Here is a 180259-nt window from a genome sequence, read left to right as displayed (position 1 = left end):
CGCTCCTACAGGGTGACCACCCCTCCTGTGGGAGTGGCGGTTCGGCGCCCCGACTTGCCCGCGAAAGGGCCGACACTTTCCCACAGGCATAAAAAAACCGGCGCTCAAGGCGCCGGTTCTTCTTTCACACCCTCAAAGCCTCACAGCCCGTCGAGCATCGCCTTGTTACGCACAGCGCCCTTGTCGGCGCTGGTCGCCAGCAGGGCGTAGGCCTTCAGTGCAGTGGTGACCTTGCGTGGACGCACTTCGGCAGGTTTCCAGCCCTTCTTGTCCTGTTCGACACGGCGTGCGGCCAACTCTTCGTCGCTGACCAGCAGGTTGATCGAGCGGTTCGGAATGTCGATCAGCACTTTGTCACCGTCCTTGACCAGGCCGATGGCGCCGCCCGAGGCCGCTTCCGGCGAAGCGTGGCCGATCGACAGGCCCGAGGTGCCGCCGGAGAAGCGGCCGTCGGTGAGCAGGGCGCAGGCCTTGCCCAGGCCCTTGGACTTCAGGTACGAGGTCGGGTAGAGCATCTCTTGCATGCCCGGACCGCCTTTCGGGCCTTCGTAGCGGATGATCACGATGTCGCCGGCCTTCACTTCGTCGGCGAGAATGCCGCGCACGGCGCTGTCCTGGCTTTCGAAGATCTTCGCGGTGCCTTCGAACACATGGATCGACTCGTCGACGCCCGCGGTCTTGACCACGCAGCCGTCCAGGGCGATGTTGCCGTAGAGCACGGCCAGGCCACCTTCCTGCGAGTAGGCGTGTTCGAAGCTGCGGATGCAGCCGTTCTCGCGGTCGTCGTCGAGGGTTTCCCAGCGGGTCGACTGGCTGAACGCGGTCTGGGTCGGGATACCGGCCGGGCCTGCCTTGAAGAAGGTGTGCACGGCTTCGTCATCGGTCTGGGTGATGTCCCACTTGGCGATGGCCTCTTCCATGCTGCGGCTGTGCACGGTCGGAAGGTCCGTGTGCAGCAGGCCGCCACGGGCCAGCGAGCCGAGGATGCTGAAGATGCCGCCGGCGCGGTGGACGTCTTCCATGTGGTACTTCTGGATGTTCGGCGCCACCTTGCACAGCTGTGGCACCTTGCGCGACAGGCGATCGATGTCGCGCAGGTCGAAGTCGACCTCCGCTTCCTGGGCGGCAGCCAGAAGGTGCAGGATGGTGTTGGTCGAACCGCCCATGGCGATGTCGAGCATCATGGCGTTCTCGAACGCCTTGAAGTTGGCGATGTTGCGCGGCAGTACCGACTCGTCGTTCTCGCCGTAGTAGCGCTTGCACAGCTCGACGATGGTGCGTCCGGCGGTAAGGAACAGCTGCTCGCGGTCGGCGTGGGTGGCCAGGGTGGAGCCGTTGCCCGGCAGGGCGAGCCCCAGGGCTTCGGTCAGGCAGTTCATCGAGTTGGCGGTGAACATGCCGGAGCACGAACCGCAGGTCGGGCAGGCGCTGCGCTCGTACTCGGCGACCTTTTCGTCACTGGCGGTCGAGTCGGCGGCGATGACCATGGCGTCGACCAGGTCCAGGCCGTGGCTGGCCAGCTTGGTCTTGCCGGCTTCCATCGGGCCGCCGGAGACGAAGATCACTGGGATGTTCAGGCGCAGGGCAGCCATCAGCATGCCGGGGGTGATCTTGTCGCAGTTAGAGATGCAGACGATGGCGTCGGCGCAGTGGGCGTTGACCATGTACTCGACGGCGTCGGCGATGATCTCGCGGCTCGGCAGCGAGTACAGCATGCCGTCGTGGCCCATGGCGATGCCGTCGTCGACGGCGATGGTGTTGAATTCCTTGGCCACGCCACCGGCGCGCTCGATCTCGCGGGCGACCAGCTGGCCCAGGTCCTTCAGGTGCACGTGGCCCGGGACGAACTGGGTGAACGAGTTGGCGATGGCGATGATCGGTTTCTTGAAGTCTTCGTCCTTCATCCCGGTGGCGCGCCACAGTGCGCGGGCACCCGCCATGTTGCGGCCCTGGGTGGAAGTCTTGGAACGATAATCAGGCATGAAGCACTCCTGGCGGCTTAATCAGGTCTCTGGAAAGGGGAGTGAGCTTCTCTTGTCCTTTGCGCCGAAGGCCGGTTGCCGCTGGCACGGATGGGGCCGAAGACAGCGCGGGATCGCCGCGTGCTTGGCCAGAGCTCATAAACCCGCCTGGGGATGTCTGGCGATGAATAGGCCGATTCTACACCGCTGGCGCGACGAGGGAATGACGATGTGTCTGGACGGTGCTTTTCGTCATTTGGACAGGGTGATGCAGGACATCTCCCAAATGCCCTCCTGGCGGTATTTTCCTGGTCTCGCTGCAGCTACCATCGCGCGCCGCATGGTGCTGGATATCTGAGCAGGGTTTTTGCCAAGGCAGCGCTGCAGTCATGGTCGGTCGATAGTTATCTAGTGCCCGGCTGTCCGCCGGGTCGTTAGCCTGACGTCTTCTTGCGCTCGCAAAGGACTTGAGTCATGCGCCTGTTTCACTCCCTGGCGCGGGACGATATCGAGGATCTCAACGGCCCGCAGCCAACGGTCAGGACCGTGGGCATCATCATGGCCGACTTCCCGGGGGAGTCGCTGATCGCCAACATCATCGCCAACAATCACCACACATTGCATGACCTGGGGCTGTAGGCCAGCCCCAGGCAGGTGGGTCAGCTATTGGGCAGCAACCGGCAGGTGATGCTCTTGATGTAGCGGGTTTCGGCGATTGCCGGGTGCACTGGGTGGTCCGGACCCTGGCCGCCGCGCTCGAGCAGTTGCAGGTTGCGGTCCAGGTGGCGGGCACTGGTCAGCAGGATGTTGTTCAGGTCATCTTCGGGCAGGTGCATGGAGCACGAAGCGCTGACCAGGATGCCGTCCTTGTTGAGCATGCGCATGGCCTGCTCGTTGAGGCGGCGGTAGGCAGCCTCGCCGTTCTTCAGGTCCTTCTTGCGCTTGATGAAGGCGGGTGGGTCGGCAATGATCACGTCGAAGCGTTCTTCGGCGGCCTTGAGTTCGCGCAGGGCCTCGAACACGTCGCCTTCGATGCAGGTGAGCTTTTCGGCAATGCCGTTGAGCGCGGCATTGCGCTCGACGCCATCCAGGGCAAAGCCCGAGGCATCGACGCAGAACACTTCGCTGGCGCCGAAGGCCCCGGCCTGTACGCCCCAGCCACCGATGTAGCTGAACAGGTCGAGCACGCGCTTGCCCTTGACGTAGGGCGCCAGGCGCGCCCGGTTCATGCGGTGGTCGTAGAACCAGCCAGTCTTCTGGCCTTCACGTACCGGCGCTTCGAACTTCACGCCGTTCTCTTCCAGCGCGACCCAGTCTGGCACTTCGCCATAAACAGTCTCGACATAGCGGCCCAGGCCCTCGGCGTCGCGCGCGGCGGAGTCGTTCTTGAACAGGATGCCGCTGGGCTTGAGCACCTGTACCAGGGCAGCGATCACCTCATCCTTGTGAGCTTCCATGGTGGCCGAGGCCAGTTGCACCACGAGAATGTCGAAGAAGCGGTCGACCACCAGGCCCGGCAGCAGGTCGGAGTCGCCGTAGACCAGGCGGTAGCAGGGTTTGTCGAACAGGCGCTCACGCAGCGACAGGGCGACGTTCAGGCGGTGCACCAGCAGCGACTTGTCCAGCGGCAGCTTGGCATCGCGCGACAGCAGGCGGGCACAGATCAGGTTGTTCGGGCTCACCGCCACCACGCCCAGCGGCTTGCCGTTGGCCGCCTCGAGGATCGCCTGCTGCCCGGCCTTCAGGCCTTGCAGCGGAGTCGCGGCGACATCGACTTCATTGCTGTAGACCCACAGGTGGCCGGCGCGCAGGCGGCGGTCGGCATTGGCTTTGAGGCGAAGGCTGGGCAGGGACATGACGTCGCTCCGGAAAAAAGAGCGGGAGTATACCGCGTTGGCCTGGGGTTCGCTGGTGGGCTGGATGAAGTGTCGGCCTCATCGCGGCTAAAGTTAACCGCCCAGGGAACGATCCAGTGGTTGGTGCCCTGCAGGAGTACAGGGTTAGAATCTCTCGTCATTTCCGAGTGTGTACCCATGTCCCAGGAACTTTCCGCCGAACAGATCCAGCAAGCCTTGCAAGGCATCACCATTCCGCCGCAGCCGCAGATCATGGTGGACCTGCAGTTCGAGCAGTACATGCCCGATCCGGACCTGGAGACGATCGCCAAGCTGATAGCGCAGGATCCTGGTCTGGCCGGTGCACTGCTCAAGCTGGTGAACTCCCCGCATTTCGCGTTGGCCAACAAGATTGGCTCGATCCAGCGCGCCGTAAACCTGTTGGGCAGCCGCTCGATCATCAACCTGATCAACGCGCAGTCGATCAAGGGCGAGATGAGCGACGAAACCATCGTCACCCTCAACCGCTTCTGGGACACCGCCCAGGACGTCGCGATGACCTGCCTGACCCTGGCCAAGCGCACCGGCATCCAGGCGGTGGACGAGGCCTACACCCTTGGCCTGTTCCATGATTGCGGCGTGCCGCTGATGCTCAAGCGCTTCCCGACCTACATGGAAGTGCTGGAGGACGCCTACGCCAAGGCCGACGAACAAACGCGGGTGGTGGACACCGAGAACCGCGCGTTCAACACCAACCATTCGGTGGTGGGCTACTTCACCGCCAAGTCGTGGCGCCTGCCAGAGCACATCAGCGCGGCCATCGCCAACCACCACAACGCCCTGGCGGTATTCCGCGACGAGTCTTCACGCAACACCCAGACCCAGCTGAAGAACCTGCTGGCGGTGCTGAAAATGGCCGAACACATCTGTGCGTCGTACCGCGTGCTGGGCAACCAGAGCGTCGACCACGAGTGGAACGTCGTCGGGCCGCTGGTGCTGGACTACATCGGGCTGTCGGAGTACGACTTCGAGAGCCTCAAGCAGAACATCCGTGAAATGAGTGGCCACTGATCCATGCCTGAGTTGCCAGAAGTCGAGACCACCCGGCGCGGGATCGCGCCTTACCTGGAAGGCCAGCGAGTCAGCCGCGTGGTGGTGCGTGACCGGCGCCTGCGCTGGCCGATCCCCGAGGATCTGGATGTGCGCCTGTCGGGGCAGCGCATCGTCAGCGTCGAGCGGCGGGCCAAGTACCTGCTGATCAACGCCGAGGTGGGCACCTTGATCAGCCATCTGGGGATGTCTGGCAACCTGCGGTTGGTCGAGCTCGGGCTGCCGGCGGCCAAGCATGAACATGTGGACATCGAGCTGGAGTCGGGGCTGATGCTGCGCTACACCGACCCGCGTCGGTTCGGTGCCATGCTCTGGAGCCAGGACCCGCTGGGTCACGAGCTGCTGGTGCGCCTGGGGCCGGAGCCATTGACCGACCTGTTCGACGGCGAGCGGTTGTTCCAGCTGTCACGCGGGCGGTCGATGGCGGTCAAGCCGTTCATCATGGACAACGCCGTGGTGGTGGGGGTGGGCAACATCTACGCCACCGAGGCGCTGTTCGCCGCGGGCATCGATCCACGCCGCGAGGCGGGCGGGATCAGCCGGGCGCGTTATCTGAAGCTGGCGATCGAGATCAAGCGCGTGCTGGCGGCGGCCATCGAGCGTGGTGGCACCACGTTGCGCGATTTCATCGGTGGCGATGGGCAGCCGGGGTATTTCCAGCAGGAACTGTTCGTGTATGGGCGTGGCGGTGAGGCCTGCAAGGTGTGCGGGACCGAGCTGCGGGACGTGAAGCTGGGGCAGCGCGCTAGCGTGTTCTGCCCGCGCTGTCAGCGCTGAGATTCGTTCGGCGAACAGCCATTCAGCGCGCCGCAGCTTTGCGGGTCACTCCAGCACTGCGGCCTCACCGACCCCGCGCGGATCGCTGGCCGCCTCGAGCGTCCCGGCGCGTTTGTCCCAGTACAGCACCTGCTGGTTCCCATAGCTGCGCTGCACATCCTTGAGCTCATAGCCGCGTGCACGCAGCGCGGCTTTCTGCCTCTCATCGAAGGTGCCGGGCTCGTGCTCGATCACATCTGGCAAGTACTGATGGTGATAGCGGGGGATCGCCGGCCATTCGTTCACCGGCCGCCCTTCGAGAAAGCCGAGCATCGACAGCAGCACCATGCTCGGGATTCGGCTGCCGCCGGGCGTGCCGAAGCTGGCGAACTGTGACGGACTTTCGATGAAGCTCGGGCTCATGCTCGACAGTGGGCGCTTGCCCGCGGCCACCGCATTGGCCTGGCTGCCGGCCAGGCCGTAGCTGTTGCTGCCTGTGGGGTCGGCGGCGAAATCGTCCATCTCGTTGTTCAGCACCACGCCGCTGCCGGGTACGGTAAAGGCTGCACCGAAGGGCAGGTTGACCGACAGCGTGGCCGACACGGCATTGCCTGTGGCATCGATCACGCTGAAGTGAGTGGTGTGGTCGCCCTCGCGCCAGGCGGGCGCGGGCGGCAGGGCGCTGCTGGGCGTGGCATCGTGCACGTCGATGCTGTCGGCAAGTCCGGTCAGATAGTGGCGTGCCAGCAGGCGGTTGATCGGGTTGGTGACGTAGTCCGGGTCGCCGAGCAGGCCGCGATCGCGGTAGGCGCGGCGCAGGACTTCTACCACATAGTGACTGCGTTGCACGGGTTCTGCGCTCTGCCAAGGCAGGCGCTGGAGCATCGCCAGGCTCTGCGCCAAGGCCACGCCGCCGGCAGACGGCGGTGGGCTGCTGATCAGTTCGCGCTGGTCTGCCAGGGGATAGCGCAGTGGCTGGCGCCAGACCGTGCGGTAGTTGGCGAGATCGTCGAGGGTCCAGACACCGCCAGCGCGGCGCACACCCTCGACAAGCTGGCGGCCAACCGTCCCACGGTAGAAACCGTCGCGCCCCTGATCGGCCATTGCTTGCAGGGTGGCGGCCAGTTCCGGCTGGCGGATCACGCTGCCCAGGGCGGGGACCTGGTTCTCGCGCAGGAACAGCCGAGCGCTTTCCGGGTCGTCACGCAGCGCGTTCAGGCGCATGGTCGCGCGATCGCGGTAGATGCGGTCTACGGCAAAGCCTTGGTTGGCGAGGCGGATGGCTGGCGCGAGGCTGTCCCTGAGCGGCAGTTTGCCGTGGGTCGCCGCGAGATCTGCCAGCGCCTGGGGCAGACCTGGGATGGCCGCCGCCAGCGCACCGTTGATCGAAAGCCCCTGCCGGACCTTGCCGTCTTCCAGGTACATGCCTGGGGTGGCGGCACCCGGCGCGCGCTCGCGGGCATCCAGGAAGCGGTAGTGCGCAGTATCGGACTGCTCGCGCAGCAGGAAGAAACCGCCGCCGCCCAACCCCGAGCCATAGGGCTCGACCACCGCCAGCGTGGCGCTGATGGCGATGGCGGCATCGAACGCGTTGCCGCCCTGCTCCAGAACCTCTCGTGCCGCTGCAGTGGCATCGGCGTGGGGGCTGGCAATGGCGGCGCGCCCGGGCCCGTCCGCCAGGGCGGCGGTGGCCAGCAGCGCCAGTGCGGCGCCGAGCAATGCGCGGCCAATCGCGGCGACGAACGGCATCAGGCCTTGCCGGTGATCCGGCGGTACTTGGCCATCAGCTCGTCTTCGGTTTCCGGATGGGCTTCATCCAGCGGGATGCAGTCAACCGGGCAAACCTGCTGGCACTGGGGTTCGTCATAGTGGCCCACGCACTGGGTGCAGAGGTTCGGGTCGATCACGTAGATCTCTTCGCCTTGCGAGATGGCGGCGTTCGGGCACTCGGGTTCGCAGACGTCGCAGTTGATGCAATCGTCGGTGATGATCAGGGACATTGGGACTCCGGCCGGGGCTCGGCGCCCGGGCATGTATCAAAGCAATGGGCACAATTGTGCCGCATTAACGCCCGCAGTGCACGCGGGCGCGAGGCTTTGTCGCGCAAGTGCCGGTTGGCGACGTGGCGTACAAAGCCGAACTCAGGCCGCTGCGATCACTTCTTGAAGCGTACGGTCAACGCCTCGGCCACCGCCGGGTGGACGAACTTGGTGATATCCCCGCCCAGCGCCGCAATCTCGCGGACCAGCGTCGAGGAAATGAACGAGTAGCGCTCCGACGGCGTGAGAAACAGGCTCTCGACGTCCGGCGCCAGTTGGCGATTCATGTTCGCCAGCTGGAACTCGTACTCGAAGTCGGACACCGCACGCAGGCCCCGCAGGAACACGTTGGCGCCCTGTTCCTTGGCGAAGTGCGCCAGCAGGGAGGAGAAGCCGATGACTTCGACATTGGGCAGGTGCTTGGTGACCTCGCGGGCCAGCTCGACCCGTTGTTCCAGCGGGAACAGGGGGTTTTTCTTGGGGCTGGCCGCCACGGCGATGATCACGTGATCGAACAGCCGCGAGGCGCGCTCGACCAGATCGCCATGGCCTTTGGTAATGGGGTCGAAAGTGCCCGGGTACAACACTCGGTTCATCGCGTCATCCTGGCTGGAGTGCGTTGGGGAGTCGGATGGTAGCGCAGCGACTGCTGCCCGGCCAAGTCATGCGACCGGATGATGGCACTATAGACAGTACGGCCATTGGCTGTCATGCGCCCTTTGCGCTCAGCGGATGAACAGCTTGTATACGAGGCGCTGCAGGGCTTTTCCGTAAGGCGGGTAGATCAGCCGGGCGGCGTTGATACGCTGTTTGGCCAGTACCGCCTTGGCTTTGCTGAAGGTCTGGAAACCTTCGCGACCATGGTAATGACCCATGCCAGAGGGGCCGATGCCGCCGAAGGGCAAGTCGTCCTGGGCGACATGCAGCAGGGTGTCGTTCAGGCACACCCCGCCGGAGTGTGTGTGCTGCAGCACCTGCGCCTGCTGACTGCGGTCGTAACCGAAGTAGTACAGCGCCAGCGGGCGTGGGCGCTGATTGATGTAGGCCAGGGCCTCATCCAGCGCGTCATAGGCGACCAGCGGTAACAATGGGCCGAAGATTTCGTCCTGCATCACCTGCATGTCGTCGTTCACATCCAGCAGCAGATGAGGTGGCAGCCTGCGGCCCTGGCGCGGCTCGTCGGAGTACAGGTCGAGTACCTGGGCGCCTTTGTCGCGGGCGTCGGCGAGCAGGCGCTCGAGGCGCTGCAACTGGCGCGGGTTGATGATCGCGCTGTAGTCGGGGTTGTCTGCGATGCGTGGGAAAAGGCGCTGCACCGCCCGTCGATAGGCCTGCGCGAAGTCGTCCAGGCGCTGACGCGGGACCAGCACGTAATCGGGTGCCACGCAGGTCTGCCCGGCATTGAGGGTCTTGCCGAAGGCAATGCGCTCGGCGGCACTGGCCAGTGGCACGTCGTGGGAGACGATGGCGGGCGACTTGCCGCCCAGCTCGAGCGTGACCGGCGTGAGGTTGTGCGCGGCGGCCAGCATGACCTGGCGGCCGATGCTGGTGGCGCCGGTAAACAGCAGGTGATCGAAGGGCAGGCGGGCAAAGGCCTGGCCGACCTCGACCTCGCCCAGCACCACACTCACCAGGTCGCCAGGGAAAACATGCTCGAGCAACTGCTTGAGGGCATGGCCGGTACGTGGTGTGGCCTCGCTGAGCTTGAGCATCACCCGGTTGCCCGCCGCCAGGGCACCGGTCAGCGGGCCGATAGCCAGAAACAGCGGGTAGTTCCACGGCACGATGATGCCCACCACCCCCAGTGGTTGCGCCAGCACTCGCGCGCTGGCCGGCTGGAAGGCCAGGCCGACGCGGCGCCGGGCAGGTTTCATCCAGCGCCGCACATGACGCTCGGCATGGCGCAGGCCCTGCACGGATGGCAGCAGCTCGGCCAGCAGGGTTTCATCGGCACTGCGCCCGCCGAAGTCGGCATCGACGGCTTCGATCAGCGCCTGCTGGTTTGCAACCAGGGCCTCACGCAGGCTTTTCAGCCACTGGATACGCTGCGCGGCGGGCGGCATGGGGTTGCCTGCGAAGGCCTGGCGTTGCTCGGCGAACAACTGCTCAAGAACAAGGTCGGATGGCTCAAGAGGCATGGCTGTGGACGAACGCATGGCAGCTCCGCGCAGAGGGGCGAGTTCTCGAGCTTATACTCTAATCGGCGTCGATCTGTGAATGTCCGCGGGGTGCACCGCCCGTGGAATAAACCGTAAGATGGCTCGTCATACGAAGCCCGCAGACCTGGATACCCGCATGGCCCCGCGCATGAAGACCCGTGAGCGCATCGTGCAAAGCAGCCTCGAACTGTTCAACCAGCAAGGCGAGCGCAGCGTCAGCACCAATCACATTGCCGCGTTCATGGAAATCTCTCCCGGCAACCTGTACTACCACTTCCCCAACAAGCAGGCGATCATCGCGTTGCTGTTCAGCCAGTACGAAGAGCTGGTGGACAGCTTCCTGCGCCCGCCGCAAGGCCGGGCGGCCACCGTCGAGGACAAGCGCTTCTACCTCAAGGCATTGCTCGCGGCGATGTGGAACTATCGCTTTCTGCACCGCGACCTCGAGCACCTGCTGGAGAGCGACCCGGAGCTGGCCGCACGTTACCGGCGCTTCTCCCAGCGTTGCCTGCAGCAGGGTCAGGCGATCTATCGTGGCTTCGTCGAAGCGGGCATCCTGAACATGCTGCCGACCCAGATCGAGTCGCTGACCATCAATGCCTGGATCGTGCTCACCTCCTGGGTGCGTTTTCTCAGCACCACCCGCGAGCATTCCGCGCACCTGGGTGAAGAAGCCTTCAAGCGCGGCGTCTATCAGGTGCTGGTTTTGGAGCTGGGATTCGTCACCGCCAGCTCCCGCGCCGCCGTGGATGCGCTGTGCAGCGAATTTCACGTTCCGTTCAACCAGGCCCTGGAACATTGATCCGGGCCTTTCGAGCCATCGATAGGAGATTGTCATGCCCCTTGCGCAACTGATCACCCCGCAGCAGCTGGACGAGCGTCTGGACTCGCCGGGGCTGGTGATCCTCGACTGTCGCTTCGCCCTGGAGGATGTGGACTACGGCCAGCGCAGCTATGCCGAGGGGCATATCGCCGGTGCGCATTTCGCGGACCTGGAGCGCGACCTGAGCGGGCCTGTGGTCAAGGGGCAGACCGGCCGTCACCCACTGCCTGAGCCTAGCCTTCTGGTCGAGCGCCTGCGCAAGTGGGGCCTGGACAATGACAGCCAGGTGGTGCTGTACGACGACGGCCCTGGTGCCTTCGCAGCCCGCGCCTGGTGGCTGCTGGCCTGGCTGGGCAAGCGCGATGCGGTGTTCATCCTCGACGGCGGCCTCAAGGCCTGGCATGCCGCGCACCTGCCGTTGAGCCTGGACCCGCCAGTGCACCACGAGGGCAACTTCGAGGGTAAGGCCGATGCGAAGCCGCTGATCGATGCCGAGCACCTGGCCAAGCGCCTGGGCAGCGCCGATCTGACCTTGATCGACGCCCGCGCCTTGCCGCGTTTTCGCGGTGAAGTCGAGCCGATCGACCCTGTTGCCGGGCACATTCCCGGCGCGCAGTGCGCGGCGTTCACCGACAACCTCGGTGCGGACGGGCGTTTCCTGCCGGTCGAGCAGCTCAAGCAGCGCTTCGCCGAGAAGCTGGCGGGGCGTGCGCCGGAACAGTTGGTCGCATATTGCGGTTCTGGCGTCACGGCGTGCCACAACCTGTTTGCCCTGGCACTGGCGGGATACCCGCTGGGACGCCTGTACGCAGGATCCTGGAGCGAATGGATCAACGATCCCAAGCATGGTGTCGCTACCGGCGACTGAGGCGACCCAGCGTCAGCGTCCTTCCAGCAACCACTGCGGAATCCGGCGTTCGAGGTAATACCCCGGATTACGCAGGCTGCCGTCGACAAAGCCGACGTGCCCGCCACGGCGGTGCAATTCGAAATGAGTCTGCGGTGCCAGCTCCTGCGCCACCGGCAGGCTGTGGCCGAACACGAACGGATCGTCCTGTGCGTGGATGATCAGCGTCGGTGTGCGGTTTTCCCCCAGGTAATAGCGACTCGATGCGCGGCGGTAGTAGTCGTGGGCATCGCTGAAACCGTTGAGCGGCGCGGTCACCCGGCCATCGAAATCCCAGAAGGTCCTCAGGTTGCGTAGCGGCCCCAGGCGCTCCAGCGCGGCCAGCCCTTCGCTGTGGCCACGGGCCTGGAAGTGCCGCTGCTTGTTCTGCACGTAGGCCAGCATCTCGCGCATGAAGTGCGCCTGGTAGACCTTGCTGAAACCCATGCCAATGCGGTCGGCGCATTGATCCAGGCGAAATGGCACAGACACGGCCACCGCCGCTTCGAGCTGGCTGGCCGAGCCACTTTCGCCCAGGTACTTCAACAGCACGTTGCCGCCCAGCGAGTAGCCCACGGCATACAGCGGCGCCAATGGTCGTTGCGCGCGCAGATGGCGGATGGTTTCGGCCAGGTCTTCGCTGGCGCCGGAGTGATAACTGCGGGCAAGCAGGTTGGGCTCGCCGGAGCAGCCTCGCCAGTTCAGCGCGACGCTGGCCCAGCCACGCGCCTGCAGCGCTTGCTGCAGGCCTTTTACGTAAGGGGAGTCGGAGGAACCGGTCAGGCCGTGCAGGATCAGCACCAGCGGCGTGTCTGCCTGATGCGGGCCGTGCCAGTCCATGTCGAGGAAGTCGCCGTCGGCCAGCCACAGGCGTTCGCGGCTGCGCTCAAGCCTTGGGGGCTTGCGCCAGAGCGGCCCCCACAGGGTCTGCAGGTGCGGATTGGACAGCCCGACGGCGGGGCGAAAGGTGAAGGCGTGGCTGGACATGCTGGAACTCGTGATGTGCCTGCCTAGAATGCCATGAAACCCCGCCGTCATGCCTGTGCTATTGGTCGCTGGGCGAGGGTGCGAGTGGTTGCTGGTCGGCAGGCCCGCCCACAGTGATCAGTATCTTGCGGTCCAGGTCGAATCGACGTCGGATCACCTCGTGGACGACTGCAGGTGTTTGTTCGCGCAACCGATCGGTGTAGGTGTCGAGGTAGTCGTCTGGCAGGTCGTGACTGGCAAGGTAGGCCAAGCGCTCGGCAAGCTGGCCATTCGTGGCGACCTCCTTGAGGCATTTACCTGCGAGTCTCTGTTGCGCCAGTTGCAGTTCTTCCAGCGTTGGCCCTTCCTGAGCAAAGGCCAGCAACAGGGCGTCCACCCGCTCGACACTGGTCTGGAGATGCTGCGGTTTGACGTCCCATCTGATCGATAACCTGCCAGCGGTGCTGGATGCTGTGAAGTCCGAGTCGATGTGGTAGGTCAGTTCCAGGCGTTGCCGGAGCTCTTGCATGAGGCGGGAGCTGAAGCCGCCACCTAACACTTCGTTGGCCAACTGCAGCGGGAGATGTTCGGCCTCGGTGGGCGGCACGTTCATGGGCAGTGTCAACTGAGCGAGGATGTTGGGTACGCTCCAGGGCAGGTGCCGTGTTGCCGCCACTGACGAGGGAACCGGTGGCAGGTGTGCGGCCGTCCACCCCTGGGGCAATGCCGAGCTGATGTCCTGCGCCAGGGCGACGGCCGCCTCCCGGGATAGATCGCCGACAATCGCGATGTCCAGGTTACTCGCGCAATACGCCTTGCGATGGAATGCCTTCAGGTCATCGACGGTCAATGCGTCGACGTGCTCAGGGGTGCTCAAGACGCTTTCATAGGGGTGGCCTTGGTAGAGGTGGTGATACAGCTCGATTACTGGTTGCCAGTGTTGCGATTTTCGCCACGCCCCGTCCTGAGCGTTGACTCGGGTCTTAATTGTTTTGAGTGCGTCGGCCGGGAAGTCGGGGTGGGCGAGCATGGAGGCGAGCAGTGTCACGGCGGGGGTGAGAATTTCAGGTGCACTTAGTGTGCGCAGGGAGAACGTCGCGTGATCGAGGCGTATATCCTTGCTGACGATGGCCCCCAGTTCCTGCATCCGCCTGTCCCGTTCGGCCGCCTCCAGACCGTCGCTGCCTTTGTCGAGCATGTGCAAGGTCACGGCCGCGAGGCCATGGTGGTCCTGGTCGGCCGAGGTGCCTGCCTTGAAGCGTAGTTTGATATCCACTATCGGCAGCCCCCGCGTTTCCACGAACATCACGCGTGTGCCGTTATCGTTCCGCCATGATTGCACCGAGGTGCTGATCTGCTCGAATGCATTGAGGTTCAGGCCTTGTGCGCTAGTGAGTCCTGTCGGGATGTCATTCATCATTCGTCTCCTCGAGCATGAAGGTGGCCATCAGCCGGTCCTCGGTCAGATAAAGGCTTGCCACCTGGCGAACCTGTTCTACGGTCACGGCTTCGAGCGTTTGTCGCTCCTGCTCCAAAAGGTGCGGGTCCAGGCCACAGACGGCGTAGCGGCGGATGGTCTCTGCCTGGTTGGCGATGTCATCGCGGGCAAAGACCTTGTTCGACATGAATTGCACCTTGGCGCGATTGAGGTCCCTTTCAGTGAAGGGGGTGCGATGGAGCGTGGCGATTTCCTGCATGATCCTGTCGAGCGCCTGGGCAGGCGTGCCTATGGACGTGTTGGTATGGGCCCGAATTTCCAGGAGGCTGTCTGCGCGTTTGAATGCGTCATAGTCCACTGACAAGTTGAGCAAGATGAGTTCGTCGCTCAACAGTCGCTGGCGCAGGAAGGCGCTAGCACCTTTGCCCAGCAATTTCGGCAGCAACTGCAGTGCGCAAGCCTCCTCGTTGGAGGGCGCTGTGGCCAGGCTGGGGACGCCGAAGCTCATCAGCAATCCCTCTGTCAGCCCCTTGAGACGCAGTGTCTGCGCGCGCCGCCCAGGTGCTGCGGTTCTTTCCAGCGGCTTGAGCGGCGGAAGTTCGGCAGCCTCGAAGGCGCCAAAATGGCGCTCGACCAGCTCGCGCAAGCGAGGCATGTCCGTGGCCCCGACGACCGCGAGCGTGGCGTTGTTCGGGTGATACCAATGCCGGTGCCAGTCGCGTGCGGTGTCGATTGTCAGCGCGTCCAGGTCTTCTGGGCGCCCGATGACGGGAGTGGCATATGCTCCGTTGCCATAACAAAATGTTTTGTGTGCCTCAAGGGCACGGCCCAGGGCTGTCCCCTCTACATGGCTGCGCCGCTCTGCCTTGACGATCTCCAGGACCTTGGTGAAGGCCGACGCTTCCAGCGTCGGGCGGAACGTGATGTCGGCCAGGGCCTCCAGGGCGATTTCAAGGCGACTGGCCGGCAGGGTCAACGGAAAATAGGTGTTGTCGCTGTCGGTGAAGGCATTTGGCGAAGCGCCCAGTCGGTTCATGAAGGAAATGTACTCGCCCTGGGCCAGTTTGCTGCTGCCATCGAATACCAAGTGTTCCAAGGCATGGGAAAGCCCCGAATTGCCGGCTGGCTCATGGCTGGCACCGACGTGTAAGGACAGTTGTACGCTGACCAGAGGTGCGCGGTGATCTTCTTGAAGGTAGATGCGCAGGCCATTGGCCAGGGTGGCGTGCTGCAGGTGTGAGGCGCGAGCGGCGGTGCTCGGAAGGGCTAGAGGCATGGGCTGCTCCTGATTGAGTTGGCAGGAGCAGCCTCGATGATCGGTGAGGTGGGGAGGCGGTAATTAATTAACCGGTGTTACCCCCGCTGCCACAGTGCGTAATGCACCTGTCCGGTCTTCTTTTCCCGGTGCAGGCGCCAGTTGCCGGGCATCGGCAGGTTGGACGGCGCTGTTTCGCTCTCGGTATAGACCCAAGCCTGTTCGTGCAGCCACTGATGCTCCTCCAGCAGGTTGCAGACGTTGGCCAGCAGGTCCTTGTGGAAGGGCGGGTCGAGGAATACCACATCGAACTGCTGCTTGGCCGGGCCGCCGAGATAACGCAGGGCGTCAATCTGCAGGATCTGCCCACGGGGGCAGCGCAGCAGCTCGAGGTTGTGCTTGAGGTTGGCGATGGCTGCAGGGTTGCTGTCCAGTGCCACGGCATCTTCGGCACCGCGCGAAAGGGCTTCGAGCACCAGGGCTCCGCTGCCGGTGAAGGCGTCCAGCACGCGGGCGCCTTCGATGTAGGGGGCCAGCCAGTTGAACAGGGTTTCACGCACGCGATCGGGTGTCGGGCGCAGGCCTTCCCCATCGGGCACCGCCAGGCGACGGCTGCGCCATTCGCCGGCGATGATGCGCAGGTGGCCAGCCCCCTTGCTTTGGGGCTGGGCGGGGTTGGACGGTCTTGCCATCAGTGCTCCGGTACGCCGAGCGGCTGCTCGGACGGTTTGTCTGTGGGCGGTGGCAGCGGCTTTTGCGGCACGCTCGGGCCTGCGGTGACGATCACCAGCTTGTCCACCGCCAGGTGCTTGTTCATCGCCGTCTTGACCTGCTCGACGGTCAGCGCCTGGGATTGTTGCATGAAGTCTTCGAGCCAGGTCAGCGGCAGGTTGTAGAAGCCGATGGCGCCCAGTTGGCCAACGATGCTCGCGTTGCTGGCATTCGAGAGCGGGAAGCTGCCGGCCAGCTCACGTTTGGCATCGTCGAGCTCTTGCTGGGTCGGGCCGTTCTTCAGGTAGTCGGCGAGGATGTCCTGGACCAGCTTGAGCGTACCTTCGCTGAGTTCGGCGCGGGTCTGCAGGTTGATCATGAACGGGCCGCGTACCTGCATCGGGCTGAATACCGAGTACACACCGTAGGTGAGGCCGCGTTTTTCCCGCACCTCGCTCATCAGGCGGGTGCCGAAAGAGCCGCCACCCAGGATCTGGTTGCCCAGCGACAGCGCCGGCCAGTCAGCGTCCTGGCGAGTGATGCCCAGTTCGGCGAGCATCAGGTGGGTCTGCTTGGACGGGAAATCGATATGAGTCGCGCCCGGCTTGGGCTGCGACGGTTCGCCAGGGCTGGCCAGTGCCGGGCCCTTGGGCAGGGTGGCGGAGAGCTGCGCGGCGATGGTTTCGGCTTCACTGCGGCTGAGGTCGCCGACCAGGGCGATCACGGCATTGCCGGCAGCGTAGGCCTTCGCGTGAAAGTCGCGCAGTTGTACCTGGGTGATACCCGGGATGCTTTCGGCGGTGCCGTCGCTGGGGTGAGCGTAGGGATGGCTGCCGTAGAGGTTGGCGAACAGCGCCTTGCCGGCCAGCTTGCCGGGGTTCTGCTTCTCGTACTCGAAACCGGCCAGCAACTGGTTCTTGATGCGCTTGAGGGCGTCTTCAGGGAAGGTTGGCTTGCCGACCACGTCGGCGAACAGCTTCAGCGCCGGGTCGCGTTTGTCCGGGGCGCTCAGGCTGCGCAGCGTGGCCACGGCCATGTCGCGATACGAGCCGTTGCCAAAGTCGGCACCGAGCCCCTCGAAGCCTTGGGCGATCGCGGTGACGTCCTTGCCGGCCACACCCTCGTTGAGCATGGCGTTGGTCAGGGCGGCCAGACCGTAGACGCTGCCGTCCTGGCTGCTGCCGGCGGCGAAGGTCACGCGCAGATCGAACATCGGCAGCTCTCGGGCTTCGACGAACAGGACCCGCGTGCCTTCGGCTGTGGTCCAGTTCTGGATGTTCAGTTGGCGCCGGCTGGGGGATTTGCCGTCGAGTTCGGCCAACGACTGCAGGGTATTGGCCGGGCGTGCGGCGTTGCTGTCGGGCTGACCGGCGGCATTGTCCGGTTGCGCCGGGCGGGCCAGCAGCAGGGCCAGCGCCACGATCGCAGCCAGGATGCCGAGGCCGAACAGGGTATAGCGGGGGGCGCGGCGATCACTCATGAGCGGACTCCTCGGGCAGAACGTGGGCAACGCTCAGGCGTTCGCGGGTGAAATAGGTGCGTGCGGCGTCCTGGATGTCCTGCGGCGTGACGCGCTTGAGGTCGTCCAGCTCGCTGTCGATCAGCTTCCACGAAAGGCCCACGGTTTCCAGCTGACCGATGGTGGTGGCCTGGCTGCTGATCGAGTCGCGGTCGTAGACCAGGCCGGCGATGACCTGGGCGCGCACGCGCTCCAGCTCCTCGGCGGTGGGTGGCGTGTTCTTGAGCTCGTCCAGCAACTGCCAGACGCCTTTCTCGACGTCGGCGAGGGTTTTCTGCTTCTGTACGTTCGGGGTGGCCGAGATCAGGAACAGGCTGTCACCCCGGGTGAAGGCGTTGTAGCTGCTCGAGGCACCGGCCACCAGCTCCTGGCCGCGCTCGAGGCGTGCCGGCATGCGCGCACTGTAGCCGCCGTCGAGCAGCGCCGAGATCAGGCGCAGGGCCTGGGCGCTGCGTGGGTCCTTGGCGGTGGCCAGGCCCGGGACGTTGAAGCCGTAGATCAGGCTCGGCAGTTGGGTGCGCACGTGCAGGGTGAGCTGGCGCTGGCCGGGCTCGGCCAGTTCCAGTGGCAGTTTGGCGGGAGGAATGGCGCGTTTGGGGATGGCGGCAAAGTATTTGTTCGCCAGGCCCTTGACCTCATCGACGGTGACATCGCCCACCACCACCAGCGTGGCGTTGTTCGGTGCATACCACGATTCGTACCAGTGGCGCAGTTCCTCGACCTTCATCCGCTCGAGGTCGGCCATCCAGCCGATGGTCGGGGTGTGGTAGCCGCTGGCGGGGTAGGCCATGGCGAGGAACAGCTCGAAGGCCTTGGCGTTGGGCTGGTCGTCGGTGCGCAGGCGGCGCTCTTCCTTGATGACCTCGATTTCGCGGCTGAACTCGTCGGCCGGCAGGCGCAGACTGGCCAGACGGTCGGCCTCGAGCTCCAGGGCCACCGGCAGGCGGTCGCGGGCCAGCACCTGGTAATAAGCGGTGTAGTCATCGCTGGTGAAGGCGTTCTCTTCGGCACCGAGATCGCGCAGGATGCGTGAGGCCTCGCCCGGACCGACCTTGGCGCTGCCCTTGAACATCATGTGCTCGAGGGCGTGGGAGAGGCCGGTCTGGCCGGGTGTCTCGTAGCTGGAGCCGACCTTGTACCAGATCTGCGATACCACCACTGGCGCGCGATGGTCTTCGCGCACCACGACCTTCAGGCCGTTGTCGAGGATGAATTCGTGGGTCGGTTGCGTATCGGCGGCCAGGGCCGCAAGCGGCAGGCAGAGCGTGCCGAGCAACAGGCCAGCGGCGCGGCGGGCTAGAGCATTCATACGATGGTTAACCTGTACGACGGCCCGCGGGGTTTAGCGTAGGCGGGCCAGGAGGTGCTAGGATACTGATCCGGTTGCCTGGCGACCATGCCTGTCGCCGTTCTGGCCCACAGGACACTACGACAAAACGTTGCGCATGAACCAGCCGGCTTCAAGAGAGTCTGTTCTGCGTATAGAGAATTCCCGATGCCCAATGATGGTGCATCGCCACCCTGAGATAGCCGTCTTCCATGTTTGGTTCCAACGACGACAAGAAAGCGCCGGCCGAGGCCGGTGAAAAGAAAGGCCTGTTCGGCTGGTTTCGCAAGAAGCCGCAGCAACCTGTCGCCGAACAGCCGCAAGCCCCCGAGCAGCCCGTTAACGAGCCGGTAGCGCCATCCACGCCCGTCGAGCAGGCCGTTGTCGCTGCGCTCGAGCCGGTTGTCGCCGATGCGCCGGTTGTGCCAGATGAAGTGCCAGCACCGGCAGAGGCTCCCCAGGCCACGCCTGCGCAGCCTGTCGAGGTCGAAACCCCTCCACCAGTCAGCAATCTGGTATTGCCTGTCGCCGAGGAACCCGTGGCGCTGGTCCCTGACCTGGAACCGAGCGAACCGCCAGCCATTCCCGAGCGCCCTGTCGCGATCCCTGAACCTGTGGCGGCGGTTGTCATCGAGCCTGAGCCAGTAGTTGTCACGCCTGCGCCTGCACCGGTGGCGCCCGAGCCTGCCCTGGCCGAGCCAGAAGCCGCCGTTGCCGCCACCGAGCAGTCCAAGCCCGGCTTCTTCGCCCGCCTCAAGCAGGGCCTGTCCAAGACCAGCGCCAGCATTGGCGAAGGCATGGCCAGCCTGTTCCTGGGCAAGAAAGTCATCGACGACGACCTGCTCGACGAGATCGAAACTCGCCTGCTCACTGCCGACGTGGGCGTCGAGGCCACTTCGCTGATCGTCCAGAACCTCACGCAGAAAGTCGCCCGCAAGCAGTTGGCAGACGCCGATGCGCTGTACAAGTCGCTGCAGGAAGAGCTGGCCGCGCTGCTGCGCCCGGTCGAGCAGCCTCTGAAGATCGAAGCCCAGAGCAAGCCCTATGTGATCCTTGTCGTCGGCGTGAACGGCGCGGGCAAGACCACCACCATCGGCAAGCTGGCCAAGAAGCTGCAGCTCGAAGGCAAGAAGGTCATGCTCGCTGCCGGTGACACCTTCCGTGCGGCTGCGGTGGAGCAGTTGCAGGTCTGGGGCGAGCGCAACCAGATCCCGGTGATCGCCCAGCACACCGGCGCCGACTCGGCCTCGGTGATCTTCGATGCCGTACAGGCCGCCAAGGCCCGTGGCGCCGACGTGCTGATCGCCGACACCGCCGGGCGTCTGCACACCAAGGATAACCTGATGGAGGAGCTGAAAAAGGTCCGTCGGGTCATCGGCAAGCTGGATGCCGACGCGCCGCATGAGGTCCTGCTGGTGCTGGACGCAGGGACCGGACAAAACGCCATCAGCCAGGCCAAGTACTTCAACCAGAGCGTCGAGCTGACCGGCCTGGCCCTGACCAAGCTGGACGGCACCGCCAAGGGCGGTGTGATCTTCGCCCTGGCCAAGCAGTTCAGCCTGCCGATCCGCTTCATCGGGGTCGGTGAGGGTATCGACGATCTGCGCACCTTCGAGGCCGAACCCTTCGTCAAAGCCCTGTTTGCCGAGCGTGAGCACCCATGATCCGATTCGAGCAGGTCGCCAAGCGCTACCCCAATGGCCATGTCGGCCTGCATGAGCTGAGCTTCCGGGCACGCCGGGGCGAATTCCTGTTCGTCACCGGCCACTCCGGCGCGGGCAAGAGCACCTTGCTGCGCCTGCTGCTGGCGATGGAGCGTCCGACCAGCGGCAAGCTGCTGCTGGCCGGCCAGGACCTGGGCCAGATCAGCAATGCGCAGATCCCGTTCCTGCGCCGCCAGATTGGCGTGGTGTTCCAGAACCACCAGTTGCTGTTCGACCGCACCGTGTTCAACAACATCGCGTTGCCGCTGCAGATCCTCGGCCTGTCCAAGGTGGAGATCGCCAAGCGCGTGGATTCGGCGCTGGAGCGCGTGTCGCTGTCGGACAAGGGCGAGCTGTTCCCTGCTGATCTGTCGACCGGGCAGCAGCAACGTGTGGGCATCGCCCGCGCCATCGTTCACCAGCCGGCGCTGCTGCTGGCGGACGAACCCACCGGTAACCTCGACCCGCGGCTGGCCGCAGAGATCATGGGCGTGTTCGAAGACATCAACCGCCTGGGCACCACGGTGCTGATCGCCAGTCACGACCTGGCGCTGATCGCGCGCATGCGTCACCGCATGCTGACGCTTCAGCGCGGACGACTGATCGGCGATGGGGAGGCCGGACAATGAGCACTACGCGTACGCCAAAGGTCTCCGAGCGTGTTGCGCCCAAGGCCGCAGACACGAAACCGGAAAAACAGCGCGGCGGCCACGACGACGATGGCCCGGATTTCCGCACTCTGTTGAACGCCTGGCTGGAAAGCCATCGCGCCAGCCTTGCCGACAGCCTTCGCCGCCTGGGCAAGCAGCCGATCGGCAGCTTCTTCACCTGCCTGGTGATGGCTGTGGCGCTGAGCATGCCCATGGGCCTGTCGCTGCTGCTGAAGAATGTCGAGAAGCTCGGCGGCTCATGGCAGCGCGCGGCGCAGATTTCGCTCTACCTCAAGCTTGACGCGGGCAGCAAGGAGGGTGAAGCGCTGCGCGATGAGATCAAGGGCATGCCCGGCGTGGCCGAGGCGACCTATGTCAGCCGCGAGCAGGCGCTGCAGGAGTTCCAGCAGCAATCCGGCCTGGGCGAGGCCTTGCGCGAGTTGCCGGACAACCCGCTGCCCGGTGTGGTGGTGGTGACGCCGACCGAAGTCGACAAGCCGGCGCTCGAAGCCTTGCGCCAGCGCCTGTCTGAGTTGCCGCGGGTCGAAGTGGCGCAGTTGGATCTGGTTTGGGTCGAGCGCCTGGCGGCGATTCTCAAGTTGGGTGACCGTTTTGTGTTCGGCCTGGCGGTCATGCTGATTTCCGCACTGCTTTTGGTAATTGGTAACACAATTCGCCTGCACATCGAGAACCGCCGTGTCGAGATCGAAGTGATCAAGCTGGTCGGCGGCACCGACAGCTACGTACGCCGCCCCTTCCTCTACATGGGAGCCTTGTATGGCCTGGGTGCGGGCGTGCTGGCCTGGGGTATCCTGGCGTTTGGCCTGAACTGGCTGAACGACGCGGTTGTCGGGCTTTCCGGGCTGTACAACAGTGACTTCGCCCTGGGTGGGGTGCCAGGCTCCGATGGTCTGTCACTCTTGATTGGTGCAGTACTCTTGGGGTATATCGGTGCTTGGATTGCGGTCGCTCGCCACTTGAACGAGCTTGCACCGCGATAATGCTTTCTTGCCAGCATTGACTTTTTTCATCCAGGAACTTGTTTCGTGGTTCCGGGTCAATGATGGCAGTGCCCACAAGGCACGAGTCCAGTGAGTCGGAGGTACTTGAATGACCACTTCGTTGCAACCTGCCTATGCCCTGGTGCCCGGTGCAAACCTGGAAGCCTACGTGCACACGGTCAACAGCATTCCGCTGCTGACGGTCGAGCAGGAGCGTGAACTGGCCGAGCGTCTCTATTATGAGCAGGATCTTGAGGCCGCTCGGCAAATGGTGATGGCCCACCTGCGTTTCGTCGTACATATCGCCCGTAGCTACGCCGGCTACGGTCTGGCCCAGGCCGACCTGATCCAGGAAGGCAACGTCGGCCTGATGAAGGCGGTCAAGCGCTTCAACCCCGAGATGGGTGTGCGCCTGGTATCCTTCGCCGTGCACTGGATCAAGGCCGAGATCCACGAGTTCATCCTGCGCAACTGGCGCATCGTCAAGGTCGCCACCACCAAGGCGCAGCGCAAGCTGTTCTTCAACCTGCGCAGCCAGAAAAAGCGTCTGGCCTGGCTGAACAATGACGAAGTGCACCGTGTCGCCGAAAGCCTGGGCGTCGAGCCTCGGGAAGTGCGCGAGATGGAAAGCCGCCTGAGCGGTCAGGACATGGCCTTCGACCCGGCAGCCGATGCCGACGACGACAGCGCCTTCCAGTCGCCTGCGCACTATCTTGAAGATCACCGCTACGATCCGGCCATGCAGCTGGAGGATGCCGATTGGAGCGATAACTCCAACAGCAACCTGCATGAGGCGCTCAGTGGCCTGGACGAGCGCAGCCGCGACATTCTCTATCAGCGCTGGCTGGCCGAGGAAAAGGCCACGCTGCACGAGCTGGCAGAGAAGTACAGTGTGTCGGCCGAGCGGATTCGTCAGCTCGAGAAGAACGCGATGAGCAAGGTCAAGGCACTGATCACGGTCTGATCGGCGCCCTGACTGAAAAGCCGCCTGTCCCTCGCGGGGCAGGCGGCTTTTTTGTGGGGCACGCGGGGCTTCAGGAGCATCAAGGCTTGCGCGCGCTCTCCAGTTGCATCAGGTAGCTGGTGCCCCCGAGCTGGCTCATCTGCCGTCGAATCCACCCCGCCCGGCTGGCGACATAGGTACTCGGGCGGCTGGCGCTCCACTTGAGCGGGCTGGGCAGCACTGCCGCAAGCTGGCTGGCCTGCTGGCGCGTGAGGCGGCTGGCGTCGACGCCGAAGTGATAGCGCGCCGCTGCCTGGGCGCCGAATACGCCCGGGCCCCATTCGGCGCTGTTTAGATAGACCTCGAGGATTCGCTCTTTCGACCAGAACAGCTCCATCAGGCCGGTGAACCAGGCTTCCAGACCTTTGCGAAACCAGCTGCGCCCGGACCACAGGAACAGGTTCTTCGCCACTTGCTGGGAGAGTGTGCTGGCGCCGCGGATACTGCCGCCGCGCTCGTTATGGGCCAGCGCGGCCTGGATCGCGGGGATGTCGAACCCCCAGTGGCTGGCGAAACGCTGGTCCTCGCCCGCGATGACGGCTACCTTGAGGTCATCGGAGATCTCATCCCAGGGCGTCCAGTCGCGCTGCAGGTCGATCGGCTCACCACTGAACCAGGACTGCACCTTGCGTTCGACCATCAGTGCGGTGCCCGGTGGCGGCACCCAGCGCAGCACCAGCACCAGCACGATGCTGCCGGCGGCGAACCAGAGCAGGGCGCGGGCGAGACGGCGGATCAGGGATGACAGCATGTCGATAGCTTGGCCGGACCGATGGAACGGGCCATTATACAGACCCCTCTCGAGGAGTCGTCCCATGCTTCGCAGCTTCCTGATGCTCGCCGCGTTCTTTGGCTTTACGGGTGTGGCCCTGGGTGCCTTTGCCGCACACGGCCTGAAGAACCGTCTTACCGCCGATTACCTGGCGATCTTCCACACCGGCGTTACGTATCAACTGGTCCATGCCCTGGCGATCCTGGCGGTCGCGCTGCTTTCGGTGCACTTGCCGGGCCGTCTGGTCGGCTGGGCGGGTGGGCTGTTCGCGGTCGGTATCCTGCTGTTTTCCGGCAGCCTTTACGTATTGACCCTCACTGGGCTGGGCAAGCTTGGCATCATCACCCCCATCGGCGGCCTTTGCTTCCTCGCCGGCTGGCTGTGCCTGGGGCTGGCAGCCTGGCGCCTGGGCTGACCACGCGGTCGAGAATCGCGACTAATGGCGCGCGTCGCCCTTGGGTTGCAAGGCTGATCGGGGCTAGAATGCGGGCCCCAATGAACGATGGTGGCCGTGCGCATGCGCATTCAACTGAACGGTGAACCTTACGAACTGCCTGCGGGCGAGAGCGTCGCGGCCCTGTTGGACCGGCTGGAGCTGGTCGGGCGTCGTGTGGCGGTGGAACTGAACCTGGACATCGTGCCGCGCAGCCAGCACGAAAGCACCCTGTTGAACGAGGGTGACCAGGTCGAAGTGGTCCACGCCATCGGCGGCGGTTGAGCGCGCCCCGGCTAGTCACCCGTAAGCCCCGTAACCTTTGCAGAGGAACATCGATGAGCAACGTTCGCAGCGACAAGCCTTTCGTCCTGGCCGGGCGCACTTTCCAGTCGCGCCTGCTGGTGGGTACCGGCAAATACCGTGACATGGAAGAAACCCGCCTGGCCACCGAGGCCTCGGGTGCCGAGATCGTCACCGTAGCCGTGCGCCGCACCAACCTCGGCCAGAATGCGGGCGAGCCGAACCTGCTCGACGTGTTGTCGCCCGACAAGTACACCATCCTGCCGAACACCGCAGGCTGCTTCGATGCCGTTGAAGCGGTGCGTACCTGCCGCCTGGCCCGTGAGCTGCTCGAAGGGCACAAGTCCCACGAGAGCCGTACCCTGGTGAAGCTGGAAGTGCTGGCCGACCAGAAAACCCTGTTCCCCAACGTCATCGAAACCCTCAAGGCCGCCGAAGTGCTGGTCAAGGAAGGTTTCGACGTGATGGTCTACACCAGCGATGATCCGATCATCGCCCGTCAGCTGGCCGAAGCCGGCTGCATCGCGGTGATGCCATTGGCTGGCCTGATCGGCACCGGTCTCGGGATCTGCAACCCGTACAACCTGCAGATCATCCTCGAAGAATCGAAAGTACCGGTGCTGGTCGATGCCGGCGTGGGTACCGCCTCCGACGCCACCATCGCCATGGAAATGGGCTGCGAAGCGGTGCTGATGAACTCGGCAATCGCCCACGCGCAGCAACCGGTGCTGATGGCCGAGGCCATGAAGCACGCGATCCTTGCCGGCCGCATGGCGTACCTCGCCGGGCGCATGCCTAAGAAACTCTATGCCAGCGCGTCCTCGCCGCTGGAAGGTCTGATCAAGTAAGAGCCCCCGATGACTGAATCGCAAGAAACGCCGATCACTGCCGACGGCGAAGAGCGCCCGCACCGCCGCATCAAGAGCTTCGTGATGCGCGCAGGCCGCATGACCGAAGGCCAGCAACGCGGCCTGGACCAGGGCGGCCCCCTGTTCATCCTGCCGTTGGCCGAGAGCCCGGTAGACTACGACCAGGTGTTCGGGCGCTCGGCGCCGCGCACCCTGGAGATCGGCTTCGGCATGGGCCACTCGCTGCTGGAGATGGCCGCTGCTTCGCCTGAGCTGGACTTCATCGGCGTGGAAGTGCACCGCCCAGGTGTTGGTGCGCTGCTCAACGGCGTGCTGACCCAAGGGCTGAAGAACCTGCGGGTGTACGACTGCGATGCCATCGAGGTGCTCAACCGCTGTGTCGCCGACAACAGCCTCGACCGCCTGATGCTGTTCTTCCCCGATCCTTGGCACAAGGCGCGACACCACAAGCGCCGCATCGTCCAGCCCGAGTTCGCCGAGCTGGTACGGCGCAAGCTCAAGGTGGGCGGCGTGTTCCATATGGCCACCGACTGGGAACCCTATGCCGAGCACATGCTGGAGGTGATGAAGGTCGCGCCGGGCTATCGCAACCAGGCGGCGGATGGTGCTTACGTGCCACGCCCCGAGGAGCGTCCGATCACCAAGTTCGAGCGCCGCGGCGAGCGGCTCGGGCACGGGGTCTGGGACCTCAAGTTCGAGAAGCTGGACTGAAAAAAACGCCCTGGAAAGGGCGTTTTTTCATTTTGCGGCCTGTTACCCGCGGCGGTCGGCTACCACCCCGATGAGTACCAGCACCACCAGCAGCACTGGCGCCAACGCATAGTTGTTGAATTGCGCCAGCGCCTTCACCACCCAGGGCGTGGCATAGATCAGCGCCGCACCGCTGCCGATCATCACCAGCAGCGCCATGAACGGCACGCGCAGGGCACCGGCGAGGCCGCCCAGGCGCTGGTCGACCCAGCCCTTGAGGTCGGTGCCGAACAACACCAGCAAGCACCCTACGAGTGCCAGGGAAATCTCCGAGAGGTTGCTGCGGCTCCAGCGGGAAACGGTCGAGAGCAGGTCAAGTACCAGGTCCATGGGTCATCCTTAATTCAAGAAGTACTGCAGCAGGTCGTTGAGGAACAACTGGCCCCGCGGTGTGGCCGCCAGTCGATCGGGTTCGACCTGCAGAAGGCCCTTTTGTTCGGCCCCACGGCGAGCTTCTGCCAACCGTGCCAGCGGCAGGCCGGTGCGTCGGGTGAACAGCTCGGCCTCCACGCCATCGGTCAGGCGCAGGGCATTCATCAGGAATTCGAACGGTAGCTCATCGGCGGGCAGCAGCTTCTCGCCCGCTTTGAAGGGCTTCGCCGGGTTGAGGTAGTCCTTGGGCAGGCGGGTCTTCCAGGTGCGCAGGATACGCCCGTCCGGGAACGACAGCTTGCCGTGCGCCCCCGCGCCGATGCCGATGAAATCGCCGAAGCGCCAATAGTTGAGATTGTGCCGTGCGGCGCGTCCTGGCTGGGCGTAGGCCGAAACTTCGTACTGGCGATAGCCATGGTCGGCCATCAGCGTCTGGCCGGCTTCCTGGATGTCCCAGAGGATGTCGTCCTCGGGCAGTTCGGGCGGCTGGTTCCAGAATACGGTGTTCGGTTCCAGGGTGAGCTGGTACCACGACAAGTGCGTAGGCGCGAGTGCGATGGCCTGGCGCAGGTCACCCAGCGCTTCGTCCAGCGACTGGTCCGGCAGGCCGTGCATCAGGTCCAGGTTGAAGTTGTCGAAACCTGCCGCGCGGGCCATGTCTGCCGCGCGCACGGCTTCATCGCCGTTGTGGATACGCCCGAGTTTTTCCAGCTTGGCCGGCTGGAAGCTCTGCACACCGATGGACAGACGGTTGATGCCGGTCTGGCGGTAGGCCTTGAACTTGTTCTGCTCGAAGGTGCCGGGGTTGGCTTCGAGGGTGATCTCGATCTCCGGGGCGAACGGGATACGTTGCTCGATACCGCGCAGCAGGCGACCCAGCGAGGCGGCACTGAACAGGCTTGGCGTGCCGCCGCCGAAGAAGATCGTGCTGATCGGGCGGCCCTGCACCGCAGGCAGTTCCTGCTCCAGGTCGGCGAGCAGCGCGTCGATGTAGTCGTCTTCGGGCAGCGTCGGGCCGGCCTGGTGCGAGTTGAAGTCGCAATAGGGGCACTTGCGCACACACCAGGGAATGTGGATGTACAGCGACAGCGGCGGGAGTTCTGGAAGGATCAGACCCGCCGGCTGCAGGGACGGCTGTTCGGTCATGCCAGGCCCAGACGCTGACGCAGCAGGGCCATGGCGCGGGCGCGATGGCTGAGCTGGTTCTTCTCGAGCGGTGCGAGGTCGGCGCTGGAGCAGTTGCGCTCCGGCACCCAGAACAATGGGTCATAGCCGAAGCCATGCTCGCCGCTGGCCTCGAACAGGATGCTGCCGTGCCACAGGCCTTCGCAGAGGATCGGCAGAGGGTCGTCGGCATGGCGTACCAGGGCCAGGACGCAGACGAACTGCGCGCCACGCTGCCCCTCGGGCACATCCTTCAGGGCGTCGAGCAGCTTGGCGTTGTTCGCCGCATCACCCTTGCCGTCGGCGTAGCGGGCCGAGTAGATGCCCGGTGCGCCGCCCAGGAAGTCCACCGCCAGGCCCGAGTCGTCGGCCAGTGCCGGCAGGCCGGAGAGGCGCGCGGCGTTGCGAGCCTTGAGGATGGCGTTCTCGACGAATGACAAGCCGGTCTCCTCCGGCTCGACCTGGCTGAATTCGCCGATCGAGCGCAGTTGCACGGAACCGCCAAGCATGGCCTGGAGTTCTTTCAGTTTGCCGGCATTGTGGCTGGCCAATACGAGTTGCTGGAAATTCATCATTCGCCTGGGAACACTTCCTGGTTGAAGCTGAGTGTGTGGCTGACGCCGCCGGTTTCGATGTTGAGGTCGAAGGTCAGGGTTTCAGCCTGTGCGATCTTGAACTGGGCGATGTAGTACACCGCACCCTGGTCGGTGATCTGCCTGAACGACAGCGGGCTGCTGCGGCCGGTGAGGTCCTTGACCGTTCCGCTGACCACCGCCGTGCCAGGCTTGCCGGCCTTGAGCACGGCGATGTTGAGCACGCCCTGGTTCTTGCTGCGGACAAGGCCGGTGGCTGCGGCGATGTCCGGCTGCAGCATGCTCGAGGTGAAGGCGCTGCAGTGCACCGTGACGTCGCCGAAGTCCTGCTTGCGCTCGGGACGGGCGGCATCGGCAGCCAGCACTGGCCATGCCAGGCACAGGCTGATCAGCAAAAGTGCGAGACGACGCATGGTGCCATTCCTCCGATAGGTGGATCAGACCGCGACCTGATGCTCTTGCAGCCCAGGACTGCTGACCCGATAGATGCCGATCTCTCCCAGAAGATTAGGCCAAAGCCGGCCGCCCCACCCGTTGCGGTGCAGATGGTCGACAGCGAGGCGGTCGAGCACCTTGGCGTTGCGCTCGCGGCACAGGTTCTCGAAGTCTTCGAAGGTGCAGAAGTGGATGTTCGGGGTGTTGTACCAGGTGTATGGCATGAAGTCCGACACCGGCATGCGCCCCTTGGTGGCCAGGTACCAGCGGCAGCGCCAGTGGCCGAAGTTGGGGAAGGTGATGATGCACTGGCGACCGACCCGCAGCATTTCGTCGAGAATGCGGTCGGGGTACTCCACCGCCTGCAGGGCCTGAGTCATGACCACCACGTCGAAGCTGTTGCTGGCAAAGTTGCCCAGGCCTTTGTCCAGGTCTTGTTCGATGACGTTGACGCCCTTGCTCACGCACTCGGCGATGTTGTCGGCGTCGATTTCCAGGCCATAGCCGGTGACGTTCTTGCGATCACGCAGCGAGGCCAGCAGTTCGCCGTTACCGCAGCCCAGGTCGAGTACCCGGCTGCCGGCGGGGATCCAGTCGTGGATGATTTCCAGGTCGGCTCTCATGCGGTCCTCAGAGGGTGATGCGGTTCATGTAGTTCGCGAAACCCTGCATGTAGCGCGGGGTCGGGATGAGGAAGGCGTCGTGGCCGTAGGGCGAGTCGATGTCCAGGTAGCAGACGTTCTTGCGCGCAGCCATCAGGGCATCGACGATCTCGCGCGAGCGGGCTGGCGAGAAGCGCCAATCGGTGGTGAACGACATGATGCAGTAATGCGCCGTGACATGCGCCAGTGTGGCGGCCAGGTCGCCATCGTGGGCGGCGGCCGGGTCGAAGTAGTCCAGCGCCTTGGTCATCAGCAGGTAGGTGTTGGCGTCGAAGCGCCCCGAAAACTCCTCGCCCTGATAGCGCAGGTAGCTCTCGACCTGGAACTCGACGCTGTGGAAGTCGTAGTTGAGCTTGTCGCTCTTGAGCTCGCGGCCGAATTTCTCGCCCATCGAATCGTCGGACAGGTAGGTGATGTGCCCGACCATGCGCGCCAGCATCAGCCCGCGCTTGGGGATCACGCCCTGGTCCTGGAACGAGCCGCCGTGGAATTCGGGGTCGGTGAGGATAGCCTGGCGTGCCACTTCGTTGAAGGCGATGTTCTGTGCCGACAGCTTGGGTGCCGAGGCGATGTCCACGCAGTGGCGCACGCGATCGGGGTAGGTGATGGTCCACTGCAGCGCTTGCATGCCGCCGAGGCTGCCGCCGACGATGGCGGCCCAGGTCTGGATGCCGAGGCGGTCGGCCAGGCGGGCCTGGCTGTGTACCCAGTCTTCCACGGTCAGCACCGGGAAGTCCGCGCCATAGGGCTTGCCGGTGGCCGGGTTGATGCTGCTCGGGCCGGTGCTGCCATTGCAGCCGCCCAGGTTGTTCAGGCTGACCACGAAGAAACGATTGGTATCGATCGGCTTGCCCGGGCCGATGCAGCTGTCCCACCAGCCCGGCTTGCGGTCGGTGTCGGCATGGTAGCCGGCGGCGTGGTGGTGACCGGACAGTGCGTGGCAGATCAGCACGGCATTGCTGGCGCTGGCGTTGAGCTGGCCATAGGTTTCGTAGATGAGTTCGTACGAGGCCAGGGCGCGGCCACAGGCCAGGGCCAGCGGTTCATCGAACCGGGCGATCTGGGGGGTTACCAGACCGACGGAATCTTCGGGAAAGACAGTGGACATCGACCCTGCTCACGCTTGACGGAGGCGTAAGTCTAAAGAGCGCTACCCCCAGCGGCAAGCAAAGGCTGCCGCTGGATGGCGCGGTGGGTCAGATCATCCGCCACAGCTCTCGCGGCATGCCGGCATAGGCAGCCAGTTGTGGCATCAGGAACGACTGGATCACCTGGATGGCGATGAAGGCGAAGATCGGCGAAATATCCATGCCGCCGAGGTTGGGCACCAGGCGACGGAACGGCGCCAGCACCGGCTCGCTGATCTGGTAGGCCAGTTCGGCGGCGGGATTGTGGCTGTTCGGCGCGACCCAGGAGACGATCACCATGACGATCATCGCGACCCAGAAAATCTTCAGGAACAGCGAGGTGATGCCGAGAATCGCCCACATCAGCAGGTGCAGGATGTCGCCGAAGGTGCCGTAGGTGACCATCAGCACGAAGGCCATCAGCAGTGCCTGGATCACGATCGCCAGCAGCAGCGAAGAGGTGTCCAGGCCAGCGATGCTGGGAATGACCCGGCGGATCGGCTTGAGCAGCGGCTGGGTGGCGCGCACGGCGAACTGGCTCAGCGGGTTGTAGAAGTCGGCCTTGACCAGTTGCAGCACGAAGCGCAGCAGGACGATCACCAGGTACAGGCTGACCAGGGTTTGCACCACGAAGATCGCGGCGCCGGACAATGCATTCATCGACAGCTCCTTATTTGCCCAATTGTTCGGCCAGCTCGGCGGAGCGCGTGGCCGCAGCCTGCAGCGCCTGCTCGACGATGGCCTCGAAACCGTTGGCCTGGAACGACTTGATCGCCGCTTCGGTGGTCCCGGCTGGAGAGGTGACGCGACGGCGCAGTTCGGCGGCATCGACATCGCTGGAAACCGCCATGTGCGCGGCGCCCAGGGCGGTCTGCAGGGTCAGTTGCGAGGCGGTTTCACGCGGCAGGCCGAGCTTTTCGCCCGCAGCGGTCATGGCCTCGATCAGCAGGAAGAAATACGCGGGGCCGCTGCCGGAGACCGCGGTCACGGCGTCCAGTTGCTGTTCCTGGTCCAGCCACAGGGCGGTGCCGACCGCAGTCAGCAGTTGCTCTGCCTGCTGGCGTTGTTCGCCGGAGACCTGTGCAGTGGCGTACAAGCCGCTGGCGCCCTGGCGCAGCAGCGATGGCGTGTTGGGCATGCAGCGCACCACCGGGATCTCGCCCAGCCAGCTCTGCAGGCTCTGGCAGGTGATGCCGGCGGCGATGGACACCACCAGTTGGCCGGCCTTGAGGCTTGGCTTCAGGGTTTCGCACACGGCCTTCATGACCTGTGGCTTGACCGCCAGCACGATCACATCCGCGCCATCGATGGCCTGGGCGTTGTTTTCGAAGGTTTCGATGCCGTGCTCGGCATTGATCCGGGCGCGGGTCTCGGCACCCGGGTCGCTGGCGCGGATCTGCGCGGCGTCCAGGCCCTGGGCGCGCAGGCCGCCGATCAGGCTGGCGGCCATGTTGCCGGCGCCGATGAAGGCAATACGAGTCTTGCTCATGTCAGGTCCTTGAAGGAGAGAGTGAGTAAAGCATGGAATCAGGGCTGCCCGTAGTCGCGGGCGCCGAACAGGGCGGTGCCGATACGGACCCAGGTCGCACCCTGGGCGATGGCCGCCTCCAGGTCGTGGCTCATGCCCATGGACAGCGTGTCCAGGCCAAGGCCGAGGCTTTCCTGCAACTGGCGCAGGCAGGCGAAGGCGGCCTCCTGGGTGGCGCGGTCGTCGCTGGGCTCGGGAATCGCCATCAGCCCGCGCAGGCGCAGGTTGGGCAGCTTGGCCACGGCCTGGGCCAGTGCCGGCAGGTCGACCGGGGTGCAGCCGGATTTGCTGTCTTCGCCGCTGACGTTCACCTGCAGGCAGACGTTCAGCGCCGGCAGGCCGCTGGGGCGCTGCTCGCTCAGGCGTTGGGCGATTTTCAGGCGATCCACGCTGTGTACCCAGTCGAAGTGTTCGGCAATGGCCTTGGTCTTGTTCGACTGGATGGGGCCGATGAAGTGCCAGATCAAGGGCAGGTCGCGCAATTCATCCTGCTTGGCCAGGGCTTCCTGCAGGTAGTTCTCGCCGACGTCGCGTACGCCAGCGGCGTGGATTTCGCGAATGGCGCTGGCGGGCTTGGTCTTGCTCACGGCCAGCAGGTGCACGCTGGCGGTGTCGCGTCCGGCGGCTCGGGCCGCGTTGTCGATGCGTTCGCTGATAGCGCGAAGGTTGTCTGCTAGGGTGGACATGGATCGATGCCGGCAGCTCAGTGGTGTGCGGCATTCTACCTGCTTGATGGCCTTTGGGGAGTCTCATGGATGTGACCGACCTGCTGGCCCGGGCCGTGGCGGCGGGGGCTTCGGACCTGCACCTGGCTGCGGGCGAGGCGCCGCTGTGGCGTCTGGACGGCGAATTGCAGCGCCTGGCGTTGCCCGTGCTGCAAAGTGAAATGATCGAGCAAGGCATGGCGGCTTGGCTCGATGCGCCTCATCTGCACCAATGGCTGGCGGGTGACGAAATCGACCTGGCCCTTGATTTGCCTGGGCTTGGGCGTTTTCGTCTGAACCTGTACAGACAGTATCGGGGGCTGGCCGCGAGCTTGCGGCTGATACCTGCACAGGTGCCGACGGTCGAAGAACTCGACCTCACGGAAGTGTTTCGAGCCATTGCCGAGAGCCGTGATGGCCTGGTGCTGGTAGGTGGTCCGACCGGCAGTGGCAAGTCCAGTACCCTGGCTGCGTTGATCGCGCAGCTTGATCGTGAGCGCTCAAACCATATCCTCACATTGGAGGATCCGGTGGAATTCGTACACCGCGCCGAGCGTTGCCTGATCAATCAGCGTGAGATCGGTCGCCATAGCCGTGACTTTGCCCAGGGATTGCGCAGTGCCCTGCGCCAGGATCCGGATGTGATCATGATCGGTGAATTGCGTGACCTGGAAACCATCCGTCTGGCGCTGCGAGCGGCGCAGACCGGGCATTTGGTGCTGGCCACGGTGCATACGCGAACAGCCGCGAGCAGTGTCGATCGTCTGGTGGATGTGTTCGCCGCCGAAGAGAAGCCACTGGTGCGCGCCATGCTGGCCGAGTCGTTGCGTCTGGTGGTGGCGCAGGTGCTGGTGCGGCGGGTGGGCGGCGGTCGCGTGGCGGCGCGGGAGGTATTGGTGGCGACGCCAGCGGTGCGCAACCTGATTCGCGAGGGGCGCGTGGCGCAGTTGCAGTCGGTGATGCAGACCGGTGCGGCGCAGGGGATGGTGACGATGGAAGGGGCGATGCAGGCGCTGGTGGCGCGAGGGGTGATTCAGGGGGCAGGGTGAAGCAAGCCCTACAGATACCTCACCGCTGTTCGTGGGAGCGGGCTTGCCCGCGAAGAGTCCAGTGAGCCCCTGAGTATCCAGATCAGCGCTTGGCCAGGCGCAGCGCCTGTTGCTCCTTGGGCAGCACCCGCTTGGCAACCACGTAATGCTTCTGCCAGTAAGGCTTCTCGAGGCTGTCGATGCTCACCCGCTTGCCAGTACGCGGCGCGTGGATGAAGCGGTCGTTGCCCAGGTAGATGGCAACGTGATTGACCCGACGGCTCTTGATGTTGAAGAAGATCAGGTCGCCCGGCTTGAGGTCGTCCCGCGCCACCTTGACGCCATGCCCTTGGGCCATGGCATTGGACGTGCGCGGCAGGTCGACATCGGCGACATCGTTGAACGCATACTTGACCAGGCCGCTGCAGTCGAAGCCCTTGCCGGGCGTGCTGCCGCCCCAACGGTAGGGGGTGCCGAGCACATTGACCGCGCGGCTGAGTACTTCGCTGCTCTGCTTGGGCGACATCGCCGCGACCTGGAGCGCGTGGTTCTTGGCGGCATTGGCCGGGCGCGCGCGCAGGCTGACCTGCTTGGCTGGAGCGCGTTTCACGGAGGCATCGGCGTTGGTGGTGTAGCCGGTGAATCCGTTGGGAAGTCGTTGCTCACGGTTGGTGGCGTGGGCGGCCAGGGGTAACAATAGGCAGAGGGTCAGCCATGTCTTGAAGAAAGGCGGCATAGTTGAAGCTCTTTATGGATGTTTATAGGTGTCGGCGCGCAACTTTATAACAGCTTTTTGATCAAATCCTTATCCGTTGGTCGTGTGGCTGGGTACCATACGTCGGGGCAAAACGAAAAAGTCACATTTTTCGTTAGAAAATTTTCGGCTATCCCACGAGGGTTTTGAATGAATACGTATCAACAGGGTGCGCCGCTTCATGACACGCACAGCAAGGTCATCGGGTACCTGTTGTGGATCTTCGGCTTCACCGGCTCGCACCGTTTCTACTACGGCAAGCCGATCACCGGGACCATCTGGTTCTTCACTTTGGGCTTGCTGGGTATAGGCTGGCTGATCGACCTGTTCCTGATCCCGTCCATGGACCGCGAGGCTGACCTGCGGTTCCAGCCAGGGCGGGTGAACTACAGCGTGGCGTGGCTGCTGCTGACGTTCCTGGGTATCTTCGGCATTCACCGGCTCTACCAGGGCAAGTGGATCAGCGCACTGGTCTACCTGTTTACCGGCGGTCTGTTCCTGATTGGCGTGCTGTATGACTTCTGGACCCTCAACACCCAGGTGTCCGAGGTCAACAGCGGGCGGCGCTGACGCCGTTGGAAAAAAGGCCTTGTCGCAGTGCGGCAAGGCCTTTTTCGTTATTGGCGGGTCTGTCGCTGCTGCAACAGCAGGTTGTTGAAGCCTGCCCCGGCCAGCTGCTTCTGCGCCACGGTCAACTGCTCGCGGTTGCTGAACGGGCCGACCAGCACGCGGTACCAGGTCTCGTCCTTCACGGTTCCCGATTCCACCTTGACCACCTGGCCGAGCAGGATGATCTGCGCGCGCACCTTGTCGGCGTCAGCCTCCTTGCGGAATGAGCCGGCCTGGAGGAAGAACTGTGTCGTGGCCGCGGGTTTGATCACCGGTGGTGCGGGTGGTGGTGTCTGGCCCAGCAGCGCCGCCTGGGCGCGGGCGGTGTCGATCTTTGCCGCTTCCGCTGGCGTGACCGGCGTGGCGGGCTGTACCGGCTGGGCAGGCACGGGCGGCGTTTTTTCCGGTACCGCCTCGGGCGGCACGATCACTTCCGACTCCGGCAGCAGCGTGTAGAAGTCGTACTTGGGCTTGATCGGCTGCGGCGTGGTCGGCGCGGTGCCTTTGGTCGCCTCGGCGACCTTGGCGGGCTTCTGCTGTTCAGGCTTGGCACGCTTGATGTCGTCGCCGCCGGGCTCGAGCTTCATCAGGAAGACGATGAATGCGCCTACGGTCAGGCCGACCGCCAGCCACACCCAGCCCGGGATCGGCTGTTTGGCGGGTGGCTGGTGACGGCTGGCGCCGCGCTTGGGCGCGGGTTTTTTCTTGGCAGCCAACTTACATGCGCTCCAGGGTTTCCAGGCCGAGCAGTTCCAGGCCCTGCTTGAGGGTGCGGCCGGTCAGCGCGGCGAGGCGCAGGCGGCTCTGCTGCTGTTCGGCGGTTTCGGCGGCGAGGATCGGGCAGTTCTCGTAGAAGCTGGAGAACAGGCCGGCCAGGTCGTAGAGGTAGCTGCACAGCACGTGTGGGGTGCCTTTTTCGGCGACGTTGTTCAGCGTTTCGCCGAACTGCGCCAGGCGAGCGGCCAGGTCCTGCTCGTGGGCAGCCTGCAGCACGATGTCGCCCTCGACTTCGTCGAAACCCTTGCCCAGCTTGCGGAACACACCGGCCACGCGGGTGTAGGCGTAGAGCAGGTACGGCGCGGTGTTGCCTTCGAAGTTGAGCATCAGTTCGAAGTTGAAGCTGTAGTCGCTGGTCCGGTGCTTGGAGAGGTCGGCGTACTTCACCGCGCCGATCCCGACCACTTCACCGATATGACGCAATTCGTCTTCCGCCAGGCTCGGGTTCTTTTCCTTGACCAGCGCGTAGGCGCGTTCCTTGGCTTCGCTCAGCAGGTCGATCAGCTTCACGGTGCCGCCGTCGCGGGTCTTGAACGGGCGACCATCGGCGCCGTTCATGGTGCCGAAGCCCATGTGCTCCATTTTCATCGGGTGCCCGACGAAGCCTGCGCGGCGAGCTACTTCGAACACCTGGTTGAAGTGCAGCGCCTGGCGTTGGTCGACGAAATACAGGGCGCGATCGGCCTTGAGCACATTGCTGCGGTAGCGCACCGCGGCCAGGTCGGTGGTGGCGTAGAGATAGCCGCCGTCGGCCTTCTGCACGATCACCGGCAGCGGCTCGCCTTCGGTGTTCTTGAACTCTTCCAGGAATACGCACTGCGCGCCCTGGCTTTCGACCAGCAGGCCCTTGGCCTTGAGGTCGGCCACCACGTTGGCGAGGTCGGCGTTATAGGCGCTTTCACCCATCACGTCGGCCATGGTCAGCTTGACGTTGAGCAGTTCGTAGGTCTTCTGGCAGTGCGACAGCGAGATATCCTTGAAGCGCGTCCACAGCGCCATGCACTCGGGGTCGCCGGCCTGCAGCTTGACCACCAGCCCACGGGCGCGGTTGGCGAAGTCTTCGGATTCGTCGAAGCGCTTCTTCGCCGCGCGGTAGAAGTTTTCCAGGTCCGACAGCTCGTCGCTGGTGATGGGGTTTTCTTCCAGGTAGGCCAGCAGCATGCCGAACTGGGTGCCCCAGTCGCCCACGTGGTTCTGGCGGATCACTTCGTCGCCGAGGAACTCCAGTACACGCGCAACGCTGTCGCCGATGATGGTCGAGCGCAGGTGGCCGACGTGCATCTCCTTGGCCAGGTTTGGCGCCGACATGTCGATGACCACTTTTTCCGCTGCGCCGGCCTTGCGCACGCCCAGGTGGGCGTCTGCAAGTGCCGCGTTCAGGCGGTTGGCCAGGGCGTCGGTATTCTGGAAGAAGTTGAGGAAGCCGGGGCCGGCGATCTCGACCTTGCTGATGTCGGCGCTGGCAGGCAGGGCGGCGATCAGCTTGTCGGCCAGCTCGCGCGGCTTCATGCCAGCCGGTTTGGCCAGCATCATGGCGATGTTGCTGGCGAAGTCGCCGTGGGTCTTGTCGCGGGCGTTTTCCACCTGGATCGCTGGCGTCAGGCCTTCAGGCAACACACCTTCGTTGACGAGTTGGGTGAGGGCTTGCTGGATCAGCTGGCGAATGGTGTCTTTCATCGGGTTCTCTTTTCGACCGCAAGCGCGGTGCAGCGCTTCGATGCGCAGGTGGAAAAACGGAACATTATCCGTGGCCGGGGCTTGATTGCCAACCTTTACGGCTCGCGCAGGATTGCGCTGGCTTTCATGGCTTCAGTAGAGATCGACCGGGTCCACATCCAGCGACCAGCGCACCTGCCGCCCCGACGGCATCTGTTCCAACACTAGCAACCAGCTGCTGATCAGTCGATGCAGCGGCGCCCGGGCATTGGCCTGGATCAACAACTGCGCGCGGAAGCGCCCGGCGCGGCGCTCCATGGGGGCTGGTACCGGGCCAAGCAACTCGATGCCGGTCAAGCCCTGCTCGGCCAGCACGGCCTCTGCGGCGGCGCAGGCCTCGTCGAGAAAGGCTTCCGCCTGCCCGGGCTTGTGCGCTTCGGCGCGCAGCAGGGCCAGGTGCGAGAAGGGCGGCAGGCCAGCGGCGCGACGCTCGCTCAGGGCCTGCTCGGCGAAGGCGAAATAGCCCTGCTCGGTCAGTTGCACCAGCAGTGGATGCTCGGCCAGGTGGGTCTGCACGATCACCTTGCCAGGCTCCTCGGCCCGCCCGGCACGGCCGGCGACCTGAACGATCAGTTGCGCCATGCGCTCGCTGGCGCGGAAATCACCCGAGAACAGTCCGCCATCGGCATCGAGGATGGCCACGAGGGTTACCCGCGGAAAGTGATGCCCCTTCGCGAGCATCTGTGTGCCGACCAGAATGCTCGGCTGGCCGCGCTGGATGGTGGTGAACAAATGATGCATGGCGTCCTTGCGCGACGTGCTGTCGCGGTCCACGCGCAGGACGGGGTAATCGGGGAACAGGGTTTTCAGGCGCTCTTCGGCGCGCTCGGTGCCGGCACCGACTGGGCGCAGGTCGACGTGGGCGCATTGCGGGCATTGCAGGGGCAGGCGTTCGTCATAACCACAGTGGTGGCAGCGCAGTACGCCGGAGCGCTGATGCACGGTCATGCGTGCATCGCAGCGCGGGCATTCCGACAGCCAGCCACAGTCATGGCACAGCAGGGTTGGGGCGAAGCCTCGGCGGTTGAGGAACACCAGCACTTGCTGGCCGGCTGCCAGGGTCTGGCCGATGGCCTGCTGCAGCGGGCCACTGATGCCGCTGTCCAGCGGCAGGCTGCGCACGTCCAGGCGCATGAAGCGTGGCGGGCGGGCGCCGCCGGCCCGCTGGTTCATGCGCAGCAGGCCGTAGCGCCCGCTGTGGGCGTTGTGCAGGCTTTCCAGCGAAGGTGTCGCCGACCCCAGCAGGATCGGGATGTTCTCCTGGTGTGCGCGAACCACGGCCAGGTCGCGGGCGTGATAGCGCAGCCCTTCCTGTTGTTTGTAGGAGCCGTCGTGCTCTTCGTCGATGATGATCAGGCCCGGGTTCTTCATGGGCGTGAACAGTGCCGAGCGTGTGCCGATGATGATGTCGGCCTCGCCATCGCGGGCCGCCAGCCAGGCGTCCAGGCGCTCGCGGTCGTTGACCGCCGAGTGCAGCAGGGCGATGCGGGCATTGAAGCGCTGCTCGAAGCGCGCCAGGGTCTGCGGGCCGAGGTTGATTTCGGGAATCAGGATCAGCGCCTGCTTTCCGGCTTCCAGGGTTTCGCGAATCAGCTGCAGGTAGACCTCGGTCTTGCCGCTGCCGGTGACACCGGCCAGCAGGAAGGCATGGAAGCTGCCGAAGCCTGCACGTACGGCCTGGAAGGCGGCGCTCTGCTCGTCGTTGAGCGGCAGTTCCGGCTGGGCCAGCCAGCGGTCATGGCGTGGTGCCGGCAGATGCCGACGCACCTCGACCTGCACCAGTTCCTTGGCCAGCAGCAGGTCGAGGCTATCCTTGTTCAGGCCGAGTTTGGCCAGCACGCTGTGGGCCACGCCATGAGGGTGCTGGGCGAGGGCCTGCAAGGCCTCTTTCTGGCGCGGCGCGCGGGCGATGCGTGGGTCGTCCAGACGCGCGCCGGGAGTGGCATGCCAGAAGCGCTCCTGGCGAACTTCAGCCGCCTCGCCCTGACGCAGCAGCACCGGCAGCGCCCAGCTCAGGGTGTCGCCCAGGCTGTGCTGGTAGTAGTGGGCGGTCCACAGGCACAGCTTGAACAGCGCCGGAGGCAGCGGCGAGACCGGGTCGAGCAACTGGCTCGCCGGCTTGAGCTTGTCGGCAGGTACTTCGCTCTGCTCGCAGACCTCCACCAGTACACCGATCATCTCGCGCCGGCCGAACGGTACGCGGATGCGCATGCCTGGTGTCAGTTGCTGGCGTGCCATGGCGGCCGGGGCCCGGTAGTCGAACAGGCGACGCAGGGGCGAGGGCAGGGCAAGGCGCAGGATGACGTCGGACACGCGGCAAGTCTTCGTAGCTGGTCGGGAATCGCACGAGCCTAGCAGACGACGGTCGGTGCAAGCGACAACTTGCGCTGGCCTGAAGGTCTGGTATTATTCGCCGCCTAATTACGTGCGGTATTCAACAATTGGTGTTGGGTGGCGGCACGCAGCTCGAGGAAGTGACCATGAAAGCCGATATTCATCCGAACTACGAAGCAGTTGCTGTCACCTGCAGCTGCGGCAACAAATTCGAAACCCGTTCGACCCTGGGCGACACCCTGGCGATCGACGTTTGCAACCTCTGCCACCCGTTCTACACCGGTAAGCAGAAGGTCCTGGACACCGGTGGTCGCGTACAGAAGTTCGCCGATCGCTTCGGTATGTTCGGTACCAAGAAGTAATCATGCGCACGGCGAGCCCTTCGGGTTTCGCATTGCTGCAAAAGAAGGCGCCCCTCGTGGGCGCCTTTTTTGTGGGCGCAATCTGGCATGTTCCCGCGCAGGCCTTCTGCCCGGTACCCGAGGCGGTGCAGTCGGTGACGGTGCGTCAGGTCGTCGATGGCGATACCGTGCGTCTGGGGGATGGCCGCAGCGTACGGCTGATTGGCATCAATGCACCGGAGATCGGGCGCAAGGGGCGCACCAGCGAACCCTATGCCGAGGCGGCCAGGCGGCGGCTGGAGGCATTGGTGCAGGCCAGTGATGGCCAGGTGGGGCTGGTGCCGGGTGTGGAGCCCAGGGACAAGTACGGGCGCACCTTGGCGCACATCTATGGCCGTAATGGCGACAATCTTGAAGCGCAGCTGCTCAGTGAAGGCTTGGCCTATCGCGTTGCGGTGGCACCCAACGTCCGTCTGGTCGGTTGCCAACAACAGGCCGAGCAGGTCGCGCGCGCGGGTGGCCTCGGGCTCTGGCGGCAGTCGCCGGTCATCGCTGCAGGGCGCCTGAGGCAATCCGGATTCGCCGTGATCGGCGGCAGGGTCAGCGCGATCGATCGCAATCGAGGCGGCGTCTGGCTGGAGCTTGACGAGGCTGTGGTGGTGCAGGTCCCCGCTCGTCTGCAACGCGCCTTCCCCGACAGTTTCTTCGATAATCTCAAGGGGCATCAGGTCGAGGCGCGCGGCTGGGTGCTGGACCGTTCCCGCAAGGGCGGGCTCAAGCCTGGCCAGCGACGCTGGCTGTTGCCACTGACCGATCCGAGCATGTTGGAGCGGATTTCGGGGAAAAAATAGTTGTAGACATTATGGCCCTGGATTGTACACACTCAAGGTCGTAAGCCCCGCGGGTTGTAGCGTAAAGTCGTAGGCCAAGGGCCTTGACACATGTGACCGGGCAGTCTTGTCGCTTCCCGGCTCTTTGCGTATCCTCGGCGGTCCGTCAGAACAGTAAACAAGCGGAATGCCCACCATGTCAGACTTGAAAACCGCCGCTCTCGAATATCACGCTCAACCTCGCCCGGGGAAACTGAGCGTCGAACTCTCCAAGCCAACCGCCACCGCCCGTGACCTTGCCCTGGCCTACAGCCCAGGCGTCGCCGAGCCGGTACGCGAAATTGGCCGTGATCCGGAGCTGGCCTACAAATACACCGGCAAGGGCAACCTGGTCGCTGTGATCTCCGACGGTACTGCCATCCTCGGCCTGGGTGACCTCGGCCCGCTGGCCTCCAAGCCAGTCATGGAAGGCAAGGGTGTTCTGTTCAAGCGTTTCGCCGGTATCGACGTGTTCGACATCGAAGTCGAGTCGGAAAGCCCACAGGCTTTCATCGACACCGTTCGCCGCATCTCCATCACCTTCGGTGGCATCAACCTCGAAGACATCAAGGCACCTGAGTGCTTCGAGATCGAGCGCACCCTGATCGAACAGTGCGACATCCCGGTCTTCCACGATGACCAGCACGGCACCGCCATCGTGACGGCGGCCGGCATGATCAACGCCCTGGAAATCGCAGGCAAGAAGCTCGAAGACGCCAAGATCGTCTGCCTGGGTGCCGGCGCTGCCGCCATCTCCTGCATGAAGCTGCTGGTCAGCATGGGTGCCAAGGTCGAGAACATCTACATGATCGACCGTAGCGGCGTGATCCACGCTGGCCGCGACGACCTGAACCAGTACAAGGCGCAGTTCGCCCACGCCACCGACAAGCGCACCCTGGCTGACGCGCTGGAAGGTGCTGACGTGTTCGTTGGCCTGTCCGGCCCGAACCTGCTGAGCCCGGAAGGCCTGAAGTCGATGGCTGCCAACCCGATCGTGTTCGCCTGCTCGAACCCGGATCCGGAAATCGCTCCAGAGCTGGCTCACGCCACTCGCAGCGACGTGATCATGGCCACCGGTCGTTCCGACTACCCGAACCAGGTCAACAACGTACTGGGCTTCCCCTTCATCTTCCGTGGTGCCCTGGACGTTCGCGCCAAGCGCATCAACGAAGAAATGAAGATCGCCGCCGCCGTCGCCCTGAAAGACCTGGCCAAACTGCCGGTTCCGAAGGAAGTCTGCGAGGCCTACGGCGTCGAAGGTCTGGAATTCGGTCGTGAGTACATCATTCCGAAGCCACTGGACGCTCGCCTGATCACCGTCGTTTCCGATGCCGTGGCCAAGGCCGCCATCGAATCCGGTGTGGCGACCCTGCCGTATCCGAAGCACTACCCGCTCAAGAGCGTGGATGACGTGTTCAACGGCTGATACCGTTGTAGCGACATGAAAAAGCCCCGGCTCGCGAGAGTCGGGGCTTTTTATTGGCCGCTGTTCTACAGATGGCCGCTCCACCTGTAGAAGCGGCACAAGGCCGCTGCTACAGGTTCAAATCACCATTCAGAACAGATCCATCGGCGCCGCTTCATCGGCCGGCAGCGGGCTGCCCGGTGCTGCACCGTTGCCCAGCTCATCCACCGACGGTGGGGAATCCTCGGCCTTGAACAGCTCGAAGTAGGCGTTCGGCGTGCTTGGCGTCGCCGCGCGACCGCTGACCGGATCCACGCGTAGGCTGAGGATGCCCTCAGGCTCTGCCGGTGCGTGTTCAGGCTTGCCCTTGAGTGCCGGGCCCATGAAGTCCATCCAGATCGGCAGTGCAACGGTGCCGCCATATTCTCGGCGACCAAGTGTTTCAGGCTGGTCGAAACCGACCCAGACCGTGGTCACGTAGTCGGCGTTGTAGCCGGAGAACCAGGCGTCCTTGGATTCGTTGGTCGTACCGGTCTTGCCCGCGATGTCGCTGCGGCCCAGGGCCAGGGCGCGACGGCCCGTACCACGCTTGATCACATCCTGCAGCATGCTGGTCAGGATGTAGGTGGTACGGCCATCGACGATACGCTCGGCGATGGCCGGCGTTTGCGGTGGCGGGGCGATCTGGCCCAGTGCCGAAGGCGCGGTGCCCGGTTGTGGGAGCGTGGTGATCGGCTCTTCGGGCGCGGCGATGCCGGCCTGGTCCTGGTTGCCCTGGGGGACGCGTGCCGGGTTGGCGGTGAACAGGGTTTCGCCGTTGCGGCTTTCGACGCGCTCGATCAGGTATGGGTTGATCTTGTAGCCGCCGTTGGCAAAGGTGCTCCAGCCGGTGGCGATCTCCATCGGGGTGAGCGTTGCGGTACCCAATGCCAGCGACAGGTTGCGCGGCAGGTCCTGCTTGTTGAAGCCGAACTTGGCAATGTAGTCGATGGTGCGGTCGACCCCCATCGCCTGGAGCAGGCGGATCGAGACCAGGTTGCGCGACTTGTACAGCGCCTCGCGCATGCGAATCGGGCCGAGGAAGGTGTTGGTGTCGTTCTTCGGACGCCAGACCTTGTCGAGGTATTCGTCGACGAACACGATCGGTGCGTCGTTGACCAGGCTGGCGGCGGTGTAGCCGTTGTCCAGCGCAGCGCTATAGACGAAGGGCTTGAAGCTGGAGCCTGGCTGGCGCTTGGCCTGCATGGCGCGGTTGTAGTTGCTCTGCTCGAACGAGAATCCACCGACCAGGGCGCGGATTGCACCGTTGTTCGGGTCAAGCGTGACCAGTGCGCTCTGGGCGCCCGGCACCTGGCTGAACTTGAGCTTGCCGTCGTCCAGGCGTTGCAGGCGCACCAGGTCGCCGATCTGCGCGACGTCGGCCGGCGACTGAGGCGTGCGACCCTGGGCATTGCTGTTGATGAACGGACGGGCCCACTTCATCGTGTCCCAGGCCACGTCTTCGTCCTGGCCACCGCGGGTCATGACTTTCAGGCCGGTCTTGTCCACCTGGGTGACGATGGCCGGTTCCAGGCCGCCGAGGGTGCGTTGCTTGCCCAGTTCCTGCTGCCAGGCGGCGCGGGTCTTGCCTGGGAAGCGCGCTTCGGGACCACGGTAGCCGTGGCGCTCGTCGTATTGGGAGAGGCCGTTGAGGACTGCCTTGTTGGCGATTTCCTGCGTGTCGCTGGGCACGGTCGTGGTGACCCGGAAACCTTCGGTATAGGCATCGCTGCCGTAGCGGCCGACCATTTCGGCGCGGGCCATTTCGGCGACGAACGGCGCATTCACCTCAGGTGTCGGTACGTGATAGCTGGCGTTCAGCGGCTCGGCGAGGGCGGCCTGGTAGCTGGCCTCATCGATCTTGCCGAGTTTGTACATGCGGCCGAGGATCCAGTCGCGGCGCTCCTTGGCGCGCACCGGGTTGGCCAGCGGGTTGAAGCGCGAAGGGGCTTTCGGCAGGCCGGCGATCATCGCCATCTGCGCCAGGCTGACATCGCGGATCGACTTGCCGTAGTACACCTGCGCGGCGGCGTCGATACCGTAGGCGCGGTTGCCCAGGTAGATCTTGTTGACGTACAGCTCGAGGATTTCGTCCTTGGTCAGCTCGCGTTCGATCTGCAGCGCCAGGAGGATCTCGTTGGTCTTGCGCGAGAAGCTGCGCTCGCTTGTGAGGAAGAAGTTCTTCGCCACCTGCATGGTGATGGTGCTGCCGCCGGTCTGGATATGACCGGATTTCACCAACTGGGTCGCGGCGCGCATCAGGCTGCTCGGATCGACCCCGTAGTGATTGAGGAAATTGTCGTCTTCGGCTGACAGAAGCGCCTGGATGAACTGTGGGGGAATTTCCGCAAAACGAATCGGCGAGCGGCGCATTTCGCCAAACTCGGCAATCAGTTTGCCGTCGCTGCTGTACACCCTCAGGGGGATCTGCAACTGGATGCTTCTGAGCGAGTCGACCGAAGGCAGGCTGGGACTAAGATACAGAAACGCACCACTCAGACCGAGCACGAGCGCGCAGATGACGGCGACGAAAGACCACCAGAAGAACTTCAGCAGGCGTATCAAGGCTTTTGGGTGTCCAGGTTGAGAAGTGGAGTGCACGCAGGCCCGGCGGCCGGGGAAAAACGCTGGGCATTATAAGCATTTTCGCCCCGCCGGGTCATCGGTCGGTCGGGGCAAGGGGCGCAATCGCCCCGGATGGCAAGGGTTTGCCACGGTCATGAAAAGGAGCAGCGATGCTTGGACGCTTTGGCAGGGATGCCGGTTCAGTATTGGGGGTGGAAATTGCCTCCGATTCGGTGAGGATTGTTGAATTACAGCGGCGACGAGGGCGCCATGAGCTGACTGCCTGGGCGGTCGAGCCGATCCAGCGGGGCGGTGTCGATACTGAAGTGCAGGCGATGGCCCTGCGTCAGGCGTGGCATCGTTGTGGTAGCCGGTCTAGACGGGTTGCGCTGGCCGTGCCCGGCTCGCAGGTGATCTGCAAGGTGGGCCAGTTGCCCGCCGCGCTGGCGGAGTCCGAACGAGAGGCGCGTCTGCTGGCTGATGCCGAGCGGCTTTTCCCGTTCCCGATTGACGATCTGGCCCTGGACTTTCAGGTGCTTGGTACTTCGCAGCAGGCACCGGACATGCTCGATGTACTGGTCGGGGCCGCTCGCCAGAGCTTCCTGGAGCCTCTGTTGCAGCCATTCGAGGCGGCAGGCCTGGAGGTGGTTGTCGTCGAGCTGGACGGCCTGGCGCTGCGTCGTTTGCAGGCCGTCGAGTACTGTCGGCCACTGCTGCAGGTCGAGGCCGACAGCCTGACCCTGCATGGCTGGCCCGATGGCCCCATGCCTTGGCGCAAGGCGCAGAGGATCGAGCCTGGCGTAGGGACGACAGAATTTCTGACGCGCGTCGAGAGCTTGCTGGAGGGGGATCGCCCCTTCGAGCTGACTGCCGGGTTGATGGTCGGCGGCGGGGCGGCGACGGATGCTTGCGTGCGGTCGCTGGCGCGGCATTTCGGGTTCCCCTGTGAGCAGGTTTGCCCGCAGGGTGTCCACGCGGGTTCGCTGCCAGACCACTGCAGTGCCCTGGTCCTGCCCCTCAGCCTCGCCCTGGGAGGTGCGCAATGAACCTGCGCCTGAATCTCCTGCCCTGGCGTGAGCGCCAGCGTCTGGTGGCGCTGCGCAACTTCCAGCTGGTGTTTCTGGGCAGTCTGTTCGCAGCTTTTGTCGTGGTCATGCTGGTCGATCGGTTCGCCCATCTGCGCCTGAAGCAGCAAGCCGCTGCCGGTGTGCAGCGTCAGCAGCAGTTGCAGTGGCTGGATGGGCAAGTGGCACGTCTCGAGCAACTGCGCGAGGCGCACGCGGGCCTGCGTAGTCAGGTCGATGCGCTGGGTGGGCTGCGCTCGTCGCAGCACGGCGTGCCGCAGCTGTTGATCGAGATCGAGCTGGCGATGCCGCAAGGGATGCAACTGACCCGCCTGGACGTGCAGGGCGATCGTCTGCAGGTCAATGGCCTGGCGGTTTCTGCTGCTGTGCTGGCCCAGTTCATGCGCGACCTGCAGCGCTCGCCGGTACTCCTGGACCTTGAGCTCAAGCACGTCATCGCGCGCGCGGGTGGCGACGCATTTTTACTCGTTGCCCGGGTGGTGGCCTCCTGAGGATGCGCATTGCAGAGGTGCTGGGCTGGCACGAGATGGCCGGGCGCTCGCGTATGTACAGGGGCGCGGTCGTGGCCGCTGGTGTGTTGCTGGTACTGGCCTGCGGCTATCAGCTTCGTCTGCAGGAGGTGCGCGCAGCCTACCGTCAAGGCGTGGCGAGTGAAGTCGAGCAGCGGCGGCTGTTGCAGGCGCGGGAGCAACAGGTCCTGGCGCTGGATGACGCCGAGGCGGCGCTGGCCAGCGAGGAGAAGCGGCTGCGGGATGCGCGCTGGCGATTGTCGGGTGGCGAGAGCATGAGCGATCTGCTCGACCAGTTGGCGGTTTCGGGACGCACCTACGGCCTGGTTTTCGAGCGCCTCGACGTGGAAGAGGGCGTCGAGGCGCAGGGTTACCGCCAGGTGCCCTTGCAGATGCAGGTGAGTGGGCGCTATGCCGCCCTGCGTCCCTGGCTGGGCGAGTGGTTGGGGCAGTTGCGCCTGCTGCAGGTGACCCGTTTGCAACTGGAGCCTGCAGCAGACCGGCCGGGGCTATTGCAGCTTCAAGTGTCAGTGCAGGCATTTCATGCCGGCGAGACGCTGCCGGTGCCCGCTTCGCTGGCCGATGAGCCCGCGGGTCCGATCGGTCGGGCGCCGGAGCTGGACCCGTTTGCACCCTGGTCGTCGCGTCGGCATGTGGAGGGGTTGGCGGGGGTGCCACTGGAGCAGTTGGAGATGGTTGGCAGCCTGTCCCGCGCAGGGCAAACCCAGGCGCTGGTGCGCTGGGCCGGGCGTGTTTACCGGGTTGCCAAGGGGGACCGCCTGGGCCGTGAAGAGGGTGAAGTGATACAGGTCGACCAGGATCAGGTCGAGATCAGCGAGCGGCTGTTCAATGGTGGCGAGTGGCAACAGCATTCGAGCTACCTGACGTTAAGCAGGCGCACAGGCGCAAGGAGCGAACGTGAAGAGACTGTTGATCGGCATCATGGCGATGCTGCTGGCGCTACGGGCAATGGCGGAGCCCCTGTACAAAGGTGAGCCGCTTTCGCTGAACTTCCAGGACGTCGAGGTCCGTGCGGTACTGCAGGTGCTAGCCGATTATGCCGGCATCAACCTGGTGGCCAGTGACACGGTGCGGGGCAATGTCACCCTGCGGCTGCACGAGGTGCCTTGGGACCAGGCGCTGGACCTGGTGTTGCGCAGCCGGGGGCTGGCCAGGCGCGAGGAGGGCAACGTGCTATTGGTCGCGCCCGCTGCCGAGCTCGCCGAGCAGTCGCGCGAGGCGCGCATCGACCAGGCACTCGAGGCGCAGTTGCAGCCGCTGCGTCGGGAGTTGCTGCCGATCCATCACGCCGATGCGTCCGACCTGGCGAAACTGTTGCTGGAGAGCCTGGCGGATGACGGCCCCGCAGCAGGGCGCGGCAGCTTGAGCGTGGACTCGCGGACCAACACCCTGATCGCCACCCAGTCTGCCGCGCGCCTGGCCGAGTTGCGGCAACTGGTGGCGCACCTGGATGTGCCGGTGCGCCAGGTAATGATCGAGGCCCGGATCGTCGAGGCCAACGTCGATTATGAGAACGTGCTCGGGATTCGCTGGGGAGCAGGGCTGGGTGGTATGCCAGGGCGGCCCGCCGGTGAGCTGTTTGTCGATCTCGGCGCGCAGGGGGCGACCTCTGGCGTGGGAGTGGGGCTGGTGCGTGGCGATGTGCTGCTTGACCTGGAGCTCAGTGCCATGGAGAAAAGCGGCAATGGCGAGATCATCTCCCAGCCCAAGGTGGTCACTGCCGACAAGGAAACCGCGCGGATCCTCAAGGGCACCGAAGTGCCGTACCAGCAGTCGAGCAAGAGCGGTGCAACCTCCGTGGCATTCCGCGAGGCATCGCTGTCACTGGAGGTCACGCCGCAGATCACCCCGGATGGCAAGGTCATCATGGCGGTGCGGGTGACCAAGGACGAGCCGGACTACCTCAATGCCCTCAACGATGTGCCGCCGATCCGCAAGAACGAGGTCAACGCCAAGGTGCGAGTGGCCGATGGCGAGACGATTGTGATTGGTGGCGTGTACTCGACGTCGCATAACAATGTGGTGGACAAGGTGCCATTTCTTGGCGATCTGCCGTATGTTGGACGGCTGTTTCGACGCGATGCATTACAAGAGAAAAAATCTGAGCTGCTGGTCTTCCTGACTCCGCGTATCATGGGTGACCGGGCGATAGCTGTGAGTCGTTGATTCTGTGCGAAATTTGATACTTGTAGGGCCCATGGGCGCCGGTAAGAGCACCATCGGGCGCCTTTTGGCCAAAGAGCTGCGCCTGCTGTTCAAGGATTCCGACAAGGAAATCGAGCTGCGAACCGGCGCCAACATCCCGTGGATCTTCGACAAGGAAGGCGAGCCGGGCTTCCGTGATCGTGAGCAGGCGATGATTGCCGAGCTCTGCGAGCTCGACGGCGTGGTTGTCGCAACCGGTGGCGGCGCGGTGATGCGCGAAGCCAATCGCCAGGCGTTGTACAAGGGCGGGCGTGTCATCTACCTGCATGCTTCGGTGGAACAGCAGGTTGGCCGCACTGCGCGTGATCGCAACCGCCCACTGCTGCGGACCGCCAACCCGGAAGCCACGCTTCGTGCATTGCTGGAAACCCGCGACCCGCTCTATCGCGAGATCGCCGACCTCGTGGTGGAAACCGACGAACGGCCACCGCGCATGGTCGTGCTCGATATTCTCGAGCGTTTGCAGCAGTTGCCGCCCCGCTGAGCCGGGACTATCCTCGGCGACCAACGCCGGGGCGAGGTTGAACGTTACCGCGCTGGCCGCTCAGGCAAGGCCGCGCCAAAGCATATTGTGGGGATACATGCAGACATTGAAGGTCGATCTGGGCGAACGTAGCTATCCGATCTACATTGGCGAGGGCCTGCTGGACCAGCCCGAGCTGCTGGCGCCGCACATTGCCGGACGGCAGGTCGCCATCGTCTCCAACGAAACCGTCGCGCCCCTGTATCTCGAGCGGCTGAGCAAGACGCTCGGCGCCTGGTCGGTGCTACCAGTGGTGCTGCCTGACGGCGAAGCCCACAAGAACTGGGAAACTCTTCAGCTGATTTTCGATGCCCTGCTCACGGCCCGCCATGATCGGCGCACCACTGTGGTCGCGCTGGGCGGCGGAGTGATCGGCGACATGGCTGGATTTGCCGCGGCCTGTTACCAGCGAGGTGTCGACTTCATCCAGGTGCCGACCACGCTGCTGTCCCAGGTGGATTCGTCAGTTGGTGGCAAGACCGGCATCAACCACCCGCTGGGCAAGAACATGGTCGGTGCCTTCTATCAGCCCAACGCGGTGCTGATCGACACCACCAGCCTGCGTACCCTGCCACCCCGCGAGCTGTCGGCAGGTCTCGCTGAAGTGATCAAGTACGGCCTGATCTGCGACGAGCCATTCCTCGGCTGGCTGGAAGACAACATGGCGGCGCTGCGCAAGCTCGATTCCGTGGCGCTGACCGAAGCCATCCGCCGCTCCTGTGCGGCGAAGGCGGCGGTGGTGGGCGCCGACGAGCGTGAGTCCGGTGTGCGTGCCACCCTGAACCTCGGCCATACCTTCGGCCATGCCATCGAAACCCACATGGGTTACGGGGTATGGTTGCATGGCGAGGCCGTCGCTGCCGGGACCGTCATGGCCCTGGAGATGTCCATGCGCCTGGGCTGGATCGACCAGTCGGCGCGTGATCGCGGAATTCGCCTGCTGCAGGATGCAGGCTTGCCGGTGGTGCCCCCACAGGAAATGACCCCGGCGCATTTCATGGAACATATGGCGGTCGACAAGAAGGTGCTCGACGGACGCCTGCGCCTGGTGCTGTTGCGCCAGATGGGCGAGGCCGTGATCACCGACGACTATCCGAAAGAGATTCTTCAGGCCACGCTTGCAGCGGATTACCGCGCGATCGTGGCGCAGCTTTGAGGTTGTGACAGCGCGATGACCAGTTTGCATGCCGATGAGGCGTTCCTCGATCACTACCAGTTGAGTCACGATCCGTTCGCACCTCGGGTGCCCGGGTTCAAGTTCTTCCCTGCCCAGCGCAAGCCGGTGCTGGGCCAACTGCATCACCTGGCGCGTTACAGCCACCTGATGCTGGTGGTGACCGGCCCGTTGGGCAGCGGCAAGACCCTGCTGCGCCAGGCCCTGGTGGCCAGCACCAACAAGCAGTCGGTGCAGAGCGTGGTCGTTTCTGCGCGCGGCGCAAGCGATGCTGCCAGCGTGCTGGGCCAGGTAGCCCAGGCGCTGAACGTCGCGCAACCGGAAGTGCAGGCGATCCTGTCCCAGGTCGTCCAGTTGGCTCTGACCGGGCAGGAAGTCTATCTGCTGGTGGACGATGCGGAACAACTCGACGAGTCGGCACTCCAAGCGTTGCTGGAGCTGGCGGCAGGCGTTCCGGAAGGGCGCCCGCATGTGTTCCTGTTCGGTGAGCCTTCGCTGATTGCCGGGTTGGACGAACTCAGTGTCGAGGAAGAACGCTTCCACATCATCGAGCTTGCCCCCTACAGCGAAGAAGAGACTCGGGAGTATCTGGAGCAGCGTCTGGAAGGTGCTGGCCGGGGCCTTGAGGTGTTCAGCGCCGAACAGATCGCCGATATCCACGAAAACTCCGACGGCTGGCCAGGAAACATCAACCAGGTTGCCCGCGATACCTTGATCGAAGCCATGATCGCTACCCGCAGTACGGAAAAGCGACCATCCATGGGGTTCAAAATGCCTAAGAAACATGTGCTCGCGCTGTCCGCTGTCGTTGTGGTCGCTGTCGCTGCCGCGGTCCTGATGCCCAAGAAAGGCGACAAGGCGCCGACCGACGCGCCTGCTGCCCAGGCCCAGTTGCCACTGGGGCAGTCGGGCAATGGCGGCCCGACCGTCGAATTCTCCGGTTCGTCGCAGCCCATGCCGCTGCCGCTGGTGGGGCAGTCGCAGCCGGTCATGCGTGAGCCGCTGGCCCAGGCCGCAGGCATGGGCGATGGTGACGAGGCTGGCCCTGCCGGTAATACTGCACTGCAGCCTTCAGCGCCTTCGGCTGCCGTTCCTCCCACCGTCACCACGACTGCGCCGCCCCAAGGTGTCGCTGCTGGCCCTGCACCTGCTCCAGCCCAGCCAGTAGCCAGCGTGCCTGCCCAGCCGGTTGCGCCTGCACAGAAACCTGTCGCAACCCAGCCGGCAAAACCGGTTGCGCCTGCTGCCAAGCCAGCGCCGGCTCCGACCCAGGTGGCCAGCGCCAAGCCCGCAGCCAAGGCTGCCGAGAAACCCGCCGTCGGAGGCGCAGGCAACAGCGGCTGGTACAGCGGCCAGAAGCCGGGCAACTATGTGGTTCAGGTGTTCGGTACCAGCAATGAATCCGCTGCTCAATCGTTCGTCAGGGAGCAGGGTGGCGACTATCGCTACTTCAAGAAAACCCTGCAGGGCAAGCCGCTGTACGTGGTGACCTACGGCAACTTCGGCAGCCGCGATGCCGCAGCTGCGGCAATCAAGAACTTGCCAGCGAAGGTCCAGGCTGGTAAACCTTGGCCTCGTACCGTCGGCAGCGTTCAACAAGAGCTGGCCACGGCCCGCTGATCCTTCCGGGCGGCACCACCCCCGCCGCCCAGTTGCTGAGCGAATCCCGGACTCGACAAAGCCTGCTGTGCTGATGCGCGGCAGGCTTTTCTGTCCCAGACTGCCGGCCACAAGCCTTCTGTTGCAGTCACGGCTGAAACGCTTCAGACTCGAGTCAAGCCGCTATCACGGCGCATGACGCAAAAACATTCAAAAATGCGACATAAACTTTCAACGATTCGTCGTGAAAATTTGTGGGCCTCCCTGTCGCTGTGCAACAATGGTTTCCCTATACCCACCGCAAAAAAGCTGGCATTCGATCGGCGTGGATGGTAAGTGGTTGTACTAAAAAGAGATTTGCCTTGGTTGAGAGGCGAACCTGGTGAGAAAGTGTCTATGAAAACAGGTCTGTACCATCCCGAAGAGTTCAAGGATAACTGTGGTTTTGGCCTGATCGCCCATATGACGGGCGAGCCGAGTCACCACCTTCTGCAAACTGCCGTCGAGGCCCTGACCTGCATGACCCACCGTGGTGGGATCAACGCAGATGGCAAGACCGGTGACGGTTGTGGCCTGCTGATGCAGAAGCCCGATCAGTTCCTGCGTGCCGTGGCCCAGGAGCACTTTGCCGTCGAACTGCCCAAGCAGTACGCCGTCGGCATGGTGTTCTTCAATCAGGACCCTGTGAAAGCCGAGGCTGCGCGCGCCAACATGGACCGCGAGATCCTCGCTGCCGGCCTGCAACTGGTCGGCTGGCGCAAAGTGCCGATCGACACCAGCGTGCTCGGTCGCCTGGCCCTCGAACGTCTGCCGCAGATCGAGCAGGTGTTCATCGGCGGTGAAGGTCTGACCGACCAGGAATTCGCCATCAAGCTGTTCAGTGCCCGTCGCCGTTCGTCCGTGGCCAACGCCCACGACGCCGACCACTACATCTGCAGCTTCTCGCACAAGACCATCATCTACAAAGGCCTGATGATGCCGGCGGACCTCACCGCCTTCTATCCGGACCTGGGCGATGAGCGCCTGAAGACCGCCATCTGTGTCTTCCACCAGCGCTTCTCCACCAACACCCTGCCGAAATGGCCGCTGGCACAGCCATTCCGCTTCCTCGCCCACAACGGCGAGATCAACACCATCACCGGCAACCGCAACTGGGCCATGGCCCGTCGCACCAAGTTCGCCAACGACCTGATCCCCGATCTGGAAGAGCTCGGTCCGCTGGTCAACCGTGTCGGCTCCGACTCCTCCAGCATGGACAACATGCTCGAGCTGATGGTCACTGGCGGCATCGACCTGTTCCGTGGTGTGCGCATGCTCGTGCCACCGGCCTGGCAGAACGTCGAGACCATGGACGCCGACCTGCGCGCCTTCTACGAATACAACTCCATGCACATGGAGCCGTGGGACGGCCCGGCCGGCATCGTCATGACCGAAGGCCGCCACGCCGTGTGCCTGCTCGACCGCAACGGCCTGCGTCCGGCGCGCTGGGTGACCACCAAGAACGGCTACATCACCCTCGCCTCGGAAATCGGCGTGTGGAACTACAAGCCTGAGGACGTCATCGCCAAGGGTCGTGTCGGCCCGGGTCAGATCTTCGCCGTGGACACCGAAACCGGTCAGATCCTCGACACCGACGCCATCGACAACCGTCTCAAGTCGCGCCACCCCTACAAGCGCTGGCTGCGTCAGCACGCCACCCGCATCCAGGCGACGCTGACCGACGACCAGGGCGTGGCCAGCTACGATGCCGACCAGCTCAAGCAATACATGAAGATGTTCCAGGTCACCTTCGAGGAGCGTGACCAGGTGCTGCGCCCGCTCGGCGAGCAGGGCCAGGAAGCAGTCGGTTCGATGGGCGACGACACGCCGATGGCCGTGCTTTCGCAGCGCGTGCGCTCGCCGTACGACTTCTTCCGCCAGCAGTTTGCCCAGGTGACCAACCCGCCGATCGACCCGCTGCGCGAGGCGATCGTGATGTCCCTGGAAATCTGCCTGGGCGCCGAGCGCAACATCTTCCAGGAGTCCCCGGAGCACGCCTCCCGAGTGATCCTCAGTTCGCCAGTGATCTCGCCCGCCAAGTGGCGCTCGCTGATGAGCCTGGAGCGCGAAGGCTTCGACCGTCACCTGATCGACCTCAACTACGAGCAGGATGTCGGCCTTGAAGCGGCCATTCGCAACATCGCCGACCAGGCCGAAGAAGCGGTGCGCAGCGGCAAGACCCAGCTGGTGCTGAGCGACCGTTTCATCGCGCCGGGCAAGCTGCCGGTACACGCTTCGCTGGCCGTTGGTGCAGTGCATCACCGCCTGACCGAGCAGGGCCTGCGCTGCGACAGCAACATCCTTGTGGAAACCGCCACCGCCCGTGACCCGCACCACTTCGCCGTGCTGCTGGGCTTCGGCGCCTCGGCTGTCTATCCGTACCTGGCGTACGAGGTGTTGGCCGACCTGATCCGCACCGGCGAAGTGCTGGGCGATCTGGATGAAGTGTTCAAGTACTACCGCAAAGGCATCTCCAAGGGCCTGTTGAAGATCCTGTCGAAGATGGGCATCTCGACCGTCGCCTCCTACCGTGGCGCGCAACTCTTCGAGGCCATCGGCCTGTCGGACGAAGTGGTCGGCCTGAGCTTCAAGGGCGTGTCCAGCCGTATCAAGGGTGCGCGTTTCGAAGACCTGGAGAGCGACCAGAAGCTGCTCGCCGCCGAAGCCTGGAGCGCGCGCAAGCCGATCCAGCAGGGCGGCTTGCTCAAGTTCGTCCACGGCGGTGAATACCACGCGTACAACCCGGACGTGGTCAACACCCTGCAGGCTGCAGTGCAGCAGGGCGACTACGCCAAGTTCAAGGAATACACCACGCTGGTCGATCAGCGTCCGGTGTCGATGATCCGAGACCTGCTCAAGGTCAAGGTTGCCGATCAGGCGCTGGCGCTGGACCAGATCGAGCCGCTGGAGGCGATCCTCAAGCGCTTCGACTCTGCCGGTATCTCCCTGGGTGCGCTGTCGCCGGAAGCCCACGAAGCGCTGGCCGAGGCGATGAACCGCCTGGGCGCGCGCTCCAACTCCGGTGAGGGCGGCGAAGACCCGGCCCGCTATGGCACCCTCAAGAGCTCGAAGATCAAGCAGGTGGCCACTGGCCGCTTTGGTGTGACCCCGGAATACCTGGTCAACGCCGAGGTCCTGCAGATCAAGGTTGCCCAGGGCGCCAAGCCCGGCGAGGGCGGCCAGCTGCCTGGCGGCAAGGTCAACGGCCTGATCGCCAAGCTGCGCTATGCGGTGCCGGGCGTGACCCTGATCTCGCCGCCACCGCACCACGACATCTATTCGATCGAAGACCTGGCGCAGCTGATCTACGACCTCAAGCAGGTCAACCCGCAGGCGCTGGTGTCGGTCAAGCTGGTGGCCGAAGCCGGTGTCGGCACGATCGCTGCCGGCGTGGCCAAGGCCTATGCCGACCTGATCACCATCTCCGGCTACGACGGTGGCACCGGCGCCTCGCCGCTGACCTCGATCAAGTACGCCGGTGCCCCGTGGGAGCTGGGCCTGGCCGAAACCCACCAGACCCTGCGTGGCAACGACCTGCGCGGCAAGGTGCGGGTACAGACCGACGGCGGTCTGAAGACCGGCCTGGACGTGATCAAGGCCGCGATCCTCGGTGCCGAAAGCTTCGGTTTCGGCACTGCGCCGATGATCGCCCTGGGCTGCAAATACCTGCGCATCTGCCACCTGAACAACTGCGCCACGGGTGTCGCCACGCAGAACGACAAGCTGCGCAAGGACCACTACATCGGCACTGTCGACATGGTGATCAACTTCTTCACCTTCGTCGCTGAAGAGACCCGCGAGTGGCTGGCCAAGCTGGGCGTGCGCAGCCTCGGCGAGTTGATCGGTCGTACCGACCTGCTCGAAGTGCTGCCGGGCGACACCGAGCGCCAGCACCACCTGGACCTCACGCCGCTGCTGGGCAGCTCGCACATTCCGGCCGACAAGCCGCAATTCTGCGAAGTCGACAAGAACCCGCCGTTCGACAAGGGCGAACTGGCCGAGAAGATGGTCGAGATTGCCTTGCCGGCAATCCGCGACCAGGCCGGTGGCGAGTTCGCCCTCGACATCTGCAACTGCGATCGTTCCATCGGTGCGCGTATCTCTGGCGAGATCGCCCGCCTGCATGGCAACCAGGGCATGGCGGCTAACCCGATCACCTTCCGCTTCAAGGGGACGGCGGGTCAGAGCTTCGGCGTGTGGAACGCCGGTGGCCTGAACCTGCACCTGGAAGGCGATGCCAACGACTACGTCGGCAAGGGCATGACCGGTGGCAAGGTCACCATCGTGCCGCCTGCCGGCAGCCCGTTCGAAACCCAGCACAGCGCCATCGTCGGCAACACCTGCCTGTACGGCGCCACGGGCGGCAAGCTGTTCGCCGCCGGTACCGCGGGCGAGCGCTTCGCTGTGCGTAACTCCGGCGCCCACGCTGTGGTCGAGGGCACCGGTGATCACTGCTGTGAATACATGACCGGCGGCTTTGTCTGCGTTCTGGGCAAGACCGGTTACAACTTCGGTTCTGGCATGACGGGCGGCTTCGCCTACGTGCTCGACATGGACAACACCTTCGTCGACAAACTCAACCACGAGCTGGTGGAAATCCAGCGCATCAGTGGTGAGGCGATGGAGGCCTACCGCAGCCACCTGGCGCGGGTCCTGGGCGAGTACGTGGAAGAAACCGGCAGTGAGTGGGGGCGTGAGCTCTCCGAGAACCTGGACGACTATGTGCGGCGCTTCTGGCTGGTCAAGCCGAAGGCGGCCAATCTGAAGCAACTGTTGTCCAGCACCCGTGCCAACCCGCAGTAAGAGCAGCTGCAAGTGGCGAGCTGCAAGCTGCACGCAGAGGCAGCGTGCGGTTCGCCTGGCTTAAGTGATCGTCTTGCGGCTTGCAGCGTGTAGCTTGCAGCTGCTGTTAAGAGGTTTTGAAAAATGGCTGAACGTCTGAGCAACGACTTCCAGTTCATCGAAGTGGGCCGCAAGGACCCGAAGAAAAAGCTGCTGCGCCAGCGCAAGAAGGAGTTCGTCGAGATCTACGAACCCTTCAAGCCGCAGCAGTCCGTGGAGCAGGCACACCGCTGCCTGGGCTGCGGCAACCCCTATTGCGAGTGGAAGTGCCCGGTACACAACTTCATCCCCAACTGGTTGAAGCTGGTGTCCGAAGGCAACATCCTGGCGGCGGCGGAGCTGTCGCACCAGACCAACACCCTGCCGGAAGTGTGCGGCCGCGTATGCCCGCAGGACCGTCTGTGCGAGGGTGCCTGTACCCTGAACGACGGGTTCGGCGCAGTGACCATCGGCTCGGTGGAGAAGTACATCACCGACACCGCCTTCGCCATGGGCTGGCGTCCGGACATGTCCAAGGTCAAACCGACCGGCAAGCGCGTTGCGATCATCGGTGCCGGCCCCGCGGGCCTGGGCTGTGCCGACGTGCTGGTGCGTGCTGGCGTGACGCCGGTAGTGTTCGACAAGAACCCCGAGATCGGTGGCCTGCTGACCTTCGGCATCCCCGAGTTCAAGCTGGAAAAGACCGTGTTGAGCAATCGCCGCGAAGTCTTCACCGGCATGGGCATCGAGTTCCGCCTGAACACCGAGGTGGGCAAGGACATCACCATGGAACAGCTGCTCGCCGAGTACGATGCAGTGTTCATGGGCATGGGCACCTACACCTACATGAAGGGTGGCTTCCCGGGTGAAGACCTGCCAGGTGTGCACGACGCCCTGGACTTCCTGATCGCCAACGTCAACCGCAACCTGGGCTTCGAGAAGTCGCCAGAAGACTTCATCGACATGCAGGGCAAGAAGGTCGTGGTGCTCGGCGGTGGCGACACCGCGATGGACTGCAACCGCACCTCGATCCGCCAGGGCGCCAAGGCCGTGACCTGCGCTTATCGTCGCGACGAAGCCAACATGCCTGGCTCGCGCAAAGAGGTGAAGAACGCCAAGGAAGAGGGCGTGAAGTTCCTCTACAACCGCCAGCCGATCGCCATTGTCGGTGAGGACAAGGTGGAGGGCGTCAAGGTGGTCGAAACCCGTCTCGGCGAGCCGGACGCCCGTGGCCGCCGCAGCCCCGAGCCGATCCCGGGTTCCGAAGAGATCCTGCCGGCCGATGCCGTGGTGATCGCCTTCGGCTTCCGCCCGAGCCCGGCGCCGTGGTTCGAGCAGCATGGCATCCAGATGGACAGCCAGGGCCGCGTCGTGGCTCCGGAGAAAGGCAAGTTCAAGCACCAGACCAGCAACCCGAAAGTCTTTGCCGGTGGCGACATGGTGCGCGGGTCGGACCTGGTGGTGACGGCGATCTTCGAAGGGCGTACTGCTGCTGAAGGGATTCTGGACTACCTCGAAGTCTGATCGATCGCTATCGCGGGGCAAGCCCGCTCCTGCAGGGACCACGCATCCCTTTGCAGGAGCAGGCTTGCCCCGCGATGCATTTTGTATACAAAAAACCTTGATCCATCGCACCCGATAGACAAAACGCATGGCCCTGGCCGTGCCTTTTGTGCTGGCGTCTGAGAAAATGCCCGCACTTTTTTGCTGGATGCCGACATGACTGCCCTGAAGAACGATCGTTTCCTGCGTGCACTGCTCAAGCAACCCGTAGACGTGACCCCGGTGTGGATGATGCGCCAGGCGGGCCGCTACCTGCCGGAGTATCGCGCCAGCCGCGCCAATGCCGGCGACTTCATGAGCCTGTGCATGAACCCGCAGTTCGCCTGTGAGGTGACGCTCCAGCCGTTGGACCGCTACCCGCTCGACGCCGCAATCCTCTTCTCCGACATCCTCACCATCCCCGATGCCATGGGCCAGGGCCTGTACTTCGAGACGGGCGAAGGCCCACGTTTCAAGAAGGTCGTCAGCACCCTGGCCGATATCGAGGCGCTGCCGATCCCCGATCCGCACAAGGACCTGGGCTATGTGATGGACGCGGTCAGCACCATCCGCCGTGAGCTCAACGGGCGCGTGCCACTGATCGGCTTCTCCGGCAGCCCCTGGACCCTGGCGACCTACATGGTCGAGGGCGGCTCGTCGAAGGACTTCCGCAAGACCAAGGCGATGCTGTACGACCAGCCCGAGGCCATGCACCTGCTGCTCGACAAGCTGGCGCAGTCGGTCACCAGCTACCTCAACGGCCAGATCAAGGCCGGCGCCCAGGCCGTGCAGATCTTCGACACCTGGGGCGGGGCGCTGTCGGCAGCGGCCTATCAGGAGTTCTCCCTGGCCTACATGCGCAAGATCGTCAGCGGTCTGATTCGCGAGCATGAAGGGCGCAAGGTGCCGGTCATCCTGTTCACCAAGAACGGCGGCCTGTGGCTGGAAAGCATCGCCGAGGCCGGTGCCGACGCGCTGGGGCTGGACTGGACCTGCGAGATCGGCGAGGCCCGTCGTCGCGTCGGCGACAAGGTCGCGCTGCAGGGCAACATGGACCCGACCGTGCTGTACGCCAAGCCTGAGGCGATCCGCAACGAAGTGCAGCGGATCCTGGCCAGCTACGGGCAGGGCAGCGGCCATGTGTTCAACCTGGGTCATGGCATCACGCCGGAGGTGGACCCGGAACATGCCGGTGTGTTCATCAACGCCGTGCACGAGTTCTCGGCGCAATATCACCAGTAGAATCGGCGTGTTCGGCAAAAAGCCCGGCCCTGTGCCGGGCTTTTTGCTTCATTAAGCTTGAATTCAGCGATCGTCGGTAATCTGGTGCCATCAAAACGCAAACAGGACTCGATCATCATGAAAGCTCGCTATCTCGCCCTCATCCTCGCCCCTCTGTTCAGCACCGCCGCCCTGGCTTCCAGTTACACCGGCCCAGGTGCCCAAGCGGTGACTACTGTCGCCGCCGCCAAGGAAGCCGCCGACGACACTCCCGTGGTGCTGCAGGGCTACGTGACCAAGAAGATCAACAACGACGACAAGTATGAGTTCAAGGACAACACCGGCACCATCACCGTCGAAATCGACAACGAAGACCTGCCGCCGACGCCGTTCAACGACAAGACCAAGGTCAAGCTGACCGGCGAGGTGGAGAAACACCTGATGAGCCGTGAGGTGGATGTGGATATCGTTGAGATCGTCAACTGACGAAGGCTGCTTCGCGACGGTTCGGCGCCCCGAACCGCCGCGAATGCCTCACACCGACTTAGGTGCCAACTTGCTCAGGCGCAACGCCACCAGCAATGCCACTGCCAGCAAACTGCCGATGAACAGGCCGATGCCATTCCACCCGGCGTAATGCCAGAACATCCCGCCCGCCGTCCCGGCGACACTCGATCCCGCGTAATAGCAGAACAGGTACAACGAAGACGCCTGCCCCTTGGCTTTGAGCGCGCGTCGGCCGATCCAGCTGCTGGCCACCGAATGGGCGCCGAAGAAGCCGAAGGTGAACACCAGCATTCCGACGATCACCACTGGCAACGGGGTGAACAGAGTCATCAGCATGCCACCGGCCATCACCAGGATGCTCGCCCAGAACACCCTGCGACGCCCCAGCCGATCGGCCAGCGCGCCAACCTGCGCCGAGCTGTAGATGCCCGACAGGTACACCACCGACAGCAAGCCGACCAGCGCCTGGTTCATGTGATAGGGCTCGGCCAGCAGGCGATAGCCGATGTAGTTGAACAGAGTGACGAAGGCGCCCATCAGCAGGAAGGCTTCGAGGAACAGCCAGGGCAGGCCGGCATCCTTGAAATGCATGAGGAAGCCGTCGAGCAGATTGCGTGGCTTCAGCGACTGGGCGCGGAAGTTGCGTGATTCCGGCAGCACCTTCCAGAACACCACCGCGGCCAGCAGCGCCAGGCTGCCGATCACCAGCATCGCGGTGTGCCAACTGACGAAGTCGATCAGCACCCCGGTGATCAGCCGTCCGCTCATCCCGCCGATGGCATTGCCACCGATGTACAGGCCCATGGCCAGGCCGATGTGCTGCGGGTGGATTTCCTCGCTCAGGTAGGTCATTGCCACCGCCGCCAGGCCGCTCAGCGACAGGCCGACCAGTGCGCGGGTGGCGAGCACGCCTTCCCAGGTCGGCATCACTGCGCTGGCCAGTGTCGCCAGGGCAGCGCACACCAGGGCCGAGACCATCACCGGCTTGCGCCCGATGCGATCGGAAATGGGCCCGGTGACCAGCAGACCGAACGCCAGCATGGCGGTGGACACCGAGAGCACCAGGCTGCTCTGCGCAGCATTGATCGAGAACTCCTGCGACAGCAGCGGCATCATCGGTTGCACGCAGTAGAGCAGGGCGAACGTGGCGAACCCGCCGCTGAACAGCGCCAGCACGGTTTTCATGAAGGCTGGGGTGCCTTTTTCGATCCACACGTCGTTCAGGGGAGGCACTTCGGGTTCGGCAGGAAGGAGGGCTACAGCAGTTTTCACGGGTGATACCTCTGGCGCAATGAAAAAAGCATATAGCTGGCTAATGATTAGATCCAATATATTGTTCGACCTATTTGATAGCTTTAGCGACTTATTTGGGGCCGATCATGGAACTGCGTCATCTGCGTTACTTCATCGCCGTCGCCGAAGAACTGCACTTCGGCCGTGCAGCCCAGCAACTGGGCATCTCACAGCCGCCCTTGAGCCAGCAGATCCAGGCGCTGGAACAGGAGTTGGGCGCGCGTCTGTTCGAGCGCACCAATCGTCGAGTCGAGCTGAGCGAGGCTGGACGACTGTTTCTCGAGGAGGCACGCCAGGTGCTGGCGCAAGTCGACAAGGCGGCCGATGTGGCGCGTCGTGCGCAGTTGGGGGAACTGGGCGAGATGAAGATTGGCTTCACCTCGTCGGCGCCCTTCACCTCGAGGATTCCCCAGGCGATCCACGCCTTCCGCCAGCGCTTCCCGGCGGTGCACCTGCACCTCAAGGAGATGAGCAGCCGTGAGGTGGTCGACGCGGTGTTCGACGAATCCATCGAGGTCGGCCTGATGCGTCCGCTGCCGGTGCCGGAAGGGCTGGCGGTCACCGAGTTGTTTCGCGAGCCGCTGGTCGTGGTGCTCAATGCCTCCCATCCGCTGGCGCTGGGCGGCGAGCAAGGCCTGTATATGCGGGATCTGGCTCACGAGCCGTTCGTATTCTTCCCACGCAGCTACGGCAGCGGTCTGTATGCGCAATTGATGGACTTGGCACGCCAGGCTGGCTTCAGCCCGCATTTTGCTCAGGAAGCCGGTGAGGCGCTGACCATCATCGGGTTGGTCTCGGCGGGCCTCGGGGTATCGGTGCTGCCAGCGTCGTTCCAGCGCATCCGCATCGATGGCGTGGTGTACCGCACGCTGCTCGACGAGCAGGCGAGCAGTGCGGTCTGGCTGGTGCGCCGCGAGGGCGCGGGCTCTGCGATGGCGAGGGCATTCGTCGATCTGCTGGCGGGGTTGGAAAAGCCCGAAGGTGCTGGCTAAACCGCCGCGCCGGACACATACTCGGGCATTCCCTGATACACGGAGGTCAGTCATGCGGCGCGTGGTGTTCAATCAGAAAGGTGGCGTGGGCAAGTCGAGCATCGCCTGCAACCTGGCGGCGGTCAGTGCCAACGAAGGCTACCGGACCCTGTTGATCGACCTGGATGCCCAGGCCAACTCGACCCAGTACCTGACCGGTTTGACGGGTGACGATATCCCCATGGGTATTGCCGATTTCTTCAAGCAGAGCCTGTCCAGCGGGCCGTTCAGCAAGAAGAACAAGGTCGATATCTACGAAACGCCCTTCGACAACCTGCACGTGGTCACCGCCACCGCCGAGCTGGCCGACCTGCAGCCCAAGCTCGAGGCCAAGCACAAGATCAACAAGCTGCGCAAATTGCTCGATGAGCTGGACGAAGACTACGAGCGGATCTACATCGACACCCCGCCAGCGTTGAATTTCTATGCGGTTTCCGCGTTGATCGCCGCAGATCGTGTGCTGATTCCCTTCGATTGCGACAGCTTCTCGCGCCAGGCCCTGTACGGCCTGCTGGCCGAGATCGAGGAACTCAAGGACGACCACAACGAAGACCTCCAGGTAGAGGGCATCGTGGTCAACCAGTTCCAGTCACGGGCCAGCCTGCCTCAGCAGATGCTCGACGAGCTGCTCGCCGAGGGCCTGCCGGTGCTGCCGGTGTACCTGGGCAGCTCGGTGAAGATGCGCGAATCCCACCACGCCAGCCTGCCGCTGATTCACCTGGAGCCGCGGCACAAGCTGACACAGCAGTTTGTCGAGCTGCACTCGCTGCTCGAAGAAAACGCTTAGATCCCTTGCCTGCGCACCCACTCCAGCAATGACTGCAGTGGAAACGCCCCCGCTGCGCGGTGAATGGCACCGGCTTTGCCGGTGTTCGCGGGCAAGTCGGGGCGCCGAACCGCCGCTCCCACAGGGATGGATTGCCCCCAAGAAGTTGGACACCAATCCAACCCTTGGGGGCAGTCCAGGTCAGTCGTAGTTCAGGAAGAGCAGCTGATTTCCAGGTGCTTGCCCCACTCCGGTGGCCGCTCGGCATAGGCATGCATCCCGGGCTGCTCCTCGAACGGCTTGCACAGGACCTGGTGCAGGCGTCGCACTTCACTGTAGTCCCCGCCCTCTGCCGCTTCGATGGCGCGCTGCGCGAGATAGTTACGCAGGATGTACAGCGGGTTGACCGCATGCATGCGCTCACGCCGACCCTGCGCGTTACCCGCTTCGCGCTGGCAGCGCGCCAGGTAGTCGGCGCCCCAGGCGTCGAAGCCGGCGAGGTCGATGAAGTCATCGCGAACCACCTGCAGTGCCTGTTCCACAGGTTGCTCGCCAAGGCGGCGGAAGAACAGGGTGTAGTCCACGCCGCCACTCTGCATGCGTTGCAGCAGGCGTTCGACCAGGGCCATGTCGCCGTCTTCGGCGGTGGTCAGGCCCAGGCGTCGGCGCATCAGGTCCAGGTAGTGCGCCTGGTACAGCGGCAGGAACAGCCCCAGGGTTTCCTTGAGCGCATCCACTTCGATCACCGTGGTCAGGGCCTGGGCCAGGGCGCTCAGGTTCCAGTGGGCGATCGGCACCTGGTTGGCGTAGCTGTAGCGGCCGCGATCGTCGGAGTGGTTGCAGATGAAGTTGGCGTCGAAGTCGTCGAGGAAGGCGTAGGGGCCAAAATCAAAGGTGATGCCCAGGATCGACATGTTGTCGGTGTTCATCACCCCATGACAGAAACCATAGGCCTGCCAGCACGCGATCAGCTCGGCGTTGCGCTCGACGATGGTGCGGAACATCGCCAGGTAGGGTTGTTCGGCGTCGCGACATTCGGGGTAGTGCTGTTCGAGCACGTGGTCGATCAGTACGCGTTGCTGCTCGGGCTGCTGGGTGTAGTAGAAGTATTCGAAATGACCGAAGCGCACGTGGCTCTGCGCCAGGCGTAGCAGCATGGCCGCGCTTTCACGAGTCTCGCGCCACACCGGGGTGCTCGAACCCACCACGCACAGCGCCCGGCTGCTGGGGATGCCCAGGGCGTGCAGTGCTTCTGAAGCAAGGAATTCGCGGATCGAGGAGCGCAGCACTGCGCGGCCGTCGCCCATGCGTGAGTACGGGGTCTGGCCGGCGCCCTTGAGGTGCAGGTCCCAATGCTCGCCGGCATCGTTCAGCACCTCGCCCAGCAGCAGGCCGCGGCCGTCCCCCAGGCGCGGGTTGTAAGAGCCGAACTGATGGCCGGAATAGACCATCGCCCGTGGGTCGGCCTCTTCCCAGAGCTTGTGGCCGCTGAACAGCTCGGCGAACACCGGTTCATCGGCCTGGGCCGGGTCGAGGTCGAGCAGGGCCATGGCCGATTCACTGGCGACCACCAGGCGCGGCTCGGCAATCGGCTCGGGCAGCACCTGGGTGGAGTAGGTGTCGCCGAGTTGGGCGAAGCGGTTATCGAAGGTGAGTTGGTCGAGGGCTTTCACGGGGCCGGCTCCTGGCTATCAGTGACATGGTGCCGCCTTGCGGCCCTGCGCGGGGCAAAGCCCGCACCTACAGAACTCGGTTTCCTGTGGGAGCGGGCTTGTCCCGCGATCGAGGGCAAAGCCCTCGCAGGCATTCTGGGCGCTTGCACCCATCAGCGTCCACTCAGCTCGGTGGTGTGCTGTCGGGTTTGCTCTCCAGCGGGATCATCTGCTGCTTGCCGCCCTTGGTGTCCATCAGGAACACCTCCACCTGGCGGACCGAGATCTTGATGTCGTGGGCCTTGAACTCACGGTTGATATAGCGGTTGATCTCGTCCAGCGTCGGGTTGCGGTCGCCCAGGTCGCGCACGTGCATGCGCAACTCATGATCCAGCGAGCTTTCGCCGAACTGCAGGAAATACACGATCGGCTCAGGGTCCTTGAGCACACGTGGGTTTTCATGGGCGCCCTTGAGCAGCAGCTCGCGCACCAGGTCCAGGTCGGAGCCGTAGTCGATGCCCAGCTTGAGCGTCACCCGTGTAACGGTGTCGGTCAGCGACCAGTTGATCAACTGGCCAGTGATGAACGTCTTGTTGGGGACGATGATGTCCTTGCGGTCGAAGTCGGTGATGGTCGTGGCGCGAATGCGGATCTTGCTCACCGTGCCGGACAGGTTGCCGATGGTGATGGTGTCGCCGATCCGCACCGGGCGCTCGAACAGGATCATGATGCCGGAGATGAAGTTGGCGAAGATCTCCTGCATGCCGAAGCCCAGGCCCAGAGACAGGGCGGCGACCAGCCATTGCAGCTTGTCCCAGCTCACCCCGAGGGTGGCCAGGGTGCTGACGATGCCCACGCCGACAATCACGTAGGACAGCAGCGTGGTGATCGCGTAGGCACTGCCCTGGGCCAGGCTCAGGCGCGACAGTACCAGCACTTCCAGCAGGCCCGGCAGGTTGCTGGCCAGGGCAATGGTGATGCCGGCGATGACCAGTGCACCGAGCAGGTCGCCGAGGCTGATCGGCACCATGCTGGCCGTTGCGCCGGTGCCGCTGGCGTATTCGTACAGGGTGACGTTGTTGAGGTAGGAGAATACGGTGATCAGGTCCGACCATACCCAGTACAATCCACCGATGAAGCCGCCGAGCAGGGCCAGGCGGATCAGGCGCAAGGACTGCTGGTTGACCTGCTCGATGTCCAGGGTCGGTTCCTCGACGATGACTTCGCCGTCCAGGCCTTCCTTGGCGGCCGCGCGCTTGCTCAACGCGCGCTGGTAGGCCAGGCGTCGCGCCGCCACCGACAGGCCGCGAACGAACGCCGCCTCGATCACCAGCCAGAACAGCAGCAGGTAGAGGGTGTAGATCAGGCGGTCGGTGAGTTTCAGTGCGGTGTAGTAGTAGCCGAAGCACACCGCGACGAACAGCGCGATCGGCAGCGCGGTGAACGCTACCCCGACCGCCTTGCGGAACAGCGATGTGTCACGGTGTGCCGGGCTGCTCAGCAGCAGACGGCTGAGCAGCCAGGCCATCAGTGCATAGCAGGCCAGCACCACGCCGATGCCCAGCACGTCGTCGGCCAGCGCCGAAGGCTGGTGTTCGGCCACCGCGACCACACCCACCAGGGCCAGCACCACCGTGCCGAGCCTGCGTACCCAACCGCGCAGGAACTCGACCTGCGGCTTGTGCCAGCGGAAGTGCACCTCGGCCACGCCTCCGGGGGCCAGCACGCGGTAGGCGGTGTAGAACACCAGCCAGGCCTGGGCCAGTTGCCACAGCGCGGCGCCGAGATTGGCGTTCTGGCCGCGGGCGTCGATCTGCAAGGCATAGCTGCACAGTGCCAGGCCCAGGCTTACCGGCATGGCCAGGAGGATGTTGATCAGGATCGCCTGGGGGGTGTGCCACTGGCTGTCGCGACGGAAGTGGCCGATATCCTGGTGCACCTTGCCCAGGCGCTGGTACAGGTACTTGCGCCTCCACAGCAGTGCGCCGATCACCAGCAGCAGCGGCAGGAACAGCAGTGGGCGCTGGCTCAGGCCGTCGGCCAGTTCCTTGATGCCCGAACCCCAGGGCAGGCTGGCGACCTGGTCGGCGAAGCGCTCGGGCACATAGCGCAACCAATCCCAGTCCAGCGGCTTGTTGCTGGGGATCCAGAACATCTGCTCATCGAGGGTGGTGCGCAGATTCTGCGCGGTGCCCAGCAGCTGCTTCTGGTTGAGCTGCAGGGTGATGGATTCGTTGAGCAGTGCCGACAGTTCGCGGTTCAGGCGCTCGAGCAGGTCGCTGCGGGTGATGGCGACTTCCAGCAGTGCCTTGCGCAGTTGCGGGGTGACGTCCTGCTCAGGCTGGGTGGACAGCAGCTTGTCGACATAGCTGACCGGGCTGCTCATCTGCTCGCGCTGCTGGTTGACCTCGAACTGGTACAGGCGGATATCGGCGATCTGGTCGGCCAGGTCGCGATCCACCTTCAGGTGCGGCAGCGCCTGCTTCTGCTTGTAAAGGATCTTCGACAGCAGCAGGCTGCCCTTGAGTACGTTGATCTGCTCGTCCAGCGCCTGGTCGGCCTGGGTCAGTGTGTCGAGCTGCTGCTTGGTCTGCAGGTTCTGCTGGGTGAGTTCGTTGAGGCGGTCGGTGCTGCGCAGCAGGTAGTCGGAGAGCTTGAGGTTGGCGGCGCTCTCGTTGGCCAGCAGGGTGCTGCCGCCGGCCTTCTGCGCTTCGATTGACTGCTGGGTGACGGTCTGTTGCGACTGTGCCAGGCGTTTCTCGTTGATCAGTGTCTGCAGGTCCTGGATTTCTTGCTCAAGGCGTGTGGCACGCTCGATCAGCAGGTCGTGGCGGGCGTTGCCCAGATCCTGCAGCAGGCTGTTGCCGGCCAGCTCCTGGCGGCGCAGCAGGGTGAGGGCGTTGAGCGAGGCCAGTTCGGCGTTGAGCTGGTTGCGCTGGTCGACGGAAATCGCCTTGCCGTTGTCCTTGCCCGATTTCAGCGCGTTGTTGATCTGCTGGGCGCGGGTCTGGTTGTTGCTGATCTCGGCCTGGGCACGTTCGGGGCGGGTCTGGGAGTTGATGATCAGGCTGTTGGCTTCGGACAGCGCCTTTTGCAGCTCGCCCTGCTGGGTGCTGCGTTCGCTGAGCATCTGCTCGAGCTGCGGCACGCTGAGGCTGGCATAGCGCTGGGCCACGGGCGTGACCTTGGTGTCCTTGAGCTTGGCCAGTTCGCGCTGGCTGTCGCGGGTTTCCTGAGGGGCGCCGGCCAATTGCTGCTTGAGGTCGGCGAGTTTCTTCTCGCTATCCTCTTTGCTGGCGATCAACGCGAGGGTCTGCTCCAGCACTTGCTGGAGCGCCTTCTGCTCGGGCTCCGGCAGCTTGCGCTCGGCAATCTTGTCGAGGCTGTTCTGGATGCCGGGAGCGGCCGGCACCTCGGCCGCCACGGCGGCGAACGACAGGGAAAGGCACAGCCCCAGCAGGGCTGCGCGGACATACACGCGCAGGGACATAGGCAGACTACTTGCGAGAGGGCACGAACGGAGTTTAGAGGAACAGCCCCGGGCCGGGCCGGGTTCCTTCGGGGAATCTGACGCCCACTTTCTGGATCTTGTTCCCGTCCATGGTCGCGACCGTCCAGATCGTGCTGTGCCATTCGACCTGGTCGCCTACGACTGGAGCGCCTCCGACCTTCTGTCGGATGAACTGCGCCAACGGCATTTTCGCATCCAGCCCGTCGAGCTTCAGGCCATAAAGTGCTGCCACCGCGCCGAGCTCGGCATCGCCTTCGAGGACGAAGTCACCGAAGAAGCGCAGGTCCAGGCCGCGCTGTGGCGCCTGGCTGAACAGTTTGCCCAGGGCTGGCAGGTTGTGCTCATGGCCGATCACGCAGAGCATGTCGCCGACCTCCAGCACGGTACTGCCCGAGGGGTGCAGCAACTGCTCGCCACGGAACAGCGCGGCAATGCGCGTGCCCTCGGGCATCTTCAGCTCGCGCAGGGCTGCGCCGATGCACCATTTTTCCGCGCCCAGGCGGTAGACGAACAGCTCCCATTCGCTGGTGATGTGCACCTCCAGCGCCGAGCGCGAGATCGGCGCTGGATCTGGCGGCACCGTGACCTTCAGCAGCTTGGCCATCCACGGCAGGCTGGTGCCTTGCACCAGCAGCGAGACCAGCACGATGAAGAACGCCAGGTTGAAGAACAACTGCGCATCGGGCAGGCCCGCCATCAGCGGGAACACCGCAAGGATGATCGGTACCGCCCCGCGCAGGCCAACCCAGGAAATGAAGCCCTTTTCGCGGCCGTGGAACGCCTTGAACGGCAGCAGTGCGGCCAGCACCGACAGTGGGCGGGCGAAGAGGATCATCCACAGCGCCAGGCCCAGGGCGGGCAGGGCGATGGGCAGCAGGTCGTGCGGGGTGACCAGCAGACCCAGCACCAGGAACATGCCGATCTGCGCCAGCCAGGCCATGCCGTCGAGCATGTGCAGGATGCCGTGGCGGCTGCGGATCGGCTTGTTGCCCAGCACCAGGCCGCACAGGTAGACGGCAAGGAAGCCGCTGCCGTGCAGGGCGTTGGTCAGGGAGAACACCACCAGGCCCCCGGCGATCACCAGGATCGGGTACAGGCCACCGGCCAGGTTGATGCGGTTGACCAGTTGCAGCATCAGCCAGCCGCCACCCAGGCCCAGCAGGCCGCCGATGCCGAACTCGCGGATCAGGTGGGTCAGCAGGCTCCAGTGCAGGCCGGTCTGGCCGCTGGCGATCATGTCGATCAGGGTGACGGTGAGGAATACCGCCATCGGGTCGTTGCTGCCCGACTCGATCTCGAGCGTCGCCGTGACCCGTTCGTTCAGGCCTTTGCCACCGAGCAGCGAAAACACCGCCGCGGCGTCGGTAGAGCCGACGATGGCGCCGATCAGCAGGCCCTGGATCAGGCTCAGGTCGAACAGCCAGGCGGCGACCATGCCGGTCAGGCCGGTGGTGATGAGCACGCCCACCGTGGCCAGCGACAAGGCCGGCCACAGGGCCACGCGGAAACTCGCTACCCGCGTACGCAGGCCGCCGTCGAGCAGGATCACGGCCAGCGCGAGGTTGCCCACCAGGTAGGCGGTCGGGTAGTTGTTGAAGATGATGCCGCCACCATCGACACCGGCGACCATGCCGACCGCGAGTATGATGACCAGGATAGGGATGCCCAGGCGCGACGACAGAGAGCTGACCAGGATACTTGCGCCCACCAGCAGTGCGCCGATCAGGAACAGGCTGTTGATGGTGCTGGCATCCAAAGGCAGGTACTCCGGGATATCGCGGAAAGATGACTTGACTCGCAAGTCGCGTGCCAATCGATTCTAACCTGATGAATTGCCAGCATGTAAAGCGTTTCTGCAGATGTACAAAAGGCACCGCGGTGGGTGCCTTTTGTTGTGTTGCCTATGCGGGCCCTTTCGCGGGCAAGCCCGCTCCCACAGATTCACCACAGGCATGAAGACTTGTGCAGTACCTGTGGGAGCTGGCTTGTCGGGGCGACGAACCGCCGCGAAGAGCCCGGTGCAGGATTACGCCTGCTTCACCTCACGCATCGGCTTGCCCTTCACCGGCGCACCGTTGGCCTTGTAGTACTTGGCCGTGCTGCGTGGCAGTGGCTTGCGGCCACGGATCTTGTCGGAGATTTTCTCGGCGATCATGATCGTGGTGGCGTTGAGGTTGCCGGTGATGATGATCGGCATGATCGACGCATCGACCACACGCAGGCCTTGCATGCCATGCACGCGGCCTTCGCCATCGACCACCGCCATGTCGTCGGTGCCCATCTTGCACGAGCAGGATGGGTGGAACGCGGTTTCGGCGTGCTCGCGGATGAATTTGTCCAGCTCTTCATCGGTCTGCACGTGCGCGCCCGGGCTGATCTCGCGACCGCGATACGGGTCCAGCGCAGGCTGGGCCATGATCTCGCGGGTCAGGCGGATGCCGTCGCGGAACTCTTGCCAGTCCTGTTCGGTGGCCATGTAGTTGAACAGGATGCTCGGGTGCTGGCGCGGGTCCTTGGACTTGAGTTGGATGCGGCCACGGCTTGGCGAACGCATCGAGCCCATGTGCGCCTGGAAGCCGTGTTCCTTCACGCCGTTGGAGCCGTTGTAGTTGATCGCCACCGGCAGGAAGTGGTACTGGATGTTCGGCCACTCGAACTCAGGGCGGGTGCGGATGAAACCACCGGCCTCGAACTGGTTGCTGGCGCCGATGCCGGTGCCGTTGAACAGCCACTCGGCACCGATGGCCGGCTGGTTCCACCACAGCAGCGATGGGTACAGCGACACCGGCTGGGTGCAGGCGTACTGCAGATACAGTTCCAGGTGGTCCTGCAGGTTCTCGCCGACGCCCGGCAGGTCGTGGACCACCGGAATGTCGAGGCTCTCCAGCAGGGCGCGCGGGCCGACACCGGAGCGCTGCAGCAACTGCGGCGAAGCGATGGCGCCGGAGCTGACGATGACTTCCTTGCGGGCACGGGCTTCGACACGCTCTTCGCTGTCACCGACCAGATAGGTCACACCCACGGCGCGCTTGCCTTCGAAGAGTACGCGGTCGCTCAGGGCGTGGGTGACGATGGTCAGGTTCGGGCGTTTCTTGGCCTGGTCCAGGTAGCCGCGGGCGGTGCTGGAGCGACGACCGTTCTTGGTCACCGAACGGTCCATCGGACCGAAGCCTTCCTGCTGGTAGCCGTTGAGGTCTTCGGTGCGTGGGTAACCGGCCTGTACACCGGCTTCGACCATGGCATGGAACAGTGGGTTGTTGCCGGCTTTTGGCGTGGCAACGCTGACCGGGCCGTCGCCACCGTGGTAGTCGTTCGGGCCGATGTCGCGGGTTTCGGCTTTCTTGAAGTAGGGCAGGCAGTCCAGGTAGGTCCAGTCTTCCAGGCCTGGCAGTTCGGCCCAGCCGTCGAAGTCCATGGCGTTGCCGCGGATGTAGCACATGCCGTTGATCAGCGAGGAGCCACCCAGGCCCTTGCCGCGGCCACATTCCATGCGGCGGCCATCCATGTGCGGCTCAGGGTCGGTCTCGTAGGCCCAGTTGTAGCGGCGGCCCTGCAGCGGGAAGGCCAGGGCGGCTGGCATCTGGGTGCGGAAATCGAAGCGGTAGTCGGGGCCGCCGGCTTCCAGCAGCAGCACCGAGACGCTGGCGTCTTCGGTCAGGCGGGTGGCCAGGGTGTTACCGGCCGAACCGGCACCGACGATGATGTAATCGTATTCTTGGGACATGCAAAGTACCCTCGTTGGCAGTGTTCAGGGGGCGGGAGCGCCCGTGCGCAAAGGCACGGGCGTGGCCAGACCGGTCTTAGAAGACCGAGTTGTAGCCGCCCAGCTCGACCTGCACCGACTTGATGCGAGTGTATTGAGCCAGCGAGCTGACGCCGTTCTCACGGCCGACGCCCGACTGCTTGTAGCCGCCAACCGGCATTTCGGCTGGCGATTCACCCCAGGCGTTGATCCAGCAGATACCGGCTTCGAGCTTGTGGATGATGCGGTGGGCGCGGGTGATGTCGTTGGTGCATACGCCCGCAGCCAGGCCGTACTCGGTGTCGTTGGCGCGGCGGATGACTTCTTCTTCGGTTTCGTAGGTGAGGATGCTCATCACCGGCCCGAAGATTTCTTCCTTGACGATGGTCATGTCGTCGCGGCAGTCGGTGAACACGGTCGGGGCGACGAAGGCGCCCTTGGCGAACGCGCCTTCGGTCAGACGCTCACCGCCGCACAGCACGCGGGCGCCTTCTTCCTTGCCCTTGGCGATGTAGCCCAGGACGCTTTCCATGTGCTGGAAGCTGACCAGCGGGCCGAAGTTGGTGTTCTCGTCTTCCGGGTTGCCGATGCGGATGCGTGCGACGCGCTCGGCGATCTTGGCTTCGAACGCCGCTTTCATCGCGACCGGGACGAACACGCGGGTGCCGTTGGTGCAGACCTGACCGGAGCTGTAGAAGTTGGCCATCATGGCGATGTCGGCGGCCTTGTCCAGGTCGGCGTCGTCGCAGATGATCAGCGGCGACTTGCCGCCCAGTTCCATGGTCACTTCCTTGAGCGAGGAGCTCGAGGCGCTGGCCATGACCTTCTTGCCGGTGGTGGTGCCGCCGGTGAAGGAGACTTTCTCGATGCGCGGGTGCTCGGTCAACAGGGTGCCGACTTCACGGCCGCTACCGGTCAGGACGTTGAACACGCCATCCGGCAGGCCGGCTTCGGTGAAGATCTCGGCCAGTTTCAGGGTGGTCAGCGAGGTGACTTCCGACGGTTTGAAGATCATCGCGTTGCCAGCGGCCAGGGCAGGCGCGGACTTCCACAGGGCGATCTGGATCGGGTAGTTCCACGCGCCGATACCGGCAGTCACGCCCAGTGGCTCGCGACGGGTGTAGACGAAGGACGATTCGCGCAGCGGGATCTGCTCACCTTCGATGGCCGGGACCAGGCCTGCGTAGTACTCCAGTACATCGGCACCGGTGACGATGTCGACGTAGCGGGTTTCGGAGTACGACTTGCCGGTGTCCAGGGTTTCCAGCATGGCCAGCTCGTCGTTGCGCTCGCGCAGGATGTCGACGGCGCGGCGCAGGATGCGCGAACGCTGCATGGCGGTCATCGCGGCCCAGACTTTCTGGCCACGTTCGGCGCTCTCGACGGCGCGCTCGACGTCAGCCTCGGTCGCACGCTGGACGTGGGCAAGGACTTCGCCGGTGGCCGGGTTGATGGCCTCGAAGGTGGCATCGCTGCCAGCGTCGACATAACCACCATCGATGTAGAGTTTTTGCGTTCCGAAACGGGCCATAGAGTCCTCGCAAGTGCAGTGTGTGATTGGCTAGCCGCGTCGTGCTCCTGCCGATTGGGCAGTCGCTGCGTGCGATCGTTCAGCCGCCTGGGGGTTGGAATCCAGGTCGTGCTGCTTAGCCAGTTGTAGATCCATGTATTCGTAGGCGATCCGTATTGCCTGCTCGGTGTCGAACGCGTCGCCCGAGAGCGCACCGCGCAGCCACAGGCCGTCGATCAGGGCCGCCAGCCCGCGAGCGGCCTTGCGCGCATGGTAGAGCGGCAAGACACGGCGGAACTGGCAGCACAGGTTGGAGTAAAGGCGGTGATCGTTGATCCGCTGCAACCTGTGCAAGGACGGCTGGTGCATGCTGGCGGCCCAGAAGGCCAACCAGGTTTTCATTGCCGGGCCGCTGACCTGGCTTGCGTCGAAGTTGCCTTCGACGATCACTCTCAGGTGCGCCCGCGGGCTGTCGTCTGTGAGGGCTTGTCGGCGGGCGACGGTGCCTTCGCTCAACGCGTTCATGAGGTAGCGCATGGTCGCTGCGATCAGGCCGTTCTTGTCCTGAAAGTAGTGACTGATGATGCCGTTCGACACACCGGCCAAACGGGCAATCAGCGCAATGCTGGCATCTCCCAGACCGACCTGGTCGACAGCCTGCAATGTGGCGTCGATCAACTGCTGGCGGCGGATGGGTTGCATACCGACCTTGGGCATCTTGCTATCTCCTCAGGCCTGCGAGCGGACGACCTGCATCCGACTCGGCAAGGGCCAGTCTATTTTGTTTTGATTGAACGTTCAATCAATAAAGAATAAGCTCTGCGACAATTTGTGCCATTGACAGTTTTTCAGGCGGTCGAGAAAGCACGGATTGACACCCCAGGAAAACGTGTAACCCCCGGAATACAAGGCGTTGACGGGCAAGAACGATGCATGGACAGATTCTGCCGAGCGGTCGATGACCGCGCGGACGACCCTTGGAGCGGGTCAGGCGAGCTGTGACGAATGCGCGCATCCAGCAAGGATGGCAGCGTTCAGGCAGTGCCCGCCGGTCTGTTTAATTGCAGCGTTTCGATTCGGGATCACGGTTTCCAGGGTGCTTTTATAACACCTGACGCAGTGGGGCTATTGCACCAATTGCGCGGGAACTGACTGATTAGCCTCCACAGCCTTACTGCCCGGAGCATTCGTGCAATGAGTTCTGCCTCCCTGACAAAGCCCCCCGCCGAGAGGGTTCGGGTCAACCGCGTGGTGTTCTTCACCTCCGCGCTGCTGGTCCTCGCGTTGACTGCCTTGCTTATCGCTGTACCCGAAACCGCCGGCCAGGTGCTGGGCGTGGCCCAGAGATGGCTGACGCGCACCTTCGGCTGGTACTACATGCTGGTGATCTGTGGTTACCTCGTGTTCGTCGTCTTCCTGGCCTTCTCCGACTACGGCAAGCTCAAGCTGGGCGGCAAGGATGACCAGCCCGACTTCAGCTATGGCGCCTGGGCCGGCATGCTGTTCTCGTCCGGTATCGGTATCTCGCTGCTGTATTTCGGCGCATCCGAACCGCTGGACCACTACTTCAACCCGCCCGAAGGCACCCCCGCGAGCCTCGAAGCGGCGCGCCAGGGCCTGCAACTGACCTTCCTGCACTGGGGCCTGCATGGCTGGGCGATCTACGCCCTGGTGGGCCTGGCCGTGGGCTACTTCGCCTACCGCCACAACCAGCCGCTGGCGCTGCGTTCGGCGCTGTACCCGCTGGTCGGTGAGCGCTGGGTCAAGGGCGCGGCGGGCAACGCCGTGGACATCTTCGGCATGTTCGTCACCCTGCTGGGCCTGGTGACCAACCTGGGTATCGGTTCGATGCAGGTGTCTTCGGGCCTGGAATACCTGTTCGGCATGGACCACAGCAAGACCAACCTGCTGGTGGTCATTCTGGTGATGGCTGGGGTGGCCACCGTCGCCGCCGTGTCGGGGGTGGAAAACGGCATTCGCCGCCTGTCCAACCTGAACATCATGCTGTTCAGCGGCTTGCTGATCTTCGTCCTGCTTGGCGGCAACACCCTGCACCTGCTCAACGGCTTCGTGCAGAACGTCGGCGACTACCTCAACGGCATCGTGCTCAAGACCTTCGACCTCTACGTCTACGAGGGCGAGGCGGGCAAATCCGAGCGCTGGCTGGGCCTGTGGACCGTGTTCTACTGGGCCTGGTGGATCTCCTGGGGCCCGTTCGTCGGCATGTTCATCGCCCGTATCTCCAAGGGCCGTACCGTACGCCAGCTGGTCAGCGGCGTGCTGCTGATCCCGCTGGGCTTCACCCTGGCGTGGCTGTCGATCTTCGGCAACACCGCGTTGGACCTGGTAATCAACCAGGGCGCCGTGGAGCTGGGCAAGACCGCGTTGGAACAGCCGTCGATGTCGATCTACCAGTTGCTGGAATACTTCCCGGCGGCCAAGGTGGTGATCGGTGTGGCGGTGTTCGTCGGCTTCGTGCTGTTCCTCACCCCGGCCGACTCGGGTGCGGTGATGATGGCCAACCTTTCGTGCAAAGGTGGCCAGGTCGACGAGGACGCGCCGCACTGGATGGTGGTGTTCTGGTCGGTGATCATCACCCTGGTCACCATCGGCCTGCTGTTCGCCGGCAACTTCGAAGCCATGCAGACCATGGTGGTGCTGGCCGGCCTGCCGTTCTCGGTGGTGCTGGTGCTGTTCATGTTCGGCTTGTACAAGGCGATGAAGCAGGATGTCGCGGTCGAGCAGGAACGTGCGGAGCTGGCTGCCCGTGGCCGTCGTGGCTTCAGCGAGCGCCTCACGCAACTGGAGCTCGAGCCGACCCAGGCGGTGGTGCAGCGCTTCATGGACAAGCAGGTCAGCCCGGCCCTCAAGGAGGCGGCTGAACAACTGCGCGCCCAGGGCTTCGAGGTGGAGACCCGCGTCGGTCAGTCGCGCAACATGATGGGTGTACGGGTGATGATGGAAGAGGGCAACCCCTTCGTTTATGAAGTCAGCCTGGACGGCTATCTGGCGGCACCGAGCGAGGCATCTGCCGGGGGCGAGCCTGAAGTGCGCCAGCGCTTCTACCGCGCCGAGGTGTACCTGCACAACGGTAGCCAGGAGTACGACCTGATGGGCTTCCTGCCCGAGCAGATCGTGCGCGATGTGCTCGATCAGTTCGAAAGCCATCGCCAGTTGCTGGGGCGTGTCTACAGCTGATCGCCCCTACGCGTGCTGTCATGAAAAGGCCCTGTCACACGACAGGGCCTTTTTTTTGCCTCAGCGAGCTACAGGCGCGATCACGTCGGTGCGGACCGCAGATTGTTGGCGGATGATGTCCTCGCCTCGGGTGCAGATCTTCAGCGGCAGCTTGCTGGCCTCGAAGGTGAAGTGGGCGTGACGCAGGAGGCCAAAGCCCTTGGGGTTGTCACAGTCGATCTTCGCTGCCGGGCCTTGCTTGACCCGGTAGTGGACCACGTCCGGTGGATGGCGTGTCCAGGTGACTCGCACGCCACCATTGTCCTGATACGCATAGGTCACGTCGGGGAAGGGCACGTCCTTGGCGGGCAACAGTTCCGTCGCCAGCGTCAGGCTGTTGGCCATCAGCGCGACCGAGGGCGGCTGCTCGGGGGTATTCACGCCGATCAGGCAGAGAAAGTGCCAGCCGGGCTCTGGGCCGACGGGGGCGTCGATCGGCAATTCCCCCGCAGCGATGGTGCCGCTGTAGCCGGTCGGCTCTTCACAGGCCAGTGGGTCGGTCGTGGTCTTGAAGCGGTAGCGGGGCGTGTCGAGGGTGAAGTGCAGGTTCCAACCGGGCGGGGTGTACTGCCCTTGCTCATCGCTGGCGATCTTTTCCAGAAAGCGAGGCCGCTTGGTCACCGTTGCCGAGAAGCCGGGCAGTAGCTGGCAGCTGTCCAGTGCCAGGTCGGCCACACCTTGCTTGAAGCAGCCGAGGACCCTGTTCAGCGGCATGGCGATGTTGCGTGGCGGGGCGTCTTGCGAGCCTTGCGCATTTACGCAAGGGCTGTTTGTAGCGCAGGGCGCGCTGGCGTCGCTGGTGACACTGTTGATCACTGCGATCACCTGCTGGTCGTCTGGCGTTATCACGGGGCTGCCTGAGGCACCGGCACTGACCCCGGGGCAGTCGTTGACGCGTATGTTGCGCCAGACCCAGGGGTGCTCCAGGGCAAAGTCGGCGGGGTGCTCGGTACAGCTTGCCACGCGCAGGCCCTTGCCGATGCTGCCGGGTTCACCAATGACCACAACCGGTTTTTCTTTGGCCGGGTTGCTGCCCATGCGCAGCGGCATGATGCCTTGCGACATGACTTCATCGAGCGTGGCGTCCAGCTCAAGCAGTGCCAGGTCGGTGCCCTGCATGCTGTTCCACAGGCTGCGCTTGAGAGCGAAGGTCTTGCGCTGCTCCTGGGTGTCGATGAAGTAGTTGAAGGCGATGCTGCCGTGTGTCGGCTGGTCCTGGCCGATGCGGCCATTGCGCGTGTCCACGCAGTGGCCGCTGGTCAGGATGTAGGCGGGGCCGCTGTCGGTCGTGGGCGGGTTGTCGCGGCTGTCGATCAAGGTGGCGATGCACAGTCTGCCGTTGTCCATGGTCAATCGGCCGATTCCGCTCCAGTGCGCATGTTGCGCCTGGGCATTCAACACGGGGCTTGGTGTGCTTGCAGGTTCTGCCATGAGGGCTGCAGGGGCTAATGCACCGAGCAGGGCGGCGAGGCTCCAGGGAGATAGTGAGGGCATCAGTAGGCTCCGTTGTGGGGACACGCAGCAGCCTGTTCCGACAAGAGAGGGTGTGGGCGGTAGATATCGCGTGACCTGATGCAGGGGAGAGGCAAAACGCCAAGCTTGAGGAGCTGCGGACCAAGCTCGTCAAGGTGAAAGAAACACTCGACCAACCGCCTCCCACGGATCCGGACAACCTTTCCCGGTTCAACACGTTGACCGAACTGTACACCGCAAAACGCGATGCACTGATGCGCGAGATGAACGGCCTGCGCCGGCAGCGTATCGAACTGGTGTATTCCATGTTCGAGCACTACGTCAACGCAGAGAACAGCATTGTCACGCTGCTGGATAACCCTAACTATACCCGCACGACCGCCCACGACAGGGACCAGCGACAAACCCTCACGAATGTGCGTCGAGACCTGATCAGCTATGGCGTGTTCATCCTCGATGAAGCGGTGGCGGTGGGTAACTTCCATGAGTATGACCGGATTGCCAGCAGTTTGAGCGGGGCCACGCCGCAAGCCCGCGCAGCCCTCTATGTCAGGTGCCGGGAGTTGCTTGAGGGGCTGGTGCTGGACCAGCCAAGGATCATGGAGGTCTCCAGCCAGATGGATCGTGTGCTGGCGGTCAGCGATATCGGTATGGCGATCGAATCGAGCAGGGGCCGTGTCACCGTTGCGCAAGTCATCGCCGCTCGCAAGACGTCTACGGTCATGATCCGCTTCTTCCAGGCCATGAGCCTGGTCGAACTGGCCCTTCGCTTGAAAGAAGGAGCCACCAACCAGCATTACACGATCTTCCGTGACGCGATCGCCAGTTACCGTTTGCGTGTTGCCGCCAACTCCCACCATCTCTCGATGTTCTGCGAGCTGCCGATCGCCGAGCGCATCGAGGTGCTGCAAGGTGCCTGGGATGAGTACCTGGCAGCGATCCTCAACTGCGACCGCATCACCAAGCTGGGCAGACGCTTGGTCGATATCCAGCGCCTGGCATCCTACAGAGAGCAGATGGTGCTGTTGAAGACAATGGCAGGCGATTCGCTGGTCGAAGCCATGCGTGAGCAGGCAGCCGGGCAAGCCCAGGCGCCGCGTCGTGCGGTTTATCCGCTGCGTGCATTGCAAGTGGCGCGCACCCATGCAGGCCAGACAGTGCTGGGTACCGAGGTCATGGTCGATGGGAAGTCGGAATTGCAGGTCAAGGGCGCGTTCAGCGCCCAGGTCCAACACCGTTTTCACAAGACAGGCGGTGCATGGTTCGAAGAGGTCGCGAGCACAGCACCTGAGCCGCAATCGCGGGCCTCGACGCCGGAATCCGAGAGGAAAAGCCGTGAACTGGCTGAGGGCATACTGGCGCAGAACGAGAGCGTCATCGAACAGGCCAAGGCATTGGTGGCCAACGACGCGCAGGACAGCGGGTTGATCTCGATGCTCGATGCGCAGGTCGCCGAGGTGCTGGACTTGCGCGAACAGTTGGCGGACGTGGATAGCACCGACAGCCTGCTGGGTCGCCTGGATGACGCTGTGATCCGGTTACGCGAGCAGAAGCGCGAATGCCTGGTCGAGCTTTATACCAAGACGCGCTATCCCGGCGCCCATGGGTTGAGCTTCCTCCATCAGCAAGGCTTGATCGCGGTCGAGTACGTGGGGCCGCGCAAGCCGGTTTCGGATGGTTTCCTGGATGAGTACCGCATCAACCTGCTCAAGTCGTCCGCTGACAGCAAGGGCCGCCCCCTGTGGGCTGCGCACTTCCACTTCGCTGACTCTCAGGCGGCGCCCACCGCGTTCGGCAAGGGCCACCTGAAGCTCTGGAGCCAGCGCAAGATGGGCTATAGGGAGCAGATGAGGGCCGCGAGCGAGGGGCAGGTGCTGAGCATCTACCGGGGCAACCTGACCTACGCCCAGGCCAAGGACATCATTCCCTTCAACAGCCTGTAGGCGCTCTGAACGGCGCGCGGATCAACGGTTGCTGTATCGACCGTTGCGACCGTGCGCCGGCATGGCCTGGTTGCTGCGCTCGGCGATCATCTGGCGCAGTTCGATCAACTCGATGCCCTGGCGCTTGAGCCCGGGCATCTCTCGTTCGAGCACTTCGAGGGTTTGCGGGTAGGGGTGGCCGATCAGCACCGCCGAGCCTTGCTTGCGTGCAAGCTCGATGCCTTGGCGCAATTGAGCGGCGATGGCTTCGGGGGTGCGCACGTCATCCAGGAATACGTCCCGCGAGACATGCGCCAATGCGATCGCCTGGGCCTGGGCCGCCGCCACCGTGGCAGCGCTGGTGCGGCTGTCGACGAAGAACAGCTCGCGCTCCTGCAGGTTGCCCATCAACCAGGCCATGGCGTCGCGCTGTGCGGTCATGCGGCTGCCCATGTGGTTGTTGATGCCAGCGGCGAACGGCACCTTGAGCAGGGCTGCATCGAGCCTGCGGGCCAGTTCTTCGATGGGCAGGCCCGGGTGCCAGGCGTAGGGGCCGGTGGCCGGGTCCATGGGCATGTGCAGGATCACCGTACGCCCGGCCTTGTGGGCCTGGCGGGCGAAATCGGTGGCGTGCGGGGTGTCAGGCATGATCGCCAGGGTGACCGGTCCGGGCAGGGCGAGGGTGCGGCTGTCGCGTTCGCTGTTCTGGCCCAGGTCGTCGATGATGATGCTCATGTAGGCCGGCGCCGCATGTGCGACACCGGCCATCAGGCAGAACAGCGTGAACAGCAGAAAACGCATGCAGGTATCAATCACCCTTGGTGATGTTCAAGCCCTTGAGCAGGCTGAGTGCCTGGCTGAGCTGGAAATCGTTGTCCTGCGGGCGCTCGGTACGCTTGCTGCTGCCGGTCGGGCGGTCGGCGCCGCCGTTGCCGTTGCCCAGGTGCCCTTGCAGGTCGGCTTCCTTGAAGTTGTCGGTGTCGGCTTCGGCCGTGAGCTTGGCCTGGCGTACTTCGATGTCCGGCACGATACCCTGTGCCTGGATCGATCGTCCGTTGGGGGTGAAGTACAGCGCGGTGGTGAGCTTCAGCGCACGGTCGTTGGCCAGTGGCAGCACGGTCTGTACCGAGCCCTTGCCGAAGCTGTCGGTGCCCATCAGCACGCCGCGTTTCTGATCCTGCAGGGCGCCGGCGACGATCTCCGAAGCCGAGGCGCTGCCGCCGTTGATCAGCACCACCAGCGGTACACCCTCGCTGGCGTCGGCCGGGTCGGCGGAGAAGCGCAGCTCGGAGTTGGCGATACGGCCCTTGGTGTAGACGATCAGGCCTTTGGTGAGGAAGTGGTCGGCCACTTCCACGGCCGACTGCAGGACGCCGCCGGGGTTGTTGCGCAGGTCCAGGACCAGGCCGCGCAGCTTCTTGCCGTTATCCTTGCGCAGCTTGGCCAGTGCCTTGCCGACCTCTTCGCCGGTCTTGACCTGGAACTGGGTGATGCGGATATAGCCGTAGTCGTTCTCGAGCAGCTGGCTCTTCACGCTCTTGACCTGGATGACCGCGCGGGCCAGCGTCACATCGAATGGTGTTCCGCCATCGCGTACCAGGGTCAGGGTAATCTTCTGGCCGATCTTGCCGCGCATCTTGTCGACCGCTTCGGTCATGGTCTGGCCGCGGGTCGGGGCGCCGTTGATCTTGACGATCAGGTCGCCTGCCTCGATGCCGGCGCGTGATGCCGGGGTGTCGTCGATGGGTGAGACCACCTTGACGAAGCCGTCCTCCATGCCAACCTCGATGCCCAGGCCGCCGAACTCGCCGCTGGTGCTTTCCTGCAGCTCCTGGAAGTCTTCAGGGTCGAGGTAGGCCGAGTGCGGGTCGAGGTTGCTGAGCATGCCCTTGATGGCGTTTTCCAGCAGGGTCTTGTCGTCCACCGGCTCGACGTAGGCCGCCTTGATGCGGTCCATGACCTCGGCGAAGGTGCGCAGTTCGTCCAGCGGCAGCGGCGCCTTGGCCGTCACCTCGGTGGCCGGCACGGCAGCCGCCTTGGCGGGCTTGACCGGCTCTGCGGCACTGGCCAGAGGCGCGCCGACGACCAGGGCGATGGTCAGGGCCAGCGGGGTGAGGCGAGACGAGTGCAGCATGTCGAACGAACTCCTGATCCTGTAGGCGCTCCCGGAGGAGCATCGGTGCGGCCCGCTGTCGGGCCTTACCGTAAATGTTGCGGTGCCTAGCCTCGGCACCATTGCGCTGGGTCGGTGGGCCGACCCTGCTGGCGAATCGCGAAGTACAGACCTGCGCTGTCCTGGCCACCGCTGTCGCCGACGGTGGAAATGGCTTCGCCGGCCTTGACGATGTCGCCGGCGCTCTTGAGCAGGCTCTGGTTATGGCCGTACAGGCTGAGATAACCATTACCATGGTCGAGAATGACCAGAAGTCCAGCGCCGCGCAACCAGTCGGCGAACACCACGCGCCCGCCATGTACGGCGCGCACCTGGGTGCCGGCGCTGGCGCTGATCATCACGCCGTCCCACTTGGCGCGGGCATCACCGCCTCGCGTGTCGCCGAAGCGTGCCAGCAATCGACCATTGACTGGCCATGGAAGTTTTCCCCGGGCCGCAGAAAATGCACCGCCGTAGTTGGCGCCATCGCTGGACACCAGCGGGCCGAGCACGGTGCGGGCCTTTTTCGGTGGCGCTTGTGGCTCTTGCTGCTCGTCGCGGCGAGCGTCGGCCAGGGCCTGCTCCTTGCGCCGCTTCTCTTCTTCCTGCTTGGCCAGCAGCGCCTTCTGCCGCGCTTCCTCGGCTTCGCGGGCTTGGCGGGCGAGGGTTTCCTCGATGGTCTTGAGCACCTTGGCAAGGTCGGCCTGGTCCTGCTCGCGGGCCTGGAGCTTCTGGTCGCGATCCTTGACGTCGCTGTTGAGCTTGGCCAGTACCTGCTGGCGCTTTCTGCGCTCGGCCTCCAGTGCCTGGCGGCGGCTGTCGAGGTCGGCGCGCTGGGCCATCAGTTGTTCCTGCTGGCCGGAAATTTCCAGTTCGACATTGGCCAGCTGGCGCAAGGTTTCGTTGAAGGTGCGCAGTTGCTCCAGGCGCGCCTTGCTCAGGTAGTCGTAGTACGTGAGGGTGCGAGCGAACTTCTCGGGATTCTGCTGGTTGAGCAACAGCTTGAGGTACTCCTCGCGGCCGTTCTGGTAAGCGGAACGGGCCTGGATCGCGATCAGTCGTTGTTGTTCAACGCGGGCGCTCTGGAGTTTTTTTTTCTCGTGGTCAAGGCGCTCCAGCTCGCCCTCGGTCTTTTTTAGCTCTTGTTGCAGACCCTCCACCTGTTTCTCGAGATTGCCGATATCGGTCTCGGTGGACTTGAGGTCTTTCTGCACGCCGGCTTTCTCTTCCTGGAGCTTGCCCAGCATTTTCTTGAGCTCGGCGATGTCCTGGCGCGTGGCGTCCAGTTGTTGCTGGGTCTGCGCGCGCTCGTCGGCGAACGCCGGACTGAGCAGGCATGACAGGGCTAGGAGTATGAGGGCGCGGCGCATGGAATCGGGCGTACCAGGGATGGAGACTGGCCTAGTATGCCCGCCCGGGCGCGCAAAAAAAACGCCTCCCGGCGCCTCAAGGCAAGCGTTTGTCAGGAAAGTCCGGTGATGCATCGGACTAAACCCTGAAAAAACGGGAAACATACGTATCTGGTTACGTGAGTCTTGCTCGATACCATTGTGATTGGGCGCCCCCAAAGCCCGCCCGCCAATCGTTGTGTGAGACTCAAGCATGCCTACGCCCAAACGCTCCGCCCCCCCGCGCCGCTGGCTGTTGTGCGGCACCGTCCTGATCATGGTCGCAACATCGGTGCCCGCGCTGGCGGTGCAGGAGGATGGCTGGTACCTGCAGACCAGCGTCTACACCCGGCATTTCAATCCCAATCCCGAGCACAGCGAGCGTCAGGAACTGATCGGCCTGGAACGCAATCGTGCCGATGGCCTGTTGTACGGCGCGGCGACCTTTCGCAACTCGTATCGGCAGCGTTCGGTGTACGCATACGGCGGCAAGGCCTGGCACCATGACCACTGGCCGGTGTATGCCAAGGTCAGCGCGGGCCTGCTGCATGGCTATCGCGGGGAGTACCGGGACAAGATTCCGCTCAATCGCTTCGGTGTCGCGCCCGTGATCATTCCATCGCTGGGCACGCGCCTGGGGCCTGTCGGCCTGGAGGCGGTGCTGCTGGGGACCAATGCAATGATGGTCAACGTCGGCTACCACTTCCGGTAGAACCTTCGAAAATGAAAAAGCCCGATGCCATGGCATCGGGCTTTTCTTTACAGCGCGGGCTCAGGCGTCGAGCAGAATCGACGTCCCGGTCATCTCCGCCGGCTTTTCCAGGCCCAGCAGCTTGAGCATGGTCGGTGCCACGTCGGCCAGCACGCCGCCCTCACGGACTTTGACGCTGCGCTTGCCGACATAGATGAACGGCACCGGCTCGGTGGTGTGGGCAGTGTGCGCCTGGCCAGTGGACTCGTCTTCCATCTGCTCGACGTTGCCGTGGTCGGCGGTGATCAGCGCTTCGCCCCCCACCTTGTCCAGCGCCTGGACGATGCGCCCGACACAGCCATCCAGCGCCTCGACCGCCTTGACCGCAGCACTGAACACGCCGGTGTGCCCGACCATGTCGCCGTTGGCGTAGTTGACCACGATCACGTCGTAACGCTGTTGCTCGATGGCCTCGACGATACGGTCGGTCACTTCCGGTGCGCTCATTTCGGGCTGCAGGTCGTAGGTAGCGACTTTCGGCGACGGAATGAGGATGCGCTCTTCGCCTTCGAAGGGTTCTTCACGCCCGCCGGAGAAGAAGAAGGTCACGTGGGCGTACTTTTCGGTCTCGGCGATGCGCAGCTGGGTCTTGCCGTTCTTGGCCAGGTACTCGCCCAGCACATTGTTCAGGCTGGCTGGGGCGAAGGCGGCAGGGGCGGGGATCTTCGCCGAATACTGGGTCAGGCCGATGTAGGCCGCGAGCTTCGGCAGGCGCGCACGGGGGAACTCGTTGAAGTCGGCCTCGACGAACACCCGCGACAGTTCGCGGGCGCGGTCGGCGCGGAAGTTCATGAAGATCACCGCGTCGCCGTCTTCGACCTTGACCGCCTCGCCGATGCGGGTGGCCTTGACGAATTCGTCGCTCTCATCACGTGCATAGGCTGCTTCCAGCCCAGCCACGGCGCTGTCGGCGCTGTACTCGGCGGTGCTGTCGACGATCAGGTTGTAGGCAGCGCTGACGCGGTCCCAGCGGTTGTCACGGTCCATCGCGTAATAACGGCCGATCAGGCTGGCGATGCGGCCCTTGCCCAGCTTGGCGAAGGTCGCGTCGAGCAGTTCGATGGACGACTGGGCGCTGCGCGGCGGGGTGTCGCGACCGTCGAGGAAGGCGTGCAGGTAGATTTTCTCGGCGCCACGCTGCGCGGCCAGTTCGGCCATGGCGACGATATGGTCCTGGTGGCTGTGCACGCCGCCGTCGGAGAGCAGGCCCAGCAGGTGCACGGCCTTGCCGGCGGCAACTGCCTTGTCCACGGCGCCGGTGAGTACCGGGTTTTCGAAGAACTCGCCGTCGCGGATGGCCTTGGTGACCCGGGTGAAGTCCTGGTACACCACACGGCCGGCGCCGAGGTTCATGTGACCGACTTCGGAGTTGCCCATCTGCCCGTCCGGCAGGCCGACATCCATGCCGGAACCGGAGATCAGGCCATGCGGCTGGGTGGCGCGCAGGCGGTCATAGACCGGTGTGTTGGCGGCGTAGATGGCATTGTATTCGGGGCTTTCGCTGTGACCGAAACCATCCAGGATGATCAGGACCAGGGGCTTGGGCGTGCTCGTCATCAATCAAACTCACGGTTGTTCAAAGATGATAAAGACACGCATTTTAGGGCAAATCGGCCAGCGACGGCGAATATTCGTCGGTTCGCACGACCAGCGTCCCGACGGGTTGCAGATGAAGGCTGGTTCCGAGCCGGCCCGGCGGGCTTTGGCGGGCATGGGTGGCTGTGTATACTGGCCGGCATTTTCAATCGCCTGGAACACCCCTGATGGTTGCTCACTTGATTCAATTCGCGACAGATCACTTCATCCTGGTTGCGATCTTCTTCGTCCTGCTGATCCTGCTGCTGGTCAATGAAATCCGCCGCGGCGGCCAGAGCCTGAGCAACGGCCAGCTGACCGCGCTGGTCAACGCCGAGAAGGGCGTGGTGATCGATATCCGTCCAAGCAAGGAATACTCCGCCGGCCACATCGTCGGGGCGCTGAACATTCCGCAGGACAAAGTCGTCGGCCGCATTGCCGAGCTGGAAAAGCACAAAGAAAAGACCCTGATCATCGTCGATGCGATGGGCCAGCAGTCCGGCACCGTCTGCCGTGAGCTGCTCAAGGCTGGCTTCACCGCTGCCAAGCTCAGCGGTGGCGTGTCCAGCTGGAAAGCCGATAACCTGCCCCTGGTGAAGTGATATGAAGCCCGTCATCGTCTACTCCAGCGACTACTGCCCCTACTGCATGCGCGCCAAGCAGCTGCTGGCGAGCAAGCAGGTGGCGTTCGAGGAAATCCGCGTCGACGGCAAGCCGCAGCTGCGCGCCGAGATGGCGCAAAAGGCCGGGCGTACCTCGGTGCCGCAGATCTGGATCGGCAGCACCCACGTTGGCGGTTGCGATGACTTGTTTGCGCTGGAGCGCTCGGGCAAGCTCGACGCCCTGCTCGAGGCCTGATTCACGCCTCTTTCAACCATTTTCAGAAAAGGATCTGCCATGACTGACCAACAGAACAACGGCGCCGCCGAAGAGAACAATCCACAATTCTCCCTGCAGCGCATCTACGTGCGTGACCTGTCGTTCGAAGCCCCGAAAAGCCCGCAGATCTTCCGCCAGCAGTGGGAACCGAGCGTCGCGCTGGACCTGAACACTCGTCAGAAGGCCCTGGAAGGCGACTTCCACGAAGTCGTGCTGACCCTGTCGGTTACCGTCAAGAACGGTGAAGAAGTCGCCTTCATCGCTGAAGTTCAGCAGGCGGGCATCTTCCTGATCTCGGGTCTGGACGCGGCGTCGATGAGCCACACCCTGGGTGCGTTCTGCCCGAACATCCTGTTCCCGTATGCGCGTGAAACCCTCGACAGCCTGGTCACCCGCGGCTCGTTCCCGGCGCTGATGCTGTCGCCTGTGAACTTCGATGCCCTGTATGCCCAGGAGCTGCAGCGCATGCAGGAAGCTGGCGAAGCGCCTTCCCTGCAGTAATCGTTTTCGCGCGACACAAAAAAACCCTCGGGATCGACCCGAGGGTTTTTTTATGGGCGCACGCCGAGTTTCAGCCGAACTGCTTCTGCTGTTGCTGCTGCTTGGCCACCGCCTCCGACGCTGCCACGTAGGCGTCCTGGAACTCGTCGCTTTCCAGCCAGGCCATGGTGGCTGCTTCATCAGCGCCATCGAGCCAGGCGCGGTAAGCGGTAAACACCAGGACGATGTAGTCGGTGGCGTGCTCTTCCTTGTGCCCCTTGAGCACCAGCGCCAGCAGCGGATCGACCAGGAACACCGAGATCATCGCCACCAGGCCGGTTTCCTGGGCTTCCTTCATCTTCTTGAACAGCGCGTCATAGCTGCCGGATTCCATGGCCTTGCTGTACACCTGCTCGACGCTGGTGCTCTCGCCCGCGCTGGCCTTGACCGCCTGGCCGCCGCGGACCATACGGTTCTGCTTGGCCTTGGAGGCGGCGCGCTTGGCGCGTTTCTGTTGCTTGGTGTTGGAGGCCATGGGTGAATCCTTGGGGGTGTCCGAAAAAACGCGTATTGAAGCCTAGTTGGCGCGCTTCTGGATAGAGCCCATCGGTCAGAAGCTGTAGGTGCCTGTCACCACCAGGCTGCGCGGATCGCCGAACTGGATCTGCGCGGCGCTGGTCGCCGAGCTGTAGTAGGTCTTGTCGGTGAGGTTGTTCAGCGCAGCGCGAACGTCCCAGTCGTGGGTGCGGAACCCGGCCAGCGCATCCCAGCGACCGTAGCCTGGCAGCACCGTGGTGTTCTGGTTGTCGGCATAGCGGTCGCCGACCAGGGTCAGGCCGGTTTCGGCGTACCAGCCCAGCTCCGGCTTCCAGGTCAGGAACAGGCTGGCGTTGCGTCGCGCCACGTTGTTTACCCGGTTGCCTTTCAGGCCGCCGTTGTCCTTGGCGATGATGGCATCCTGCAGGCCGATGCCGCCGCGCACGTACCAGTTGCCGACCACATTGCCCTGGGCCGTCAGCTCGATGCCTCGCGAGCGTTGCAGGCCGGTGAGGATGGTGATGCCTGGGTTGTCCGGATCGGTGGTGCGGCGGTTGTAGAGCTCCAGCTCGTAGACGGCAAGGGTTGTGCTCAGGCGCTCGTCGAACCAGTCGCTCTTGACCCCGATTTCCTTCTGGCGGGTGTTCTCCGGAGCGGTTTCGTTGGTGTTGCCGGCAGCGCCGGGGGTGATGCCGATCAGGCCGCCGCCGACCGGGGAATAGGTCTTGCTCCAGGAGGCGTAGAACGAATGCTCCTGCCAGGGCGAATAGACCACGCCCAGGCGCGGGCTGGTGCTGTTGTCGTCCTGCTTCTCGGAAATGCCCCGCAGCTTGTTGGTGGTTTCCACCTCGAACTGGTCGAAGCGCACGCCCGCGAGGATCTGCCATTGCTCGTTGAGGCGGATCTGGTCCTGCAGGTAGACGCCACGGCTGTCGACCACGGTGTGGTTGTAGCTCGAAGGCACCATCGGGCCATTGTGCTGCAGGCGTCGGTTGGGGTTGTTCAGGTTCAGCGGTGGTACTGCCTGGCCACCGGCGTTCGCCGCCAGGGCGGTGTACAGGCGCGGGTCGCGGCGCTGGTTACCGAACTCCAGACCCAGCAGCAGCTTGTGCTCCAGACCCCAGGTGCTGACATCACCCTCGGCCTCGAGGTTGTTGAACAGGTTGCGGGTGTTCAAGTCCTGCTGCCAGCGCTGGCGGGTCACCAGGTTGGTGCTCGGGGTGTAGCCGGTGAGGTAGGTGTTGTCGAAATCACTGTCGAGCTTGAACAGGCTCAGCGTGTGGCGCAGTTGCCAGTTGTCGCTGAGTTGGTAGTTCAGGCGCGAGCGCAGCGACTGCGACTTGTCATCGATGAAGTCGCGCTGCGTGTCGCCATAGGTGGTGCTGCGCCCGACATCTGCCGGACGGCCGCCGACACCCGGAATGCCGCGATCCGGGGTGCGGTTGTAGCGGCTGTATTCGTACTGCACCAACCAGTTCAGGTCGGGGCTCAGTTGCCAGCTCAATGAAGGCGCGAACAGCTGGCGGTTACCGTCGACCCCATCGCGGAAACTGTTGTTGTCCTGATTGCCCATGTTCAGGCGCACGCTGATGTCGTCGTTGAGGTCGGCACTGAGGTCGGCGTACAGGCTGCGCAGGTCTTCGCTGCCGCCCTGGGCCTCGAGGGTCGAGCGCCGGCCATGCTCGGGAGCCTTGCTCACCCGGTTGACGATGCCACCCTGGCTGCCGCGGCCATAGAGCACCGCTGCCGGGCCCTTGAGGACCTCGATGCGCTCGATGTTGTGCAGGTCGCGCACGTACTGGCTGTCATCACGCACGCCGTCCAGATAGAAGTCGTTGCTGGCGTCGAAGCCGCGTATGCGCAGGCTGTCGAAGCGAGTGTCGGCACCGCTGCTGACGTTGGGGATACCCTCCAGTGCCTTGCCCAGGCTGTTGGTGCCGTAGTCCAGGACGTTGGCGGTCTTGACCGTGTCGATGGCCTGCGGGACGTAGCGCACCGGGGTCGAGGTGCGGGTGGCGGTGCTGACGTCCTTGACCCGCGGGTTATCGCGCTCGCGTTCGCTTTCGGCAGTGACCGAGAGTTCAGGCAGGGTCGTGGTGGCAGCGCTGGCAAGGCCTACGCTGAACATCAGCGACAGGCCCAGGGACAGGGGAGACAAGCGGCAGGGGGCAAGCATCGGCAGGCATCCAGCAGAGGTTGTTGTGAAAAGGATGCGAATGTTAATGCTTGCTATTTGCTCTTGCCTGGCTATTTGTAAAGATGAAGATTTACGAATGTATCAATTTGTAACTGGTAATTATTCGCTTTTATGCGCGTGTTTTTGTCAAGTCAACCAAGAGTAGGCTGTCTGTACGAAAGTACAGAAAAGAGAGGGAATAACTGTCTGTTCTGCGATTCAGCACAGATTTGCACCAGCTCTGGCCTTTAATTTGGTTATATCAACCTTCATTTCACGTTTTTTTGACATTGAGAAGCACACGCGGCTAGGATTCGGCCTCTACGCCTGCCGGCCATCAGTTGGCCGAGCGCCGGACGAAGCCCGCTACCTGCAAAAGGAGCGGGGTTTTCAGTTTGGATACAAGCGTCGAACCTACGAAGGGGCGTTGGTTCCTGGCGTTTTAGGTAGCAGAGCGTTCTGATTCGGTAATAAGGAAAACAACATGTTGAATACAAGGATCAGCCTGGTAGCGCTGGCACTCATCGCCGCCACTCAGGCCCAGGCCAACGACCAGGCCGAAAGCAAGGGCTTCATTGAGGACAGCCACGCCAACGTCCTCCTGCGCAACGCCTTCATCAACCGTGACAAGAAGCACCACACCAACGACCAGTCCCAGTGGGGCCAGGGCGTGATCGCCAACTTCTCCTCCGGCTTCACCCAAGGCACCGTGGGTGTCGGTGTCGACGCCTTCGGCCTGTACGCCGTGCGTCTGGATGGTGGCAAGGGTCGTAACCAGGGTGGCGGTGTCGACTTCTTCAAACGCTCCGACCCCACCTTCGACGGTGAGAAAACCAACGCCCCTCACAACCTGGCTCGTGGTGGTGCAGCGGTGAAGTTCCGCATCTCCAACACTGTGCTTAAGTACGGTGACCAGATGCCGGCTCTGCCGGTCCTGCAGTACGACGACGCTCGTCTGCTGCCAGAGAGCTTCACTGGCACCATGATCACCTCCAAGGAGATCAAAGGCCTGGAGCTGAATGCAGGCCGCTTCACCCAGGAAGCCCGCAAGAGTGCCGAGCGCCGTGATGGCGGTGGCCTGAAGTCGATCAACGTGCTCGGCGGCAGCTACAAGTTCACCGATAACTTCACCGCGTCGCTGTACACCGCGGACAACGAAGATGTCATGAAGAAGCACTACCTGGGTCTGAACTACGTCTTCCCGATCGCGGCCGACCAGTCCCTGACCCTGGACTTCAACGGCTACAAGTCGGACATCGACAACAAGTATGTGCGTGAAGCTGGCTTGAATGGCGACCGCAACACCATCTGGAGCCTGGCGGCTACCTACGCCTATGGCCCGCACTCCTTCACGCTGGCCCACCAGCGCAGCACCGGCAGCACCGGCTACAACTATGGCTGGTACCAGAACGAAGGCGGTGTCGGCGACGGTGGTTCGACCATCTACCTGGCCAACTCGTACTGGTCCGACTTCAACGCCGAAGACGAGCGCTCCTGGCAGTTGGGCTACGGCCTGGATTTCGGTGCCTTCGGCATCCCTGGTCTGACCTACAAGCTGGCTTACGTGGTGGGTGACAACATCAACACCCGCAACCTCAAGAACCCGGAAGGTTTCGGCGAGGGTAAGGAGCGCGAGATCTTCAACCAGGTTCGCTACGTGGTGCAGGACGGCCCGGCGAAGGACCTCTCGATCAAGCTGCGTAGTTCGTTCTTGCGTACCAACAACGCTGTGCGCCAAAACGGCTACAACGACGACGGCAACGAAGTTCGCGTGTTCGTCGAATACCCGATCAGCATCTTCTGATACTGATCTGGCGTAACGAAACAGCCCCGGCATTTGCCGGGGCTGTTTCGTTTCAAGGCTAGCGCGCCAGCAGTTGCGGATAGTCGCCGAACCAATATTCCATTGCGACGGCGTCCACGCCGTTTGCCCCGGTCCAGAAATCCACCGGATAGCTCCAGTCCGACGAGCGCGAGCTGCTCGGCGCCAGACCCTGATTGGTGAAACGCTGCAAAACGCGCGGTTCCAGTTCCTATTCTGCTGTCACGTGATTGGTGATTTTCAGTGACCTCAAGTACAACACTCCAGGCGGCCTGTGAGCCATCAGGACCTTCAATCGGGGAGGTGATGACGTAGCAGGGTTGGTTGAGGGGCAACTGGGTTTTACCGCCGTCACTTACATTTCGCCAGTATATGATTACATGAACAGGCCTGTTCAATGATGTTGCTCGGCTGAAAAGTAATGCTCGATCGGCAATCCTGCACTTTCAAATTCAAACAGGACTTTCCACGTGAATGCGGTGGCCCAGCGATCAATCATCTCTCGTGCTTCATAACGATTTTCAGTGGTGCAGGTCAGTGAGAAAATAGACGTTTTCTTCTTGCCTTTGTACACATTTATCGAAGCCTGATACTCGATCATGCGTTCTTCATCCGGTGCTCTGCACCAGATGTCCAAAGTGGCGGAAATAGGGACGCCGCTATCGAGTGTTCGCTCACTGCTCGCCATGAATATGTTATCGGCGAAAAAATTCTGTGTGACCAGAAAGCGCACATGCTCATCGTCGATTGTTTCCAGAATGTCAGGGCCGATATCGACGAAGTCATTTTTCGAGATCGACCAACCGGTAGGGATACGCAGAGCCATCAGTGCGTGTTGCTGCACAATCGTTTGGATGATGTTCATATTTTTATTTCAGATAGCTCATGTGGTCTGCCTGCGAGATCGGATGCCCATGGAATTCGGGCAAACAACGCGGTACGGCAGGACCGCTACAACGACGACGGCAACGAAGCTCCCATGTTCGTCGAGTACCCGACCGACATCTTCTGATACTGAGCTTGCTGATGCCCGAATTGCGCAGATAGATCTTGGCCGACTTGAGGGCGTTCAGGTGGGCGTCCCCCTGGCGTCAAACTCGAGGCGCGCTACGGCCCGTCGTCCCTCGTAGACTTCCAGCGTACTGCCAGGGCATAACAGGTCCCTGGGGGCATTGGGGGCAAGGAAGCGCGCGGTTCCGGTTCCTATTCTGCTGTCACGTGATTGGTGATTCTTCGTGACCTCAAGTACAACACTCCAGGCCGCCCGTGAGCCGTCAGGGCCTTCAATCGGAGCGGTGATGACGTAGTAGGGGTGGTTGAGGGGAAGCTGGGCCTTACCGCCGTCACTTACATTTCGCCAGTATATGGTTACGTGAACAGGTCTGTTCATTGGTTGATCACTTTCCACAAGAGATACCCCGCGTCCAACGTGGCTTGATGCGAGCACGATTTAAATCTGCAATTTCTATGTATCTGGCTTTGCCAATATTGTCCAAATTGCTGGAGGAGAACGCTGCATTGGCAAGTTTGTCAGGAACCTTGACCTGAACGATTTTGAAGTCTCCGCCGTGGCCCATCGTCTTACCCCATGTCACAGCATCTTTGTATGACTCAGCAAACCATTTTCCTTCCATGGTGCCATTCGATGTCCACGTGCCGGTTCGCATAAGTCCGTTATATTCTTCCATGCTCATGGAGCGGTAGAGGACAGTCTCCCACCCTAGCGGGTCAATCCACATAAACGGATTGGGAGCATAGCGGTAAAGGTTCCACCCCCCCGCCAACCCTATCGGATCCGGCTGGGTAAAGCGTCCGATGTCGGGATCATAGAATCTGAAGGTGTTGTAATGCAGTCCTGTCTCACGGTCCAGGTACTGGCCTTGGAACCTCAGGTTCTGCTCCATGCCCTGGTCTGGGTTGCAGCGCTCGGCGGCAGTGTTGCCCCACACCCGATAGGTAGCTTCCCATTGGGTCTGTCCATCTTCGTCGGTCTGACGATATGGCAGACCGTTGAGGTGGTTGTGAAAATGCAGTACGCGTTGATGGGCGCCGTTCCCATCGACGCGTGCAAGGGGTTCGTGGCCAGATTCTGCATACAGGTACAGACTGTTTCGACCGTTGCGGCGCTCATGCAGCAGACGCAGGCCATCCCACAGGAAGTCGGTTCTTCCCAGCAGAAGGCCGCGTACATCGTATTGTTCCTTGGCAACGCGTCTGCCTAGTGGGTCGTAGTGCATCCTTACGCAGGTTTCTCGACCGGCATGCAGGGTGCGGACTTCCACCAGTCTGTGCTCAGCGTCGTAGCGAAAGCGTTGGACGCCTCGTGCGCTGCTGACCTTTTCAATCAGGCGCCCGAAGCCGTCGTAGCGATAGCGCTTGTCCTGATACTTCAGCAGTTGGTTGTACTGAACCGAAGAGTTGTTGATTCCGTCGAGCAGGTTTGCGGCGGGGTCGTAATTGAACTGTTCTTGACGACCACCAGATGAGGCATAGCTTGAGCGCACCCTGGCCGTAACGTCGTAGGCAATGGTCTCAAGCGTGTTGCCTGTGGCGTGAAACTCCTCCACCTGGATCAGATTGTCGGCGCCGTCATAGCTGTAGTGCCGACGTGCGTTAGCCAAAGTGGCGGATGTCGGATCGCTTGCGTGATTGCCACGGCTGCGAAGCCGACCCAGTTGGTCGTAATCGCTGCGGTACAGCAGGCGTCCCTGGGTACGATTGATTTCTCGATGCAGCCGATCGCGCTCGAAGTCGGCGATGACGTGCCCATCGAGGTTCAGTTGATGCAGATGACCCGAGCCATACATCAAGCGGTTGATCGAACGACCATCGGGAAGAATGAGCCTGGTCTGATTACCCAGCTCGTCGTAGGAATAGCCAAGTGTGCCATGTGGTGTGTGCTCCTCGAGCACATGCCCCAGCTTGTCATAGACATAGCTCAGCGTCTGGGAGTTGCCGTCCAGGGCAATGGTCTGCACCGCGAGCAACTGGTCCAAGGCATCAAACCGGTACTCCGTGCGGCCATCGGAGGTGATCTTGGCCACGAGCCGACCGATGGCATCGCGTTCGAGCTGGTGGGCGACAGGAGTATCGGGGCTCTCTGGCGCTGGGTGGAACACCAGCCGTATCAGATTGCCCAGAGCGTCATAGCTATAGGTCTTGTGACTACCCCCCAGATCGCGTTGCATTGCCAGGCGGTCACACGCGTCCCAGGAGAATCGATAAGCTTCGCCGTTTTCGTTGACGAGCTCTACCAGTCGGCCGTAGTGATCGTACTCGAAACGCACGCTACGGCCGGCCGCGTCAACTTGGCGGCTGAGCTGTCCGCGTGCCGTGTATGAGTAGCGCGTGGTATGGCCAGTCGCGTTCACATGGGCAATCAGGGCGCCATCGGCTGCACGCTGGTACTGCTCGTGCGTACCGTCTGGCCGAGTGATGGACTGCAACCTGCCTTGTGCGTCATGGCTGTATCGAGTCGTGCAGCCCTCTGCATCCGTCACCTGTGCTAGATGGCCGCGGTGGTCGTAGCTGTAATGAGTAACGGAGCCCGTGCAATCGACTGTCTCGATGACTTGATCCAGGTCGTTCCAGCGCTGTGATCTTGTTTTTCCCGCAGCGTCGACCATCTCGACCATCCTGCCGTGATGGTCATGGCGAAACCGCGTCAGATGTCCTTCAGGGTCTTCTTCACGGGTGCAGTTGCCACGCGGGTCATAGCGGTATTTCCAGCGATTCCCAGCGCGGTCGACTTGCTCTCTGGGTAGCGCCCAATGTTCCAGCCAATACGTGGATTCGCTGCGCCCGAGCGGATCCACCGTTTCGGTCAGGTTGCCGGATTCATCATAGAAGTATTGCCAGCGTCCGCCTTGAGGGTCTACCGCGCCCAACAGCTGACGTTCATCGTTCCATTCGAAATGCCAGGTGTTCGCCAGGGCGTCGGTGTGTTCCACGACTTGATATTGGTTGTTCCAGCGATGCGTATGAGTGCGTTGCAGGCTGTCCGTAACATGGGTCAGCCCGGCGATCAGGTCGTAGGAAAACTGGTATTGATCACCCTCGGAAGTCCAGTGCCGACAGACGCGCCATTCATCGCCGAGGGCTTGCCACTCATAGTGACAACGTAATCCCGACGCGTTCCGGTGTTCAATCAGCCGTCGGTGTTCACCATAGACGAAAAGCCGCTGCACTTGGCCGCTGCCATCCCTGACTTCAGCCAGCTCCCCGAACGCGTCGTAGTCATAACAGACCAGCGATTCGTTGCTCCCGTCACTGTACACGCGAACAATCTGGGCGACGCGAGAGGGCCATCGGGAGCTATAGCGCAATTCCATTCTGGTAGCGCCGTACGTGTCATCGAGCCCGATCAGGCGACCATGCTCGTCGTACCGAAGGTGCACCCGATTGTCATTGCGGTCACCCAACAGGCGCAGGCGCAGGCGTTGGGGATCTATTGGGGAGGGTTCGAATAATCGATAGAGGCCGTCCATATCCTCGATCAACAACTCGCCATCAGCCGCGCGTCTTACGCTCAAACCTTCGCCGGCACTGAATACTGCGTCGCCGGGGGGGATCGTGCCCATATCGATGATCCGCGCCTGCTCATCCGTGTACAGCAGGCGTTCTCCGTCATCCGAATCGGCGATCAGGTTCACGCAGACTTCGTAGGGAACGCTCCAACCTCTGCCGAGCAAACCGTCCTGGCGTTCGTCCAGGCTGCTATAGAAGCGCTGCCAGACCAGTGGCATAAGCGCCGGTAGTGTGAAGTCCAGCTCCTGCTCGCCGCTCAACACTTTCGCGCCAGTGGCTGCATGCACCGGGTTGGGTGCACCGGTTATGGCACGCGTGAGTGCCCCCGTCACCTGGCTACTGACGACACTCGCGGCGCCACCGAGCAGCATGCAGCCAAACTTGCTGTAGAACTTGCCCCCACGGCCACGCAACATCATCAGCGCGGTGATGGCCAAGCCTATGCCTGGCGTCTTGCCGCTGCGGATCTCTCGTACGACGATTTTCTCGCCACCAATGCGCACGTTGTCCGATATCAGGCCGGAGTCGACGATCACCGCGTCGCAGGTGCTGCGATCGCCACTGCGCGCCGCTGGTTGGCCATTGATGCTGACCTTGCCAGAGCCCTCGGCGATATATTGGGGAGGCATCGCCGGATGCTTGGTGCACAGCACCTTGTCATCGTCCGCAGGTTCGGTGTTCGGGGCTGGCGAGGCTACGGTAGGCCGCCACATTTGCGAGAAGAACGCCTTCGTCATGTCGAGGAAGGTTTGCTCTTGCTCTTCTTCTCCTTCATCAGCCTGGCCAGCGGCAGGAGGAGGCAACACCACACCTGCAGCCCGGGCTGCAGGTTTTGAGTTTATGTAGGTATTTTGCGAACCACTGGCAATGTGGGCCTGCACTGTCGGTGGAAAAAGCGCGTTACCTATACCTTCGCAGAACCGACTCAGTGCGGTGTCAGCTCCAGTGCTGGCCATTGCCACGCCGACCACCACCCCCACGACCGCGCCCAGCACAACGCAGCCCAGACCACCGGTAGCAGCAGTGATGCCAAGCGCAGCCCCGACCGCAGCCGTGGCCAAGGCCCCGATGGCGATGGTGGCGGCGACTTCGAGTACACCGCCGACGATGTCGGCCATCATCGAGGTGTGCATCAGTGCGTCGCCTTCGCGCGCAGCCCAGAGTGCGTCGGACATGGTTGTCGTTCAGCCGAGGTTGTCGAAGTCGAGCGACTGTTTGAGAGCCGCCCAGTGCGCCGCTTCCTCCTCACCCAATGGCTGCGGCTTCACGTAGCTCAGGGCGAGCATCTTGCGCGAGCCCGGCAGCAACAGCGCCAGTTGATATTGGTAAACCTTCTCTTTGCCCTTGGTGAACTGGCTCTGCAACTCGATGCCTTCCAGTTTTCCATCTGCTCCCAGCTTCACCGGCTGGGGTGTGTGCAAGCGCAGATCCAGCACCTGCTGGCGCAATCGCTGGATCTGGTCGTCGAAGTTGCTTTGCAACGTTTCCCCTTCGTTCAACAGGCTGCGGCTGACTACCAGTGAGGTGCCCAGTGTCTCGAAACGCAGGATGTTGATGCTGGTATCTCGCACCTGATCGGTCGGAAGGTCGAAGCGAAATTCGTTGAGGCGATAGTTCATGATTCGGGTGTCCGTCATTGGCGCGGGAATTTGTCGCTGACCCGACCGTCGATGCTGCCTTTGTCACCATGGCTGCCCGGTGTGGTGCCTGCTGCTCCACCGATGTTCAGGTCGAGCGTGCCGTTGGGGGTATTGATCTGTGCATGTTCGCTGGCGTTGATGTTCAGGCGTACGCCTGTGAGATTGATGTGACCGTTGGCGTTGAGCTCCAGCACACTGTCGCCGCACACCAGACGCAACTTTTCCCCGGCCTCCATCAGGTAGGTGGTGCTGATGCTGTCGGTCTTGCTGGCGCCAACCAGCAAGGTATCGTGATGGCGTACTGCGCGTACTCGATCCTGGCCGATGGTCACCATCTCCACCATGCCGACGCTCTTGGTCCGGCTTATGCCCACCGACAACGTTTCGTTCTGCTCCACCACCGTGTCCATGTTGCGCTCGGCATGCACATACAACTGCTCCTGCCCGCGCTTGTCCTCCATGCGGATCTCGTTGAAGTTGGCCGGGCTGCCGCCTTTGCTCGAACGGCTCTTCATGCCGCTCTGGGTGGCGTTGCCGGGCAGGTCGTAGGGCACCGCCTGCTCGGCGTTGTACACCCGGCCAGTGATGATCGGTCGGTCGGGGTCGCCTTCGAGAAAGCTGACGATCACTTCCTGGCCGATCCGCGGGATCTGCATCGAGCCCCAGTTCTTGCCGGCCCAGGCCTGGGATACGCGGATCCAGCACGAGCTGTTCTCGTTGGACTGGTCGTGGCGGTCCCAGTGGAAGTGCACCTTCACCCGACCGTACTGGTCGGTCCAGATCTCCTCGCCGGCCGGGCCAACCACCACGGCAGTCTGCGGGCCCTTGACCAGCGGGCGCAGGGTGCTCGAGACCGGCCGGTAGCTCTGCTGGGCGTCGATGCAGCTCAGGTTGCTCTCGAACTGCGCCGAGCCGCTGCCGCCGCCGGTTTCCAGGCGCTCCTGCACCACGTAGTAGCGGGCCGCGACGATCAGGTACTCGCGGTTCTGGTCCTGGCGGGAGAAGCCGCTGAGGCTGAACAGATGACCACTGCCAAGACCACGGGCGTTGCCGCGCAGCTCCACGCGTTCATGCAGGCTCTGCAGCGACTCGAGACGGGTGCGCGCATAGTGCTCGCCATCCTGGGTCTGCTCATAGGCGCCGGGGTAGTCGTACAGCGGGTAGTCGCCGGCCTGGTGCGGGCGTGGCATGGCCGAGCGCACGTCGATCCGTGCGCTGGGGCGCTGGAAATCGTAGTCGTTGAGTTCCAGCGAGCCGGGCTGAACCTCCTGCGCCAGGTGCCAGTCGTTGATGTGGTCGCGCTCGCGGTGCTGGCCGTCGGGCGGATAGAACGGCACCGACTCGTAGCCCGGCGCCTTCTGGTGCGCGCCATAGGCGTCGGCCATCACCAGGACGTGGCGTTCTTGTTCATGACGGAAGAAGTAGTAGATGCCTTCTTCTTCCATCAGCCGGCTGACGAAGTCGAAGCTGGTCTCGCGGTATTGCACGCAGTACTCGCGCTCGCGATAGCTGCGGCTCAGGGCGTCCTCGAAGTCCGAGAACCCCAGGTCGCGGAACACCTGCTTGATGATCTGCGGTGCGCTCAGGTGCTGGAAGATCCGGCAGTCGCTGGTGCGTGTCAGCAGCCACAGCCAGGGCCGCAGGGTGACGCGGTAGCTGGCGAACTGCCCGCGATCGACCGATTGGCTGCAGCGCGCGACGATGCCATGAAAGTGGCGCGAGCCCCCGCCGCTCATCTGCAGCGACAGACTCATGGGTTTGCCCAGCAGCTGGTTGAGGTCGATGGCCGCGTCGTCGCTGGTCAACTGCAGCTCGTAGTCGAACAGGCGGCCGAGCTCTTCGCTGCCGCCCATCTCGCTGAGGATCAGCACGTTCGGCCCCAGGGGGCTGTTGATCTGCGCCAGGCGCGTCAGTTGCGTGAACAGCATGGGTGATCCTGTTTGCGCGGCGCTCAACCGGCCGCGCTGAAGTCATAGTGCAGTTCGTTGTCGCGCGCGCCGATACTGACGCTGGCCAGCGGCTTGCCTTCGAGCAGACGGGTGAGGAACTCGCGGCTCATGTCCGGCAGCAGGCCGTTGGTCAGGATCGCGTCGATCATTCGCCCGCCGCTCTCGGTCTCGGTGCAGCGCGAGACGATCAGCTCGACCACCGCGTCGTCGTAGGCGAAGCCGACCTTGTGGGTGGCCTCGACACGTTTGCGGATGCGCTCCAGTTGCAGACGGGTGATGGCCTTGAGCATGGCGTCGCTGAGCGGATAGTAGGGGATGGTCACCAGGCGCCCGAGCAGCGCGGGCGGGAAGATCTCCAGCAGCGGCTTGCGCAGCATGGTGGCGACCGCATCCGGTTCGGGCAGGGTCTGCGAGTCCTTGCAGATATCGGCAATCAGCTCGGTGCCGGCGTTGGTGGTGAGCAGGATCAGGGTGTTGCGAAAATCGATCTGGCGCCCTTCACCATCTTCCATCACGCCCTTGTCGAACACCTGGAAGAAGATTTCATGTACGTCAGGGTGGGCCTTTTCCACCTCGTCGAGCAGCACCACGCTGTAGGGGCGGCGGCGCACGGCCTCGGTCAGTACGCCGCCTTCGCCGTAGCCGACATAGCCGGGCGGCGCGCCCTTGAGGGTGGAGACGGTGTGCGCTTCCTGGAACTCGCTCATGTTGATGGTGATCAGGTTCTGCTCGCCGCCATACATGGCCTCGGCCAGCGCCAGGGCGGTCTCGGTCTTGCCCACGCCCGAGGTGCCGGCAAGCATGAACACGCCAATGGGTTTGTTGGGGTTGTCGAGGCCGGCGCGGGAGGTCTGGATACGCTTGGCGATCATCTTCAGGGCGTGGTCCTGGCCGATGATGCGCTTGCCCAGGTGGCTGTCGAGGTTGAGCACCGTCTCGATCTCGTTGCGTGCCATGCGCCCTACCGGGATACCGGTCCAGTCGGCAACCACCGAAGCCACGGCCTGGTAGTCGACGGTCGGCAGGATCAGCGGGCTTTCGCCCTGCAGGGTGCTCAGGCGCTGCTGCAAGTCGATGAGTTGTTCGCGCAGCGCATGGCTGCCTTGGGCATCGACCTCCTGATCGACCACCCCGACCTGCTCACGCAACTGGGCGCGGGTGGCCAGCAACTGATCGACCAGGGCTTTCTCTTCGGCCCAGCGGTTTTCCAGCTCCAGCAGGCGCTGACGCTCTTCGGTCAGCAGGGTGTCGGCCTGGGCTCGGCGTTGCTCGGTGGCGACACCAATGGCCGCTTCGCGGGCGATGATCTGCAGTTCGACTTCCAGCGCCTCGATACGCCGACGGCTGTCATCGACCTCTGCGGGCACTGCATGCAGGCTGATGGCCACGCGTGCGCAGGCGGTATCGAGCAGGCTCACCGACTTGTCGGGCAATTGCCGGGCGGGGATGTAGCGGTGCGACAGCTTGACTGCCGCCTCCAGGGCTTCGTCGAGGATCTGCACCTGATGGTGCTTCTCCATGGTCGAGGCCACGCCGCGCATCATCAGCAGCGCCTTTGGTTCGCTCGGCTCATCGACCTGCACCACCTGGAAGCGGCGGGTCAGTGCCGGATCCTTCTCGATGTGTTTCTTGTACTCGGCCCAGGTGGTCGCTGCCACGGTGCGCAGGCTGCCACGGGCCAGTGCTGGCTTGAGCAGGTTGGCGGCATCGCCGGTCCCGGCCGCCCCACCGGCACCGACCAGGGTGTGGGCTTCGTCGATGAACAGGATGATGGGTTTAGGCGAGGCCTGGACGTCCTCGATGACCTGGCGCAGACGCTGCTCGAACTCACCCTTCATGCTGGCGCCAGCCTGCAGCAGGCCGACATCCAGGCTGCGCAGCTCGACATCCTTGAGCGCGGGCGGTACATCGCCGGCAACGATGCGCAAGGCGAAGCCCTCGACGACGGCAGTTTTGCCCACGCCCGCTTCGCCGGTGAGGATCGGGTTGTTCTGGCGGCGACGCATGAGGATGTCGACCAGTTGGCGGATCTCTTCGTCGCGGCCGACGATCGGGTCGAGCTTGCCGCTGCGTGCCTGCTCTGTCAGGTCGACGGTGAAGCGCTTGAGTGCCTCCTGCTTGCCCATCGCAGCGGGGGCCACGGCGCCGCTGGCTTCGCCCGGCGCTGCCGCGGTGAAGCCGTCGCTGGCGGCCAGATTGTTCTCGGGGGAGTCGCCGACGTACTCGTCGAAACGCTCGCTCAGGGCCTCGACCTTGAGCTTGGCGAACTCGCTCGACAGACCCAGCAGGGCATTGCGCAGGCTCGGGGTCTTGAGGATGCCGACCAGCAGGTAGCCGGTGCGCACCTGGCTTTCGCCGAACATCAGGCTGCCGTAGACCCAACCGCGTTCCACTGCCTCTTCGACCTGCGAGGACAGGTCGGTGATCGAAGTCGAGCCCCGTGGCAGGCGATCGAGGGCGTCGGTCAGATCGCGGGCCAGGCGTGCCGGCTCGACATTGAACTGGCGCACGATGCGGTGCAGGTCGCTGTCCTGCAACTGCAGCAGTTGGTGCAGCCAGTGCACCAGCTCCACGTAGGGATTGCCGCGCAGCTTGCAGAACACCGTGGCGGCCTCGATGGCCTTGTAGGCGACGCTGTTGAGTTTGCCGAACAGCGCGGCGCGGCTGATTTCACCCATGTTCCTGACTCCTTGTGCATGGCGGTTGGACCGGCTGCGCGGCGTAGTAGCGAGCGAGCTTGAGGTCGTTGGCATCGTGTTGTGGACGGCCGAGCCAGGTGTCGAAACCCAGGCGCCTGCCGGCATCGAGTCCCAGCGCGGGCACGTGCTCGCGCGCGAGAATGAGGTTCAGGTCCCAGTCCAGCTCGTGGCCCAGGTACTCGGCGACCCAGGCCGCCAGTTCCATGAAGGCCTGCCCGCCGGGCAGCAGGGCGTGGTACTGCTCCAGCGTCAGCGGGCCGAGGCACAGGCGGAACTTGTGCTGGCGATCCCAGACGTAGCGGCCCAGGCACAGGTCCACACCCAGGCGATTGGCGTCCACGCCGAGGCGACTGCGCTCGGGCAACTCAAGCCACTGGCCGACGTACTCCTCGACATGCACCGGCACGCCGAAGTAGCCCGACAGGATGCTGCACAGGCCATCGGGGTAGCGGGTCTGCGCGGCGAGGTGGCCGGAGTAGTGCAACTTGGCGGTATGCGGCAGCGGGCCTTGAGCCTGCAGCTCGGGTTGGCCGCGACCGCTCAGGGCAGCCAGGCGTGCGGCCCAGTAGTCATCGCCGGGGCGGTCGTGGCTGACAGTCGGTCGTGCTTCGGCCCAGGCTCGGTAGAACAGGCTCAGCAGGCGGTGATGGAAGATGTCGAGAAAGCGTTTGCTGGTGTGGTCGGCGTGGTTGCGCTGGCGCTCACGCAGGTACTCGGTCAGGTGTAGCGGCAAGGGGCCGTTGGGGCCACCGAGGCCGAAGAAGAACTGCTCCAGGCGCGCCGGGCCTTCGTCGTTTTGCGTCACCGACGCCAGCGTGGCCGGGGCGAAGCTGCAGTCCAGGCGCTGGCCCAGGCGCACCGGTTCGTCGGCCAAACGCTGGGCGTGGCCGAAGCGCGGCAGCTCGGGGTGCTCGGCCTCCAGGCGACGCAGCGCCTGGAAGAAGTCGAACGCCCAGGGTTCGGCCTGCATGGCCTCGAGTGTGTTCACAGGGTCGGCCTGCGTCCGGGCTTGGCTTTCCATCGCATGATCTCGCCGCGTTCGCGGGTGCGCAGAACGGTTTCGGTAAAGCTGTTGATGGACACGTAGCGGGTCAGGAAGCGTTCGAACACCGCGCCGAGCAGGAACACACCGGTGCCGCGGAACGCGTTTTCGTCGAACTCCAGGGTGATTTCCAGGCCGCGGCCGAAGACGATCGGGCCGGGCATGGGCAGGCGGCGGGTGCAGGGCTTGCTGCTGACTTCGCGCAGGCCGTCGATCTGCAGGTGTAGCGCGCTGTCCTGGCTATCGCCGTACAGACGCAGCAGTTCGCGCAGGGCGGCTGCGCCCTGGCCTTGCTCGGTCAGCGACAGGTAGTTCAGCGACAGTTGGCTGATCAGGCGCCACGCGCGGTTGTCATGGGCATGGCTGGCCTTGGGGCGGCTGGGGCCGGCCAGGCAACGTACGGCAGACACGGGCGCGCTGTCGGCGAGGCTGAAGTCGCTGCGCCCGTCGCCCACGCTCATGAACAGCGGCAGGTCGCGGTTGCTGCACAGCGCGCTGATACCCAGCTGGCGCAGATCGTGGCGGTGCGGCGCCTGTTGGCCATCGACCAGGCTGATGAAGGTTTCGCTGCCCATGTAGCTCGAGCGCGTGCCGTTGCGCCGTTGCTCGCTCGACAGCACCCGTTGCTCGCGGCGCACGATGTAGTAGGCCTGGTCGCGGCCATAGCGCGAGGGGTCGCGCACGGCGTAGAAGGGCAGGAACTCCTGGTCGGCACCGGTGCCGTGGCCGGTGACGTGCTGCAGCGAGTGGATCTCGAAATCGGTAGGGCGGGTGCGGTCGGCGATTACATGGTGTTCGTTGACCTTGTCGGTCAAGTGAATGCGGTCGACGCGGCGCGGGAACAGGTTGATCGCTGGGGTGCAGAAGGGCACCAGACGCTCTGCGCCGACGCTGCTTTCCAGTGTCGAGTCGAAGCGCTCGAACAGTACCAGCAGCTCCAGCTCCTGCCCGTTGCAGCGCTTGACCGCCCGTTCCAGGCCCGCGAAATCGACAAATAGAAAGCGCTGCGGCAGGGCAAAGTATTCCTGCAGCAGCCGGTAGCCCTGAAACGCCTGCGGCACCACTGGCAATGCGGCTTCACTGTCATCGAAACCACAGGGGCGCAGGGCCTGCTCCAGCGGGATGCGCTCGACCCAATCAGCGCCGGGCTGGCGGGCGAACACGGCGCAGGCGCTGCCCAGCAGTTGTTCGTAGAGACGGTAGGGCGTTTCGTCGGCGCCGTTGAGGTACAGCGGCAAGTGCGTCAGCGGCAGGCTGCACAGCGGGATCTCGGCACCGCTGCGCAGGGTCAGGCGCAGCGCGGCGCGGGCCTTGGGTTCGCTGGCGGCGAGGCGGCCGAGCACGGTGCCGGGGTTGCCGAAATATTCGGCGCGGGCCACCTGCAGCGGCCACAGGGTCACGTCCTGGGTGCTGCGAAACTCGCAGGGAGTCTGCGAGTCGCGGCCAAGGTTGGCCCGCAGCACGCTGCCACGTGGCAGCGGGAAGCCGGCACTGAGCGAGCCCTCGTCGGGGTCGGTCTGCAACTGCACCACGGTCATCGAGGGCGTCGGTGCCAGATAGTGCGGGTAGGCGATTTCCAGCAGGTTGTGGGTGAAGGTCGGGTACTCGGCGTCGAGCTTGAGCTGCACGCGTGCAGTGAGGTACGCGAAGCCTTCGAGCAGGCGCTCGACATACGGGTCGGCGCAATCGATGCCGGACAGTGTGAGGCGTCCTGCGATCTTCGGGTACTCGCGGGAGAACTCCGCTGCACTCTCGCGGATGTGCCGCAGTTCCTGGTTGTACAGCTCGAGCAGGCGCGGGTTCATGCGCGTCTCCGGCGATCGGCGGGGGCCACGTGCACTTGGCCGGACTCCAGGTCCAGGTCGGTCTGCAGCAGCAATGGCAAGGCCGCAGGCTGGGCCCAGAGATCGCCTTCGATCTCGAAGCTCAGGGCGTTGGCGTTCATTTCGCCGGGCGCGACCAGGGCCCGCACCTTGAGGGTGTGGGCGAGGATGCGTGGCTCGTAGGTGGCGATGGCCTGGTGAATGATGCGCTCCAGGGCCAGCAGGTCGATGTTCGACGCGCAGTTGCCGGCCAGGGCGGGCAGGCCGTAGTTGATCACCGAGGTGCCTGCGGGGGTATCCAGGGTGCGGGTGCTGTCGAGCAGCGATGTGGTATTGAGCAGCCAGGCCAGGTCGCGCAGCACCGAAGCCTTGAGCTGTTGCAGCGACAGCACGCGCTTGTCCGGGGCCTCCTGCGGGTTGCCGGGGTCGTCGTCGGTCAGACGATCCAGCAGCGAGGGTTGCAGGCGGTCACGGGCGGCGATGTCGGCTACCACGGATGGATTCCTTCAAGGATTCGGGATCGTGTCGACTGCTTCGCAAGCAAGTCGCAGCGGCGAACCGCCGCTCCTACAAACGAGGAGCGGAATTGCCCGCGAAGCAGTCGACGCCGCTATCAGATCTTGACGTTCTGGCGCACGTTCCAGCCGTACTTGATCGCGCCGCCATCCTTGGTGCCGTCGGCCTTCTGCGGCTGATAGTCCACGGTGACCTTGGCGAAGTTCAGGGTGACGTTCTCGGTGAGGCGGTCATCGCTGCCCGAGCCGCCGGTGCTCAGCGAGCTGATGATCACCTCTTCGAGGTTGATGATCAGGTACTCGACCTGGCTCTCGCCACCGGCCTTGCGCACGGTCAGCTTGACCTTGTCAATGTGCTTGCCGCTGGAGCAGTGGGCCATCAGGTTGGGGCTGGACTTGTCCACGTACTTGGTGATCGACAGGTCCTGGATGTTGACCTTACCGGAGCCGCCGCCCCCGCCCATGTGCATGTTGCCGGACTGGGACATGCCCCAGCTCCAGTTCAGCACGTCGATTTCGTCCTTGTGGGCCTTGTCCGCGGACTCGCCCTTGATGTCGCCGATCTTGATGAAAATATCTACAGCCATGATGTCCTCGGTATTTCGCGTCGGTTGGCGGTTCTATCGGGGCTGCTGCGCAGCCCATCGCGGGGCGCGCAGCGGCCCCGGTTCAGGCTCAGGCCCCTTTGGCCGAAGGCAGCTTCGAGACCAGGCGCAACGACACGGTCAGCCCTTCGAGCTGGTAGTGCGGGCGCAGGTAGAAGCGCGAGTTGTAGTAGCCAGGGTTGCCCTCGACTTCCTCCACCACCACTTCGGCCGCAGCCAGCGGATGTTGGGCCTTGGTGGTCTCGCTGGAGTGCGCCGGGTCACCGTCGACGTAGTTCAGGATCCAGTCCTGCAGCCAGCGCTGCATCTCGTCCTTTTCCTTGAACGAGCCGATCTTGTCGCGAACGATGCACTTCAGGTAATGGGCGAAGCGGCAGGTGGCGAACAGGTACGGCAGGCGGGCGGCCAGGTTGGCGTTGGCGGTGGCGTCCGGGTCGTCGTACTCAGCCGGTTTTTGCAGCGACTGGGCGCCGATGAACGCGGCGAAGTCGGTGTTCTTCTTGTGCAGCAATGGCATGAAGCCGTTCTTCGCCAGCTCCGCCTCGCGGCGGTCGGAAATGGCGATCTCGGTCGGGCACTTCATGTCCACGCCACCGTCATCGGTGGGGAAGGTGTGCGCCGGCAGGCCTTGCACTTCACCGCCCGACTCCACGCCGCGGATGCGCGAGCACCAGCCGTAGTGCTTGAACGAGCGGTTGATGTTGACCGCCATGGCATAGGCCGCGTTGGCCCAGGTGTACTTGCTGCTGTCGGCGCCGTCGGTGTCTTCCTCGAAGGCGAAGGCCTCGACCGGGTCGGTCTTGGCGCCATAGGGCAGGCGTGCCAGGAAGCGCGGCATGGTCAGGCCGATGTAGCGCGAGTCTTCCGATTCGCGCAGCGAACGCCAGCCGGCGTATTCCGGGGTGGTGAAGATCTTGGTCAGGTCACGCGGGTTGGACAGCTCCTGCCACGAACCCATGCCCATCACCGTTGGCGACGCCGCGGCAATGAACGGCGCATGCATCGACGCACAGACCTTGGACATCTCGCCCAGCAGCTCGACATCCGGAGGCGACTGATCGAAGTAGTAGTCGCCCACCAGGCAGCCGTAGGGCTCGCCGCCGAACTGGCCGTACTCTTCTTCGTAGAGCTTCTTGAACACCGGGCTCTGGTCCCAGGCGGTGCCCTTGAACTTCTTCAGGGTCTTGTGCAGGTCGGTCTTGGAGATGTTGAGCACGCGAATCTTCAGTTGCTCGTCGCTCTCGGTGTTGTTGACCAGGTAGTGCAGGCCGCGCCACGCGCTTTCCAGCTTCTGGAAGTCATCGTGGTGGATGATCTGGTTGACCTGTGCGGTGAGCTTGGCGTCGATGGCGGCGATGATCTGCTCGATCGAGCCGATGGCGTCGTTGGAGACCAGGCTGGTCTGCGCCAGGGCTTGCTCGGCGAGGGTGCGCACGGCGCTTTCGACAGCTTCCTTGGCGCGCTCGGTCTTGGGTTTGAATTCCTGCAGCAGCAGGTTGGCGAACTCGCTGGCCTGCTCGGTGGCGGCCGGCTGGGCCTGGGTATCGCGCAATGGATCGGTCATGGCGGGCTCCTCAGGCGCTCGGCTCGTTGTCGGAAGGTTTCGGGGCGCTGGCCAGGGCCTGCAGCAGGGCAGGGTCCTTGATGGCCTTGAGGATGATGTCCTCGGCACCGGTCTTGCCGTCCATGTAGGTCAGCAGGTTGGCCAGTTGGGTACGCGCCTCGAGCAGCTGGTTCAGGGCATCGACCTTGCGCGCCACGGCGGCCGGGCTGAAGTCGTCCATGCTCTCGAAGGTGATGTCCAGGCTCAGGTTGCCTTCGCCGGTCAGCTCGTTGGGGACGTTGAATGCCACGCGTGGCTTCATCGCCTTGAGGCGCGAGTCGAAGTTGTCGACATCGACTTCCAGGAACTTGCGGTCGGCCACCGCGGGCAGTGGCTCGGCGGGCTTGCCGGCGAGGTCCGAGAGCACGCCCATGACGAAGGGCAACTGGACCTTCTTCTCGGCGCCATACAGTTCGACGTCGTACTCGATCTGCACTCGCGGCGCCCGGTTGCGCGCGATGAATTTCTGGGAGCTGTCTTTGGCCACGTGGTTCCTCCTGGTCGCCGCTGGGGGCGCTGTCGTTCGTTGCGGCTGTCGGTGGTATCAGTCGTCCTGGGGCCCGCGCAGGTTCTCGAACTGCGAAAGGCCATCGGGAATCAGGTCGCGCACGATGGTCGCGAAGTCGGCGTTGACCAGGTTTTTCGCCCGGCGCAGCAGCACCGGCAGCGGGCTGGAAGGCTCGTGACGGGCGTAGTACTGGAGCAGACGCTCGAGGCTTTGCTGAACTTCGTCGCGGCTGCTGATTTCGCCAGGGCGCACGGCGGGGCGAGCGGTCGCGGCGACGGCAGCGGGTGCCGAAGGGGCATCGTCGAGGCTGTCCTGCTGCGGCTGTTCGTCTGGCGCGCCTGACGGCGAGCCCCCAGGGGCGTAATCGGCAAGTACCTGTTGCGCCAGGCGCAACGGCTGCTTGAGTGCGGACAGATCGACGCCACTGGCCGAGCCGACCTGGTCGCTGACCCGGCGCTCGATCGCTTCGCAGGCCTCGCGGGCCAGGTTCAGGGCCTGGCGAGTCTGTTCGAGTTCATCGGCGTCGGCATCGCGCAGGGCTGCGGCCAGCGCCTCGACGCTCAGTGTCTCGCTGGCGAAATGCTGCAGGCCGGCGGCGTGCAGGGCGGCACGCAAGGTGATCGGGCCAAAGGCGCGCGAGCGCGCCAGCACGGCATCGCGCAGCAGGGCGATGTTGGCTTCGCACGTCAGGCCGGTCAGTGCGTTGATGCGCACGGTCGGGTCGTTGTCGTCGGAGGCGTCGAGCTGCGGATGCAGGTGCAGCCAGTATTCGCCGAGCAGGTCGCGGATCAGTTCCAGGCTGGCGGCGAGGCCGGCGAAGCCGTGCAGCGCGAGGTTGGCCTGCACCAGGAAGTGGGTGATGCGCAGGTCCTTGCTGCGCTGCAGCAAGCTGGCGCAGGACTGTTCGATCGCTCGCCACTCGGGGGGCTCGGCCGCCTGTACTGCATCGCCCATGACCCGTTCCGGACGCCCTTGGGCATCGCGTTCGAGTTGCAGGAAGTCCGCGTCATATTCGAGATCTTCACCGCAGGGGAAGTCATCGGAAACAGCGGCGAGCAGCAGCGGTGAGTTCACCAGGAATCGATCTCCATATCGGCCCGTGGCGGGGCGTTAGTTGTGCGAAGTTGCAAGTGTGAACTGGCGCACAAAACTTGTAGAAGAGCGGGCGGTTGATATCGTTGTGATATCAGTGGCCGGCTCCAAAGTTGCGCATTTATGGTTTATTTCCAAAATGCTGTCAAGGTAAGCTACCCGCCCTCGAGTGGAGGTGTGACCGAGTCTGCAGCTTTGAAGGCCCACCTGTCGGATGCCATCAAAGTGCCTTGCCGTTGTGGTTAAATTCGCCGATATGCCGCGATAAAACAGTGATGGATGTTATTTAGCTCATTGTTTTATAAAGAAATTATTGGCGATTTTCGCTATCCACTCATTTGAATGGAATCACGAGTCATATTATATGCAGGAGGAGTGATGGCACTTTGCCTAACTATCACTAGTTATCACAAGATAACTCCGGGGCAATGCGCGGAGATGATTGTGGAAACTGGTGCCGTCACCATCGGGCGAAGTCCAAACAATGATTGGGTGTTGCCGGATCCAGAGCGGTTGGTGTCGTCCAATCATTGCGTCATCCAGTTTCGGGATGGCCGTTATTACCTGACCGATAACAGCACCAACGGTGTGGAACTGGTACACGCTGGCGTGCGCATGCGCCGAGGAAACAGCGAGCCATTGATGGATGGCGAAGTTATCCGGATTGGTGAGTACGAGATTCAGGCACGCATCGATTCAGGATTCTCGCTGGAGGAGAGTCGCCAGCCTGGCGCGCAGAGCTTCGAGGCGTTGATGGCCCACCAGGCGACGCCCGCCGAGCCCCCCCTTGCACCCGCGCCGGCTGCTTTCCTGCAGGGGGCTTCGAGCCACGACACACTGCCCGACATCTTCGATTTCCTCGGCCCTGCCAGCGTGCCGACGGCGAGCCAACCTGACCATGTTCCGGCCCAGCAGCATGACTTTCGTCCGCCCGCACCGGTCCCCGCCGCCGCGCCACCCGCCTCACCGGCCCCCGGCGTGATACCGGCGGACTGGAACCTCTTCGACGAGGCGCCGGCCTCCAGCCCCCTGCCTGCGCACGAGCCGATGACGCCTGTTGCCGCAGTGCCTCCACCGCCTGCGCCCGTTCCCGCACCCCCCACCCCCCAGGCCATGCCCGACCAGGCGTTGCTGCAGGCCTTCCTGCGCGGCGCGGGCATCGAGCACCTGCGCATCGACGCTGGCGATGCCGCAGCGCAGATGGAGGCGGTGGGCCGCAGCTACCGCCTGATGGTCGAGGGCCTGATCGATGTGCTGCGCGCACGCAGCAGCCTCAAGGGCGAGTTCCGCATGCAGCAGACCACCATCGCGCCGGTGCAGAACAACCCGCTGAAGTTCGCCCCCAATGCCGACGAGGCGCTGTTGCTGCTGCTGCGCCAGGGCAACCAGGCGTTCATGCCCGCCGACCAGGCGGTACGCGACAGTTTCGATGACCTGCGTGCCCACCAGCTGGCCGTCATGGCCGGGGTCGAGGCGGCGATCAAGCACGTGCTGACGCGTTTCGAGCCCGCCCGACTGGAGGCTCGCCTGGCCCCGGCAACGGGCCTGGCGAAGGTGTTCGGTGGCTCGCGCCAGGCCCATTGCTGGCAGCAGTTCACCGAGCTGTACGGGCAGATATCACGTGAAGCCCAGGACGATTTCCAGGACTTGTTCGGCCGCGAGTTCAGCCGCGCCTACGAGGCCCACAACGCCCGACTGCAACGCTCTTGAGACTGATGCTCAAGGCAGGAAGAACACCAATACGTCATGAGGACGAGGATGAGTGCAACAAGACTGATCGCAGCCCTGGCCTTCGTGCTGCTCAGTGCCTGCAGCAAGGATGCGCCGGTCGTACCGAGTTCGGACGCTGAGCCGGCAGTGCCGGGCGTCACCCTGTACTTCAGTGCCGCCGCTGGGCTCAACCCCGGCGCCGATGGCACACCAGCGCCTGTGCGGGTGCGCATCTACGAACTGAAGAATGCCGCCGCCTTCGAGCGCGCCGATTACTTCGCCCTGGCCGAACGGGCCCAGGACACCCTCGGCGCCGACCTGATCGACCAGGACGAAGTGCTGCTGCAGCCCGGCCGTCAACTGCACCTGGACCGCCCGCTGAACCCGGCCACGCGCCAGGTCGGCCTGGTGGTCGGCTACCGCGAGATCGACCAGGCGCAGTGGCGCAGCGTGCTCGCGGTGCCACCTCGCGACTATCAGATCAGCCTCGATGTGCGCGCCGTGCGCAGCGCCGTGGCCACCCCACAACCTGTGCCTGCCCACTAGGCAAACGGAGAACCCATGTCCTGGAACAATCGCGTGGTCTGGTCGGAAGGCATGTTCATCACGACCCAGCACTTCCAGCAGCACGACCGCTATCTGGAAAACTTCATCGATGCCCGCAGCCGCCCGCTGTCGAGCGCGGCCTGGGGCTTTTCCGAGCTGCTGGTCGACCAGGGCCTGCTGGCCCAGGGCAAGCTGGCGATCCTCAGTGCCCGTGGCCTGCTGCCGGACGGCACCCCCTTCGACATTCCCCGCGATGACCTGCCACCGGCGCCTCTGGAAATTCCCGACGACCTGCGCGACGGGGTGATTCACCTGGGCTTGCCGCTCAAGCGTGCCGGTGCCCGCGACACCGTCGACGAAGGCGAGGCGCTGGACGGCGCGCGCTATGTGGCGCGGGTCAGCGAAGTGCGCGACGACAATGCGCCGTTCGAGAACCGCGCACCACTGGCTCTGGGTAGCCGCGCGCTGCGCCTGCTGCGTGAGGAAGATGGCCTCGGCGATTTCGCCGCGCTGGGTGTGGTGCGCATTCGTGAAAAACGTGCCGACCGGGCCTTGGTGCTGGACGACAGCTACATCCCGCCGCTGCTGGATGTGGCGGCCAGTAACCCGCTGTCGAATTTTCGCAGCGAGCTGCTGGGGCTGCTGCACCAGCGTGGCGAGGCACTGGCCGGGCGGGTGGTGGCCTCGGCCAATGGCGGTGCCTCGGAAATCGCCGACTTCATGCTGTTGCAACTGGTCAACCGCGCGCAGCCGTTGATCGAGCATCTCGGGCAGCTCAGCCCGCTGCACCCCGAACGGCTGTACAGCGAGCTGGTGGCGCTGGCGGGCGAGTTCGCCACCTTCACCCGCGAGGGCCGTCGCCCCGAGAGCTTCCCGGTGTACCAGCACGATGACCTCGCGGCGACCTTCCAGCCGCTGATGGCGTCGCTGCGTGAAGCGCTGTCGATGCTGATCGACAGCAAGGCGGTGGCCATTCCTATCGTCGAGAAAGCCTACGGCGTGCACGTGGCCATGCTCGCCGACCGCAGCCTGCTGGACAGCGCCAGTTTCATCCTCGTGGTGCGCGCCGACGTGCCAGGCGAGACCCTGCGCAGCCGCTTCGGCCAGCAGAGCAAGATCGGTTCGGTGGAGCACATCCGCGACCTGGTCAATCTGCAACTGCCAGGCATTGGCCTGCTGCCGTTGCCGGTGGCGCCGCGGCAGATCCCGTTCCATGCAGGCTCCACCTATTTCGAACTCGACCGCGGCAGCGAGCACTGGAAGCAGTTGCAACACTCGGGGGGCTTCGCCTTCTACGTCGCTGGCGAGTTCCCTGGCCTGAACCTGGCCTTCTGGGCCATTCGAGGATAAGCCGCGATGCAGCACGACGATCCGCAGGCCAACGACCGCACCCAGTTCATGCCTCGCCCAGGCGGACGAGGCCCGCAGCCGACGGCGACGCCCCAGGCCGCACCAGCGCCGCTGAACGTACCGGCCGAGCCGCTGGCACCAGGCCAGGGCGAGGGCCTCAATCCGCTGGAGCAGGCGGCCGGGCCCCTGCTGGCGTTGCTCACGCGCTTGCGCAATACCATCGCCCATCCAGCCCCGGCGAGCCTGCGTGCGCAACTGCTCGCCTACCTGCGCCAGTTCGAAGAGCGCGCCGAAGCCAGCGGTGTGCCGCGCAACGAGGTGCTGCTGGCGCGCTATGCCCTGTGCACCGCGCTCGATGAGGCCGTGCTCAGCACCCCCTGGGGCAGCAGCAGCGACTGGGGCAAGCAAAGCCTCTTGATCACCGTGCACAACGAAGCCTGGGGCGGCGAGAAGGTCTTCCAGTTGCTCGAACATTGCCTGCAGAGCCCGCGCGAACGCCTGAACCTGCTGGAGTTGCTGTACCTGTGCACCAGCCTCGGTTTCGAGGGCCGCTACCGGGTGATGAACGGTGGCCGAGCACAGCTCGAGGCACTGCGCGAGCGTACCGCTGCGGCCTTGCGCAGCGCGCGCGGCGAAATCGAGCGTGAATTGTCACCGCACTGGCGCGGCGTTTCGGTCAGCCGCGATCGTCTGACCCAGTTCGTGCCGCCCTGGGTAGGGCTCGCGGTGGCCCTGGCCTTGCTGCTGCTGTTGCTGTTCGGTCTGCGCCTGAAACTTGCCGCCGACGCCGAGCCTGTGTTCCGCGGCATCCATGCCCTGGGTGAAATTCCGGTGCAGGCGATGGACCGCCCGGTGGTGCAGCCCAAGCCGGTCGAGCGTCCGCGCCTGGCAGGTTTCCTTGCCGAGGACATCAAGGCCGGTCGGGTCGCGGTGGAGGATGCGGTCGATCGCTCGGTGGTGACCATTCGTGGCGATGAACTGTTCGCGTCTGCCAGCGCCAGTATCAAGGGCGATTTCGAGCCGCTGATGCTGCGTATCGCCGAGGCGGTTTCCAAGGTGAAGGGCAACGTGCGCGTCACCGGCCACAGCGATAACCAGCGCATCGCCACGATCCGCTTCCCCTCCAACTGGGCGCTGTCCCAGGCTCGCGCCGAAGAGGTCAAGGCAATGCTCGCCGCGCGCACCGGGCAGCCGCAGCGCTTCAGCGCGCAAGGCCTGAGCGACACCGAGCCGCTGGCCTCCAACGACACCGCACAAGGCCGGGCGAAGAATCGCCGGGTCGAAATCACCGTTCTGGCGGAGGGCGTCGAGTGAAGGCGTTTTTCAGTTTTGTCATTCGCTGGGTGATCCCGGTGCTGGGGCTGATCGCCCTCAGCCTGATCATCTGGTTCATCGGGCCGCTGTTGGACGTACTGGCGCCGCCGGCGCCGCGATGGATCCTGATCGTCCTGATGTTCGCGGTGTGGATCGCCTACCGTACCTGGCGCATCGCCCAGGCGCGTCGCCAGGCCGCCAAAGTGATGGAGAGCCTGGCCGCCGAAACCGCGCCGGATCCTGCGAGCCTGGCCACCGCCGAAGAGCTGGCGACCCTGCGTCAACGCATGGACGAGGCCCTGGTGCTGCTGAAGAAAGCGCGCCTGGGCGGTGACGAGCGCCGCAACCTCTACGAGCTGCCGTGGTACGTGATCATCGGCCCGCCGGGCTCCGGCAAGACCACCGCGCTGGTCAACTCGGGGCTGCATTTCCCGCTGGCGGCACAGTTGGGCGAGGGCGCCATCCGTGGTGTCGGTGGCACGCGCAACTGCGACTGGTGGTTCACCGACCAGGCGGTGCTGCTCGATACCGCCGGACGCTACACCACCCAGGACAGCCATGCGCAGGTGGACAAGTCCGCCTGGCTGGGCTTTCTCGACCTGCTCAAGACCCAGCGCTCGCGCCGTCCCATCGACGGGGCGTTCATCGCCATCAGCCTGTCCGATCTGCTGCTGGGCAGCGACGCCGAGCGCGCCGCCCATGCAGCGGCGATCCGCACCCGGATCCAGGAGCTGTACAGCCAGCTCGGCGTGCGTTTCCCGATCTACCTGATGCTCACCAAGCTCGACCTGGTGCCGGGCTTCATGGAGTACTTCGACAACCTGAGCAAGGACGAGCGCGCCCAGGTGTGGGGCATGACCTTCGCGCTGGATGACGGGCAGCAGGGCGAAGGCCCGCTGGCCGGCTTCGACCAGGAGTTCGGCCTGCTCGAACAACGCCTCAACCAGCGTCTGGTCGAGCGCCTGCAGCAGGAGCGCGACCCGGCGCGGCGCGACCTGATCTATGGCTTCGTCCAGCAATTTGCGGCGCTGCGCGGCAACCTCAAGACCTTCCTCGACGGTGTGTTCAAACCCAACGCCTTCGAGGCGCGGGCGCTGCTGCGCGGGGTGTACTTCACCAGCGGCACCCAGGAAGGCAGCCCCATCGATCGCCTGATAGGCAGCATGGCGCAGAGCATGGGCCTGGACCGCGCGCATCTGGCGCGCCAGACCGGCACCGGACGCAGCTACTTCATCGAGAAGCTGTTCAGCGCCGTGGCCTTCGCCGAGCGTGGGCTGGTCGGCAGTAACCCCAAGGTCGAGCAGCGCCGCAAGTGGATCACCCGAGGTGCCCTGGCGCTGAGCGTGGCTCTGGTGCTGGTCGTCGGCACCCTGTGGACCCTCAGCTACCGCGCCAACCAGCAGTACATCGCCGAAGTCGACAGCCGCCTCAAGCCGCTGGGCAAGAGCGTGCAGGAGCTGAGCCCGGCGCAGCGCGAGGTGATCGAAGTGCTGCCGCTGCTCAACGCCGTGCGCCGTCTGGCGGACGATCCGCCGGCCTGGGCCGAGGGGCTCGGGTTGTACCAGGGCGACATGCTGGAGACCGAATCCACCAGCGTCTATCGCAAGCTGTTGATCGCGATCTTCGCCCCGCGGCTGGTCACCCGCATCGAAGAGCAACTGTACGCCGGCGGTCCTTCCGACTATCTGTACGAAGGCCTCAAGGCCTATCTGATGCTGGCCGACGGCGAGCATTACGACGCTGACTTCCTCAAGGCCTGGATCAGCCTCGACTGGGAGCGCCATCTGCCGCGCGATCTGGCTCCCGAGCAGCGCCAGGCACTTGAACAGCACCTGGCGGCGCTGTTCGACAAGCGCCCGCCGAATGCGCGCCTCGACCAACGCCTGATCGACGACACCCGCCGCCAGTTGCAGCAGTTGCCGGTGGCGCAACGTGTGTATGACCGGGTCAAGCGGCAGAAGCTGCCGGCCGGCGTCAGTGATTTTCGCATCAGCGACGCCGCCGGGCGCGATGCCGCGCTGGTATTCCAGCGCAAGAGCGGCAAGCCGCTGACCGAGCCGCTGCCGGGGATCTTCACTGTCGAGGGTTACCGCAAGGCGTTTCTTGCCGCCAGCGTCGCCCACAGCGAAACCCTCGCCGAGGAGCGCTGGGTGCTCGGTCGCGAGCTGAGCGAGGCCAGCGATGCCAAGCGCCTGGCCGACGATGTGCGCCAGCTCTACTACCAGGACTACATCCGCCACTGGGACGCGCTGTTGGCCGACCTGGACTTCGTGCCGATCACCAGTGTCGGGCAGGCCGCCGACGTGCTGCGGGTGTTGTCCGGCCCTACCTCGCCGATGAAGAAACTGTTGCAGGCGGTGGCCAAGGAAACCGACCTGCAGCAGCCCACCACGCTCGACAAGGCCCAGGCCAAGGTCGAACAGGCCGGTGTCGATCAACTGCGCCAGCGCCTCGGCGGTCTGCTCGGCGACACGCCGATCCCGGGCACCGAGCAAGGTGCGCGTGAGGTGGACCCCGTGACCGCACACTTCGCCGAACTGGCCGAGCTGGTCGAAGGCGGCGAAGGCCAGCCAAGCTCGATCGATGGCCTGCTCGCCGATCTCAACGCCCTGTACGTGCAGGTCAGTGCGATGGTCGGCGCCAGTGGCGAAGCCCTGCTGGGCGAGGCCAAGAACCAGGCTCAGGCTGCCTCGCAGAGGGTTTCGCTCGGTGCTGCGCGGCAGCCGAAAGTGGTGCAGAACCTGGTCGGCTCGGTGGTCGGCTCGACCAACGCCATCGTCATGGGTGGCGTACGCAACCAGCTCAATGCCGCCTGGACCAGCGAGGTGGTCAACGTCTACCGCCAGTCCCTCAGCGGTCGCTACCCGCTGACGGCCGGCAGCCCGCGCGATGCGACCCTGGAAGACTTCGGCCAGTTCTTCGGTGTTGGCGGGGTGATGGACAACTACTTCCGCAAGTACCTGCAGCCATACGTCAACACCTCCACGTCGCCGTGGAGCTGGCAGCCAGGGGCGGCGCAGAAGCTGGGGATCAATGCCGGTGTGCTCAACACCTTCCAGCGCGCCGCGACCATCCGCGATGCCTTCTTCCGCAACAGCAGCGGCCTGACGCCAGGCGTGCGTTTCGAGCTCAAGCCGGTGGCGATGGATGCGTCGATCACCCAGTTCATGCTCGACCTCGATGGCCAACAGGTCAGCTATGACCACGGCCCGAGCCGTCCGGTGTCGTTGCAGTGGCCGAACCCGAACAGCATCGGCGTGGTACGCCTGTCGATCTCGCCCCCTTCGGCCAGTGGCCGTTCGGGGCTGACGCTGGAAGGCCCGTGGGCGTGGTTCCGCCTGCTCGACCAGTCCGACCTGATTGCCGGCACCTCACCCGAGCGCTTCAGCCTGCGCCTGCGGGTCGAGGGTGCCAGCGTGTCCTACGAGCTGCGTGCCAGCAGCGCCTTCAACCCGTTCCGCAGCCGAGTGGTCAGCGGTTTCAGCCTGCCGGAGCGCCTGTGAACGACGTTGGTTTCTACGGAAAGATGGCCTGCCGCGGTGACTTCGTCAGCCGCGATCTGCCACAGAGCTTCATCCAGCCCTGGGACCAGTGGCTGGCCGCAGGTATCCAGGCCAGCCAGCGGCAACTGGGTGAGCAGTGGCTGCAGGCCTACCTGGTCAGTCCGCTGTGGCGCTTTGCCCTGGCAGCGGGTGTGTGTGGGCCGCAGGCGATGATCGGGGTGGTGATGCCGAGCATCGATCGGGTCGGGCGGTATTTTCCGCTGACCGTGGCGCAGGCGCTGGAGCCGCAGGTTTCGGTGGCGGTTGCGGTGGTGGGTGCGGATGAATGGTTCGAACAGGTCGAAGCGGCCTTGCTCGGCACGCTGGAGGAAGGTGCGCAGTTCGAAGCGTTCGAGCATGCCGTGCAGCCCTATCGGGGCACCACCCCGCTGCCACAGGGGATAGCGAGTGGGCCTGCGGTGGGTGGGTTGCAACGTCTGGCCGCGACCACGCCTGAGGGGCGAGAACGCGCGTTGGCCGAGTGCGCCTGCGAGGGCATGAGCCTGTGGTGGGGCAGGGGTTCGGAGCGGATCGCACCGGGCCTGATGCGCTATCCGGGCCTGCCGCGCAGCGAGGATTTCGCCGGGTTTCTTCTGGGTAGCGAGGCCGCACGCGCATGACCGACCTGCAGTACAGCGCGGCCAGCTACAGCCATGTCGGCATGGTGCGCAAGATCAACGAGGACGCCTGCCTGGACCTGACCTGGGCGGGCCTGTGGGCGGTGGCCGACGGCATGGGTGGCCATGCGGCGGGCGACTATGTCAGCAGCCTGGCGGTGGACAGCCTGCGCCGCCTGCCGATGCTCGACTCGCTGGCGGAGTTCGCCGACGAAGTGCGTGACGGCCTGGCGTGGGTCAACCTCACGGTCCGCGAGGAAACCGCACGCCGTGGCGTAGCGATGATGGGCAGTACCGTGGTGGTGCTGGCCGCACGCGGCGACCAGGCCATCGGCCTGTGGGCCGGTGACAGCCGTCTGTATCGCCTGCGCGGCGGGCGCATCGAGCGCCTGTCCCACGATCACAGCTACGTCCAGGAACTGCAGGACAGCGGCCTGCTCAGCGAGGCCGAGGCCCGGGTGCATCCGCGCGGCAACATTGTGACCCGAGCCATCGGTGTCGAAGATCACCTGGAGCTGCAGGCAGTGGCCCTGCAGGTGCGCCCTGGCGACACCTACCTGCTGTGCAGCGATGGCCTGACCAAGACCGCCGAAGACCTCGAGATCGGCGAGGTGCTCAGCCATGCCGACCCCTACCAGATAGTGCGCAGCCTGGTCCACCTGGGCCTGACCCGAGGCGCGCCCGACAACATCACCGCCGTGGTGGTGAAGGCCAATTGAAGAACATCATGGACATGCAGATCCCCGGATTCGACATCGACGGCGAGATTGGCCAAGGCGCCATGGCCAGTGTCTACCTGGCCACCCAGCGCTCGCTGCAGCGCAAGGTTGCACTCAAGGTGATGGCCGCGAGCCTGGCGGCCGACCCGACCTTCTGCGAGCGCTTCCTGCGCGAAGGCCGCACCCTTGCACGCCTGGCCCATCCGCACATCGCCACCATCCACGACATCGGCAATGTCGGCGAGCTGTACTACATGGCCATGGAGTACCTGCCCAGCGGCACGCTCAAGGAGCGCATCGCCGCCGGGCTGACGCCGGAGCAAGGGTTGATCTATGTGCGCCAGATGGCCCAGGCGCTGGGCTATGCCCATGCCCAAGGCCTGGTGCACCGCGACGTGAAGCCGGCCAACATCCTGTTCCGTGCCGATGGCAACGCCGTGCTGTCGGACTTCGGCATCGCCAAGTCCCTGGACGATCACACCCAGTTCACCCAGGCGGGTTTCGCGGTGGGGACGCCCAGCTACATGAGCCCGGAGCAGGCCCGCGGGCTTGAGATCGACGGGCGCGCCGACCTTTATGCCTTGGGGGTGGTGCTCTACGAGATCCTCGTCGGCAAGCTGCCCTACAGCGGCACCGATGCGCTGTCCACGGCGCTGGCGCACCTGACCGAGCCGCTGCCGGAGCTGCCCATCGAGCATGGGCGTTATCAGGAAATCCTGCGCGGGTTACTGGCCAAGGACCCGAACGAACGCTTCGCCGATGCCGCCGCCTTGCTGGCAGCACTGGACCGCCTTCCGGAAGAAGACAGCCAGAGCACGGTGATCAGGCCACTGGTCGTGCCCCAGGCGGCCCCCGAACTGGCAGGGTTGACGCCAGTGTCCATCGAGATTCCCCAGGCGGCTGCCCAGCCCGAGCCAGCCCGGCGTGAGCCACAGCAGAGCCGCCCGGCGCCTGTTGTTGCGCCAAAGAAAAAGCCCGCGGTGGCGCTGTTGGCGGTGGCCATCGCAGCGGCATTGGGCCTGGCAGCGGGCGGTTACTGGTTGTTCGCCGGTCACGACAAGCCCGCCGTCGCCACACCGGTGGCACAGACACCCGTCCAGCCCAGCGCGCCGCCTCCCGTCGCCAGCGCCGCGCAGAATGATCAGCGGCCGCTGCTCATGGCGGGCAAGAAGACCCTGTTCCAGCGCGTGCTGACCAAGCCCGGCGCGCGCCTGGCCGATAGCCCTGGTGGCGCTGCCGGCGATAGCCTGCCGGCCTTCTCGGTGCTCTACGTCTACCAGCGCAAGGATATCGACGGCAAAGCCTGGATCCAGGTCGGCGCTGCCAGCGATGGCCTGCGCGAAGGCTGGCTGCCTGCAGAGCAGACCAGCGACTGGAAGCAGAGCCTGGTGCTCAAGTTCACCGAACGCTCCGGCCGCGCGCCGGTGATGTTCATGCGTGAGCCCGACGATGTGCAGCAGTTGCTCGACGACAGTACCCAGGCCCGCGCGCAACTGCTCAAGGCGCAAAACGATCCGGCCGAAGTGCCGCGTGTGCTGGCGCTGGAGCCTGCGGCCAACGCGGTGCCGCAGGACCAGTTCTACCTGATGCCGATCTTCGACTACCGCGAGAGCTTCGACGCCGACGGTCAGCCGGTGCAACTGCTCAATATCGCATCGATCGATCCCGGGAGCAGCGCGGCTGGCAGCGCGCCGCAGGCCGCAGGCGTTGCCAGCGCCGGCGACAACAGCTTCCGCACCGGCATCGTGCTGGTGGTGGACACCTCGGTGTCGATGCAGCCCTACATCGACCGGGTGCGTCAGGTGGTCAGCGAGTTGCAGCAGCAACTGGCGGCACGCGGTGAGCTGGACAGCGTCAGCTTTGGCCTGGTGGGCTTTCGCAACAGCGTCAAGCGCACGCCGGGCCTGGACTACTTGAGCAAGACCCTGGTCAGCCTCGATGAAGGCCGCGACCCTGCGCGCTTTCTCAAGGCCGCATCGCAGGTCAAGGCCACCACCGTGTCCAGCCATTCGTTCAACGAAGATGCCTTCGCCGGGGTCATGCAGGCGGTCGAGGGCATGGACTGGTCCGGCTACGGCGGACGCATCGTGCTGCTGGTCAGCGATGCTGGCGCCTTGCGCAAGAGCGACCCCGAGAGCAGCACGCGGATGAACGAAGCCGAGGTGCGTCAGGCGGCGCTGAGCAAGCAGATCAAGATCTACGCCCTGCACCTGCGCACCCCTGCCGGGGTGAAGAACCACGGCTCGGCCGAGCAGCAGTACCGCGTGCTCACCGCCGACAGCAACCCGCGTATCGGCGACCTCTACGTGGGTGTGCCGGGGGGCGATGTGAACGCCTTTGGCGAGCGCGTGCAGGAGATCGGCTCGACCTTCGCCGAGCTGGTGCATCAGGTGCGCAACCAACAGCCGCAGGCCGTGCCGTTGCTCGCCTCCGGTTCCAGCCTCGCCGCCAAGACCCAGGCCGTGGGCTACGCCATGCACATGGACTTTCTCGGCCGTCGCAGCGCCAGCCAGGCGCCGCAACTGGTGAGTGCCTGGACCGCCGATCGTGACCTCACCAACCCGGCGCTGCCGACCTTGCAGGTGTGCGTGATGCTGACCAAGCTGCAGCTCAACGATCTGCAGCAGTCGCTCAAGCTGATCGTCGATGCGGCGCGCAAGACGCGCAGCTCGCCGGGCGACTTCTTCAATGAAATCGCCAGCGCCAGTGCCTACATGAGCCGCGACCCCGGCGCGCTGAGCAAGGGCGCCAACCTTGCCCAGGGCGGCGTACTCGGTGAGTACCTCGAAGGCCTGCCGTATCGCAGCAAGTCGCTGAGCATGACCCAGGACCTGTGGCTGTCGCTGTCGGTCGCCGAGCAGGAGGATTTCATCGACGAGCTCGACTCGAAGATTCGCCTCTACGAAACCTTCCACAACGACATGGCCAACTGGGTGCGTTTCGGCAACGCCGAACCGGGCGACGCTCTGTACCGTGTCCCGCTCTCGACGCTGCCTTGATGATCAGCCTGCAAGGGGTGCACAAGACGCGCGGGCGCTACCGCCTGGAGATCGGCGATCTGCGCCTGGGCCCCGGTGAGCGTGTGGCGCTGGTCGGCCCCAGCGGTTGCGGCAAGAGCACGCTGCTCGACCTGCTGGCGCTGGTGCTGGCGCCGGATGCGGCGGACGCCTTCACCCTGGAACTTGAAGGCAGCGTGCAGGATGTCGCCGGGCTGTGGCGTGGTCGTCGGCTCGACCGGCTGGCCGCCTTGCGCAGTCGGCACCTGGGCTATGTGCTGCAAGCGGGCGGGCTGCTGGGCTTTCTCGATGTGCGCGGCAATATCCGCCTGCCGCGTCAGTTGCTGGGGCTGGCCGACGACGGTGGCGTCGAACGCCTGGCGGCCGCGCTGGATGTGAGCGACCAGCTGGACAAGCGTCCGGCGGCGCTTTCGCTGGGCCAGCGCCAGCGGGTCAGTTGTGCCCGCGCCCTGGCCCATGCGCCTGCGCTGTTGCTGGCGGACGAACCGACCGCAGCGCTCGATCCGGTCAATGCCCAGCGGGTGATGCAGTTGCTGTTGCGCCAGGCCGAGGCGCATCGGGTGACCTGCATCATCGCCACCCACGACGAGACCCTGGCCCGCGACGCCGGGCTGCGGGTGCTGCGCATGCACTGTCGGCGCGATGCCGACGGCGGCGTCATCGCGACCTTGGGGCAGGCTGCCTGATGCGCCCGCTGCTGATCGCCGGGCTGGCCTGGCAGGACTACCGCACCGACGCGCGGCTGTCGGCCTGCGCGGTGCTGGCGCTGGTGGCGGTGATTGCGCCACTGCTGGTGCTGTTCGGCCTGAAGTTCGGCCTGATCGGCAGCCTGACCGAACGCCTGCAGCGCGACCCGGGCGTGCGTGAGGTCATACCCTTGGGCGGTGGACGTTTCACTGCCGATTTCATTACCGGGCTCGCGGCGCGTCCGGATGTCGCCTTCGCCATCCCGCGCACCCGCCAGATCGCCGCCACCGCCGAGTTGCTGCTGCCTGCACAAGGGCGTGGGGTGACGGTCGAGATGCTGCCGACCGCGCCCGGCGATCCGTTGCTCGACGGCGCCGTGGCCCCCGATGCAGCCGACTTGCGCGACGTAGTGCTGAGTTTCACCGCGGCGGAAAAGCTCGGTGCCCATCCTGGCGATCGCTTGCAGGCCAGTTTCAATCGCCAGCGTGCGGGCGAGGTGCAATGGCGCCAGACCTCGTTGCACGTGCGTGCCGTGCTGCCGCTGGCAGCGTTCGAGCGCGATGCCTTGTTCGCACCGTTGGCCTTGCTGGAGGCCGCCGAGGACTACCGCGACGGGCGCGCGGTACCGGCGCTGGATTGGGCGGGCGAGCTGCAGGCCGGCAGCGCAGCGCGGGTCTACCCGGCGTTTCGCCTGTATGCCCGCACGCTCGAGGACGTCGAGCCGCTGCGCCAGTTCTTCGCCGAACGTCAGTTGCTGGTCTCGACCCAGGCGGCGCAGGTCGCCCAGGTGCAGTCGCTCGGACGCAACCTCGACCTGGTGTTCTGGATCATCGCCGCGTTGGCCGTGGCCGGGGCGGTTGCGGCGGTTGCCGCAGGTGCGGTGGCGGCGGTCGAGCGCAAGCAGCGCGAGCTGGCGGTGTTGCGCCTGCTGGGCTTCGGCACCGCCGCGCTGCTGTTGTTCGTGGTGTTGCAGGCGCTGTACAGCGGCCTGCTCGCCGCCGGGCTGGCGGCCCTGTTGTATGCCCTGGCCGAGCACGGCCTGAACCGACTGTTCATGCAGGTGCCCGGCGAGTACGCCGCTCACCTGCTGCCCATGCACTATCTCGTCGCGCTGCTCGCCGTGTTGTCGGCCAGCACCGCTGCCGCCGCCCTGGGCGGCTGGCGGGTGGCGCGGATCGACGCCTCGCAAGGAATTCGTGATGTCTGAACTTCGCCTCAAGGTAGCGGCCTTGATCGTCACCACACTGGGCCTTGTGGCCTGCTCTCCCGCCGATGGCGAGGACAAGCCCCAGGTCTCCGCGGTCAACACCGCCGCGCCCGACCCCGCCGCCACCCGCAAGCTGGACAACCCCAAGCCCCTGGCCGACGACGTCAGCTTGCCGCTGCCCTGTGGCGGCGAGATTGTCTTCCGGCATGTCTACGTGCTGGCGCAAGGCAGCCTCGACGACCGTGAGGTCAACCTGGGCTATCCCTTCAGCGAGGGCGAGGCGGGTTACAAGCAGTCGTTCATCTCCGGGTATCGCCGCGACTTCATCAATGGCCAGTTCAGCCTGCAGGACCTGTCCTCCGCCTGGCAGAAGCAGGTCGGCGCCAGCCTGCCCAAGGTCGAGGCGGGCAGCCCGCTCAAGCCGATGATGTATTTCATCGGCAAGTACGAGGTGACTGCGCGCCAGTATGCGCAGGTCATGGCCCAGGCTCAGTCGCTGGCCAGCGGCGAGGCGGAGCCCGCCTGCGAACCGGTCACCGAGGCCGCCGGTCGCCTGCCCAAGGTCAAGCTGTCGCGGTTCGAGGCCGAGCGTTTCGCCGCGGTGTACAGCGCCTGGTTGATGAAGCATCACCGCGAGTTGCTGCCGGTCAGTGGCCGGGGCAGCAAGGCCGAAGATGGCGGGATCGGTTTCGTGCGCTTGCCCACCGAAGTGGAATGGGAATTCGCCGCCCGCGGCGGTTCGGCGGTCAGCCGTCAGGAGCTCGATGGCCGGCTGTTCCCGCGCAAGGTCGAGGGCAGCGACAGTGACGGGCCGCTGGCCGACTGGGCGGTGTTCAACCAGGTTGCCGGTGGCACCGGCCAGGCTGCGCGACTGATGCCGATCGGGACCAAGCAACCCAACCCGCTCGGGCTGTTCGATGTGATCGGCAATGCCGCCGAAATGGTCCAGGAATCCTTCCAGCTGGTGCACGCTGGTCGCCGTCAGGGCGCCTACGGCGGCTTCGTGGTCAAGGGCGGCAACTACCTGGAAGGCGAGACCACGCTGTTCACCGGCATGCGTCGCGAGTATCCGCTGTTCGGTGCCGACGGCACTGAGCAGCGCAACGAGACCACCGGTTTCCGCGTCGCCATCGGTGCCTTGTCGGCGCCGCGTTCGCGCTACCAGGAGCTGTTCGAGCAATGGCAGAAAGAGGGGCGCCTGGCCGGCCTCACCGACGACATCAATGCCGCCGATGACCCGACCACGCGCCTGGACGGCATCATCGCCGGCGCCAGCGACCCGCGCCTGCAGGCCGAGTTGGGTCTGGTCAACGAGGAGCTCAAGCGCAATGTCTCGCTGATCGCCCGCCAGCGCGAAGAAGCGGCCGGCAACCTGATCCAGTCGGCGGCCCTCGTGGCCGAGACCATCAACAACTACAACATCCGCCTGACCAACCTGCAGAACACCCAGGCCAAGGCCCAGGCCTCCGGCGACCAGGCCAGCGCCAGCCTGTATGGCGCCGCCATCGCCAACGGCCGCAGCGCGCTGGACGGCGCGCTGGCGATCTACATCGACAACCTGGCCAGCGGCACGCGCTACACCGATGCGGTGATCCAGGCGCAGTTCCAGCGGGTCAAGCAAGAGCTTGAGCGCAAGCCGGTGCTGGGCAAGAGCCTGGAGACCCGCGCCACCCTGTTCGTCCGCCACGTCGGGGAGTACCGCCAGAACCGGCGGGCCGACCCGGCGACGATCCTCAAGGAGCTGCTGGCATCGGCTGCTCCGCGACCTTGAAGAAACCCTGAAAAAAGACCCCGGCCCGCATGAAGCAGGCCGGATCAGCACAACCCGAGAGAGAACCCGACCATGCGCTTGAATCGCACCTCCCTGATCACCGCTTCCAAGGCCCGTGCCGCTCTGCTGCTGGCTGCCGGTTTCAGCAGCGTCCTGCTGACCGGCTGCGCCGGTTCGCCGGTTTCCAAGATCGGTGCAACGACCAAGGTGGAGTACTACCCCAACTGCTACGAGCCGGTGCAGCACCTGCGTTCCACTGACGGCGACATGACTCGCTCGGTCGCCACCGGCGCACTGCTCGGCGCGGTAGGCGGTGCCCTGACCGGCGCCCTGGTGGACGGTGACAACCGTGGTCGCAACGCCGCCATCGGCGCTGCTGGCGGCGCCCTGGTCGGCGGCGCGGCGGGCTACTACACCGAGCGCCAGAAGCAGATCAGCGACGACAAGCAGCGCATCGCTTCCTACGCCGCCGACATCGACAAGAGCGCCGCCGACCTGGACCGCACCACCCAGTACGCCAAGGCGTCCCAGGCTTGCTACCAGCGTGAGTTCGCCAGCCTGATCCAGAACCGCAAGGCCAGCCGCATCAACGACACCGAAGGCCGCAAGCGCCTGGCCGAGATCGTTGCCGGCTTGAACGAGTCGAACCAGCTGCTCGGCACCGTCAACGGTCGTCTGGGTGAGAACCTGAACAACTACACCCAGGCCTACGAGCAGGACCTCAAGCAGGTGGGCGTGCAGCGTTCGGAAGTGGTGGCCGTGGTCCAGCCACCGAAAGCGACCAGCAAGTCTGGCACCAAGAAGGGCCAGGCTGCGGGCAAGACCAACACCAAAGTGCCGACTGAAGCAGTCGCTACCGAGAAGACCCTGCAGAACGCCACCGGCAAGAAGGCCGAGGCCCAGCAAGTGGCCAAGGCGGGCGTGGATCAGGTCAACAGCATGTGCCGCAACCCGGACATGGGTGACTGGGCACCGGTGCCTTGCCCGAACGTTTGATGGCATGGCAGGGGTGCATCGCGCCCCTTTCGCGACGCAAGGCCGCTTCTGCAAAGAGCGGCTTTGAGCTGTGGACAGGCCAGCCTGTAGCTGAGTAAGGACACGTATTCATGAAAGACCTTCTGGTCAACGAATTGGCCAACACCTCGCAGTTTCTGGCGCGTCAGCGCCTGCAGGGGCGTATCGACCAGCAGAAGCTGTTCAAGGCGATCGATGCCGACCCTGGCATCGTCGGTGCGGGTGTCGTGTATATCGATGCCGACTACAACGTGATCGTGCTGCGCGAGTTTCAGCCGATCTGCAGTATCAAGCCCAAGCGCATCATCCTACGCGAGGCGCCTAGCTACATTGCGCCCCAGCAATTCATGAACCAGTTGCAGACCAACCCGCGTGAGTCGCGCGTGGTCAAGGAGGCGGTAGGCACCACGCTCTCCTGCGCTGGTGCGATCCTGGGTTGGGTCGTCATGTTCAGCGGTACTATCGCCGTGCCCTTCTCCGGCGGTGTGAGCCTCGCGCTTACCGTTGCCGGATATGCAGCAGCAACCGCCAGTACCGCACAGTGCTTTATCGGTGTTGCCAGGACGGTCAACGAGGTCAACGACCCGTCAGCCAATGATGCGATGGATCAGGAGGCCTGGTACAGGGCAGCCACACCGTTGCTCGACGGTATATCGTTGATCGGCGTCGGCAGCTCGGCCCTCACGACTGTACGCTTCCTGCAGGTGCGCAAGGCTGCCACGGGCGCCAACTGGCTCGACCTGACCCGTTCATTGAGCCGTCAGCAGCGTAGCGCTCTCACCCGCGAGTTGCTGTCGATCAAGCATCCTTCGCTTACCGCGAAGCAACTCAAGCTGCAACAGAGCACAGGTGAGCTGATCAAGCGTCACACGCCCACCCAGATCAAGCACGCCACTCAAACATTGATCAAGGATTCGCTTGGCGCTTCCATCGGTTTTGTCGGCAGCGGGACGGTGCAGGACAAGACCAAGAGCATCGCTCTGGGGCTCTATGAGGAGTTCGAGTAATGAGTCGGCACCCTGACCTTCAGAAGTTTCTCGATCGCTACTTCATGGTGTTCCTGGCGGGGTATTTTCTCTCGCTGTACGCCATGGCCGGGACGTTCTCTTTGGTGTGGAGTACCTATTGCCGTGACTGCAGCCGGGAGATCAACTATCCGCTCAGCCTTGGTGTGCTGGTGGTGACGCTGGTCACGGCGCATGCCGCCGTAGTGCGAGGTCGTGACTGGGGGGTATGGATGGTCGCCGCCCTTTGTATCGGCTCCGTGGTTTTCCTGTTGCCGACCTACGGTTTCAGGCCGCACATGGGGATCTTCCTGAGCATCATAGTCGTCGCGCTGCTGGCGTTGCTGGTACTCAACAGCAAGCGCTACAGAGCGATGCGCGTGCTACTTGCCGAGTATCGACACAAGCGTCAAGCCGATAGAGCTTCAAAGGCCCAGCGACCCAAAGTTCGACGGTCTCGATGATGGGCGAGTATCAACGCCATCTTGAATTCCATGCGTTCATGCGTCGTTACTTCCCGACGTTCCTGCTGGGCTTTTTCACCTGTGTGCTGTCGGTGGCATTGGTTCTTGCCATGTGGATCGACGAGCATTGGCGCAGCCATCCGGATAATCCCGTCTACACGATAGTTTCGAGTACAGCACTGGCGGCGCTGCTGTGCCTGGGGCACTTGGCGATGATTCGTGGGTATGGATGGGCAATGTGGGCCGTTTTGCCAGTACCGCTGATGGCGCTGCTGATCGCCCTGAGCTTGTTGGGCAACGGCCTGCATTTCATGTTGTTGGCTGCCATCCTGCTCTTGCCTCTGCTGGCGCTGCTGGTGTTCAACAGCGAGCGGCACAGGGAGATGCGCAGACGGCTCGTCGAGCTACGGCAGGCCCGAACCCGGCGCTAATGCGCCGGGCCCGTCAACACCAATCTCTACCTCAACGCTCCGGTCGCAGCACCTTCACATCCCCAGGCTCCGCCGTTTCCCGCAGGTACTCTTCCAGCGAATCGTCCAGCGCCTTGATCCAGCGGGTGTGGTGTGGCACCGAGGCTGTGCCGGTCATAACCGAGCGGTACGAGCGGTCGCGGTAGCCCATGATGTCGTGCTTCTTGTCGTTCTTCCATTTGAGGAAGATGCGGTTCACCGCGTCGATGTCGAAGCGTGGGTAGTCGGTCTGCTCGATCAGGCGGGCGATGTAGCTGCCCTGGAATTCGTACATCGAGGCGGTGGTCTGCAAGGCCTCTTCCTCGGCGCGCCAGTGCTCGCTGTCGGCGCGCATGGCGGCCGGGTCGGGCAGGGCGATGCGACCGAGGATCACGTCGCGCACGAACCAGGCCTGGGCGTCGAACAGGTTGAAGCTGTACCACAGGTCTTGCATCCCCAGGTACATCAGCTGCGGGTTGGCCTCCCATACCACGCCCTGGTACAGGCCCAGCGGCCACAGGCGGTTGCCGGTGCGCAGGGTCAGGTCGTCGGGCAGGAACGGGAAGTGGTGCTGGTAGCCGGTGCACAGGATGATCGCATCGACGCGCTTGCTCGAACCGTCGGCAAAGTGCGCGCAGTCGCCGTCGACCCGCTGCAACTGCGGCCGCTCTTCCCAGCCCTTTGGCCATTTGTAGCCCATCGGCTGGGTACGGTAGGCACTGGTGATCGAGCGTGCGCCGTATTTGTAGCACTGCGAGCCGATGTCTTCGGCGGAGTAGCTGCTGCCGATGATCAGCACATCCTTGCCGGCGAATTCCAGTGCATCACGGAAATCATGGGCGTGCAGGATACGTCCGGAGAAGCGCTCGAAGCCTGGGAATGACGGCACTTGCGGCGTGGAGAAATGCCCGCTGGCGACCACCACGTAGTCGAACACCTGTTCGTAGCGCTGGCCATTGGCGTAGTCGTGGGCGGTGAGGGTGAAGGTGCGGCTGGCGCTGTCGAAGCGCACGTCCTTGACCACGGTGTCGAAGCGAATGTACTGGCGTACGTCGGCCTTTTTCACCCGGCCCTGGATGTAGTCCCACAGCACTTCGCGCGGTGGATAGGAGGAAATCGGGCGGCCGAAATGTTCGTCGAAACTGTAGTCGGCGAATTCCAGGCATTCCTTCGGGCCGTTGGACCAGAGGTAGCGGTACATGCTGCCATGCACCGGCTCGCCGTGCTGGTCGAGGCCTGTACGCCAGGTGTAGTTCCACATGCCGCCCCAGTCGGCCTGCTTCTCGAAGCAGACGATTTCGGGCATGGCCGCGCCCTTGGCGTGGGCGGATTGGAAGGCACGCAGTTGCGCCAGGCCGGAAGGGCCGGCGCCGATGATGGCGACGCGAGTAGTCATGAAAAAGTCCTGTGATCACGGAAGAAGGGCAAGACTTCCCCAGCCCCGAACGGTAACGGGCCGAGGGCGGTGGAAGCGCGGAAACTTCAGGGGTCAGCAGGCAGGCGGAGGTACGGGGCGCTTGCGCTTGTGCGCCACCAGGACATCGCGGGGCGGGATCGACAGGGTGTGGAAGAGTGTCGAGAGCGGGGAACAGCCGAGGCTGGAGACGGCGGCAGGGAAGGGCCCGGTAGACTTGCCGATCAGGTTGGCAAGCGGGCCATGCGGCCGACGGATACGTGTGATCTCGTGCATGGGGGCGTGGTTAGCCTCTTTTCGTTATGGGTGCCTTTTTAGCTATAACGCATTGGGGGAAGGGGTTCAAGGTTTGGGATTGTAGCGGCCACGGTGTCAGAAACTTTGTCCTGGTGAAAATCAGGGCCTGCCTGGCGGCAGGCCACTGCCGGCCCGAACGCAAAAAAATGACAGCTCCGGGCAAGTGCGCTCCCACACTTAGTCCACGGCCCTTGGGAATGAAGCCCTACATCAGAAGTTGCCTCTCAGCGTCACTGTGAAGTTGCGCGGCTCACCATAGAAGTTACCCCACGAAACCGCCCCCACACTCTGGTAGTACTTCTTGTCGAACAGGTTGTTGCCATTGAGCGCCAGCGACCAGTTCTCGTCGATCCGATAGCCGATCCGTCCACTCCAGATGCCATACCCCGGCTGGACGGATTTCACCGCCACGGGCCTGATATTGCCATCCCGGAACGCGACATCACTCTGCGCCGTTACCCCTGCACCCACGCTCCAGCGCTCCAGTGCTCCCGTCAGTTGGTAATCCGCCGAGGCCCGGAACAGATGACGCGGGAAGTAGGTGGTCGAAAACGCCGGCTCCTGCGGATTGGCACTGGTGCTGTCCAGGTACTTGGTCTGGGTGTAGGTATAGCCCGCCAGCACCTGCAAGCGCTCGATCACCTCGCCACTGATTTCGGCCTCGAAGCCCTGTGCCCGGACCTTGCCCACATCGCTGTAGCAGAAGCCGTCCGAAGACCCTGGGCAGCTGCTGTCGTAGTTGGCCTCCCCGCGATGTTCCTCGATGGTGCGGAACAGGTTGAACGAGGTGTTCACACGCCCATCCAGCAGTTCGCCCTTGATCCCCAGCTCGTAGCTCGCGCCGGTCTTGGGCTGCAAGGGGCTGCCTGCCTGGTCGGTGTAAGTGCTCTGCGGCTGGAAGATCGCGGCATAGCTGGTATAGACCGACCAGTTGTCGTTCAGGTCGTAGATGAGCGCGCCGAATGGCGTCACTTCACCGTTCTCCTGGCTGCGGTCGTGCTGCCAGTAATCCCATGCCTGGGTGTAGGAGTCACGACTGTTGCGGTACCAACTGACGCGCGAACCCAGCACCAGGGTCAACGGCTCGGCCAGCTTCAGGCGAAGCGTGGCGTAGGTGCCGAATTGCCGGGTGTCGGTCTCGGTCGGGAAGGGGCCGCCACGGTAAGCGTTGGGCGCGTAGAAGCCATCGCTGGGCTCGGGGACGTGCGGGTTGGGATTGAACGGATCCTGCGACGCGCCGAGTAGGCCGGTCATGTTGATCAGCGCCCAGTGGTCGCGGGTCTGGGCGCGGCTGGCGTTGGCGCCTACCACCAACTCATGCTGCAGGCCGAAGGCATCGAATTTGCCATCCAGGTACGCGTCGAAACCGTAGTCGGTCTGGTCATAGTCGAACAGGCCCGAGTACACCGAGGATGGCGCCGAGGTCGCACCTGCAGGCACCCCGCCAGGGGTCTCGGAAAGGGCGTACTTGATGTCCTGGTCGTTGTGGGTCCAGGCCCCGGCGAACTTGAACGCCCACTCATCGTTCAACTGGTGCTTGAGGTCGGCGAACACCGTGGTGCGCTGGCTGTCCCAGGTGTTCCACGAAGCGCCCAGGCAGGTCGAGCGACTCAGCTTCAGGTCCTTGCCATCGCTCCCCCTTGGCAGGCCGTGCCAGCAGGGTCGGGCGTCGAGCCTCTCGTAGGCGACGCCTAAGCCCAGGGTGGTATCCGGCGTCAGGTCGTAGTCCAGGGCGCCGTAGAGGATCTGGTCCTTGCGTTTACCCAGGTCGTAGAAGTACTGGCGATCCTGCAACGCTACCACCGCCCGGCCACGCAGCGTGCCCGAAGCGTTGAGCGGGCCACCGGTGTCGATCTGGCTGCGGTAGTTGTCCCAGGAGCCCGCCGACAGGCTCAGGCTGGTGGTGGGCGTGCTCTGGCCGCGTTTGCGCACGAAATTGACCCCGCCCGCCGAGCTGCCCGAGCCCTTCATCATGCCCGCCGCGCCCTTGAGCACTTCGACCCGGTCGTAGTAGGCCATGTCGCCCGAGAAGCTATTGGCCTGTACGTACTCGCCGCCCACATCCAGCGGCACGCCGTCGTACTGGTACTGGCCCTGCATCATGAAACCACGCGAATAGAAGTACTTGCCGCCCATGGGCGATTCGTACACCGCGATACCCGGGGTTTTCTCCATCGCCTGGTCGATGGTGTTGATGTTCTGGTCGTCCATGTACTTGCGGGTCAGCACGGTCACCGCCTGGGGTGTCTCGCGCAGCGTGTGTGTGCCCTTGCCGATGGTCACCGCGCGCGCGGCGTAGGCCCCGGTGCCTTCGGAGGTGGCGTCCAGGCGCTGGCTGGAGATGGTCGTGGCGTCCAGCTCCAGCGAGCCGTCATTGCGCGGCGACGGGCGCAGCACATAACTGCCATTGCTCTGCGCGACCACCTGCAACCCTGTGCCTTGCAGCAGCAGCGCGAAGCCCTGGGCAACGCTGTAGCGGCCTTGCAGCCCCGGCGAGCGATGGCCGTCGGTCAAGGCGGCATCGAAGGAGAAGGCACTGCCCGAGGCCGATGCAAAGGCGCTGAGCGCCTCCGTCAGGCTGCCGGCAGGAATCTGGTACTGGCGCAGCTCACTGACTTCGGCTGCATGGGCGAACGCCGGCAGCGTAGTCAGGACTACGCTGCAAAAGCCCAGGCGAATGGCTGCGGCCACCGGTTTCAGTCGGCGCGCATACGGGTACGTCATGATGGTCCTCCCCCAATTGATCCGCTCAAACGGCAGATGTCTGAGCAATGGCCGAAGGACGTGAGAAAAAAGTGCAACGCAGATGAGGATTTTTTTGCAACGCCTCAACCGACCCGAGGCATGACACTGACCCAGTAATCGGTACGCCGCACGATGTGCAGCTCGAAACCGCTGGCCAATGCGGCGAGGGCGAGGTCGATGTCGTGCAGCGGAAAGGCCCCGGAAATCCGCAGCCCGGCAATCGATGGATCACAGCGCAGCCAGCCACGCCGGTAGCGCGACAGTTCTTCCAGCAAGTCGCCCAGCGGCCGGTTGATTGCTATCAGGCTACCCGTTTGCCACGACGCCACCGAAGCGTCGCTGCGCCACGGCTCGCCAAGCCGAGAGCGATCGAACCGCACCTGCTGACCCGCTTCCAGACGCAGGGTTTGTGCGCTGTTCAGCGGACGCACCTGTACGGCCTTTTCCAGCACCGTCACCTCGCAGAAGCGCTCGTCGGCCTCGACCGTGAAGCGGGTGCCCAACGCCTGCACCTGCCCCTGGGCCACCTCCACCAGAAACGGACGCGCCAGGGCATCGGCGGCCGTTTGCACCAGCACCCGCCCGCTCAGCAGACGCAGTACACGCTGCGCTGCGTCGAAGCGCACATCCAGCGCCGAACGGCTGTCCAGCAGGATCTGGCTGCCATCCTCCAGCACCACCTCACGCTGCTCACCGACCCCGGTGTGCAGGCTGGCCATCAGCGTTGTTCGCAGTTCGCTTCTCCAGCCGCCCACACCCACCACACCGACGCCCGCCAGCACCAGCAACTGACGCAGCACCCGCCTGCGCGACTCTCGCGCCTGACGCAGGGCCGGCGCTGCAATCTGCCGTGGCACCCCCTCGACCATCCGCCGAACTGCCTCAACCTGTTGCCAGGCCTGCTGGTGCAGAGGATCTGCATCGTGCCAGCGCTGCCAGCGCTGCTGCTCGCCCGCATCCTCGAGCCCCGACGACAGCCGCGCATACCACTGCGCCGCACAGCGCAACGCCTGGCGCTGCGCTGTGCTCAACGATGATGACACGGTGCTCACAGCAGCCCCAGGCGCATCAGGCAGCACTGCTCAATCGCCTTGGCCATGTGGTTGTTCACCGTGCGTACCGAGACGCCCAGGCGCTCGGCGATCTGCGGATACGTCAGCCCCTCGAACTGCGACAGGATGAACGTCTGACGCACCTTGTCACCCAGGCTGTCTAGCATGCGATCGATTTCCATCAAGGTTTCCAGAACGATCGCCTGGTCTTCCTCGGATGGGTGGTCGCAGGCGGGCAGGGAGGCCAGCGCCTCGAGATAGCTCTGCTCCAGCGCCCGGCGGCGGAACAGGTCGATGACCAGACCTTTGGCGACGGTGCTCAGATATTGGCGCGGCTCGCGGATATCCAGGGCACGACGCGCCTTGATGACCCGCACGAAGGTGTCCTGTACCAGGTCGGCGGCATCGCTGGTGGAGTCCAGACGCTTGCGCAGCCAGCCACGCAGCCAGGCGCTGTGGGTGAGGTAGAGAGCCTCGGTGGCGGAGAGCAGGGCAGAATCGGTGGGGGGCATGGGGGAGGGTAGTTGTTAATGGGAATTAGTGCGATTTGAACTCTTTTGGGCAGGGTTTGGCAATGGGGGGCTTGAGGTGTGCGCTGTGGGCGGGCTGGTGCTAGCGTGGCAACACCACAGTCGCTTTCAGCCCATCGCCATCGCGGTTGGAAAGCCGCAACTCACCGCCATGGCTGGCCGCAATCCGCTGGGCAATGCTCAACCCCAGGCCATACCCACCGGACGCCTGGTTGCGCGAACCCTCTCCACGCACGAACGGATCGGTCACGGTGTCCAGCAGGCCCGCGGCAATACCTGGCCCGCGATCCTCGACATGAATCCGCACCTGCGCCGTATCCGCCTCGAGCCGCAGCGAAACCGCCTTGCCATAACGCAGGGCATTGACCAGCAGGTTCTGCAGGCACCGCTGCATCAGCAAGGCATCGACCTTCACCTTGCCCACTTCACCCTGGATCGGCAGCGGCTCTTCGGCGCTGGCCAAGTCGGCGCACAGGCGCGCCACCAGTCGGTCCAGGTCCACCTCCTGCAGGTTCTGCTGCTCGCCGGCCCGCAGGTAGTCCAGTACCTGGCCGATCATGGCATCCATCTGCGCGATGTTCTGGCGCAGACGCTCTTTGTGTTCGCCATCCTCCAACCGCTCCAGGCGCAGGCGCATGCGGGTCAGGGGCGTACGCAGGTCGTGGGAGACGGCGGCGAGAAAGTAGGCCTTGTCGTTGACCATGGCGATCAGCCGCTGCTGCATGGCGTTGAACGCCTGCGCTGCCTGGCGCACTTCCTCAGGGCCTTCCAGGGGCAGGGCCGGCTGCTCCAGGTTGCGCCCCAGGCCACGAGCGGCATCGGCCAGGCGTCGCAGCGGGCGCAGGCACAGGCGCACGGCCACCAGGCACACCAGCAGCACGGCGACGATGCGCAGGGCATAGACGCGCAGCAGATAGTCGCTGATCAGCACCCAGGCCGACTCGCCACTCCAGCCCTGCAGTTCTTCGCCGTCGATCACCAGCCAGTGGCCATCCTCCATCGGCACGGCGAACTGCAGGTGCGCCTGGGCGGTACGCAGGCCGAACAGGCTGCGCCAGACGATCGGCTGACCAAGCTCATCGGTCAGTTGTACCTTCAGCAGGCGCGCTTGCTGGTCGCGGCCGAGTTCGTAGGCCAGCGCCTGGTGCAGCAGCAGTTCGATGCGGTGCCGCCCGCGTCGATCATCACGTTGGGCTTCGGGCAGCGATTCGGCGCAGCGCAGGTGATAGTGCGCCGGCACCTGCAACTGCCCGGCATGGCAGTCGGCCTGGGCGATCAGCGGCGCACTGCGCGCAGCGATCAACCGCACCGGGGCCTCGAACACCTGGGCGAAGCGCACGTCGAACCAGATGCTGCTGGACATCAATTGGATCAGCAGGGTGCCGCTGATCATGATCAGCAGCAGTTGGCCGAACAGCGTCCGTGGCCACAGGCGGCGCAGCAGGCGCACTTCAGGCGCCTGGCTCGCAGGCGATGCTGAGCAGGTAGCCTTCGTTGCGAATGGTGAGGATCTGCGCGCTGCCATTGGCGGCGCGGCGCAGGTGCTGGCGCAGGCGGCTGATGCACATGTCCACCGAGCGGTCGTCGGGCAGGTGGTCGCGGCCAAAGGCGCTGCGCGTCAGGTGATCGCGCGATACCACGCGGTTGTTGGCCTCGAGCAGCTCGCGCAGCACGCGGTAATCGGAGCGGGGCAGGGTGAGGGCCTGGCCGTCGGGATGAGTGAGCAGGCGCTTGATATGGTCGAGGCTGAACCCTGCGAACTGCTGCGCCTGGCTGGCGGGCTCTTCGCTCGGCGTGTCGAGGCGCTGCGGGCGGCGCAGGACGGCCTTGATGCGGGCAATGAGTTCACGGGGTTCGAAGGGCTTGGACAGGTAGTCGTCGGCGCCCACTTCCAGGCCGATGATGCGATCCAGCGTGCTGCCCTTGGCCGACAGCATGATCACCGCCAGGCCCGGCTGCGCCTGCAACTGGCGGCACAGGCTCAGGCCATCCTCGCCGGGCAGCATGAGGTCGAGCACCACCAGCTCGACCTTGTGTCGTGCCAGCTGCTGGCGCATCTGTTCGCCATCGGCGGCAGCCAGCACCTGATAGCCGGCATCGGTAAGGTAATCGCAGAGAAGTTCGCGGATCTCGTCGTCATCGTCGACGACCAGCAAGGTCGTGCTCATTGCGGGGGACACCTGTCGGGGGCGCCCATGCAGCGCCCGTTACGTTCCATTACATCCCCGTACAAGCCGGGCATGGAGCCCAGAGGGCACATCCCTAGAATCGTAGCAAAAACCATCTGCGAATACGAAGCCTTCCCAAATGAAACCTCAGAGCATCCCCGGCGCCCGCGCCCGCTTCACCCGCGGCGGCAGCCGCCTCTCACCGCTTGCCTTGTGTATCGCCTTCAGTCTGTCTGCAGGTGCCTTTGCGGCTGATCCCCAGCCCCTGGAGCTGGGCGCCACCAACATCGAAGACAGCGCGCTGCCCAGTGCCGACGACGCCGGCCAGCTCGGCTATACCGTCGAGAGCACGCGCAGCGCCACCGGCCTGAACCTGACCCCGCGCCAGACCCCGCAGTCGGTGACCAGCATCACCCGCCAGCAGATGGACGACCGCGATGTGCACAGCATCGAGCAGGCGCTCGACACTGCACCAGGGATCAGCATGAGCAAGATGGAAGTCGGCGGGCGTACCGATTTTCGTGCCCGTGGCTATTCGATCAGCAACTGGAAGATCGATGGCCTGCAGTTCCCCGGCGGCTCTGACTTCAGCGGCAGCGGCAACGCGCTGAACCTGGACCTGTACGAGCGCATCGACATCGTGCGTGGCGCCAACGGCCTGCTCGGCGGCACCGGCGACCCGTCGGCAACGGTCAACCTGATCCGCAAGGCACCGACCCGCACCTTCGGCGGCAGCGCATACGCCACCTACGGCAGCTGGGACAAACGCCGCCTGGGCGCCGACCTCAACCTGCCGCTCTCCGAAGACGGCCGCCTGCGCTCGCGCTTCGTGGTCACCCAGCAGGACGCCAACTCGTTCCGTGACAATCAGTCCGAGCGCGCTCGCGCAGCGCTGGCCAACTTCGAGTTCGACCTGGACGACGCCACCACCCTCGGTGCCGGTTACCAGTACGAATACAACAAGGTGGTCGGTGGCGGCTGGGGCGCCAACATCCCGATCTGGTATGGCGACGGCAGCAAGACCGACCTGCCGCGCAGCACCAACGTGGTGCCCAGCTGGAGCTTCGGCGAGTACATCACCCGCACCACCTTCGGCTCGCTGCAGCACCACTTCGACAACGACTGGACCCTGGACCTGAAAGGTTCGCAGAGCACCAGTGATGCCCTCAACCACCGCGGTCTGGCCAAGGTCAACTCGTCCGGGCGCGGTGTCTATGGCGGCTACTGGGATCAGGATGGCAGCGGTGCGGTGCTCAACGGCCTGCACAGCTCCAGCGACACCACCCAGCAATCGGCGCAGATCGACCTGTCTGGCCCGTTCCAGATGTTCGGCCGCACCCACCAGGCGATGGTCGGCTACAACGACAGCCGCACTGTGGCCTGGTCGCCGGAATACACCTGCACCATGGTCAGCGCCAACAGCGTCAGCGCCCCGGCCCTGGGCTGCCAGTTCCGCGCCAACAACGGCCTGCCGCTGAGCAACTGGCTCAATGGCGTGGACAGTGACTACGACATGCTCGCCTCGCGGACTGGCCGTCACAGCAAGACCACTACCCGCCTGCAAGGCATGTACGCGGCCACTCGCCTGAGCATCACCGACCCGCTGTCGGTGATCCTCGGTGTGCGCAGCACCGACTACTCGGCCACCACCCGCAACGTCAGCGGCGTGCGCAGCAACCAGCAGAACAACGGCATCGTCACCCCTTACCTGGGCGCGGTGTATGACCTCAACGACACCTACTCGGTGTACGCCAGCTACACCGACATCTTCAACCCGCAGACTGAAGAGACCGCCAGCGGCACCAAGGTCGAGCCGATCCGCGGCCAGAGCTACGAGACTGGCATCAAGGCCGCCTGGTTCGACGGCCGCCTGAACGCATCCGCCGCGTACTTCCGCACCAAGCAGGAGAACAAGGCCGTTACCGACGGCGACCTGCTGACCCCGACCGGCGCCACCGCCTACAAGGCAGGTTCCGGCCAGGAAACCGACGGTATCGACCTGGAACTCGCAGGCGCCCTGACCGAGAACTGGAACGTCTATGCCGGCTACACCTACCTGCACTTCCGCCGCCTCGACAGCGACGGGCGCAGCGATCCGTCGCACCTGTTCAAGGCCTCGACCACCTACCGGTTGTCCGGCCCGCTCGACCGCCTGACCCTCGGCACCGGCGTCACCGCGCAGACCAACATCCGCGCGCTTTCCACCCCTGCCGGCCAGCCGACCAACGGTGTCAGCCGTAGCTCAAGCGACGTCAACTGGTCGGGATATGCGATCTGGAATGCCATGGCCAAGTACCAGCTGACCGACGACACCAGCGTCAGCCTCAACGCCAACAACCTGTTCGACAAGCACTACTACACCCGCTACGGCTTCTACGCCGGAGCGATCTATGGCGATCCGCGCAACCTGTCGCTGACGGTCAGCACGGCGTTCTGAAGAAACACCCGCACCTGTTGCAATGAACATATGGAAATCCGTATATTCGGATTTCCATATATTCAGGTGTCCCCTCATGATCACCCCCACCCAGGTCTTCAAGTCCCTCGCCGACGAGACCCGCGTCCGCGCCACCTTGCTGATCGCCCGTCTTGGCGAACTGTGTGTGTGCGAACTGATGTGCGCCCTCGACGACAGCCAGCCGAAAATCAGCCGCCACCTCGCCCAGTTGCGCAGCGCCGGCCTGTTGCTGGACCGCCGCCAGGGGCAGTGGGTGTACTACCGCCTCAACCCTGAACTGCCCGCCTGGGTCGGCGAGCTGTTGCAGGTCACCGCCCAGGCCAATGGCGCCTGGCTCCAGGACAACATCGCCCGCCTGCAGCACATGGACGATCGCCCCGTCCGTGCCGCTGCCTGCTGCTGAGTGAACGAGGCCCTGCCGATGCTGATCGCCGCCTGCGTCTTCGTCTTCACCCTCATCCTGGTCATCTGGCAGCCCAAGGGGCTCGGTGTCGGCTGGAGCGCCAGTTTCGGCGCGCTGCTGGCGCTGCTGTTCGGCGCGGTGTCGTTGCACGACATTCCCGCCGTCTGGGCGATCATCTGGAATGCCACGGCCACCTTCATCGCCATCATCATCGTCAGCCTGCTGCTCGATGAGGCCGGCTTCTTCGAGTGGTCCGCCCTGCACGTGGCGCGCTGGGCACGCGGCGACGGACGCCGCCTGTTCGCCTTCATCGTGCTGCTCGGCGCGGCGGTGTCGGCACTGTTCGCCAACGACGGCGCCGCGCTGATCCTCACCCCCATCGTCATGTCGATGTTGCTGGCGCTGCGCTTCTCGCCCGGCGCGACCCTGGCCTTCGTCATGGCCGCAGGCTTCATCGCCGACACCGCCAGCCTGCCGCTGGTGGTGTCGAACCTGGTGAACATCGTCTCGGCCGACTATTTCGGGCTGGGCTTCGGCACCTACGCCTCGGTGATGCTGCCGGTCAACCTGGCGGCGGTGGCCGCCACCCTGCTGTTGCTGTTCCTGTACTTCCGGCGCGACATCCCGGCGCGCTATGCCCTGGATGACCTCAAGGCCCCGGCCCTGGCCATCCGCGACCGCGCGACCTTCCGCGTCGGCTGGGTGGTGCTGCTGGCGCTGCTGGTGGGCCTGTTCGTGCTCGAACCGCTGGGCATCCCGGTCAGCGCCGTGGCCGCCGCCTGCGCCGCCGTGCTGTTCGCCGTTGCCGCCCGCGGCCACGTGATCTCCACCCGCCGCGTGCTGCGCGAAGCGCCCTGGCAGATCGTGGTGTTCTCGCTGGGCATGTACCTGGTGGTGTACGGCCTGCGCAACGCTGGCATGACCGACGCCCTGGCCGGCGTGCTCGACCGCCTCGCAGCCCACGGCCTGTGGGCCGCCACCCTCGGCACCGGCCTGATTGCGGCGTTGCTGTCGTCGGTGATGAACAACATGCCCAGCGTGCTGGTCGGCGCCCTGTCGATCCAGGCCAGCGGCGCCGAAGGCCTGGTGCGCGACGCGATGATCTACGCCAACGTCATCGGCTGCGACCTCGGCCCGAAGATCACCCCCATCGGCAGCCTCGCCACCTTGCTCTGGCTGCACGTGCTGGCCCGCAAAGGCATGCGCATCACCTGGGGGTACTACTTCAAGGTCGGCATCCTGCTGACCCTGCCGGTGCTGCTGATCACCCTTTCCGCCCTGGCACTGCGCCTGGGCCTTTGACAACCGCCACGCGGCGGGGAGCGAGCGATGCGAATCCTGTTCATGTGCACTGCCAACAGCTGTCGCAGCATTCTGTGCGAAGCCCTGTTCAACCACCTCGCCCCGCAAGGCTACCAAGCCATCAGCGCCGGCAGCTTCCCACGAGGCCAGGTGCTGCCGCGCAGCCTGCAGACCCTGCAGCAAGCCGGCATCGCCATCGACGGCCTGAGCAGCAAGGGCAACGAAGCCTTCGAAGGCAATCCACCAGACATCGTCATCACCGTCTGCGACAAGGCCGCTGGTGAAGCGTGCCCCGTGTACTTCGGCCCCGCGCTCAAGGCCCACTGGGGGTTGGAAGACCCTTCCGAAGTGGTGGGTGACGACGCCGCGGTCGACGCCGCGTTCCGGGCGACCCTCGCGCATATTCAACGGCGTTTCGAGGCGTTCTTCGCGCTGCATCCGGATACCCTCGACCGCGACCAGCTCAAGCGCGAGCTGGACCGCATCGGCACGCTCTGAGGAGGCCCCATGTCAAACACCCTGGCCAACCTCGACCTGTCGCTGTTCGACGACCTGCGCGGACAGCCACCGGATGCGCCCAGGTAGACAACGCAAACATGGCTTTGTGATACCAGATTCTCCCGATATTATTGCCGCTCTATTCAGCACCACCATATGACAGGCATTAGTTAAAGGGATTGATTGGTGGGCAGGATTCATTTCGATGTTGACGCCGTCTATTGCATCTCGCTCGATGCACGGAGTGACAGGCGTGAGTTGTTCAGGAAGAGCATTGGCAAGGTGCTCGACAACCAAGTGATATTTCATGTCGTGCAGAAGCACGGCGACCCCAAGCGCGGCTGCTACGAGTCTCACCAGCAACTCGCCCAGCGCGCGCTCGAGGAGGGCCTGGAGCGGATTCTGATTTTCGAAGATGACGTGATGCCCTACGAGCTGAAAGCCTCGCGGATCGCCTGGGTAAACCGCTTCATGCGTCGCCATCGATTCGAGGCCTTGCACCTCGGCTACAGCATGGGCCGAACCTGGTTGACCTGGTTCCCGTTCATTGCACGGGGCCGCGTGGTGGCCCTTCATGCATACGTGCTTTCACGCAAAGGCTGCGCCATCCTGGCCCAGACGCCGTACGACGGCACGCCCGTGGACGTGATGTTCAAGCGACGGATCCGGCAACATTGTGTGTTCCCGATGATGTTCCGCCAGCATGCTGCTGCTGTCACGGGTAGCGACCTTGAGGACGTGGTGAAGAACGAAGACGACTGGTGGGAGCGTAACTGGCGCAAGCACTGGCGTTCTCCGTTGAAGAACTTCTGGCGCACTGTGCTGCGTCTGGATTTCTGACCGGAGGGGGATGGGATCCATGCCGTTGGCGAGCCGCTGTTTGATCTCGAAGCGCTTGCGGCGTGCCGTCCCATCCCGACCACCGGATAGCTGCCAAGGGCGGTCAGGCCTTCGCGGCCGAAGAGCTTGTACTCGCGCTCTCTGGGCTTTGTCCTCCGTCGGCTTGTGCTCCTAAGCCACTTGTCTGGTGCCCGGAATTACGTCACTGTAAAGACCATTGTCATTACAGTGAGCAAGCCACCATGGCCTCCATCAACGTTCGTATCGACGACGATCTCAAAATCCGAGCCTATCGTGAGCTTGAGCGGTTGGGTGTTACGCCCTCCGAGCTTATGCGCCAAGCATTGCAGTACGTCGCCGAGCGCGGGCAGTTGCCTTTTAAACCTGTCCTCATGACCGATGAGGATGAGGCGCTGCTAGCGACCGTTCGCGAGCGCCTTGCTGACCCTTAGCGAGTGAATGTTTCTCTGGATGACCTATAGCCTTGAGTTCGACGCGCGAGCGCTAAAGGAATGGCAAAAGCTGGGGGATACGGTCCGGCAGCAACTCAAGAAAAACTCGTCTCGGTTTTACTGAATCCCAGGATCGAAGCGAACCGGCTGTATAGCTTGCCAGACTGCTACAAGGTCAAGCTGCGCAGCAGCGGCTACCGATTGGTCTACCAGGTGATCGATCAGGAAGGTTGTTGTTTTTGTGGTAGCTGTGGATAAGCGCGAGCGAAATCAGGCTTATCGCAAGGCGGCAGAGCGAGTGGTAGGTAAAACGTCATAACGAAGAAATTGCCAAAGGGCGGGTTGTGGTGGCCTTGGAGGTATTCGTTGGTATGCAGCGGGTCTAGATGTGGCACCAGGAGTCGAAAGTCCGCATAACAAACTGATTTATAAGCATTAAATGATAAAAAATCTCATGTTCTATCTCTAAAACTATCCTCTGCAACTCCCCCGATCGTCCGCATACGCAAATAAAGCCAACCAGGCCCCACGCCATTGATGCACGGCTCTCCGACTATTTTGAGCTTCAGCAGGCGACCCAAGGATACACTTGGTGGAGGGCTGCTATCGAAGGCACTAAATTGGCGAGGACACCTGTCGCTGTCCAAGCGCTGCGCTGAACAGCGCTCGTTGGGGCTGTAGCTCTGCACCGCCGTAAGCTCTATGGTCTCCATAAAATTTCGCGAAATCGCAGTTCCACCGCCGCGCTTGGTGGCCTTACAACAGAGCTCCCCGCTCGCATAATCGTAAAAGGGGCCGGCTTCGTACTCGGCCTGACGTTGGGACAGCTGCTCGCAGCGCGATTCTTGACCCGCCAGGCAACGCGCCAGATTTTTTGTGCGGATAGATTGTGTTTATTTGTGTTAACGACCAAAATCCGCCGGCAGGGAAGCGGCAAGGTACGTAAGCCTGGCGGGTAGCCTTTAGGTGACTCATGCCATCTCTGTCGAACACATTCGGCCGACATATCGCGGTCGCCATGAAGTTTTTCAGATTTGGAGTGAGCTCGTGCTTAGCGCTGTGGAACAAGAACAAGCAAAGGTGGTTTTTGGGTTGATCAGAGAGGCCAGCAGCCTTGAGGTTGTCCGAGATTTCCTGCGCAAACATGATGTCCCAATCTCCGCAGCCAATTGGGACGAGCTGTACGCAAAAAGAATTTTGCCAGCTCTCGAATCGAAGAAAATCGCTCTTGACGACTTGTCGGTGCTCCTTCGTCAGGTAGAAGAGTATGGCAAACAGCACATCTTCCTTTTCAGATGTGACCCAGCCGATGCTGTGAAGATTTTGGCGCGAAAGCGAATTGAAGGAATAGCCAACGAATTGAAACAATTCGGGCTTCTGTCGATTCCGCTTCATTTAGAAATGCCGGACTCACCTGAGGTTGTGGATCTACGTCTTGACGATGCGCCGAATGGTTCCGGTCCACTCTCATTGACAATAAAGGTATGCGAAACACGCGAAAGCAGCAAACTAGTTGATGATAATCTAGATGCGAACAAGAATCAGCGCGTAAAAGTTTACCAAATCACGAAAAAACGAGCGATCAGCATTGCCCACTTGGATCGCAGTGGCTTGCTTCAGATACGAATTGCGTCCCGAGATAACTCTACGAAGTATCACGAGCAAGTTTCGGCTATGATCGCGACAATCCTTAAGTATGTTCCGATTGGATTATTCGAACAGGTTTCGCTGAGCAAAGCAAAAGATACAATGTACTACAAGCAGGAAGACTTTGCCGGAATAATTAGATATACGACCACGACGGCGATGAATGATTACGGGGTTTCTATGAATCTCGCTGCGCCGAATTTGTCAAAGGGTCTTTCCGAGGATGATGGCTCATCTGCTGCGATGAAAGGCTTCATGGACAAAAAAGGTTTTGTGACGGGATCTAATATTTGGTTTATAATGCCAAGTGATGCAAGCCGTCAGATACATGTGCTTTTGAGTGGCGAGTTGAACGAGTTTGCAGTCACAGGAACTTGCACGCCAGGGGAATATTCTTATGTTATCGAAAAGATTCTCTCCCTTAATTGAAGAAAATCCGCAAATCGCAGATGCTCTCATTAGGGTGGCAGAGCACTTTGACGACATTGAGAAAGCCGATGGTGCACGAGTGTATGATGTGACCATTAATATCAATAGGTTGTTCGACATCTCTCAGGCCGGTAGCTCAGCTCGCTTCGCGAAAGTGACGACGTCTTTAGTCAAGTCGGGCATAATGGTTCGTCGCCTCGTAGTTAAATCTCCAATGGGGCCAGTTATCTTAGAGGTCGATAGCTGGTATGAATGTCCTGATGTGATATTTGACCCGTTGAGAGGGATTGAAATGGAAGTCAGTGACGACGATCTTGAAACTATGTTCAGTGTGGCTAAAGATGAATTCCACTGATGTAGTTAAACTTGTCGAGACTCTTTGGTCGTCAACCAATGCTAGGCAAAGAAAAGAGGTGTTTGGCCTAATACGAGCTACCACTATACCGGAGGAGCATCGAGAGTTATTTGATGCATTAGTGGATAACAAGCGCAGTGGTATAAGGGATAGCTCAGAGTCAAGAATTCTAGTATTGATTCATGGGATTCGGACTGATGGCGCATGGCAGCGAGAGGTCCAGCGCGAATTCCATGGTATACAAAATTTTCAAGTTCACGACTTGGGTTATGATGTAGTCACTGGTCTTCAACTGGCCAGTCCTTTTCGCTCTGGGCCTGTAAACAAAATCGTGCGGGACATTCGAAGGCTTAAGGAAGAAGAACCTTTAGCCCGTATATCGGTAATTGCGCACAGTTTCGGAACTTATGTGGTAAGTAGAATACTTGAGGATCACCCGGACATAAGTTTTGAAAAGATTGTGTTGTGTGGGTGTCTGATTAAGCGCCAATATCCTTGGGATAGAAACGCCCGGGCAATGCGAAAAAGCACAATACTGAATGACGTAGGTGTTCGAGATATATGGCCGCTGATAGCGAGTTGCACCACTTGGGGCTACGGTAGTACAGGTCGAGTTGGTTTTAAAAATGCGATGGTCACAGATCGATATTTTGACTACTCACATAGCGAGTTTTTTGAACATGACGGGCAACATATAAAAAAATATTGGCGTCCGTTTTTTGAAAGTGATGAGATTGTACCATCTGGGTGGGAGCAACTTCCAAATCGAGCAAAAACAGGTTTTCTGACATTGTTTGCGGCGCATCAGAAAACCGGCTTAGCAGCGATAATTTGCCTTGTTGTCGCAGCAGTTTTAATGTGGTGGCTTTTATAGGCAGTCTTTTATAGCTAGTCTGTTTAGTTAATATTGACTTAAAGTTATTTTCTGCAGCCGTGCTGGATATGTTTTAGCACCTAGCAATCTTAATGTAAGACCCCGCTAGCCAGCGGGGTCTTTTCAGTCTTCGGTCCTTGCTCATGCGTAGGTTCTGCGAGCATGCTTTGGTACCTTAGACAGGCTCACCCAGGTTCACACCACAGGCTGTATTTTTCGACCACGCAGTTGTAAGGTTAGTTGCGGAACTCCTTCTACCGCCCCGCGAAGCTCGATGGTTCCACCTTCGTAATCAACCATGCCTGTGGCCAGTAGTGTGTAATTGTCGATGCCTACGACATTCACATTACCTTCACGGTACTTCCGAACAGTGAATCGCGACTCGAAATTGCCAGACTCGGTTGGGACTTCCCCTTGGTAGAGGTAATGAGGATCGCCTCCGTTCACTGCGCCGTCCTTCACAACCACGAGCCCGTCACCGAAATCGCCTGTGCTCGCGCGAAATTCCACATGAAAAATCCCACTAGTCATATCTAACAACCTCAATTGATTGGAAACTTAAGCGTAGTTGACCGCAAGGAGAGTGCAGGATTAATGCTGTAACTTTTTGTGTGGAATTAACTATTGTTCGTCAAATCAATGGCGTCAAAGCTCTCAAAAATCCCTGTGCGCACCTCAATCGCCTTGCACAGAAGACAAATACGAACATTGCTCTTGGGAAATTTCCACCCTTCGCCACCTCCAGCTTTGGGTTGATTGCTGTCGGTCGTGGCTATCAGGAAAATTCGCCCTTCAGATATTGAAAACCCAAGACTTTTTTAGACGTTGGGCGAGCAGTCGAAGGGTAAGGAGATAGAAATAGCGAGTTGCCTCCTTACGCCCGGCGAGATAATGCTCAAGAAACCAAACCAAGTGCTTTCGCTTCCAGGCCCATGGTGTCTCTCGCTGCCAGCGCTTTGCAATTTCATTCTGGATGGTTCTCGCCTGCCGCAAATGGCGTTGCCGTGTTGCGTACGACCCGCTTAGCACGCCAGCCAAGAACAACTCCATATCTAACGGCTTGCTCATGTCCGTCCCCCAATGTAGGCCGCAACCACATCGATCCGACCGTGCCCCAGTTCATAGCTGATTTGTTTCCGGGCCTCACGATCAAGTCTCCTATCTACTAGGTAACATTGGCCGCCGTTGATAGGTGCGTGGTACTGGGTGATTTGCTCGTAGCGCCCACATGCATAGGCCGCTCGTAACTCATGGAAGCCTTTAAGGTTGTGTGCATGCAGGATGTCCCGCGCAGGGCGAATGATTTCTTGCAGAAGACCTAGGTAGCTTTCGTGTGAGGCAATCAAGTTGCGGCTACCAGCCGGCGACACCTGCCGCGCAAACCCAAGCGCATCACTAATCTGGTCATCCATGGTAATCCAACGTGGCGCTGAGGCGCCGGCGCGGCCGCCTTTGGTGCCATCCTGAATGTTAATTTTGCCTAGGTCGTTAGCCTCACGGCTTAGCCGTGGTAGATCAGCCAAGATAGCCTCGCGCAAACGCATGCCGGTGGCTCGCGCCAACAAAACAATCGCGGCGGCTCGTAGCTGATGTTGGCTGCAAAGCGCATCAACGATCTGCTTAACCTGTTCGCGGTCTTGGCCCTGCGGCAACGACTGTCGAACACCGGTGCGCTGCATGCCCAACGCCTTGCTCGGGCTGGGCAATTTCACGTACTGATCACCGCGAAGCGCCGCCATGGTTCTGTTAACGCTGGATATCCGGTTTTGTGCAGTGCTGACGGCGAGGCCTCCACGCCGAACCAGGTCACGCAGATACGCCGCATAGTCGGCCAACACTTTTCGATCAATGTGCCGCGCATCATTGATACCGGGCCCCTGTTCGGAGCGGCACCACTTCACGAATGCCTGCCACCGATCACTGTGCGCTTTGACCGTGCCGTAGTGGCCACCGCCGAACATGTCTTTCAGTGCCTGAGGTCCTGCGTAACTCAATTGCCTGCCGTAGCCGAAATTACGACCATCACGTCTACCTACCAATGCCATGTCGATCACCTCATCTGCCGTTCTCCGATCCTCGCCCCACGTCATCCCGCCAAGAATGCTGAGTGTTATCAGGGATCAAGGCCCATGCGGCCTGTGGGGATGTCCTCTAACGCGGGACTGGCGGCTCCGTACGACCGGAAGCAAGGGCATCTCATGATCTGGCCTCCTGAGCACCGTTACCGGTGGGCGGGTGGAGGCTGCATTGGCTGACGAGACCAGTGCCGCGAGATCCTGAGCCATGTGCAACCAGCAATGCGATGACCGGGGCATGCCTGACTGTCAGTCAGGTGCAGTCCATTCCTTGGTCTGCGGCACCATCATCTACATGGCTGTTGCTGGTGACATCGGCGTTTGTCACGCCGATTGTCACGAGGGGGATTGCCGCAAAGCTATATGCGATCAGGGCTGCAGCAGTGGTAGAAGTGCCCGTCTCTTTCCAGAAGAAAGAGACGGGCACAGGTTGGCGCAGGATTCGGCCAAGCGGATAGGTTGCTGCAGGGCAGCGAGGTACGGAGTATCTGGCGCACGAGCGCTATGTGTGTAAGAGCATCCATCACATGGGTAGTGACCGGGCGAGCTGCCGGATGCTAATCGCCCTTGGGGAGAACCACCGTCAAAGCGGAGTGACCTTTAAGGTTCGGGTCACCTGGGGTGCTGTCATCGACAGCGCTTGCAACTCACTGTCTACGCCTGTGGACAATATTCGTCAAGCAAAGCGATTTCAGGGATTTAGCGCCTGTGGATAAAACTATCCCCCGGTGGACATCTGTGGTTTTCCACAGACGTACGCTGTGCCAGCGGTTTTTTTTCTTAGGTATGGTCCATTCAAACGGGGCGGCTTTGCAGCCCCGTTTGAATGGACCCGCGCGGAGGAGCTTCATGCGGTGCTGTGGGTAACTTCACAGCGAGTTGAGGTGGTGGTGCGGCGGGTTACTCGGTCCTCTTGGCACTGCGAAGGCGCGTGACGTTCTCGCCCGTCTGCTTGGCAAACTCATGCGGCGTCATATGGTCCTCGCGGTTCGCCTCTAGAAACCGACTCCACCAGGTCATGATCATCCGGCGCTCTTCGAGGAACTCGGCCTTGTGGGTATAGGCTGCGCGCACGTTGTTGCGCTCCTTGTGGCTCATCTGCCGCTCGATAGCCGTCTCCGACCACAACCCGGACTCGACCAGCGCGCTGCACACCATGGCTCGGAACCCGCTAAACGCCAAAACGAAAAAACCCGCCAGAAGGCGGGTTTTTCGGGGGTTCCAGAGATTTTGAAAGCTTTCTATGGAACCTTGAATGGTGCCGGCACCAGGAATCGAACCCGGGACCTACTGATTACAAGTCAGTTGCTCTACCATCTGAGCTATACCGGCATAGGCGCGTCATTATAGCGATCGGTTGGCTGCTGTAAACCACTTCCTTGCATTCAACGCGAAATCGCCTAAGTCACCGCCCCAAAAGGAGAAAATCCTACCAGCCGCGGTGGATGGTGTTGACGCTCGGTTCAGGCTCTGCGGGATTGAAAAACAGCTTGTGGTTGTCGCAACCGCGCTTGCGGCAGCGGTCGTCCACTCGCAGGGGCAGGCCGCGGTCGCCGCCGAGCTGCATGCCGGGGGTTTCCCAGTCCAGGTTCGAGGTTCTTGGGGTGTAGCTGCTGCTACTGCTGGAGCAGCCGCTCAGGGCCAGGCCAAGGGCCAGAAGGGTGAAAGGCGTGGTGTATTTCACGTGTCGAAATCCGTTCATCTATCAATCTGGGTTGCGAATGCGCTGGATGGTGCCACCGCAGGCCATGTAGCAGCTGTCGTATTCGCGGCCGCAACTGTAGCTGGATGAGCTGCCGAATGGGTAGCTCGGCTGGTAGCAGTTGTGACGCGCTTCCTTCTTGCTCTTGCCGGTCTTGCAGTACTGGTAGGCACGCATTTCGGCCTGGTACAGGGCGCGCTGGCTGTTTTGTTCCAGACGCTCCAGTTGCTGGCAATGCCTGCGCTCGCTCGAGCAGCTGTTGATGCAGTTCATGCCATGCGCGCTGGGCGGTGGCGAATACCTATACGTGTAACTCGGGCCGCAGCCGCTGATCAGCCAGGTGGCCAGCAGTACGGCGAGTAAACCTTTGTGGGGCAAATACATGGGTGTTGCAGTCCTTGATCATTCCTCGCTGAACTCCAGCAGGTCGCCGGGTTGGCAGTTCAGCGCGCGACACAGCTTCTCGAGGGTTTCGATCTTGAAACCCTTGATCTTGCCGTTCTTCAGCAGCGACAGGTTCGCTTCCGTTATGCCGATGATTTCCGCCAGGTCTTTGGAACGGATCTTGTTCCGGGCCATGACGACGTCGAGGCGGATGATTATCGGCATAAGGGCTGGCTAGACATAACAGTTGTGTTCATCGCTGATGGTCTTGGCGTCACGCATGAGCAGCGAGAAGGCGCAGAGCAGAATGCCTTTCATGATCTCGTAGACAGCCTCGGATGATACACCGATCGACACGCTGAAGCTCCTTTCGCCAGCAGGCAGGTCGATGGCCAGTGCCAGGCCCTCGAAAGTGCCGATCAGCGACCAGAGCAGCGGCGAGCCGATGCACAGCAGGCCGACCCACCAGAGCAGGCGGATGTTGGGCAGGGTCCAGGTCTGGCCCTTGGACAGGCGCATGAAGAAGATGCCGGTCAGTAGCAGGGCGAATGCCGAAATGGCGGTGGGAATCAGGTCGAGGAAGAACACCAGGCCGATCGCCAGGTGAGACGGTTGGTAGCCTTCGGCCAGGAGCAGCGGCATCTGGTCGCCGTAGGCCTGCAGGTAGGCGGAAACCATGGTGGGGTAGTCGAGCAGCCAGAGCATCGGCGTGCCGCCGAACTCGACGGCAGCGGTGGTCCAGGCCAGAAGGGCGGCCAGCGCGCCGATGGTGCGCAATCGGGAGCGCGCATAGGCGACGGATCTACTGTTCATGGGGTGCCTCCGTACAGTGATGAACGGGGTGAATTATTCTTGATAAATTATCGTAATACAATAATTTATTTTACTGTAATAGCTTTTGCGACGCTTTGCCGCAGTGGGAACTTGAACCAGGTGTGGGAGCGGGTTTACCCGCGAAGAAGACACCGCGCTGCCTGGCACGGGCTACGCCCGTGTTCGCGGGACAAGCCCGCTCCCACAGGGGATTGGGCAGGCCTTTAGATTCTGAACAAAAGGAGTTGCTACCAGGGGCTTGCGTCGGATCTGGGATTTGGCTTATGCACAAGCGGCATGCAGGTGCTGCGCGAGAGGCATGCCGAAGCGCTGCGCCGTTGGTCTTTGCGCAAAAGCCTGTTTTTGCTGGTTTTCGCGTATGCATTGGAATAAGTGGACGGGCTGAAATAGCCAGTGGATCGCTCAATCCGTGAATTTCATCACAAGCTTGTTCACAGAGTTATCCACAGGTTTTCCGGTTATTCCCGCTCCCCCAGCAGCAGCAGGTTGCGCGGAGTCAGTGGATAGCTGCAGAACTCGCCCAGGCGCACGTTGTAACCCTGTTCCTGAAGGAACAGCGCACGATCGAGCACCAGCCACAACTCCAGCGGTCGACGGAACAGGTTGCGCAGCAGTTCGAGGTTGCGCACTTCGGCCAGGCGTTGCCAGCCGGCGGCTTCCAGCGCTGCCCAGTCGGGGTGGCCGTTCAGCGGCACCTGGCGCAGGGCTGCGAGGTCGCGGCAGTAGTCTTCGAAGGATTTGTCCAGCCAGGCGGTTGGCAGCGATGGGGTCGGCAAGTAGTCGTCGCAGTGGCGCTGCTCGCGCTGCAGCAGGTCGAAGCCCAGGCGACGGGCCATCGAGGTGTCGCGCAGGCGGCGCGCGCGGGCGCCGGAGGTGACGGTTTCGCTCAGTGGCAGGCCGAGGTCGGTGATGCTCAGTTGCAATGTCGAGGCCTGCGCGGTGCTCGACAGTGCCTGGTAATGCTCGCGCTGGGTGCGGTTGTAGCAGCAGGGTGCGATGGCGATCTGTCGGCAGCCTTGCGCGCTGGCCAGTTGCAGCAGGCGCACGTGCAGGTCGCCGCAGGCGTGCAGGGCGACCACGCTGTGATCGCGGGTCAGGTGGCGAACGCTGTCAGCGGCCATCACATCCTGGTGCAGGTGGTGCGCGGGCAGGTGGTGGTGGTCACTCAGGGCCTGGCCGGCTGCGACGAGCTCGGCGTCGTATTCGAGGCAGGTCAATTGCTGGCCGGGCTGCAGCAGTCGGCGGCCCAGGTGTCCTTTGCCCGAACACCAGTCCAGCCAGTGGGTCGTGGGCTGCTTGAAGCTCAGGCGGCTGCCGAAGGCTTCGATCTGCTGCCACTTGCGGCCGGGCACGTTGACCGCCAGGCGATGACCCGCTGTGTGCAGGTCGGCCAGGGGCAGTTCGGCGACGCGGGATAGCTGCCGGGCCTGGTCCGCGAGTTGCGGGAAGGGCGCGGGGGCGGGCAGTCGTTCAGGGTGCTGTGCGGCGGCTTCGGCTTGCTCCAGGGTGCGCGTGCGCAGCCATTGGGCGAGCTCGGGATGGCGGGATTCCCATTCCAGGTGCAGGGCGGTGAAGGGGCGGGGTTTCCAGAGGGGTTGGTGCTGGCGCAGGAACTGGTCCAGGGCCTGGAAGCGCGCGTTCAGCTGGTCGGGGGGGAGGAATGGGGTCGAGGGCATGGCGGGTGGTCGGTGGGGCGGCCTTCGCGGGCAAGCCCGCTCCTGCAACAACCCCCCAAGCATGTGGGTAGCTGTGGCAGCGGACTTGCCCGCGAAAAGGTCAGCGCGGGTTCAGATCACCGCCCCTGGCAGGCGTCGACGCGCAACCAGCGCTCGAGCAGCTTGAAACCCTGCACCAGGACGAACGAAATCAACAGGTAGAACACGCCCGCCGCAAAGAAGATCTCCACCGGCAGGTAGGTGCGGGCGATGATCGTGCGCGCCATGCCGGTCAGTTCCAGCAGCGTCACGGTACTGGCCAGGGCGCTGGCCTTGAGCATCAGGATCACTTCGTTGCTGTACGCCGGCAGGCCGATGCGCGCGGCGCGCGGCAGCATGATGTAGAACAGTGCCTTGCCGCGCGACATGCCCAGCGCGCGCGCCGCCTCGATCTCGCCCTTGGGGATCGCCTGCAGCGCACCGCGCAGGATCTCGGCAATGTAGGCGGCGGTGTGCAGAGTCATGGTCAGCACCGTGCACCAGAACGGATCGCGCAGGTAGGGCCACAGCGAGCTGCTGCGCACCAGGTCGAACTGCGCCAGGCCGTAGTACACCAGGAACAACTGCACCAGCAGCGGTGTGCCGCGGAAGAAGAAGATGTAGCCGTAGGGCAGGGCGCGCACGTACCAGTGGCGCGAGGAACGGGCGATGCCCAGCGGGATTGCCAGGATCAGCCCGGCAACGACCGCGATGGCCACCAGCTCCAGGGTCAGGGTCGCGCCCTGGGCCAGGCGTGGCAGCCACTTGATGATGACTTCCCAGTTCATTGCGCGGCCCTCATGAAGCCGCGAGCGGCGCGTTTTTCAAGGAAATGCATGCCGGCCATGGCGACGATGGTCAGGCACAGGTAGATGCAGGCGGCGACGGCATAGAAGGTGAACGGCTCCTTGGTCACGGTCACGCCGATCTGGGCGTGGCGCATGATTTCTTCGAGGCCGATCACCGACACCAGCGCAGTGTCCTTCATCAGGATCATGAACAGGTTGCCCAGGCCCGGCAGGGCCACGCGCCACATCTGCGGCAGGATGATCCGCGACAGGATGCGCCCCTTCGACAGCCCCAGTGCCAGGCCCGCTTCACGGTGGCCCTTGGGGATCGCCAGGATCGCGCCGCGGAACACTTCCGTGGCGTAGGCGCCGAAGCACAGGCCCAGGGCGATCACGCCCGCGGCGAAGGCGCTGAGCTCCAGGCCGGGTATGTTCAGGGCATCGCCGAGGCTGCTCATCAGCCCGACGGTGCCGAAATAGATCAGCAGGACCCACAGCAGCTCGGGCACGCCGCGAACCAGGGTCGAGTAGGTGCCGCCAAGCCATTGCAGCGGCTTGATCGGCGAAGTCTTGGCCAGTGCGCCGAGCAGTCCAAGGACCAGCCCCAGCAGCAAGGCACAGAGCGCCAGTTTTACGGTCATCAGGGTGCCAGCCAACATGGCCGGACCGAATCCGTGCAGGTCGATATTCATGGGCAGGGTGCGTTCAAGGGACCGGCACCGCGCAGCGGCGGTGCCAGTCGGGGCGTATCAGTAGATGCTGAACGGGAAGTACTTGTCGTTGATCTTCTTGTACGTGCCGTCGGCGATGATTTCCTTCAGAGCAGCGTTCAGCTTCTCACGCAGCGGATCGCCTTTACGCACGGCGATACCGATCTTGTCGCTCTCTTCCACCGGGTCGCCCTTGAACTCGTAGTTCTGGCCGTCCTTGCTCTTGAGCCACTCGTACTGCACGTACTTGTCGGCCAGGATGCCGTCGATGCGGCCGGCGATCAGGTCCAGGTAGGCGTTTTCCTGGGTATCGTAGAGCTTCACATCGACATCGCTGCCGTAGTGGTCTTCCAGCCAGGTGCCGGCCAGGGTGGCGCGCTGGGTGCCGATGGTCTTGCCCTTGAGCGAAGCCTTGTCGGTCTTGAAGTCAGCGTTTTTCGGCGCGATGAACTGCAGCTTGTTGGAGTAGTAGGGCTCGGTGAAGTCCACGGCCTGCTTGCGCTCGTCGGTGATCGACAGCGACGACACCAGGAAGTCGAACTTCTTGGCGTTCAGGGCGGGGATGATGCCGTCCCAGTCGGAGGTCACGACCGAGCACTCGACTTTCATCTTGGCGCACAGGGCGTCGCCGATGTCCTTGTCGAAGCCGACCACGTTACCGCTGGCATCCTTGTTGTTGAACGGCGGGTAGGCCGCCTCGATACCCATGCGCAGTTTTTCCGCGGCCAGGGCGTTGGCCGACATCACCAGCGTGGCGGCAGCGGCCAGGAGGAATTTCTTGTAGGTCTGCATGTGTTGCTCCGTTTAGCGGTGGCTGGACATGAATTGCTTGCAACGCGCCGAGGTCGGGTTTTCGAAGACCTGTTGCGGCGATCCTTGCTCTTCCACGAGGCCCTGGTGCAGGAAGACCACTTCACTGGACACCTGGCGGGCAAAGTTCATCTCGTGCGTTACCAGCAGCATGGTACGGCCTTCGTCGGCCAGTGCGCGGATAACGTTAAGCACTTCCTGGACCATTTCCGGATCGAGCGCCGAAGTCGGCTCGTCGAACAGGATAACCTTGGGCTTCATGGCCAGGGTGCGGGCGATGGCGGCGCGCTGCTGCTGGCCACCGGAAAGTTGGGCGGGATAGCTGTGACGCTTGTCGTGGATGCCGACCTTGTTCAGCAGCGCCTCTGCCGCTTCGATGGCCTCGGCCTTGCTCTGGCCGAGCACGCGGCGTGGCGCCTCGATGATGTTGTCGAGGATCGACATGTGCGGCCACAGGTTGAAATTCTGGAAGACGAAGCCGATTTCGCTGCGCAGACGGTTGATCTGGCGGTTGTCGGCGGCGATCAGGTCGCCGGTCTTGGTGGGCTTGAGCTTGAGCGCTTCGCCGGCGACGAGGATTTCACCCTGGTGCGGGTTCTCGAGCAGGTTGATGCAGCGCAGCAGGGTGGACTTGCCGGAACCGGACGAACCGAGGATCGAGATCACGTCACCGTCGCGCGCGGTCAGCGAAATGCCCTTGAGAATTTCCTGATCGCCGTAGCGTTTGTGCAGATTGCGGATTTCCAGCGCGGGCGTGGCCTGGGCCATGTGCGGTCCTCATGTGTTCGGGTGCGTTCCCAGCTGTTGGCGGCCTTCCTGGCGAGCGCAACGCTAGCATAGCGGCGTAATGGCGGCCAACCGGGTCGCAGCGGGCTCGGGTCGTTGACAGGACAGTTTGTCGCATCGCTGCAGTGCAACGTCGCGCGGATGTCCGCAACACGGTGCGCTTGGCGCCGGAGCCTTGATGAAAAAAGGCGCGATGGTGCCAGTTTTGGGCGGGGGAGGGAAGGAGTTTTGGTTTTGTTCACTAGTGCGCCCCCGCCCCAATCGTAGGAGCGGGCTTGCCCGCGAAGGCCACACCACCGACTCAAGGTTGCACGCCGAGGTTGCACCTTTTGTGCCCCTGATCGGTGCAAGGGTGTTACCAAGGACTACCTTTAGTGCATTTGTAAGTGGGTATTTCAGTAATGCACACTTGGCCCGCAGGCCTGGATGTGCATTCGGTCAAACCCTGGCCGAATGCCCGCAAGGCCCCGCCATTCGGGACTGAGGCAATATTCAGACGAATGATTTTCCGCGCTGGCGCACTTATTGCCAGCTGGAAAGCGCCGATTGCCAAGGCGTCTAAATCAACCCCTGGCGCGCTTCGTTATCAGCAATCGGGTGGTCCACTCCTTACAAAGGTAGTTTTATGAGCGGTAAGCACAATTCCAATGACCTCGCTCAGGGGCTCAAACAACGGCATGTCACCATGCTGTCCATTGCTGGCGTCATCGGCGCCGGTCTGTTCGTCGGCTCCGGCCACGCCATTGCCGCAGCCGGCCCGGCGGTCCTGCTCGCCTATGCCGCTGCCGGTACTCTCGTGGTGCTGGTGATGCGCATGCTCGGCGAGATGGCCGTCGCCTCGCCAGACACCGGTTCGTTCTCGACCTACGCCGACCGCGCCATCGGGCGCTGGGCCGGCTTCACCATCGGCTGGCTGTACTGGTGGTTCTGGGTGCTGGTGATCCCGCTGGAGGCCAACGCCGCTGCAGCGATCCTGCATGCCTGGTTCCCGGCCGTCGACCTGTGGGCGTTCTCGCTGGTCATCACCCTGGCGCTGACCATCACCAACCTGTTCAGCGTGAAGAACTACGGCGAGTTCGAGTTCTGGTTCGCCCTGCTCAAGGTGCTGGCGATCATCGCCTTCATCGTCGTCGGCTGCGCGGCCATGTTCGGCATGGTGCCGGGCAGCCAGGTCAGCGGTGTCAGCCACCTGTTCGATACCCAGGGCTTCATGCCCAATGGCCTCGGTGCAGTGCTGGCGGCCATGCTGACCACCATGTTCTCGTTCATGGGCACCGAAATCGTCACCATCGCGGCCGCCGAGTCCAAGGACCCGGGCAAGCAGATCAGCCGTGCGACCAACTCGGTGATCTGGCGTATCTGCCTGTTCTACCTGGTGTCGATCTTCCTGGTCGTGGCCATGGTGCCGTGGAACGATCCGACCCTCGCGGAAAAAGGCTCCTACCAGACCGTCCTGAGCCTGATCGGTGTGCCCAATGCCAAGCTGATCGTCGACATCGTCGTGCTGATCGCCGTGACCAGCTGCCTGAACTCGGCGCTGTACACCTCTTCGCGCATGCTGTTCTCCCTGAGCAAGCGTGGCGACGCACCGGCCGTGGCCCAGCGCACCACCAAGGCGGGCACCCCGCACTGGGCGGTCATGCTGTCGACCGCTGCGGCCTTCCTCTGCGTGTTCGCCAACTTCGTCGCGCCGGCCCAGGTGTTCGAGTTCCTGCTGGCCAGCTCCGGCGCCATTGCGCTGCTGGTGTACCTGGTGATCGCCGTTTCCCAGCTGCGCATGCGTGCCCAGCGTGAAGCGCGCGGCGAGAAGATCTCGTTCAAGATGTGGCTGTTCCCGGGGCTGACCTGGGCGACCATTGCCTTCATCGTGGCTGTGCTGGTGGTGATGGCGCTGCGTGAAGATCACCGGATCGAGATCATCGCGACGGCCTTGCTGAGCATCGCCGTGGTCGCGGCGGGCCTTTTGCTGCACCGCAAGCGCGGTGCTGCCGGGCAGGTGGCGCTGGATAACTGATCCGCATCGCGCAAATGAAAAGGCCGCGTCCTGTGAGGGGCGCGGCCTTTTTCATGGGCGGCGAATCGCTGTCTTGCTCAGGCAAAGCCTTGCTGGCGCCAGGCCTCGTATACCGTGACGGCCACGGTATTGGACAGGTTCAGGCTGCGACACCCGGGCCGCATCGGCAGGCGCAGGCGTTGCTCGGCGGGCAGGCTGTCCAGCACCTCGGCAGGCAGACCGCGGCTTTCAGGGCCGAACAGGAAGGCATCGCCCGGCTGGTAGGCCACTTCATGGAAGGGGTGCGAGGCCTTGGTGGTGAAGGCGAACAGGCGCGGCTGCCCCAGGCTCTCCAGGCATGCTTCGAGGCTCTCGTGGCGCTTGAGCGTGGCATACTCGTGGTAATCCAGCCCCGCACGACGCAGGCGCTTGTCGTCCAGCTCGAAGCCGATCGGCTCGATCAGGTGCAGGTCGCAGCCGCTGTTGGCGCACAGGCGGATGATATTGCCGGTGTTCGGCGGAATTTCTGGTTGAAAGAGGATGACGTGAAACATGCACGGCTCCAGGCACGAAGATGACGAGCATTCTACCCTCGAACCGGACCCGCGTTCGAAGGCTTGGCCGCGTGTGTTGCTGTCGATGGCGATCGTCGGTGTGATGGCGGGGCTGATGATCGGTCGCCTGACCGCCCCTGACGTTCGTGTGCTCGAGCGGGTCGAGGTGGTGCAGGATGGCCTCGACCTGTGGTTCAACGAAGCCCCCAAGCTGCATGGCGAAAACGTCGAAGGGACGGTGGCCGTGGTGTTCCAGGCCGAGGGCAAGGCCCAGCGCGGACAGTTGAGTCTGCAGGGGCGGCCGGTGGGCTGGCGCTTGCAGCAGAGCGAGGAGGGGTTGGTACTGACGGTGGTTGCCGCGCGTCCTCTGAGCGGCACCTGGGCCGCTGCAGAGGACGCCGGACACTGGCGAGTGCAGGTCAGGCTGCACGAATAAAAGAGGGGATGTCTCGGCCTGCCTGTACCAAGGTCCCCAAAACGGGCGATGTTGCGAATAAAAGAGGGAGTCCCGGCCTGCCTGTACCGAGGTCCCCAAAACGGGCGGTGTTGCGAATAAAAGAGGGGGATATCCCGGCCTGCCTGTACCGAGGCCCCCGAAACTGGAGATACAGTACCTATTGCAGGGGGCGTGCCAGTTTTGAAAAGCCCGGAAATACTGGGCTTTCAGGGCGGTTTTGCGAGGATTCAAGGGATTTGTGCCTTGCCGAGGTGCAAGTGGCACAGGATCGGTGCAGAGGAGGGCTGGTGGGGTAGGCAGGCTATGTTTTTGTAGGAGCGGGCTTGCCCGCGAAAAAGACACCGCGGTGCATGGCACGGGCTACGCCCGTGTTCGCGGGCAAGCCCGCTCCTACAGGAGCCGGGCTTGCTTTGGGATCGGATGAGCGCAGCGCGACGCGTCAGGCCTCAGTGATCCTCACCCTCGTCGTCATCCCCGCCATCGACCTTCATCCCCAGCTCCTTGATCTTGCGAGTCAGGGTGTTGCGCCCCCAGCCCAGCAGCACTGCGGCATCGCGTCGGCGTCCGGCGGTGTGCTTGAGTGCGGTCTCGATCATGATCCGTTCGAAGCTCGGCACGGCGCTGTCGAGCAGATTCGACTGCCCGCGCGCCAGGGCCTGGTCGGCCCACTGGCGCAGCGCCTGCTCCCAATTGGTGACCGGCGCGGCATCGTGCGGCAGGTTGAGCAGCTCTGGCGGCAGGTCGCCGATCAGCACCTCGCGGCTGGAGGCCATCACCGTGATCCAGCGGCAGGTGTTCTCCAGCTGACGCACGTTGCCAGGCCACGGCAGGTTGCGCATGAACTCCTCGGTTTCCGGCTTCAGCAGCTTGGGCTCGACCGCCAGCTCCCGCGCCGCGCGGCCCAGGAAGTGGCGGGCCAGGGCCGGGATATCCTCGCGCCGGTCCGCCAGGCGCGGGATGTGGATACGAATCACGTTCAGGCGGTGGAACAGGTCTTCACGGAACTTGCCGGCCTGTACCAGTGATTCCAGGTTCTGGTGGGTCGCTGCGATGATGCGCACATCCACCTTCACCGGTACATGGCCACCGACCCGATAGAACTCGCCATCGGCCAGCACGCGCAGCAGGCGGGTCTGGGTGTCGGCAGGCATGTCGCCGATCTCGTCGAGGAACAAGGTGCCTCCGTCAGCCTGTTCGAAGCGTCCGCGTCGCTGGTTGGCCGCGCCGGTGAAGGCGCCTTTCTCGTGGCCGAACAGCTCGGACTCCATCAGGTCCTTGGGAATCGCCGCCATGTTCAGGGCGATGAACGGCGAAGCCGCACGCGGGCTGTGGCGGTGCAGGGCGTGGGCGACCAGTTCCTTGCCGGTACCGGACTCGCCGTTGATCAGCACGGTGATGTTGGAATGGCTCAGCCGCCCGATGGCGCGAAACACCTCCTGCATCGCCGGGGCTTCGCCGATGATCTCGGGCGTGCGGGCAAGTACGGGCGGCGCTTCGAGCGCCTGTTGTTCCTGGGCATGCTGGTTGGCGCGCTTGACCAACGACACCGCCTCGTCGACGTCGAACGGCTTGGGCAGGTACTCGAAGGCACCGCCTTGGTAAGACGCCACCGCGCTGTCCAGGTCGGAATGGGCGGTCATGATGATCACCGGCAGGCGCGGGTGCTGTTCGCGAATCTGCGCGAGCAGGTCCAGGCCGCTGGCGCCAGGCATGCGGATGTCGGAGATGATCACGTCCGGCTGCTGCCGGGCCAGGCGACCCATGACTCCGTCGGCACTGTCGAAGCTCTGGGTGGTCATGCCCTCTTGTTGCAGGGCTTTTTCCAGGACCCAGCGGATGGAACGATCATCGTCGACGATCCACACGGTTTCACTACGGCTCATGGGGCTGTGGCTCCTTGTTCCAGGGGCAGGAAGATCGAGAAGGTGGTATGGCCGGCATGGCTTTCACACTCGATCAGCCCCTGATGCTGACTGATGATGTTCTGGGTAATGGCCAGCCCGAGCCCGGTACCGTCCGGGCGCCCGCTGACCATGGGATAGAAGAGGGTGTCCTGCAGTTCCGAGGGAATGCCGGGGCCGTTGTCGATGATCTCGACCCGTGCCACCAGCCTGTGGCGCACATGGCCGATGGTGAACTGGCGCACCGCGCGGGTGCGCAGGGTGATGCGGCCCAGGCGCAGTTCGTTCTGCCCGCTGATCGCCTGCATGGCGTTGCGCACGATATTGAGTACGGCCTGGATCATCTGCTCGCGGTCGATCAGCACGTCCGGCAGGCTCGGGTCGTAATCGCGCACCAGGGTGATGCCGCCCTGGCTTTCGGCCTCTACCAGGCTGCAGACACGTTCGAGCACTTCGTGCACGTTGGTCATCGACAGCGACGGCAGCTTGTTCGAGCCGAGCATGCGGTCGACCAGGTTACGCAGGCGGTCGGCTTCTTCGATGATGACGTTGGTGTAGTCGCGCAGGCCATCTTCGGGCAGCTCGCGGGCCAGCAGCTGGGCTGCGCCGCGGATGCCGCCGAGCGGGTTCTTGATCTCATGGGCGAGGCCGCGCACCAGCATCTTGGTGGTTTCCTGCTTGCTCAGCTGCGCTTCTTCCTTGGTGATGCGCAGCAGGCGGTCGCGTGGGTGGACTTCGAGCAGCAGCAGGGTGTTGCCCTGGTGCAGGATCGGCGTCACGGCGTAGTCGACGGTGATGCTCTGGCCGGTCAACGAGGTCAGTTGGGCTTCGCGCTTGGTGAACGGGTGCGCCTGCTCCACGGCCTGGCGCAGTGAATTGAGCGCCTCGGTCGATTCGGTGAACAGTTCACTGATGAACTGGCCATGGCTGCGCTGGCCGCTGACGGCCAGGAGCATTTCCGCTGCCGGGTTCATGTACTCAAGGCGCAGTTCGCTGTTGAGCAGCAAGGTGGCAGTGGTCAGGTTGTCCAGTAGCAGACGGTGCTGTGCATCGCTGATGGTCATGGGGCGTCGTTGACCTCTTTTGGCGCTGTTCTGGCACATGGCGCCCCTGGTCGAGCCAGGGGCGGGCACGCTGGTATTCCGCTGATAGCCTGAAAATGCAAGAAACAAACCAAGGCTCCGAAAAGAAGCGGAATTGCCCGATAAAGCGCTGGGTATGCGCAAAATCGGCTCAGAAAAGCCTGGTTTACCGATTCTCCTGACCTAATTTGGGGTGCATTGCAGGGCGTTCAGCGGTTTTGTGCACCAATATAGAGCATAGAGCCTCAGGGGCGTTGGCAGAGGTTGGCGGTGGCCCGGATGAGGAACAGCCGACGCGGGGCGTCGCTGGAGCGCAAGGCAATGGCTTCGGCCAGTGCGTGGCCGCACTGCGCGGGAGTCGCCTGGTCGAAGCGGGCGAGGGCGTCGAGCAGTCGGCCTTGCAGCAGGTCCAGGCGCGGACGGATCTCGCTGGCGAGATCCTGGCGTGGGATGTCGGGGGCTTTTTGCAGCAGGTGCCATTGCGTGAGCAGGTGGTACTGCCTGAGCTTGTTGGCTTCTATCTGGTCGCTGAAGAACTGGCTGGCGCGTGCCGGATCCAGCCCGTGCTCGGGGGCAAGCTGGCTCACGTTCAACAGCACCTGTCGTTCGCGAGGGCTGTCCTGCACCGGCTGCTGGCGATCCCATTTATGCAGGGCGACCGCCTGGGCGATATCCAGCCGTTGTTCGATGCTGTCGAGCAGCGGGTCGAAGGTGGTGTCGGGTGGGGTGGCGTTCACGCAGCCGGACAGGGCAATGACGCAGAGCAGGGCAAGTGGCAGTGGGTGCATGGGAATCTCCTGGCAGGTGGAGATGCGAGTGTGGCCAATGCTGCTCGGTGCACCAGTAGGATGCGTCCGAATGGCTTGAGTGTAAAAACAGAAACGGCCTCCCGAAGGAGGCCGTTTCTCTAGACGGTCACGGCGCACGCGCCGCGCGCATCAAACGCTGTAGTACAGGTCGTATTCCAGCGGGTGAACGAAGGTACGGACCTTGATTTCTTCTTCGGACTTCAGCTCGATGTAGGCATCGATGAAGTCGTCGGAGAACACGCCGCCCTTGGTCAGGAACGCACGGCCCTTGTCCAGCTCTTCCAGGGCTTCTTTCAGGCTACCGCAAACCTGTGGGATTTCCTTGGCCTCTTCAGGCGGCAGGTCGTACAGGTTCTTGTCGGCGGCATCGCCTGGGTGGATCTTGTTCTGGATACCGTCCAGGCCGGCCATCAGCAGTGCGGCGAAGCACAGGTACGGGTTGGCAGCCGGGTCCGGGAAGCGCGCTTCGATGCGGCGGGCTTTCGGGCTGGAAACGTAAGGAATACGGATCGAGGCCGAACGGTTACGGGCCGAGTATGCCAGCATGACCGGGGCTTCGAAGCCTGGTACCAGACGCTTGTAGGAGTTGGTGGCCGGGTTGGTGAAGCCGTTCAGGGCCTTACCGTGCTTGATGATACCGCCGATGAAGTACAGGGCGGTGTCGGACAGGCCGGCATAGCCTTCGCCGGAGAAGGTGTTCTTGCCGTCCTTGGAGATCGACATGTGAACGTGCATGCCCGAGCCGTTGTCGCCGTACAGCGGCTTCGGCATGAAGGTTGCGGTCTTGCCGTAGGCGTCGGCGACGTTGTGCACGCAGTACTTCAGGGTCTGGACTTCGTCAGCCTTGGTGACCAGGGTGTTGAACTTCACACCGATCTCGTTCTGGCCGGCAGTCGCCACTTCGTGGTGGTGAACTTCGATGACCAGGCCCATTTCTTCCATGGCGTTGCACATGGCAGTACGGATTTCGTGGTCGTGGTCGCACGGCGGAACCGGGAAGTAGCCGCCTTTGACGGCAGGGCGGTGGCCCTTGTTGCCGCCTTCGACGTCCTGGTCGGTCATCCAGGAGCCTTGTTCGGAGTAGATCTTGAACATCGAGCCGGAGATGTCCGACTTGAACTTCACCTGGTCGAAGATGAAGAACTCAGGCTCCGGGCCGACGAACACGGTGTCGCCGATGCCGGTGCTCTTCAGGAACTCTTCGGCACGCTTGGCGATGGCGCGTGGGTCGCGGTCGTAGCCTTGCATGGTGGACGGCTCGATCACGTCGCAGACCAGGATCAGGGTCGGCTCTTCGGTGAACGGGTCCAGCACGGCGGACGAGTCGTCCGGCAGCAGGATCATGTCGGAAGCTTCGATGCCTTTCCAGCCCTCGATGGAGGAGCCGTCGAACATCTTGCCAGCTTCGAAGAAGTCTTCATCCAGCGCATCGCGAGCCGGCATGGTGACGTGGTGCTGTTTGCCTTTGGTGTCCGTGAAACGCAGATCAATCCACTTGACGTCATGATCTTTGATGAGTTGAACCGACTTCGACATGTTGTCCTCCGGATGGTCTAGGGTGCGCTTGGCCGCTGCCCTGGAAAAAGGGTGTCGCCGGGCGCGGATAGTCGGCCAAGCTTACCTGCATCACAAGGGAGCAAATTGCATGCCAGTGCCCGAAAATGGCGATGGCGCCATGAAAATGGGCGTTTGCGGGCGTTTGGCGAGGGAAGGGTGTGAGGCTGTGCACTCATAAAAGGCATTTCCTTACGACAATGCTTCATTTTGGTGCGCTTATTTGTGCGTGATGCGTTTTTTGAGGGCCTCTTCGCGGGCAAGCCCGCTCCCACGGGGTTGCCGGTGGGCGCAGATCCTGTAGGAGCGGGCTTGCCCGCGAAAGGGCCTTTGCAAGCGCCATCAATCCCACCCGAAAGCCCTGGAACAAACCTCTGATCAAAAGTTGCTCAAACCTCGAGCCATTTCCGCTATAATTCGCGCCCCTCATTTTCGGCAGGCCCCGGGCGCGCTGTTAACTCAATGAAACTTATCGTCAAAGTCTTCCCAGAGATCACCATCAAGAGCCGGCCGGTGCGCAAGCGCTTCATCCGCCAGCTCGGCAAGAACATCCGCAACGTGCTCAAGGATCTGGATCCGGAGCTCGTGGTCGATGGTGTCTGGGATAACCTCGAAGTGGTCACCCGCATCGAGGACGAGAAGATCCAGCGCGAGATGATCGAACGCCTGACCTGTACCCCAGGGATCACCCACTTCCTGCAGGTGCAGGAATATCCGCTGGGCGACTTCGACGACATCGTCGACAAATGCAGGCAGCACTTCGGCCACCTGCTGGCCGGCAAGCGTTTCGCTGTGCGCTGCAAGCGCGGTGGCCACCACGACTTCACCTCGATGGACGTCGATCGCTACGTCGGCAGCCAGCTGCGCCAGCAGTGCGGCGCCGCCGGCATCGACCTGAAGACCCCCGAAGTGATGGTGCGTATCGAGATCCGCGATCAGCGCCTGTACGTCATCCACAACCAGCACAATGGCATCGGCGGCTACCCTTTGGGTGCGCTGGAGCAGACGCTGGTGCTGATGTCCGGTGGTTTCGACTCCACCGTGGCCGCCTACCAGATGATGCGCCGCGGCCTGATGACCCACTTCTGCTTCTTCAACCTCGGTGGCCGTGCCCACGAGCTGGGGGTGATGGAAGTCGCGCACTACCTGTGGAAGAAATACGGCAGCAGCCAGCGCGTGCTGTTCATCAGCGTGCCGTTCGAAGAAGTGGTCGGCGAGATTCTCGGCAAGGTCGACAACAGTTATATGGGCGTGACGCTCAAGCGCATGATGCTGCGTGCCGCGGCGCGCATGGCTGACCGCCTGGAAATCGACGCCCTGGTCACCGGCGAGGCGATCTCGCAGGTTTCCAGCCAGACCCTGCCCAACCTTGCGATCATCGATTCGGCCACCGACAAGCTGGTGCTGCGCCCGCTGCTGGCCAGCCACAAGCAGGACATCATCGATACCGCCTACCAGATCGGCACCGCCGATTTCGCCAAGCACATGCCCGAGTACTGCGGCGTGATCTCGGTGAACCCGACCACCCATGCCAAGCGCCACCGCATGGAGCATGAAGAGAAGCAGTTCGACATGGCGGTGCTCGAGCGCGCCCTGGAGCGCGCCAAGCTGATCTCCATCGACCACGTGATCGACGAGCTGGGCAAGGATATCGAGATCGAGGAAGTGGCCGAGGCGCTGCCGGGCCAGATCGTCATCGACATTCGTCACCCTGACGCCCAGGAAGACGAACCGCTGCAGATCGAAGGCGTCGAAGTCCAGGCACTGCCGTTCTACGCGATCAACAGCAAGTTCAAGCAGCTCGATGCCAACCGCCAGTACCTGCTTTATTGCGACAAGGGTGTGATGAGCCGTCTGCACGCACACCACCTGCTCAGTGAGGGACATGCCAATGTGCGTGTTTATCGTCCGGCATAAGACGCCAGGGCTGTATGGCGGCAGCATCCGCCATCGCCCTCCCGACCTGCGGGCCCGCTGAGCCTTTTACCTTCATATTGGCTGCCTAGACTGGCGGCAAACCGAATCCTCTGCACGAGATACAGTTGTGATCGAAAATCTGCGTAACATCGCCATCATCGCCCACGTTGACCATGGTAAAACCACCCTGGTCGACAAACTCCTGCGCCAGTCCGGCACCCTGGAGCGTAACGAGCTCAACGACGAGCGCGTCATGGACTCCAACGACCAGGAAAAAGAGCGCGGCATTACCATTCTGGCGAAGAACACCGCCATCAACTGGAACGGCTACCACATCAACATCGTCGACACCCCCGGCCACGCCGACTTCGGTGGCGAGGTAGAGCGTGTAATGTCGATGGTCGACTCGGTGCTGCTGCTGGTCGATGCCCAGGACGGCCCGATGCCGCAAACCCGCTTCGTAACCAAGAAAGCCTTCGAAGCCGGCCTCAAGCCAATCGTCGTGATCAACAAGGTCGACCGTCCGGGCGCGCGTCCTGACTGGGTTCTGGACCAGATCTTCGACCTGTTCGACAACCTCGGTGCCACCGACGAACAGCTGGACTTCAAAGTCGTCTACGCCTCGGCCCTGAACGGCATCGCCGGTCTGGACCACACCGAAATGGGTGAGGACATGACCGCGCTGTACCAGTCGATCGTCGACAACGTACCTGCGCCGGACGTTGACCGTGAAGGTCCGTTCCAGATGCAGATCTCGGCTCTGGACTACAACAGCTTCCTCGGTGTTATCGGCGTTGGCCGTATCGCCCGTGGTCGCGTCAAGCCGAACACCCCGGTTGTCGCCATCGACACCAACGGCAAGAAGCGCAACGGCCGTATCCTCAAGCTGATGGGCCACCACGGCCTGCACCGCGTCGACGTCGAAGAAGCCCAGGCTGGCGACATCGTCTGCATCAGCGGTTTCGACGAGCTGTTCATCTCCGACACCCTGTGCGCACCGGACGCGGTAGAGGCGATGAAGCCGCTGACCGTCGACGAGCCAACCGTTTCGATGACCTTCCAGGTCAACGACTCGCCGTTCTGCGGTAAAGAAGGCAAGTTCGTCACCAGCCGCAACATCAAGGACCGTCTGGACAAGGAGCTGCTGTACAACGTAGCCCTGCGCGTTCAGGAAACCGATTCCCCTGACAAGTTCAAGGTATCGGGCCGTGGTGAGCTGCACCTGTCGGTTCTGATCGAAACCATGCGTCGCGAAGGCTTCGAGATGGCCGTTGGTCGTCCTGAAGTGATCATCCGCGAAGTGGATGGCGTGAAGCAGGAACCGTTCGAGAACGTCACCATCGACATCCCTGAAGAATCTCAGGGCAAGGTCATGGAAGAGATGGGCCTGCGTAAGGGCGACCTGACCAACATGGTCCCGGATGGCAAGGGCCGTGTTCGCCTGGAGTACAACATCCCGGCCCGTGGTCTGATCGGTTTCCGTAACCAGTTCCTGACCCTGACCAACGGTGCAGGCATCCTGACCTCGATCTTCGATCGCTACGACACCATGAAGTCGGGCCAGATGTCCGGCCGTCTGAACGGTGTTCTGGTTTCGGTCGAGACCGGCAAGGCCCTGACCTACTCGCTGGAAACCCTGCAGGCGCGCGGCAAGCTGTTCGTCGAGCACGGCCAGGAGATCTACAACGGTCAGATCATCGGTCTGAACAGCCGTGACAACGACCTGGGCGTGAACCCGACCAAAGGCAAGAAGCTCGACAACATGCGTGCTTCGGGCAAGGACGAAGTCATCGCCCTGGTTCCGCCGGTTCGCCACACCCTCGAGCAGGCCCTGGAGTTCATCCAGGACGACGAGCTGTGCGAAGTCACGCCGAAGTCGATCCGTCTGCGCAAGAAGATCCTGGACGAAGGCGAGCGTACCCGCGCTGCCAAGAAAGCCAAGAACTGAGTTAGCTCAGGCTGAATGAAAACGCCCCCGGTCGAAAGGCCGGGGGCGTTTTTGTTTGTCTGCAGCTTGCGTTGTGTTCGTGCCGGCCTCTTCGCGGGCTTGCCCCGCGAAGAGGCCCGAACCGGCGCTACAGGCCTATCGCCCAACCACCTTGGGCTTGTATGCACAATACCCCGGCCGCGGTCCGACCTTGGGATGGTTGCGGCAGGTGTCCGGGCGCTTGTCATAAATGGTGCACAGCCGGCTCTTGCGGTCCAGATACATGCAATCGTCGTTGCTCATTCGGGTCAGGGTGAAAATGCCCGACTTCTGGTTGAAGCGCTCGATGATGCCTTCTTTCTGCAGGCGCTTGGCGACGTTCTTCGGCGGCTCGTCCTTCTCGAACTCGTCCACCACGCCGATGCGGATCAGATCCTTGATCCTCACCTCCACAGGCAGGGTACAGCAGGTCGAATGGCAGCCATGGCACATGCTGCTGGTGTAGCGCTGCCAGGTTTCCAGGCGGTCGACTTCGGCGGCGGCGATCAGGGTCGGTTTCATTTTAATAGTGGGCGGATCACGGTCTTGGGGCGCGCGATCATACCGGAGTTGTTCAATTTGTGAACAACCTTTTGCCGGAATCGCCAAGGCGGCATGAAAACTGCGAACCGTAGCCTGTCACTCCCTGTCGAAGGGTCTAGTCTCTTCAATCTCCCTCCGTATTCGTCAACTTGCCCGAGGATGCCGCATGTCCCAGGAACCCAAAGCTCGTGACGCCGAGGTGGCCGCTTTTCGCGCCGCTGTACTGGACAAACTGACCTACGCGGTCGGCAAGGACCCGGAACATGCCTTCGACCATGACTGGTTCGAAGCCATCGCCCTGGCCGCCCGCGATCACATGGTCGACCACTGGATGGACCACACCCGCCAGGCCTACCGGCGCAGCCAGAAGCGGGTCTACTACCTTTCCCTGGAGTTCCTCATCGGCCGGCTGCTGTACGACAGCCTGAGCAACCTGGGCTATCTGGAGATCGCCCGTGAAGCGCTCGAGGGGCTGGACGTGGACCTTGAACGCATCCGCCTGCTCGAGCCCGATGCCGCGCTGGGCAATGGCGGCCTGGGACGGCTGGCGGCGTGCTTCATGGAAAGCATGTCGACCCTCGGCATCGCTGCCCATGGCTACGGTATCCGCTACGAGCACGGGCTGTTCCGCCAGGCCATCGTCGATGGCTGGCAGCAGGAGCAGACCGAAAACTGGCTGGACTTCGGCAACCCCTGGGAGTTCGAGCGCGCCGAGGTGATCTATCCGATCAGTTTTGGCGGCAGTGTCGAAACGCTGCACGACGCCCAGGGTGTTGCCCGGCAGGTCTGGACGCCGGGCGAAACCGTGCGTGCCGTGGCCTACGACACGCCCGTGGTCGGCTGGCGCGGCTCCAGCGTCAACACCCTGCGCCTTTGGCGCGCCCGGGCGCTCGAAGAGTTGCACCTGGAGCGCTTCAATGCCGGCGATCACCTGGGGGCGGTGGCCGAAGTGGCGCGGGCCGAGAGCATCTCGCGGGTGCTTTACCCGGCGGACAGCACCGAAGCGGGGCAGGAATTGCGCCTGCGCCAGGAATACTTCTTCGTCTCCGCGTCGCTGCAGGATCTGCTGCGACGTCACCTGAACATGCACGATGACCTGCTCAACCTGCCGGACTCGGCGGCGATCCAGCTCAACGACACCCACCCCTCGATCGCCGTCGCCGAGCTGATGCGCCTGCTGGTCGACCAGCATGCCATTCCCTGGGAAAAGGCCTGGGAGCTGACGGTCGGCACCTTGGCCTACACCAACCACACCCTGCTGCCCGAGGCCCTGGAAACCTGGCCTGTGGCGCTGATGGAACGCATGCTGCCGCGGCACATGCAGATCATCTACCTGATCAACGCGTACCACATCGACGCGCTGCGGGCCAAAGGGCTGCACGACTTCGACGTGCTGCGCGCGGTGTCGCTGATCGAGGAGGACAACGGCCGCCGTGTGCGCATGGGCAACCTGGCGTTTCTCGGCTCGCACAGCGTCAACGGCGTGTCGGCGCTGCACAGCAAGCTGATGAAGAGCACGGTGTTCGCCGAACTGCACAAGCTGTATCCGCAGCGGATCAACAACAAGACCAACGGCATCACCTTCCGCCGCTGGCTGTACCAGGCCAATCCGCAGTTGACCGGCATGTTGGTCGACGCCCTGGGCGCCGAGGTGCTGGACGATCCGGAGGGCAAGCTCAAGGCGCTGGCGCCCCACGCCGAGAAAGCCACCTTCCGCAAGCAGTTCGCCGCCCAGCGCCTGCATAGCAAGCGCGCACTGGCGAGCATCATCCAGGACCGCATCGGCGTGACGGTCAACCCCGAAGCGTTGTTCGACGTGCAGGTCAAGCGTATCCACGAGTACAAGCGCCAGTTGCTCAACCTGTTGCATACCGTCGCGCTGTACCAGGCCATGCGCAATGACCCCGGCACTCCGTGGGCGCCGCGGGTGAAGATCTTCGCCGGCAAGGCGGCAGCCAGCTATCACCAGGCCAAGCTGATCATCAAGCTGACCAACGACATCGCTCGGGTGGTCAACAACGACCCCACCGTGCGCGGGCTGCTCAAGGTGGTGTTCCTGCCCAACTACAACGTCAGCCTGGCCGAGAGCATCATCCCGGCGGCCGACCTTTCCGAGCAGATCTCCACTGCCGGGTACGAAGCGTCCGGCACCAGCAACATGAAGTTCGCCCTCAACGGCGCGCTGACCATCGGCACCCTCGACGGCGCCAACGTCGAGATGTGCGAGCAGGTCGGCGTGGAAAACATGTTCATCTTCGGCCTGACCGCCCAGCAGGTCGAGGCGCGCAAGCGTGCGGGCGATTTTGGTGCAGCGGCGGCCGTGGCCGCCTCCGGGCGCCTGGGCGATGTGTTGCAGGCGATCCGCAGCGGGGTGTTCTCGCCGGATGATCCAGGGCGCTATGCCGGGCTGATCGACGGCCTGGTGGCCTACGACCGCTTCCTGCTGTGCGCCGATTTCGATGCGTACTGGGACGCCCAGCGGCGGGTCGAGGAGCTGTGGCATACGCCGCAGGAGTGGTGGCGCATGGCGGTGCTCAATACCGCACGGATGGGCTGGTTCTCGTCGGACCGCACCATTCGCGAATATGCCACCGAGATATGGAAGGCATTGGATTAGCAGGGTGTCAGTTCCGGCCCGATCGCGGGGCCAGCCCGTTCCCACAGGTGCACCGTTGGTTTCGGGATCAGCGGGGTGCCTGTGGGAGCGGGCTTGCCCCGCGATCAGGTCGCCGCCGACCAACTGCCTGAACTCATCGCCCGAACCACCGTCTGATCCGCCAGGCGAGTCTCTTCGCTCGCTAGGCTGCCACTCTCCCTGTAAACTGCGGGGGTTTTTCTACCCCTTTCCACTTCGGAGCCATACATGTCCCGCGTTACCCTGAGTCGCTATCTGATTGAGCAGACCCGCAGCAACAACACTCCTGCCGATCTGCGCTTCCTGATCGAAGTGGTGGCGCGCGCGTGCAAGGAGATCAGCCACCACGTGTCCAAGGGCGCCCTGGGCGGCGTGCTGGGCAGCATGGGCACCGAAAACGTGCAAGGCGAAGTGCAGAAGAAGCTCGACGTCATCTCCAACGACATCCTGCTCGAGGCCAACGAGTGGGGCGGCCACCTGGCCGGCATGGCGTCCGAAGAAATGGACAACGCTTACCAGATCCCGGGCAAGTACCCCAAAGGCGCCTACCTGCTGGTCTTCGACCCGCTGGACGGTTCGTCGAACATCGACGTCAACGTCTCGGTCGGCACCATCTTCTCGGTGCTGCGTTGCCCGAACGAATACCTGAGCCAGAACGAAACCCTCAACGAAAACGCCTTCCTGCAACCAGGCACCCAGCAGGTCGCCGCCGGTTATGCGATCTACGGCCCGCAGACCATGCTGATCCTCACCTTGGGCAATGGCGTCAAGGGCTTCACCCTGGACCGCGAACTGGGCAGCTTCGTCCTGACCCACGAAAACATCCGCGTGCCGGAAACCACCGCCGAATTCGCCATCAACATGTCCAACCAGCGCCACTGGGAAGCCCCGGTGCAGCGTTACGTGGGCGAGCTGCTGGCCGGTGAGACCGGGCCGCTGAAGAAGAACTACAACATGCGCTGGATCGCCTCGATGGTGGCCGACGTGCACCGCATCCTGACCCGTGGCGGCCTGTTCATGTACCCGCGCGACGCTCGCGAGCCGAGCAAGCCGGGCAAGCTGCGCCTGATGTACGAAGCCAACCCGATGTCGTTCATCATCGAGCAGGCTGGCGGCGCATCGACCAACGGTTACGAGCGTATCCTCGACATCAAGCCTGAGAGCCTGCACCAGCGTGTGTCGGTGATTCTGGGCTCGAAGGAAGAGGTCGAGCGCGTCACCGCCTATCACAAGGAGTAAGTCATGCTCGCACCTTGGCAGCCGTTGCTGGAGTGGTGGTTCGGTTGGGGCACCAGTGCCCAGGCCGTGGCTGACGAGAAGAGTACGCAGTGGTTCGGCAAGCATCACGATGCCGATGCCCAGGCACTGTTCGGCGATCTGGTCGAACAGGCCCTGGCCGGTGGGCTCGACGAGTGGCAGCAAAGCCCGCAGGGCTGGCTTGGTCTGTTGCTCCTGCTCGACCAGTTGCCGCGCATGATCTACCGCGACACGCCGCGCGCCTTCGAGGGCGACCGGCGTGCCCAGGTGGTGGCCATGCAGGGTTTGCAGAAGGGCTGGGATTATCAGCTGCTGCCGATCCAGCGCGTGTTCGTGCTGCTGGTGCTGGAGCACGCCGAGGTGCTGGATTGGCAGAACCTGTGCGTGGAGCGCTACCGGACGTTGCTGGACGAGCAGCCTGAGGCCAATCGTCGGCTGTTCGAAGGCTTCCTGGACTATGCCGAGCAGCACCAGCGGGTGATCGCTCGGTTCGGCCGTTTCCCGCATCGCAATCTGTTGCTGGGGCGGCCGAGTACCAGTGAAGAGATGGACTTTCTGCTGGAGCCGGGCTCCCGGTTCTAAATCAGCGCAGCCTTCTTCGCGGGTTTACCCGCGAAGAAGGCGCCGTCGAACCTTAGATCCTGAAACTCCCCACCAACTGCTTCAACCGATCGACCTGATGCTCCAGGTCGTTGCAGGCACGCAAGGTGCTCTGCAGGTTCTGCACCCCTTGCTGGTTCAGCGTATTGATCTCGGTGATGTCGACATTGATCGACTCGACCACTGACGTCTGCTCTTCGGTCGCCGTAGCCACCGACTGGTTCATGCCGTCGATCTCGCCGATACGTTGGGTCACGCTGCCCAGGCGGTCACCTGCGCGGTTGGCGATCTCGACGCTGTGATCACTGTGCTGCTGGCTCTGGTTCATGGTGCTCACCGCCACTTGCGCGCCAGCCTGCAGTTCCTCGATCAACCCCTGCACCTGCTGCGCCGACTCCTGGGTGCGGTGCGCCAGGTTACGCACTTCGTCGGCCACCACGGCAAAGCCACGCCCGGCCTCGCCGGCCCGCGCGGCCTCGATGGCGGCGTTTAGCGCCAGCAGGTTGGTCTGCTGGGAGATGCCGCTGATCACGTCGAGAATCTGGCCGATGTTCACCGTGTGGGCGTTGAGCGTCTCGATGTTGCCGCACGAATCGCTGATCCGCGCCGACAGCTTGTTCATCACATCGATGGTCTGGCCAACCACCTGCTGGCCTTCCGCGGCCAGGTCACGGGCGTCGCTGGAGTGCTGCGAGGCGAGGGCGGCATTCTGGGCGATCTCCTGGGCTGCGGCGCCCAGTTGGTTGATCGCCGCCGCCACGCTGCTGGTGCGGCTGGACTGCTGGTCGGCATTTTCGATGGAGGCGTTGGAGGCACTCACCACTTGGCTGGCCACGGCGTTGACCTGGCCAGTGGCCGAGGCCACTTCGCGGATCGACTCGTGAATACGCTCGACGAAGCGGTTGAACGATTGCCCCAGGCTGCCGAACTCGTCCTGGCCGTGGATGGTCAGGCGCCGGGTCAGGTCGCCTTCGCCCTCGGCGATGTCACGCATCGCGCGGCCCATGACATGCAGCGGCTCCATCAGCACGCGGATCAACAGGCCGAGCAGGGCGATGATCACCACTATCGCGATCAGCGTTGCCACCACTGCCGAGGTGCGCAGTTCGCCCAGCATGGCGAAGGCGGCGTCCTGATCCAGGACCAGGGCGACGTACCAGTCCGCCGGCACGCCATCGACGTGGCTGAAGCTGATTAACTGGCTGCGTCCGTCCGCTTCGACTTCAGCCATGCCCTTGGCGATGCGCGGGGTAGCGTTGGGGTAGAGGTCGGCCAGGGTCTTGAGCGCCAGGTCGGCCTTTGGATGGATAAGGATCTTGCCTTCACCGTTGACGATGAAGGCGTGGCCCTTGCCGCCGAAGTCCAGGGCATTGACCAGGTTGCTGATGGTCTGCAGGTCGGTGTCGACGCCGCTGACGCCGATCAGTTGCCCGGCCTGCTGCACGGGCGTGGCGAGGGTGACCACCAGCTTGCCGGCCGACGCCGAGATATAGGGCTCGGTGATGATGGTCTGGTTGGCGGCGCTGGCGGCCTTGTACCAGCCGCGGGAGCGCGGGTCGTAGTCGGGGGCGCGATTGCCGACCGGCACCGATTGCATGCGGCCATCTTTGCCGCCGAAGTAGGTGAGCTGGAAGTTGCTGGCATACACCGGCAGCGCCAGGCTGCGGTCAAGGCTGGCCTTCTGCGGCCCGTCCACGGCGATCTGCTGGGCCAGTGACTGCAGCAGTTGCATGCGGCTGTCGAGCCAGGTACGGATGTTGCCCGCGGTCAGGTTGCCCAGGGCTTGCAGGTTGGTTTCGGTGTCGCTGCGCAGCGACTGGCGCTGGCGATAGTCGTTGAACAGCACGAAGCAGGCGAAGGCGACGGCCACCACGAGTGCGGCGGCCACCAGGATCTTGTGGCTGAACTTGAGATTTTTTGTCATGTGCAAGGTCTGCGCAGGCATTTCGGGAGGAGGGTGCGGCAAAAGGCCACATCGCTGAATGCTATGTCGCCTGCGATGAAATAGCCATGAGCGTTTTGTGACAGCACCCGACCAACGGCATGGTACGAAAGCAGGGGTAGCAGGGAACCGGGGAGGCATTTTTGCTTCTAAGCTCTCTGCAGGCCGTCTCGCCTGTTGCATCCATCTCCAGGAGAGCCCTTCATGTCGTTGCGTTCCCTCGCCCTGTTGTCCTTGTTGGTCGTCCTGACCGCCTGCAGCAAGATCAACCAGGAAAACTATTCCAAGCTCAAGGCCGGCATGACTAAGGCCGAGGTCGAGCAGTTGCTCGGCTCGCCGAAGGAGTGCTCCGGAGCACTCGGCATGAGCAGTTGCACCTGGGGCGACGAGAAGAGTTTCATCAGTGTCCAGTACGCCGCTGACAAAGTGCTGATGTACTCCGGGCAGGGCCTCAAATGAAGCGCGTGCACCTGTTGCTGGCGCTGGGTCTTGCGCTGGTGCTCGGCGGTTGTGCCAGCTCGTCGGTGGATTCGCTGGCGCCCAAGACGGCTGGCAACGTCGACCTCAAGCGCTACCAGGGCAAGTGGTTCGAGCTGGCACGCCTGCCGATGCGCTTCCAGGAAGGCTGTGCGCAATCCGAAGCCCATTACAACCTCAGGCCCGATGGCAGCCTGGGCGTGCTCAATCGTTGCCGTACCGAAGGTGACGAATGGCTGCGCGCCGAGGGCCGCGCCGGCATCGAGGAGCCGGGGCGCACCGACAAGTTGTGGGTGGAGTTCGACAACTGGTTCACTCGCCTGGTGCCGGGGCTGACCAAGGCGGACTACTGGATCCTGTACGTGGACGATCACTACCGTACCGCGATTGTCGGCAGCCCCAACCGCAAGTACCTGTGGATCCTGTCGCGAACCCCGAGCCTGCCGGCGTGGGAGCGCGAGAATCTGTTGTCGAAGGCTCGCCAGCAGGGGTATGACACCAGCCGGCTGATCTGGCGGGTGTCGGACAAGGCAATCGTTGCCCGGCATTGAGTTGCCGGGTTCCAGATCCAGGCTTGGCGCGATCAAGCAGGTGATCGCGCCGGCTTTCAGCCCAGCAGTGTGCGCAATACCGCTGCGAAGGCCTGCCCGCTTTGCTCTTCCAGCGCGTGTCGCCCCTGGCGCACCACCCACTGTCCGTTGACCATCACATCACGCACCTGACGGTCGCTGCCGGCGAACAGCCAGCGGTTGAGGACGCCGTCGCCGCTCGAGGTCGCCAGGTACGGATCCTGCCCATCGAGCACCAGCCAATCGGCACGCTTGCCCACCGCCAGCTCGCCAATCTCTTGCCCCAGGGCCTGCGCACCGCCTGCCAGCGCCGCGTCGTAGAGGGTCCGGCCGACCATCGGCTGGTCGCTGCGGTATAGCCGGTTGCGCCGCTGGTCGCGCAGGCGCTGGCCATACTCCAGCCAGCGCAGTTCCTCGACCACGCTCAGCGAGACATGGCTGTCCGAGCCGATGCCCATGCGCCCGCCCTGGGCCAGGAAGTCGACGGCCGGGAAGATGCCATCGCCCAGGTTGGCCTCGGTGGTCAGGCACAGCCCTGCCACCGCGCCGCTGCGGGCCATGGCGCTGACTTCGTCGGCCTCGACGTGGGTTGCATGCACCAGGCACCAGCGCGAATCCACCTCGACGTGCTCGTACAGCCATTGCACCGGGCGACGGCCGCTCCAGCTGAGGCAGTCGTTGACTTCCTTCTGCTGCTCGGCGATGTGGATGTGCACCGGGCATGCCTTGTCGCTGGCGGCCAGCACTTCGGCGATCTGGTGTGGCGTGACCGCGCGCAGCGAGTGGAAGCACAGGCCCAGGTGCTGCGCGGGTTGCGCGGCCAGCAGCGGCTTGAGCTGTTGCTGCAGGCGCAGGTACTGCTCGGTGGCGTTGATGAAGCGCCGCTGGCCCTCGTTCGGTGGCTGGCCGCCGAAGCCGGAGTGGGAGTACAGCACCGGCAGCAGCGTCAGGCCGATGCCGCTGGCGCGCGCCGCGGCGCTGATCTGGCGCGACAGCTCGGTGGGATCGGCGTAGGGCTTGCCGGTGTTGTCATGGTGCACGTAGTGGAATTCGGCCACCGAGGTGTAGCCGGCCTTGAGCATCTCGATGTACAGCTGGCGGGCGATGACCTGCAATTGCTCGGGAGTGATCAGGCCGACCAGGCGGTACATCAGGTCGCGCCAGGTCCAGAAACTGTCGTTGGGGTTGCCGACCACCTCCGCCAGGCCTGCCATGGCGCGCTGGAAGGCGTGGGAATGCAGGTTGGGCATGCCCGGCAGCAGCGGGCCGGCCAGGCGCTCGGCGCCTTCGGCACTGGCGTTCGCGTCTATTTTTTCGAGCCGCCCGTCGGCGGACACCTCAAGGCGGACATTGCTGGCCCAGCCTGAAGGCAGCAGGGCACGTTCGGCGAAGTAGGCGGACATCACTCGGTCATCCTGTATCGTTATTTGTATATACATATACAGACGTTTGCCTGCCGGGTAAACTGCGGCAAGCTACCGTCAATCAAATTGCACAAGGATGCATAGCCGTGCCGACACCTTCCGTCTCCGCGCTGGTGGCCCAGATGGGCGAAGGGCCGGCGCCGCTGTATGCGCGGGTCAAGCAGATGATCGTCCAGCAGATCGAAAACGGCAGCTGGCCGCCCCATCATCGCGTCCCGTCGGAAAGCGAGCTGGTCAGCCAACTGGGCTTCAGCCGCATGACCATCAACCGCGCCCTGCGCGAGCTGACCGCCGAGGGCCTGCTGGTCCGCATGCAGGGCGTCGGGACTTTCGTCGCCGAACCCAAGACCCGCTCGGCGCTGTTCGAAGTCAACAACATCGCCGACGAGATCGCCGGGCGCGGGCATCAGCACCGCTGTCAGGTGATCGTCCTGGCCGAAGAGCCTGCCGGCTCCGAGCGTGCCCTGGCGCTGGACATGCGCGAAGGCCAGCGGGTGTTCCATTCGCTGATCGTGCATTACGAAAACGGCGTGCCGGTGCAGATCGAGGACCGCTACGTCAATGCACTGATCGCGCCAGACTACCTCAAGCAGGACTTCACCCGGCAGACGCCCTACGCCTATCTGTCCCAGGTCGCCCCGCTGACCGAAGGCGAGCACGTGGTCGAAGCGATCCTGGCTGAGCCGGACGAATGCAAGCTGCTGCAGATCGAGCGTGGCGAGCCGTGCCTGCTGATTCGCCGGCGTACCTGGTCGGGCCGCCAGCCGGTCACCGCCGCGCGCTTGATTCACCCCGGTTCCCGTCATCGCCTGGAAGGACGTTTCAGCAAATGAGCCAGTTGCAGTTGTTGCGTGCCCGCGATTATCCGCGCATGCCCTGGAAGAACGGTGGTGGGTCCACGGAAGAGATCACCCGCGATGCGGGCGTTGGCCTGGACGGGTTCGGCTGGCGCCTGTCGATCGCCGATATCGAGGCCTCTGGCGGCTTTTCCAGTTTCACCGGTTACCAGCGGATCATCACCGTGCTGCAGGGCGATGGCATGCGCCTGTCGGTGGACGGTCACGAAAGCCGGCCGCTGCTACCGTTCGATGCCTTTGCGTTCAGTGGCGAGAGCCAGGTGGCCTGCACGCTTCAGGGTGGCCCGATCCGCGACTTCAACCTGATCTATGCGCCGAACCGGTACGGGGCGCGGTTGCAGTGGTTTGCCGCCAGCACCCGCCTGTTCAGTGCGGCCGAGACCGTGCTGGTGTTCAGTGCCGAGGCGGACTTGCACGTTGCGATCCAGGGGCATGAGTCGGGGCTTGGGTTGTATGACTGCCTGCAGCTCAGTGGTAACGCGGGCTTGCTCGAGGTCGAGGTATCGGGGCGCTGCTGCGTTATCGAGTTGAGCCCTCGACACGTGTGAGTTTCGAGGGCCCTATCGCGGGACGAGCCCGCTCCTACAGATTCAGCGCTGTCCTGGACCTGTAGGAGCGGGCTCGTCC

General features: G+C 63.5%; 153 protein-coding genes, 1 tRNA gene and 2 pseudogenes. 74 read left to right on the top strand and 82 right to left on the bottom strand.

The window, feature by feature from the left end:
• Positions 1-140: 140 nt before the first annotated feature.
• On the bottom strand, positions 141-1982 hold the full coding sequence (gene ilvD / locus HU748_RS19100; protein WP_054891146.1) for a dihydroxy-acid dehydratase: 1842 nt from the start codon (positions 1980-1982) through the stop codon (positions 141-143).
• 453 nt (positions 1983-2435) lie between these two features.
• Here ilvD and HU748_RS19095 point away from each other — a divergent pair, with 453 nt between their 5' ends.
• Entirely contained in the window at positions 2436-2600 is a 165-nt protein-coding gene (locus HU748_RS19095) for a hypothetical protein (protein ID WP_186711555.1), read from the top strand.
• 20 nt (positions 2601-2620) lie between these two features.
• On the opposite strand, the gene HU748_RS19090 is transcribed toward HU748_RS19095, so the two are convergent.
• Complete coding sequence (locus HU748_RS19090; protein WP_186665558.1) at positions 2621-3817, bottom strand: class I SAM-dependent rRNA methyltransferase; 1197 nt, start codon at positions 3815-3817, stop codon at positions 2621-2623.
• Between the two features lie 231 nt (positions 3818-4048).
• Here HU748_RS19090 and HU748_RS19085 point away from each other — a divergent pair, with 231 nt between their 5' ends.
• Both HU748_RS19085 and mutM read left to right on the top strand, forming a co-directional pair.
• Positions 4049-4867: an HDOD domain-containing protein gene (locus tag HU748_RS19085; RefSeq protein ID WP_186711562.1), complete on the top strand. Its 819-nt coding sequence runs from the start codon at positions 4049-4051 to the stop codon at positions 4865-4867.
• A 3-nt stretch (positions 4868-4870) separates the two neighbouring features.
• A complete protein-coding gene (gene mutM / locus HU748_RS19080) occupies positions 4871-5683 on the top strand; it encodes a bifunctional DNA-formamidopyrimidine glycosylase/DNA-(apurinic or apyrimidinic site) lyase (protein ID WP_063541651.1) in 813 nt (270 codons plus the stop codon).
• Between the two features lie 45 nt (positions 5684-5728).
• Here mutM and ggt read toward each other — a convergent pair whose 3' ends face one another.
• From ggt to HU748_RS19060, 4 genes are all read right to left on the bottom strand, one after another.
• Positions 5729-7411 carry a gamma-glutamyltransferase gene (ggt, locus tag HU748_RS19075; RefSeq protein ID WP_186711557.1) on the bottom strand — a complete coding sequence of 561 codons (1683 nt, stop codon included), beginning with the start codon at positions 7409-7411 and terminating at the stop codon, positions 5729-5731.
• Positions 7411-7662 carry a YfhL family 4Fe-4S dicluster ferredoxin gene (locus HU748_RS19070; protein ID WP_011531711.1) on the bottom strand — a complete coding sequence of 84 codons (252 nt, stop codon included), beginning with the start codon at positions 7660-7662 and terminating at the stop codon, positions 7411-7413. Before HU748_RS19070 ends, ggt begins: the two co-directional genes overlap by 1 nt.
• A 155-nt stretch (positions 7663-7817) precedes the next feature.
• Positions 7818-8297, bottom strand: a complete 480-nt coding sequence (gene coaD / locus HU748_RS19065) for a pantetheine-phosphate adenylyltransferase (RefSeq protein ID WP_063541647.1) — start codon at positions 8295-8297, stop codon at positions 7818-7820.
• A gap of 129 nt (positions 8298-8426) precedes the next feature.
• Positions 8427-9857 (bottom strand): coniferyl aldehyde dehydrogenase, encoded by a 1431-nt coding sequence (locus tag HU748_RS19060; RefSeq protein WP_186721502.1) that lies wholly within the window; start codon positions 9855-9857, stop codon positions 8427-8429.
• A gap of 139 nt (positions 9858-9996) precedes the next feature.
• Here HU748_RS19060 and HU748_RS19055 point away from each other — a divergent pair, with 139 nt between their 5' ends.
• Entirely contained in the window at positions 9997-10662 is a 666-nt protein-coding gene (locus tag HU748_RS19055; protein ID WP_186666097.1) for a TetR/AcrR family transcriptional regulator, read from the top strand.
• Positions 10663-10696: 34 nt separating this feature from the next.
• On the top strand, positions 10697-11551 hold the full coding sequence (locus HU748_RS19050) for a sulfurtransferase (RefSeq protein ID WP_186721500.1): 855 nt from the start codon (positions 10697-10699) through the stop codon (positions 11549-11551).
• 12 nt (positions 11552-11563) lie between these two features.
• On the opposite strand, the gene HU748_RS19045 is transcribed toward HU748_RS19050, so the two are convergent.
• The 6 genes from HU748_RS19045 to HU748_RS19020 all read right to left on the bottom strand — a co-directional run bounded on the left by HU748_RS19045 (position 11564) and on the right by HU748_RS19020 (position 18767).
• Positions 11564-12556, bottom strand: a complete 993-nt coding sequence (locus HU748_RS19045) for a hydrolase (protein ID WP_186665565.1) — start codon at positions 12554-12556, stop codon at positions 11564-11566.
• Between the two features lie 58 nt (positions 12557-12614).
• On the bottom strand, positions 12615-13952 hold the full coding sequence (locus tag HU748_RS19040) for a pitrilysin family protein (protein WP_186711560.1): 1338 nt from the start codon (positions 13950-13952) through the stop codon (positions 12615-12617).
• Positions 13945-15249, bottom strand: a complete 1305-nt coding sequence (locus HU748_RS19035) for a pitrilysin family protein (protein ID WP_186721498.1) — start codon at positions 15247-15249, stop codon at positions 13945-13947. The genes HU748_RS19040 and HU748_RS19035 overlap by 8 nt, the downstream gene beginning before the upstream one ends.
• 77 nt (positions 15250-15326) lie before the next feature.
• On the bottom strand, positions 15327-15920 hold the full coding sequence (gene rsmD / locus HU748_RS19030; RefSeq protein ID WP_186665570.1) for a 16S rRNA (guanine(966)-N(2))-methyltransferase RsmD: 594 nt from the start codon (positions 15918-15920) through the stop codon (positions 15327-15329).
• Positions 15920-17419, bottom strand: a complete 1500-nt coding sequence (locus HU748_RS19025; protein ID WP_186721496.1) for a pitrilysin family protein — start codon at positions 17417-17419, stop codon at positions 15920-15922. Before HU748_RS19025 ends, rsmD begins: the two co-directional genes overlap by 1 nt.
• Positions 17412-18767, bottom strand: a complete 1356-nt coding sequence (locus HU748_RS19020) for a pitrilysin family protein (protein ID WP_186721494.1) — start codon at positions 18765-18767, stop codon at positions 17412-17414. Before HU748_RS19020 ends, HU748_RS19025 begins: the two co-directional genes overlap by 8 nt.
• Before the next feature lie 230 nt (positions 18768-18997).
• Here HU748_RS19020 and ftsY point away from each other — a divergent pair, with 230 nt between their 5' ends.
• The 4 genes from ftsY (at position 18998) to rpoH (ending at position 23103) form a co-directional block, all read left to right on the top strand.
• Entirely contained in the window at positions 18998-20449 is a 1452-nt protein-coding gene (gene ftsY, locus HU748_RS19015) for a signal recognition particle-docking protein FtsY (RefSeq protein WP_186721492.1), read from the top strand.
• Positions 20446-21117 carry a cell division ATP-binding protein FtsE gene (ftsE, locus tag HU748_RS19010; RefSeq protein ID WP_186665578.1) on the top strand — a complete coding sequence of 224 codons (672 nt, stop codon included), beginning with the start codon at positions 20446-20448 and terminating at the stop codon, positions 21115-21117. Before ftsY ends, ftsE begins: the two co-directional genes overlap by 4 nt.
• On the top strand, positions 21114-22139 hold the full coding sequence (gene ftsX / locus HU748_RS19005; protein WP_186721490.1) for a permease-like cell division protein FtsX: 1026 nt from the start codon (positions 21114-21116) through the stop codon (positions 22137-22139). Before ftsE ends, ftsX begins: the two co-directional genes overlap by 4 nt.
• 109 nt (positions 22140-22248) lie before the next feature.
• Positions 22249-23103, top strand: a complete 855-nt coding sequence (rpoH, locus tag HU748_RS19000) for an RNA polymerase sigma factor RpoH (RefSeq protein WP_186665582.1) — start codon at positions 22249-22251, stop codon at positions 23101-23103.
• 79 nt (positions 23104-23182) lie between these two features.
• On the opposite strand, the gene mtgA is transcribed toward rpoH, so the two are convergent.
• Positions 23183-23893, bottom strand: a complete 711-nt coding sequence (mtgA, locus tag HU748_RS18995) for a monofunctional biosynthetic peptidoglycan transglycosylase (protein ID WP_186665584.1) — start codon at positions 23891-23893, stop codon at positions 23183-23185.
• Between the two features lie 64 nt (positions 23894-23957).
• Between mtgA and HU748_RS18990 the strand changes: the two genes are divergently transcribed.
• The 4 genes from HU748_RS18990 (at position 23958) to trmB (ending at position 26230) form a co-directional block, all read left to right on the top strand.
• Entirely contained in the window at positions 23958-24329 is a 372-nt protein-coding gene (locus HU748_RS18990; RefSeq protein WP_054891165.1) for a DUF423 domain-containing protein, read from the top strand.
• Positions 24330-24431: 102 nt separating this feature from the next.
• Complete coding sequence (gene thiS, locus HU748_RS18985; RefSeq protein ID WP_186721488.1) at positions 24432-24632, top strand: sulfur carrier protein ThiS; 201 nt, start codon at positions 24432-24434, stop codon at positions 24630-24632.
• A gap of 53 nt (positions 24633-24685) precedes the next feature.
• On the top strand, positions 24686-25498 hold the full coding sequence (locus HU748_RS18980) for a thiazole synthase (RefSeq protein ID WP_186665585.1): 813 nt from the start codon (positions 24686-24688) through the stop codon (positions 25496-25498).
• 9 nt (positions 25499-25507) lie between these two features.
• On the top strand, positions 25508-26230 hold the full coding sequence (trmB, locus tag HU748_RS18975; protein WP_186665587.1) for a tRNA (guanosine(46)-N7)-methyltransferase TrmB: 723 nt from the start codon (positions 25508-25510) through the stop codon (positions 26228-26230).
• A gap of 42 nt (positions 26231-26272) precedes the next feature.
• Here trmB and HU748_RS18970 read toward each other — a convergent pair whose 3' ends face one another.
• From HU748_RS18970 to HU748_RS18930, 9 genes are all read right to left on the bottom strand, one after another.
• The gene (locus HU748_RS18970; RefSeq protein ID WP_054891168.1) at positions 26273-26599 is read right to left on the bottom strand and encodes a DUF3392 family protein; all 327 of its coding nucleotides are present in this window, start codon (positions 26597-26599) and stop codon (positions 26273-26275) included.
• A 9-nt stretch (positions 26600-26608) separates the two neighbouring features.
• Positions 26609-27787, bottom strand: coding sequence for a radical SAM family heme chaperone HemW (gene hemW, locus HU748_RS18965; RefSeq protein ID WP_186721486.1), 1179 nt, complete (start codon positions 27785-27787; stop codon positions 26609-26611).
• Positions 27784-28380, bottom strand: coding sequence for an RdgB/HAM1 family non-canonical purine NTP pyrophosphatase (gene rdgB / locus HU748_RS18960; RefSeq protein ID WP_186665592.1), 597 nt, complete (start codon positions 28378-28380; stop codon positions 27784-27786). The genes hemW and rdgB overlap by 4 nt, the downstream gene beginning before the upstream one ends.
• Entirely contained in the window at positions 28377-28811 is a 435-nt protein-coding gene (locus tag HU748_RS18955; protein WP_186721484.1) for a DUF4426 domain-containing protein, read from the bottom strand. Before HU748_RS18955 ends, rdgB begins: the two co-directional genes overlap by 4 nt.
• A 24-nt stretch (positions 28812-28835) precedes the next feature.
• A complete protein-coding gene (gene metW / locus HU748_RS18950) occupies positions 28836-29456 on the bottom strand; it encodes a methionine biosynthesis protein MetW (protein WP_186665596.1) in 621 nt (206 codons plus the stop codon).
• Between the two features lie 7 nt (positions 29457-29463).
• Positions 29464-30603: a homoserine O-acetyltransferase gene (locus HU748_RS18945; RefSeq protein ID WP_186665597.1), complete on the bottom strand. Its 1140-nt coding sequence runs from the start codon at positions 30601-30603 to the stop codon at positions 29464-29466.
• Positions 30604-30691: 88 nt separating this feature from the next.
• Positions 30692-31282: a YggT family protein gene (locus tag HU748_RS18940; RefSeq protein ID WP_186708676.1), complete on the bottom strand. Its 591-nt coding sequence runs from the start codon at positions 31280-31282 to the stop codon at positions 30692-30694.
• Between the two features lie 10 nt (positions 31283-31292).
• The gene (gene proC, locus HU748_RS18935; protein WP_186721482.1) at positions 31293-32111 is read right to left on the bottom strand and encodes a pyrroline-5-carboxylate reductase; all 819 of its coding nucleotides are present in this window, start codon (positions 32109-32111) and stop codon (positions 31293-31295) included.
• A 38-nt stretch (positions 32112-32149) separates the two neighbouring features.
• Entirely contained in the window at positions 32150-32836 is a 687-nt protein-coding gene (locus HU748_RS18930) for a YggS family pyridoxal phosphate-dependent enzyme (protein WP_186665603.1), read from the bottom strand.
• 65 nt (positions 32837-32901) lie between these two features.
• Between HU748_RS18930 and HU748_RS18925 the strand changes: the two genes are divergently transcribed.
• Entirely contained in the window at positions 32902-33903 is a 1002-nt protein-coding gene (locus HU748_RS18925; protein ID WP_186665605.1) for a PilT/PilU family type 4a pilus ATPase, read from the top strand.
• Between the two features lie 82 nt (positions 33904-33985).
• Here HU748_RS18925 and HU748_RS18920 read toward each other — a convergent pair whose 3' ends face one another.
• The gene (locus HU748_RS18920; RefSeq protein ID WP_186665606.1) at positions 33986-34618 is read right to left on the bottom strand and encodes an NlpC/P60 family protein; all 633 of its coding nucleotides are present in this window, start codon (positions 34616-34618) and stop codon (positions 33986-33988) included.
• A 168-nt stretch (positions 34619-34786) separates the two neighbouring features.
• Between HU748_RS18920 and HU748_RS18915 the strand changes: the two genes are divergently transcribed.
• Positions 34787-35206 carry a TM2 domain-containing protein gene (locus HU748_RS18915; RefSeq protein WP_186721481.1) on the top strand — a complete coding sequence of 140 codons (420 nt, stop codon included), beginning with the start codon at positions 34787-34789 and terminating at the stop codon, positions 35204-35206.
• Between the two features lie 47 nt (positions 35207-35253).
• Here HU748_RS18915 and HU748_RS18910 read toward each other — a convergent pair whose 3' ends face one another.
• The 3 genes from HU748_RS18910 to HU748_RS18900 all read right to left on the bottom strand — a co-directional run bounded on the left by HU748_RS18910 (position 35254) and on the right by HU748_RS18900 (position 40051).
• Positions 35254-35961 carry an SPOR domain-containing protein gene (locus HU748_RS18910; RefSeq protein ID WP_186665608.1) on the bottom strand — a complete coding sequence of 236 codons (708 nt, stop codon included), beginning with the start codon at positions 35959-35961 and terminating at the stop codon, positions 35254-35256.
• A gap of 1 nt (position 35962) precedes the next feature.
• Complete coding sequence (argS, locus tag HU748_RS18905) at positions 35963-37699, bottom strand: arginine--tRNA ligase (protein WP_186721479.1); 1737 nt, start codon at positions 37697-37699, stop codon at positions 35963-35965.
• A gap of 132 nt (positions 37700-37831) precedes the next feature.
• On the bottom strand, positions 37832-40051 hold the full coding sequence (locus HU748_RS18900) for a primosomal protein N' (RefSeq protein WP_186665610.1): 2220 nt from the start codon (positions 40049-40051) through the stop codon (positions 37832-37834).
• Between the two features lie 167 nt (positions 40052-40218).
• Here HU748_RS18900 and rpmE point away from each other — a divergent pair, with 167 nt between their 5' ends.
• The 3 genes from rpmE (at position 40219) to HU748_RS18885 (ending at position 42708) form a co-directional block, all read left to right on the top strand.
• Positions 40219-40434: a 50S ribosomal protein L31 gene (gene rpmE, locus HU748_RS18895; RefSeq protein WP_186665611.1), complete on the top strand. Its 216-nt coding sequence runs from the start codon at positions 40219-40221 to the stop codon at positions 40432-40434.
• Between the two features lie 2 nt (positions 40435-40436).
• Positions 40437-41264 carry a thermonuclease family protein gene (locus HU748_RS18890; RefSeq protein ID WP_186721477.1) on the top strand — a complete coding sequence of 276 codons (828 nt, stop codon included), beginning with the start codon at positions 40437-40439 and terminating at the stop codon, positions 41262-41264.
• Positions 41265-41439: 175 nt separating this feature from the next.
• Positions 41440-42708 (top strand): malic enzyme-like NAD(P)-binding protein, encoded by a 1269-nt coding sequence (locus tag HU748_RS18885; RefSeq protein ID WP_186665614.1) that lies wholly within the window; start codon positions 41440-41442, stop codon positions 42706-42708.
• A 129-nt stretch (positions 42709-42837) separates the two neighbouring features.
• On the opposite strand, the gene HU748_RS18880 is transcribed toward HU748_RS18885, so the two are convergent.
• Entirely contained in the window at positions 42838-45291 is a 2454-nt protein-coding gene (locus HU748_RS18880) for a penicillin-binding protein 1A (RefSeq protein ID WP_186665615.1), read from the bottom strand.
• A gap of 170 nt (positions 45292-45461) precedes the next feature.
• On the opposite strand from HU748_RS18880, the gene pilM reads away from it, so the two are divergent.
• The 11 genes from pilM (at position 45462) to HU748_RS18825 (ending at position 60516) form a co-directional block, all read left to right on the top strand.
• A complete protein-coding gene (pilM, locus tag HU748_RS18875; RefSeq protein WP_186721475.1) occupies positions 45462-46337 on the top strand; it encodes a pilus assembly protein PilM in 876 nt (291 codons plus the stop codon).
• Positions 46334-46867: a PilN domain-containing protein gene (locus tag HU748_RS18870; protein ID WP_186665617.1), complete on the top strand. Its 534-nt coding sequence runs from the start codon at positions 46334-46336 to the stop codon at positions 46865-46867. Before pilM ends, HU748_RS18870 begins: the two co-directional genes overlap by 4 nt.
• Positions 46868-46869: 2 nt before the next feature.
• A complete protein-coding gene (locus HU748_RS18865; RefSeq protein WP_186721473.1) occupies positions 46870-47880 on the top strand; it encodes a pilus assembly protein PilP in 1011 nt (336 codons plus the stop codon).
• Positions 47828-49072, top strand: a complete 1245-nt coding sequence (locus HU748_RS18860) for a type IV pilus secretin PilQ family protein (RefSeq protein ID WP_186721506.1) — start codon at positions 47828-47830, stop codon at positions 49070-49072. The genes HU748_RS18865 and HU748_RS18860 overlap by 53 nt, the downstream gene beginning before the upstream one ends.
• 4 nt (positions 49073-49076) lie before the next feature.
• Positions 49077-49595, top strand: coding sequence for a shikimate kinase AroK (gene aroK, locus HU748_RS18855; protein WP_186665619.1), 519 nt, complete (start codon positions 49077-49079; stop codon positions 49593-49595).
• A 97-nt stretch (positions 49596-49692) separates the two neighbouring features.
• Positions 49693-50790 carry a 3-dehydroquinate synthase gene (gene aroB / locus HU748_RS18850; RefSeq protein WP_186708690.1) on the top strand — a complete coding sequence of 366 codons (1098 nt, stop codon included), beginning with the start codon at positions 49693-49695 and terminating at the stop codon, positions 50788-50790.
• Between the two features lie 15 nt (positions 50791-50805).
• A complete protein-coding gene (locus HU748_RS18845) occupies positions 50806-52428 on the top strand; it encodes an AAA family ATPase (RefSeq protein ID WP_186721471.1) in 1623 nt (540 codons plus the stop codon).
• Positions 52429-52803: 375 nt separating this feature from the next.
• Positions 52804-57249: a glutamate synthase large subunit gene (gltB, locus tag HU748_RS18840; protein ID WP_186721469.1), complete on the top strand. Its 4446-nt coding sequence runs from the start codon at positions 52804-52806 to the stop codon at positions 57247-57249.
• A 123-nt stretch (positions 57250-57372) separates the two neighbouring features.
• Positions 57373-58791: an FAD-dependent oxidoreductase gene (locus tag HU748_RS18835; RefSeq protein ID WP_054891194.1), complete on the top strand. Its 1419-nt coding sequence runs from the start codon at positions 57373-57375 to the stop codon at positions 58789-58791.
• Between the two features lie 195 nt (positions 58792-58986).
• Entirely contained in the window at positions 58987-60051 is a 1065-nt protein-coding gene (gene hemE, locus HU748_RS18830) for a uroporphyrinogen decarboxylase (protein ID WP_186721467.1), read from the top strand.
• Positions 60052-60168: 117 nt separating this feature from the next.
• The gene (locus tag HU748_RS18825) at positions 60169-60516 is read left to right on the top strand and encodes a NirD/YgiW/YdeI family stress tolerance protein (RefSeq protein WP_186665630.1); all 348 of its coding nucleotides are present in this window, start codon (positions 60169-60171) and stop codon (positions 60514-60516) included.
• Positions 60517-60564: 48 nt separating this feature from the next.
• Here HU748_RS18825 and HU748_RS18820 read toward each other — a convergent pair whose 3' ends face one another.
• Positions 60565-61722 carry an MFS transporter gene (locus HU748_RS18820; RefSeq protein WP_238343409.1) on the bottom strand — a complete coding sequence of 386 codons (1158 nt, stop codon included), beginning with the start codon at positions 61720-61722 and terminating at the stop codon, positions 60565-60567.
• A 194-nt stretch (positions 61723-61916) separates the two neighbouring features.
• Here HU748_RS18820 and HU748_RS18815 point away from each other — a divergent pair, with 194 nt between their 5' ends.
• Together HU748_RS18815 and HU748_RS18810 are read left to right on the top strand one after the other, a co-directional pair.
• Positions 61917-62822 carry a LysR family transcriptional regulator gene (locus HU748_RS18815; protein WP_186721463.1) on the top strand — a complete coding sequence of 302 codons (906 nt, stop codon included), beginning with the start codon at positions 61917-61919 and terminating at the stop codon, positions 62820-62822.
• 52 nt (positions 62823-62874) lie between these two features.
• Positions 62875-63648, top strand: a complete 774-nt coding sequence (locus HU748_RS18810) for a ParA family protein (protein WP_054891199.1) — start codon at positions 62875-62877, stop codon at positions 63646-63648.
• A 191-nt stretch (positions 63649-63839) separates the two neighbouring features.
• On the opposite strand, the gene HU748_RS18805 is transcribed toward HU748_RS18810, so the two are convergent.
• The 6 genes from HU748_RS18805 to betI form a co-directional block, all read right to left on the bottom strand.
• Positions 63840-65300, bottom strand: coding sequence for a protein adenylyltransferase SelO (locus tag HU748_RS18805; RefSeq protein WP_186721461.1), 1461 nt, complete (start codon positions 65298-65300; stop codon positions 63840-63842).
• Between the two features lie 163 nt (positions 65301-65463).
• Positions 65464-68769 carry a mechanosensitive channel MscK gene (gene mscK / locus HU748_RS18800; protein WP_186708700.1) on the bottom strand — a complete coding sequence of 1102 codons (3306 nt, stop codon included), beginning with the start codon at positions 68767-68769 and terminating at the stop codon, positions 65464-65466.
• 34 nt (positions 68770-68803) lie between these two features.
• A complete protein-coding gene (locus HU748_RS18795; RefSeq protein WP_186666100.1) occupies positions 68804-70546 on the bottom strand; it encodes a potassium/proton antiporter in 1743 nt (580 codons plus the stop codon).
• 270 nt (positions 70547-70816) lie between these two features.
• Positions 70817-72514, bottom strand: coding sequence for a choline dehydrogenase (gene betA, locus HU748_RS18790; RefSeq protein WP_186665639.1), 1698 nt, complete (start codon positions 72512-72514; stop codon positions 70817-70819).
• Positions 72515-72590: 76 nt separating this feature from the next.
• Positions 72591-74063, bottom strand: coding sequence for a betaine-aldehyde dehydrogenase (betB, locus tag HU748_RS18785; RefSeq protein WP_186665641.1), 1473 nt, complete (start codon positions 74061-74063; stop codon positions 72591-72593).
• A gap of 30 nt (positions 74064-74093) precedes the next feature.
• Positions 74094-74759: a transcriptional regulator BetI gene (betI, locus tag HU748_RS18780; RefSeq protein ID WP_186665643.1), complete on the bottom strand. Its 666-nt coding sequence runs from the start codon at positions 74757-74759 to the stop codon at positions 74094-74096.
• A 534-nt stretch (positions 74760-75293) separates the two neighbouring features.
• On the opposite strand from betI, the gene HU748_RS18775 reads away from it, so the two are divergent.
• Positions 75294-77240 (top strand): BCCT family transporter, encoded by a 1947-nt coding sequence (locus tag HU748_RS18775; RefSeq protein ID WP_346655478.1) that lies wholly within the window; start codon positions 75294-75296, stop codon positions 77238-77240.
• 60 nt (positions 77241-77300) lie between these two features.
• On the opposite strand, the gene HU748_RS18770 is transcribed toward HU748_RS18775, so the two are convergent.
• Complete coding sequence (locus HU748_RS18770; protein WP_186721457.1) at positions 77301-78773, bottom strand: trypsin-like peptidase domain-containing protein; 1473 nt, start codon at positions 78771-78773, stop codon at positions 77301-77303.
• A gap of 197 nt (positions 78774-78970) precedes the next feature.
• Between HU748_RS18770 and HU748_RS18765 the strand changes: the two genes are divergently transcribed.
• Positions 78971-80695, top strand: a complete 1725-nt coding sequence (locus tag HU748_RS18765; RefSeq protein ID WP_186721455.1) for a hypothetical protein — start codon at positions 78971-78973, stop codon at positions 80693-80695.
• A gap of 21 nt (positions 80696-80716) precedes the next feature.
• Here the strand turns inward: HU748_RS18765 and HU748_RS18760 are convergent, their stop codons facing one another.
• The 3 genes from HU748_RS18760 to HU748_RS18750 all read right to left on the bottom strand — a co-directional run bounded on the left by HU748_RS18760 (position 80717) and on the right by HU748_RS18750 (position 84196).
• Entirely contained in the window at positions 80717-81475 is a 759-nt protein-coding gene (locus HU748_RS18760) for a divergent polysaccharide deacetylase family protein (protein ID WP_186721453.1), read from the bottom strand.
• A 7-nt stretch (positions 81476-81482) separates the two neighbouring features.
• Positions 81483-82808, bottom strand: a complete 1326-nt coding sequence (locus HU748_RS18755) for a S41 family peptidase (RefSeq protein ID WP_186721451.1) — start codon at positions 82806-82808, stop codon at positions 81483-81485.
• A gap of 86 nt (positions 82809-82894) precedes the next feature.
• The gene (locus HU748_RS18750) at positions 82895-84196 is read right to left on the bottom strand and encodes a murein hydrolase activator EnvC (protein WP_186721449.1); all 1302 of its coding nucleotides are present in this window, start codon (positions 84194-84196) and stop codon (positions 82895-82897) included.
• Between the two features lie 232 nt (positions 84197-84428).
• On the opposite strand from HU748_RS18750, the gene HU748_RS18745 reads away from it, so the two are divergent.
• On the top strand, positions 84429-84926 hold the full coding sequence (locus HU748_RS18745) for a sn-glycerol-3-phosphate transporter (RefSeq protein ID WP_186721447.1): 498 nt from the start codon (positions 84429-84431) through the stop codon (positions 84924-84926).
• Between the two features lie 60 nt (positions 84927-84986).
• On the opposite strand, the gene gpmI is transcribed toward HU748_RS18745, so the two are convergent.
• Positions 84987-86522 carry a 2,3-bisphosphoglycerate-independent phosphoglycerate mutase gene (gene gpmI, locus HU748_RS18740; RefSeq protein ID WP_186665652.1) on the bottom strand — a complete coding sequence of 512 codons (1536 nt, stop codon included), beginning with the start codon at positions 86520-86522 and terminating at the stop codon, positions 84987-84989.
• Between the two features lie 206 nt (positions 86523-86728).
• On the opposite strand from gpmI, the gene HU748_RS18735 reads away from it, so the two are divergent.
• Genes HU748_RS18735 through secB form a run of 3 tightly spaced genes read left to right on the top strand, consistent with a single transcriptional unit; the run spans position 86729 to position 87920 of the window.
• Complete coding sequence (locus HU748_RS18735) at positions 86729-87142, top strand: rhodanese-like domain-containing protein (protein WP_186711900.1); 414 nt, start codon at positions 86729-86731, stop codon at positions 87140-87142.
• A gap of 1 nt (position 87143) precedes the next feature.
• The gene (gene grxC / locus HU748_RS18730; RefSeq protein WP_054891214.1) at positions 87144-87398 is read left to right on the top strand and encodes a glutaredoxin 3; all 255 of its coding nucleotides are present in this window, start codon (positions 87144-87146) and stop codon (positions 87396-87398) included.
• Positions 87399-87437: 39 nt separating this feature from the next.
• Entirely contained in the window at positions 87438-87920 is a 483-nt protein-coding gene (gene secB, locus HU748_RS18725; protein WP_186665655.1) for a protein-export chaperone SecB, read from the top strand.
• A 70-nt stretch (positions 87921-87990) separates the two neighbouring features.
• Here the strand turns inward: secB and HU748_RS18720 are convergent, their stop codons facing one another.
• Positions 87991-88434 carry a hypothetical protein gene (locus tag HU748_RS18720; protein WP_186665657.1) on the bottom strand — a complete coding sequence of 148 codons (444 nt, stop codon included), beginning with the start codon at positions 88432-88434 and terminating at the stop codon, positions 87991-87993.
• Between the two features lie 75 nt (positions 88435-88509).
• On the bottom strand, positions 88510-90612 hold the full coding sequence (locus HU748_RS18715) for a TonB-dependent siderophore receptor (protein ID WP_186721445.1): 2103 nt from the start codon (positions 90610-90612) through the stop codon (positions 88510-88512).
• Between the two features lie 484 nt (positions 90613-91096).
• Between HU748_RS18715 and HU748_RS18710 the strand changes: the two genes are divergently transcribed.
• The gene (locus tag HU748_RS18710; protein WP_063541571.1) at positions 91097-92416 is read left to right on the top strand and encodes an OprD family porin; all 1320 of its coding nucleotides are present in this window, start codon (positions 91097-91099) and stop codon (positions 92414-92416) included.
• 58 nt (positions 92417-92474) lie between these two features.
• Here HU748_RS18710 and HU748_RS18705 read toward each other — a convergent pair whose 3' ends face one another.
• The 13 genes from HU748_RS18705 to tssA all read right to left on the bottom strand — a co-directional run bounded on the left by HU748_RS18705 (position 92475) and on the right by tssA (position 110419).
• A complete protein-coding gene (locus HU748_RS18705; protein WP_186721443.1) occupies positions 92475-92627 on the bottom strand; it encodes a hypothetical protein in 153 nt (50 codons plus the stop codon).
• Positions 92628-92828: 201 nt separating this feature from the next.
• The gene (locus tag HU748_RS18700; protein WP_186721441.1) at positions 92829-93299 is read right to left on the bottom strand and encodes a hypothetical protein; all 471 of its coding nucleotides are present in this window, start codon (positions 93297-93299) and stop codon (positions 92829-92831) included.
• A 532-nt stretch (positions 93300-93831) separates the two neighbouring features.
• Positions 93832-98136, bottom strand: a complete 4305-nt coding sequence (locus HU748_RS18695; protein WP_186721439.1) for an RHS repeat-associated core domain-containing protein — start codon at positions 98134-98136, stop codon at positions 93832-93834.
• A 9-nt stretch (positions 98137-98145) separates the two neighbouring features.
• A complete protein-coding gene (locus HU748_RS18690) occupies positions 98146-98580 on the bottom strand; it encodes a DcrB-related protein (protein WP_186665664.1) in 435 nt (144 codons plus the stop codon).
• A gap of 14 nt (positions 98581-98594) precedes the next feature.
• Complete coding sequence (locus HU748_RS18685) at positions 98595-100529, bottom strand: type VI secretion system tip protein VgrG (protein WP_186665665.1); 1935 nt, start codon at positions 100527-100529, stop codon at positions 98595-98597.
• A 23-nt stretch (positions 100530-100552) separates the two neighbouring features.
• A complete protein-coding gene (gene tssH / locus HU748_RS18680) occupies positions 100553-103228 on the bottom strand; it encodes a type VI secretion system ATPase TssH (RefSeq protein WP_186721437.1) in 2676 nt (891 codons plus the stop codon).
• Positions 103221-104270, bottom strand: coding sequence for a type VI secretion system baseplate subunit TssG (gene tssG, locus HU748_RS18675; RefSeq protein WP_186665667.1), 1050 nt, complete (start codon positions 104268-104270; stop codon positions 103221-103223). The genes tssH and tssG overlap by 8 nt, the downstream gene beginning before the upstream one ends.
• Positions 104234-106096 carry a type VI secretion system baseplate subunit TssF gene (gene tssF, locus HU748_RS18670; protein ID WP_186665669.1) on the bottom strand — a complete coding sequence of 621 codons (1863 nt, stop codon included), beginning with the start codon at positions 106094-106096 and terminating at the stop codon, positions 104234-104236. Before tssF ends, tssG begins: the two co-directional genes overlap by 37 nt.
• The gene (gene tssE, locus HU748_RS18665) at positions 106093-106608 is read right to left on the bottom strand and encodes a type VI secretion system baseplate subunit TssE (protein WP_186665671.1); all 516 of its coding nucleotides are present in this window, start codon (positions 106606-106608) and stop codon (positions 106093-106095) included. The genes tssF and tssE overlap by 4 nt, the downstream gene beginning before the upstream one ends.
• 119 nt (positions 106609-106727) lie before the next feature.
• A complete protein-coding gene (locus tag HU748_RS18660; protein WP_186665673.1) occupies positions 106728-107216 on the bottom strand; it encodes a type VI secretion system tube protein Hcp in 489 nt (162 codons plus the stop codon).
• Positions 107217-107304: 88 nt separating this feature from the next.
• A complete protein-coding gene (gene tssC / locus HU748_RS18655; protein ID WP_186721435.1) occupies positions 107305-108798 on the bottom strand; it encodes a type VI secretion system contractile sheath large subunit in 1494 nt (497 codons plus the stop codon).
• 10 nt (positions 108799-108808) lie between these two features.
• Positions 108809-109324 carry a type VI secretion system contractile sheath small subunit gene (gene tssB, locus HU748_RS18650; protein WP_054891229.1) on the bottom strand — a complete coding sequence of 172 codons (516 nt, stop codon included), beginning with the start codon at positions 109322-109324 and terminating at the stop codon, positions 108809-108811.
• 57 nt (positions 109325-109381) lie between these two features.
• Positions 109382-110419 carry a type VI secretion system protein TssA gene (gene tssA / locus HU748_RS18645; protein ID WP_186721433.1) on the bottom strand — a complete coding sequence of 346 codons (1038 nt, stop codon included), beginning with the start codon at positions 110417-110419 and terminating at the stop codon, positions 109382-109384.
• Positions 110420-110815: 396 nt separating this feature from the next.
• On the opposite strand from tssA, the gene tagH reads away from it, so the two are divergent.
• The 15 genes from tagH to HU748_RS18570 all read left to right on the top strand — a co-directional run bounded on the left by tagH (position 110816) and on the right by HU748_RS18570 (position 129830).
• Positions 110816-112147, top strand: a complete 1332-nt coding sequence (gene tagH / locus HU748_RS18640; protein WP_186711089.1) for a type VI secretion system-associated FHA domain protein TagH — start codon at positions 110816-110818, stop codon at positions 112145-112147.
• A 48-nt stretch (positions 112148-112195) separates the two neighbouring features.
• The gene (tssJ, locus tag HU748_RS18635) at positions 112196-112693 is read left to right on the top strand and encodes a type VI secretion system lipoprotein TssJ (RefSeq protein ID WP_186721431.1); all 498 of its coding nucleotides are present in this window, start codon (positions 112196-112198) and stop codon (positions 112691-112693) included.
• 15 nt (positions 112694-112708) lie between these two features.
• A complete protein-coding gene (gene tssK, locus HU748_RS18630) occupies positions 112709-114043 on the top strand; it encodes a type VI secretion system baseplate subunit TssK (RefSeq protein ID WP_186721429.1) in 1335 nt (444 codons plus the stop codon).
• Positions 114044-114049: 6 nt separating this feature from the next.
• Positions 114050-115357: a DotU family type VI secretion system protein gene (locus tag HU748_RS18625; protein ID WP_186721427.1), complete on the top strand. Its 1308-nt coding sequence runs from the start codon at positions 114050-114052 to the stop codon at positions 115355-115357.
• Positions 115354-118860, top strand: a complete 3507-nt coding sequence (tssM, locus tag HU748_RS18620; protein ID WP_186721426.1) for a type VI secretion system membrane subunit TssM — start codon at positions 115354-115356, stop codon at positions 118858-118860. The genes HU748_RS18625 and tssM overlap by 4 nt, the downstream gene beginning before the upstream one ends.
• Positions 118857-119519, top strand: coding sequence for a type VI secretion system-associated protein TagF (gene tagF, locus HU748_RS18615; protein WP_186711094.1), 663 nt, complete (start codon positions 118857-118859; stop codon positions 119517-119519). The genes tssM and tagF overlap by 4 nt, the downstream gene beginning before the upstream one ends.
• Positions 119516-120235, top strand: a complete 720-nt coding sequence (locus HU748_RS18610; protein WP_186721423.1) for a protein phosphatase 2C domain-containing protein — start codon at positions 119516-119518, stop codon at positions 120233-120235. Before tagF ends, HU748_RS18610 begins: the two co-directional genes overlap by 4 nt.
• A gap of 8 nt (positions 120236-120243) precedes the next feature.
• Positions 120244-123234: a serine/threonine-protein kinase gene (locus tag HU748_RS18605; protein WP_186721421.1), complete on the top strand. Its 2991-nt coding sequence runs from the start codon at positions 120244-120246 to the stop codon at positions 123232-123234.
• The gene (locus tag HU748_RS18600) at positions 123234-123938 is read left to right on the top strand and encodes an ATP-binding cassette domain-containing protein (RefSeq protein WP_186721419.1); all 705 of its coding nucleotides are present in this window, start codon (positions 123234-123236) and stop codon (positions 123936-123938) included. Before HU748_RS18605 ends, HU748_RS18600 begins: the two co-directional genes overlap by 1 nt.
• Positions 123938-125146 carry an FtsX-like permease family protein gene (locus HU748_RS18595; RefSeq protein ID WP_186721417.1) on the top strand — a complete coding sequence of 403 codons (1209 nt, stop codon included), beginning with the start codon at positions 123938-123940 and terminating at the stop codon, positions 125144-125146. Before HU748_RS18600 ends, HU748_RS18595 begins: the two co-directional genes overlap by 1 nt.
• Positions 125139-126917, top strand: a complete 1779-nt coding sequence (locus HU748_RS18590; protein WP_186721415.1) for an SUMF1/EgtB/PvdO family nonheme iron enzyme — start codon at positions 125139-125141, stop codon at positions 126915-126917. Before HU748_RS18595 ends, HU748_RS18590 begins: the two co-directional genes overlap by 8 nt.
• Positions 126918-126989: 72 nt before the next feature.
• Positions 126990-127913, top strand: a complete 924-nt coding sequence (gene tagQ / locus HU748_RS18585) for a type VI secretion system-associated lipoprotein TagQ (protein ID WP_186721408.1) — start codon at positions 126990-126992, stop codon at positions 127911-127913.
• Between the two features lie 110 nt (positions 127914-128023).
• Positions 128024-128938: an NAD synthetase gene (locus tag HU748_RS18580; protein WP_186721406.1), complete on the top strand. Its 915-nt coding sequence runs from the start codon at positions 128024-128026 to the stop codon at positions 128936-128938.
• Positions 128938-129399 (top strand): hypothetical protein, encoded by a 462-nt coding sequence (locus HU748_RS18575; protein WP_186665696.1) that lies wholly within the window; start codon positions 128938-128940, stop codon positions 129397-129399. Before HU748_RS18580 ends, HU748_RS18575 begins: the two co-directional genes overlap by 1 nt.
• The gene (locus tag HU748_RS18570; protein WP_186711101.1) at positions 129399-129830 is read left to right on the top strand and encodes a hypothetical protein; all 432 of its coding nucleotides are present in this window, start codon (positions 129399-129401) and stop codon (positions 129828-129830) included. The genes HU748_RS18575 and HU748_RS18570 overlap by 1 nt, the downstream gene beginning before the upstream one ends.
• A 31-nt stretch (positions 129831-129861) precedes the next feature.
• Here the strand turns inward: HU748_RS18570 and HU748_RS18565 are convergent, their stop codons facing one another.
• The 6 genes from HU748_RS18565 to HU748_RS18540 form a co-directional block, all read right to left on the bottom strand.
• Complete coding sequence (locus HU748_RS18565; RefSeq protein ID WP_186721404.1) at positions 129862-131244, bottom strand: NAD(P)/FAD-dependent oxidoreductase; 1383 nt, start codon at positions 131242-131244, stop codon at positions 129862-129864.
• A 525-nt stretch (positions 131245-131769) separates the two neighbouring features.
• Positions 131770-134283, bottom strand: coding sequence for a TonB-dependent receptor (locus tag HU748_RS18560; protein ID WP_186721402.1), 2514 nt, complete (start codon positions 134281-134283; stop codon positions 131770-131772).
• A 104-nt stretch (positions 134284-134387) separates the two neighbouring features.
• Positions 134388-135347: a FecR domain-containing protein gene (locus tag HU748_RS18555; RefSeq protein ID WP_346655477.1), complete on the bottom strand. Its 960-nt coding sequence runs from the start codon at positions 135345-135347 to the stop codon at positions 134388-134390.
• Positions 135348-135352: 5 nt separating this feature from the next.
• The gene (locus HU748_RS18550) at positions 135353-135868 is read right to left on the bottom strand and encodes a sigma-70 family RNA polymerase sigma factor (RefSeq protein ID WP_186665702.1); all 516 of its coding nucleotides are present in this window, start codon (positions 135866-135868) and stop codon (positions 135353-135355) included.
• 100 nt (positions 135869-135968) lie between these two features.
• A complete protein-coding gene (locus HU748_RS18545; protein ID WP_186721398.1) occupies positions 135969-137336 on the bottom strand; it encodes an ATP-binding protein in 1368 nt (455 codons plus the stop codon).
• A 1-nt stretch (position 137337) separates the two neighbouring features.
• Positions 137338-138054: a response regulator transcription factor gene (locus tag HU748_RS18540; RefSeq protein ID WP_186711458.1), complete on the bottom strand. Its 717-nt coding sequence runs from the start codon at positions 138052-138054 to the stop codon at positions 137338-137340.
• Between the two features lie 139 nt (positions 138055-138193).
• Between HU748_RS18540 and HU748_RS18535 the strand changes: the two genes are divergently transcribed.
• The 10 genes and pseudogenes from HU748_RS18535 (at position 138194) to HU748_RS26255 (ending at position 147312) form a co-directional block, all read left to right on the top strand.
• Positions 138194-140491, top strand: coding sequence for a TonB-dependent siderophore receptor (locus tag HU748_RS18535; RefSeq protein WP_186721396.1), 2298 nt, complete (start codon positions 138194-138196; stop codon positions 140489-140491).
• Between the two features lie 76 nt (positions 140492-140567).
• Positions 140568-140915 carry a metalloregulator ArsR/SmtB family transcription factor gene (locus HU748_RS18530; protein ID WP_186665710.1) on the top strand — a complete coding sequence of 116 codons (348 nt, stop codon included), beginning with the start codon at positions 140568-140570 and terminating at the stop codon, positions 140913-140915.
• Positions 140916-140933: 18 nt separating this feature from the next.
• Positions 140934-142217, top strand: coding sequence for an arsenic transporter (locus HU748_RS18525; RefSeq protein ID WP_186721394.1), 1284 nt, complete (start codon positions 140934-140936; stop codon positions 142215-142217).
• 27 nt (positions 142218-142244) lie between these two features.
• Positions 142245-142715: an arsenate reductase ArsC gene (locus HU748_RS18520; RefSeq protein WP_186721393.1), complete on the top strand. Its 471-nt coding sequence runs from the start codon at positions 142245-142247 to the stop codon at positions 142713-142715.
• Positions 142716-142901: 186 nt separating this feature from the next.
• Positions 142902-143555 carry a glycosyltransferase family 25 protein gene (locus HU748_RS18515; protein ID WP_186665716.1) on the top strand — a complete coding sequence of 218 codons (654 nt, stop codon included), beginning with the start codon at positions 142902-142904 and terminating at the stop codon, positions 143553-143555.
• A gap of 242 nt (positions 143556-143797) precedes the next feature.
• On the top strand, positions 143798-144007 hold the full coding sequence (locus HU748_RS18510) for a type II toxin-antitoxin system RelB/DinJ family antitoxin (RefSeq protein ID WP_186721391.1): 210 nt from the start codon (positions 143798-143800) through the stop codon (positions 144005-144007).
• Between the two features lie 19 nt (positions 144008-144026).
• Positions 144027-144326, top strand: a pseudogene (locus HU748_RS18505) (type II toxin-antitoxin system RelE/ParE family toxin).
• Between the two features lie 647 nt (positions 144327-144973).
• Entirely contained in the window at positions 144974-146083 is a 1110-nt protein-coding gene (locus HU748_RS18500; protein WP_186721389.1) for a hypothetical protein, read from the top strand.
• The gene (locus tag HU748_RS18495; protein ID WP_186721387.1) at positions 146052-146438 is read left to right on the top strand and encodes a hypothetical protein; all 387 of its coding nucleotides are present in this window, start codon (positions 146052-146054) and stop codon (positions 146436-146438) included. Before HU748_RS18500 ends, HU748_RS18495 begins: the two co-directional genes overlap by 32 nt.
• Positions 146425-147312: a hypothetical protein gene (locus HU748_RS26255; protein ID WP_189657747.1), complete on the top strand. Its 888-nt coding sequence runs from the start codon at positions 146425-146427 to the stop codon at positions 147310-147312. Before HU748_RS18495 ends, HU748_RS26255 begins: the two co-directional genes overlap by 14 nt.
• A 195-nt stretch (positions 147313-147507) precedes the next feature.
• Here the strand turns inward: HU748_RS26255 and HU748_RS18485 are convergent, their stop codons facing one another.
• From HU748_RS18485 to HU748_RS18425, 14 genes and pseudogenes are all read right to left on the bottom strand, one after another.
• Complete coding sequence (locus tag HU748_RS18485) at positions 147508-147843, bottom strand: GrlR family regulatory protein (protein ID WP_186721385.1); 336 nt, start codon at positions 147841-147843, stop codon at positions 147508-147510.
• Between the two features lie 261 nt (positions 147844-148104).
• Positions 148105-148380 (bottom strand): hypothetical protein, encoded by a 276-nt coding sequence (locus HU748_RS26490; RefSeq protein WP_238343406.1) that lies wholly within the window; start codon positions 148378-148380, stop codon positions 148105-148107.
• Positions 148377-149357, bottom strand: coding sequence for an integrase domain-containing protein (locus HU748_RS18480; RefSeq protein ID WP_186721383.1), 981 nt, complete (start codon positions 149355-149357; stop codon positions 148377-148379). Before HU748_RS18480 ends, HU748_RS26490 begins: the two co-directional genes overlap by 4 nt.
• A 930-nt stretch (positions 149358-150287) precedes the next feature.
• Positions 150288-150557, bottom strand: a pseudogene (locus HU748_RS18475) (integrase); the annotation flags it as partial.
• A gap of 86 nt (positions 150558-150643) precedes the next feature.
• A tRNA-Thr gene (locus HU748_RS18470) sits at positions 150644-150719 on the bottom strand.
• Between the two features lie 97 nt (positions 150720-150816).
• Positions 150817-151089 carry a hypothetical protein gene (locus HU748_RS18465; protein WP_054895536.1) on the bottom strand — a complete coding sequence of 91 codons (273 nt, stop codon included), beginning with the start codon at positions 151087-151089 and terminating at the stop codon, positions 150817-150819.
• 3 nt (positions 151090-151092) lie between these two features.
• Positions 151093-151473 (bottom strand): hypothetical protein, encoded by a 381-nt coding sequence (locus tag HU748_RS18460; RefSeq protein ID WP_186711746.1) that lies wholly within the window; start codon positions 151471-151473, stop codon positions 151093-151095.
• 18 nt (positions 151474-151491) lie between these two features.
• Positions 151492-151698 (bottom strand): helix-turn-helix transcriptional regulator, encoded by a 207-nt coding sequence (locus tag HU748_RS18455; protein ID WP_043211003.1) that lies wholly within the window; start codon positions 151696-151698, stop codon positions 151492-151494.
• A gap of 9 nt (positions 151699-151707) precedes the next feature.
• Entirely contained in the window at positions 151708-152286 is a 579-nt protein-coding gene (locus HU748_RS18450) for a hypothetical protein (protein WP_186721381.1), read from the bottom strand.
• Positions 152287-152765: 479 nt separating this feature from the next.
• Positions 152766-153983, bottom strand: coding sequence for a methyltransferase (locus tag HU748_RS18445; protein WP_186721380.1), 1218 nt, complete (start codon positions 153981-153983; stop codon positions 152766-152768).
• 116 nt (positions 153984-154099) lie between these two features.
• Positions 154100-154789, bottom strand: coding sequence for an ABC transporter permease (locus tag HU748_RS18440; protein ID WP_186665732.1), 690 nt, complete (start codon positions 154787-154789; stop codon positions 154100-154102).
• Positions 154786-155481, bottom strand: a complete 696-nt coding sequence (locus HU748_RS18435; protein ID WP_186721378.1) for an ABC transporter permease — start codon at positions 155479-155481, stop codon at positions 154786-154788. Before HU748_RS18435 ends, HU748_RS18440 begins: the two co-directional genes overlap by 4 nt.
• A 57-nt stretch (positions 155482-155538) precedes the next feature.
• A complete protein-coding gene (locus HU748_RS18430; RefSeq protein WP_186665736.1) occupies positions 155539-156291 on the bottom strand; it encodes an ABC transporter substrate-binding protein in 753 nt (250 codons plus the stop codon).
• Between the two features lie 12 nt (positions 156292-156303).
• Positions 156304-157077, bottom strand: a complete 774-nt coding sequence (locus tag HU748_RS18425) for an ABC transporter ATP-binding protein (protein ID WP_054895291.1) — start codon at positions 157075-157077, stop codon at positions 156304-156306.
• Between the two features lie 643 nt (positions 157078-157720).
• Here HU748_RS18425 and gabP point away from each other — a divergent pair.
• On the top strand, positions 157721-159109 hold the full coding sequence (gabP, locus tag HU748_RS18420) for a GABA permease (RefSeq protein ID WP_054895290.1): 1389 nt from the start codon (positions 157721-157723) through the stop codon (positions 159107-159109).
• A 77-nt stretch (positions 159110-159186) separates the two neighbouring features.
• Here the strand turns inward: gabP and trmL are convergent, their stop codons facing one another.
• Positions 159187-159642 (bottom strand): tRNA (uridine(34)/cytosine(34)/5-carboxymethylaminomethyluridine(34)-2'-O)-methyltransferase TrmL, encoded by a 456-nt coding sequence (gene trmL, locus HU748_RS18415; protein WP_186665737.1) that lies wholly within the window; start codon positions 159640-159642, stop codon positions 159187-159189.
• Here trmL and HU748_RS18410 point away from each other — a divergent pair.
• Complete coding sequence (locus tag HU748_RS18410) at positions 159641-160078, top strand: hypothetical protein (RefSeq protein ID WP_186721376.1); 438 nt, start codon at positions 159641-159643, stop codon at positions 160076-160078. The genes trmL and HU748_RS18410 overlap by 2 nt on opposite strands.
• Positions 160079-160545: 467 nt before the next feature.
• On the opposite strand, the gene ntrC is transcribed toward HU748_RS18410, so the two are convergent.
• The 4 genes from ntrC to glnA all read right to left on the bottom strand — a co-directional run bounded on the left by ntrC (position 160546) and on the right by glnA (position 165427).
• Positions 160546-161982, bottom strand: a complete 1437-nt coding sequence (ntrC, locus tag HU748_RS18405) for a nitrogen regulation protein NR(I) (protein WP_063541426.1) — start codon at positions 161980-161982, stop codon at positions 160546-160548.
• On the bottom strand, positions 161979-163064 hold the full coding sequence (glnL, locus tag HU748_RS18400) for a nitrogen regulation protein NR(II) (RefSeq protein ID WP_186665741.1): 1086 nt from the start codon (positions 163062-163064) through the stop codon (positions 161979-161981). Before glnL ends, ntrC begins: the two co-directional genes overlap by 4 nt.
• Positions 163065-163327: 263 nt before the next feature.
• Positions 163328-163870, bottom strand: a complete 543-nt coding sequence (locus tag HU748_RS18395; RefSeq protein WP_186721374.1) for a chorismate mutase — start codon at positions 163868-163870, stop codon at positions 163328-163330.
• Between the two features lie 150 nt (positions 163871-164020).
• Positions 164021-165427, bottom strand: a complete 1407-nt coding sequence (glnA, locus tag HU748_RS18390) for a glutamate--ammonia ligase (RefSeq protein WP_063541420.1) — start codon at positions 165425-165427, stop codon at positions 164021-164023.
• Between the two features lie 480 nt (positions 165428-165907).
• Between glnA and thiI the strand changes: the two genes are divergently transcribed.
• Both thiI and typA read left to right on the top strand, forming a co-directional pair.
• Complete coding sequence (thiI, locus tag HU748_RS18385; RefSeq protein ID WP_186665745.1) at positions 165908-167362, top strand: tRNA uracil 4-sulfurtransferase ThiI; 1455 nt, start codon at positions 165908-165910, stop codon at positions 167360-167362.
• 127 nt (positions 167363-167489) lie between these two features.
• Positions 167490-169310, top strand: coding sequence for a translational GTPase TypA (gene typA / locus HU748_RS18380; RefSeq protein WP_186665747.1), 1821 nt, complete (start codon positions 167490-167492; stop codon positions 169308-169310).
• Between the two features lie 135 nt (positions 169311-169445).
• On the opposite strand, the gene HU748_RS18375 is transcribed toward typA, so the two are convergent.
• The gene (locus tag HU748_RS18375; protein WP_186721371.1) at positions 169446-169850 is read right to left on the bottom strand and encodes a YkgJ family cysteine cluster protein; all 405 of its coding nucleotides are present in this window, start codon (positions 169848-169850) and stop codon (positions 169446-169448) included.
• 187 nt (positions 169851-170037) lie between these two features.
• Here HU748_RS18375 and HU748_RS18370 point away from each other — a divergent pair, with 187 nt between their 5' ends.
• The 3 genes from HU748_RS18370 (at position 170038) to HU748_RS18360 (ending at position 174345) form a co-directional block, all read left to right on the top strand.
• Positions 170038-172488: a glycogen/starch/alpha-glucan phosphorylase gene (locus HU748_RS18370; RefSeq protein WP_186721369.1), complete on the top strand. Its 2451-nt coding sequence runs from the start codon at positions 170038-170040 to the stop codon at positions 172486-172488.
• A gap of 246 nt (positions 172489-172734) precedes the next feature.
• A complete protein-coding gene (locus HU748_RS18365; RefSeq protein ID WP_054895279.1) occupies positions 172735-173745 on the top strand; it encodes a class 1 fructose-bisphosphatase in 1011 nt (336 codons plus the stop codon).
• A 3-nt stretch (positions 173746-173748) separates the two neighbouring features.
• Complete coding sequence (locus HU748_RS18360; protein ID WP_186665752.1) at positions 173749-174345, top strand: DUF924 family protein; 597 nt, start codon at positions 173749-173751, stop codon at positions 174343-174345.
• Between the two features lie 52 nt (positions 174346-174397).
• Here the strand turns inward: HU748_RS18360 and HU748_RS18355 are convergent, their stop codons facing one another.
• Positions 174398-176287, bottom strand: coding sequence for a methyl-accepting chemotaxis protein (locus HU748_RS18355; RefSeq protein WP_186721367.1), 1890 nt, complete (start codon positions 176285-176287; stop codon positions 174398-174400).
• 222 nt (positions 176288-176509) lie between these two features.
• Between HU748_RS18355 and bamE the strand changes: the two genes are divergently transcribed.
• Together bamE and HU748_RS18345 are read left to right on the top strand one after the other, a co-directional pair.
• On the top strand, positions 176510-176764 hold the full coding sequence (gene bamE / locus HU748_RS18350; protein ID WP_186721366.1) for an outer membrane protein assembly factor BamE: 255 nt from the start codon (positions 176510-176512) through the stop codon (positions 176762-176764).
• Entirely contained in the window at positions 176761-177333 is a 573-nt protein-coding gene (locus HU748_RS18345) for a lipocalin family protein (RefSeq protein WP_186665756.1), read from the top strand. The genes bamE and HU748_RS18345 overlap by 4 nt, the downstream gene beginning before the upstream one ends.
• Positions 177334-177389: 56 nt before the next feature.
• Here HU748_RS18345 and HU748_RS18340 read toward each other — a convergent pair whose 3' ends face one another.
• On the bottom strand, positions 177390-178754 hold the full coding sequence (locus HU748_RS18340; RefSeq protein WP_186721365.1) for a formimidoylglutamate deiminase: 1365 nt from the start codon (positions 178752-178754) through the stop codon (positions 177390-177392).
• Positions 178755-178897: 143 nt separating this feature from the next.
• On the opposite strand from HU748_RS18340, the gene hutC reads away from it, so the two are divergent.
• Both hutC and HU748_RS18330 read left to right on the top strand, forming a co-directional pair.
• A complete protein-coding gene (hutC, locus tag HU748_RS18335) occupies positions 178898-179608 on the top strand; it encodes a histidine utilization repressor (RefSeq protein ID WP_186666102.1) in 711 nt (236 codons plus the stop codon).
• Entirely contained in the window at positions 179605-180180 is a 576-nt protein-coding gene (locus tag HU748_RS18330) for a HutD family protein (RefSeq protein WP_186721364.1), read from the top strand. The genes hutC and HU748_RS18330 overlap by 4 nt, the downstream gene beginning before the upstream one ends.
• Positions 180181-180259: the final 79 nt, after the last annotated feature.

It is taken from the genome of Pseudomonas sp. RW3S2, from assembly GCF_014268955.1.
Taxonomy (GTDB): Bacteria; Pseudomonadota; Gammaproteobacteria; order Pseudomonadales; family Pseudomonadaceae; genus Aquipseudomonas; species Aquipseudomonas wayambapalatensis.
This window is presented reverse-complemented; position numbering and strand designations above follow the sequence as displayed.

What these genes read in the sequence shown, in the direction of transcription:
- HU748_RS18530 (WP_186665710.1), top strand. Translation starts at nt 140,568, where the DNA reads ATGATCACCCCCACCCAGGTCTTCAAGTCCCTCGCCGACGAGACCCGC.
- betI (WP_186665643.1), bottom strand. Translation starts at nt 74,759, where the DNA reads ATGCCCAAGGTCGGTATGCAACCCATCCGCCGCCAGCAGTTGATCGAC.
- HU748_RS18920 (WP_186665606.1), bottom strand. Translation starts at nt 34,618, where the DNA reads ATGCCGCCTTTCTTCAAGACATGGCTGACCCTCTGCCTATTGTTACCC.
- HU748_RS26255 (WP_189657747.1), top strand. Translation starts at nt 146,425, where the DNA reads ATGAATTCCACTGATGTAGTTAAACTTGTCGAGACTCTTTGGTCGTCA.
- HU748_RS18340 (WP_186721365.1), bottom strand. Translation starts at nt 178,754, where the DNA reads ATGTCCGCCTACTTCGCCGAACGTGCCCTGCTGCCTTCAGGCTGGGCC.
- HU748_RS18410 (WP_186721376.1), top strand. Translation starts at nt 159,641, where the DNA reads ATGCACGGCTCCAGGCACGAAGATGACGAGCATTCTACCCTCGAACCG.
- gpmI (WP_186665652.1), bottom strand. Translation starts at nt 86,522, where the DNA reads ATGACGAGCACGCCCAAGCCCCTGGTCCTGATCATCCTGGATGGTTTC.
- HU748_RS19040 (WP_186711560.1), bottom strand. Translation starts at nt 13,952, where the DNA reads ATGAATGACATCCCGACAGGACTCACTAGCGCACAAGGCCTGAACCTC.
- HU748_RS18580 (WP_186721406.1), top strand. Translation starts at nt 128,024, where the DNA reads ATGAAAGACCTTCTGGTCAACGAATTGGCCAACACCTCGCAGTTTCTG.
- HU748_RS19095 (WP_186711555.1), top strand. Translation starts at nt 2,436, where the DNA reads ATGCGCCTGTTTCACTCCCTGGCGCGGGACGATATCGAGGATCTCAAC.
- thiI (WP_186665745.1), top strand. Translation starts at nt 165,908, where the DNA reads ATGAAACTTATCGTCAAAGTCTTCCCAGAGATCACCATCAAGAGCCGG.
- HU748_RS18815 (WP_186721463.1), top strand. Translation starts at nt 61,917, where the DNA reads ATGGAACTGCGTCATCTGCGTTACTTCATCGCCGTCGCCGAAGAACTG.
- HU748_RS18445 (WP_186721380.1), bottom strand. Translation starts at nt 153,983, where the DNA reads ATGCCCTCGACCCCATTCCTCCCCCCCGACCAGCTGAACGCGCGCTTC.
- tagQ (WP_186721408.1), top strand. Translation starts at nt 126,990, where the DNA reads ATGCGCTTGAATCGCACCTCCCTGATCACCGCTTCCAAGGCCCGTGCC.
- tssC (WP_186721435.1), bottom strand. Translation starts at nt 108,798, where the DNA reads ATGACCGATCCATTGCGCGATACCCAGGCCCAGCCGGCCGCCACCGAG.
- tssG (WP_186665667.1), bottom strand. Translation starts at nt 104,270, where the DNA reads ATGGAAAGCCAAGCCCGGACGCAGGCCGACCCTGTGAACACACTCGAG.
- HU748_RS18595 (WP_186721417.1), top strand. Translation starts at nt 123,938, where the DNA reads ATGCGCCCGCTGCTGATCGCCGGGCTGGCCTGGCAGGACTACCGCACC.
- HU748_RS18430 (WP_186665736.1), bottom strand. Translation starts at nt 156,291, where the DNA reads ATGCAGACCTACAAGAAATTCCTCCTGGCCGCTGCCGCCACGCTGGTG.
- ggt (WP_186711557.1), bottom strand. Translation starts at nt 7,411, where the DNA reads ATGCCGTTCGTCGCCGCGATTGGCCGCGCATTGCTCGGCGCCGCACTG.
- HU748_RS18345 (WP_186665756.1), top strand. Translation starts at nt 176,761, where the DNA reads ATGAAGCGCGTGCACCTGTTGCTGGCGCTGGGTCTTGCGCTGGTGCTC.
- HU748_RS18355 (WP_186721367.1), bottom strand. Translation starts at nt 176,287, where the DNA reads ATGACAAAAAATCTCAAGTTCAGCCACAAGATCCTGGTGGCCGCCGCA.
- HU748_RS18715 (WP_186721445.1), bottom strand. Translation starts at nt 90,612, where the DNA reads ATGCTTGCCCCCTGCCGCTTGTCTCCCCTGTCCCTGGGCCTGTCGCTG.
- HU748_RS18450 (WP_186721381.1), bottom strand. Translation starts at nt 152,286, where the DNA reads ATGAACAGTAGATCCGTCGCCTATGCGCGCTCCCGATTGCGCACCATC.
- HU748_RS18535 (WP_186721396.1), top strand. Translation starts at nt 138,194, where the DNA reads ATGAAACCTCAGAGCATCCCCGGCGCCCGCGCCCGCTTCACCCGCGGC.
- HU748_RS18560 (WP_186721402.1), bottom strand. Translation starts at nt 134,283, where the DNA reads ATGACGTACCCGTATGCGCGCCGACTGAAACCGGTGGCCGCAGCCATT.
- HU748_RS26490 (WP_238343406.1), bottom strand. Translation starts at nt 148,380, where the DNA reads ATGAGCAAGCCGTTAGATATGGAGTTGTTCTTGGCTGGCGTGCTAAGC.
- HU748_RS18710 (WP_063541571.1), top strand. Translation starts at nt 91,097, where the DNA reads ATGTTGAATACAAGGATCAGCCTGGTAGCGCTGGCACTCATCGCCGCC.
- thiS (WP_186721488.1), top strand. Translation starts at nt 24,432, where the DNA reads ATGCGCATTCAACTGAACGGTGAACCTTACGAACTGCCTGCGGGCGAG.
- HU748_RS18735 (WP_186711900.1), top strand. Translation starts at nt 86,729, where the DNA reads ATGGTTGCTCACTTGATTCAATTCGCGACAGATCACTTCATCCTGGTT.
- HU748_RS19060 (WP_186721502.1), bottom strand. Translation starts at nt 9,857, where the DNA reads ATGCGTTCGTCCACAGCCATGCCTCTTGAGCCATCCGACCTTGTTCTT.
- trmB (WP_186665587.1), top strand. Translation starts at nt 25,508, where the DNA reads ATGACTGAATCGCAAGAAACGCCGATCACTGCCGACGGCGAAGAGCGC.
- HU748_RS18455 (WP_043211003.1), bottom strand. Translation starts at nt 151,698, where the DNA reads ATGCCGATAATCATCCGCCTCGACGTCGTCATGGCCCGGAACAAGATC.
- grxC (WP_054891214.1), top strand. Translation starts at nt 87,144, where the DNA reads ATGAAGCCCGTCATCGTCTACTCCAGCGACTACTGCCCCTACTGCATG.
- tssH (WP_186721437.1), bottom strand. Translation starts at nt 103,228, where the DNA reads ATGGGTGAAATCAGCCGCGCCGCGCTGTTCGGCAAACTCAACAGCGTC.
- HU748_RS18465 (WP_054895536.1), bottom strand. Translation starts at nt 151,089, where the DNA reads ATGAACGGATTTCGACACGTGAAATACACCACGCCTTTCACCCTTCTG.
- glnA (WP_063541420.1), bottom strand. Translation starts at nt 165,427, where the DNA reads ATGTCGAAGTCGGTTCAACTCATCAAAGATCATGACGTCAAGTGGATT.
- hemE (WP_186721467.1), top strand. Translation starts at nt 58,987, where the DNA reads ATGACTGCCCTGAAGAACGATCGTTTCCTGCGTGCACTGCTCAAGCAA.
- trmL (WP_186665737.1), bottom strand. Translation starts at nt 159,642, where the DNA reads ATGTTTCACGTCATCCTCTTTCAACCAGAAATTCCGCCGAACACCGGC.
- HU748_RS18370 (WP_186721369.1), top strand. Translation starts at nt 170,038, where the DNA reads ATGTCCCAGGAACCCAAAGCTCGTGACGCCGAGGTGGCCGCTTTTCGC.
- HU748_RS18460 (WP_186711746.1), bottom strand. Translation starts at nt 151,473, where the DNA reads ATGTATTTGCCCCACAAAGGTTTACTCGCCGTACTGCTGGCCACCTGG.
- HU748_RS18425 (WP_054895291.1), bottom strand. Translation starts at nt 157,077, where the DNA reads ATGGCCCAGGCCACGCCCGCGCTGGAAATCCGCAATCTGCACAAACGC.
- ftsE (WP_186665578.1), top strand. Translation starts at nt 20,446, where the DNA reads ATGATCCGATTCGAGCAGGTCGCCAAGCGCTACCCCAATGGCCATGTC.
- HU748_RS18870 (WP_186665617.1), top strand. Translation starts at nt 46,334, where the DNA reads ATGAACCTGCGCCTGAATCTCCTGCCCTGGCGTGAGCGCCAGCGTCTG.
- HU748_RS18495 (WP_186721387.1), top strand. Translation starts at nt 146,052, where the DNA reads ATGTTATCGAAAAGATTCTCTCCCTTAATTGAAGAAAATCCGCAAATC.
- secB (WP_186665655.1), top strand. Translation starts at nt 87,438, where the DNA reads ATGACTGACCAACAGAACAACGGCGCCGCCGAAGAGAACAATCCACAA.
- HU748_RS18945 (WP_186665597.1), bottom strand. Translation starts at nt 30,603, where the DNA reads ATGTCCACTGTCTTTCCCGAAGATTCCGTCGGTCTGGTAACCCCCCAG.
- HU748_RS18540 (WP_186711458.1), bottom strand. Translation starts at nt 138,054, where the DNA reads ATGAGCACGACCTTGCTGGTCGTCGACGATGACGACGAGATCCGCGAA.
- HU748_RS18885 (WP_186665614.1), top strand. Translation starts at nt 41,440, where the DNA reads ATGTCAGACTTGAAAACCGCCGCTCTCGAATATCACGCTCAACCTCGC.
- betB (WP_186665641.1), bottom strand. Translation starts at nt 74,063, where the DNA reads ATGGCCCGTTTCGGAACGCAAAAACTCTACATCGATGGTGGTTATGTC.
- rpmE (WP_186665611.1), top strand. Translation starts at nt 40,219, where the DNA reads ATGAAAGCCGATATTCATCCGAACTACGAAGCAGTTGCTGTCACCTGC.
- HU748_RS18565 (WP_186721404.1), bottom strand. Translation starts at nt 131,244, where the DNA reads ATGACTACTCGCGTCGCCATCATCGGCGCCGGCCCTTCCGGCCTGGCG.
- tssJ (WP_186721431.1), top strand. Translation starts at nt 112,196, where the DNA reads ATGAGTGCAACAAGACTGATCGCAGCCCTGGCCTTCGTGCTGCTCAGT.
- HU748_RS18925 (WP_186665605.1), top strand. Translation starts at nt 32,902, where the DNA reads ATGGATGTGACCGACCTGCTGGCCCGGGCCGTGGCGGCGGGGGCTTCG.
- HU748_RS18395 (WP_186721374.1), bottom strand. Translation starts at nt 163,870, where the DNA reads ATGCACCCACTGCCACTTGCCCTGCTCTGCGTCATTGCCCTGTCCGGC.
- HU748_RS18570 (WP_186711101.1), top strand. Translation starts at nt 129,399, where the DNA reads ATGGGCGAGTATCAACGCCATCTTGAATTCCATGCGTTCATGCGTCGT.
- HU748_RS18755 (WP_186721451.1), bottom strand. Translation starts at nt 82,808, where the DNA reads ATGCTGCACTCGTCTCGCCTCACCCCGCTGGCCCTGACCATCGCCCTG.
- HU748_RS18745 (WP_186721447.1), top strand. Translation starts at nt 84,429, where the DNA reads ATGCCTACGCCCAAACGCTCCGCCCCCCCGCGCCGCTGGCTGTTGTGC.
- proC (WP_186721482.1), bottom strand. Translation starts at nt 32,111, where the DNA reads ATGAGCAAGACTCGTATTGCCTTCATCGGCGCCGGCAACATGGCCGCC.
- HU748_RS18970 (WP_054891168.1), bottom strand. Translation starts at nt 26,599, where the DNA reads ATGGACCTGGTACTTGACCTGCTCTCGACCGTTTCCCGCTGGAGCCGC.
- HU748_RS18810 (WP_054891199.1), top strand. Translation starts at nt 62,875, where the DNA reads ATGCGGCGCGTGGTGTTCAATCAGAAAGGTGGCGTGGGCAAGTCGAGC.
- HU748_RS19045 (WP_186665565.1), bottom strand. Translation starts at nt 12,556, where the DNA reads ATGTCCAGCCACGCCTTCACCTTTCGCCCCGCCGTCGGGCTGTCCAAT.
- HU748_RS18660 (WP_186665673.1), bottom strand. Translation starts at nt 107,216, where the DNA reads ATGGCTGTAGATATTTTCATCAAGATCGGCGACATCAAGGGCGAGTCC.
- HU748_RS18835 (WP_054891194.1), top strand. Translation starts at nt 57,373, where the DNA reads ATGGCTGAACGTCTGAGCAACGACTTCCAGTTCATCGAAGTGGGCCGC.
- glnL (WP_186665741.1), bottom strand. Translation starts at nt 163,064, where the DNA reads ATGACCATCAGCGATGCACAGCACCGTCTGCTACTGGACAACCTGACC.
- HU748_RS18440 (WP_186665732.1), bottom strand. Translation starts at nt 154,789, where the DNA reads ATGAACTGGGAAGTCATCATCAAGTGGCTGCCACGCCTGGCCCAGGGC.
- hutC (WP_186666102.1), top strand. Translation starts at nt 178,898, where the DNA reads ATGGGCGAAGGGCCGGCGCCGCTGTATGCGCGGGTCAAGCAGATGATC.
- HU748_RS18600 (WP_186721419.1), top strand. Translation starts at nt 123,234, where the DNA reads ATGATCAGCCTGCAAGGGGTGCACAAGACGCGCGGGCGCTACCGCCTG.
- mutM (WP_063541651.1), top strand. Translation starts at nt 4,871, where the DNA reads ATGCCTGAGTTGCCAGAAGTCGAGACCACCCGGCGCGGGATCGCGCCT.
- HU748_RS19020 (WP_186721494.1), bottom strand. Translation starts at nt 18,767, where the DNA reads ATGAATGCTCTAGCCCGCCGCGCCGCTGGCCTGTTGCTCGGCACGCTC.
- HU748_RS19090 (WP_186665558.1), bottom strand. Translation starts at nt 3,817, where the DNA reads ATGTCCCTGCCCAGCCTTCGCCTCAAAGCCAATGCCGACCGCCGCCTG.
- HU748_RS18330 (WP_186721364.1), top strand. Translation starts at nt 179,605, where the DNA reads ATGAGCCAGTTGCAGTTGTTGCGTGCCCGCGATTATCCGCGCATGCCC.
- HU748_RS18610 (WP_186721423.1), top strand. Translation starts at nt 119,516, where the DNA reads ATGACCGACCTGCAGTACAGCGCGGCCAGCTACAGCCATGTCGGCATG.
- tagH (WP_186711089.1), top strand. Translation starts at nt 110,816, where the DNA reads ATGGCACTTTGCCTAACTATCACTAGTTATCACAAGATAACTCCGGGG.
- HU748_RS18860 (WP_186721506.1), top strand. Translation starts at nt 47,828, where the DNA reads ATGGCGATGCTGCTGGCGCTACGGGCAATGGCGGAGCCCCTGTACAAA.
- HU748_RS18770 (WP_186721457.1), bottom strand. Translation starts at nt 78,773, where the DNA reads ATGCCCTCACTATCTCCCTGGAGCCTCGCCGCCCTGCTCGGTGCATTA.
- HU748_RS18990 (WP_054891165.1), top strand. Translation starts at nt 23,958, where the DNA reads ATGCTTCGCAGCTTCCTGATGCTCGCCGCGTTCTTTGGCTTTACGGGT.
- argS (WP_186721479.1), bottom strand. Translation starts at nt 37,699, where the DNA reads ATGAAAGACACCATTCGCCAGCTGATCCAGCAAGCCCTCACCCAACTC.
- HU748_RS18890 (WP_186721477.1), top strand. Translation starts at nt 40,437, where the DNA reads ATGCGCACGGCGAGCCCTTCGGGTTTCGCATTGCTGCAAAAGAAGGCG.
- HU748_RS18720 (WP_186665657.1), bottom strand. Translation starts at nt 88,434, where the DNA reads ATGGCCTCCAACACCAAGCAACAGAAACGCGCCAAGCGCGCCGCCTCC.
- HU748_RS18590 (WP_186721415.1), top strand. Translation starts at nt 125,139, where the DNA reads ATGTCTGAACTTCGCCTCAAGGTAGCGGCCTTGATCGTCACCACACTG.
- ilvD (WP_054891146.1), bottom strand. Translation starts at nt 1,982, where the DNA reads ATGCCTGATTATCGTTCCAAGACTTCCACCCAGGGCCGCAACATGGCG.
- HU748_RS18685 (WP_186665665.1), bottom strand. Translation starts at nt 100,529, where the DNA reads ATGCTGTTCACGCAACTGACGCGCCTGGCGCAGATCAACAGCCCCCTG.
- HU748_RS18550 (WP_186665702.1), bottom strand. Translation starts at nt 135,868, where the DNA reads ATGCCCCCCACCGATTCTGCCCTGCTCTCCGCCACCGAGGCTCTCTAC.
- gabP (WP_054895290.1), top strand. Translation starts at nt 157,721, where the DNA reads ATGAGCGGTAAGCACAATTCCAATGACCTCGCTCAGGGGCTCAAACAA.
- HU748_RS18485 (WP_186721385.1), bottom strand. Translation starts at nt 147,843, where the DNA reads ATGACTAGTGGGATTTTTCATGTGGAATTTCGCGCGAGCACAGGCGAT.
- ftsX (WP_186721490.1), top strand. Translation starts at nt 21,114, where the DNA reads ATGAGCACTACGCGTACGCCAAAGGTCTCCGAGCGTGTTGCGCCCAAG.
- HU748_RS18700 (WP_186721441.1), bottom strand. Translation starts at nt 93,299, where the DNA reads ATGAACATCATCCAAACGATTGTGCAGCAACACGCACTGATGGCTCTG.
- HU748_RS18435 (WP_186721378.1), bottom strand. Translation starts at nt 155,481, where the DNA reads ATGAATATCGACCTGCACGGATTCGGTCCGGCCATGTTGGCTGGCACC.
- HU748_RS18575 (WP_186665696.1), top strand. Translation starts at nt 128,938, where the DNA reads ATGAGTCGGCACCCTGACCTTCAGAAGTTTCTCGATCGCTACTTCATG.
- bamE (WP_186721366.1), top strand. Translation starts at nt 176,510, where the DNA reads ATGTCGTTGCGTTCCCTCGCCCTGTTGTCCTTGTTGGTCGTCCTGACC.
- HU748_RS19035 (WP_186721498.1), bottom strand. Translation starts at nt 15,249, where the DNA reads ATGCCTCTAGCCCTTCCGAGCACCGCCGCTCGCGCCTCACACCTGCAG.
- HU748_RS18930 (WP_186665603.1), bottom strand. Translation starts at nt 32,836, where the DNA reads ATGTCCACCCTAGCAGACAACCTTCGCGCTATCAGCGAACGCATCGAC.
- betA (WP_186665639.1), bottom strand. Translation starts at nt 72,514, where the DNA reads ATGTCCCAAGAATACGATTACATCATCGTCGGTGCCGGTTCGGCCGGT.
- HU748_RS18690 (WP_186665664.1), bottom strand. Translation starts at nt 98,580, where the DNA reads ATGAACTATCGCCTCAACGAATTTCGCTTCGACCTTCCGACCGATCAG.
- HU748_RS18915 (WP_186721481.1), top strand. Translation starts at nt 34,787, where the DNA reads ATGAATACGTATCAACAGGGTGCGCCGCTTCATGACACGCACAGCAAG.
- mtgA (WP_186665584.1), bottom strand. Translation starts at nt 23,893, where the DNA reads ATGCTGTCATCCCTGATCCGCCGTCTCGCCCGCGCCCTGCTCTGGTTC.
- rsmD (WP_186665570.1), bottom strand. Translation starts at nt 15,920, where the DNA reads ATGGCAAGACCGTCCAACCCCGCCCAGCCCCAAAGCAAGGGGGCTGGC.
- HU748_RS18955 (WP_186721484.1), bottom strand. Translation starts at nt 28,811, where the DNA reads ATGCGTCGTCTCGCACTTTTGCTGATCAGCCTGTGCCTGGCATGGCCA.
- gltB (WP_186721469.1), top strand. Translation starts at nt 52,804, where the DNA reads ATGAAAACAGGTCTGTACCATCCCGAAGAGTTCAAGGATAACTGTGGT.
- HU748_RS19050 (WP_186721500.1), top strand. Translation starts at nt 10,697, where the DNA reads ATGCCCCTTGCGCAACTGATCACCCCGCAGCAGCTGGACGAGCGTCTG.
- HU748_RS18825 (WP_186665630.1), top strand. Translation starts at nt 60,169, where the DNA reads ATGAAAGCTCGCTATCTCGCCCTCATCCTCGCCCCTCTGTTCAGCACC.
- coaD (WP_063541647.1), bottom strand. Translation starts at nt 8,297, where the DNA reads ATGAACCGAGTGTTGTACCCGGGCACTTTCGACCCCATTACCAAAGGC.
- hemW (WP_186721486.1), bottom strand. Translation starts at nt 27,787, where the DNA reads ATGACCGAACAGCCGTCCCTGCAGCCGGCGGGTCTGATCCTTCCAGAA.
- HU748_RS18525 (WP_186721394.1), top strand. Translation starts at nt 140,934, where the DNA reads ATGCTGATCGCCGCCTGCGTCTTCGTCTTCACCCTCATCCTGGTCATC.
- HU748_RS18605 (WP_186721421.1), top strand. Translation starts at nt 120,244, where the DNA reads ATGGACATGCAGATCCCCGGATTCGACATCGACGGCGAGATTGGCCAA.
- mscK (WP_186708700.1), bottom strand. Translation starts at nt 68,769, where the DNA reads ATGTCCCTGCGCGTGTATGTCCGCGCAGCCCTGCTGGGGCTGTGCCTT.
- tssK (WP_186721429.1), top strand. Translation starts at nt 112,709, where the DNA reads ATGTCCTGGAACAATCGCGTGGTCTGGTCGGAAGGCATGTTCATCACG.
- HU748_RS18940 (WP_186708676.1), bottom strand. Translation starts at nt 31,282, where the DNA reads ATGAATGCATTGTCCGGCGCCGCGATCTTCGTGGTGCAAACCCTGGTC.
- HU748_RS18980 (WP_186665585.1), top strand. Translation starts at nt 24,686, where the DNA reads ATGAGCAACGTTCGCAGCGACAAGCCTTTCGTCCTGGCCGGGCGCACT.
- HU748_RS19070 (WP_011531711.1), bottom strand. Translation starts at nt 7,662, where the DNA reads ATGTCCCTGATCATCACCGACGATTGCATCAACTGCGACGTCTGCGAA.
- HU748_RS18750 (WP_186721449.1), bottom strand. Translation starts at nt 84,196, where the DNA reads ATGCGCCGCGCCCTCATACTCCTAGCCCTGTCATGCCTGCTCAGTCCG.
- ntrC (WP_063541426.1), bottom strand. Translation starts at nt 161,982, where the DNA reads ATGAGCCGTAGTGAAACCGTGTGGATCGTCGACGATGATCGTTCCATC.
- HU748_RS19025 (WP_186721496.1), bottom strand. Translation starts at nt 17,419, where the DNA reads ATGAGTGATCGCCGCGCCCCCCGCTATACCCTGTTCGGCCTCGGCATC.
- ftsY (WP_186721492.1), top strand. Translation starts at nt 18,998, where the DNA reads ATGTTTGGTTCCAACGACGACAAGAAAGCGCCGGCCGAGGCCGGTGAA.
- aroB (WP_186708690.1), top strand. Translation starts at nt 49,693, where the DNA reads ATGCAGACATTGAAGGTCGATCTGGGCGAACGTAGCTATCCGATCTAC.
- metW (WP_186665596.1), bottom strand. Translation starts at nt 29,456, where the DNA reads ATGAGAGCCGACCTGGAAATCATCCACGACTGGATCCCCGCCGGCAGC.
- HU748_RS18760 (WP_186721453.1), bottom strand. Translation starts at nt 81,475, where the DNA reads ATGCGTTTTCTGCTGTTCACGCTGTTCTGCCTGATGGCCGGTGTCGCA.
- HU748_RS18360 (WP_186665752.1), top strand. Translation starts at nt 173,749, where the DNA reads ATGCTCGCACCTTGGCAGCCGTTGCTGGAGTGGTGGTTCGGTTGGGGC.
- HU748_RS18365 (WP_054895279.1), top strand. Translation starts at nt 172,735, where the DNA reads ATGTCCCGCGTTACCCTGAGTCGCTATCTGATTGAGCAGACCCGCAGC.
- HU748_RS18865 (WP_186721473.1), top strand. Translation starts at nt 46,870, where the DNA reads ATGCGCATTGCAGAGGTGCTGGGCTGGCACGAGATGGCCGGGCGCTCG.
- HU748_RS18375 (WP_186721371.1), bottom strand. Translation starts at nt 169,850, where the DNA reads ATGAAACCGACCCTGATCGCCGCCGCCGAAGTCGACCGCCTGGAAACC.
- HU748_RS18510 (WP_186721391.1), top strand. Translation starts at nt 143,798, where the DNA reads ATGGCCTCCATCAACGTTCGTATCGACGACGATCTCAAAATCCGAGCC.
- HU748_RS18480 (WP_186721383.1), bottom strand. Translation starts at nt 149,357, where the DNA reads ATGGCATTGGTAGGTAGACGTGATGGTCGTAATTTCGGCTACGGCAGG.
- HU748_RS18520 (WP_186721393.1), top strand. Translation starts at nt 142,245, where the DNA reads ATGCGAATCCTGTTCATGTGCACTGCCAACAGCTGTCGCAGCATTCTG.
- tssF (WP_186665669.1), bottom strand. Translation starts at nt 106,096, where the DNA reads ATGAACCCGCGCCTGCTCGAGCTGTACAACCAGGAACTGCGGCACATC.
- HU748_RS18845 (WP_186721471.1), top strand. Translation starts at nt 50,806, where the DNA reads ATGACCAGTTTGCATGCCGATGAGGCGTTCCTCGATCACTACCAGTTG.
- rdgB (WP_186665592.1), bottom strand. Translation starts at nt 28,380, where the DNA reads ATGATGAATTTCCAGCAACTCGTATTGGCCAGCCACAATGCCGGCAAA.
- HU748_RS19055 (WP_186666097.1), top strand. Translation starts at nt 9,997, where the DNA reads ATGGCCCCGCGCATGAAGACCCGTGAGCGCATCGTGCAAAGCAGCCTC.
- pilM (WP_186721475.1), top strand. Translation starts at nt 45,462, where the DNA reads ATGCTTGGACGCTTTGGCAGGGATGCCGGTTCAGTATTGGGGGTGGAA.
- HU748_RS18820 (WP_238343409.1), bottom strand. Translation starts at nt 61,722, where the DNA reads ATGAAAACCGTGCTGGCGCTGTTCAGCGGCGGGTTCGCCACGTTCGCC.
- HU748_RS18625 (WP_186721427.1), top strand. Translation starts at nt 114,050, where the DNA reads ATGCAGCACGACGATCCGCAGGCCAACGACCGCACCCAGTTCATGCCT.
- HU748_RS18695 (WP_186721439.1), bottom strand. Translation starts at nt 98,136, where the DNA reads ATGTCCGACGCACTCTGGGCTGCGCGCGAAGGCGACGCACTGATGCAC.
- rpoH (WP_186665582.1), top strand. Translation starts at nt 22,249, where the DNA reads ATGACCACTTCGTTGCAACCTGCCTATGCCCTGGTGCCCGGTGCAAAC.